This window comes from gamma proteobacterium symbiont of Lampromicra miyakona (assembly GCF_059730895.1).
In genome coordinates, this window is sequence record NZ_AP035932.1 from 1,889,462 (window position 1) to 2,118,320 (window position 228,859).

The 228,859-nt window shown below is 58.3% G+C and carries 207 protein-coding genes, 2 tRNA genes, 2 other RNA genes, 3 pseudogenes and 1 other annotated feature; of the genes and pseudogenes, 120 read left to right on the forward strand and 94 right to left on the reverse strand.

The window, feature by feature from the left end; translation table 11 throughout:
• Positions 1 to 327 precede the first annotated feature (327 nt).
• Both msrB and AC6I8P_RS08735 read left to right on the forward strand, forming a co-directional pair.
• Positions 328 to 738 (forward strand): peptide-methionine (R)-S-oxide reductase MsrB, encoded by a 411-nt coding sequence (gene msrB, locus AC6I8P_RS08730; RefSeq protein WP_021510062.1) that lies wholly within the window; start codon positions 328 to 330, stop codon positions 736 to 738.
• 2 nt (positions 739 to 740) lie between these two features.
• Positions 741 to 1,022 (forward strand): YeaC family protein, encoded by a 282-nt coding sequence (locus AC6I8P_RS08735; protein WP_104189023.1) that lies wholly within the window; start codon positions 741 to 743, stop codon positions 1,020 to 1,022.
• A 35-nt stretch (positions 1,023 to 1,057) separates the two neighbouring features.
• On the opposite strand, the gene pncA is transcribed toward AC6I8P_RS08735, so the two are convergent.
• The 3 genes from pncA to sppA form a co-directional block, all read right to left on the reverse strand.
• Entirely contained in the window at positions 1,058 to 1,666 is a 609-nt protein-coding gene (gene pncA, locus AC6I8P_RS08740) for a bifunctional nicotinamidase/pyrazinamidase (RefSeq protein ID WP_058757718.1), read from the reverse strand.
• Between the two features lie 16 nt (positions 1,667 to 1,682).
• On the reverse strand, positions 1,683 to 2,696 hold the full coding sequence (ansA, locus tag AC6I8P_RS08745) for an asparaginase (protein ID WP_058757717.1): 1,014 nt from the start codon (positions 2,694 to 2,696) through the stop codon (positions 1,683 to 1,685).
• Positions 2,697 to 2,781: 85 nt separating this feature from the next.
• A complete protein-coding gene (sppA, locus tag AC6I8P_RS08750; protein ID WP_058781814.1) occupies positions 2,782 to 4,638 on the reverse strand; it encodes a signal peptide peptidase SppA in 1,857 nt (618 codons plus the stop codon).
• Between the two features lie 171 nt (positions 4,639 to 4,809).
• Here sppA and AC6I8P_RS08755 point away from each other — a divergent pair, with 171 nt between their 5' ends.
• From AC6I8P_RS08755 to AC6I8P_RS08770, 4 genes are all read left to right on the forward strand, one after another.
• Positions 4,810 to 5,361 (forward strand): NAD(P)H nitroreductase, encoded by a 552-nt coding sequence (locus AC6I8P_RS08755; RefSeq protein WP_021510067.1) that lies wholly within the window; start codon positions 4,810 to 4,812, stop codon positions 5,359 to 5,361.
• A gap of 153 nt (positions 5,362 to 5,514) precedes the next feature.
• On the forward strand, positions 5,515 to 6,558 hold the full coding sequence (selD, locus tag AC6I8P_RS08760; protein WP_262257902.1) for a selenide, water dikinase SelD: 1,044 nt from the start codon (positions 5,515 to 5,517) through the stop codon (positions 6,556 to 6,558).
• A gap of 21 nt (positions 6,559 to 6,579) precedes the next feature.
• The gene (locus AC6I8P_RS08765; protein WP_104189030.1) at positions 6,580 to 8,502 is read left to right on the forward strand and encodes a DNA topoisomerase III; all 1,923 of its coding nucleotides are present in this window, start codon (positions 6,580 to 6,582) and stop codon (positions 8,500 to 8,502) included.
• A complete protein-coding gene (locus AC6I8P_RS08770) occupies positions 8,502 to 8,798 on the forward strand; it encodes a YnjH family protein (protein WP_021510070.1) in 297 nt (98 codons plus the stop codon). The genes AC6I8P_RS08765 and AC6I8P_RS08770 overlap by 1 nt, the downstream gene beginning before the upstream one ends.
• Before the next feature lie 33 nt (positions 8,799 to 8,831).
• Here AC6I8P_RS08770 and xthA read toward each other — a convergent pair whose 3' ends face one another.
• The 7 genes from xthA to AC6I8P_RS08805 all read right to left on the reverse strand — a co-directional run bounded on the left by xthA (position 8,832) and on the right by AC6I8P_RS08805 (position 12,306).
• Complete coding sequence (gene xthA, locus AC6I8P_RS08775) at positions 8,832 to 9,638, reverse strand: exodeoxyribonuclease III (RefSeq protein ID WP_021510071.1); 807 nt, start codon at positions 9,636 to 9,638, stop codon at positions 8,832 to 8,834.
• A 612-nt stretch (positions 9,639 to 10,250) separates the two neighbouring features.
• Positions 10,251 to 10,378: non-coding RNA, RtT sRNA (locus AC6I8P_RS08780), on the reverse strand.
• A gap of 40 nt (positions 10,379 to 10,418) precedes the next feature.
• A non-coding RNA gene (locus AC6I8P_RS08785) (RtT sRNA) lies at positions 10,419 to 10,546 on the reverse strand.
• Between the two features lie 40 nt (positions 10,547 to 10,586).
• Positions 10,587 to 10,671 (reverse strand) — tRNA-Tyr (locus AC6I8P_RS08790).
• Between the two features lie 44 nt (positions 10,672 to 10,715).
• A tRNA-Tyr gene (locus AC6I8P_RS08795) sits at positions 10,716 to 10,800 on the reverse strand.
• Positions 10,801 to 10,944: 144 nt separating this feature from the next.
• Positions 10,945 to 11,793 (reverse strand): formyltetrahydrofolate deformylase, encoded by an 849-nt coding sequence (gene purU, locus AC6I8P_RS08800; RefSeq protein ID WP_031280214.1) that lies wholly within the window; start codon positions 11,791 to 11,793, stop codon positions 10,945 to 10,947.
• A 57-nt stretch (positions 11,794 to 11,850) separates the two neighbouring features.
• A complete protein-coding gene (locus tag AC6I8P_RS08805) occupies positions 11,851 to 12,306 on the reverse strand; it encodes a YchJ family protein (RefSeq protein ID WP_040679954.1) in 456 nt (151 codons plus the stop codon).
• Between the two features lie 96 nt (positions 12,307 to 12,402).
• On the opposite strand from AC6I8P_RS08805, the gene rssA reads away from it, so the two are divergent.
• From rssA to AC6I8P_RS08830, 5 genes are all read left to right on the forward strand, one after another.
• Positions 12,403 to 13,308, forward strand: a complete 906-nt coding sequence (gene rssA / locus AC6I8P_RS08810) for a patatin-like phospholipase RssA (RefSeq protein ID WP_021510074.1) — start codon at positions 12,403 to 12,405, stop codon at positions 13,306 to 13,308.
• A 101-nt stretch (positions 13,309 to 13,409) separates the two neighbouring features.
• Positions 13,410 to 14,426, forward strand: a complete 1,017-nt coding sequence (gene rssB, locus AC6I8P_RS08815; protein ID WP_481657599.1) for a two-component system response regulator RssB — start codon at positions 13,410 to 13,412, stop codon at positions 14,424 to 14,426.
• Between the two features lie 192 nt (positions 14,427 to 14,618).
• Positions 14,619 to 15,527 (forward strand): UTP--glucose-1-phosphate uridylyltransferase GalU, encoded by a 909-nt coding sequence (gene galU, locus AC6I8P_RS08820; protein WP_021510076.1) that lies wholly within the window; start codon positions 14,619 to 14,621, stop codon positions 15,525 to 15,527.
• A 23-nt stretch (positions 15,528 to 15,550) separates the two neighbouring features.
• Positions 15,551 to 16,891, forward strand: coding sequence for a UDP-glucose dehydrogenase family protein (locus tag AC6I8P_RS08825; protein ID WP_021510077.1), 1,341 nt, complete (start codon positions 15,551 to 15,553; stop codon positions 16,889 to 16,891).
• Between the two features lie 14 nt (positions 16,892 to 16,905).
• A complete protein-coding gene (locus AC6I8P_RS08830) occupies positions 16,906 to 17,913 on the forward strand; it encodes an NAD-dependent epimerase (RefSeq protein WP_498031124.1) in 1,008 nt (335 codons plus the stop codon).
• Positions 17,914 to 18,012: 99 nt separating this feature from the next.
• Here the strand turns inward: AC6I8P_RS08830 and hns are convergent, their stop codons facing one another.
• Together hns and AC6I8P_RS08840 are read right to left on the reverse strand one after the other, a co-directional pair.
• Positions 18,013 to 18,420 carry a histone-like nucleoid-structuring protein H-NS gene (gene hns / locus AC6I8P_RS08835; protein ID WP_031280215.1) on the reverse strand — a complete coding sequence of 136 codons (408 nt, stop codon included), beginning with the start codon at positions 18,418 to 18,420 and terminating at the stop codon, positions 18,013 to 18,015.
• A gap of 82 nt (positions 18,421 to 18,502) precedes the next feature.
• Positions 18,503 to 18,814 carry a hypothetical protein gene (locus tag AC6I8P_RS08840; protein ID WP_132462431.1) on the reverse strand — a complete coding sequence of 104 codons (312 nt, stop codon included), beginning with the start codon at positions 18,812 to 18,814 and terminating at the stop codon, positions 18,503 to 18,505.
• Between the two features lie 10 nt (positions 18,815 to 18,824).
• Between AC6I8P_RS08840 and tdk the strand changes: the two genes are divergently transcribed.
• Positions 18,825 to 19,445: a thymidine kinase gene (gene tdk / locus AC6I8P_RS08845; RefSeq protein ID WP_159378125.1), complete on the forward strand. Its 621-nt coding sequence runs from the start codon at positions 18,825 to 18,827 to the stop codon at positions 19,443 to 19,445.
• A 53-nt stretch (positions 19,446 to 19,498) separates the two neighbouring features.
• Here the strand turns inward: tdk and adhE are convergent, their stop codons facing one another.
• Positions 19,499 to 22,177, reverse strand: coding sequence for a bifunctional acetaldehyde-CoA/alcohol dehydrogenase (adhE, locus tag AC6I8P_RS08850; protein WP_058781810.1), 2,679 nt, complete (start codon positions 22,175 to 22,177; stop codon positions 19,499 to 19,501).
• Between the two features lie 444 nt (positions 22,178 to 22,621).
• On the opposite strand from adhE, the gene AC6I8P_RS08855 reads away from it, so the two are divergent.
• The 7 genes from AC6I8P_RS08855 to oppF all read left to right on the forward strand — a co-directional run bounded on the left by AC6I8P_RS08855 (position 22,622) and on the right by oppF (position 31,231).
• The gene (locus AC6I8P_RS08855) at positions 22,622 to 23,269 is read left to right on the forward strand and encodes a YchE family NAAT transporter (protein ID WP_031280216.1); all 648 of its coding nucleotides are present in this window, start codon (positions 22,622 to 22,624) and stop codon (positions 23,267 to 23,269) included.
• Between the two features lie 570 nt (positions 23,270 to 23,839).
• Positions 23,840 to 25,474, forward strand: a complete 1,635-nt coding sequence (locus AC6I8P_RS08860) for an ABC transporter substrate-binding protein (protein WP_211724399.1) — start codon at positions 23,840 to 23,842, stop codon at positions 25,472 to 25,474.
• Between the two features lie 158 nt (positions 25,475 to 25,632).
• A complete protein-coding gene (gene oppA, locus AC6I8P_RS08865; protein WP_021510084.1) occupies positions 25,633 to 27,273 on the forward strand; it encodes an oligopeptide ABC transporter substrate-binding protein OppA in 1,641 nt (546 codons plus the stop codon).
• Positions 27,274 to 27,354: 81 nt separating this feature from the next.
• Positions 27,355 to 28,275: an oligopeptide ABC transporter permease OppB gene (oppB, locus tag AC6I8P_RS08870; protein ID WP_021510085.1), complete on the forward strand. Its 921-nt coding sequence runs from the start codon at positions 27,355 to 27,357 to the stop codon at positions 28,273 to 28,275.
• A gap of 15 nt (positions 28,276 to 28,290) precedes the next feature.
• Entirely contained in the window at positions 28,291 to 29,199 is a 909-nt protein-coding gene (gene oppC / locus AC6I8P_RS08875; protein WP_021510086.1) for an oligopeptide ABC transporter permease OppC, read from the forward strand.
• Between the two features lie 11 nt (positions 29,200 to 29,210).
• Complete coding sequence (locus AC6I8P_RS08880; RefSeq protein WP_021510087.1) at positions 29,211 to 30,230, forward strand: ABC transporter ATP-binding protein; 1,020 nt, start codon at positions 29,211 to 29,213, stop codon at positions 30,228 to 30,230.
• Positions 30,227 to 31,231, forward strand: coding sequence for a murein tripeptide/oligopeptide ABC transporter ATP binding protein OppF (oppF, locus tag AC6I8P_RS08885; RefSeq protein ID WP_021510088.1), 1,005 nt, complete (start codon positions 30,227 to 30,229; stop codon positions 31,229 to 31,231). Before AC6I8P_RS08880 ends, oppF begins: the two co-directional genes overlap by 4 nt.
• A gap of 59 nt (positions 31,232 to 31,290) precedes the next feature.
• Here the strand turns inward: oppF and AC6I8P_RS08890 are convergent, their stop codons facing one another.
• Positions 31,291 to 31,620 carry an HI1450 family dsDNA-mimic protein gene (locus AC6I8P_RS08890; RefSeq protein WP_013509338.1) on the reverse strand — a complete coding sequence of 110 codons (330 nt, stop codon included), beginning with the start codon at positions 31,618 to 31,620 and terminating at the stop codon, positions 31,291 to 31,293.
• 37 nt (positions 31,621 to 31,657) lie between these two features.
• Positions 31,658 to 33,118: a cardiolipin synthase gene (gene cls, locus AC6I8P_RS08895; protein WP_021510090.1), complete on the reverse strand. Its 1,461-nt coding sequence runs from the start codon at positions 33,116 to 33,118 to the stop codon at positions 31,658 to 31,660.
• A gap of 162 nt (positions 33,119 to 33,280) precedes the next feature.
• On the opposite strand from cls, the gene AC6I8P_RS08900 reads away from it, so the two are divergent.
• Positions 33,281 to 33,454 (forward strand): YciY family protein, encoded by a 174-nt coding sequence (locus AC6I8P_RS08900; protein WP_088517180.1) that lies wholly within the window; start codon positions 33,281 to 33,283, stop codon positions 33,452 to 33,454.
• Between the two features lie 16 nt (positions 33,455 to 33,470).
• Here the strand turns inward: AC6I8P_RS08900 and AC6I8P_RS08905 are convergent, their stop codons facing one another.
• A complete protein-coding gene (locus tag AC6I8P_RS08905) occupies positions 33,471 to 33,644 on the reverse strand; it encodes a hypothetical protein (RefSeq protein ID WP_021510092.1) in 174 nt (57 codons plus the stop codon).
• Entirely contained in the window at positions 33,644 to 33,940 is a 297-nt protein-coding gene (locus tag AC6I8P_RS08910; protein ID WP_010617723.1) for a YciI family protein, read from the reverse strand. The genes AC6I8P_RS08905 and AC6I8P_RS08910 overlap by 1 nt, the downstream gene beginning before the upstream one ends.
• A gap of 205 nt (positions 33,941 to 34,145) precedes the next feature.
• On the opposite strand from AC6I8P_RS08910, the gene tonB reads away from it, so the two are divergent.
• Entirely contained in the window at positions 34,146 to 34,874 is a 729-nt protein-coding gene (tonB, locus tag AC6I8P_RS08915; RefSeq protein WP_206099456.1) for a TonB system transport protein TonB, read from the forward strand.
• Positions 34,875 to 34,925: 51 nt separating this feature from the next.
• Here the strand turns inward: tonB and yciA are convergent, their stop codons facing one another.
• From yciA to AC6I8P_RS08935, 4 genes are read right to left on the reverse strand one after another with little or no spacing between them, the layout of a single operon-like run.
• Positions 34,926 to 35,342 (reverse strand): acyl-CoA thioester hydrolase YciA, encoded by a 417-nt coding sequence (yciA, locus tag AC6I8P_RS08920; protein ID WP_215785851.1) that lies wholly within the window; start codon positions 35,340 to 35,342, stop codon positions 34,926 to 34,928.
• A 54-nt stretch (positions 35,343 to 35,396) separates the two neighbouring features.
• Entirely contained in the window at positions 35,397 to 35,936 is a 540-nt protein-coding gene (locus tag AC6I8P_RS08925; protein ID WP_058758637.1) for a septation protein A, read from the reverse strand.
• Positions 35,937 to 35,996: 60 nt separating this feature from the next.
• The gene (locus AC6I8P_RS08930) at positions 35,997 to 36,731 is read right to left on the reverse strand and encodes a YciC family protein (protein ID WP_104092993.1); all 735 of its coding nucleotides are present in this window, start codon (positions 36,729 to 36,731) and stop codon (positions 35,997 to 35,999) included.
• A 27-nt stretch (positions 36,732 to 36,758) separates the two neighbouring features.
• Positions 36,759 to 37,175: a YkgJ family cysteine cluster protein gene (locus tag AC6I8P_RS08935; RefSeq protein ID WP_021510097.1), complete on the reverse strand. Its 417-nt coding sequence runs from the start codon at positions 37,173 to 37,175 to the stop codon at positions 36,759 to 36,761.
• Positions 37,176 to 37,420: 245 nt separating this feature from the next.
• Between AC6I8P_RS08935 and ompW the strand changes: the two genes are divergently transcribed.
• Entirely contained in the window at positions 37,421 to 38,053 is a 633-nt protein-coding gene (gene ompW, locus AC6I8P_RS08940) for an outer membrane protein OmpW (protein ID WP_058771265.1), read from the forward strand.
• A gap of 47 nt (positions 38,054 to 38,100) precedes the next feature.
• Here the strand turns inward: ompW and AC6I8P_RS08945 are convergent, their stop codons facing one another.
• The 6 genes and pseudogenes from AC6I8P_RS08945 to AC6I8P_RS08970 form a co-directional block, all read right to left on the reverse strand.
• Positions 38,101 to 38,415 carry a BON domain-containing protein gene (locus tag AC6I8P_RS08945; protein WP_021510099.1) on the reverse strand — a complete coding sequence of 105 codons (315 nt, stop codon included), beginning with the start codon at positions 38,413 to 38,415 and terminating at the stop codon, positions 38,101 to 38,103.
• A gap of 171 nt (positions 38,416 to 38,586) precedes the next feature.
• A complete protein-coding gene (trpA, locus tag AC6I8P_RS08950; protein ID WP_498031125.1) occupies positions 38,587 to 39,390 on the reverse strand; it encodes a tryptophan synthase subunit alpha in 804 nt (267 codons plus the stop codon).
• Entirely contained in the window at positions 39,390 to 40,583 is a 1,194-nt protein-coding gene (gene trpB, locus AC6I8P_RS08955; RefSeq protein WP_498031126.1) for a tryptophan synthase subunit beta, read from the reverse strand. The genes trpA and trpB overlap by 1 nt, the downstream gene beginning before the upstream one ends.
• Before the next feature lie 46 nt (positions 40,584 to 40,629).
• On the reverse strand, positions 40,630 to 41,997 hold the full coding sequence (gene trpCF, locus AC6I8P_RS08960) for a bifunctional indole-3-glycerol-phosphate synthase TrpC/phosphoribosylanthranilate isomerase TrpF (protein ID WP_481657607.1): 1,368 nt from the start codon (positions 41,995 to 41,997) through the stop codon (positions 40,630 to 40,632).
• Position 41,998: 1 nt separating this feature from the next.
• A pseudogene (gene trpD / locus AC6I8P_RS08965) lies at positions 41,999 to 43,592 on the reverse strand (bifunctional anthranilate synthase glutamate amidotransferase component TrpG/anthranilate phosphoribosyltransferase TrpD).
• The gene (locus AC6I8P_RS08970) at positions 43,592 to 45,154 is read right to left on the reverse strand and encodes an anthranilate synthase component 1 (RefSeq protein WP_031280219.1); all 1,563 of its coding nucleotides are present in this window, start codon (positions 45,152 to 45,154) and stop codon (positions 43,592 to 43,594) included. Before AC6I8P_RS08970 ends, trpD begins: the two are co-directional and overlap by 1 nt.
• Before the next feature lie 23 nt (positions 45,155 to 45,177).
• Positions 45,178 to 45,282: a sequence feature (Trp leader region), on the reverse strand.
• Between the two features lie 155 nt (positions 45,283 to 45,437).
• Between AC6I8P_RS08970 and rnm the strand changes: the two genes are divergently transcribed.
• A complete protein-coding gene (gene rnm, locus AC6I8P_RS08975; RefSeq protein WP_088517175.1) occupies positions 45,438 to 46,322 on the forward strand; it encodes an RNase RNM in 885 nt (294 codons plus the stop codon).
• A 12-nt stretch (positions 46,323 to 46,334) separates the two neighbouring features.
• On the forward strand, positions 46,335 to 46,955 hold the full coding sequence (locus AC6I8P_RS08980; protein WP_021510107.1) for an L-threonylcarbamoyladenylate synthase: 621 nt from the start codon (positions 46,335 to 46,337) through the stop codon (positions 46,953 to 46,955).
• Here AC6I8P_RS08980 and AC6I8P_RS08985 read toward each other — a convergent pair whose 3' ends face one another.
• Positions 46,956 to 47,612, reverse strand: coding sequence for a S1 family serine peptidase (locus AC6I8P_RS08985; protein WP_181444749.1), 657 nt, complete (start codon positions 47,610 to 47,612; stop codon positions 46,956 to 46,958).
• Positions 47,613 to 48,430: 818 nt separating this feature from the next.
• Here AC6I8P_RS08985 and rluB point away from each other — a divergent pair.
• Entirely contained in the window at positions 48,431 to 49,309 is an 879-nt protein-coding gene (gene rluB / locus AC6I8P_RS08990) for a 23S rRNA pseudouridine(2605) synthase RluB (RefSeq protein ID WP_021510110.1), read from the forward strand.
• Positions 49,310 to 49,342: 33 nt separating this feature from the next.
• On the opposite strand, the gene cobO is transcribed toward rluB, so the two are convergent.
• Both cobO and AC6I8P_RS09000 read right to left on the reverse strand, forming a co-directional pair.
• Positions 49,343 to 49,930 carry a cob(I)yrinic acid a,c-diamide adenosyltransferase gene (gene cobO / locus AC6I8P_RS08995; protein ID WP_159378128.1) on the reverse strand — a complete coding sequence of 196 codons (588 nt, stop codon included), beginning with the start codon at positions 49,928 to 49,930 and terminating at the stop codon, positions 49,343 to 49,345.
• Entirely contained in the window at positions 49,927 to 50,691 is a 765-nt protein-coding gene (locus AC6I8P_RS09000) for a YciK family oxidoreductase (protein ID WP_159378129.1), read from the reverse strand. Before AC6I8P_RS09000 ends, cobO begins: the two co-directional genes overlap by 4 nt.
• A gap of 174 nt (positions 50,692 to 50,865) precedes the next feature.
• Here AC6I8P_RS09000 and sohB point away from each other — a divergent pair, with 174 nt between their 5' ends.
• Positions 50,866 to 51,912, forward strand: coding sequence for a protease SohB (sohB, locus tag AC6I8P_RS09005; RefSeq protein ID WP_498031127.1), 1,047 nt, complete (start codon positions 50,866 to 50,868; stop codon positions 51,910 to 51,912).
• Positions 51,913 to 51,938: 26 nt separating this feature from the next.
• Here the strand turns inward: sohB and AC6I8P_RS09010 are convergent, their stop codons facing one another.
• Positions 51,939 to 52,187: a YciN family protein gene (locus AC6I8P_RS09010; protein ID WP_159378131.1), complete on the reverse strand. Its 249-nt coding sequence runs from the start codon at positions 52,185 to 52,187 to the stop codon at positions 51,939 to 51,941.
• A 370-nt stretch (positions 52,188 to 52,557) separates the two neighbouring features.
• Here AC6I8P_RS09010 and topA point away from each other — a divergent pair, with 370 nt between their 5' ends.
• The 5 genes from topA (at position 52,558) to acnA (ending at position 60,270) form a co-directional block, all read left to right on the forward strand.
• A complete protein-coding gene (topA, locus tag AC6I8P_RS09015; protein WP_498031128.1) occupies positions 52,558 to 55,155 on the forward strand; it encodes a type I DNA topoisomerase in 2,598 nt (865 codons plus the stop codon).
• A 191-nt stretch (positions 55,156 to 55,346) separates the two neighbouring features.
• Complete coding sequence (gene cysB / locus AC6I8P_RS09020; RefSeq protein ID WP_021510116.1) at positions 55,347 to 56,321, forward strand: HTH-type transcriptional regulator CysB; 975 nt, start codon at positions 55,347 to 55,349, stop codon at positions 56,319 to 56,321.
• Positions 56,322 to 56,813: 492 nt separating this feature from the next.
• A complete protein-coding gene (locus AC6I8P_RS09025; RefSeq protein WP_071813666.1) occupies positions 56,814 to 56,972 on the forward strand; it encodes a YmiA family putative membrane protein in 159 nt (52 codons plus the stop codon).
• A gap of 3 nt (positions 56,973 to 56,975) precedes the next feature.
• Complete coding sequence (locus AC6I8P_RS09030) at positions 56,976 to 57,152, forward strand: YciX family protein (protein WP_176428134.1); 177 nt, start codon at positions 56,976 to 56,978, stop codon at positions 57,150 to 57,152.
• 436 nt (positions 57,153 to 57,588) lie between these two features.
• Positions 57,589 to 60,270, forward strand: coding sequence for an aconitate hydratase AcnA (gene acnA, locus AC6I8P_RS09035; RefSeq protein ID WP_058771277.1), 2,682 nt, complete (start codon positions 57,589 to 57,591; stop codon positions 60,268 to 60,270).
• Between the two features lie 86 nt (positions 60,271 to 60,356).
• Here the strand turns inward: acnA and ribA are convergent, their stop codons facing one another.
• Complete coding sequence (gene ribA, locus AC6I8P_RS09040) at positions 60,357 to 60,950, reverse strand: GTP cyclohydrolase II (RefSeq protein WP_058758620.1); 594 nt, start codon at positions 60,948 to 60,950, stop codon at positions 60,357 to 60,359.
• Positions 60,951 to 61,180: 230 nt separating this feature from the next.
• Here ribA and pgpB point away from each other — a divergent pair, with 230 nt between their 5' ends.
• The 5 genes from pgpB (at position 61,181) to yciH (ending at position 64,789) form a co-directional block, all read left to right on the forward strand.
• Positions 61,181 to 61,945: a phosphatidylglycerophosphatase B gene (gene pgpB / locus AC6I8P_RS09045; RefSeq protein ID WP_150360543.1), complete on the forward strand. Its 765-nt coding sequence runs from the start codon at positions 61,181 to 61,183 to the stop codon at positions 61,943 to 61,945.
• Between the two features lie 126 nt (positions 61,946 to 62,071).
• Entirely contained in the window at positions 62,072 to 62,377 is a 306-nt protein-coding gene (locus tag AC6I8P_RS09050; RefSeq protein ID WP_058771279.1) for a LapA family protein, read from the forward strand.
• A gap of 6 nt (positions 62,378 to 62,383) precedes the next feature.
• Entirely contained in the window at positions 62,384 to 63,553 is a 1,170-nt protein-coding gene (lapB, locus tag AC6I8P_RS09055; protein ID WP_481657609.1) for a lipopolysaccharide assembly protein LapB, read from the forward strand.
• A gap of 205 nt (positions 63,554 to 63,758) precedes the next feature.
• Positions 63,759 to 64,466, forward strand: a complete 708-nt coding sequence (pyrF, locus tag AC6I8P_RS09060) for an orotidine-5'-phosphate decarboxylase (RefSeq protein WP_238560858.1) — start codon at positions 63,759 to 63,761, stop codon at positions 64,464 to 64,466.
• Positions 64,466 to 64,789, forward strand: a complete 324-nt coding sequence (gene yciH, locus AC6I8P_RS09065; protein WP_238560859.1) for a stress response translation initiation inhibitor YciH — start codon at positions 64,466 to 64,468, stop codon at positions 64,787 to 64,789. The genes pyrF and yciH overlap by 1 nt, the downstream gene beginning before the upstream one ends.
• A gap of 69 nt (positions 64,790 to 64,858) precedes the next feature.
• Here yciH and osmB read toward each other — a convergent pair whose 3' ends face one another.
• Complete coding sequence (gene osmB / locus AC6I8P_RS09070) at positions 64,859 to 65,074, reverse strand: osmotically-inducible lipoprotein OsmB (protein WP_031279061.1); 216 nt, start codon at positions 65,072 to 65,074, stop codon at positions 64,859 to 64,861.
• Between the two features lie 383 nt (positions 65,075 to 65,457).
• On the opposite strand from osmB, the gene araD reads away from it, so the two are divergent.
• Together araD and AC6I8P_RS09080 are read left to right on the forward strand one after the other, a co-directional pair.
• The gene (gene araD, locus AC6I8P_RS09075) at positions 65,458 to 66,156 is read left to right on the forward strand and encodes an L-ribulose-5-phosphate 4-epimerase (protein ID WP_498031129.1); all 699 of its coding nucleotides are present in this window, start codon (positions 65,458 to 65,460) and stop codon (positions 66,154 to 66,156) included.
• Positions 66,157 to 66,449: 293 nt separating this feature from the next.
• Positions 66,450 to 67,316, forward strand: coding sequence for a crotonase/enoyl-CoA hydratase family protein (locus tag AC6I8P_RS09080; RefSeq protein WP_021505954.1), 867 nt, complete (start codon positions 66,450 to 66,452; stop codon positions 67,314 to 67,316).
• A gap of 15 nt (positions 67,317 to 67,331) precedes the next feature.
• On the opposite strand, the gene pdeR is transcribed toward AC6I8P_RS09080, so the two are convergent.
• The 5 genes from pdeR to AC6I8P_RS09105 all read right to left on the reverse strand — a co-directional run bounded on the left by pdeR (position 67,332) and on the right by AC6I8P_RS09105 (position 76,381).
• Positions 67,332 to 69,317, reverse strand: coding sequence for a cyclic di-GMP phosphodiesterase (gene pdeR / locus AC6I8P_RS09085; protein WP_058758614.1), 1,986 nt, complete (start codon positions 69,315 to 69,317; stop codon positions 67,332 to 67,334).
• 153 nt (positions 69,318 to 69,470) lie between these two features.
• Positions 69,471 to 69,767 carry a YbdD/YjiX family protein gene (locus tag AC6I8P_RS09090; RefSeq protein WP_088517171.1) on the reverse strand — a complete coding sequence of 99 codons (297 nt, stop codon included), beginning with the start codon at positions 69,765 to 69,767 and terminating at the stop codon, positions 69,471 to 69,473.
• Positions 69,760 to 71,826, reverse strand: coding sequence for a carbon starvation CstA family protein (locus tag AC6I8P_RS09095; RefSeq protein WP_021505957.1), 2,067 nt, complete (start codon positions 71,824 to 71,826; stop codon positions 69,760 to 69,762). The genes AC6I8P_RS09090 and AC6I8P_RS09095 overlap by 8 nt, the downstream gene beginning before the upstream one ends.
• Before the next feature lie 184 nt (positions 71,827 to 72,010).
• Entirely contained in the window at positions 72,011 to 73,945 is a 1,935-nt protein-coding gene (locus AC6I8P_RS09100) for an exoribonuclease II (RefSeq protein WP_498031130.1), read from the reverse strand.
• Between the two features lie 126 nt (positions 73,946 to 74,071).
• A complete protein-coding gene (locus tag AC6I8P_RS09105; protein ID WP_498027715.1) occupies positions 74,072 to 76,381 on the reverse strand; it encodes an FdhF/YdeP family oxidoreductase in 2,310 nt (769 codons plus the stop codon).
• A 247-nt stretch (positions 76,382 to 76,628) separates the two neighbouring features.
• Here AC6I8P_RS09105 and AC6I8P_RS09110 point away from each other — a divergent pair, with 247 nt between their 5' ends.
• Positions 76,629 to 78,218 carry a PTS transporter subunit EIIC gene (locus AC6I8P_RS09110; RefSeq protein WP_481657612.1) on the forward strand — a complete coding sequence of 530 codons (1,590 nt, stop codon included), beginning with the start codon at positions 76,629 to 76,631 and terminating at the stop codon, positions 78,216 to 78,218.
• Between the two features lie 188 nt (positions 78,219 to 78,406).
• Positions 78,407 to 79,303: a LysR family transcriptional regulator gene (locus tag AC6I8P_RS09115; RefSeq protein ID WP_481658070.1), complete on the forward strand. Its 897-nt coding sequence runs from the start codon at positions 78,407 to 78,409 to the stop codon at positions 79,301 to 79,303.
• Here AC6I8P_RS09115 and AC6I8P_RS09120 read toward each other — a convergent pair.
• From AC6I8P_RS09120 to sapA, 7 genes are all read right to left on the reverse strand, one after another.
• On the reverse strand, positions 79,300 to 80,430 hold the full coding sequence (locus tag AC6I8P_RS09120; protein ID WP_498027716.1) for a CMD domain-containing protein: 1,131 nt from the start codon (positions 80,428 to 80,430) through the stop codon (positions 79,300 to 79,302). The two genes, AC6I8P_RS09115 and AC6I8P_RS09120, sit on opposite strands and share 4 nt — an antisense overlap.
• Before the next feature lie 194 nt (positions 80,431 to 80,624).
• Positions 80,625 to 81,413: an enoyl-ACP reductase FabI gene (gene fabI / locus AC6I8P_RS09125; protein WP_021505963.1), complete on the reverse strand. Its 789-nt coding sequence runs from the start codon at positions 81,411 to 81,413 to the stop codon at positions 80,625 to 80,627.
• A gap of 141 nt (positions 81,414 to 81,554) precedes the next feature.
• On the reverse strand, positions 81,555 to 82,358 hold the full coding sequence (sapF, locus tag AC6I8P_RS09130; RefSeq protein ID WP_058758607.1) for a putrescine export ABC transporter ATP-binding protein SapF: 804 nt from the start codon (positions 82,356 to 82,358) through the stop codon (positions 81,555 to 81,557).
• A complete protein-coding gene (sapD, locus tag AC6I8P_RS09135; protein WP_021505966.1) occupies positions 82,358 to 83,353 on the reverse strand; it encodes a putrescine export ABC transporter ATP-binding protein SapD in 996 nt (331 codons plus the stop codon). The genes sapF and sapD overlap by 1 nt, the downstream gene beginning before the upstream one ends.
• Entirely contained in the window at positions 83,353 to 84,243 is an 891-nt protein-coding gene (sapC, locus tag AC6I8P_RS09140; RefSeq protein ID WP_021505967.1) for a putrescine export ABC transporter permease SapC, read from the reverse strand. The genes sapD and sapC overlap by 1 nt, the downstream gene beginning before the upstream one ends.
• Entirely contained in the window at positions 84,230 to 85,195 is a 966-nt protein-coding gene (sapB, locus tag AC6I8P_RS09145) for a putrescine export ABC transporter permease SapB (protein WP_021505968.1), read from the reverse strand. The genes sapC and sapB overlap by 14 nt, the downstream gene beginning before the upstream one ends.
• A 2-nt stretch (positions 85,196 to 85,197) precedes the next feature.
• Positions 85,198 to 86,820 carry an ABC transporter substrate-binding protein SapA gene (sapA, locus tag AC6I8P_RS09150; protein WP_058758605.1) on the reverse strand — a complete coding sequence of 541 codons (1,623 nt, stop codon included), beginning with the start codon at positions 86,818 to 86,820 and terminating at the stop codon, positions 85,198 to 85,200.
• Between the two features lie 399 nt (positions 86,821 to 87,219).
• Here sapA and AC6I8P_RS09155 point away from each other — a divergent pair, with 399 nt between their 5' ends.
• From AC6I8P_RS09155 to AC6I8P_RS09225, 15 genes are all read left to right on the forward strand, one after another.
• Complete coding sequence (locus AC6I8P_RS09155) at positions 87,220 to 88,149, forward strand: ABC transporter substrate-binding protein (protein WP_215480336.1); 930 nt, start codon at positions 87,220 to 87,222, stop codon at positions 88,147 to 88,149.
• 83 nt (positions 88,150 to 88,232) lie between these two features.
• The gene (locus AC6I8P_RS09160) at positions 88,233 to 89,252 is read left to right on the forward strand and encodes a dipeptidase (RefSeq protein ID WP_498031161.1); all 1,020 of its coding nucleotides are present in this window, start codon (positions 88,233 to 88,235) and stop codon (positions 89,250 to 89,252) included.
• A 149-nt stretch (positions 89,253 to 89,401) separates the two neighbouring features.
• Complete coding sequence (pqqA, locus tag AC6I8P_RS09165; protein ID WP_010617686.1) at positions 89,402 to 89,473, forward strand: pyrroloquinoline quinone precursor peptide PqqA; 72 nt, start codon at positions 89,402 to 89,404, stop codon at positions 89,471 to 89,473.
• A gap of 55 nt (positions 89,474 to 89,528) precedes the next feature.
• Positions 89,529 to 90,455 (forward strand): pyrroloquinoline quinone biosynthesis protein PqqB, encoded by a 927-nt coding sequence (gene pqqB, locus AC6I8P_RS09170; RefSeq protein ID WP_021505973.1) that lies wholly within the window; start codon positions 89,529 to 89,531, stop codon positions 90,453 to 90,455.
• A complete protein-coding gene (pqqC, locus tag AC6I8P_RS09175; RefSeq protein ID WP_498031131.1) occupies positions 90,452 to 91,207 on the forward strand; it encodes a pyrroloquinoline-quinone synthase PqqC in 756 nt (251 codons plus the stop codon). The genes pqqB and pqqC overlap by 4 nt, the downstream gene beginning before the upstream one ends.
• Positions 91,208 to 91,211: 4 nt before the next feature.
• A complete protein-coding gene (gene pqqD / locus AC6I8P_RS09180; protein ID WP_021505975.1) occupies positions 91,212 to 91,490 on the forward strand; it encodes a pyrroloquinoline quinone biosynthesis peptide chaperone PqqD in 279 nt (92 codons plus the stop codon).
• Positions 91,477 to 92,619 (forward strand): pyrroloquinoline quinone biosynthesis protein PqqE, encoded by a 1,143-nt coding sequence (gene pqqE / locus AC6I8P_RS09185; RefSeq protein ID WP_058758602.1) that lies wholly within the window; start codon positions 91,477 to 91,479, stop codon positions 92,617 to 92,619. Before pqqD ends, pqqE begins: the two co-directional genes overlap by 14 nt.
• On the forward strand, positions 92,619 to 94,943 hold the full coding sequence (gene pqqF / locus AC6I8P_RS09190) for a pyrroloquinoline quinone biosynthesis protein PqqF (protein ID WP_498031132.1): 2,325 nt from the start codon (positions 92,619 to 92,621) through the stop codon (positions 94,941 to 94,943). Before pqqE ends, pqqF begins: the two co-directional genes overlap by 1 nt.
• A 123-nt stretch (positions 94,944 to 95,066) precedes the next feature.
• Positions 95,067 to 95,417 carry a hypothetical protein gene (locus AC6I8P_RS09195; RefSeq protein WP_058758599.1) on the forward strand — a complete coding sequence of 117 codons (351 nt, stop codon included), beginning with the start codon at positions 95,067 to 95,069 and terminating at the stop codon, positions 95,415 to 95,417.
• 49 nt (positions 95,418 to 95,466) lie between these two features.
• Positions 95,467 to 97,470 carry a protein-disulfide reductase DsbD family protein gene (locus tag AC6I8P_RS09200; RefSeq protein WP_498031133.1) on the forward strand — a complete coding sequence of 668 codons (2,004 nt, stop codon included), beginning with the start codon at positions 95,467 to 95,469 and terminating at the stop codon, positions 97,468 to 97,470.
• Positions 97,470 to 98,192, forward strand: coding sequence for a DsbA family protein (locus AC6I8P_RS09205; protein ID WP_264251728.1), 723 nt, complete (start codon positions 97,470 to 97,472; stop codon positions 98,190 to 98,192). Before AC6I8P_RS09200 ends, AC6I8P_RS09205 begins: the two co-directional genes overlap by 1 nt.
• Positions 98,189 to 98,692 (forward strand): thioredoxin domain-containing protein, encoded by a 504-nt coding sequence (locus AC6I8P_RS09210; protein WP_264251681.1) that lies wholly within the window; start codon positions 98,189 to 98,191, stop codon positions 98,690 to 98,692. Before AC6I8P_RS09205 ends, AC6I8P_RS09210 begins: the two co-directional genes overlap by 4 nt.
• A gap of 260 nt (positions 98,693 to 98,952) precedes the next feature.
• The gene (locus tag AC6I8P_RS09215; RefSeq protein ID WP_136547640.1) at positions 98,953 to 99,789 is read left to right on the forward strand and encodes an MBL fold metallo-hydrolase; all 837 of its coding nucleotides are present in this window, start codon (positions 98,953 to 98,955) and stop codon (positions 99,787 to 99,789) included.
• A 115-nt stretch (positions 99,790 to 99,904) separates the two neighbouring features.
• On the forward strand, positions 99,905 to 100,327 hold the full coding sequence (locus tag AC6I8P_RS09220) for a DUF2231 domain-containing protein (RefSeq protein WP_021505986.1): 423 nt from the start codon (positions 99,905 to 99,907) through the stop codon (positions 100,325 to 100,327).
• On the forward strand, positions 100,324 to 101,619 hold the full coding sequence (locus AC6I8P_RS09225) for a PQQ-dependent sugar dehydrogenase (RefSeq protein WP_021505987.1): 1,296 nt from the start codon (positions 100,324 to 100,326) through the stop codon (positions 101,617 to 101,619). Before AC6I8P_RS09220 ends, AC6I8P_RS09225 begins: the two co-directional genes overlap by 4 nt.
• 527 nt (positions 101,620 to 102,146) lie before the next feature.
• Here AC6I8P_RS09225 and AC6I8P_RS09230 read toward each other — a convergent pair.
• Entirely contained in the window at positions 102,147 to 103,040 is an 894-nt protein-coding gene (locus tag AC6I8P_RS09230) for a LysR family transcriptional regulator (protein WP_058758595.1), read from the reverse strand.
• Positions 103,041 to 103,142: 102 nt separating this feature from the next.
• Between AC6I8P_RS09230 and AC6I8P_RS09235 the strand changes: the two genes are divergently transcribed.
• Positions 103,143 to 104,237, forward strand: a complete 1,095-nt coding sequence (locus AC6I8P_RS09235) for an oxidoreductase (RefSeq protein WP_498031134.1) — start codon at positions 103,143 to 103,145, stop codon at positions 104,235 to 104,237.
• A 186-nt stretch (positions 104,238 to 104,423) separates the two neighbouring features.
• On the opposite strand, the gene AC6I8P_RS09240 is transcribed toward AC6I8P_RS09235, so the two are convergent.
• Positions 104,424 to 105,326: a ParB/Srx family N-terminal domain-containing protein gene (locus AC6I8P_RS09240; protein WP_264251684.1), complete on the reverse strand. Its 903-nt coding sequence runs from the start codon at positions 105,324 to 105,326 to the stop codon at positions 104,424 to 104,426.
• Between the two features lie 137 nt (positions 105,327 to 105,463).
• Between AC6I8P_RS09240 and AC6I8P_RS09245 the strand changes: the two genes are divergently transcribed.
• Positions 105,464 to 106,096 (forward strand): DapH/DapD/GlmU-related protein, encoded by a 633-nt coding sequence (locus AC6I8P_RS09245; protein ID WP_215480325.1) that lies wholly within the window; start codon positions 105,464 to 105,466, stop codon positions 106,094 to 106,096.
• A 3-nt stretch (positions 106,097 to 106,099) separates the two neighbouring features.
• Here the strand turns inward: AC6I8P_RS09245 and AC6I8P_RS09250 are convergent, their stop codons facing one another.
• The 3 genes from AC6I8P_RS09250 to AC6I8P_RS09260 all read right to left on the reverse strand — a co-directional run bounded on the left by AC6I8P_RS09250 (position 106,100) and on the right by AC6I8P_RS09260 (position 108,965).
• Positions 106,100 to 107,419: an MFS transporter gene (locus tag AC6I8P_RS09250; protein ID WP_215480941.1), complete on the reverse strand. Its 1,320-nt coding sequence runs from the start codon at positions 107,417 to 107,419 to the stop codon at positions 106,100 to 106,102.
• A 201-nt stretch (positions 107,420 to 107,620) separates the two neighbouring features.
• On the reverse strand, positions 107,621 to 108,589 hold the full coding sequence (locus AC6I8P_RS09255; RefSeq protein WP_498031135.1) for a GT-D fold domain-containing glycosyltransferase: 969 nt from the start codon (positions 108,587 to 108,589) through the stop codon (positions 107,621 to 107,623).
• A 235-nt stretch (positions 108,590 to 108,824) separates the two neighbouring features.
• Complete coding sequence (locus AC6I8P_RS09260) at positions 108,825 to 108,965, reverse strand: hypothetical protein (RefSeq protein WP_185749236.1); 141 nt, start codon at positions 108,963 to 108,965, stop codon at positions 108,825 to 108,827.
• A gap of 195 nt (positions 108,966 to 109,160) precedes the next feature.
• Between AC6I8P_RS09260 and AC6I8P_RS09265 the strand changes: the two genes are divergently transcribed.
• Positions 109,161 to 111,521, forward strand: coding sequence for a membrane-bound PQQ-dependent dehydrogenase, glucose/quinate/shikimate family (locus AC6I8P_RS09265; protein WP_125308627.1), 2,361 nt, complete (start codon positions 109,161 to 109,163; stop codon positions 111,519 to 111,521).
• A gap of 59 nt (positions 111,522 to 111,580) precedes the next feature.
• Here AC6I8P_RS09265 and AC6I8P_RS09270 read toward each other — a convergent pair whose 3' ends face one another.
• Positions 111,581 to 113,047, reverse strand: a complete 1,467-nt coding sequence (locus AC6I8P_RS09270) for a catalase (RefSeq protein WP_021505996.1) — start codon at positions 113,045 to 113,047, stop codon at positions 111,581 to 111,583.
• Positions 113,048 to 113,524: 477 nt separating this feature from the next.
• On the opposite strand from AC6I8P_RS09270, the gene AC6I8P_RS09275 reads away from it, so the two are divergent.
• From AC6I8P_RS09275 to AC6I8P_RS09285, 3 genes are all read left to right on the forward strand, one after another.
• Positions 113,525 to 114,946: a carbohydrate porin gene (locus tag AC6I8P_RS09275; protein ID WP_370586264.1), complete on the forward strand. Its 1,422-nt coding sequence runs from the start codon at positions 113,525 to 113,527 to the stop codon at positions 114,944 to 114,946.
• A gap of 167 nt (positions 114,947 to 115,113) precedes the next feature.
• The gene (locus AC6I8P_RS09280) at positions 115,114 to 115,791 is read left to right on the forward strand and encodes a glutamate racemase (RefSeq protein ID WP_498031136.1); all 678 of its coding nucleotides are present in this window, start codon (positions 115,114 to 115,116) and stop codon (positions 115,789 to 115,791) included.
• Between the two features lie 80 nt (positions 115,792 to 115,871).
• A complete protein-coding gene (locus tag AC6I8P_RS09285) occupies positions 115,872 to 116,576 on the forward strand; it encodes a pirin family protein (RefSeq protein WP_262263805.1) in 705 nt (234 codons plus the stop codon).
• A 116-nt stretch (positions 116,577 to 116,692) separates the two neighbouring features.
• Here AC6I8P_RS09285 and AC6I8P_RS09290 read toward each other — a convergent pair whose 3' ends face one another.
• Positions 116,693 to 117,151, reverse strand: a complete 459-nt coding sequence (locus tag AC6I8P_RS09290; protein ID WP_262263806.1) for an RpiB/LacA/LacB family sugar-phosphate isomerase — start codon at positions 117,149 to 117,151, stop codon at positions 116,693 to 116,695.
• A gap of 433 nt (positions 117,152 to 117,584) precedes the next feature.
• On the opposite strand from AC6I8P_RS09290, the gene AC6I8P_RS09295 reads away from it, so the two are divergent.
• From AC6I8P_RS09295 to AC6I8P_RS09345, 11 genes are all read left to right on the forward strand, one after another.
• On the forward strand, positions 117,585 to 118,937 hold the full coding sequence (locus tag AC6I8P_RS09295; protein WP_166710174.1) for an MFS transporter: 1,353 nt from the start codon (positions 117,585 to 117,587) through the stop codon (positions 118,935 to 118,937).
• Complete coding sequence (locus AC6I8P_RS09300) at positions 118,921 to 120,666, forward strand: dihydroxyacetone kinase family protein (protein WP_481657620.1); 1,746 nt, start codon at positions 118,921 to 118,923, stop codon at positions 120,664 to 120,666. The genes AC6I8P_RS09295 and AC6I8P_RS09300 overlap by 17 nt, the downstream gene beginning before the upstream one ends.
• Before the next feature lie 2 nt (positions 120,667 to 120,668).
• Positions 120,669 to 121,445 (forward strand): triose-phosphate isomerase family protein, encoded by a 777-nt coding sequence (locus AC6I8P_RS09305; protein ID WP_215785893.1) that lies wholly within the window; start codon positions 120,669 to 120,671, stop codon positions 121,443 to 121,445.
• On the forward strand, positions 121,442 to 122,260 hold the full coding sequence (locus AC6I8P_RS09310) for a sugar phosphate isomerase/epimerase family protein (protein WP_021506005.1): 819 nt from the start codon (positions 121,442 to 121,444) through the stop codon (positions 122,258 to 122,260). Before AC6I8P_RS09305 ends, AC6I8P_RS09310 begins: the two co-directional genes overlap by 4 nt.
• Positions 122,257 to 123,114, forward strand: coding sequence for a phosphogluconate dehydrogenase C-terminal domain-containing protein (locus AC6I8P_RS09315; protein ID WP_021506006.1), 858 nt, complete (start codon positions 122,257 to 122,259; stop codon positions 123,112 to 123,114). Before AC6I8P_RS09310 ends, AC6I8P_RS09315 begins: the two co-directional genes overlap by 4 nt.
• A 108-nt stretch (positions 123,115 to 123,222) precedes the next feature.
• Complete coding sequence (locus tag AC6I8P_RS09320; protein ID WP_021506007.1) at positions 123,223 to 124,188, forward strand: sugar-binding transcriptional regulator; 966 nt, start codon at positions 123,223 to 123,225, stop codon at positions 124,186 to 124,188.
• A 156-nt stretch (positions 124,189 to 124,344) separates the two neighbouring features.
• Entirely contained in the window at positions 124,345 to 125,448 is a 1,104-nt protein-coding gene (locus AC6I8P_RS09325; RefSeq protein ID WP_481657621.1) for an ABC transporter ATP-binding protein, read from the forward strand.
• A 27-nt stretch (positions 125,449 to 125,475) separates the two neighbouring features.
• Positions 125,476 to 126,753 (forward strand): ABC transporter substrate-binding protein, encoded by a 1,278-nt coding sequence (locus AC6I8P_RS09330; protein ID WP_481657622.1) that lies wholly within the window; start codon positions 125,476 to 125,478, stop codon positions 126,751 to 126,753.
• A 10-nt stretch (positions 126,754 to 126,763) separates the two neighbouring features.
• Positions 126,764 to 127,675: a carbohydrate ABC transporter permease gene (locus AC6I8P_RS09335; protein WP_021506010.1), complete on the forward strand. Its 912-nt coding sequence runs from the start codon at positions 126,764 to 126,766 to the stop codon at positions 127,673 to 127,675.
• The gene (locus AC6I8P_RS09340; RefSeq protein WP_021506011.1) at positions 127,672 to 128,490 is read left to right on the forward strand and encodes a carbohydrate ABC transporter permease; all 819 of its coding nucleotides are present in this window, start codon (positions 127,672 to 127,674) and stop codon (positions 128,488 to 128,490) included. The genes AC6I8P_RS09335 and AC6I8P_RS09340 overlap by 4 nt, the downstream gene beginning before the upstream one ends.
• A 12-nt stretch (positions 128,491 to 128,502) precedes the next feature.
• The gene (locus tag AC6I8P_RS09345) at positions 128,503 to 129,447 is read left to right on the forward strand and encodes a metallophosphoesterase (protein ID WP_498031137.1); all 945 of its coding nucleotides are present in this window, start codon (positions 128,503 to 128,505) and stop codon (positions 129,445 to 129,447) included.
• Here AC6I8P_RS09345 and AC6I8P_RS09350 read toward each other — a convergent pair.
• Positions 129,431 to 130,063 (reverse strand): MmcQ/YjbR family DNA-binding protein, encoded by a 633-nt coding sequence (locus tag AC6I8P_RS09350; protein WP_223821222.1) that lies wholly within the window; start codon positions 130,061 to 130,063, stop codon positions 129,431 to 129,433. The genes AC6I8P_RS09345 and AC6I8P_RS09350 overlap by 17 nt on opposite strands.
• A gap of 264 nt (positions 130,064 to 130,327) precedes the next feature.
• On the opposite strand from AC6I8P_RS09350, the gene rluF reads away from it, so the two are divergent.
• The 6 genes from rluF to AC6I8P_RS09380 all read left to right on the forward strand — a co-directional run bounded on the left by rluF (position 130,328) and on the right by AC6I8P_RS09380 (position 137,328).
• Positions 130,328 to 131,209 carry a 23S rRNA pseudouridine(2604) synthase RluF gene (rluF, locus tag AC6I8P_RS09355; protein WP_021506014.1) on the forward strand — a complete coding sequence of 294 codons (882 nt, stop codon included), beginning with the start codon at positions 130,328 to 130,330 and terminating at the stop codon, positions 131,207 to 131,209.
• Between the two features lie 265 nt (positions 131,210 to 131,474).
• Complete coding sequence (locus AC6I8P_RS09360) at positions 131,475 to 132,461, forward strand: sugar ABC transporter substrate-binding protein (RefSeq protein WP_498031138.1); 987 nt, start codon at positions 131,475 to 131,477, stop codon at positions 132,459 to 132,461.
• The gene (locus AC6I8P_RS09365) at positions 132,451 to 133,974 is read left to right on the forward strand and encodes a sugar ABC transporter ATP-binding protein (RefSeq protein ID WP_267410490.1); all 1,524 of its coding nucleotides are present in this window, start codon (positions 132,451 to 132,453) and stop codon (positions 133,972 to 133,974) included. The genes AC6I8P_RS09360 and AC6I8P_RS09365 overlap by 11 nt, the downstream gene beginning before the upstream one ends.
• Positions 133,971 to 134,984: an ABC transporter permease gene (locus AC6I8P_RS09370; RefSeq protein WP_058758574.1), complete on the forward strand. Its 1,014-nt coding sequence runs from the start codon at positions 133,971 to 133,973 to the stop codon at positions 134,982 to 134,984. Before AC6I8P_RS09365 ends, AC6I8P_RS09370 begins: the two co-directional genes overlap by 4 nt.
• A 46-nt stretch (positions 134,985 to 135,030) precedes the next feature.
• Positions 135,031 to 135,951 carry an ABC transporter permease gene (locus AC6I8P_RS09375; RefSeq protein WP_058758651.1) on the forward strand — a complete coding sequence of 307 codons (921 nt, stop codon included), beginning with the start codon at positions 135,031 to 135,033 and terminating at the stop codon, positions 135,949 to 135,951.
• A 12-nt stretch (positions 135,952 to 135,963) separates the two neighbouring features.
• A complete protein-coding gene (locus AC6I8P_RS09380) occupies positions 135,964 to 137,328 on the forward strand; it encodes an LLM class flavin-dependent oxidoreductase (RefSeq protein WP_104092956.1) in 1,365 nt (454 codons plus the stop codon).
• On the opposite strand, the pseudogene AC6I8P_RS09385 reads toward AC6I8P_RS09380, so the two are convergent.
• From AC6I8P_RS09385 to AC6I8P_RS09400, 4 genes and pseudogenes are all read right to left on the reverse strand, one after another.
• A pseudogene (locus AC6I8P_RS09385) lies at positions 137,325 to 138,590 on the reverse strand (SfnB family sulfur acquisition oxidoreductase). The gene AC6I8P_RS09380 and the pseudogene AC6I8P_RS09385 overlap by 4 nt on opposite strands.
• A gap of 150 nt (positions 138,591 to 138,740) precedes the next feature.
• Complete coding sequence (curA, locus tag AC6I8P_RS09390) at positions 138,741 to 139,766, reverse strand: NADPH-dependent curcumin/dihydrocurcumin reductase (RefSeq protein WP_058758571.1); 1,026 nt, start codon at positions 139,764 to 139,766, stop codon at positions 138,741 to 138,743.
• An 83-nt stretch (positions 139,767 to 139,849) separates the two neighbouring features.
• Positions 139,850 to 140,200: a DUF3147 family protein gene (locus tag AC6I8P_RS09395; RefSeq protein ID WP_264443528.1), complete on the reverse strand. Its 351-nt coding sequence runs from the start codon at positions 140,198 to 140,200 to the stop codon at positions 139,850 to 139,852.
• 46 nt (positions 140,201 to 140,246) lie between these two features.
• The gene (locus AC6I8P_RS09400) at positions 140,247 to 140,522 is read right to left on the reverse strand and encodes a metal/formaldehyde-sensitive transcriptional repressor (protein WP_058769814.1); all 276 of its coding nucleotides are present in this window, start codon (positions 140,520 to 140,522) and stop codon (positions 140,247 to 140,249) included.
• A gap of 121 nt (positions 140,523 to 140,643) precedes the next feature.
• Between AC6I8P_RS09400 and AC6I8P_RS09405 the strand changes: the two genes are divergently transcribed.
• The 5 genes from AC6I8P_RS09405 (at position 140,644) to AC6I8P_RS09425 (ending at position 147,268) form a co-directional block, all read left to right on the forward strand.
• On the forward strand, positions 140,644 to 140,826 hold the full coding sequence (locus AC6I8P_RS09405) for a DUF1289 domain-containing protein (RefSeq protein WP_021506023.1): 183 nt from the start codon (positions 140,644 to 140,646) through the stop codon (positions 140,824 to 140,826).
• A 267-nt stretch (positions 140,827 to 141,093) separates the two neighbouring features.
• Positions 141,094 to 142,164, forward strand: a complete 1,071-nt coding sequence (locus AC6I8P_RS09410; RefSeq protein ID WP_264443530.1) for an amidohydrolase family protein — start codon at positions 141,094 to 141,096, stop codon at positions 142,162 to 142,164.
• Entirely contained in the window at positions 142,139 to 143,413 is a 1,275-nt protein-coding gene (locus AC6I8P_RS09415) for an MFS transporter (protein WP_021506025.1), read from the forward strand. Before AC6I8P_RS09410 ends, AC6I8P_RS09415 begins: the two co-directional genes overlap by 26 nt.
• Positions 143,414 to 143,733: 320 nt before the next feature.
• Entirely contained in the window at positions 143,734 to 144,849 is a 1,116-nt protein-coding gene (locus tag AC6I8P_RS09420; protein WP_394516158.1) for a lactonase family protein, read from the forward strand.
• 322 nt (positions 144,850 to 145,171) lie between these two features.
• On the forward strand, positions 145,172 to 147,268 hold the full coding sequence (locus AC6I8P_RS09425) for an FUSC family protein (protein WP_058774673.1): 2,097 nt from the start codon (positions 145,172 to 145,174) through the stop codon (positions 147,266 to 147,268).
• Here AC6I8P_RS09425 and AC6I8P_RS09430 read toward each other — a convergent pair.
• Together AC6I8P_RS09430 and AC6I8P_RS09435 are read right to left on the reverse strand one after the other, a co-directional pair.
• Positions 147,265 to 151,848: an ATP-dependent helicase gene (locus AC6I8P_RS09430; protein ID WP_498031139.1), complete on the reverse strand. Its 4,584-nt coding sequence runs from the start codon at positions 151,846 to 151,848 to the stop codon at positions 147,265 to 147,267. The two genes, AC6I8P_RS09425 and AC6I8P_RS09430, sit on opposite strands and share 4 nt — an antisense overlap.
• 127 nt (positions 151,849 to 151,975) lie before the next feature.
• The gene (locus AC6I8P_RS09435) at positions 151,976 to 153,403 is read right to left on the reverse strand and encodes a purine-cytosine permease family protein (RefSeq protein ID WP_498031140.1); all 1,428 of its coding nucleotides are present in this window, start codon (positions 153,401 to 153,403) and stop codon (positions 151,976 to 151,978) included.
• 275 nt (positions 153,404 to 153,678) lie between these two features.
• Between AC6I8P_RS09435 and AC6I8P_RS09440 the strand changes: the two genes are divergently transcribed.
• Positions 153,679 to 154,209 (forward strand): GNAT family N-acetyltransferase, encoded by a 531-nt coding sequence (locus tag AC6I8P_RS09440; RefSeq protein WP_498031141.1) that lies wholly within the window; start codon positions 153,679 to 153,681, stop codon positions 154,207 to 154,209.
• Between the two features lie 85 nt (positions 154,210 to 154,294).
• Here the strand turns inward: AC6I8P_RS09440 and AC6I8P_RS09445 are convergent, their stop codons facing one another.
• Positions 154,295 to 155,074: an alpha/beta hydrolase gene (locus AC6I8P_RS09445; protein ID WP_058774676.1), complete on the reverse strand. Its 780-nt coding sequence runs from the start codon at positions 155,072 to 155,074 to the stop codon at positions 154,295 to 154,297.
• Positions 155,075 to 155,302: 228 nt separating this feature from the next.
• On the opposite strand from AC6I8P_RS09445, the gene AC6I8P_RS09450 reads away from it, so the two are divergent.
• From AC6I8P_RS09450 to AC6I8P_RS09465, 4 genes are all read left to right on the forward strand, one after another.
• Positions 155,303 to 156,034, forward strand: a complete 732-nt coding sequence (locus AC6I8P_RS09450; RefSeq protein ID WP_262255660.1) for a YoaK family protein — start codon at positions 155,303 to 155,305, stop codon at positions 156,032 to 156,034.
• A gap of 146 nt (positions 156,035 to 156,180) precedes the next feature.
• Positions 156,181 to 156,735, forward strand: coding sequence for a type IV toxin-antitoxin system AbiEi family antitoxin (gene abiEi / locus AC6I8P_RS09455; protein WP_021506034.1), 555 nt, complete (start codon positions 156,181 to 156,183; stop codon positions 156,733 to 156,735).
• Positions 156,710 to 157,627, forward strand: a complete 918-nt coding sequence (locus AC6I8P_RS09460; protein ID WP_498031142.1) for a nucleotidyl transferase AbiEii/AbiGii toxin family protein — start codon at positions 156,710 to 156,712, stop codon at positions 157,625 to 157,627. The genes abiEi and AC6I8P_RS09460 overlap by 26 nt, the downstream gene beginning before the upstream one ends.
• 182 nt (positions 157,628 to 157,809) lie before the next feature.
• A complete protein-coding gene (locus AC6I8P_RS09465) occupies positions 157,810 to 158,325 on the forward strand; it encodes a phenolic acid decarboxylase (RefSeq protein WP_058758650.1) in 516 nt (171 codons plus the stop codon).
• 791 nt (positions 158,326 to 159,116) lie between these two features.
• On the opposite strand, the gene AC6I8P_RS09470 is transcribed toward AC6I8P_RS09465, so the two are convergent.
• Positions 159,117 to 159,560, reverse strand: a complete 444-nt coding sequence (locus tag AC6I8P_RS09470) for an NUDIX hydrolase (protein ID WP_481657629.1) — start codon at positions 159,558 to 159,560, stop codon at positions 159,117 to 159,119.
• A 322-nt stretch (positions 159,561 to 159,882) separates the two neighbouring features.
• Between AC6I8P_RS09470 and AC6I8P_RS09475 the strand changes: the two genes are divergently transcribed.
• Positions 159,883 to 160,638, forward strand: coding sequence for an SDR family oxidoreductase (locus AC6I8P_RS09475; RefSeq protein ID WP_481657630.1), 756 nt, complete (start codon positions 159,883 to 159,885; stop codon positions 160,636 to 160,638).
• A 40-nt stretch (positions 160,639 to 160,678) separates the two neighbouring features.
• Here the strand turns inward: AC6I8P_RS09475 and AC6I8P_RS09480 are convergent, their stop codons facing one another.
• Positions 160,679 to 161,512 (reverse strand): LysR family transcriptional regulator, encoded by an 834-nt coding sequence (locus tag AC6I8P_RS09480; protein WP_498031143.1) that lies wholly within the window; start codon positions 161,510 to 161,512, stop codon positions 160,679 to 160,681.
• A gap of 109 nt (positions 161,513 to 161,621) precedes the next feature.
• Between AC6I8P_RS09480 and AC6I8P_RS09485 the strand changes: the two genes are divergently transcribed.
• Positions 161,622 to 162,356: an SDR family oxidoreductase gene (locus AC6I8P_RS09485; protein WP_498031144.1), complete on the forward strand. Its 735-nt coding sequence runs from the start codon at positions 161,622 to 161,624 to the stop codon at positions 162,354 to 162,356.
• A gap of 3 nt (positions 162,357 to 162,359) precedes the next feature.
• Here AC6I8P_RS09485 and yeiL read toward each other — a convergent pair whose 3' ends face one another.
• Positions 162,360 to 163,052: a transcriptional regulator YeiL gene (gene yeiL / locus AC6I8P_RS09490; protein WP_104186657.1), complete on the reverse strand. Its 693-nt coding sequence runs from the start codon at positions 163,050 to 163,052 to the stop codon at positions 162,360 to 162,362.
• 135 nt (positions 163,053 to 163,187) lie between these two features.
• On the opposite strand from yeiL, the gene rihB reads away from it, so the two are divergent.
• Entirely contained in the window at positions 163,188 to 164,120 is a 933-nt protein-coding gene (rihB, locus tag AC6I8P_RS09495; protein WP_058758552.1) for a ribosylpyrimidine nucleosidase, read from the forward strand.
• A gap of 83 nt (positions 164,121 to 164,203) precedes the next feature.
• A complete protein-coding gene (locus tag AC6I8P_RS09500) occupies positions 164,204 to 165,454 on the forward strand; it encodes a NupC/NupG family nucleoside CNT transporter (protein ID WP_498031162.1) in 1,251 nt (416 codons plus the stop codon).
• Positions 165,455 to 165,469: 15 nt separating this feature from the next.
• Here the strand turns inward: AC6I8P_RS09500 and AC6I8P_RS09505 are convergent, their stop codons facing one another.
• The 5 genes from AC6I8P_RS09505 to AC6I8P_RS09525 all read right to left on the reverse strand — a co-directional run bounded on the left by AC6I8P_RS09505 (position 165,470) and on the right by AC6I8P_RS09525 (position 170,750).
• On the reverse strand, positions 165,470 to 166,333 hold the full coding sequence (locus AC6I8P_RS09505; protein WP_021506045.1) for a DeoR/GlpR family DNA-binding transcription regulator: 864 nt from the start codon (positions 166,331 to 166,333) through the stop codon (positions 165,470 to 165,472).
• A gap of 128 nt (positions 166,334 to 166,461) precedes the next feature.
• A complete protein-coding gene (locus AC6I8P_RS09510; RefSeq protein WP_058758551.1) occupies positions 166,462 to 167,409 on the reverse strand; it encodes a D-ribose ABC transporter substrate-binding protein in 948 nt (315 codons plus the stop codon).
• A gap of 74 nt (positions 167,410 to 167,483) precedes the next feature.
• Entirely contained in the window at positions 167,484 to 168,539 is a 1,056-nt protein-coding gene (locus tag AC6I8P_RS09515) for an ABC transporter permease (protein ID WP_058758647.1), read from the reverse strand.
• Positions 168,540 to 168,561: 22 nt separating this feature from the next.
• Positions 168,562 to 170,100 (reverse strand): sugar ABC transporter ATP-binding protein, encoded by a 1,539-nt coding sequence (locus tag AC6I8P_RS09520; protein ID WP_058780568.1) that lies wholly within the window; start codon positions 170,098 to 170,100, stop codon positions 168,562 to 168,564.
• A complete protein-coding gene (locus tag AC6I8P_RS09525; protein ID WP_058758549.1) occupies positions 170,097 to 170,750 on the reverse strand; it encodes a DUF2291 domain-containing protein in 654 nt (217 codons plus the stop codon). The genes AC6I8P_RS09520 and AC6I8P_RS09525 overlap by 4 nt, the downstream gene beginning before the upstream one ends.
• A gap of 432 nt (positions 170,751 to 171,182) precedes the next feature.
• Here AC6I8P_RS09525 and AC6I8P_RS09530 point away from each other — a divergent pair, with 432 nt between their 5' ends.
• The 4 genes from AC6I8P_RS09530 to AC6I8P_RS09545 all read left to right on the forward strand — a co-directional run bounded on the left by AC6I8P_RS09530 (position 171,183) and on the right by AC6I8P_RS09545 (position 176,237).
• Positions 171,183 to 172,739: an FGGY-family carbohydrate kinase gene (locus tag AC6I8P_RS09530; protein ID WP_498031145.1), complete on the forward strand. Its 1,557-nt coding sequence runs from the start codon at positions 171,183 to 171,185 to the stop codon at positions 172,737 to 172,739.
• Positions 172,740 to 172,742: 3 nt separating this feature from the next.
• Complete coding sequence (locus AC6I8P_RS09535) at positions 172,743 to 174,272, forward strand: glycerol-3-phosphate dehydrogenase (protein WP_498031146.1); 1,530 nt, start codon at positions 172,743 to 172,745, stop codon at positions 174,270 to 174,272.
• Positions 174,273 to 174,282: 10 nt separating this feature from the next.
• Positions 174,283 to 175,218 (forward strand): sugar phosphate isomerase/epimerase family protein, encoded by a 936-nt coding sequence (locus tag AC6I8P_RS09540; RefSeq protein WP_058769794.1) that lies wholly within the window; start codon positions 174,283 to 174,285, stop codon positions 175,216 to 175,218.
• Positions 175,219 to 175,280: 62 nt separating this feature from the next.
• Positions 175,281 to 176,237, forward strand: a complete 957-nt coding sequence (locus AC6I8P_RS09545; RefSeq protein ID WP_059008814.1) for a sugar-binding transcriptional regulator — start codon at positions 175,281 to 175,283, stop codon at positions 176,235 to 176,237.
• A gap of 6 nt (positions 176,238 to 176,243) precedes the next feature.
• On the opposite strand, the gene AC6I8P_RS09550 is transcribed toward AC6I8P_RS09545, so the two are convergent.
• The 4 genes from AC6I8P_RS09550 to ampC all read right to left on the reverse strand — a co-directional run bounded on the left by AC6I8P_RS09550 (position 176,244) and on the right by ampC (position 180,099).
• Positions 176,244 to 176,984 (reverse strand): DeoR/GlpR family DNA-binding transcription regulator, encoded by a 741-nt coding sequence (locus AC6I8P_RS09550; protein WP_058769793.1) that lies wholly within the window; start codon positions 176,982 to 176,984, stop codon positions 176,244 to 176,246.
• 41 nt (positions 176,985 to 177,025) lie between these two features.
• A complete protein-coding gene (locus tag AC6I8P_RS09555) occupies positions 177,026 to 178,288 on the reverse strand; it encodes a DUF1479 domain-containing protein (protein WP_058769792.1) in 1,263 nt (420 codons plus the stop codon).
• 234 nt (positions 178,289 to 178,522) lie between these two features.
• A complete protein-coding gene (locus AC6I8P_RS09560; RefSeq protein WP_021506057.1) occupies positions 178,523 to 178,972 on the reverse strand; it encodes a GNAT family N-acetyltransferase in 450 nt (149 codons plus the stop codon).
• A complete protein-coding gene (ampC, locus tag AC6I8P_RS09565; RefSeq protein WP_127834085.1) occupies positions 178,969 to 180,099 on the reverse strand; it encodes a class C beta-lactamase in 1,131 nt (376 codons plus the stop codon). Before ampC ends, AC6I8P_RS09560 begins: the two co-directional genes overlap by 4 nt.
• 184 nt (positions 180,100 to 180,283) lie before the next feature.
• On the opposite strand from ampC, the gene AC6I8P_RS09570 reads away from it, so the two are divergent.
• The 5 genes from AC6I8P_RS09570 (at position 180,284) to AC6I8P_RS09590 (ending at position 185,491) form a co-directional block, all read left to right on the forward strand.
• Positions 180,284 to 182,038 carry a glycerol-3-phosphate dehydrogenase/oxidase gene (locus AC6I8P_RS09570; RefSeq protein ID WP_498031147.1) on the forward strand — a complete coding sequence of 585 codons (1,755 nt, stop codon included), beginning with the start codon at positions 180,284 to 180,286 and terminating at the stop codon, positions 182,036 to 182,038.
• Positions 182,022 to 182,861, forward strand: a complete 840-nt coding sequence (locus AC6I8P_RS09575; RefSeq protein ID WP_498031148.1) for a class I fructose-bisphosphate aldolase — start codon at positions 182,022 to 182,024, stop codon at positions 182,859 to 182,861. The genes AC6I8P_RS09570 and AC6I8P_RS09575 overlap by 17 nt, the downstream gene beginning before the upstream one ends.
• A 58-nt stretch (positions 182,862 to 182,919) precedes the next feature.
• Positions 182,920 to 184,407 (forward strand): FGGY-family carbohydrate kinase, encoded by a 1,488-nt coding sequence (locus AC6I8P_RS09580; RefSeq protein WP_282954104.1) that lies wholly within the window; start codon positions 182,920 to 182,922, stop codon positions 184,405 to 184,407.
• 95 nt (positions 184,408 to 184,502) lie between these two features.
• Complete coding sequence (locus AC6I8P_RS09585) at positions 184,503 to 184,985, forward strand: Xre family toxin-antitoxin system antitoxin (protein WP_021506062.1); 483 nt, start codon at positions 184,503 to 184,505, stop codon at positions 184,983 to 184,985.
• Positions 184,985 to 185,491 carry an RES family NAD+ phosphorylase gene (locus AC6I8P_RS09590; RefSeq protein WP_282954105.1) on the forward strand — a complete coding sequence of 169 codons (507 nt, stop codon included), beginning with the start codon at positions 184,985 to 184,987 and terminating at the stop codon, positions 185,489 to 185,491. The genes AC6I8P_RS09585 and AC6I8P_RS09590 overlap by 1 nt, the downstream gene beginning before the upstream one ends.
• 5 nt (positions 185,492 to 185,496) lie before the next feature.
• Here AC6I8P_RS09590 and AC6I8P_RS09595 read toward each other — a convergent pair whose 3' ends face one another.
• The gene (locus AC6I8P_RS09595; RefSeq protein WP_369974293.1) at positions 185,497 to 185,739 is read right to left on the reverse strand and encodes a hypothetical protein; all 243 of its coding nucleotides are present in this window, start codon (positions 185,737 to 185,739) and stop codon (positions 185,497 to 185,499) included.
• A gap of 248 nt (positions 185,740 to 185,987) precedes the next feature.
• On the opposite strand from AC6I8P_RS09595, the gene hpxO reads away from it, so the two are divergent.
• Positions 185,988 to 187,145 carry an FAD-dependent urate hydroxylase HpxO gene (gene hpxO, locus AC6I8P_RS09600; RefSeq protein ID WP_498030560.1) on the forward strand — a complete coding sequence of 386 codons (1,158 nt, stop codon included), beginning with the start codon at positions 185,988 to 185,990 and terminating at the stop codon, positions 187,143 to 187,145.
• 51 nt (positions 187,146 to 187,196) lie between these two features.
• Here hpxO and dcp read toward each other — a convergent pair whose 3' ends face one another.
• Both dcp and guaD read right to left on the reverse strand, forming a co-directional pair.
• On the reverse strand, positions 187,197 to 189,248 hold the full coding sequence (dcp, locus tag AC6I8P_RS09605; protein ID WP_215800113.1) for a peptidyl-dipeptidase Dcp: 2,052 nt from the start codon (positions 189,246 to 189,248) through the stop codon (positions 187,197 to 187,199).
• 50 nt (positions 189,249 to 189,298) lie between these two features.
• Complete coding sequence (gene guaD / locus AC6I8P_RS09610; RefSeq protein WP_058774693.1) at positions 189,299 to 190,657, reverse strand: guanine deaminase; 1,359 nt, start codon at positions 190,655 to 190,657, stop codon at positions 189,299 to 189,301.
• 374 nt (positions 190,658 to 191,031) lie between these two features.
• Here guaD and ydfG point away from each other — a divergent pair, with 374 nt between their 5' ends.
• Entirely contained in the window at positions 191,032 to 191,778 is a 747-nt protein-coding gene (gene ydfG, locus AC6I8P_RS09615) for a bifunctional NADP-dependent 3-hydroxy acid dehydrogenase/3-hydroxypropionate dehydrogenase YdfG (protein WP_058774694.1), read from the forward strand.
• Positions 191,779 to 191,823: 45 nt separating this feature from the next.
• Here the strand turns inward: ydfG and AC6I8P_RS09620 are convergent, their stop codons facing one another.
• Complete coding sequence (locus tag AC6I8P_RS09620; RefSeq protein ID WP_031279118.1) at positions 191,824 to 192,150, reverse strand: YnfA family protein; 327 nt, start codon at positions 192,148 to 192,150, stop codon at positions 191,824 to 191,826.
• A gap of 133 nt (positions 192,151 to 192,283) precedes the next feature.
• Here AC6I8P_RS09620 and AC6I8P_RS09625 point away from each other — a divergent pair, with 133 nt between their 5' ends.
• Positions 192,284 to 192,619 carry a DUF1283 family protein gene (locus AC6I8P_RS09625; RefSeq protein ID WP_058758533.1) on the forward strand — a complete coding sequence of 112 codons (336 nt, stop codon included), beginning with the start codon at positions 192,284 to 192,286 and terminating at the stop codon, positions 192,617 to 192,619.
• A 52-nt stretch (positions 192,620 to 192,671) separates the two neighbouring features.
• Positions 192,672 to 192,968, forward strand: a complete 297-nt coding sequence (locus AC6I8P_RS09630) for a DUF1161 domain-containing protein (protein ID WP_058769782.1) — start codon at positions 192,672 to 192,674, stop codon at positions 192,966 to 192,968.
• 31 nt (positions 192,969 to 192,999) lie between these two features.
• Here AC6I8P_RS09630 and AC6I8P_RS09635 read toward each other — a convergent pair whose 3' ends face one another.
• Together AC6I8P_RS09635 and AC6I8P_RS09640 are read right to left on the reverse strand one after the other, a co-directional pair.
• Positions 193,000 to 194,460 carry an MDR family MFS transporter gene (locus AC6I8P_RS09635; protein WP_058774695.1) on the reverse strand — a complete coding sequence of 487 codons (1,461 nt, stop codon included), beginning with the start codon at positions 194,458 to 194,460 and terminating at the stop codon, positions 193,000 to 193,002.
• A 119-nt stretch (positions 194,461 to 194,579) separates the two neighbouring features.
• Positions 194,580 to 194,804, reverse strand: a complete 225-nt coding sequence (locus tag AC6I8P_RS09640; protein ID WP_459745354.1) for a hypothetical protein — start codon at positions 194,802 to 194,804, stop codon at positions 194,580 to 194,582.
• Between the two features lie 38 nt (positions 194,805 to 194,842).
• Here AC6I8P_RS09640 and AC6I8P_RS09645 point away from each other — a divergent pair, with 38 nt between their 5' ends.
• The 4 genes from AC6I8P_RS09645 to osmV are packed head-to-tail and all read left to right on the forward strand — an operon-like array spanning position 194,843 to position 198,295.
• On the forward strand, positions 194,843 to 195,559 hold the full coding sequence (locus AC6I8P_RS09645) for an ABC transporter permease (RefSeq protein WP_021506071.1): 717 nt from the start codon (positions 194,843 to 194,845) through the stop codon (positions 195,557 to 195,559).
• Positions 195,560 to 195,575: 16 nt separating this feature from the next.
• The gene (locus tag AC6I8P_RS09650; RefSeq protein ID WP_058774696.1) at positions 195,576 to 196,502 is read left to right on the forward strand and encodes a glycine betaine ABC transporter substrate-binding protein; all 927 of its coding nucleotides are present in this window, start codon (positions 195,576 to 195,578) and stop codon (positions 196,500 to 196,502) included.
• A gap of 9 nt (positions 196,503 to 196,511) precedes the next feature.
• Entirely contained in the window at positions 196,512 to 197,159 is a 648-nt protein-coding gene (gene osmW / locus AC6I8P_RS09655) for an osmoprotectant ABC transporter permease OsmW (RefSeq protein WP_021506073.1), read from the forward strand.
• The gene (gene osmV / locus AC6I8P_RS09660; RefSeq protein ID WP_021506074.1) at positions 197,159 to 198,295 is read left to right on the forward strand and encodes an osmoprotectant ABC transporter ATP-binding protein OsmV; all 1,137 of its coding nucleotides are present in this window, start codon (positions 197,159 to 197,161) and stop codon (positions 198,293 to 198,295) included. Before osmW ends, osmV begins: the two co-directional genes overlap by 1 nt.
• 51 nt (positions 198,296 to 198,346) lie before the next feature.
• On the opposite strand, the gene AC6I8P_RS09665 is transcribed toward osmV, so the two are convergent.
• From AC6I8P_RS09665 to AC6I8P_RS09680, 4 genes are all read right to left on the reverse strand, one after another.
• Positions 198,347 to 199,723 carry a nucleobase:cation symporter-2 family protein gene (locus AC6I8P_RS09665; protein WP_104092929.1) on the reverse strand — a complete coding sequence of 459 codons (1,377 nt, stop codon included), beginning with the start codon at positions 199,721 to 199,723 and terminating at the stop codon, positions 198,347 to 198,349.
• 179 nt (positions 199,724 to 199,902) lie between these two features.
• Positions 199,903 to 200,604: a dethiobiotin synthase gene (gene bioD, locus AC6I8P_RS09670; protein WP_021506076.1), complete on the reverse strand. Its 702-nt coding sequence runs from the start codon at positions 200,602 to 200,604 to the stop codon at positions 199,903 to 199,905.
• Positions 200,605 to 200,709: 105 nt separating this feature from the next.
• On the reverse strand, positions 200,710 to 201,927 hold the full coding sequence (gene mlc, locus AC6I8P_RS09675) for a sugar metabolism global transcriptional regulator Mlc (protein ID WP_021506077.1): 1,218 nt from the start codon (positions 201,925 to 201,927) through the stop codon (positions 200,710 to 200,712).
• A gap of 135 nt (positions 201,928 to 202,062) precedes the next feature.
• Positions 202,063 to 202,959, reverse strand: a complete 897-nt coding sequence (locus AC6I8P_RS09680; protein WP_498030561.1) for a LysR family transcriptional regulator — start codon at positions 202,957 to 202,959, stop codon at positions 202,063 to 202,065.
• A 94-nt stretch (positions 202,960 to 203,053) separates the two neighbouring features.
• Between AC6I8P_RS09680 and ynfM the strand changes: the two genes are divergently transcribed.
• From ynfM to AC6I8P_RS09695, 3 genes are all read left to right on the forward strand, one after another.
• Positions 203,054 to 204,310, forward strand: coding sequence for a multidrug efflux MFS transporter YnfM/SxtP(Kp) (gene ynfM / locus AC6I8P_RS09685; RefSeq protein WP_031279123.1), 1,257 nt, complete (start codon positions 203,054 to 203,056; stop codon positions 204,308 to 204,310).
• Between the two features lie 168 nt (positions 204,311 to 204,478).
• Positions 204,479 to 204,730 carry a hypothetical protein gene (locus tag AC6I8P_RS09690; protein WP_021506080.1) on the forward strand — a complete coding sequence of 84 codons (252 nt, stop codon included), beginning with the start codon at positions 204,479 to 204,481 and terminating at the stop codon, positions 204,728 to 204,730.
• Positions 204,731 to 205,055: 325 nt separating this feature from the next.
• The gene (locus tag AC6I8P_RS09695; protein ID WP_127834071.1) at positions 205,056 to 206,240 is read left to right on the forward strand and encodes a sugar transporter; all 1,185 of its coding nucleotides are present in this window, start codon (positions 205,056 to 205,058) and stop codon (positions 206,238 to 206,240) included.
• A 52-nt stretch (positions 206,241 to 206,292) separates the two neighbouring features.
• On the opposite strand, the gene rhaM is transcribed toward AC6I8P_RS09695, so the two are convergent.
• From rhaM to rhaB, 4 genes are read right to left on the reverse strand one after another with little or no spacing between them, the layout of a single operon-like run.
• Positions 206,293 to 206,607, reverse strand: coding sequence for an L-rhamnose mutarotase (rhaM, locus tag AC6I8P_RS09700; RefSeq protein WP_141495452.1), 315 nt, complete (start codon positions 206,605 to 206,607; stop codon positions 206,293 to 206,295).
• The gene (rhaD, locus tag AC6I8P_RS09705; protein WP_088515799.1) at positions 206,597 to 207,439 is read right to left on the reverse strand and encodes a rhamnulose-1-phosphate aldolase; all 843 of its coding nucleotides are present in this window, start codon (positions 207,437 to 207,439) and stop codon (positions 206,597 to 206,599) included. Before rhaD ends, rhaM begins: the two co-directional genes overlap by 11 nt.
• 11 nt (positions 207,440 to 207,450) lie before the next feature.
• A complete protein-coding gene (locus tag AC6I8P_RS09710; protein ID WP_498030562.1) occupies positions 207,451 to 208,707 on the reverse strand; it encodes an L-rhamnose isomerase in 1,257 nt (418 codons plus the stop codon).
• Positions 208,691 to 210,172: a rhamnulokinase gene (gene rhaB / locus AC6I8P_RS09715; protein ID WP_498030563.1), complete on the reverse strand. Its 1,482-nt coding sequence runs from the start codon at positions 210,170 to 210,172 to the stop codon at positions 208,691 to 208,693. The genes AC6I8P_RS09710 and rhaB overlap by 17 nt, the downstream gene beginning before the upstream one ends.
• 288 nt (positions 210,173 to 210,460) lie before the next feature.
• On the opposite strand from rhaB, the gene rhaS reads away from it, so the two are divergent.
• Both rhaS and rhaR read left to right on the forward strand, forming a co-directional pair.
• A complete protein-coding gene (gene rhaS, locus AC6I8P_RS09720) occupies positions 210,461 to 211,282 on the forward strand; it encodes an HTH-type transcriptional activator RhaS (protein ID WP_481658074.1) in 822 nt (273 codons plus the stop codon).
• 13 nt (positions 211,283 to 211,295) lie between these two features.
• Complete coding sequence (gene rhaR / locus AC6I8P_RS09725) at positions 211,296 to 212,162, forward strand: HTH-type transcriptional activator RhaR (protein ID WP_132462557.1); 867 nt, start codon at positions 211,296 to 211,298, stop codon at positions 212,160 to 212,162.
• A gap of 41 nt (positions 212,163 to 212,203) precedes the next feature.
• On the opposite strand, the gene rhaT is transcribed toward rhaR, so the two are convergent.
• Positions 212,204 to 213,238 (reverse strand): L-rhamnose/proton symporter RhaT, encoded by a 1,035-nt coding sequence (rhaT, locus tag AC6I8P_RS09730; protein WP_021506088.1) that lies wholly within the window; start codon positions 213,236 to 213,238, stop codon positions 212,204 to 212,206.
• A gap of 367 nt (positions 213,239 to 213,605) precedes the next feature.
• Here rhaT and AC6I8P_RS09735 point away from each other — a divergent pair, with 367 nt between their 5' ends.
• From AC6I8P_RS09735 to aldA, 3 genes are all read left to right on the forward strand, one after another.
• The gene (locus AC6I8P_RS09735; protein WP_058780589.1) at positions 213,606 to 213,929 is read left to right on the forward strand and encodes a hypothetical protein; all 324 of its coding nucleotides are present in this window, start codon (positions 213,606 to 213,608) and stop codon (positions 213,927 to 213,929) included.
• 14 nt (positions 213,930 to 213,943) lie between these two features.
• Positions 213,944 to 214,042 carry a YoaK family small membrane protein gene (locus tag AC6I8P_RS09740; RefSeq protein WP_021313714.1) on the forward strand — a complete coding sequence of 33 codons (99 nt, stop codon included), beginning with the start codon at positions 213,944 to 213,946 and terminating at the stop codon, positions 214,040 to 214,042.
• Between the two features lie 159 nt (positions 214,043 to 214,201).
• Positions 214,202 to 215,638, forward strand: a complete 1,437-nt coding sequence (aldA, locus tag AC6I8P_RS09745) for an aldehyde dehydrogenase (protein WP_481657648.1) — start codon at positions 214,202 to 214,204, stop codon at positions 215,636 to 215,638.
• 40 nt (positions 215,639 to 215,678) lie between these two features.
• On the opposite strand, the gene AC6I8P_RS09750 is transcribed toward aldA, so the two are convergent.
• Positions 215,679 to 216,953 carry an MFS transporter gene (locus tag AC6I8P_RS09750; RefSeq protein WP_264248092.1) on the reverse strand — a complete coding sequence of 425 codons (1,275 nt, stop codon included), beginning with the start codon at positions 216,951 to 216,953 and terminating at the stop codon, positions 215,679 to 215,681.
• Positions 216,950 to 218,371 carry a M20 family metallopeptidase gene (locus tag AC6I8P_RS09755; protein WP_498030564.1) on the reverse strand — a complete coding sequence of 474 codons (1,422 nt, stop codon included), beginning with the start codon at positions 218,369 to 218,371 and terminating at the stop codon, positions 216,950 to 216,952. Before AC6I8P_RS09755 ends, AC6I8P_RS09750 begins: the two co-directional genes overlap by 4 nt.
• A gap of 147 nt (positions 218,372 to 218,518) precedes the next feature.
• Between AC6I8P_RS09755 and AC6I8P_RS09760 the strand changes: the two are divergent.
• Positions 218,519 to 219,429 (forward strand): annotated as a pseudogene (locus AC6I8P_RS09760) (LysR family transcriptional regulator).
• Here the strand turns inward: AC6I8P_RS09760 and AC6I8P_RS09765 are convergent.
• Positions 219,419 to 221,014 carry an ABC transporter substrate-binding protein gene (locus AC6I8P_RS09765; protein WP_058758514.1) on the reverse strand — a complete coding sequence of 532 codons (1,596 nt, stop codon included), beginning with the start codon at positions 221,012 to 221,014 and terminating at the stop codon, positions 219,419 to 219,421. The pseudogene AC6I8P_RS09760 and the gene AC6I8P_RS09765 overlap by 11 nt on opposite strands.
• A gap of 114 nt (positions 221,015 to 221,128) precedes the next feature.
• Here AC6I8P_RS09765 and pepT point away from each other — a divergent pair, with 114 nt between their 5' ends.
• A complete protein-coding gene (gene pepT / locus AC6I8P_RS09770; protein ID WP_262263836.1) occupies positions 221,129 to 222,355 on the forward strand; it encodes a peptidase T in 1,227 nt (408 codons plus the stop codon).
• A gap of 52 nt (positions 222,356 to 222,407) precedes the next feature.
• On the opposite strand, the gene AC6I8P_RS09775 is transcribed toward pepT, so the two are convergent.
• Both AC6I8P_RS09775 and AC6I8P_RS09780 read right to left on the reverse strand, forming a co-directional pair.
• The gene (locus AC6I8P_RS09775) at positions 222,408 to 223,187 is read right to left on the reverse strand and encodes a transporter substrate-binding domain-containing protein (protein ID WP_021506096.1); all 780 of its coding nucleotides are present in this window, start codon (positions 223,185 to 223,187) and stop codon (positions 222,408 to 222,410) included.
• Between the two features lie 13 nt (positions 223,188 to 223,200).
• Complete coding sequence (locus AC6I8P_RS09780; RefSeq protein ID WP_498031163.1) at positions 223,201 to 224,367, reverse strand: methionine aminotransferase; 1,167 nt, start codon at positions 224,365 to 224,367, stop codon at positions 223,201 to 223,203.
• A gap of 125 nt (positions 224,368 to 224,492) precedes the next feature.
• On the opposite strand from AC6I8P_RS09780, the gene AC6I8P_RS09785 reads away from it, so the two are divergent.
• Positions 224,493 to 225,374, forward strand: a complete 882-nt coding sequence (locus AC6I8P_RS09785) for a LysR substrate-binding domain-containing protein (RefSeq protein ID WP_150361039.1) — start codon at positions 224,493 to 224,495, stop codon at positions 225,372 to 225,374.
• Here AC6I8P_RS09785 and AC6I8P_RS09790 read toward each other — a convergent pair.
• Positions 225,332 to 227,008, reverse strand: a complete 1,677-nt coding sequence (locus AC6I8P_RS09790) for a methyl-accepting chemotaxis protein (protein ID WP_125308763.1) — start codon at positions 227,006 to 227,008, stop codon at positions 225,332 to 225,334. The genes AC6I8P_RS09785 and AC6I8P_RS09790 overlap by 43 nt on opposite strands.
• Before the next feature lie 212 nt (positions 227,009 to 227,220).
• On the reverse strand, positions 227,221 to 228,744 hold the full coding sequence (locus AC6I8P_RS09795; RefSeq protein ID WP_498030565.1) for a carboxylesterase/lipase family protein: 1,524 nt from the start codon (positions 228,742 to 228,744) through the stop codon (positions 227,221 to 227,223).
• Positions 228,745 to 228,859 lie beyond the last annotated feature (115 nt).

Sequence of the window (228,859 nt, forward strand, 5' to 3'; positions counted from 1 at the left end):
GCTATTTGTTAGTGAATAAAAGGTTGGCTGTAAAATTACAAAAACCTTACCAGGCGTCAAGCGGAATCGTGTCAATTGTTGCGACAGGTCAATTCCAGCGCCAGGAATAATTGGGTGCGCAAACGCTTGCGCAGCGCCCTTATTGCGCACCTATCTTACGCCGAATGCAGACTAAAAAGGGATGACTGTTGCAAAGAGTGATCGTCATCACAAAATTGCGCAGTGCTGGTCGGGGCAAAAGCATCCGCACGAAAAAAGACCCGGAAGATGTTGTTCGTTTGTTAGAATACTAGACGATTTTTACAGAATGACACTCCGGAACTCAAAATGGCTAAAGACACCGCACCCGAGGCAAAAATTGCCCAGCTGTCGGAAATGCAGCGCTACGTCACTCAGCATCGTGGAACCGAACCGCCTTTCACCGGCGCGCTGTTGCACAACAAGCAGGAGGGTATCTATCACTGCCTGGTCTGCAACGCACCGCTGTTTCTCTCCGAAACCAAGTATGACTCCGGCTGCGGCTGGCCGAGCTTTTATCAGCCGTATAACGATGAAGCTATCCGCTATCTGGAAGATGACTCGCACGGTATGCACCGCGTCGAAATCCGCTGCGGTAACTGCGACGCCCATCTGGGCCACGTCTTCCCGGATGGCCCGCAGCCAACCGGTGAGCGCTATTGTGTCAACTCAGCGTCGCTGAACTTTACCGACGAGCAGGGCAATCAGCACGAGGGCTGAGCATGAAGCAGGAACTGGAAGCAATGCTGGCGGCGATGACGCCGGAAGTCTACGAGCGCCTCGCCACTGCGGTGGAAACCGGCAAGTGGCCAGACGGCGTGGCGCTGACGCAGGATCAGAAAGATAACTGTCTGCAGCTGGTGATGCTGTGGCAGGCGCGGCACAACGACGAACCGCAGCACATGACCATCGGTAAAGGCGGCGAGATGGTGATGAAGTCGAAAAAACAGCTGAAGGAAGAGTGGGGAATCGAGTCCGACGTGACGCGCATTAACCTGCATTGACCGGCTGCAGGGCTGGAGAGTTCCAGCCCTGATTTTCAGATAATGACCGCACCCTGCGCCTGCATCTGCGCGATCGCGATCTCGCTGTCGTCCGGATTGAGATTGACGCCCCGGCAGCCTTCCTGCACCACTTCAACGTGATATCCCAGTTCCAGCGCATCCAGCACGCTGTACTTCACGCAGTAATCGGTCGCCAGGCCCAGCATCACCAGGTGAGTAATGCCGCGCTCGCGCAGCCAGCTGTCGAGCTCGGTTTTGCGGCGGTGCCCGTTATCGAAAAAGGCGCTATAGCTATCCACATCCACATCGCCGCCTTTATGGAACACCGCATCAATCAGACTGCGATCGAGATCCGGATGGAAATCCGCGCCGTGTGAGTGCTGCACGCCGTGATCCGGCCACCAGATCTGCGCCAGGCCATTCAGTTCACCGAGCGTATACACCGGCTCGCCAGAGACCGAGGCAAAGCTGCCGTGATTGGCCGGATGCCAGTCCTGCAACGCCACCACGCATTCACCGCGCGCGCGGAATTCGCGTGCATAGCGATTAGCAACGGCAACCGTCTGGTCACCTTCACGCACGGCCATCGGGCCGCCGGGGCAAAAATCGTTCTGAATATCGATGATTATCAATGCCCGCTTCATGGGATTTTGCTCCGTATCAGTCTTCGGTCAGTTCGCCACGTAAATTCTGCTGCATTTTGGCACGAATTTCAGCGCTGGTGAGGTTCTGGCTTAACAAAAAGTGCAGTTTAGTCAGGGTGGCCTCGACGGTCAGATCAAAACCACTGATCACGCCGGCGTGTTCCAGTGCATTGCCGGTGGCGTAACCGCCCATATTGACCTTACCGGACATGCACTGCGTCAGGTTCACCACCACAATGCCGCGCTCGCTGGCCTGCTGCAGTTCGGCAAGAAACTCGGCGTTTTGTGGCGCGTTGCCCACACCGTAAGAGCGCAGAATCAGCGCTTTGACCGGCTGACGCAGGAAATTGCGCACCACGTCGGCAGAGATGCCTGGATAGATGGTCACCACGCCAATCGGCTGAGGCGTGATCGGATGGACGATCAGCTCACCGCTGCCGCGCGGTGCCGGCGGCGTATTGAGACGGCGAATATGGATGCCCGCTTCCAGCAGCGGCGACAGGTTCGGTGAGGCAAACGCATTAAAACCGTCGGCGTGGGCTTTGGTGGTGCGGTTACCGCGGAACAGCGTGTTGTTGAAGAACAACGCCACTTCATTAATCGGATAGTTGGCCGCGACATACAGCGAGTTCAGCAGGTTCTGCTGACCGTCTGAGCGCAGCTCGGCCAGCGGGATCTGCGACCCGGTGACGATCACCGGCTTGGCCAGGTTCTCCAGCATGAACGACAGCGCCGACGCGGTGAACGCCATGGTATCGGTGCCATGCAGAATGACGAAACCGTCATAGCGATCGTAGTTCAGCTGGATGTCGTCAGCGATTGACTGCCAGTCCTGCGGCGTCATATCCGAGGAGTCAATCAGCGGGTGGTATTCGTGGATGGTGAAATCCGGCATTTCCGGACGGTGAAACTCTGGCATCATCGCCAGCTGCTGCTGCAGATGGCCAGAGACCGGAATGTAACCCTGCGCGGAGCGTTGCATGCCGATGGTCCCGCCCGTGTAGGCTACATAGATATTTTTCTTTTGCATGAATGGACTCAGACTTGCCGTAAAACGCGCAGTATAAGGGGATTAGCGGGGAAAAGCAGCCCGACCAGCGGCCGGGCTGTAAAGATTAGCGTACGTTGCCGCAGGTCAGGCAGAACGCGTAACGGTTTTGCGGATCGTTGAGATTATTCATCAGGCCCGGCTGCGCCTGCAGCGCGCCCATCACTTCGCTGACCGGTGCCGGCAGCCACACTTTCAGCGCGGCCGGCAGCACGGCCTGCGCCGACGCATTCATCTGGTTAAGCAGCAGGTCGATCATCCCCGGATCGTCCTGATACCAGCTCAGTTCAGGTTTCGCGACCTTCGCCAGCTCGGCGGCTTTGGCTACCGCATCGTCGAAGTCGCCCAGCGCATCCACCAGCCCGTTGGCTTTGGCATCGCTACCGGTCCAGACGTGACCCTGCGCAATGGCATCAATCTGCTGTGGCGTTTTATGGCGTGACGCCGCGACCAGACCGACAAAGTTGCGATAACCATTTTCAATGGTCAGCTGCATCAGCTGCTGCACTTCAGTCGGCAGCGCTTTGGTGGTCGACACATCCGCCAGCGGCGAGGTGGCAACGCCATCGCTGTGCACGCCGATGCTGCTCAGGCTGTTCTCCACCGTATTGATCACGCCGAAGATGCCGATCGACCCGGTCAGGGTGCTCGGCGCAGCAACGATGTAGTCGGCCGGCGTGGAGATCCAGTAGCCGCCCGATGCCGCCATGCCGCCCATTGAAACCACCACTGGCTTACCGGCGTCATGCGCCGCCGCCAGCTCTTCGCGGATGGCTTCAGAGGCCGTTACGCTGCCGCCCGGGCTGTTGACGCGCAGCACGATAGCTTTGATTTTGTCGTCGAGGCGGGCGTCGCGGATCTGTGCAGCGGTGGTGTCGCCACCGACGTTGCCGGCGCTCTCTTCGCCGTCCATGATGGCACCACTGGCGAGAATCACCGCAATGTTGCCATCCTGCTGCGTCGGTTGTTTGACGTTGTAGTCATAGATGCTGACGTTGCGGTAGTCGTTGCTGGCTTTATCCCAGCCAAAGGTTTTCACCAGCTCGCGATCGGCGGCAGCGCGCGAATCCAGCACATCCACCAGTTTGTTATCCAGGGCATATTTAGCGGTATCGCCCTGAACGGCCTGCAGACCGCTGATGATGCCCGCCGCCCCCGGGAACAGCTGCTGCGGCGTGATTTGCCGGTTGGCGGACACCGTGTTGAGGTAGTTCTGCCACAGCTGGCCGACCCAGCGGCCATCAGCATCGCGCGCTTCCGGCGACATATCATCACGCAGGAAAGGTTCAACCGCGGACTTATAGGTGCCGACACGGAACACGTGTGAGCTGACTTTCAGCTTATCCAGCAGGGATTTGTAATACAGGCCGTTGGTGGCGAAACCGTGCAGATCTACCGTGCCCTGCGGCGACAGATAGACCTTCGTGGCGTAGCTGGCGAGATAATATTGCGCCTGGCTATAGCTGTCGCCGAGGGCAAAAATGGGTTTGCCCGCGTCGCGGAATTCGCGCAGTGCCTTACCCACGTACTGCAGCGAAGGCTGATCGCCGCCGGCAAAATCGCGCAGATCCAGCACCATGCCAGTGATATTTTTATCGCTCTTTGCCTGACGAATGGCATCGACCACATCAAACAACGAATTTTCCTGCAAACGATCGCTGCTGGCACCCAGCAGCTGGCGGCTGATGCGGCTCAGACGATTACTGACCGACGGTTTGTCCACCAGCACGCCGCTCAGATCGACTTTCAGCGCACCCTGCTGCACCGGTTCACTGCTGCTGGCGCTGGATAGCTGCAGCCAGATGCCGACGCCGGCCAGAATTAACACAATCAGGAACAGATTCAGGATAAATTCCCGGATAAAATTCAGCACCCGCCAGCTCCAGCGGAACAGGCCAGCAATAATTCGCCACAATGTGCGCATAAACTCTCCATATTCACGTAGCCAGGGCAGCCGGTATGCGGTCTGCCCCGATGTCGGGTTCATCCTAAAGAGCAGCGTGCGAAAAGTCAGCAGGAAATCGCGCCAGACTGTTACAAAAGATCGCGCTGTGCCAGGATTAGCCCACGCTTTGTTAATCACGGGAGAATCAAGATGGATGCACTGGAATTACTGGTAAACCGTCGTTCAGCGTCGCGTCTGACCGAGCCGGCACCGGCCGGTGAGGTGCTGCAGAATATTCTGCACGCGGGTATGCGCGCACCGGATCACGGCACGCTGCAGCCGTGGCGCTTCATCATCATTGAAAATGAGGGGCGCGAACGCTTTAGTCATCTGCTGGAGCAGGCCGCACGCGACAGCCAGCTGGATGACAAAGCCATTGAGAAGGCCCGGATGTCACCGTTCCGCGCGCCGATGATCATTACCGTTGTCGCGCACTGCGAAGCTTCCGCCAAAGTGCCGCGCTGGGAGCAGGTCGTGTCCGCGGGCTGCGCGGTGATGGCGATGCAAATGGCGGCCGTCGCGCAGGGCTTTAACGGCATCTGGCGCAGCGGGCCATGGACCGATCATCCGCAGGTACGCGCCGCCTTTGGCTGCCGCGAGCAGGATGCAATTGTGGGTTTCCTCTACCTCGGTACGCCGCAGCTGAAAGCCAATACCACCGTGGTCGCGCCCGACAGCGAGGCGTTTGTCAGTTATTTCTGACAGACAGCAGCGGGTTTCTGCGGCAAGGTGCATGCAACGACTCTGATTGCACAGTCGCTGTGCGAAAGATCGCGCTTAGCGGCGACAGCGCTTACCAGCAGCGGGCAGCCAGGCTAACATAGCCCTCTCTGTTCAGCGCACAAGGAACCCGCCATGAGCGAACCGCTTCGTTTGACGCAATACAGCCACGGCGCTGGCTGCGGCTGTAAAATTTCACCTCAGGTGCTTGAGACCATTCTGCACAGCGAACTGGCTGCCTTTCACGATCCGCAACTGCTGGTCGGCAATGAAACCCGTGACGATGCTGCTGTGTACGATCTTGGCAACGGCACGGCGGTGGTCAGCACCACTGACTTCTTTATGCCCATCGTGGACGACCCGCACACCTTTGGCCGTATCGCGGCCACCAACGCCATCAGTGATATTTACGCCATGGGCGGCAAACCGATCATGGCCATCGCTATTCTCGGCTGGCCGGTTAATGTGCTGGACGCGAAAGTGGCACAGCAGGTGATTGAAGGCGGTCGCGCGGCCTGCCAGGCGGCTGGCATCGCGCTGGCGGGGGGCCACTCAATCGATGCGCCGGAGCCGATTTTTGGCCTTGCCGTTACCGGCATCGTTGACGTGGCGCGCGTGAAAAAGAACAGCGCTGCGCAGGCGGGCTGCGAGCTGTTCCTCACCAAACCGCTCGGCATCGGTATTCTGACTACCGCAGAGAAAAAAGGGCTGCTGCGTGCGGAGCATCAGACGCTGGCGGCGCAGGTGATGTGCCAGCTCAATAGCGCAGGGGCGGAATTTGCTAAACTGCCCGGTGTCAGCGCCATGACCGATGTCACCGGCTTTGGTCTGCTGGGGCACCTGAGTGAAATCTGTCTGGGCTCCGGCCTGCGCGCACACGTGCAGGCCGCACAGGTACCGCGTCTGCCCGGCGTGGACCAGTACATTGCGGCCGGCGCGGTGCCGGGCGGCACCAGCCGCAACTTCGCCAGCTACGGCGAGCACATTTCTGCCATGGATGAGGCCACGCGCGCACTGCTGTGCGATCCGCAAACTTCCGGCGGGCTGCTGGTGGCGGTGCAGCCTGACGCTATTGCGGCGTTTCACGCGTGCGCCGTGCAGGCTGGCGTCGAGGCCACGGCGATCGGCTCGCTGCTGCCGGCCGACCGCGCCCATCCACTGATTACTGTAGTCACCTGACGTAAAGGAACGACGCCATTCATGCGTTTGTTTATTGCTGAAAAACCCAGTCTGGCACGCGCCATCGCCGATGTGCTACCCAAACCGCATCGACGTGGCGACGGCTATATTGCCTGTGGTAATGACCAGGTTGTGACCTGGTGTGTCGGGCATCTGCTGGAGCAGGCGCAGCCTGACAGCTATGACAGCCGCTATGCGCGCTGGAATCTGGCGGATTTACCCATCATCCCGGATAAATGGCGCCTGCAGCCGCGCCCGTCGGTGGCGAAGCAGCTCAAAGTGATCGAGGGCTTACTGCAGCAGGCCAGCGTGGTGGTGCACGCCGGTGACCCGGATCGCGAAGGACAACTGCTGGTCGACGAAGTGCTCGATTATCTGCAGCTGCCGGCTGAAAAGCGCCAGCAGGTGCAGCGCTGCCTGATTAACGACCTCAACCCTGCGGCGGTCGAGCGCGCGGTGAGCCGTCTGCGCGAGAACCGTGAATTCATTCCGTTGTGCGTCTCGGCGCTGGCCCGGGCGCGCGCTGACTGGCTGTATGGCATCAACATGACCCGCGCCTGGACGCTGCTGGGCCGCAACGCCGGTTACGACGGCGTGCTCTCGGTCGGACGCGTTCAGACGCCGGTGCTGGGGCTGGTGGTGAGGCGCGATGAAGAGATCGAAAACTTTGTGCCGAAAGATTACTTCGAAGTCAAAGCGCACATTGTCACCCCGAAAGAGGAGCGCTTCGTTGCCAGCTGGATCCCCAGCGATGCCTGTGAACCGTGGCAGGATGACGAGGGCCGTTTGCTGCATCGTCCTCTCGCTGACCACGTGCTTGAACGTATCAACGGCAAACCGGCGTGGGTTACCGGCTACAACGATAAGCGGGAGTCAGAAACGGCGCCGCTGCCGTTTTCCCTCTCCAGCCTGCAAATCGAGGCGGCGAAGCGTTTTGGCCTGAGTGCCCAGACGGTCCTGGACTGCTGTCAGCGTTTGTATGAAACCCATAAGCTGATCACGTATCCGCGTTCGGACAGCCGCTATCTGCCGGACGAACATTTTGCCGGACGTCATGCGGTGCTGAACGCCATTCAGGCGCATCAGCCGGACGTATCGCTGCCGGCGGATTTCAATGCGGATCAGAAAAATCGCTGCTGGGACGATAAAAAAGTGGATGCGCACCATGCCATCGTTCCTACGGCGCGCGCCAGCAAGGTGAACCTGAGCGACAATGAAGCCAATATTTACGGTCTGATTGCGCGCCAGTATCTGATGCAGTTTTGTCCCGACGCGGTATTTCGCAAATGCGTCATCGACCTCGATATCGGCGGTGGCAGGTTCGTTGCCAAAGCGCGTTTTCTCGCTGAAGCCGGCTGGCGTGCGCTGCTGGGCAGCAAAGAGCGCGATGAAGAGAATGACGGCACGCCGCTGCCGGTGGTGAGTAAAGGCGATGAGCTGCTGTGTGAGCGTGGTGAGGTGCTGGCGAAGCAGACTCAGCCGCCGCGGCCGTTCACCGACGCCACGCTGCTGTCGGCCATGACCGGTATTGCCCGCTTTGTGCAGGATAAAGAATTAAAGAAAGTGCTGCGTGCGACCGATGGTTTAGGAACGGAAGCGACGCGTGCCGGCATCATAGAATTGCTGTTCCGCCGTACATTTCTGGTGAAAAAAGGTCGCTATATTCACTCAACCGAGGCGGGCAGGGCGCTGATTCATGCGTTACCTGAGATGGCCGCGCGGCCGGATATGACGGCGCACTGGGAGTCAACGCTTACCCGCATCAGTGAAAAAGCCTGTCGCTATGATGAGTTTATGCAGCCGCTGGTCAGTACCTTGATCGGACTGATCGGTGAGGCGCGCCAGAGGCCGTCGCTGCAGGCTTTTCGTGGATTAGCCGCGACCGGAGCGAAGACGCGCAGTAAAGGCAAAACGCCCCGGCGCAAAACGAAGGAGACGGAATAATGCGTTACGCAACGCTGTTGCTGAGTGGGCTGCTGCTGTGCAGCCATGCCGCGCTGGCTAATCGCCAGCCGGAGCCCGCGCGAATGGGCAATACCGATGTGGTGGTGGATATGCCGCCGGAAGTGTGGACCCAGGGGCAGAATCGCCAGCAGAACAACTGCCTGCAGTGCTGTATCTATGAAAACCGCAGCTACTCCGAAGGCGCCGTGGTGAAAGCAGAGGGCGTATTGCTGCAGTGTGCGCGTGACGAAAAAGTGCTGGGTACCAATCCGCTGATTTGGAAAATCATTAAATAAGCGGGCGTGGCGCGCAGGCGCCACGCTGTTCAGTTACAGCTTGAAACTGGACCACACTGGCGCGTGATCGGACGGTTTGTCCATACTGCGAATAGCGTAGTCGATGCCGCTATCGATGCAGCGCGATGCCAGCGGTGGGCTGGCCAGCAGCAGATCGATGCGCAGACCGCGGTTGTCATCAAATCCTTTGGAGCGATAGTCGAACCACGAGAAGCGATCGGCGGTTTCCGGGTTTTTCTCACGCCACGTATCGACCAGCCCCCACTGCAGCAAACGGTCCATCCACTCGCGCTCTTCCGGAAGGAAAGAGCATTTGCCGGTGCGCAGCCAGCGCTTGCGGTTCTCTTCACCAATACCAATGTCCAGGTCAGTGCTGCTGATGTTCATATCGCCCATGATCAGCACCGGCTTGTCGGCCGCCAGTTGCTGCTCGAGATAGCTTTGCAGGTCGCGATAGAACTTCTCTTTGGCCGGGAACTTGATGGGATGGTCACGGCTTTCCCCCTGCGGGAAGTAACCGTTGATGACGGTGATATCGCCAATCGGGCTGGGAATTTCTGCCATGATCAGACGTCGCTGGGAATCTTCGCCGTCATCAGGAAAACCGCGTCGAACTGCCACCGGCTGCGTCTTGGTCAGCAGCGCCACGCCGTAATGGCCTTTCTGGCCGTGATAAAACACGTTGTAACCGAGCTTGCTGACCTCTTCCAGCGGGAACATGTCATCGTGCACTTTGGTTTCCTGCAGGCCGATGACATCCGGTTGATGCTGTTCAACCAGCGCCGCCAGCTGATGAGGGCGTGCGCGCAAGCCGTTGATGTTAAAAGAGACAAATTTCATTTCGCTGCCATTTTTCATCGCAAAAGGTTGCGGCGATGGTAACCAGGTTTGCGGCAAAAGTCATGGCTTGCGTCATAAGGGCGTGCCGATAAGAGTAAGAGGCAGAACGCAGGTAATTTGTGGTGGGAGACGCAGGAGAGCGGGGTGAGTCAGGCGATGCCGTTCAGCTGGGGGCGTTGATGTGAATATTCAGGTGCGCATTAATGCGCACCCTACAATCCGGGCGACAACTGGGACGATGAGAATATAAACCGGTCACATGGTTAACATTTCAGGCCGTATCACTGCAGGGGGGGTATGTGGGTACAAACCGGTCGCATGGGTAACACTTGAGTCCGTGTCACTGTTGGGGCGCCATTGATGGCGACCTGGCATCGCGTAAATTCAAATGTCGGTCTGGTGAACAGTGCAGCATGAAAGGGTGGCGGAAGAAGGATTATTCGCCGCAAGCGGCTCACCTCGTGCGCTTGACCCGGTGCGCATTAATGCGCACCCTACCAGCCCCAGTCTCATAGGTAAGATATCAGTACGCACCACTGTAGGGGCGCCATTGATGGCGACCTGGCATTGCCTGAATTCAGAAGACAACTGGAGGAGAAGTGCAGCATGAGATGGTGGCGGGAGAAGGATTATTCGCCGCAAGCGGCTCACCCTGCGGGCCGCGCTGACGCGCGTTGTCTCGCTGCGTTCGACCCGAACCTTCAGTCGAAGCTTCTCATCCTTCTCCAGGTGTTATTAACTGGCTTTATTGACTGACTGGAAGAGGAGTGCAGCATGAAATGGTGGCGGGAGAAGGATTATTCGCCGCAAGCGGCTCACCCTGCGGGCCGCGCTGACGCGCGTTGTCTCACTGCGTTCGACCCGAACCTTCGGTCGAAGCTTCTCATCCTTCTCCAGGTGTTATTAACTGGCTTTGTTGACTGGCTGGAAGAAGAGTGCAGCATAGAATGGTGGCGGGAGAAGGATTCGAACCTTCGAAGTCGATGACGGCAGATTTACAGTCTGCTCCCTTTGGCCGCTCGGGAATCCCGCCAGGGATATGAAGCTCAGAAGATTCAGGCGCAGAATGGATTCAGATGGTGGCGGGAGAAGGATTCGAACCTTCGAAGTCGATGACGGCAGATTTACAGTCTGCTCCCTTTGGCCGCTCGGGAATCCCGCCACTGGCCTGAATCTTTATGCCTGAAAGCGGGGCGCATCATACCAAATGCGTTCAGTCTGTAAAGCGCCCGCAGTAAAAAACTCAATCGTTTGCCCACTTTTTACGCGTGGCGCTGAAGAGTTGCGCAAATCAGCGCCGCAGTGGTTAAAGAATGATCGTGCGGTTGCCGTAAACAAACACGCGCTGGCCCAGCACTTTATACAGCGCGCGGCTCAGTACATTCTTTTCCACGTCGCGTCCGGCACGCATCATCTCTTCAGCGGTATAGCTGTGATCGACGTTAATCACGTCCTGCATGATGATCGGGCCTTCATCAAGGTTGTCGTTCACGTAGTGCGCTGTGGCACCGATGATCTTCACGCCGCGCTCATAGGCCTGATGATAAGGGCGTGCGCCAATGAAAGCTGGCAGGAACGAGTGGTGAATATTGATGATCTGGTTGGGATAACGCTGCACAAACGCCGGCGTCAGCACGCGCATATATTTCGCCAGCACCACGTAATCCGGCTGGTAGCGATCGATCTCATCCGCCATGCGGTTATCGTGCTCTTCGCGCGTCAGGCCTTCATGGCTGACCAGCACGAACGGGATGTCAAAACGCTCGACCAGCGAACGCAGCGTTTCATGGTTACCAATAACGGCGGCGATTTCCATGTCCAGACCACCAAAGGCACTCTTCATCAGCAGATCGCCCAGGCAATGCGCCTCTTTGGTGACCAGAATCACCACGCGGCGACGTCCGGCGCTGTGCAGCTCACGTACCGAACCGGTCGGCAGCGCGCTGTCGAGGTCAGCCAGCAGCGTGTTGTCGTTGAAAATGCCTTCCAGCTCTGTGCGCATGAAAAAGCGCCCGGTACGGTGATCGACGAACTCATTGTTCTGCACAATGTTCAGTTCGTGCTTGTAGCAAATGTTGGTGATCTTAGCGATCAGACCTTTGGCATCGGGGCAAATGGTCCGTAAAACTTTTCGTTGCATGGTTTGCGCTTGCATCTCGATCAGAGTCCTGTCAAAGCGATGAATGGTGAAGCTGTTGGGCATCTGTCCAGATTAGCCACAACATTTTTTGTATTTTTTATCGGAGCCACAAGGACAGCGATCGTTACGCCCTAACTCCGGCGTTGTTCCGTCGACATAGTACCAGCGTTGATCCTCGCGAAGAAAGCGTGAACATTCATACAGGCTGCAGGTACGGCCTTTTTCGAGATAACGCGCAAAAAAAGTCACGAAGGCTTCATTCTCATGGCTTCCGTGATTACAACGGGTTACATTCAGGCCAAGCCATTCTGTGGTGGCGAAACTTTCGGATAATAGCGTCTCCAGTCCGGCCACGCGCTGGCTGGGATGCCAGGTTTCTACCAGCCAGGCGGCGTTTTGCTTAACGTAAGCGCTGTAACGCGAGCGCATTAACTGTTCAGCGCGCTGTGGCGTTTGTTGCCCGTTCAGAAAGGGCTGACAACATAGGCTATACTGCTCTCCGCTGCAGCAGGGGCACTTTTCGGACACATCATCTCCTGAGAGTGATTAAAGTTAATGGAAGTGTGCGCTATGTTAGCCGACTGGCCAGCGTGAAGCTACGCATCAGGTTGATCACGAGGTGAGATGAGAAAAGTCAGGATTGGGCTGGCCCTGGGATCGGGCGCTGCCAAAGGCTGGGCGCATATTGGTGTCATCAACGCGCTGGAGCGCGCCGGTATTGAGGTGGATGTCGTCGCCGGCTGTTCCGTCGGCGCACTGGTGGGTTCTGCCTACGTCAACGGCCGTCTGGCGTTGATGGAGAAGTGGGTCAGCGCATTTCGCTACTGGGATGTTATCCGTCTGATGGACCTCTCATGGCAGCGTGGCGGCCTGCTGCGCGGCGACCGGGTGTTTAGCCATATCCGTCAGCTGATCCCTAACGAGCTCATCGAAGACGCGGATAAGCGCTTTGGCGTGGTAGCAACCAACCTCAGCACCGGACGCGAGCTGTGGCTGACCGAAGGGGATTTGCACCAGGCGGTGCGTGCATCGTGTAGTATGCCAGGCTTATTGCCTCCGGTTGGCTACAATGGTTATTGGCTGGTGGATGGTGCGGTGGTCAATCCGGTGCCGATATCGCTAACCCGCGCGCTGGGCGCTGACATTGTGATTGCCGTTGACCTGCAACATGATGCGCACCTGATGCAGCAGGATCTGCTGTCGGTCACGCCGCAGAGCGGTGAAGAGGCGGCAGCGGCAGAAGCACTGAGCTGGGGCAAAAAACTGCGCCAGCGTCTGATGGGGTTGACCCATCGGCGCGCCAGCCAGTCTCCAGGCGCGATGGAAATTATGTCAACGTCAATCCAGGTATTGGAAAATCGCCTGAAACGTAACCGTATGGCAGGCGATCCGCCGGATGTGCTGATTCAGCCTTTTTGTCCGCAGATTTCAACGCTGGACTTTCATCGGGCTGAAGAGGCCATTGCGGCAGGCAAGGCCGCCGTGGAGAAAAAAATGGATGAACTATTACCGCTGGTCCGTAGCAGATAATCAGTTGTTCATTCACGGGGGTTGTGACTTCAGCCAATTCTGAAAGGCGCAACGGCGTTTTATGAACCACTATTGAAATATCTGGTACGCAGGGGGAGAGAATGGAAAAACCGCTAATCGGCAAAAAGATACTCATTGTCGAAGATGAGGTCGTTTTCCGTTCATTGCTGGACACATTGTTAACTGGCCTCGGAGCCAGCACGTTCGAAGCGGGCGACGGACTCGACGGCCTGAATTTAATCGCCGCGCAGTCGGTGGACCTGGTCATTTGCGATCTGGAAATGCCGCGCATGGGCGGTATTGAGTTTGTCGAGCGAATTCGTACACGCGGTAATAGCGTGCCCATCCTGATCATCTCCGCCACGCAGAACATGGCCGACATCGCCCACGTGCTGCGCCTTGGCGTGCAGGACGTGCTGCTCAAGCCGCTAAAAAACCTGGAATGTTTCCGTGAAGCGGTGTTTGAGTGCCTCTATCCTTCGATGTTCACCTCGAAAGTGGAAGAAGATGAACAGCTGTTTCAGGACTGGGATGCCTTGGTGCGCGATCCGCTCGCTGCCGCCAAGCTGCTCAAACAGCTGCAACCGCCCGTCCAGCAAACCATCGCCAGCTGCCGCATAAACTATCGTCAACTCACCATGGCGGAACAGCCGGGGCTGGTGCTGGATATTGCCGCGTTGTCGGACAAAGATCTGGCGTTTTATTGCCTGGACGTGACGCGTGCCGGCGACAACGGCGTGCTGGCTGCATTATTGCTCAGAGCACTGTTTAACGGTTTATTGCAGGAGCAACTGTCCGGGCAAAAGCAGCGTCTGCCGGAACTCAATGGTCTGCTGCGTCAGGTGAATATGCTGTTGCGTCAGGCCAACCTGAACGGTCAGTTCCCGCTGCTGGTGGGCTACTACCATCGTCAGTTGAAAAATCTGATTCTGGTTTCAGCCGGCCTGAATGCCACGCTGCACATCAATACTCAGCAAATCCAGCTCAGTAACGGCGTGCCGCTTGGCACTATGGGCAGCACCCATCTTAATCAAATCAGCCAGCGCGCCGATGCCTGGCAATGTCACGTCTGGGGAGCCGGCGGCCGGCTTCGCCTGATGTTATCGTCCGAAGAATAGCCACTCAGATTTATATTTTCCGCGGGTTAAAGACAGGGCCAAAGCTTAGCTTTACACTTGGGTAATAGTCTTAAATTCCGCGGATTAACTCCATCCAGGATAAATCCGTCTGACACTAACTGATATACTCATTTCGTTTTTAAACCGACATATCAAGTATTAACTTGAACGGCCTATTAAGAGAGGTATTTGATGTCTGCCTATAAGTCTAAAGTAAAAAAAGCGGTAATCCCGGTTGCAGGTCTGGGTACGCGTATGCTGCCTGCCACCAAAGCTATTCCAAAAGAGATGTTACCGCTGGTCGATAAGCCGTTGATCCAGTATGTCGTGAACGAGTGTATTGCTGCGGGTATTAATGAGATCGTGCTGGTTACGCACTCCTCTAAAAACTCCATCGAAAACCATTTTGATACCAGTTTCGAACTGGAAGCGATGCTGGAAAAACGCGTGAAGCGTCAGCTGCTGGATGAAATCCAGTCAATCTGCCCGCCACACGTCACCATCATGCAGGTACGTCAGGGTATCGCCAAGGGCCTCGGTCACGCCGTGATGTGTGCTCATCCGCTGGTTGGTGATGAGCCAGTCGCGGTGATTCTGCCAGACGTGATCATTGATGAGTACGAATCTAACCCAACCAAAGATAACCTGGCAGAAATGCTGACGCGCTTCGAAGAGAGCGGTCGCAGCCAGATCATGGTTGAGCCAGTTGCCGATGTCACCGCTTACGGCGTGGTTGACTGCCAGGGCGCAGAGCTGGCACCGGGCCAGAGCGCACCAATGGTGGGCGTGGTTGAGAAGCCAAAAGCCTCGGAAGCGCCATCTAACCTGGCGGTAGTCGGTCGTTACGTGCTGTCTGCGGACATCTGGCCTCTGCTGGCGAAAACCCCTCCGGGTGCTGGCGGCGAAGTACAGCTGACCGACTCCATCGCCATGCTGATGGAAAAAGAGACCGTAGAAGCTTACCACCTGACCGGCGTGAGCCACGACTGCGGTAACAAACTGGGTTATATGCAAGCTTTTGTTGAGTATGGCGTGCGTCATCCGGTGCTGGGCAAAGATTTCGCTCAGTGGCTCGACGGCGTTGCAGGCAACAAAAAGTAATTCATTAAGCACAGGATAATTCAATGAAAGTCACTGTATTTGGTATCGGCTATGTCGGTCTGGTTCAGGCTGCGGTGTTGGCCGAAGTCGGACATGACGTTCTCTGTATTGATGTCGACGAAAAGAAAGTCGAAAACCTGAAAAAGGGCATCATCCCAATTTTTGAACCGGGCCTGACGCCGCTGGTTATGTCGAACTATGAAGCGGGGCGCCTGAAATTCAGCACCAACGCAGAAGAGGGCGTAAACCATGGCGTAATGCAGTTTATTGCTGTGGGCACGCCGCCGGATGAGGATGGCTCTGCCGACCTGAAATATGTGACTGCGGTTGCGCGTACTATCGCGCAGCACATGAACGATCACAAAGTCGTCATCGACAAATCTACCGTACCGGTAGGCACCGCTGACCGCGTGCGCGCGGTGATGAGCGAAACGCTGAAGCAGCGTGATGCCAATATTGCGTTCGATGTGGTCTCCAACCCGGAGTTCCTGAAAGAGGGCGCCGCAGTTAACGATTGCATGCGTCCGGAACGTATCGTGGTGGGCACTGACAATGATGAAGTGGTCGAACTGCTGCGTGAACTGTACGAGCCGTTTAACCGTAATCACGATCGCATGATTCTGATGGATATCCGCAGTGCAGAGCTGACCAAATATGCAGCTAACTGCATGCTGGCGACCAAAATCAGCTTCATGAACGAGATTTCCAACCTTGCGGAACGCCTGGGTGCTGACGTGGAAAAAGTACGTCAGGGCATCGGTTCTGATTCACGCATCGGTTATCACTTTATTTATCCGGGCTGTGGTTACGGCGGTTCCTGCTTCCCGAAAGACGTGCAGGCGCTGATTCGCACTGCAGAGTCAATCGGCTACACCCCGCGCCTGTTGCAGGCGGTAGAAGACGTCAACGATTCGCAGAAGAACAAGCTGCCGACGTTTATTAAACGTCACTTTGGCGACGATCTGCGTGGCAAGACGTTTGCGCTGTGGGGTCTGGCGTTCAAACCGAACACCGACGACATGCGTGAAGCCTCAAGCCGCGTGCTGATGGAAGCACTGTGGCAGGCGGGCGCAACGGTGCAGGCGTTTGATCCGGAAGCGATGGAAGAAGCTCAGCGCATCTACGGCCATCGTGACGATCTGAAGCTGTGCGGCACTAAAGAAGCTGCGCTGCAGGGCGCCGATGGTCTGGTGATCTGCACCGAGTGGCAGAACTTCCGTGCTCCGGATTTCGACGTGATTAAATCCTCGTTAAAACAACCCGTGATTTTTGATGGTCGTAACCTGTATGATCCGGAGCGTATCAGCAAACGCGGTTTCGTTTATTATGCAATCGGCCGCGGAGCGTCTATTCAAATTGTGTAATAAATGAGGGATGTATGAATTTTCTGGTCACCGGCGCGGCAGGATTTATTGGTTTTCACGTTAGTCAGCGTTTGCTGGCTGCCGGTCACCAGGTTGTTGGTATCGATAACCTGAATGATTACTACGATGTCAGCCTGAAACAGGCGCGCCTCGACCAGATTACCGCACATCCCGCGTTTACTTTTCTTAAAATGGACCTGGCAGATCGCCAGGCCATTTCTTCCCTGTTTGAACAGCATGCTTTTGCGCGTGTGATCCATTTAGGTGCACAGGCGGGTGTTCGCTATTCCATTGAGAATCCGCACGCCTACGCTGATGCCAACCTGATTGGTCACTTAAATATTCTGGAAGGTTGCCGTCATCATAAGATTGGCCACCTGCTGTATGCTTCATCGAGTTCGGTTTATGGCCTGAACCGTAAAATGCCGTTCTCCACGGATGATTCCGTTGATCATCCGGTATCACTTTATGCTGCGACGAAAAAAGCCAACGAATTAATTTCGCATACCTATTCACACCTTTACCAATTACCTACCACCGGATTGCGCTTCTTTACCGTTTATGGTCCGTGGGGCCGTCCGGATATGGCGCTGTTTAAGTTCACCCGCGCGATGCTGGCCGGTGACGCGATTGATGTGTATAACCGCGGCCAGATGACACGTGACTTCACCTATATTGATGATATTGCCGAAGCGATTGTGCGTTTGCAGGACGTGATTCCGCAGGCAGATGAAAACTGGACGGTGGAAAACGGCTCACCTGCCACCAGTTCGGCGCCGTATCGTGTGTACAATATTGGCAATAGTCAGCCTACCAGCCTGATGACTTACATTGAGTCGCTGGAAAAAGCGCTGGGGATTGAGGCGAAGAAAAATATGCTGCCGATGCAGCCCGGCGATGTATTAGGCACCAGCGCAGACACGCAGCCGCTGTATGACGCGATAAATTTCCGCCCGCAGACCAGCGTAGAGCAGGGCGTGCAGCGTTTTGTTGACTGGTACCGCGACTTCTATCAGCAATAAGTCGCGATAAAAAAAAGGAAGCCAGCGGCTTCCTTTTTTCTTACCCGGTGTAAAACAGAGCACAGCGCCAGGGCTGGCATGCTGCGAAGCACTGGTTCCTTACAGCAGGAAATCGTCCAGTTGTTTACCTTGTTCTTCAATCGCTTTTTTAATCACGGCTGGCGTACGTCCCTGGCCGGTCCAGGTACGGTTCTCACCGTTCTCGTCGACGTAACCATACTTCGCCGGACGTGCCGCGCGTTTGGCTTTACCTGGCGCTTTGGTTTCAGCTAATGCCTGCAGCAGTTCGTTTGGATCAATACCGTCTGCCATCAGCATTTCACGATATTGTTCCAGCTTACGGCTGCGCTCGGCATTTTCCGCCTGGGCAAGAGATTCTTCTTCACGACGTTCATTCACCACAACCTCAAGTTTTTCCAGCATCTCTTCCAGTGTTTCCAGAGAGCATTCCCGAGCCTGCGCGCGCAATGTACGGATATTATTAAGAATTTTAAGTGCTTCGCTCATTGTCCTAATCTCAAAATATAATAAATGGAGTTGTTCTGCCGCCTCATAATAGTGGCGGTGAAAAATAACTGCAATAGCCAGATTAAAAAGCAAAACGTAAAGTTAATGTTGTTAAGCTTTTTAAGGCGCTATTTATTATTCTTTTTATAGATTTGATAGCACAGGTTTTGCAGGGATAAATACCACTGTGCGCCTTTCGCCCGCGCATCAGCGCTAATAATGCTGAATAAAATTGCTGCATGATCACGGCTTTGACATAACGTGCGAAATGTTGATAAGGATGCTGCTGATCTATGACGATGGCGTTAATTTGAGCAGTTGATAAAAATAATGCATCGCAACAGTGCAGCAGCTTTATGATAGACTCACGCGCAACAGTTTCGGGCAGTGACAAGAGACATTTTATGGCGCAACTCTATTTTTATTACTCAGCGATGAACGCGGGAAAATCCACCGCACTGCTGCAGTCTTCCTACAATTACCACGAGCGCGGTATGCGTACGCTGGTGTATACCGCGGAAATTGACGACCGCTTCGGCGCTGGAAAAGTCAGCTCGCGTATTGGTCTTTCGTCTCCGGCTTTTTTATATAACGCGCAGACCAGCCTGGAAAGTGAAATAGCGGAACAGCACGCGAAGCAAACGGTTCACTGTGTACTGGTGGATGAGAGCCAGTTTCTGACGCGGGAGCAGGTGAAAGCCCTGTCGGACGTGGTAGATAATCTGGATATTCCGGTGCTGTGTTATGGTCTGCGTACCGACTTTCGCGGTGAGTTATTTACCGGCAGTCAGTATTTACTGGCCTGGGCCGATAAGCTGGTGGAATTGAAAACCGTGTGTCACTGTGGACGCAAAGCCAGCATGGTGTTAAGGCTGGATGCGCAGGGTAAACCGTTCAGCGAAGGGGAGCAGGTGGTGATCGGTGGTAATGAGCGCTATATCTCTGTGTGCCGCAAGCACTATAAACAGGCGATTAATGACGGCTCGCTAAACGCCATTTACGGTTCACAACTGCCTCACGCCTGAATAGCCGCAGCATAAAAAAACCCGCCGCAGCGGGTTTTTTTGTATCAGGCCAGTCAGGCCTTTTTGGTTTTCTTCTCACTCTTTACGGCTTTAGCTTCACCCTCAGTTGCAACACTGTTATCTGCTTCTGAGAACTCACGGCCATAGAAGGTATCCAGCATGATTTGTTTCAGTTCGGCAATCAGCGGATAGCGTGGGTTAGCGCCGGTACACTGGTCATCAAACGCATCATCCGCCAGCTTGTCGACTTTCGCCAGGAAGTCAGCTTCCTGCACGCCCGCTTCACGGATAGAAGTTGGGATACCCAGCTGAGTTTTCATCTCTTCCAGCCATGCCAGCAGTTTTTCAATTTTCTGCGCGGTACGGTCACCAGCCGCGCTCAGACCGAGATGGTCAGCAATCTCAGCATAGCGGCGGCGTGCCTGCGGACGGTCGTACTGGCTGAAGGCAGTCTGCTTGGTTGGATTGTCATTCGCGTTGTAGCGAATCACGTTACAAATCAGCAGGGCGTTAGCCAGACCGTGTGGAATGTGGAACTCAGAGCCCAGTTTATGCGCCATGGAGTGACACACGCCGAGGAAGGCGTTGGCGAAAGCGATACCGGCAATGGTCGCCGCATTGTGAACACGCTCACGCGCCACAGGATTTTTCGCGCCGTCACGGTAGCTGGCAGGCAGATTCTCTTTCAGCAGCTTCAGTGCCTGCAGCGCCTGACCGTCAGAGTATTCGTTGGCCAGTACCGATACATAGGCTTCCAGCGCATGGGTGACGGCATCCAGACCCCCAAAGGCGCACAGCGAACGCGGCATCTCCATTACCAGGTTGGCATCGACAATCGCCATATCCGGCGTCAGGGCATAGTCTGCCAGTGGATATTTCTGGCCGGTGGCATCGTCGGTTACTACCGCAAACGGGGTAACTTCTGAACCGGTACCGGAAGTGGTGGTGATGGCCACCATGCGCGCCTTGACACCCATTTTCGGGAACTTGTAGATACGTTTACGGATGTCCATAAAGCGCAGCGCCAGTTCTTCAAAGTGGGTTTCCGGATGCTCGTACATCACCCACATAATCTTGGCCGCATCCATCGGTGAACCCCCGCCCAGGGCAATGATTACGTCAGGTTTGAAGCTGTTCATCTGCTCGGCACCTTTACGCACGATGCTCAGCGTTGGGTCTGCTTCTACTTCAAAGAACACTTCGGTTTCGATTCCGTGTGATTTCAGCACGCGGGTGACCTGGTCAGCATAACCGTTGTTGAACAGGAAGCGGTCGGTGACGATAAAGGCGCGTTTTGCACCGTCAGTCGCCACTTCTTCCAGCGCAATTGGCAGAGAACCGCGGCGGAAGTAGATAGACTTCGGAAGTTTATGCCACAACATATTTTCAGCTCGCTTGGCCACGGTTTTCTTGTTGATCAGGTGTTTTGGACCCACGTTTTCAGAGATAGAGTTACCACCCCATGAACCGCAGCCCAGCGTGAGTGAAGGGGCCAGCTTGAAGTTATACAGGTCACCGATCCCGCCCTGTGAAGCCGGGGTGTTGATCAGGATGCGCGCGGTTTTCATTTTGTCGCCGAAGAAGTTTACGCGCTCGCGCTGGTTGTCCTGGTCGGTATAAAGACAGGAGGTGTGGCCGATACCGCCCATTGCCACCAGTTTTTCTGCTTTATCCACCGCATCGTAATAATCTTTCGCGCGGTACATGGCCAGCGTTGGCGAGAGCTTCTCATGGGCGAATGGCTCAGACTCATCCACCAGTTTCACTTCACCAATCAGAATTTTGGTGCTTACCGGCACGCTAATCCCTGCCAGTTCAGCAATTTTGTAAGCCGGCTGACCGACAATCGCCGCGTTCAGCGCGCCATTTTTCAGGATGATATCCTGCACCGCTTTCAGCTCTTTGCCCTGCAGCAGGTAGCCACCGTGGCTGGCGAAGCGCTCGCGCACGGCATCATAGACAGAGTCCACGACAATCACTGACTGTTCAGACGCGCAAATCACGCCGTTGTCGAAGGTTTTTGACATCAGGATCGAGGCAACCGCGCGTTTGATATCGGCCGTTTCGTCAATTACCACCGGGGTGTTACCTGCGCCCACACCAATCGCTGGTTTGCCGGAGCTGTAAGCCGCTTTCACCATGCCCGGACCACCGGTGGCGAGAATCAGGTTGATATCCGGGTGATGCATCAGCTGGTTAGAGAGCTCAACCGATGGCGCATCAATCCAGCCAATAATGTCTTTTGGCGCGCCGGCCGCGATAGCAGCCTGCAGTACGATGTCAGCCGCTTTGTTGGTGGCATCTTTGGCACGTGGATGAGGAGAGAAGATGATACCGTTACGGGTTTTCAGGCTAATCAGGGCCTTGAAGATGGCGGTAGAGGTCGGGTTGGTGGTGGGCACGATGCCACAAATCAGGCCAATCGGCTCAGCGATGGTGATGGTGCCAAAGGTATCATCGGTGTCCAGCACGCCACAGGTTTTTTCGTCTTTGTAAGCGTTATAGATATATTCGGAAGCGAAGTGGTTTTTGATGACTTTATCTTCAACGATACCCATGCCGGATTCGGCAACGGCCATTTTGGCGAGAGGGATACGGGCATCGGCAGCGGCGAGGGCGGCTGCACGGAAAATGGTATCAACTTGTTCCTGACTAAAATTGGCGTATTCGCGCTGTGCCTTTTTAACACGTTCTACCAGTGCGTTAAGCTCGGCAACATTAGTAACGGCCATAATACTCTCCTAAGGAAGTTAAACTTTTTTAGTAAACAAGCCTGAATCCAGAAGTATAGTCTCGTTACGCTTATGGATGGGTTAGGATGGCGATGTCCGTGCCGTTGCTTACTAAAAAGGTTTTTCCGCCAGGATGACCTGTGTCACAGGGTTGAGTTCCGATGGGCTAAGATTACCCCTGATGGGGTAGGCGATTTATGATGCAGATCAATTTAACTATCAGCTGACACCTTTCAGCGCTCACTTTTGCAAGTAAAGTTAGCGTCGACGGCTACAGAAGCCGATCTGACCGGCTGCAGGCCGATAACATAGCGCTAACAGTAGCGGAATAAACTGGGATAGTGCTTCAAGTGCAGCATTTATTTCTGCGTTAGCCTCTGGTGTTTCGCCAGGCTTTTGCACTACATTAAGCGCGATTTTTTTCGCCATCACCTGGAGCCCACCGTGACCCCTGCGCTACTCGATCTTTCTGGCTACATTAAATTTTTTGTGGGTTTGTTCGCGCTGGTTAACCCGGTCGGCATTATTCCGGTATTTATCAGCATGACCAGCTACCAGGCGGTGGCGGAGCGCAATAAAACCAACCTGACCGCGAACCTGGCGGTGGCGATTATCCTCTGGACCTCGCTGTTCCTTGGCGACGGTATCCTGCATCTGTTTGGTATCTCGATTGACTCTTTCCGCATCGCCGGCGGCATTCTGGTGGTCACCATCGCCATGTCGATGATCAGCGGCAAGCTGGGTGAAGACAAACAGAACAAGCAGGAGAAGTCAGAAACGGCGATTCGTGAAAGCATCGGCGTGGTGCCGCTGGCGCTGCCGCTGATGGCAGGGCCGGGCGCGATCAGTTCGACCATTGTCTGGAGCTCGCGTTATCACAGCTGGCCAAATCTGCTGGGCTTTACCCTGGCGATTGCGATATTTGCCTTCTGCTGCTGGTTATTGTTCCGGGCCGCACCGCTGATGGTGCGCGTATTGGGACAAACCGGTATCAACGTCATTACGCGTATCATGGGGCTGCTGCTCATGGCGCTGGGCATTGAATTTGTCGTGACCGGAATGAAAGCCCTGTTTCCAGGATTACTGAATTAACGGCGGTTATTTTTTATCGCTAAGCGCTTTGTGAACCAGAATGGTGCAATTAAACGAAATATTGCACCATTATAGTGATTTTATTTGTCGCGCTTAATATTGGCTTAACCTCATCAGTTTTACTACTTATGCCATCCTGCACATAGCCTGACCCGCAAAATACTGTGATAATTGTCACAGTATATCCCTCTGCTCTGCAAATAATCCGCAGTATCATTCTATGGCTTGCGCTGTAAATCCGAATAAATATCCGGGCTTCAGCATTGAAAGCAGCAATATTCGTAAATATTATAAAGTTAGTTGATTAACGAATAATTAACGTGCAAGTCAGGCTGAAATTCATTGTTTATCAGTGGATTAATCGATAATTCTGCTCAAGAATTAACACTTTTCCTGTGCGCGGCAACGTGATAAAAGAGAATCAGCTAACATTTTTGTGGTTTAGCTTTGGCGTGCGGGCAACGCTTCTGATAATTTTCGGCTCACCGCAAAATTTTTTATCTGCTAGCAACAAATGTGTACGCTTCTTGCTTACTGCTATCAGGTTATGTTGAAGGTTGATATTGGTTGATGAAAAGCATGGTAGCGAAAACGGCAGCGCGCACGTTTCTGGCGCTTTGCCTCTCCAGTGCGCTGGCGCAAAGTCAGGCCGCTGAGATCCCAGCCGGGACGTCATTAGCGGATACGCAACGCATCGTTATTAACAACGGCAGCGAAGTGTCCTCGCTTGATCCACAAAAAGTCGAGGGTGTGCCGGAATCCAATGTGATTCGCAATCTGCTGGAAGGACTGGTTGAGACCGACAACAACGGTCAACTGGTGCCCGGCGTGGCGCAGCAGTGGCAAAATCAGCAGGGCCGCATCTGGACGTTCACGCTGCGTAAAGACGCCCGCTGGAGCAATGGTGAGCCTGTCACCGCGCAGGATTTTGTCTACAGCTGGCAGCGTCTGGCCGATCCCCGCACCGCCTCGCCGTACGCCAGCTATTTGCAGGCTGCGCACATCAGCAACATTGATGCCATCCTCGCCGGTAAAGCTGCGCCTTCCCAGCTCGGCGTGAAAGCGCTGGACGATCATCATTTGCAGGTTACGCTCTCTGAACCGGTCCCGTATTTTGTTGATATGCTGGCTCATACTTCGATGAAACCGGTGTATCGTCCGGCGGTAGAGCAGTGGGGCGATGCCTGGACACAGCCGCAGCACTACGTGGGTAATGGTGCTTACACGCTGGCAGATTGGGTGGTGAACGAGCAGATCGTGGTGAAGCGTAATCCGCACTACTGGGACAATGCCCATACCACGCTGGACGAAGGCGTGTTTCTGGCGCTCACCTCTGAGAATAGTGATATCAACCGCTATCGCAGTGGCGGCACTGACATGACTAACAGCGTGGTGCCGCCTGATATGTTCAAAAAACTGCAGCAGGCGCTGGGAGATGAGGTAAAGGTTAGCCCGCTGCTGTGCACCTTCTATTACGAAATCAATAACAAAAAAGCGCCGTTTGACGATGTCCGCGTACGCAGCGCGCTGAAGTTAACGCTCGACCGCGACATCATCGCGCAGAAAATCATGGGGCAGGGACAGATCCCGGCCTACGGCCTGACGCCGCCGTTTATTCACGGTATTTCCCTCAATACGCCGGCGTGGGCACAGCAAACTCAGGCGCAGCGGAATGCCACTGCGAAGCAACTGCTGGCCGATGCCGGCTTTAATGCCCAGCATCCGCTGCGTTTTACTCTGCTGTATAACACCTCAGAACAGAACAAGCGTCAGGCGATTGCGGCTGCCTCGATGTGGCAAAAGAATCTCGGTGCGCAGGTCACGCTGCAAAATCAGGAGTGGAAAACGCTACTGGAGACCCGTCATCAGGCACAGTTTGATGTGGTGCGCGCCACCTGGTGTGCGGATTATAACGAGCCATCCAGCTTCCTCAATCTGCTGCTGAGTGGCTCCTCCATCAACACCGCGTTTTATCACAGCGCCGCATTTGATGCGCTGATGGCGCAAACGCTCAACACCGCAGATGACGCGCAGCGCGCGCAGCTCTATCAGCAGGCGGAACAACAGCTGGATCAGGATTCACCGATCATTCCGGTTTACTACCGCGTTAGCGTGCGGCTGGTGAAGCCGTGGGTGGGCGGTTACAGCGGCAAAGATCCGCAGGATATGCTGGCGCTGAAATACTATTACATAAAGAAACATTGAGTAATGTGACGATCCGGCGCTACAGTCGGGCGTCACGTTGCCGTGGTAACCCTGCAGGGTGGTAGTGATCTTCGCGCAGACAGGCGGAGATCTCCCGGAAACGGGGTACGCCGGGCGGTCAGCCGACCCGGTGACGATAATAAAACTGGAGCGTAATAATGAACAACATCACGAAAAAAAGCCTGATCGCCGCAGGCGTACTGGCGGCCATCGGCGCGCTGGCAGGGAATGCTGCACTGGCGGCCAACGTACCGGCGGGTACCGAATTGGCAGCGAAACAGGAACTGGTGCGCGGCAATGGCGATGAAGTGCAGTCGCTGGATCCGCACAAAATCGAAGGCGTGCCGGAAGATAATATCGCCCGTGACCTGTATGAAGGTCTGATCGTGAGCGACAGCAACGGCAAACCGGTGCCGGGCGTCGCGGAAAGCTGGGAAAACAAAGACTACAAAGTCTGGACCTTCCATCTGCGTAAAAATGCCAAATGGTCAAACGGCGAGCCGGTCACCGCGCAGGACTTCGTCTACAGCTGGCAGCGTCTGGTCGATCCAAAAACCGCCTCGCCTTATGCGAGCTACCCGCAGTATGGCCACATCCTCAACGTGGATGACATCATCGCCGGCAAAAAACCGACCTCCGATCTTGGCGTGAAAGCACTGGATGACCACACGCTGGAAGTGACGCTGAGCGAGCCGGTACCGTACTTCGATAAGCTGCTGATCAACGCGGTGATGTCACCGGTGTATAAGCCCGCCATTGAGAAGTTTGGCGACCAGTGGACGCAGCCGCAGAACTGGGTCGGCAACGGTGCATTTAAACTGGAATCTCACGTGATCAACGAACGCGTGACGCTGGTGCGTAACCCGGAATACTGGGACAACGAACATACCGTACTGAATAAAGTCACCTTCCTGCCAATCAACTCCGAAGTCAGCGATGTGAACCGTTATTTCTCCGAGAACGGCAGCGACATCACTTACAACAACATGCCGATCGAGCTGTTTAAAAAACTGCAGCGTGATAACGGTAAAGAGCTGATGGTGAAACCGTATCTGTGCACCTACTACTATGAAATCAACAACCAGAAAGCACCGTTTACCGATGTCCGCGTGCGTACCGCGCTGAAGCTGGGTCTGGATCGCGACATCATGGTGAACAAAGTGCTGGCGCAGGGTCAACAGCCGGCCTACAGCTTCACCCCGCCAGCCACTGACGGCATGGAACTGCTGCCGCCGGACTGGTACAAGTGGGATCAGAACAAGCGTAACGAAGAAGCGAAGAAATTGCTGGCCGAAGCCGGTTATACCGCCGACAAACCGCTGACCTTCAACCTGCTGTACAACACTTCCGATCTGCACAAAAAACTGGCGATTGCCGCCTCGTCCATCTGGAAAAAGAACATCGGCGTCAACATCAAGCTGGAAAACCAGGAGTGGAAAACCTTCCTGGATACCCGTCATCAGGGCAACTTCGATGTCTCCCGCGCAGCATGGTGTGCCGACTATAACGAACCGACCTCCTTCCTGAACATCATGCTGTCGGACAGCAGCAGTAACACCTCGCACTATAAGAGCGCGGACTTCGACAAAGTGATTCACGATGCGGTGAAAGCGGCGGATGACAAAGCGCGCGTGGCCGATTATCAGAAAGCAGAGCAGATCCTGGATAAAGACAGCACCATCGTGCCGGTTTACTACTACGTGAACGCGCGTCTGGTGAAACCGTACGTTGGCGGCTACACCGGCAACGATCCGCTGGATAAAACCCTGGATAAGAACCTGTACATCATTAAGCATTAATAGCACTCAGGCTATCGACAGTGGCGGTGCTGCTGCGCCGCCTTTTTGACTTTGTGTAGCAACAGCCTGGTAGGTACGGCAATGTTAAAATTCATCCTGCGTCGGCTCCTTGAAGCCATCCCGACGCTATTCATTCTGATCACCATCTCCTTCTTTATGATGCGACTGGCACCCGGCAGTCCGTTCACCGGCGAGCGTGCGCTGGCGCCGGAAGTCATGGCCAACATTGAGGCCAAATATCATCTCAACGATCCGATCGGCAAACAGTATCTCAGCTACCTGGTGCAGCTGGCACACGGCGATTTCGGGCCGTCGTTTAAATATAAAGACTACTCGGTTAACTACCTGGTCGGTCATGCGTTTCCGGTATCGGCCAAACTGGGGCTGGCAGCCTTCTTCCTTGCGGTGGTGCTGGGCGTCACGGCGGGGGTTATCGCCGCGCTGAAGCAAAACAGTTTGTGGGATTATGCGGTCATGGGGGTGGCGATGACCGGGGTGGTCATTCCCAGCTTCGTGGTGGCACCGCTGCTGGTACTGATCTTTGCCATCACCCTGCGCTGGCTGCCAGGCGGCGGCTGGAATGGCGGCCAGTGGAACTACATGCTACTGCCGATGGTGGCGCTGTCACTGGCTTACATCGCCAGTATCGCCCGTATCACCCGCGGCTCGATGATTGAAGTGATGCACTCCAACTTCATCCGCACCGCGCGTGCGAAAGGTCTGCCGTTGCGCCGTATTGTGCTGCGCCACGCGCTGAAGCCGGCGCTGCTGCCGGTGCTCTCCTATATGGGGCCGGCGTTTGTTGGCATCATCACCGGTTCGATGGTAATCGAATCAATTTACGGTCTGCCGGGCATCGGTCAGCTGTTCGTCAACGGCGCACTAAACCGTGACTACTCGCTGGTGATGAGCCTGACCATTCTGGTCGGCGTGCTGACCATCCTGTTCAACGCGATCGTTGACGTGCTGTACGCCGTTATCGATCCGAAAATTCGTTACTGATGGTGGAGCTCGCTCATGATGTTAAGTAAGAAAAATAGCGAAGCTCTGGACGCGTTCAGCGAAAAGCTGGAAGTGGAAGGGCGCAGCCTGTGGCAGGACGCACGTCGCCGCTTTATTCATAACCGTGCGGCCCTTATCAGCCTGCTGGTGCTGCTGGTGATTGCGCTGTTCGTGGTGTTCGCCCCGATGCTGGCGCAGTTCAAATATGATGATACCGACTGGGCGATGATGTCTGCACCGCCGGACACCACCTCAGGGCACTGGTTTGGCACCGACTCTTCGGGACGTGACCTGCTGGTGCGCGTGGCGATTGGCGGCCGTATCTCACTGATGGTTGGCATCGCTTCAGCGCTGATCGCGGTGCTGGTGGGCACGCTGTACGGTTCGCTGGCCGGCTACCTTGGCGGCAAGATTGACTCGGTGATGATGCGTATCCTGGAAATCCTCAACTCGTTCCCGTTTATGTTCTTCGTCATCCTGCTGGTGACCTTCTTTGGCCGCAATATCCTGCTGATCTTCGTTGCCATTGGCATGGTGTCATGGCTGGATATGGCGCGTATCGTGCGCGGCCAGACGCTGGGACTGAAGCGCAAAGAGTTCATCGAAGCGGCGCAGGTCGGCGGCGTTTCTACCGGCAATATCGTGCTGCGGCACATCGTGCCGAACGTGCTGGGTGTGGTGGTGGTATATGCCTCGCTGCTGGTGCCAAGCATGATCCTGTTTGAATCCTTCCTGAGCTTTCTTGGCCTCGGCACCCAGGAGCCACTGAGCAGCTGGGGCGCGCTGTTGAGCGACGGCGCCAACTCGATGGAAGTTTCACCGTGGCTGCTGATGTTCCCGGCGGGCTTCCTGGTGGTGACGTTGTTCTGTTTCAACTTTATCGGCGATGGCCTGCGTGACGCCCTCGACCCGAAAGATCGTTAAGGAGTTTCCCGATGACCCATCATGATACTCAGCAGCCGCTGGCGGCTGCACCTGCGGGAAACGCTAACCTGCTGCTGGACGTTAAAGATCTGCGCGTCACCTTCAGTACCCACGACGGCGACGTGACCGCTGTGAACGACCTCAACTTTTCCCTGCGCGCCGGTGAAACGCTGGGCATTGTTGGTGAATCCGGCTCCGGAAAATCGCAAACCGCGTTTGCGCTGATGGGACTGCTGGCGAAAAATGGTCGCATTGGTGGCTCGGCGCAGTTTAACGGCAGCGAAATCCTCAATCTGCCGGAAAGCAAGCTGAACAAGCTGCGCGCGGAGCAGATTGCGATGATTTTCCAGGACCCGATGACATCGCTCAATCCGTACATGCGCGTCGGCGAACAGCTGATGGAGGTGCTGAAACTGCACAAAGGCATGAGCAGCGCCCAGGCGTTTGAAGAGTCGGTGCGCATGCTGGACGCGGTGAAAATGCCGGAAGCGCGCAAACGCATGAAGATGTTCCCGCACGAGTTTTCCGGTGGCATGCGTCAGCGCGTAATGATCGCCATGGCGCTGCTGTGCCGGCCAAAGCTGCTGATTGCCGATGAGCCAACCACCGCGCTGGATGTCACCGTGCAGGCGCAAATCATGACGCTGTTGAATGAGCTGAAGCGTGAATTTAACACCGCCATCATCATGATCACTCACGATCTCGGCGTTGTTGCCGGGATCTGTGACAAGGTACTGGTGATGTATGCCGGGCGCACCATGGAATATGGCCGTGCGCGCGATGTGTTCTACCAGCCGGCGCATCCGTACTCGATCGGTTTGCTGAGCGCGGTGCCGCGTCTTGACGCGGAGGGTGAGTCGCTGACCACCATTCCCGGCAACCCGCCCAACCTGTTGCGTCTGCCGCAGGGCTGTCCGTTCCAGCCGCGCTGCGCATATGCCATGGATATCTGTGCCAAATCACCGCCGCTTGAACCGTTTGCCGAAGGGCGCCTGCGCGCCTGCTTCAAACCGGTGGAGGAATTAGTATGAGCACCGTAATCGAAGAGAAAAAAGTGTTGCTGGAAATCGCCGATCTTAAGGTGCATTTCGATATCAAAGACGGCAAGCAGTGGTTCTGGCAGCCGCCGAAAACCCTGAAAGCGGTGGATGGTGTCAGTCTGCGTCTGTATGAAGGCGAAACCCTCGGCGTGGTCGGTGAGTCCGGCTGCGGCAAATCCACGCTGGCGCGCGCCATTATCGGTCTGGTGAAAGCTACCGACGGGCGCGTGGCGTGGCTGGGGCGCGATCTGCTGGGCCAGAGCCAGGAAGAGTGGCGTCAGGCGCGCAGTGACATTCAGATGATCTTCCAGGACCCGCTGGCCTCGCTCAACCCGCGTATGACCATTGGTGACATCATCGCCGAACCGCTGCGCACCTACTATCCAAAGATGCCGCGTCAGGAAGTGAAGGATAAGGTTAAAACCATGATGATGAAGGTCGGTCTGCTGCCGAACCTCATCAACCGCTATCCGCACGAGTTCTCCGGTGGCCAGTGCCAGCGTATCGGTATCGCCCGTGCGCTGATTCTTGAGCCGAAGCTGATTATCTGTGATGAGCCGGTGTCGGCGCTCGACGTGTCGATTCAGGCGCAGGTGGTCAACCTGCTGCAGAAACTGCAGCGTGAAATGGGCCTGTCGCTGATCTTCATCGCGCATGACCTGGCGGTGGTGAAGCACATCTCTGATCGCGTACTGGTGATGTATCTCGGCCACGCGGTTGAGCTGGGGACCTATGATGCGGTATATAACGATCCGCAGCATCCGTACACCAAAGCGCTGATGTCGGCGGTGCCGATTCCTGATCCGGACCTGGAGAAGAATAAGCAGATTCAGCTGCTGGAAGGGGAACTGCCGTCGCCAATCAATCCGCCATCAGGCTGCGTGTTCCGTACCCGCTGCCCGATTGCCGGCCCGGAGTGCGCCAAAACCCGACCGCTACTGGAAGGCAGTTTCCGCCATGCGGTGTCCTGTCTGAAGGTTGATCCGCTATAAGAGCGGCGCCATAAACAACAACGCCGGGCAGTGCCCGGCGTTGTTTTATGCGCTGCGGCTTATTCACGCCACAGAATATGACACAGCTTATGGTCTTTCTCGCGGCACAGCAGGATGCGCGCGAACACATCGGTAATCGGTTCGCCGTCCGCTTCACCGAGGCCGATCACCACTTCTGAGAAGAAGTCAGGGTTGAGATCGAAATCGACATGTTCCTGCCAGTCTTCGGATGGATCAAACAGCTCGGCGCCGCCGCGCTCTTCAAATTGCAGATTGAACAGAATGATGTCTGCCGGATCGAGGTTATCGCCTGCCAGCTCAAGAAAAATATCGTAAGCCTGTTCCAGCGTTTCATCTTCAGTAAGGCGATTATTTAAATCCATGGTCATTCCTGCTTGCCCTGAGGCGGTAATATTTTCGCTCGTTTTACAGTAAAGGGCTAAAGAAGTAAAACAGTCGTTCAACGATGCGCTGCCACCAGGCACGTTTTGCCCAGCGCGCGCCGTCCAGCAGACGCGAACGGGCGATATAATCATCCTGGACGGTGGCGAGATCGCTACCAAAGCCGTCATCATCCACCACCAGCGTGATCTCAAAGTTGAGCCACAGGCTGCGCATATCCAGGTTCACCGTGCCCACCAGGCTGAGCTGACCGTCTACCAGCACGCTCTTGGTGTGCAACAGGCCATCTTCAAACTGATAGATTTTCACCCCGGCTTCCAGCAGTTCAGTGAAGAAGGCGCGGCTGGCCCAGCCGACCAGCAGCGAGTCATTGTGGCGCGGTACAACAATGCTCACCTCAACGCCACGCAGCGCGGCGGTACAGATGGCGTGCAGTAAGTCGTCGCTCGGCACGAAGTAGGGCGTGGTCATGATCAGCTGCTCGCGCGCCGAGTATACCGCCGTCAGCAGCGCCTGATGAATCATGTCCTCCGGGAAGCCCGGCCCTGAGGCGATCACCTGAATGGTGTGACCGCTCTCCTGCTCAAACGGCATCACATTGCCGTCCGGCGCCGGCGGCAGAATGCGTTTGCCGGTTTCGATTTCCCAGTCGCAGGCGTAGACGATGCCCATGGTGGTGGCCACCGGGCCCTCCATGCGCGCCATCAGATCAATCCACTGACCCACGCCAGCATCCTGTTTAAAGAAGCGCGGATCCACCAGATTCATGCTGCCGGTATAGGCAATATAATTATCGATCAGCACCACTTTGCGGTGCTGACGCAAATCCATGCGGCGCAGGAACACACGCCACAGGCTGACCTGCAATGCCTCGACCACATCAATACCGGCGTTGCGCATCATGCCTACCCACGGACTGCGGAAGAACGCCACGCTGCCGGCGGAGTCCAGCATCAGGCGGCAGTGCACGCCGCGCCGTGAGGCAGCCATCAGCGATTCCGCCACATCATCAGCCAGACCACCCGGCTGCCAGATGTAAAACACCATCTCAATATTATGGCGCGCCAGCTGAATATCGCGGATCAGCGCCTGCATCACGTCATCGGCGCTGGTCAGCAGCTGCAGCTGATTGCCTTTAACGCCGGCAATACCCTGACGATGACGGCACAGCTCGAACAGGGAACGCGCCACGTCGCTGTGTTCAGTCGCGAAAATGTGACGACACTGTTTCAGGTCGTTGAGCCATTTGGCAGTCGAGGGCCACATGGTGCGGGCGCGTTCTGCGCGGCGTTTACCTAAATGCAGTTCGCCAAACGACAGATAGGCGATAATACCCACCAGCGGCAGAATGTAGATGATCAGCAGCCAGGCCATCGCTGAGGTCACCGCACGCCGCTTCATCAGGATGCGCAGCGTAACCCCGGCAATCAGCAGCCAGTAGCCAAACAGCAGCAACCAGCTGATAAGGGTATAAAATGTGGTCATAAAGTGGACGTCCCGTTCGCGCTTTGATGGGCAAAGTTTACGTGTTGATCTGCGCCAGCGAAACCTTTAATCGTTGATGACGTTTCGATGAAGGTTTCGATTTGGCATTTTTAGCCAGATCACTATAATGCGTCGCGGGTTTAGCCAGTCAGAGAGGATGTGATGAGACGCAGCAGAAATGAAGTGGCCCGCTGGAGAATGTTACGCCAGGCGCATCGCCGTCGTGCCCGCTGGCTGGAAGGACAGTCACGTCGTTATAAGCGCATCCATGCGATTCGTCATCAGGTGGCGCAGCAGCAGCGCCGCTCCATCCTGTTTATCACGCAGAATACCTGAGCAATGAACGCGGTCGTCAGTGGCCGCGTAATACCAGTGAAACATTCACTATCTGCAGGGCTGCCGCCAGTACCACCAGCATGACGATGTGCTGGCGTGCCTGACGCCAGCCCTGACGGCGCCACAGCCACAGCGCACGACCAATCAGCAGCAGCACCAGCACTAACAACAGAAGGGGCTGCCACTGCATCAGAACACCCGTTTAAACGGTTTAACCGTGACTTTGTCGTACACGCCAGCGGCGATATACGGATCGTCATTGGCCCACGACTGGGCCGTTTCCAGCGATGAGAACTCGGCAACAATCACAGAACCGGTGAAACCAGCCGGGCCCGGCTCATTACTGTCGACGGCAGGCAGAGGACCGGCGACAATCAGACGCCCCTCATCCTGCAGCAGCTGCAGACGCGCCAGGTGTGCCGGGCGCACAGAGTTACGTTTTTCCAGTGAATCTGCGGTATCTTCCGCATAAATGACGTAAAGCACGATGGGATACTCCCGTTAGACTTGCCGAATTTGCGAGACACGTTAAGTGATCGCTAAACAGAGTGCAAACGAAAGATAATGGGCGCGCGCTGCAACGCAGGCAGGGTTAAAAAGCGCCTTTCTTTTGGCCTTCAGTAGCGTGCTTATTGAAACTGATTGCTATTTGCATTTAAAATCAGCGCTTCACTCAATGAACATGACTGATATGACGACGTTGACTACGCCTTTTCCAACCCGAACGCCTGTGTCCGTGATTTTATCCGTGCTCCTTCACGGTTCGGTAATCGCCGGCATTCTTTATGCTTCATTTCATCAGACCATTGAGGTTCCTAAAGCGTCTCAGCCTATCAGCATTAGCATGGTAGCCCCCGAAGTGCAGCCTGAACCGGCACCGGCAGCCGTAACCCCGCCGCCGCCTGAGCCGGAACCCGAGCCGGAAGTCGCGCCAGAGCCACCAAAAGCCGAGCCGGTGCCGATCCCTAAGCCGGAACCTAAACCGAAGCCAAAACCGAAACCGAAGCCAAAGGTGGAGAAAAAGGCAGAGCCGAAGCCGCGCCAGCAGGTGAAGCCGCAGGAGAATCCGTTTAAACAGGACGCGCCAGCCGCGCAAACGCGCCCCTCTACGGCACCGAAGAGTAACCCGGCCCCAACGCAGACGGTGTCGGATGGACCGAAAGCGATGAGCGTCAGCAAGCCGGCCTATCCGGCGCGTGCGTTCGCGCTGCGCGTTGAAGGGCGGGTGCGGGTGAAGTTTGACGTGGACAGCGATGGGCGCGTCGATAATGTCGAGATTTTGTCCGCTGAGCCGCGCAACATGTTTGAGCGCGAAGTGAAGCAGGCGATGAAGAAGTGGCGCTATCAGCCAGGGCGGCCGGGCAAGGGGCTGACGATGAACATCGTGTTCCGCATTAACGGCGGCGCGAACATCGAGTAAAGCCAGACAGGCAAAGAAAAAGCGGCCATTCCGGGCCGCTTTTTTATACGCTTAATCGCTCAGATTGGCTCGGCCTTCCGGCAGTGGACGGGATTTCCCGCTGTTATCGACCGCCACATAAACAAACACCGCTTCGGTGGCGCAGTAAGTCTGGCCGATCGGTTCGGACGACACTTTTTTAATCCACACTTCCACGTTAATGGTCATCGAGCTATTGCCGGTGCGGATGCAGCGCGCGTAGCAGCTCACCACATCCCCGACGGCGACGGGCTTGAGGAAGGTCATACCGTCCACGCGCACGGTTACCACGCGGCCTTTGGCAATCTCTTTAGCCAGTATCGCGCCGCCCATATCCATCTGCGACATCAGCCAGCCGCCGAAGATATCACCGTTGGCATTGGTATCTGCCGGCATCGCCAGGGTACGCGAGACCATCTCGCCTTGCGGCAACTTATGTTTTTCGTCCATTGCTCAGTTCTTCTGCAGGTGAAGACAAGCCCGGCGGAGACCGGGCTGCATCGATTATTTTTGTTCTTGTTGCGGCATCTGTCGCCAGATGTACAGGCCGCTTAACAGCGTAAACAGCAGGGTCAGGCCAGTAAGACCGAACACCTTAAAGTTAACCCAAAACGCCTGGGATAACCAAAACGCGACATAAATATTCGCCAGGCCGCAGGCCAGGAAGAACAGGGCCCAGGCGATATTCAGCCGACGCCATACCGCACCCGGCAGCTGCAGCTCTTTGCCAAGCATGGTCTGGATCAGCGGTTGCTGCATAAACCACTGGCTGTACAGCAGTGCCAGCGCGAACAGCGAGTAAATCACCGTGACTTTCCATTTGATGAACTCATCGTTGTGGAATACATAGGTCAGGGTGCCAAACACCGCAACCAGCACAAAGGTGAAAATGGTCATCTTTTCCAGCTTGCGGTACAGCACCCAGCTGACCACCAGCGCGATACCGGTCGCCACCACCAGCGCGCCGGAGGCGACGAAAATGTCGTACAGCTTGTAGAAAATAAAGAAAACTACCAGGGGAAGAAAATCGAGTAACTGCTTCATAGCGTTTCCAGTCAGGGGCAGGAGCGTTGAGTTACGGCGCCGCCGCGGGCGCCGTAACGCTTAACGTAACAGCATATACAGCCGGTACAAATAGATAATCAGAATGGCTGATACCAGGTTGCCCAGCGCGTTGAGCACCACCGAAGCGATATTGGCAGGCAGCACGGTCAGCGAGGAGAAGAAGAACATCAGCGCAATTTTCGCCAGCAGCCACAGAATAATCGCCGGGGCGATCACCTTAATGTTCTTCCAGGCCAGACGCATACTGGCGCGCATCGCACTGAAAATGCCCATTTTTTCACTTGCCAGCATCACCGGCGCCAGCGACAGCAGAATCGCCAGAATCACACCCGGCACCATCAGTACCATAAAGCCCAGCTGAACCAGCAGGGTGATCAGGAAGGTCTGCACCAGCAGTTTCGGCAGCAGCGGCGCAGAGGCGCCAATCGCGCGCAGCGCGCTGACGCGCTGTCCACTGGATACCATCGGCAGCAGGCACAGCATGCCGCCCAGCAGCAGCGTGTTGCCAATCAGGGCAGCAAAAGTGCCGGCGGCAGAGGCGCGCAGCAGAATGCGTTGCTGATCCGGTGACATGTTCTGAACGATTTCAAACAGCGATGAGGCGCTGCTGTCGGTCTGGCTGAGCAGGGATAACTGATCCTCGCCCGGCGTCAGGGCGTGGCCAACAATCACGGTAATAAACGAGGTCAGTAACGCCATCAGCACGATGGTGACCAGCTGATGGCGCAGAAAATTTCCTGTGTCACGGTATAACGAGCTTGCCGTGATAGACATGTACACTCCTTGAAGGAACGGGGTTAATTAACCCGGCGATTGTACATGTTCTGCAGGCAGGCTGGCACCCGGAATCCCATAACTTTCTGTCATCTCAGGTAAAGAAGGGTGAAAAAGCGCGGGTAAACCATAGCGCGCCCGGGCGCGATCGCAGGCGTCATTCGGCACGCCATTTTCGCCGGACATGGCGAATTCCCGGCACGGTGACGGCCGCTGCGCATAAATCCCACAGGAAACACAGCCGCCAATTTCACCCTGCAGCGCCACGCAGCGCGGGGCACGATCGTTGGTGCCGCGCATGTTGCGCATCATCAGGCTCAGGGGTTCTGTCAGTTCAACCGGCACCGCGCCACCGCCGTCGTCGGCTTCGGCCCAGTAAAAAGAAACGCGAAAATGGGCGCAGCAGGCGCCACAGGTCATACAGGGGTTAAGTAAATCGCTCATCTGATCGCCCGCCACTCCTGAGGCTTCGAACCAAAATCACAAAAGGGGAATAGCAACATAATCACGCCGTGTCATGGCGGCAACAGGATTTTTATGTCCGCTTGTAAAGGCAAAATTGATCTGAATCAATTCATTGTTTTATAAGTGATTAATTTGAATTGATGCTGATGATCTTTTCGCAAAAAAGGGGTAAATCTTGTGCCGCGATTAACCTCAATACCCTGTTTTCCGGCAAAGGAGTGATTATGAAACTGGCTAAATGCGCGCTGCTGCTGGCGCTGGCGATCCCGCAACTGGCACTGGCTCACCAGGCCGGTGATTTTTTTGTGCGCGCCGGTAGCGCGACCGTTCGTCCGACCGAAGGCTCTGATAATGTGCTGGGTATGGGCGGCTTCAGCGTCAGTAATGATACCCAGCTGGGTCTGACGTTTACCTGGATGGCGACCGACAATATCGGCGTTGAGCTGCTGGCGGCCACGCCGTTCCGCCACAAAGTGGGACTTGGCCCGACCGGTAACCTCGCTACCGTGCGTCAGCTGCCGCCCACCCTGATGGCGCAGTACTACTTTTTCGACAGCCAAAGCGCGCTGCGCCCTTACGTTGGTGTCGGGATCAACTACACCACCTTCTACGATGCGAAGTTCAACCAGACCGGGCAGGATGCGCAGCTGAGCGATTTGAGCGTGAAAGACTCCTGGGGCGTGGCGGGTCAGGTCGGGCTGGATTATCAGATCAACCGCGACTGGATGCTCAACGCGTCATTGTGGTACATGGACATCGATACCGAGGTGAAATTCAAAGCGGCGGGCGAACAGCAGAATATCAATACCCGCATCGATCCGTGGGTGTTCTTCTTTGGCGCGGGCTACCGTTTCTGATTTTTACACCAGAAAGAAAAAGGGCGACCCGCAGGTCGCCCGTTTAGTTACTTAATCTGCATATTGTTGACGACGGATTTTACCCCCGCCACGTTACGCGTTACCGCAACCGCACGGTTGGCCATCTGCGGCGAGCTGACAAAGCCGCTCAGCTGTACTTTCCCTTTGAAGGTCTCAACGTTAATTTCTGTCGATTTCAGCGCCTCGTCATTCAGCAGCTGTGCCTTCACTTTGGTGGTAATGACCGTGTCATCGATGTAACCGCCGGTCCCTTCCTTTGTTGCTGTTGGTGCACAGGCACTTAAGGTGAGCGCCATCACTGCAGCCACTAAAAAACCCGCAACGACTTTGAACAATTTCATTGGTTATCTCCCTGTCATAGATGGTGGTGCACCGTAACGTGACGGCACGCTTAAGTGTGGGCCGTGCCTCGCATTTCGGCAACTCAGGCGCGATGAAAAAGTTTGTCGCAGGGGAGAAAAAAGGGGTAAGAAGTAAGAAGGGCCCCGCAGCCAGTGCAGGGCCGTGCCAACTTAGCGGGTAGCCGCTTTGAGATCGCTGACGAACGTTTGCAGTTCGCTGAGCAGCGCCGTTGGGTCGTTCTGATTACGCTCAATGATTTTCACGATGGCCGAGCCGGAGATGGCTCCGGCGGCTCCGGCGGCAACGGCCTCTTTCACCTGACCCGGCTCAGAGATGCCGAAGCCCTGCAGCGGCGGCGCAGCATGATATTCGCGCAGCTTCTCGATCAGATGATGCAGCGGCAGGCTGGCGCGATTTTCCGCACCGGTAACGCCGGCGCGTGACAGCAGATAGGTGTAGCCACGGCCGTGCGAGGCGATTTCGCGCAGCAGATCGTCATCCGCGTTGGGCGGACAGATAAAGATCGGCGCAATGTTGTGACGCATCGCCGCCTGGCGGAACGGGGCCGACTCTTCCACCGGCACGTCTGCCACCAGCACCGAGTCAACGCCGACCGCAGCGCACTGCGCGTAGAAGTTGTCGATACCTCTGCTGAACACCAGGTTGGCGTACATCAGCAGGCCAATCGGCAGATCGGGGTATTTCTGGCGCACGGTGGCCAGCATTTCAAAACACTGCGCCACGGTGGTGCCGGCGGCAAAGGCACGCAGCGTAGCGCCCTGAATCGTCGGGCCATCGGCCAGCGGATCGGAGAACGGAATGCCCAGCTCCAGCGCATCCGCACCGCCCGCGACCAGCGCATCAATAATTTGCAGCGACAGCGCCGGCGACGGATCGCCAAGGGTGACGAAGGGCACAAACGCGCCTTCCTGTTTCGCGGACAGACGTTGAAACAGCTGATTATAACGTTCCATCAGATCTCTCCCTTAGCTTTCAGAATATCGTGTACGGTAAAGATGTCTTTGTCGCCTCGGCCGGAAAGGTTCACCACCAGCAGCTGCTCATTGTCCGGGTTTTCGCGGATCATCTTCAGCGCATACGCCAGCGCGTGCGATGACTCCAGTGCCGGAATGATGCCTTCGGCACGACACAGCGTTTTAAAGGCATCCAGCGCTTCATCATCCGTGATTGACACGTAGTCAGCGCGGCCGGTGCTGTTCAGGTGCGCATGCTGCGGACCGACCGACGGGAAATCGAGACCGGCAGAGATGGAGTAGGACTCTTCGATCTGTCCCTCTTCGGTCTGCATCATCGGCGCCTTCATGCCGAAATAGATGCCGACGCGACCGTGCTTGAGCGGCGCACCGTGCTCACCGGTGTCAATACCGTGACCCGCAGGCTCCACGCCGATCAGGCGCACGCTGCTCTCTTCGATGAAATCCGCAAACATGCCGATGGCGTTAGAACCGCCGCCGACGCACGCCACTACCGCATCCGGCAGGCGACCCTCTTTTTCCAGAATCTGCGCTTTGGTCTCTTCGCCAATCATGCGCTGGAATTCACGTACAATGGTCGGGAACGGGTGCGGACCTGCGGCAGTGCCGAGCATGTAGTGCGCGGTTTCGTAGCTGCCGGACCAGTCGCGCAGCGCCTCGTTACAGGCATCTTTCAGCGTGGCCGAGCCGCTGTGTACCGGAATCACCTCTGCGCCCATCAGCCGCATACGGAACACGTTGGGTGACTGACGCTCAACGTCTTTCGCGCCCATGTAAATACGGCATTTCATGCCGAGCAGGGCACACGCCAGTGCCGACGCCACGCCGTGCTGACCGGCGCCGGTTTCCGCGATGATCTCGTTTTTGCCCATGCGTTTTGCCAGCAGCGCCTGGCCCAGCACCTGGTTAGTTTTGTGTGCGCCGCCGTGCAGCAGGTCTTCGCGCTTCAGGTACAGGCGGGTTTTGCTGCCTTTGGTCAGGTTGCTGCACAGCGTCAGGGCCGTCGGGCGACCGGCGTAGTTTTTCAGCAGGTCAGTAAATTCAGCCTGAAACGCCGGATCGCGCTGTGCTTCAACAAAGGCCGTTTCCAGCTGACGCAGTGCTGGCATCAAAATCTGCGGCACATACTGGCCGCCGAATTCGCCAAAGTAGGGATTAAGTAATGTCGTCATCGTGTCCTCTTCCTTATCCGGCCCGCCCGCAGGCGGGCAGACGCAATTAATAGGCGCGCAGCGTGCGGAATACCGCCGCGACTTTGCTGGCATCTTTGATGCCCGGCGCGGATTCCACGCCGGAGTTGAAGTCGAGGCCGGCACAGCCGAGCTGAGCGGCTTCGACGCAGTTATCGGCGCTCAGGCCACCGGCCAGCAGCACATCAGCCAGGTCTTCACCCTGCAGCAGCGACCAGTCAAAACGCTGACCGCTGCCACCCTGGCCATTATCCAGCACGTAGCGATCAACGTGCGGCCAGTCGCGTGGCGGCAACCGATCTTGAATGCTCAGTGCCTTCCAGATGCGCACGCTGGCTGGCAGCGCCTGGCGCAGTTCCGCAACGTAGGCTTTGTCTTCGTCGCCGTGCAGCTGGACGGCCGCAAGCGATAAACGCGCGGCTAACGTGACAACGTCACTGATAGCCTGATTGCGGAACACGCCGACATACTTCAGTGGCGCAGCGGCGATCACCGCCTGCGCCTGCGCCTCGTTAACCTGGCGCGGCGAACCGGCGGCAAAAATCACGCCGCCATACAGCGCGCCAGCCTGATGCGCGGCCTGCGCGTCTTCCGGGCGGGTCAGGCCGCACACCTTGTTATCGCCCAGCAGCACGCGGCGCACACCGGCGTCGAGGTCGTGCTCTTCCATCAGCGCCGAGCCAATTAAAAAGCCGTTGGCAAAATGGCTCAGCTCGCGCACCTGGGCGTAATTATGGATGCCGGACTCGCTGATCACGGTGACGCCATGGCTGAGACGCGGGGCCAGCTGACGCGTGCGATTCAGGTCAATCGACAAATCACGCAGATCGCGGTTGTTGATGCCGACCACTTTAGCTTCCAGCGCGATAGCCCGCTCCAGCTCTTCTTCATTACTGACTTCGGTCAGCACGCCCATTTTCAGGCTATGCGCCACCGCAGCCAGCTGACGGTACTGCTCATCATCCAGTACTGACAGCATCAGCAGAATGGCATCGGCCTGATAATGGCGCGCCAGGTAAATCTGGTAGGGATCAATAATAAAGTCTTTGCACAGCACCGGCTGCGTGCTGGCGGCGCTGACCACCGGCAGGAAATCAAAGCTGCCCTGGAAATATTTCTCATCGGTCAGCACTGACACCGCAGAGGCGTAATGGCGGTAGATTCCGGCGATAGTCGCGGGATCAAAATCGGCGCGAATCAGCCCTTTAGACGGGGAGGCTTTTTTACACTCCAGAATGAAGACGGTGCGCGTGCCGCGCAGCGCCTCGTAAAAATGACGCTCCGCCGGCTGCAGATCGTTCTGGAAGGAGGCCAGCGGCTGCTGCGATTTACGTGCTTCAACCCACAGGGCTTTATCCTGCACAATTTTCTCTAATACGGTGCCCTTGATACTCATTTCATCCTCTCGCTGCCAGTGCCACAACGCGCTCGTACGCCTGACCGCTGCGAATGGCAGCCATGGCGCGCTCAGCGTTATCGCGCAAATCTTCATTTCCGAATACTTTCAGCAACATTGCGACATTTACCGCAACGGCCTGCTCGTGGGCGGGCTGGCCTTTACCCTGGAGCAAACGCGTCAGAATGTCACGGTTTTCTTCCGGTGTGCCGCCGGCCAGTGCCTCTTTCGGCTGGAAGCTGAAGCCAAAGTCTTCCGGCGTCAACTGGTAACTGGTGATCTCGCCGTCACGCAGCTCAGCGACCTGGGTCGCACTGTGCAGCGCCACTTCATCCATGCCGCCACCGTGCACCACGGCAGCACGCTTGTAGTCCAGCACTTTCAGCGTCTGGGCAATGGGCAGCACCAGTTCCGGACTGTAGACGCCAATCACCGCCAGCGGTGGGCGCGCCGGGTTGATCAGCGGACCCAGCACGTTAAACAGCGTGCGGGTTTTCAGCTGCTGGCGCACCGGCATCGCGTGGCGGAAACCGCTGTGATACTGCGGCGCAAACAGGAAGCAGACGTTGAGATCGTCCAGCGCCTGCCGTGCCTGCTGCGCCGGCATGTCGAGATTGATACCGAAAGCGGCCAGCAGATCGGAAGATCCGGATTTGCTGGAGACGCTGCGGTTGCCGTGCTTGGCCACTTTCAGCCCGCAGGTGGCGGCGACAAAGGCGCTGGCCGTTGAAATATTAATGCTGTTGCTGCCATCACCGCCGGTGCCAACGATATCGGCAAAAGTATAGTCCGGACGCGGGAACGGTCTGGCATCGGCCAGCAGCGCGGAGGCGGCACCGGCGATCTCTTCCGGGCGCTCGCCACGCACTTTCATGGAGATCAGCGCCGCTGCCAGCTGCGTCGGCTCCAGCTGTCCGGTAATAATCGCGCTGAACAGCTGGTGGCTCTCGGCCTGGCTCAGCGTTTGCGCCTGATACAGTTTTTCCAGAATAGTTTGCATCATCATCTCCCTGTTATTTCGCCAGCGCCCAGGCCAGTGTTTGCTCCAGCAGACGTGCGCCCTGCGTGGTGAGAATCGACTCAGGATGGAACTGGAATCCGCACACGCGGTCCGTTTCGTGACGCACCGCCATCACCATGCCGTTGTAGCTGGCGTTAACCGTCAGTTCCGCCGGCGTATTGCTGCCCACCAGCGAGTGGTAACGCGCCACCGGCAGCGGGTTGCTGAGGCCGGTAAACATCGCCTCGCCATCATGGGTAATGGCGGAGGCTTTGCCGTGCAGAATTTCGCCCGCCTGGCCGACGTGCCCGCCGTAAGCTTCGACGATGGCCTGATGGCCGAGACAGATACCAATGATCGGCAGCTGACCGCGCAGCGCCTGTAACAGCTGCGGCATGCAGCCGGCATCTTTCGGTGCGCCAGGGCCGGGTGAGAGCATCAGCACCGGGTTTTCCATCTGCTGCAGGCGCTCGATCAGCACTTCTGCCGGGACGTTGTTGCGGTAAATCACCACGTTGTGGCCAAAGGTACGCAGCTGATCAACGAGGTTGTAGGTAAAGGAGTCGATATTATCGAGCAGCAGGATATCGGCCATCAGAAAATCTCCTTGCAGTGATGGGCAGTAGCGATGGCGCGCAATACCGCGCGGGCTTTGTTGCGGCTCTCATCCGCTTCAGCCTGAGGCTGAGAATCCAGCACCACGCCGGCACCGGCCTGCACGGTGGCAACGCCACCTTCCACCCAGGCGGAGCGGATGACGATGCAGGTATCCAGGTCGCCGCTGGCGGTGAAGTAGCCGACCGCGCCGCCGTAGCTGCCGCGCCGCGTGCCTTCTTTTTCCGCAATCAGCTGCATCGCGCGCACTTTCGGTGCGCCACTCAGCGTGCCCATGTTCATGCAGGCGCGATAGGCGTGCAGCACATCAAGGTCGTTACGCAGCGTGCCTACCACGCGGGACACCAGGTGCATCACAAACGAGTAGCGGTCCACTTTGGTTAAATCCGCCACGTAACGGCTGCCGGGCACACAGATACGCGCCAGGTCGTTGCGCGCCAGATCCACCAGCATCAGGTGCTCAGCCAGCTCTTTATGATCGGTGCGCATTTCCAGTTCAATACGGCTGTCCAGGTCGCGATCCAGCGAGCCATCCGCATGGCGACCGCGCGGACGCGTACCGGCAATCGGATAGATTTCGATCTGGCGCGAGCTGGCGTCATACTTCAGCGAACTCTCCGGCGAAGCGCCGAACAGCGCAAAATCCTGATCCTGCATAAAGAACATGTAAGGGCTGGGGTTGCTGTTTTTCAGCGTATCGTAAGCCGCCAGCGGTGACGGGCACGGCAGCGAGAAGCGGCGCGATGGTACCACCTGGAAGATTTCGCCGATGCGAATGGCCTGCTGCAGTTCGCTTACCACGTTGCAGTAAGCTTCATCGCTCTGGCTGGTGCTCAGCGTCATCTGCTCGACGCGCTGCACCGGCAGCGCAGGTGCTGGCTGCGTCATCTGACCGTGCAGCTGTTCAATACGGCTCTGCAGACGCTGAAACTCGCTGGTGGACGGCGCAAACAGGCTGGCCTGCAGACGGGCGCTGCGCTGCTGGTGATCGATCACCAGTAACGTTTCGGCGAGGTAGAAACAGTAATCCGGGCAGCTTTGGTCATTGCGCAGCGGCGGCAGATCTTCAAATCCCGCCACCAGATCGTAGGCAAACAGGCCGCCCAGCAGCATGGCTTCACGTTCTTCGGCCGGGCTGTTAACCAGATGCGGAATCAGACGCAGCGCATCAAACACCGACAGCGCTTTCAGGCGGGAGTCTTCATCGTGCAGACCCTCAACCGGCGTGAAATGCAGCTCACGTCCGTCCGGGCGCACGGCGATGCGCACCTCGGGGGGCAGTGCTTCGTCCAGCAGCGGCAGCAGCGCGCGGCCGTTTTCCGACAGCGCCTGCAGGGTAACAACATTGCCCAGGGCGCTGATGCGCAGCGCGCTGTCGACAATCAGCAGGCTTTTCAGGTTCTGCTTGCTGTCGATATCGGCAGATTCAAGCAGCAGAGTTGCCGGACGTGCGCCGCATAATTGATGAAACACTGCGGCCGGATCTTCGCGGTAGGGCGCGGTACCGGTAATCAACTTCAATGTAGGTTTCGCATTAGCCATAATGGATTCTCTGAATTTCGCTCAAAAAAAAGCCCGCTCGGTGGCGGGCTCAGGTATCTGCACTGCGGTTACGCAAAATGTGCATGACGACGTCGCCCGTGAAAGGGATCATCGCGCCACCAACCATTAACATGCGTACCAATAAGAGCCATGATTAAATACCCGTTACGTGTGAACTTGTGTACTAGTTAACTGGTTCGGGTGAAAAAAGTCAATACCCTTTTTCAGTTACGGGCAAAATCGTTATCATGCCAGCCGGTTTATTGCAGTCGCTGGAGTGACCTTGTCAGATATCGCCCGTTTTCCACTTTATGATTTACACAGCCATACCCAGGCTTCTGACGGTTTGCTGACGCCGACCGCGCTGGTGCAGCGCGCCGTTGAGATGCACGTCGGCGTGCTGGCGATTACCGATCACGACAGCGTGGCGGGCGTTGCCGAAGCGCAGGCGGCGGTGCAGCAGCTTCAGCTACCGCTGCGGGTACTGGCCGGTGTGGAAGCGTCTACGCTGTGGGAAAATCACGAAATTCATATTGTCGGACTCAACGTTGATACGCAGCATCCGGCGTTAACTGCTTTTCTGGCGCAGCAGCACCAGTGCCGTATGGCACGTGCAGAACTGATTGCCGAACGGCTGGAGCGCGCGCGCATTCCTGACGCACTGGCCGGCGCTCAGCGTCTGGCGCAGGGCGGGGTGATTACCCGCGGGCATTTTGCCCGCTATCTGGTAGAGCTGGGCAAAGCCGATAACATGGCGCAGGTATTTAAAAACTATCTGGCGCGCGGCAAAACCGGCTACGTGCCACCACAATGGTGTACAATTAAACAAGCCATTGATGCTATTCATCATTCTGGTGGCGTGGCGGTACTGGCCCATCCTGCGCGCTACGGGCTGTCGGCCAAATGGCTGAAGCGACTGATTGCGCATTTTGCCGCAGAAGGCGGCGATGCGATGGAAGTGGCGCAGTGTCAGCAGGCACCGAATGAACGTACCCAGCTGGCGAGCTATGCGCGCGATAATCAGCTGGCGGCCTCGCAGGGGTCCGATTTTCACCAACCCTGTCCGTGGATTGAACTGGGGCGCAAGCTATGGCTGCCGGGCGGCGTGGAGCCGGTCTGGGAGCGTTTTCCCGCTTTAGCGCCGGTCAGATCGCACGTTGATGGGTGATATGAGGTTTTTATGAGTCAACTTTTTCACATTCATCCGGAAAATCCGCAGCCGCGTCTGGTTAATCAGGCGGTGGATTATCTCAACAAAGGCAGCGTTATTGTCTATCCGACCGATTCCGGCTACGCGCTGGGATGCCGTCTGGAAGAGAAGAATGCCATGGAACGCATCTGCCGCATTCGTCAGCTCGATGGTAACCATAACTTTACCCTGATGTGCCGCGATCTCTCTGAGCTGTCGACCTATTCGCAGGTGGATAACAGCGCGTTTCGCATTCTGAAAAACAATACGCCAGGCAATTACACCTTCATTCTGAAGGCCACCAAAGAAGTGCCGCGTCGTCTGATGAACGACAAACGTAAAACCATCGGCCTGCGCGTACCGTCAAACCCGGTGGCGCTGGCGCTGCTGGAACGCCTCAATGAGCCGATGATGTCGACCTCCCTGATGCTGCCAGGCAATGATTTCACTGAATCCGATCCGGAAGAGATCCAGCACAGCATCGGCAAGCTGGTGGATTTAATTATCGATGGCGGCACGCTGGGCCAGCAGCCAACCACCGTGATCGATCTCACCAGCGATGCGCCCGTCATCGTGCGTGAAGGGGCAGGCGATACCCGCCCGTTCCTGTGATTACGCCGGGCCAGGCGCTGTTTGTGGCGTCTGGCCGATGTTGGCTTCCAGCCAGCGTTTGAAATCGCCGTACGGAATGTACAGCGAGACATCTTTTAAGATGACTTTTTTGCTGCGTACGTTAGCAATTTCATGGCTGTAACCCACAATCACTCCGCTGATGGTCTGGTCGGCATTATAGACAGCGCCGCCTGACATCCCCTGAACGACACCGGCATCGGAAGCCATTGCCATACAGGGCTTTTTATTCCAGCGATTATTAATGGCGGTGCGCGCCAGATTAACGCCGCTCGACTCCACCGGCATCGCGGAAATAAAACTGTAGCCATACATTTTAATTGGCTCGCCCACCGCGCTGCTGCGGAATTTCGCCAGCGTATCCGGACTGTTTTTATGATAAATAATCGCGACGTCGCAATAGGGGTGATAAGCCTTCACGCGCTGCACGGCGGTTTTGGCCACGTGCGCGGCAGTCAGACTGTATTCCGGTGTTAACGGAATGGTTGTACCGAGGATGCCCAGACCCAGTACCGTCGGGATGCCGGTCACGCTCATATCCACGTGCTGCAGCGCCGTACGACTGTACTCAGTATGGCCCACGGAACAGCCGCTCAGTGCCAGCGCTGCAAGCGCCGGCCAAAGCAGGGAGGTTCTCATGATGGCGGTCTTCATTTAATGTCCGTCAGCAAAATCCCTGGTGAAGACTTTCGACAGACAAATTAAATTCAATCCGTGAAACGATTAGCGCGCCATTTCCCGAGCGCGCCGGATTATATTATCAGGCCAGCTGTACCATTATTTGTTAATGGCTTGTTGTTTGAAAGCTTATAAAAAGTAATTAAAATAATTTCTGATACTGCTTAGCCGAATTCAGGATTAAATTTTACACAGTTTTCGCGGCAGAACAATTCATCATATTTAATCTTTATCAAATAAAAGCGAAAATACAGACTTAATCCAACCTGCAGCGCCAATCTGCTGTATGGCTGGTGCTGCTGGCTGCAATAAGCTTTACTAACACCACTATTTAGTTCTTTGTGCTAATTTTGGTGTTTTACGCCGATTTTCTGTTTGCACATCTGCAGCCTGGCCGGGAACGCTGCGGGTAATAGACTGGTGAGCCTCTTTAATCTATTGCGGCACTAATCGGCGCGTCATTAAATAAATAAACGGTCTCAGGCAAAACAACGTAATTTCAGCGGGTTGCGCAGGCTATCATCACGCTCTTTACGCAAATCAATCAGAAATCTGAATCAATGACCTTGCTGCCCGCTTCAGCCTCCGGACCACAGGCGCTTTATTATCGGCAGAAAAGGAAAAGGTGTTAACGAAACTTTAGCTGGTGTAAAATCTCCGGCCGTCCGCGCTGGCACCTGGCGCGAAGCGGTCACAGATTCTGATACGGGACCTGGTAACGCCGGTATCTTACCTCTTCATTACCACGACGCCTGGGAAGGCGACAACGAGGCAGCTCCATGAGCGAGAAATTACAAAAAGTATTAGCGCGCGCCGGACACGGTTCGCGCCGTGAAATCGAAGCAATGATTTCAGCCGGACGCATCAGCGTCGATGGCAAACTGGCGACGCTGGGCGATCGCATCGAAAATGACAAAACCCTGAAAATCCGTATTGATGGCCATCTGGTATCGATTGCTGAATCGGCCACCGAGGTGTGTCGCGTACTGGCGTATTACAAACCGGAAGGTGAGCTGTGCACGCGCAACGATCCGGAAGGGCGCCCAACGGTATTTGATCGTCTGCCGCGCCTGCGCGGTTCACGCTGGATTGCCGTCGGCCGTCTGGACGTGAACACCTGCGGTCTGATGTTGTTCACCACCGACGGTGAGCTGGCCAACCGCCTGATGCACCCAAGCCGCGAAGTTGAGCGTGAATACGCAGTGCGCGTATTCGGTGAAGTGGATGACGAAAAAGTGCGTCAGCTGAGCAAGGGCGTGCAGCTGGAAGACGGTCCGGCAGCGTTCAAAACCATCAAATTCGCCGGCGGCGAAGGCATTAACCAGTGGTACAACGTCACCCTGACGGAAGGGCGTAACCGCGAGGTGCGTCGTCTGTGGGAAGCGGTTGGCGTGCAGGTAAGCCGTCTGATGCGCGTGCGCTACGGCGATATTCAGCTGCCAAAAGGTCTGCCGCGCGGCGGCTGGATGGAGATGGAACTGCCGGCGGTCAACTACCTGCGTAAGCTGGTGGGACTGCCGGAAGAGACGGTGACCAAAGTGGCGGTCGAGAAAGATCGTCGCCGCACCAAAGCGAACCAAATCCGCCGGGCGGTGAAACGCCATAGCGCGGTAAGCAATAACAGCCCGCGTCGCAACAACACCAAACGCGGTGCCTGATGCTCCCCGACGCCGCGCCTGCGGCGTCCGTTTTTACCAGTCGATTCCCTGCTGTGCCTGAATGCCGGCGTCAAACGCGTGTTTGACCGGACGCATCTCGCTGACGGTATCCGCCAGTTCCAGTAGCGTGCGGTGACAGCCGCGCCCGGTAATGATCACACTTTGCTGCGGCGGACGCTGCTGCAGTGCAGTGACCAGCTCATCCAGATCGAGATAATCCATACTCACCATGTAGGTGATTTCATCCAGTATCACCAGATCCAGCGACGTGTCTTGCAGCATGCGTCTGGCCTGTTGCCACACCTGCTGGCAGGCGGCCGTATCGCTGGCACGGTTTTGCGTCTCCCAGGTAAAGCCGGTGGCCATCACCTGAAACTCCACGCCGTGCTGCGCCAGCAGATTACGTTCACCATTGGGCCATTCGCCCTTAATAAACTGCACGGCAGCCACGTTTTTACCGTGGCCACAGGCGCGCAGCGCGGTGCCAAAAGCGGCGGTGGTTTTACCTTTGCCGTTGCCGGTAAACACCATCAGGATGCCGCGCGTTTCGGTGGCGGCGGCGATGCGGGCGTCAACCTGCTCTTTCAGCCGCTGCTGGCGTTGCTGGTGACGATCGCTCATGCGCTGGCCGGTCCCGGCTTGCGCCCCGGTTGTGCATCGTAGCTGATGCCGGTTTTACGGCGGCTGTCATCGCCCATCAGATAGAGGTAGAGCGGCATCAGGTCGGCCGGGGTTTTCAGCAGGCTGGCATTCTCCTCCGGGAAGGCGCTGGCGCGCATTTTGGTGCGCGTGCCGCCGGGATTGATGCAGTTCACCCGCAGATGGCGGTTTTTATACTCATCGGCCAGCACCTGCATCATGCCTTCGGTGGCGAATTTCGACACGGCATAGGCGCCCCAGCCCGCGCGGCCGGTGCGGCCCACGCTGGAGGTGGTGAACACCAGTGAACCGGCGTCGGATTTCAGCAGCAGCGGCAGCAGCGCCTGCGTTAAATAGAAGGTGGCGTCGAGGTTGATTTGCATCACCTGCTGCCAGACCGCCGGATCGAGTTCCGCCAGCGGCACGATTTCACCGAGAATGCCGGCGTTATGCAGCACGCCATCCAGCCGCGGCACCAGCGCGGCAACCTGTTGCGCCAGCTGCTGGCAGCTTTCCGGTGTGGCGTGCGCCAGATCCAGCAGCAGCGTAGCCGCGGGCTGTTTATTGAGCTGATTAATCGCCTCAGCGGTTTGCTGCAGCGTGGTGGCATTGCGGCCGAGCAGAATCACGCGCGCACCGTAGCGCGCATAGGTCAGGGCGGCTTCGCGGCCGATGCCGTTGGAAGCACCGGTCACAAGAATGATGCGATTGTCCAGCAGGTCGCTTTTCGGTTGATAATGCACAGCGATGTCCTTTGCAGGTCAGAGGGTTTTTTGGCTTTATGCCTCAATTTGGCGCAAGGTGCAATCGTCGCAACGCGCATTCTGTGCCGCCTGCCGGCATTTCAGGCGACGAATGGCATCAAAGCGGGTAAACTCAGGGTTTGACTGTAATTCACTGTTTATTAAGGCGGCAGAATGGATTTACTCTCCAGCTATGGATTATTTCTGGCCAAGGCCGTCACCGTCGTGGTGGCGATCGCAGCTATTGTACTGATTGTGCTCAATGCCGCGCTGCGTAAACGTCACAGCGGCGGTCAGCTGCGCTTAACCCATCTCGACGAAGCCTATCGTGAGATGAAAGAGGACCTGCAGCTGGCGAAGATGAAGCCGCAGGCGCAAAAAGTGTGGCTGAAGCAGCATAAGAAAGAAGAGAAACAGAAAGCCAAAGCCGAAAAGCGCAACGCCAAAGCCGGTGTGACTGAAGCGGCGAAGCCGACTCTCTATGTGCTGGAGTTCAAAGGCAGTATGGACGCCGGTGAAGTCAGCTCGCTGCGCGAAGAGATCTCCGCCGTGCTGGCGGTGGCGCAGCCGGGTGATGAAGTGCTGCTGCGGCTGGAAAGTCCCGGTGGCGTGGTGCACGGTTATGGCCTGGCCGCGTCGCAGCTACAACGTCTGCGTGATGCGGGGCTGCAGCTGACCGCGGTAGTGGATAAAGTTGCCGCCAGCGGTGGCTACATGATGGCCTGCGTTGCGGATCGCATCGTGGCGGCGCCGTTCTCCATCATTGGTTCCATCGGCGTGGTGGCGCAAATCCCTAACTTTAACCGGCTACTGAAGCGTAACGACATTGATGTGGAGCTGCACACTGCCGGCCAGTACAAGCGTACGCTGACGCTGTTTGGTGAGAATACCGAGGAAGGGCGGGAGAAATTTCAGGAAGACCTGAATGAAACCCATCAGCTGTTTAAAGATTTTGTGCATCAGATGCGTCCGGCGCTGGATCTGGACAAAGTGGCGACGGGCGAACACTGGTATGGCCGTCAGGCGCTGGATCTGGGGCTAATTGATGAGATTGGTACCAGCGATGCGCTGATCATTGCGCGTATGGACCGTTTTAGCGTGCTGGGCGTGCACTTCGCGCGCAAGAAAAAAATGATTGATCGCATGACCCACAGTGCCAGCGCGGCAGCCGAGCGGCTGATTCTGAAAATCTGGCAGCGCGGTGATAAACCGCTGTTGTGAACCAACCCGGCGCAGGCCGGGTTTTTTTATGCCAGGTGATACTGCGCGGAGAGCACCACGGCAAGGTGCTTAAACACGTTAAACACCGCCGTGGTTTTGGCAGTCGGCAACCCTTCATCGTCGAGGAACCACGGGCCGCGAAACACCAGAACCTCGCCCTGCTGAATCACCTCAGTGGCTTCCATCCCGGCAAAATATTCATCGTGCTGCTCAATGAGCTGATTAGCGATTTCCAGTAGCGCCTGGCGTGAAATGGATTCCGTTTCTGCTGACATTTTTCACCTCTTTTTTGACAGCGAATTTTCTCCTTCTATATTACTTGCCTGTCGGTGCGTTCAGCAAATCAGCGTTCGGTCAGAAAACTGGCGAGAAATTAAACAGAATGCTAATTAAGTTGCGTAACAGATTTTATCAGGTAGAGTGTGGGCGATTCAGCTTTCAGGGAGATCACACCAGGATGTGTGATACCGTCAGACGGAAAACTCGCTCTTAATCATCAAGTTGCAAATGCCGATGCAATCTGACCAGAGATTGTCCCCGCTGGCTTGAAAAGCAAAAAGTCAGCAGCAATATTGAACCCATTGGGTTTTGGGGCTGCCAATCCTCTCCCGTTTATCAGGACGTTTCAATTAGGTAAAGGTACATATGGGTAAAGCACTCGTCATCGTTGAGTCCCCGGCAAAGGCCAAAACAATCAATAAATACCTCGGTAATGACTACGTGGTGAAATCCAGCGTCGGTCATATCCGTGATTTGCCGACCAGTGGTTCAACGGCCCGTAAAAGTGCCGACGGGGAAAAGGCGAAAACCGGCAAGAAAGTAAAGAAAGATGAAAAGGCCGCGCTGGTTAATCGCATGGGCGTTGACCCGTGGCACGGCTGGGAAGCGGACTATCAGATTCTGCCCGGCAAGGAAAAAGTCGTCTCCGAACTGAAGAATCTGGCTGCCGATGCCGACCACATCTATCTCGCAACCGACCTTGACCGCGAAGGGGAAGCCATTGCGTGGCACCTGCGGGAAGTGATCGGCGGCGATGACAAACGCTTCAGCCGCGTGGTGTTTAACGAAATCACCAAAAATGCGATCCGTCAGGCTTTCGAGAAGCCGGGCGAACTGAATATTGAGCGCGTCAATGCGCAGCAGGCGCGTCGTTTTATGGACCGCGTGGTGGGCTATATGGTCTCGCCACTGCTGTGGAAAAAAATTGCCCGTGGCCTGTCGGCCGGACGCGTGCAGTCGGTTGCCGTGCGTCTGGTGGTGGAGCGCGAGCGCGAAATCAAAGCCTTCGTACCGGAAGAGTACTGGGAAATTGACGCCGATCTGTCAACGCCGAAAGGCGATGCGCTGGCGGTCAGGGTAACGCATCAGGGCGATAAAGCGTTCCGCCCGGTTAACCGCGAGCAAACCGAAGCGGCCGTGGCCATCCTGGAAAAGGCGCGTTACGCGGTTCTGGATCGTGAAGACAAGCCGACCAGCAGCAAACCGTCGGCGCCGTTTATCACCTCGACGCTGCAGCAGGCGGCGAGCACCCGCCTTGGTTTTGGCGTGAAAAAAACCATGATGATGGCGCAGCGTCTGTATGAAGCCGGTCACATCACCTATATGCGTACCGATTCCACCAACCTGAGTCAGGATGCGGTGGCGATGGCGCGTGGCTATGTGGAGAAAAAATTCGGCAAGAACTACCTGCCGGATGCGCCCAACACCTATGCCAGCAAAGAGAATTCACAGGAAGCGCACGAAGCGATTCGTCCTTCTGATGTCAACGTTGCCGCCGAGCAGTTGAAGGATATGGAAGCGGATGCGCAGAAGCTGTATCAGCTGATCTGGCGCCAGTTCGTGGCCTGCCAGATGGTGCCTGCGCAATATGATTCCACCACGCTGACCGTCGGCGCGGCAGATTTCAAACTGAAAGCGAAAGGGCGTACGCTACGTTTCGACGGCTGGACCAAAGTGATGCCCGCGCTGCGTAAAAATGATGAAGATTTGACGCTGCCGCCGGTGAACGTGGGCGACACGCTGGATCTGAAATCCCTGCTGCCGGGCCAGCACTTTACCAAGCCGCCGGCGCGCTTCAGCGAAGCTTCGCTGGTACGCGAGCTGGAGAAGCGTGGCATTGGCCGCCCGTCTACCTATGCTTCGATCATTTCCACCATTCAGGATCGCGGTTACGTGCGGGTGGAAAACCGCCGTTTCTACGCCGAGAAGATGGGTGAGATTGTTACCGATCGTTTGGAAGAGAACTTCCGTGAGCTAATGAATTATGATTTCACCGCGCACATGGAAGACAGTCTCGACCAGGTTGCGAATAACGAAGCGCAATGGAAAGCCGTGCTGGATTCATTCTTCAGTGATTTCAGCCAGCAGCTGGAGCAGGCGGAGAAAGATCCGGAAGAGGGCGGCATGCAGCCGAACCAGATGGTGCTGACCTCCATCGACTGCCCAACCTGTGGACGCAAAATGGGGATTCGCACCGCCAGCACCGGCGTGTTCCTCGGCTGTTCCGGTTATGCACTGCCGCCGAAAGAGCGCTGCAAGCAGACCATTAACCTGATCCCGGAAAACGAAGTGCTTAACGTGCTGGAAGGCGATGATGCCGAAACCAACGCGCTGCGCGCCCGTCGTCGCTGCCAGAAGTGCGGCACCGCGATGGACAGCTACCTGATCGACAACGGCCGTAAACTGCACGTCTGTGGTAATAACCCGGAGTGTGACGGTTATGAAATCGAGCAGGGTGAATTCCGTATTAAAGGTTATGACGGTCCGATTGTTGAGTGCGAAAAATGTGGCTCTGAGATGCACCTGAAGATGGGGCGTTTTGGTAAGTACATGGCCTGTACCAACGAGGAGTGTAAAAATACCCGTAAGATTCTGCGTAACGGCGAAGTCGCGCCGCCGAAAGAAGATCCGGTACCGCTGCCGGAGCTGCCGTGCGAAAAATCGGATGCGTATTTTGTGCTGCGTGACGGAGCTGCGGGCGTGTTCCTGGCCGCTAACACCTTCCCGAAATCGCGTGAAACCCGTGCGCCGCTGGTGGAAGAGCTGCAGCGCTTTGCTGACCGTCTTCCGGAGAAACTGAAATATCTGGCCGAAGCGCCGGCAGTGGATCCGGAAGGCAATAAAACGCTGGTGCGTTTTAGCCGTAAGACCAAACAGCAGTATGTTGCCTCAGAAAAAGAGGGCAAAGCGACTGGCTGGTCGGTTTTCTATATCGACGGTAAGTGGCAGGAAGCGAAGAAGTAATCCCCTGGAGGCCAGCGTTCGCTGGCCTTTTTCCCATCCTTATAGCTAATCGTTCTACATTCTTACGTTAACTGATATAGTAGTTATAGCTTATTGCATTTTGCTGACTCGCTTTCCCTCATTATTACGCCATCAGGGCGGATACACGCCTGCAGGGAATGCACCTCTGTCGCTATCGGGAAGATATAACTATGAAATTGCAGCAGTTGCGTTACATCGTTGAAGTCGTTAACCACAACCTCAATGTCTCCTCCACGGCAGAGGGGCTGTATACCTCGCAACCGGGCATCAGTAAGCAGGTGCGCATGCTGGAAGATGAGCTGGGCGTGCAGATTTTTGCCCGCAGCGGCAAACATCTGACGCAGGTGACGCCAGCGGGTGAAGAGATTATCCGTATTGCGCGCGAAGTTTTGTCCAAAGTGGATGCGATCAAATCGGTTGCCGGTGAACACACCTGGCCAGATAAAGGATCGCTGTACGTGGCCACGACCCACACTCAGGCGCGTTATGCACTGCCTGGCGTAATCAAAGGCTTTATCGAACGCTATCCGCGCGTTTCCCTGCATATGCATCAGGGCTCGCCCACACAAATTGCTGAGGCGGTCTCCAAAGGCAATGCCGATTTCGCCATTGCCACCGAAGCGCTGCATCTGTACGACGACTTAATTATGCTGCCGTGCTATCACTGGAACCGTGCCATTGTGGTCACGCCGGATCATCCGCTGGCGGGGAAATCCAATGTGTCGATTGAGGAGCTGGCTGATTTCCCGCTGGTGACTTACACCTTCGGTTTTACCGGCCGCTCAGAACTGGATACTGCGTTTAACCGTGCCGGTTTAACGCCGCGTATTGTTTTTACCGCAACCGATGCCGACGTGATCAAAACCTATGTGCGTTTAGGCCTGGGGGTTGGGGTGATTGCCAGCATGGCGGTGGACCCGGTTTCCGATCCGGATCTGGTGCGCATTGAAGCTTCAGAAATCTTCACCAATAGCACCACCAAGATTGGTTTCCGGCGCAGCACATTCCTGCGCAGCTATATGTATGATTTCATTCAGCGCTTCGCACCGCATCTGACGCGAGACGTGGTGGACGCCGCCGTGGCGCTGCGCTCAAACGAAGATATCGAAGCGATGTTCCGCGATATCAAGCTTCCTTTCAGGTAATCACCTAACTCATTATTTTTGCGGGATGTCCAGCGACTTCCCGCACACCTCCCGCCGCTTAGCACCAGCAGAACCTCAAAAAATTCCATTATTTTTTTGTAAATGAAACATGCGTCACATGTTTTTTCATTGTTATTTATTAAATGCGAATCAGTACACAATTTTTACTTTGCCGCTTTGCGGACTGCCAGGAATATTCCCATACTCCAGTTAAGAGCTGATGAGAAAGGGCTTTTTAACTGGCTCGTTAAATTAAACTCAAATTTAGAGTGGATCTAATTTTGGTTTAAGCCAAATTTACAATGTAACTATTAAATTAATAGTTTGCAGCGTGCTTAAATTTATCTCATCAGTTTTGGCGGTTTTGATAAATAGCGTTAATCGTTGTGCTCAATAAAAATAACTGGATTTTTGGACTTAACAAGTTTAGGATTCGTCCTAAATCTTCATCGTTGTTATCAATCGTTTTATTGAGAGTGATTATCAAAAACTATGACTACGAGATTAACTGTACAACCGGACTTCCGGGCTAAAAGCACCAAGGTAGAGCGTTCAGGTAACATCCGTCGCAAAGCCTGGTTGACTGTCTTCGCTGCTTCAGCACTGTTTTGGGTAGTGGTGGCGTTAATGATTTGGCGTATGTGGGGTTAAGCCATGTGGGCAAATACACTCAGTCGTAAATATCCGGTCGCTGCGCGTCAGCCTAAAGCACCGGTGTGCAAAGCCAAAGACGCGCCTGCTGAACCGCAAGTGGCAATCCCGGCTTCCTGGGAACTGAGTGAACAGCAGCGCAGCTTTATTGAATCATTCATGGATCCGAAGTCTAAATAACGCAGTCTGCGTCCAATTCTTATTAAGACATACTGTCGCGCATTTTACCGGACTCTCCGGTGGGCACGTTAAAAGCCCGTCCTTTAACACTCAGCATCTAAAAAAACGGTGTCATCAGTACAACGCTGAAGACGATGGCTTTTTGTTGCCCGCGATCCGGGAGGAGTGACAGATGAATACCACAACTTTTTCATGGCTCAGCGTTTATGCCTTCTCAATGGCCTTTTGGGCTGCGGCCGTCTGGGCCGTGCTGTAATTCGCTAATCCTGCCAGTTAACGCTTTCTGAATGCCCTGACTTTTGTCAGGGCATTTTTCGTTGCGGTTTTGTGTGTCAATTCGTGTTGTTATCAAAACGTTAACGAAAATGTGGTCTATCTTTAAGCTAAACCTTGCACTCTCTGAGGTTTAGCAGAAGAGCCCATAAAAGGAGGAGTTATGTCGTTAACGTTACGTGAGCAGAGTCAGGATGCGCTGGAAGTAGGGGCAAAAAAATATCATTACTACAGTTTGCCGAAAGCCGCTCAGCAGGTCGGTGATATCGATCGCTTACCAAAATCCCTTAAGGTTCTGCTGGAAAACCTGCTGCGCTGGCAGGATGAAGATTCCGTAACGGCAGCAGATATTCAGGCGCTGGTGGCGTGGCAGCAAACTGCACATGCCGATCGCGAAATTGCTTATCGTCCGGCGCGCGTATTAATGCAGGATTTCACCGGCGTACCGGCCGTGGTTGACCTGGCGGCGATGCGTGAAGCCGTGAAGCGGCTGGGCGGTGATGTGGCGAAAGTTAACCCGCTGTCACCGGTCGATCTGGTGATTGACCACTCGGTCACGGTTGACCATTTTGGCGATGACGATGCGTTTGAAGAAAACGTGCGCCTGGAGATGGAACGCAACCACGAACGCTACGTTTTCCTGCGCTGGGGGCAAAAAGCCTTTAACCGTTTCCGCGTCGTGCCGCCGGGCACCGGTATCTGTCATCAGGTCAATCTGGAGTACCTCGGTAAAGCCATCTGGCATGAAACGCTGGACGGCAAAGAAGTGGCTTATCCGGATACGCTGGTCGGTACCGATTCCCATACCACTATGATTAACGCCCTGGGCGTGCTTGGCTGGGGCGTGGGCGGCATTGAAGCTGAGGCCGCTATGCTGGGCCAGCCGGTTTCAATGCTGATTCCCGATGTGGTGGGTTTCAAGCTGACCGGCAAACTGCGTCCCGGTATCACCGCCACCGACCTGGTATTAACCGTGACGCAGATGCTGCGCAAGCACGGGGTGGTCGGTAAGTTTGTCGAATTCTACGGTGACGGACTGGCCGATCTGCCGCTGGCGGATCGCGCAACCATCGCCAACATGGCGCCAGAATATGGCGCAACCTGCGGTTTCTTCCCGATTGATGAAGTAACGCTCAGCTACATGACGCTCACCGGGCGCGATGCGCAGCAGGTTGAGCTGGTGGAAGCCTATGCAAAACAGCAGGGGCTGTGGCGTAAACCGGGCGATGAACCCATCTTCACCAGCACGCTGGCGCTGGATATGGCTGAGGTAGAGTCGAGCCTCGCCGGTCCGAAACGTCCGCAGGACCGCGTTTCCCTCGGCGACGTACCGGCGGCCTTCGACGCCAGTAACGAGCTGGAAGTGAATCATGCGCAGAAGCCGCACAAAACGGTCAGTTATCTGGACAGCGAAACCGGCGACCGCATCCAGCTGGATGATGGTGCCGTGGTGATCTCCGCGATTACGTCCTGTACTAACACCTCCAACCCCAGCGTCTTAATGGCGGCTGGCCTGCTGGCGAAAAAAGCTGTCGAGCGCGGGCTGATGCGCAAACCCTGGGTAAAAGCCTCGCTGGCACCAGGATCAAAAGTGGTGTCCGACTATCTCGCCGTGGCGCAGCTGACCCCGTATCTTGATGAGCTGGGCTTTAACCTGGTGGGTTACGGCTGCACCACCTGCATCGGTAACTCCGGCCCGCTGCCGGATGAGATCGAAAGCGCGATCAAAGAGGGCGATTTGACGGTGGGCGCCGTGTTGTCCGGCAACCGCAACTTCGAAGGGCGCATCCATCCGCTGGTGAAAACCAACTGGCTGGCGTCTCCGCCGCTGGTGGTGGCGTATGCGCTGGCGGGCAACATGAAGATCAACCTGCAGACTGATCCGATCGGTCAGGATCAACAGGGCAATGACGTCTATCTGAAGGATATCTGGCCATCGCCGGAAGAGATTGCCGCCTCGGTGCAGAAAGTTACCAGCGACATGTTCCATAAAGAGTACGCCGAGGTGTTCGACGGCACGCCCGAGTGGCAGCAGATCAAAGTCAGCGAAGCCGCTACCTATGACTGGGATGAAGGCTCCACCTATATTCGTCTGTCACCGTTCTTTGACGATATGGAAAAAACGCCGCAGCCGGTGCAGGACATTCACGGCGCGCGCATCCTGGCGATGCTCGGTGATTCGGTGACAACCGACCATATCTCCCCGGCTGGCAGCATTAAAGCGGAGAGTCCGGCGGGGCGTTATCTGCTGGCGCACGGCGTTGAGCGTAACGACTTCAACTCGTATGGCTCACGACGCGGCAACCACGAAGTCATGATGCGCGGTACTTTCGCTAACATCCGTATTCGCAACGAAATGGTGCCTGGTGTCGAGGGCGGTTATACCCGGCACTATCCGAGCCAGGAACAGCTGGCTATCTACGATGCGGCGATGAAGTATCAGGAGGAGGGCGTGCCGCTGGCAGTGATCGCCGGGAAAGAGTACGGCTCCGGCTCCAGCCGCGACTGGGCGGCGAAAGGTCCGCGTCTGCAGGGCGTGCGCGTGGTGATTGCCGAATCGTTCGAGCGTATTCACCGCTCTAACCTGATCGGCATGGGCATTTTACCGCTGGAGTTCCCGGCGGGCGTGACGCGTAAGACGCTACAGCTGACCGGGGAAGAGCGGATCGACGTGGCAAATCTGGCGCAGCTACAGCCCGGCTGCAGCGTCCCGGTAACGCTGACGCGGGCTGACGGCAGTCAGCAGACGCTGGAAACCCGCTGTCGTATCGATACCGGTAATGAGCTGACCTATTACCAGAACGACGGCATCCTGCATTACGTGATACGCAATATGCTCAACTAAAAAACAAAGCCGGGCATGCCCGGCTTTATTAATTGACGCTGAAAATGCATGACGCGAGGGCGCTATGGCGTGCGCGCACCGCCGCGTTACGATTTCGGCAGCAGATGTCCCATCTTCTCGGCTTTCGTATCGAGATAGTGCGCATTTTTTGGGTTACGGCCAACGATCAGCGGCACGCGCTCAACGATATTGATACCCGCTTCTGACAGGATCTCCACTTTGCGCGGATTGTTGGTCAGCAAACGCACTTCATTGATGCCCAGCAGTTTAAACATGTCGGCGCACAGGGTGAAATCACGCTCATCGGCGGCAAAGCCCAACTGATGGTTTGCTTCCACCGTGTCGTAGCCTTTGTCCTGCAACGCATAGGCGCGAATTTTGTTCAGCAGCCCGATGTTACGGCCTTCCTGACGATGGTACAGCAGCACGCCGCGTCCTTCTTCCGCAATGGCGGTCAGCGCCGCTTCCAGCTGGAAGCCGCAGTCGCAGCGCAGGCTGAACAGCGCATCGCCGGTGAGACATTCGGAGTGGACGCGCGCCAGCACCGGATTGTGATCGCTAATATCACCATAAACCAGCGCGACGTGGTCGTGGCCGGTTGCCAGTTCTTCAAAACCAACCATCAGGAAATCTCCCCATGGCGTGGGCAGTTTGGCTTCTGCTACCCGTTTCAGCTGCATGTGACTCTCCAGAACCTTCAGAGGATGCGCTATCATCATGATAACGCACGGGCCCGACTGGCCCGACGAAACTGCCGATATTGTGCCACAACCTGAACCAGGGCCGCTAATCAGTCAGAGTGATTGTAGTGATAAAGCACAATTATCTAAGCCGCAACGGGTATGTTATTCTTTTTTCAACTAAAGTTATGCAATACGCCTGTCAGGTCGTGAAACAATAAAGGGACGAAATGTTAAAAATTGTGCAACGCACCACGCTGGGCGCGTTTTTATTACTGCTGATGCCGCTGGGCGTATGGCTTTCCGGCTGGCAGTGGCAACCGGGGGAGAGCGGGCATCTGTTGCGCGTGCTGTTCTGGATCACCGAAACCGTCACCAGTCCGTGGGGCACGCTGACCAGCCTGATTCTGAGCGGCTGGGTATTGTGGTGCCTGCGCTTTCGCCTCCGGCCGGCCATTCTGTTGTTGATTATCATGAACGGCGCGATTCTTGCTGGTCAGTCGACCAAAACCTTTATTAAAGAGCAGGTGCAGGAGCCGCGGCCGTATGTGATCTGGCTTGAGCACAGCCACGGCGTCAACGAACAGCAGTTTTATCAGCTGAAACGGCAGCAGCGCGGCGAAATGGTGTCCGCCTTGCTCGCCAATGACACAAAGCTGCCCGCCTGGTTAAAAAATCACTGGGCGTTTGAGACGGGCTTTGCTTTTCCGTCTGGCCATACCATGTTTGCCGCCAGCTGGGCGCTGCTGGTGATTGGCCTGTTATGGCCGCGCCGGCACGTTGTCACAGTGGTGGTGCTGTTTGTCTGGGCTACGCTGGTCATGGGCAGCCGGCTGGTACTGGGCATGCACTGGCCGCGCGATCTGGTGGTCGCGACGCTAATCTCGTGGCTGCTGGTGACGCTGGCAACCTGGCTGGCGCAGCGCTTTTGTGGCCCGCTCAGCGTGCCGCCGGAAGAGCAGCGTGAGATTGCCGGGCGCGATGACGGATTGTAATTTCTCCCTTTGCCCCCATATGATTGATTGTACTTGCAGAAAGGGCACTAACTGCTGCGCGGATAAGCAGCAACGGCGGCACTTTTTTGGCATACTCTACCGGATAACCTCACGACAGGACGCATTGTGAAATATTTGCTGATTTTTCTCGTGGTTTTGGTCATTTTCATCATCTCCGTCACGCTCGGAGCGCATAATGACCAGATTGTCACCTTCAACTATCTGCTGGCGCAGGGCGAATTCCGCATTTCAACCTTGCTGGCCTGCCTGTTTGGTGCCGGATTTTTGCTGGGCTGGGCGATCTGTGGCCTGTTCTGGCTGCGCATTCGTGTTTCGCTGGCGCATGCACAGCGCAAACTGAAACGTATGCAGGCGCAAAATGAACAATCTGCTGCGGTAAATAGCACCTCCACTGCAGTGCGTCGGGATTAATGTTCGATGCTTGAATTGCTGTTTCTGCTTCTTCCTGTCGCGGCGGCGTACGGCTGGTATATGGGCCGCCGCAGCGCGCAACAGGATAAGCAACAGGAAGCTAACCGTCTGTCACGCGAATACGTGGCAGGGGTCAATTTTCTCCTTTCTAATCAGCAGGATAAAGCGGTCGATCTGTTCCTCGATATGTTGAAAGAGGACAGCGGTACCGTTGAAGCCCACCTGACGCTCGGTAACCTGTTCCGTTCGCGCGGCGAAGTCGACCGTGCCATCCGCATCCACCAGTCGTTAATGGAAAGCGCGTCGCTTACTTACGATCAGCGTTTGCTGGCCATTCAGCAGCTGGGACGCGACTACATGGCCGCCGGCTTGTACGATCGCGCCGAAGACATGTTCAGTCAGCTGATCGATGAAACTGATTTTCGCATCAGCGCGCTGCAGCAGCTGCTGCTGATTCATCAGGCGACCAGCGACTGGCAGAAAGCCATCGAGGTGGCGGAGCGGCTGGTAAAACTCGGCAAGGATAAGCAAAAGGGCGAAATCGCCCATTTCTACTGCGAGCTGGCGCTGCAGGCGCTGAGCAGTGACGACCTCGATCGTGCCATGAGCCTGTTGAAAAAGGGTGAAGCGGCCGACCATCAAAGCGCGCGCGTTTCCATCATGATGGGACGTATCCTGATGGAGCAGGGCGAATACGCGAAAGCGGCGCAGCGGCTGCAGCGCGTGCTTGAACAGGACAAAGAACTGGTGAGTGAAACGCTGCCGATGCTGGAAACCTGCTATCAGCGGCTGGAGCAGTCTGACAGCTGGGCGCAGTTCCTGCAACGCTGCGTTGAAGAGAACTCCGGTGCCGCGGCGGAACTTTATCTGGCAGACATTCTGGAGCAGCAGCAGGGGCCGGAAGCGGCACAGCTCTACATTAACCGTCAGCTGCAGCGTCATCCCACCATGCGCGTGTTCCATCGTCTGATGGATTTCCACCTGCACGAGGCAGAAGATGGCCGCGCCAAAGAGAGTCTGATGGTGCTGCGCGACATGGTTGGCGAACAGATTCGTACTAAACCGCGCTACCGCTGCCAGAAGTGCGGCTTCACCGCGCATGCGCTTTACTGGCACTGCCCATCGTGCCGTGCCTGGTCTTCCGTTAAACCGATTCGCGGACTCGACGGCCAGTAAGCTGGCCGCGTTCGGTGATTATTCATAACGCATAGTAGTTACAACATACAAATAGTGACCTTATCATCGCACTATCAGCACTGTGCACCGGCTCGTCAATCAGAAAGGCAATAGCCGTCGTAACGTTGTCGTGGCCGGGTTGCACGGGTAGAATGCTTGCCGTTTGTCCATCGCGCCTGCGGGTGCCAGCCTCTGAGGAAACGTTATGCCTGTTACTCACTCACCGATTCTGGTGGCACTCGACTATCATGATCTCAATAGCGCACTGCAGTTCGTTGACCGTATCGATCCGGGCCAGTGCCGTCTGAAAGTGGGTAAAGAGATGTTTACCCTGTTTGGACCGTCGCTGGTGAAGACGTTGCAGGCGCGCGGTTTCGAGGTATTCCTCGATCTCAAATTTCATGACATCCCGAACACGACGGCACATGCGGTCGCGGCGGCAGCAGATCTCGGGGTGTGGATGGTCAACGTGCATGCCAGCGGCGGGGCGCGGATGATGAATGCGGCGCGCGAAGCGCTGCTGCCGTTTGGCAGTGATGCGCCCTTGCTGATTGCGGTAACGGTGCTGACCAGCATGGACGAAGACGATCTCAAAGGTCTTGGCATCACCCTATCGCCGGCGCAGCAGGCTGAGCGTCTGGCGCGACTGACGCGCGAATGTGGCCTTGATGGTGTGGTGTGCTCGGCGCAGGAAGCCGCGCACTTTAAACAGGTTATCGGGCAGGATTTCGCGCTGGTCACGCCGGGTATTCGTCCGGCGGGCAGCGATGCCGGCGATCAGCGTCGCATCATGACGCCGCAGCAGGCACAACAGGCCGGCGTGGATTACATGGTGATTGGGCGACCGATCACCCAATCTGCCGATCCGGCGCAGACGCTGCAGCAAATCCTGCACAGTTTACAGGAGGGCTAATGGCTCAGGACAATCCGCTGGTTTACTCCACCGAAACCGGCCGTATTACACAAAGTGAAGAGAAACCACAGCGACCGAAAGGCGATGGCATCGTGCGCATTCAGCGCCAGACCAGCGGGCGGAAAGGCAAAGGCGTGTGCCTGATCACCGGCATTGATCTCGATGATGACGCGCTGGCAAAGCTGGCGGCCGAGCTTAAGAAGAAGTGCGGCTGCGGCGGGGCGCTGAAAGAGGGCGTGATTGAGATTCAGGGCGATAAGCGCGATTTGCTTAAAACGCTGCTGGAAGCCAAAGGCATGAAGGTTAAACTGGCGGGCGGTTAATGAAAGCGGGCCACGCAAGGTGGCCCGATGTGACGTAGATGCGCTGCGTAGCCTGCTACAATATTATTATTAATCAACCTGATGGCCTATAATGCCGCCCACCGCAGCGCCACCGACGGTACCCAGCGCACTACCGTTGGTGAGCACCGATCCACCAATAGCACCGGCACCGGCGCCAATCGCCGTGTTGCGGTCACGTTTTGACCAGTTGGAACAGCCACTTAGGGCCACCACTAACGTCGTTGCCAGCACGGCAACCGTCACGCGTTTCATTGTTGTAGTCATGGACATCTCCTTGATGGTTTGCTCAGAGGCAACTCGTTAAGTATAGATGTTACGCCCTGAAGTTGTTCGCCCGATGCACTCAGGCGGTGCTTTTCCTTCAGCCTGCACGCTGACGCGCAGCCCTTAGCGCGCGTTGTTCACGCTGCTTGCAAAGACCATTTTGGTACCGCCGCAGGCTTGAGATAATTCTAGGCGTAAGCGGATGTGTATGCAGAAAGAAAACTCTGAAATCCCGACGTGGTGTCCGCATCCGGATCCCGTATCAAACCCCACACTTTGCCCGCTTTAGCCACTTTCCGCTGCTAATCCAGCCATTCCCTCCATAACGTTTTTACCGGCGGCTCCGCACAATTCACTGATGACTGTATGGCGGAGAAAACACAATGCTGGAAGCGCTGAAACAGCAGGTTCTGGAGGCCAATCTCGACCTGCCGCGTTACAACCTGGTGACCTTTACGTGGGGCAATGTCAGCGCGGTAGACCGCGAGCGCGGGCTGCTGGTGATCAAACCCTCGGGCGTTAAATATGAGCAGATGCAGCGCGACGACATGGTGGTGGTCGAACTGGAAAGCGGCAATGTCGTGGAGGGCCAGTTGCGGCCATCCTCGGATACCGCGACACACCGCGCACTGTATCTGGCGTGGCAGGAGATTGGCGGCATCGTGCACACCCATTCGCGCCACGCCACCATCTGGGCGCAGGCGGGCAGGGACATCCCGGCGTGGGGCACCACGCACGCTGACGATTTCTATGGCACCATTCCCTGCACCCGCGCGATGCAACGGGCAGAGATTGAGCAGGAATATGAATGGCACACCGGCCAGGTCATCATTGAAACCTTTGCGCAGCGCGGCATCGAGCCCGGCGCGATTCCTGCTGCGCTGGTGAACTCCCACGGGCCGTTTGCCTGGGGTAAAGACGCACATAGCGCGGTGCACAGTGCGGTGGTGCTGGAAGAGGTGGCCTATATGGCGCTGCACACTGAGCAGCTGCGCGCGGAGCTGCCGCCTATCGCCCAGACCCTGCTTGACCTGCACTATCTGCGCAAGCATGGGAAGAACGCCTGGTACGGGCAAGGCTGAGCGCGTGATGTTTTCTCAAGGCACCGGCGGGTGCCTTTTTTATTTAAGGGGATTGCGTGCCCGGACGAGACGGGGACTGTGGATGCTGTCGTTTATTCACCATGCGTTAAGCGTTTTTATGCGCTTGCCGGCTGTTGCGCCGTCATTAAGTAAGCCCGCTAATCTTTCCTCAGGCAGTGGCTCGGGGATCTCTCTGGATTTTACGTTATAAATCAAACTCTCATTTGGTCTGGCCTCACTCTGCATTACGCTGATGTGGCGTTTAACGCATCACATAAATAGAGGATGAGACGATGACAGTAATTAACCAACCAACCTGCCGCCTTTTTACCGAAGTCGGCCAAACCACACAGCTCGCCGCCTATTATGAGGAAGGCCGACACACCATGTGGATGATGCTGCGCGCTCAGCCGCGCCCCAGTTTCAACCACGAATTAATTGAGGAGATCATGAACCTGAGCTACGCCGCCCAGCGTTCCGGTCTGCCAATTGATTTCTGGGTGACCGGATCGCTGGTGCCGCAGATGTTTAACGCCGGGGGTGATTTGCGTTTCTTTGTCGAATGCATTCGCAACAACCGCCGTGAAGCACTGCGCGCCTACGCCCGCGCCTGTGTTGACTGCATCCATTCGGCGGCCCGCGGGTTTGACACCGGCGCAGTGACGCTGGCGATGATTGAGGGCAGTGCCTTAGGCGGCGGTTTTGAAGCAGCGCTGGCGCACCACTTCATTCTGGCGCAGAACAGTGCACGTATGGGCTTCCCGGAAATTGCCTTCAACCTGTTCCCCGGCATGGGCGGCTACTCACTGGTGGCACGCCGCTCCGGGATGAAGCTGGCCGAAGAGCTGATCTGTGAAGGGGAGTCGCACAGCGCAGAGTGGTATGAAACCCGTGGTCTGGTCGACAAAGTGTTCCAGCCTGGTGACAGCTACCGCACCACGCGTACCTTCATCGATACGCTGCGGCCAAAACTGAATGGAGTCCGTGCCATGCTGAAAGCGCGACAGCGCGTGCTGCAGCTGTCACGGGCAGAACTGATGGATATCACTGAGGATTGGGTCGACTATGCTTTCACGCTGGAACCGAAAGATATTGCCTACATGGAACGTCTGGTACAGCTGCAAAATCGTCACAGCGCATCACTGCGCAAAGCCGGTTAGCAGTACGCTAAGACGTTAAACGCGGGCAGGATGCTTAGCCAGCCAATGCCCGAGCTGCTCTGCGGGCATTGGTTTCGCATAATAATAACCCTGACGCCCATCGACACCGTTGGTCAGCACAAACTTCTCTTCGGCTTTGGTTTCGATGCCTTCGGCAATGACCTGTAAATCCAGGGCTTTCGCCACGGCAACGATCGCGCGCACCAGCGACTGCGATACCGGTTGCTTGTTGATATTGCGCACAAAACTTTGATCCAGCTTAATCGCATCGATCGGCACGCGCGCCAGCTGGGAGAGCGAGGAGTAGCCCGTGCCGAAATCATCCAGATGCACCTGTGCGCCTAACTCCTGAAACTGTTTCATCAGCTTCAGCGCACCGGCCTCGTTCTCGATCAGGCAGCTTTCCGTCAGCTCGATGTCTATCGGGCACTCACTGATGCCCGCTTCGCTCAGCGCCTGTTTCAGGTCACTGTAGATGCTCTGGTCGATCAGCTGCTTGGCGGAAACGTTCACTGCGACACGCAGGTAAATGCCTTCGCTGCGCCATTTAACGATTTGCTGCAGCACGTTCAGCATCACCCAGCGCCCGAGCGGCACAATCAGTCCGGACTCTTCCGCGTAAGAGATGAAATCGCCAGGCGGCACCAGGCCGCGTTCAGGTGAATTCCAGCGCACCAGCGCCTCGGCACTGCGCACTTCACCGTCGCGATCGATCTTCGGCTGATAGTGCACCACCAGATGATCCTGCTCCAGCGCTTTGCGCAGATTGGTATCCAGCCACAGATATTCAAATACGCGCTGGTTCATCTCGCTGGCGAACACGCAGAATTTGCCGCGCCCGTTCTCTTTAGCGTGGTACATCGCGGTATCGGCGTTACGAATCAGACTTTCGCGATCTTCACCATGCAGCGGGGCGAGGGCGATACCAATCGAGCAGCCGCTGTAGACTTCGATCAGCCCGATACGGAACGGCTGACGCAGCCGCTCCAGAATGCGTGAGGCCATCGCCTCCAGCGCCGCCTGACTGGTGTGCTCAGCCAGCACCACAAATTCATCACCGCCGAGGCGCGCCAGCGTCTGGTCCTTGCCGAGACAGCTGAGGATCGCCAGCGACACCGCCTGCAGCAGCTGGTCGCCAAACATATGGCCGTAGGCATCGTTTACCTTCTTGAAATTGTCGAGATCGAGGTAAACCACGCCGGTCTGGCTGCCGTTAGCCAGCTCCAGTGCCAGGCTAATTTGCTGATGGATAGCGTTGCGATTCGGCAGGCCGGTCACCGTGTCGGTATTGGCCATAACGCGTAAGCGCTCCTGCGCCCGACGCTCTTCGGTGATGTCGGTTCCGGAACAGATGAGGAAAATTTCATTTTTCCCGCTACCGCTGTGGACGAACTTATTACGAAACAGAAACAGTCGCTGACCTTTTCGGGTTTTAACCCAGCGCTCCACTTCGTAGGAGTTGCCGTCGCGAAAGAAGCCGGCGATATTGCGGCGCGACGCCTGCGCTTCCTGTTTGGTCATAAACAGCTGAAACACATTACGGCCAATCACTTCCTGCTCTTTCAGGCCGGTGTACTCTTCGCTCAGACGGTTAAAACGCTGAATGTTGCCGCGCTGATCAAGGATGACGATTACCGAATTCGCTTCTGACACCACCTGTTCGGCGAAGGAGAGGCCAAGGGTTAAATCGCGCGCCACCGACGAGGTATCGCCCCAGGCGGACGCAGTGCCAGCCCAGGTGGACTGATTCACTTTACGGCCGACAAAGTGCATCGGCACCGGCGAGCCGTGCAGTGAAAGGGTCAGGTTGATGCTGGAGGTAATTACCGTCATGGCACGCAGCAGACTGGCCTGAGCCGGCGTCAGGGGCACCGCCATATTGGTATTGGCATTTTCATCTTCGGCAAAATGCAGCGCATCGCTATCTGAAGTTAAACGCCAATGAGGGCTGGTTGTGCCAAACAAGGTATATAGCAACGTTTGCCCTTGTTCATCGGTCATGGAAACTTCCTCCGGAGGAATGCGCAGCAGGGGTATCTCATTATTTTAGCAACAGTATTCAACCTCCTGCGCCAGCACAAGATGCAAACTGAATATATTTTTGTTTTTATTAAAGAATGGCACGAAAAAGCCCCGGATTCCGGGGCTGAAAGGTTAGCACGGGCACTTGCCGAGTTTGCCCGCCTGGCTGGGAAAACGCGCCTCCAGGCAGTAACGATGGAAGGCGCGCTCATCCATGGGGGGCTGTTCCGGATGTTTTTCGCGCATATGCTTCAGATAAGTTTGATAGTCGTGCACGCCCACCATTAACCGGAAGCTCTGCTGTAATCCCTGCCACAGACGCTGCCAGCGTGAGCGCGGCGCGGCAGGGGCGCGGGCAGCGAGCGGTAAGCACTGCTGAATTTGCCAGCCCGCGTGCGGCTTTTTCCAGCGTAAAATGGCCTCAGACATTTCGCACCTCCTGACGCAGTGACACGTCCGACTCATGGGTGGTCGGCACTGCACTGCGCAGCGCGCGCCGGATCACGAAGAACGCCGCAATCAGCATGGTCACCGCGACCAGCATGAAAAAGCCGCACAGCGCCGCGTTGATCTGGTTGCTGAACACGATGGTTTGCATGTCGGCCACGGTTTTCGCCGGTGCGATAATCACGCCCTCATCGAGACCTTTACGGAACTTACTGGCCTGCGCGAGGAAACCAATTGACGGTTTTTCATGGAAAATTTTCTGCCAGCCGGCGGTCATTGAGGTGATAAACAGCCAGGCGGTGGGCACAATCGTCACCCAGGCGTAACGCTGCTTTTTCATTTTGAACAGCACCACGGTACCGAGGATCAGCGCCATCGACGCCAGCATCTGGTTACCGATGCCGAACAGCGGCCACAGGGTGTTGATGCCGCCGAGCGGATCGACCACGCCCTGATACACGAAGAACCCCCAGCCGGCCACTGCCACGGTGGTACCGGCCATGTTCCCGAGCCACGAGCGGTTGTTAGCCAGCGAAGGCACCACGGTCCCGACCAGATCCTGCACCATAAAACGGCAGGCGCGGGTACCGGCATCAACGGCGGTGAGGATAAACAGCGCCTCAAACAGAATAGCGAAGTGATACCAGAACGCCATCATTGCGCGGCTGTTAAACACCTCGGTGATGATATGCGCCATCCCGACGGCAAACGTCGGTGCGCCACCGGCGCGGGAGAGAATGGTGCTTTCGCCCACTTCGCCGGCAATACCGCTCAGCATCTCCGGCGTCACCACAAAGCCCCAGCCGTTAATTACCTGAGACGCGTTCTCCACCGTGGTGCCAATCAGCGCCGCCGGTGAGTTCATGGCAAAGTAGACGCCCGGATCGAGCACCGAGGCACAAATCAGCGCCATGATTGCCACAAAGGACTCCATCAGCATGGCGCCATAGCCGATGAAGCGAATATGGCTTTCGCGCTCTACCAGTTTTGGCGTCGTACCGCTCGACACCAGCGCGTGGAAGCCGGAGATCGCGCCGCAGGCAATGGTGATAAACAGGAACGGGAACAGCGCGCCGGAGAACACCGGCCCCGTGCCGTCGATAAAGCGCGTCACCGCCGGCATCTTCAATTCCGGCATGGCGAACAGAATGCCCACCGCCAGCCCGATGATCACGCCGATTTTCAGGAAGGTGGAGAGGTAATCACGCGGCGCCAGCAGCAGCCACACCGGCAGCGACGAGGCAACAAAACCATAGATCACCAGCACCCACGTCAGCTCGGTGCCTTTCAGGGTAAAAATCGGTCCCCAGTACGGATCGGCCGCCACGTCACCGCCGTAAATGATCGCCGCCATCATCAGCACAAAGCCGATGATCGACACTTCGGCGATTTTACCCGGACGCAGAAAGCGCATATACACGCCCATGAACAGGGCAATCGGAATGGTGGCGGCGATGGTAAACAGCCCCCACGGACTGTTAGCCAGCGCTTTCACCACCACCAGCGCCAGCGCGGAGAGAATAATGATCATCACACCGAGCGCACCGAGCATGGTGACTACGCCGGCGAACGAGCCCAGTTCCTGGCGCGCCATCTCACCCAGCGAACGACCGTCGCGGCGCGTGGAGATAAACAGCACCAGAAAATCCTGCACCGCGCCGGCCAGCATCACGCCGACCAGAATCCAGATGGTGCCAGGCAGAAAACCCATCTGCGCCGCCAGGATCGGCCCGACCAGCGGACCGGCACCGGCGATGGCGGCAAAGTGGTGGCCAAATAGCACCCATTTGTTGGTAGGAACATAGTCCAGCCCGTCATTGAAGCGCTCTGCCGGCGTGCGGCGCCGGTCGTCCAGCTCAAAAATGCGCCTGGCGATAAACAGGCTGTAGAAGCGATACGCGATGCTATAGCAGGCGACGGAGGCGATCACCAGCCAGACGGCATTAACGTGCTCGCCGCGACTGAGCGCCAGCATGGCGAACGCAGCCGCACCAATTAACGCCACCGCTAACCAGATTAATCCGGTTCTGACGTTGTTCATGAGTTAACTCCTTGTAGGGACCGGGAAAAAGGCGATCGGAATACAACAAGTTAAAAGTAATGTAATGAATTGTTAACGACAGGGAATCGGATCAGAAGTGTGAAGCGGGAAACAAATTTAACAACTGTTCAGGCGGGCGGGGAAAAATGCGGGATAACGGCTGTTATCCCGCACGATTTCATGCTCAGGCGGCCGGACGGGCCACCACGCTGCGTGTTTCCATGCGCACTTCGGCGATGGTTACATCAATCACATCGGTCACGCGGTAGGCCACTTCACCTTTGATCTGCACGGTGCCGCTCTCCTGCGAGCACACCAGTTCGTCACGCACGGCGTGAATGAACGGGGCAGGGATAAAGGCGACCGCACCGTTCTCCAGCAGGCGCACGCGCATGCCGCCGCGCGAAACGTCGATGATCTCCGCGCTGAATTTACGGTCAGTGCCGGCAAACGGCGCGAGGAAGCGCGCGTACAGCCAGTCACCGACATCACGCTCGGCCATGCGGTTGAGACGGCGACGCTCACTCATGATCAGGGTCACGTCATCCTGTGGCCGCGCAATGCTTTCGCCGCGCACGATAGCCTTCAGCAGACGATGGTTGATCATATCGCCGAATTTACGAATCGGAGACGTCCAGGTCGCGTAGGCGTCGAGGCCGAGACCAAAGTGCGGGCCCGGTTCGGTGCTGATTTCGGCGAAACTCTGGAAACGACGAATGCGGCTGTCGAGATACTGGGTTGGCTGCGCATCAAGCTGACGACGCAGCTGACGGAAGCCTTCCAGCGTGGTAATGGCCTGCGGATCAACCGTGATACCGTGACCAGCCAGTACGCCAGCCGCCTGTTCCGCGTTCGCCTGGTCGAAACCGGTGTGCAGGTTGTAGATACCGAAGCCAAGCTTCTCCTGCAGCACTTTAGCGGCGCAGACGTTGGCGAGGATCATCGCTTCTTCCACGATGCGGTTAGCGATGCGGCGCGGTTCCGCAATAATATCCAGCACTTCGCCTTTCTCACCCAGCACGAAGCGGTAGTCAGGGCGATCTTTGAACACCAGCGCGTGCGTCTGACGCCACTCGCCGCGCGCCAGGCACAGGCGATGCAGCAGGCGAATCTGCTGCGCGATGGTGTCATTTTCCGGCTGCCAGCTGCCGCTGTTCTCCAGCCAGTCCGACACTTCGCCGTACACCAGCTTGGCTTTGGATTCGATCCACGCGGCAAAGAAGTGGGCATCGTCAGCCAGGCTGCCATCCGGCAGCACAGTAACGCGACACACCAGCGCCGGACGCCTGACGTTAGGGCGCAGCGAGCAGACATCATCTGACAGTTCGCGCGGCAGCATCGGGATGTTAAAGCCCGGCAGATAGTTGGTGAAGGCGCGTCTGGCGGCCAGCTGGTCGAGTTCGCTGCCGGCGGCAACGTAAGCGGTCGGGTCGGCAATGGCGATGGTCAGCGCCAGCTTGCCTTCTGCCAGCTCTTCAACATACAGCGCATCGTCCATATCTTCGGTGGTGGCGCTGTCGATGGTGACAAAGTTCAGCGCGGTGAGATCTTCACGCTGCAGCTGTTCGTCCAGCATCTCGCCAAAGCCCACTTCCGGTGCTTCGCGCTCCAGATTGTGGCGCGACAGCGTGACCCACCACGGCGCGAGGTGATCGTCCGCGGTGACAACAAATTCGGTCAGTTCGGCATAGAAACCGCGATCGCCTTTCAGCGGATGACGGCGCATCTCTGCCACGGCCCAGTCACCGTTCTGGAAATCGTGGGTCAGGCCACGCACCGCACGGCACTGAATCGCGTCTTTCAGCAGCGGATGATCCGGCACGATAGACAGGCGGTCATCTTTTTTCTGCACGCGGCCGACAAAGCGCGTCAGGAACGGCTCAATCAGGGTTTCCGGCTCCGCGCTCTCGCGGTCTTTATCAGTGTGGATCACGGCGGAAATGCGGTCGCCGTGCATCACTTTCTTCATCTGCGGAGGGGGAATGAAGTAGCTTTTCTGAGCGTCAACTTCGAGGAAGCCAAAGCCTTTTTCCGTGCCTTTCACAACACCTTCGGCGCGCGGGGTCTGCGCGTGAAGCTTCTCTTTCAGCTGCGCGAGCAGCGGGTTATCCTGGAACATAATATATTTAGTTTCGTGGCCTAAGAGCGGTGGACAGTTTTACGCGAATCAGGTCCGCGCGGCAAGGCTAAAACAGGCGAAAAAGCCGCTTTACGCGGCTTTTTACTTTCTGGTAACGCACAGAACTCAGGCGATACGCTGGGTGGGCGCGGCGGCGGTCAGCGCCAGCTTCACCGGTACCGATTTGGAGGTGGGCGTACCGCTGCCGTCACCGTAGCTGGAGAGCGGTACCAGCGGATTGGTCTCCGGATAGTAGGCGGCGAGGTTACCGCGCGGAATATTATACGGCACCAGCTTAAAGCCGCTGACGCGACGCGTCAGACCGTCATTCCACAGGGTTTCAATGTCAACCAGCTGCCCTTCGCTGAAACCGAGGGACACCATGTCGTCCGGGTGGATAAACACCACTTCACGCTGACCGTACACGCCGCGATAGCGGTCATCCAGGCCGTAAATGGTGGTGTTGTACTGGTCATGCGAGCGCAGCGTCTGCAACGTGAATGGCACTTCAACGTCATTGCCCAGCTGCGGGAACAGCGAGGTCGGCAGTGCCGCCGCGCTGAATTCTGCCTGACGCGATGGCGTATTGAAACGCAGTTCCGCGGCAGCGTTACCGAGGTAAAAGCCGCCGGGAATATCACACTGACGGTTAAAATCAGCGAAGCCGGGGATGGTCGCCGCAATGTGATCGCGAATGACGTTATAGTCAGCGGCCATGCCGAGCCAGTCGATGTGGTCACTGCCCAGCGTGGCGTGCGCGATACCGGCCACAATGGCTGTTTCCGAACGCTGCGTTTCCGCCAGCGGAATGCCGACACCTTCTGAGGCATGCACCATGCTAAACGAATCTTCTACGGTGATGAACTGGTTGCCGCTGGCCTGGCGATCGCGCTCGGTACGGCCCAGCGTCGGCAGAATCAGGCCTTCGTGGCCCGGTACCAGATGGCTGCGGTTCAGCTTGGTGCTGATGTGTACCGTCAGACCACAATGCTGCAGCGCTTCTTCGGTAACCGGTGAGTCCGGCGCCGCCGCGGCGAGGTTACCGCCCAGCGCAATCAGCACTTTGACTTCATCACGCAGCATGGCGTTGAGCGCTTCAACCGTGTTATGACCGTGTTCGCGCGGCGGTTCAAAAGCAAAATGTGCGCCCAGTGCATCGAGGAACGCTTTCGACGGTTTCTCGTCGATGCCCATGGTGCGGTTGCCCTGCACGTTACTGTGGCCGCGCACCGGACACAGGCCCGCGCCTTGTTTGCCGAGCTGGCCAAACAGCAGCTGCAGGTTAACGATTTCCCGTACCGTATCGACCGAGTGTTTGTGCTGAGTAATGCCCATCGCCCAGGTGATGATCACCCGTTCGGCGCTCTGGTAAATGGCGGCGGCTTCGCGAATCTGCGCTTCGCTCAGGCCCGACTGCTGCACAATCTGCTCCCAGCGGGTCTCGTCGACGGCCGCCAGATACTGCTCAACGCCCTGGGTGTTGGCGTCAATAAAGGTCTGATCGAATATGCCTTTTTCACCGGCGGCCAGCCGTTTACGCTGCTCTTCCAGTAGCGCTTTAACCATGCCGCGCACCGCCGCCATATCGCCGCCGAGGTTGGGCTGATAATAGGCAGAACTGATGTTGCCGGCCATCGACGTCACCACTTCCAGCGGCTTCTGCGGATCGGCAAAACGTTCCAGGCCGCGCTCACGCAGGGTATTAAAGGTGACGATTCTGGCGCCGTGATCGGCGGCGTGACGCAGGCTGTGCAGCATGCGCGGATGGTTGGTGCCGGGGTTCTGGCCAAAGACAAAAATCGCATCAGCATGGTCGAAATCGTCCAGGCGAATGGTGCCTTTACCGACGCCAATGCTGCGTTTCAGTCCGGTGCCGCTGGCTTCATGGCACATGTTGGAGCAGTCAGGGAAATTGTTGGTGCCCAGCACGCGACCAAACAGCTGGTACAGCCACGAGGCTTCATTGCTGGCGCGACCGGAGGTGTACAGCTCCAGCTGATCCGGATGATCCATTGCCTGCAAATGCTGCGCGATCAGCGCAAAGGCGTCATCCCAGCTAATCGGTTCATAGTGATCGGTCGCGCTGTTGTAGCGCATCGGGTGGGTCAGGCGGCCCTGATACTCGAGGAAATAGTCGCTCTGCTGATACAGGGTGCTGACGCTGTGGCGGGCAAAAAATTCTGGCTCAACGACGCGGCGTGTCGCTTCCCAGGTCACGGCTTTCGCGCCGTTTTCGCAGAAGCTGAAGGTGCTTTTGTTATCATCGCCCCAGGCACAGCCCGGGCAGTCAAAGCCGCGCGCTTTGTTCATGCGCATCAGGTTACGCATGTTTTTCAGGGCGGCTTTACTGTCAAGGACAAAACGGGTGGTGGCTTCCAGCGAGCCCCAGCCGCCCGCAGCGGCGCGATAGGGCTGAATCTTACGTTTAAATTTCATGATAGTCGCAGGCTTATTGTTTATGAATTGTTATCAGAATATGACTTCTGTTGGTGAGAAGTGTGCGACTGACGGCAAAAGTTGTCTAATTGATTGACTTAATGGTGCGATAGTTAACGTTTATCGCGCGCCAGGGATAAAAGCGTGATCGGCATCATAAATTATCGGCTGTCGCGCGCCGGCGGGTAAGTGTGCGGCCAAATAGTGGCTAATAATTGCTCTTTCCGTTAGCAAAAGGGCGCGCTCCATGAAGCAACTTGCCAGTCAGGTTCACGCATTCGGCAAAGCCTTAATGATGCCGATCTCCGTCATTGCTGCCGCCGGTATTTTTCTCGGTCTGGCCGCCGCGTTGCAGAATTCGGCGATCACCGGTGAAGCATTTGCCAGTTTGCAGGTGCCGCAGCTGATCATCGGTTTTATTCGTAAAGTGGCGGGCGCGCTGTTTGCCAACCTGCCGGTATTTTTTGCCGTCGCCAGCGCAATTGGGCTGGCCAAAGCTGAGAAACCCACCGCCGCGTTTGCGGCAGTGATTGGCTATATCGCCATGAATGTGGGGATCAGCGCCACGCTGGCGGCGAAGGGGCTGACGGCAGCCACCACCACGCCCGAGGCGCTGCAGCAGGCGGGCATGGACCAGACCAGCGCCATGATGACGTCAGCCGAGTACATCGACATGCTCGGCATTTTTACCTACAACATGAGCGTGCTGGGCGGGGTGATTGCCGGCCTGCTCACTGTGATGCTGCACAACCGCTTCTATACCCAGCAGTTGCCCACGGCGATCAGCTTTTTTGGCGGGCGTCGCTTTGTGCCCATCGTGACGGTGGTGGTGCTGCCGCTGACGGGCGTGCTGCTGGCGCTAATCTGGCCAACCATCGGCCAGGGCATTGCGTGGGTCGGCCAGATGATCGGTAAAAGCGGTCAGTACGGTGCCTTTTTGCTCGGTGCCTGCGAGCGCCTGCTGATTCCGACCGGTCTGCATCACATCCTCAATGAAACCGTGCGCTTTACGCCGATTGGCGGCATGGCGACGGTGGACGGCCAGACCATCGTCGGCGCGCTGAATATTTTTAACACTTCGCTGACCCATCCCGGCGCGATTCCGGACGACACCGTGCGCACCGCCACGCAGTTTCTCGCCCAGGGCAAAATCCCGGTGATGATGTTCGGTCTGCCCGCCGCCGCGCTGGCCATCTATCACACCGCCAAACCTGAACATAAGCAGCGGGTCAAAGCGCTGGTGCTGGCCGGCGCGCTGACCTCATTTACCACCGGCATCACTGAACCGCTGGAGTTCTGCTTCATCTTCGTCTCGCCGGTGTTGTACGTGATGCACGCGCTGCTGACCGGCCTGTCGTTTATGCTGATGTCGATGCTGCACCTGATGATCGGTAACGTGCAGGGCGGCGCGATTGATCTGCTGGTGTTTGGCATTCTCGGCGGCAGCAAAACCCACTGGTGGTGGACGCTGGTACTGGGCGCCATTTATGCGCCGGTTTATTACTGGGGCTTTCGCCTGGTGATTACCCGGATGCAGGTGGAAACGCCGGGACGCGAATCCGAAGAGGAAGCCAAACCGCAGCAGGTGGCGGCGGATGAACGCACCCGCGTGATCATCAGCGGGCTGGGCGGAGAGGCCAATATAGAGGACGTCGATTGCTGCTTCACTCGCCTGCGCGTGCGGGTCAAAGAGATGAAAGAAGTGGTGGATCAAACGCTGCTGTCGACCGGTGCCAACGGCGTCAACCGCGTCAGTGAGCACGATGTGCAGGTGATTTACGGGCCGCAGGTCGAGAAAATCGCCAATGAGGTGAAAAGTGCGCTCGGCGTCGCCTGATGCCGGGCGGTACCGTTAATTATGTGGGGCGCGGCCGGTGGCGACCCGCCGCGTCTCCGCGTATACATCACCCGCTATCCGCCTGAGCAATCCGCCTGACAACGCAGAAATTTCTTCGCTGAGTGCGCGTTGGGGCGCGACGAGTTTTGCTACCATAACGCGATAAAAATTCGACGGTGGATAAGAAAATCGACATCAAGCAATTGATTTATTTGTGCAATTTGGAGCGCGAGCGCCATTTTGGCCGCGCGGCGGAGGCCAGCTTCGTCAGCCAGCCCACGCTCTCGATGCGGCTTAAAAACCTTGAGCGTGAGCTTGGGCTGTCGCTGATCAATCGCAGCAACAACTTTGACGGCTTCACGCCGGAAGGGGAACGCGTGCTGACGTGGGCGCGCGAAATTGTTTCGGTGTATCAGGGACTGAAGCTGGAAGTGGAGTCGCTCAAACACGGCGTCAACGGCACGCTGCGGCTGGGCGTGATGCCGCAGTGCAGCGTGGCGCTGCCGGCGTTACTGAAAGCGGTGGAAGCGCGCTATCCGCAGCTCGACTATCGCGTTTCCGCCATGAGCGCCGATCAACTGCTGGAAGCGCTTAACAGCCACACCGTGGACGGCGGTATCGGCTTTTTTGAGCTGACGTCACTGCGGGAACTGCATTTCCAGACCGCGCTGCTCAACGATCGCGGTGTCGAAGCGATTTTCCATCCCGATCACTTCCCGGCGCTGCTGCAGCATGAGCGGCTATCGCTGTACACGCTGGCGAGCCAGCCGCTGTGCCTGGCCGAGCCGACACGCTATTTCCGGCGTTACCTCGACGGACATCTGCGTGAAACCGGCGTGCTGCCGCGGGTGATTGTGGAAAGCGCCTCGGTGATGCAGCTGATTCAGAGTGCGCAGGTTGGTCTGGGCGTCATGGTGTCGCCCTGCGGCCATCTGCTACCGGAAATGCTGCACCATCTGGCGCGCCGGCCAATTGATATCGCGCCGATGGGACGTCAGGCGGCGCTGGTGATTGCTGAGCCGGGCAGGGCGTCGCCGCTGTCGCAGCACTTCTTTGACGAAGCACGCCGCCACCTGGCAGATTAGCGCGCTTCGCCCAGCGCCATCAGCAGTCGATCCTGCCAGCTGGCAAATGCCACCGCCTGCATCAGCGTGAACAGGCGCTCGCTGCCCCAGCCCGCGTTTAACAGCGGCTGCAGATGTGCGGCACTGAAGCGCTCCGGCAGCCGGGTAAGCTGGGCGCTCAGCGCGATTACCTGCTGCGTCAGGCTGTCATCGCTGGCCTGATCCACATCGTGCAGCAAACGCGCGCGCCAGCCGTTCGCCAGCTGCGCGAACTGGCGTCGGCAGCCCAGCACGCGCGCGCTGACTGCCTGCGCCAGTTGTTCTTCTTCCCCAGCATAAGCCTCAAGCCGCTGACGCAGCGTCGCCCAGCCATACAGCGCCTGGGCATCGTGCACCAGCAGCCAGACAGCGTCGTCGAGTCCGGCCATACCCTGACAAAAGGTCACCGCCGCCAGCTGGTCAGCGCTGGCATAGCGCAGCTCAACCGGCTTGATGGCGTGCTGCCAGGCAGCAGCCTGACTGAACAGCGCCGCATCGGCGTCGGCGGGTGGCGTGACGCCAGGGATCCAGCGCACCGGCAGGCCCATCATCGCCTGAAGCGCGGCGACCACGCGCGCCTGATAGCTGACGTAGCCTACTAGCTGGTTGAGCGTAACGATATCGGGTTCAGTCAGGCCTACCGCATCCAGCGCGCTGATGCTGCTGGCGGTAATCAGCTCAGGCTGCATCGCCAGTTGGCGCGCATACTGCGTGATTTGCGTCAGGCGATTATTGCTTTCGCGCGAAGAATCCGGTCCCGGCAGCGGATTAAGCCGCGCCGAGTAGTGATTGCACAGCCGCTGCACGCCAGCCACCTGTGCCACCGTGAGTGCGGTGCTGAGACGATCGTACAGCGTTAGCGTGTGGGTCAGCGAGGTGCTGACCGCATCAGGCAGCAGGGTATGGCTCAGGTCGCGTGCCGCCTGTAGCACTGGCTGGAAGCGCTGCAGCAGCGGCTGCAGAGCGTTGGCTTCCTGCTGCAGGCCGAGCAGAAAACGGTCATCAATATGAGCGGCTTCGGGAACCAGGGGAGCAGCAGCGGACGTATGCGGGCGAGTCTGGCTTTCATAAAACCAGTGGTCATGGCCGGGAGAACGGCGGTGTTCCATGGTCATTCCTTTCGCAAAAAACGGACTGAGTGCACAACGGGCAAATCTGAAAAGCGCATCGCCACTCAAGGGCTAGCTTATCGTCGCTGAACGGCTGTCCACGGCAAAAGAATGATGGGGAATAATTAATAGCGTGTGGCTATAAGGCGGGGAGAGAAAAGAAAAAGGGCGAGCACCTGGCTCGCCCGCAGAACTTATTTCAGTTCCAGCTCGTTCATCGCGGCAATGCTGAAGCCGCCATCCACGTGCACCACTTCACCGGTGATACCACCCGCCAGGTCTGAACACAGGAAGGCCGCAGAGTTACCTACGTCTTCGATGGTGACGGTACGGCGAATCGGGGTAACCGCTTCGCAGTGTGCCAGCATCTTACGGAAATCTTTGATGCCTGATGCAGCCAGGGTACGGATTGGACCGGCAGACACGGCGTTAACACGCACGCCTTCCGGACCCATCGCGTTCGCCATGTAACGCACGTTGGCTTCCAGCGACGCTTTCGCCAAACCCATCACGTTGTAGTTCGGGATAGCGCGCTCTGCACCCAGGTAAGAGAGGGTCAGCAGTGCTGCGTTCGGGTTCAGCATCGCGCGGCACTCTTTGGCCATCGCCACAAAGCTGTAGGCGCTGATGTCGTGCGCGATTTTGAAGCCTTCACGGGTAACGGCGTTCACGTAGTCGCCATCCAGCTGGTCGCCCGGGGCGAAGCCGATGGAGTGAACAAAGCCGTCAAATTTCGGCCAGGTTTTTGCCAGTTCAGTGAACAGGGCAGTGATGCTCTCGTCTTCTGCCACATCGCATGGCAGAACAATGTCTGAACCCAGTTCTTTAGCGAACTCTTCCACGCGACCTTTCAGTTTGTCGTTCTGGTAGGTGAAAGCCAGTTCTGCGCCCTGTTTGTGCATCGCCTGCGCAATACCGTAGGCGATGGAAAGTTTACTGGCAACGCCAGTAATCAGAATGCGCTTACCGGAAAGAAAACCCATAGCTGTAATCCTTATGGTCATTGTTGTTGGCGGTCGCGATGATTAAAAATTGTGCGACCGACGTTAATCGACGTGCGGATTCTAGCACGTCTGTATCAAATGGGGTAAATCGCGCCGCGTTTTCCGCTACGGCCGTAGCACTCAACGCTCGCGCCGCCACGCCTCGGCGGTTAACGCTTCGCCAAAATGGCTGGCAATCAGCCGTTTGGTTAAGTCGTGCAGCGGCGAGGCCAGCACGTCAGCGGTGCCGCCGCGCTCCACCACTTCGCCCTGATGCATCACCAGCACCTGGTCGCTGATGTGCTTCATCATGCCAAGATGCTGAGTAACATAAATATAGGCGATGCCGTGTTTCTCCTGCAGCTCCAGCATCAGGTTCACCAGCTGCGAACGCATGGTCATGTCCAGCGAGGCGAGGGCTTCATCAGCGACAATCACCTTTGGCTGCAGAATCAACGCGCGCGCCAGCGCCAGACGCTGCTTCTGGCCGGGGGCCAGCATGTGCGGATAGTAGCCGGCGTGGTCGCGCAGCAGCCCGACCTGACGCAGCGTGGCAATAATGCGCTTTTCGCGTGCTTCATCATCAAGATCGGTATTCAGCCGCAGCGGAAAATCAAGGATCTGGCTGACGCGCTGGCGCGGATTGAGCGACGTCGACGGATCCTGAAAAATCATGCGAATCCGCTGGCTGCGGTAGCCGTAATCGCCATAAGAGAGCGGGTGATCGTCGATCAGCATCTCGCCTTCACTTGGCGCCACCATGCCGCTCAGCATCTTCGCCAGCGTGGATTTGCCCGAACCGTTCTCGCCGATAATGGCCAGCGTCTGCTTTTCGCGCAGGGTAAAACTGACGTTTTTCACCGCTTCAACATGCTGGCGCCGGAACAGCCCGGTGCGGTAGCGGTAGGTTTTGCTCAGGTTGCGCACTTCCAGCAGGGTTTCCATTATTGGCTCTCCATATTCAGCGGGAAGTGACAGGCATAAAGATGCGCTTTAGTGCCGCTCAGGCGCGGCGTTTCGATGCATTTACGCTGCGCGTAAGGGCAGCGCGGACCGAGACGGCAGCCAATCGGCAGATGTTCCAGCGACGGTATCGCGCCGGACAGCGTATTCAGGCGGCTTTTATGCGGCAGCGCGCGGCCAAAGTCGGGCATGGCGCGGATCAGCGCCTGCGTATACGGATGGTGCGGCGTTTCCATCAGATCGTCACTCTGCGCCGTTTCCACCGTTTGTCCGCAATACATCACGTTGATGCGGTCCGCCCACTGACTCATGGTGCGCAGGTCATGGCTGATCAGCAAAATCGTGGTGTTGTTATTCTGATTGAGGCGGCTCAGCAGACGGAAAATCTGCGCCTGGGTGGTGGGCTCCATGGCATTGGTCGGCTCATCGGCAATCAGCAGGCGCGGCTGATTGGCCAGCGCGATGGCGATCATCACCTTCTGACATTCGCCCTCGGTCAGCTCATACGGGAAGCTGCGCATAATGTCTTTGTGATCTTTAATGCCGACGCGGTGCAGCAGCTCAATGGCGCGCTCTTTGCGCCAGAACCACAGGCGCTGATACCAGCGGCCCTTAAAGGTCCAGCGTGGAATGGCCTGCATCAGCTGGCGGCCGACACTTTCAGAAGGATCGAGGCAGGATTGCGGCTCCTGAAAAATCATCGACACGTTATGGCCAACGATGCGCCGCCGTTCGCGCGGCGACAGGCGCAACAGATCGATATCATCGAACACCATGCGATCGGCGGTGACACGCCAGTTATCTTTGGTCACGCCGCAGATGGCTTTCGCCACCAGACTTTTCCCCGAGCCGGATTCGCCCACCAGGCCACGCACTTCGCCCTCGTTTAGCGTCAGATTGATGCGATCGACCGCTTTCACCGGACCTTCAGCGGTCATGAATTCAATGGTCAGATTTCGGATGTCCAGTAACGGCATTATTCCACTCCCGCAGCGACGGCGCGACGGATGCCATCGCCCAGCAGGTTAACAATCAATACGCTTACCATCAGCGCGGCACCCGGCAGCATCACCGTCCACGGCGCCACGTAAATCAGCTCCAGCGCGTCACCCAGCATCGCACCCCATTCGGGCGAGGGCAGCTGCGCGCCGAGGTCAAGAAAGCCGAGCGCGGCGATGTCGAGGATCGCCATCGACAGCGAGCGGGTAAATTCACTGACCAGCAGCGGCAGAACGTTTGGCAGCACTGCATTCCACAGAATATTCAGGTTGCGCGCGCCATCCAGCCGTAGCGCCACCACATACTCTTTTTCCATCTCATCATGCACTGCCGTGTAGATTTCGCGCACCAGACGCGGGATCAGCGCCAGCAGTACCGCCAGCATCGCATGCTCCAGTCGCGGGCCAAGAAAGGCCACCACGATAATCGCCAGCAGCAGAGAGGGAATCGACAGCAGCGTATCCAGCACGTGATTCATCACCGCCGAGCGCAAACCGTGGGTTATCCCCGCCAGCACGCCCAGCAGCAGCGCGCAGATTGCTGCCAGCACCGTTACCAGCAGCGCAGAGCCAACCGTCGGCGCCACGCCGCTCAGTAAACGGCTTAGCACATCGCGCCCGAGATCGTCAGTGCCGAGAAAGAAGGAGACATCGCCGTAGCGCGACCACGACGGCGGCAACAGCTGATAGCCGAGAAACTGCTGGTCGATACCGTAAGGCGACAGCAGCCCGCCGAACAGGCAGAGAAACAGCAGGATGCCGAAGCCGTACAGGCCAATCATGGCGCTGGTATCGCGATAAAAGCGCTGCCAGCTGAGGCGAAACGCACTCGGCAGCCGCTTCTCGGCGTAGATGTTATCTGAGGGCATACCACTCCTTGTGTTTCAGCGGATTGAGCGCCGCACCGATAATATCCGACAGTACGCTGACCAGAATCACCAGCCCGCCAACCACCATCACGCCTGCGGAGATCGCCGCGTAATCCTGCTGACGGATGGCGTTAATCAGCCAGCGCCCCAGTCCGGGCCAGTTGAACACCACTTCAGTGATCATCGCCAGCGTCAGCATGGTGGAGAATTGCAGGCCAAGACGCGGGATCACCGGCGGCAATGCGTTGTGCAACACGTGACGGCGAATCACGGTGAAGCGCGACAAGCCGCGCGTTGCCGCTGCCTTGACGTAATTTTTATCCATCACGTCGCTGGTGCTGTTGCGCAGCAGGCGAATCACTTCGGTGGTCGGTGCCACGGCCAGCACGATCACCGGCAGAATCAGGTGCGTCAGCGCACTGACCAGCATTTCGTGCCGCCAAGGTGAAGGGCTAAGCCAGGCGTCAATCAGGGCAAAACCAGTAATGTTCTGCACCGGATAGAGCAGGTCGAAACGACCGGAAACCGGCAGCCAGCCCAGCGTCAGCGAAAACAGCAGGGTAAACAGCAGCGCCAGCCAGAACACCGGCATTGAGAAGCCGAGCAGCGCCAGCGCGCTGATGGCTTTATCCTGCCATTTATTGCGCATTACGCCGGCGCAGATGCCGAGCGGAATACCGACCAGCAGCGCCAGCATAAACGCCAGCACGCACAGTTCCAGCGTGGCGGGAAACACCTCGCGCAGCTGTATATCAATTGCCTGACCGTTGGTGCTGGAGACACCGAAATCAAACTGCAGCAGCCCTTTAAACCAGAACCACCAGGCATCGAACAGCGAGGCGCCTTCCAGCGGCGCGTTAGGCGTGAAATAGCTCAGGCTGAAACTCACCAGCGAGAGTAAGAACAGGGTGATGATCAACAACAGCAGGCGACGCAACAGATAGATAATCATGCTTACTCCTCGCCGTGCTCATCGCGGTAAACCCCGGCGAACGAGGCATTACCGAAGGGACTCAGCACCAGGCCTTTAATATCGTGCCGGTAAGCCTGCAGGCGCAGCGACGACGCCAGCGGCAGCACCGGCAGCGCCTGCGCCAGCATCTGCTGGGCGCGATCGTAGCTATCGATACGCGCCGACAGCTGCTGCGACAGCAGCGCGCGCTGCAGCGCCTCATCAAACGCCGGCGAACACCAGTGCGCGTAATTGGTCTGCGAACGAATCGCCGCACAGCTCAGCAACGGGCGGAAGAAACTGTCCGGATCGTTACTGTCGGTGGCCCAGCCGGTCAGGGTTAAATCGTGGTTCATGGCCATCAGCTGTGCTTCCTGAAAACGCCCCTCGACCGGCGCGATGGTGACGCGCACGCCCACCTGCGCCAGATCCGCCTGCAACAGCTCGGCGGTTTTTAGCGGGCTGGGGTTCCACGACATTGAGGTGGTCGGCACCACCAGGCGCAGATGCAAATCCTCAATGCCCAGTGCTTTTAATGCTTCACGCGCTTTTGCCGGATTGTATTCCGTCACGCGCGCATCATTATCGTAAGCCCACGAGGCGCGCGGCAGAATCGAGGCTGCGGTTTCCGCCGTGCCGTAATAAATCGACTCCATCAGACGTTCGTTATTGATCGCCAGCGCCAGCGCGTGGCGCACTTCCGGCCGGTCGAGCGGCGGTTTGCGGGTGTTAAACGCCAGATAGGCAATGTTCATGCCAGGACGCAGCGTCATGCGCAGGCGCGGATCGTCGCGCAGAATCGACAGCTGGCTGGCGGCCGGGTAGGCCAGGACGTCACACTCGCCGGTCAGCAATTTCGACAGGCGGCCAGTGCCGCCCACGCCGAGGTCGATCACCACCTGTTGCAGACGCGGCACGCCTTTCCAGTAGTGCGGATTGCGCGCCAGACGCAGATATTGCCCGGTGCGGTACTCACTCAGCTGGAACGGGCCGGTGCCCACCGGCTGGCGATCCAGCTGTTCCTGCTGGCCTGCCGCGCTCAGCTGGCTGGCGTACTCCTGCGACAACACCGGCGCGTAGTGGGTGGCGATATGCCACAGGAACGAGGCGTCCGGGCTGTTGAGGCGGATCTCTACCGTGTCGTTATCCAGCTTCTTCACGCTCTGCACCGAGTCGGCAAACTGCAGGCTGTCGAAGTAGGGATAGCTGCCGCCGTTGACGTTATGCCACGGATGCTGGCGATCGAACATGCGGGCAAAGCTGAAGACCACATCGTCGGCGTTCATTTTGCGCGTCGGCGTAAACCAGTTGGTGTGCTGGAACGAAACATCTTTGCGTAAGTGGAAGCGGTAAGTCGCGCCGTTATCGCGCACTTCCCAGCTCTGCGCCAGATCGGGGATCAGACGATAGGTATAAGGGTCGACGTCGAGCAGGCGGTCATACAACTGTGCCGCCAGCGTATCGACCACCAGCCCGCTGCTGACCATCTGCGGGTTGAAGGTGTTAACCGTGCCGTTGACGCAATAGACAAAGCCGCTGTGGCGGATAGAGTCCGCGGGCGCGGCGAGCGCAGAGGCACTCAGGACGCTGAGACCAAGCAGCAGCGCGGGGAATAATTTTGGCATAGAACTCAACGATTCTCGGGCAATAGCGAGAGTGTATCGCAAAGCAAGCGTACTCCCCAAATCCGCCGCGTATCTGCGCTTTTTTTACCCAGCGGGCAACGGTGGTAAGCACAACCTTAGTGTGGAAATGAGAAAAATTCTCAATTAGAGCTTTACAGATGATAATAGGAATGATTATTATTCTTCTGCGCTTCGACGGTGGCTCTACCGAAGAAGAGCACGACATTGCTCACATTGCTTCCAGTATTACGTTGCCCGCACCTCGTGTTGCGGGCTTTTTTTTGCGCCCTCATCAGCCGCGCATCGTTATGTTCCTTCCGGCAATCCTCATGCGAAATCGGCATCGGTCATTTGTTACGCGCAGGGTAGTCTGGGCTTTTCATCTGCAGAGAAATGATAATGAAAAGAGTGACTTTAACGATGCTGTTACTGGCCAGCGGCAGCGTCGCGGCGCACGGCGTTACCCTGCGCATTGCCGATCAAAAGGGCAACATGCGCGCCGAGCTGGAAGCAGCGCAGCAGCTCAACGATCTATCCTACCATATCGAATGGGCGGAATTTCCGGCCGCCGCTCCGCTGGCCGAAGCCCTGAATGCCGGGGCGGTTGATGCCGGTATTATTGGTGATGCGCCGCTGCTGTTCTCGCTGGCCGCAGGTTCGCAGGTTAAAGCGGTGGCCGTCAGCAAATCCACCCCGGCCGGGCTGGCGGTGCTGGTTGCGCCGGACTCACCCATCAAAACGCCGCGGGATCTGCGCGGTAAACGTATCGCCACCGGGCGCGGGTCGATCGGTCATTTTATCGCGCTGAAAGCGCTGGAAAGTGCCGGGCTGAGCGATAAAGCCGTCAGCTGGCACTTTCTCACGCCTGCCGATGCGCGCATTGCGCTGGCAAGTGGTTCCGTCGATGCGTGGGCAACCTGGGATCCTTACACCGCGCTGGCAGAAGTAACGCATACCGGCCGCGTGCTGATCAACGGCGTGGGGCTCTCCAGCGGCAACAGCTTCCTCGCCGCCACCGATGCGGCACTGAGTGACGCCAGTAAACGTGCGGCGCTGCAGGATTATATTAACCGGCTGGCGGCCGCTGATCGCTGGGCCAATCGCCACGTTGAGGCGTATTCCGCCAGGCTGGCGAAGATCATCGGCTTTCCTCAGGAGGCTGCTGGCAAATCTTTTGCCCGACGTCAGTCACACTGGCAGAGCATTGACGACCACACCGTACAACAGCAGCAGGAAACCGCCGACTTTTATCAAAAGTACGGCCTGATTGCTCAGCCACTCGATGTCAAGCCGACCTTTTATCGCGGTCTGCAGGTGGCACAACAGTAACCCTTTGTGCGCCGGTATTTGGCGAACAGGCGGGATGCGCGTAGCATGGCGGCATCAAATCCGTGGCGGATAACCCAATGTTAATCAAAACCTTTGATGGTCATAATGACCTGTTGCTCAACCTGTGGTTGCATCATCGCGACGATCCGGCCACTGCCTTCTTTACCGGTATCGAAAAAGGACACCTCGATTTTCCGCGCATGCAGCAGGGCGGCTTTTCCGGCGGATTGTTTGCGCTGTTTGTGCCGCCGCAGCGCTACGTCAGCGAAGTAGCACCTCAGCTGGCCGGTGAAGCGTGGCAGCCGCTGGAGATCCTGTGGCAGCAGCTGGAGATTCTGAAAACGCTGGTTGCCCGTTCTGACGGCCGGGCGCGCCTGTGCCTCAGCACCGCCGATATCGCCGCCTGCCGGCGCGATGGCATACTGGCAATGGTGGCGCACATTGAGGGCGCGGACGGTTTTGACGGCGACGGCGCCGATCTTGCCGCCTTCTGGCAGGCGGGCGTGCGTAGCATCGGTCCGTTCTGGAATCTGGAAAATCGCTTTGGCGCTGGCGTCACCGGCGCATTTCCCGGTTCGCCGGATAGCGGTCCGGGGCTGACTGCCGACGGCGAGCGGCTGATCGCGCTGGCGAATCAGCAGCGCATGATGATCGACGTGTCGCACATGAATGAAAAAGCATTCTGGGACACGGCCCGGCTCTCATCCGCGCCGCTGGTCGCCAGCCACTCGAATGCGCACGCGCTGTGCGCGCAGCCGCGCAACCTTACCGATGACCAGTTGCGGGCGATTCGCGATAGCGGTGGCGTGGTCGGCATTAACTTCGGCAACGCCTTTCTGCGCGCCGACGGTAAGCGCGACGATGATGGCGGCTTGATCGAAATTGTTAAACACTGTGAGCATCTGATGACTATTATGGGAAGCGATCACGTCGCGCTGGGGTCGGATTTTGACGGCATCAGCGTGCCCGCAGAGCTTAAAGATGTCACCGGTTTGCCGCGGCTGTATGCGCTGATGCGCAGTCTCAACTATGATCAGGCATTGCTGGAACAACTTGCCTGGGGCAACTGGCAGCGGGTATTGCACCAAATCTGGCAGGCGTAAGTGTATTTCCTTACGCAATCAGGGTTGATCTGCTCGCTACATTGGCGCAACATCGCCCCGCGTTATCCATTGCTGGCGGAAGCCTTGTTTCTGCCGCAATGTTTTTAGCAGAGCCTGCTCTGCGTTTTAAGACTATGAGGAAGAATATTATGTGGAAAAAACCTGAGTTTGTTGACCTGCGTCTGGGCCTGGAAGTAACGCTGTACATCTCCAACCGCTAAGACGTCCTGCCCGCCGTTCGTGCGGGCATTTTCTTTTCCTGCTTCGGTCCTTCACATGTTTATTAAAGTCCTCGGTTCGGCGGCTGGCGGTGGCTTTCCGCAGTGGAACTGTAACTGCGCCAACTGCAGCGGGCTGCGTAACGGCACGCTCCAGGCGCAGGCGCGCACCCAATCCTCAATCATTGTCAGCGATAACGGTACCGACTGGGTGTTGTGCAACGCTTCGCCGGACATCAGCCAGCAAATCGCCCGGACACCGGAACTGGTGAAACACGGCGTGCTGCGCGGAACGGCGATTGGCAGCATTATTTTGACCGACAGCCAGATCGATCACACTACCGGTCTGCTGAGCCTGCGTGAGGGCTGCCCGCATCAGGTATGGTGCACGCCGGAAGTGCATGCCGACCTCACCAGCGGCTTCCCGATTTTTACCATGCTGCAGCACTGGAACGGCGGCCTGCAGCATCGGGCGCTCACGCCGCTTGAGCCGTTTCGCGTTGATGTCTGCGCCAGTCTGCAATTCACCGCCATTCCAATTCTCAGCAATGCGCCACCGTATTCGCCGTATCGCGATCGTCCGCTGCCGGGACATAACGTGGCGCTGTTTATCGAAAACACCGCCAGCGGGCAGACGCTGCTGTATGCGCCGGGCCTCGGCGAACCAGATGCGGTGATTATGCCGTGGCTGCAAAAAGCCGACTGCCTGCTGATCGACGGCACGGTGTGGCAGGATGATGAGTTGCTGACCACCGGCGTCGGCAAAAATACCGGCAAAGCCATGGGCCATCTGGCGCTGGCGGAAGAGCAGGGGCTGATGGCGCTGCTGGCCGCGCTGCCGGCCAGACGCAAAATTCTGATTCACATTAACAACACCAATCCGATTCTCAACGAGCATTCGCCGCAGCGCCAGTTCCTGACGCAGCAGGGCATTGAAGTGAGCTGGGACGGCATGGCGATTCATTTGCAGGAGTCCGCATCGTGATTATTACCGAGGCGTTGTCACCCGAAGCCTTTGAACAGGCGCTGCGTGCCAAAGGCGCGTATTACCATATTCACCATCCTTACCATATCGCGATGCACAACGGTGCCGCGACGCGCGAGCAGATTCAGGGCTGGGTGGCGAACCGTTTTTACTATCAGACCAATATTCCGCTGAAAGATGCGGCGATCATGGCCAACTGTCCGGATCCGGCAACGCGCCGTAAATGGGTACAGCGTATCCTCGATCACGACGGTCGTAACGGTGAGGAAGGCGGCATTGAAGCCTGGCTGCAGCTGGGAGAAGCGGTTGGTCTCGATCGCAAAGTCTTGCTGTCAGAGAAGCTGGTGTTGCCGGGCGTACGGTTTGCCGTTGATGCCTATGTCAACTTTGCGCGTCGCGCCAACTGGCAGGAAGCAGCGTGCAGCTCGCTCACCGAGCTGTTTGCCCCGCAGATTCATCAGTCGCGCCTCGACAGCTGGCCGCAGCACTATCCGTGGATCAAAGAGGAAGGCTATTTCTACTTCCGCAGCCGCCTGAGCCAGGCGAACCGCGATGTGGAACACGGCCTGACGCTGGCGCTGGAAGTCTTTACCAGCGCTGAGCAGCAGAACCGTATGCTGGAGATCCTGCAGTTTAAACTCGACATTCTCTGGGCCATGCTGGATGCCATGACCATGGCATACGCACTGCAGCGTCCGCCGTACCACACGGTGACCGATCAGGTCGCCTGGCACAGTACAAGACTGGTGTAATCACATGAAAGAAACTCTGATTCCGGCGTTTCGCCGCGGCTATCGTCTGCAGTGGGAAGCCGCGCAGGACAGCCACGTGGTGCTTTACCCGGAAGGGATGGCGAAGCTGAATGAAACCGCTGCCGCCATTCTGGAACTGGTGACCGGCAAGCAGGATGTGGCGGCCATTATCGCCACGCTCAATGCGCGTTTTCCGGAGGCGGGCGGCGTCGATGATGACGTCAAAGACTTCCTGCAATCGGCCATTGAACAGAAGTGGATCCAGTGTCGTGAACCCGAATAAACCTGGCGTGAATGCGCCGCTGTGGCTGCTGGCCGAGCTGACTTATCGCTGCCCGCTGCAGTGTCCTTACTGCTCGAACCCGCTGGATTTTTCGCAGCAGGAACAGGAGCTGAGCACCGAACAGTGGATTGAGGTGTTCCGCCAGGCACGCGCCATGGGCAGCGTGCAGCTGGGCTTTTCCGGTGGTGAACCGCTGACGCGCAAAGATCTGCCGGAGCTGATTCGCGCCGCGCGCGATCTGGGTTTTTACACCAACCTGATCACCTCCGGCATTGGCCTGACGGAGAAAAAGCTCGACGCCTTCGCCGACGCCGGGCTGGATCACATCCAGATCAGTTTCCAGGCGAGTGATGAAACGCTGAACGCCGCGCTGGCCGGTTCGCAGAAGGCGTTTCAGCAGAAGCTGGCGATGGCAAAAGCGGTGAAAAAGCACGGCTACCCGATGGTGCTGAACTTCGTGCTGCACCGCCATAACATCGACCAGATCGATAAAATCATCGATCTGTGTATCGAGCTGGAGGCGGACGATGTCGAACTGGCCACCTGTCAGTTCTACGGTTGGGCGCATCTTAACCGTCAGGGATTACTGCCAACGCGCGAGCAGATTGCCCGCGCCGAAGCGGTGGTTGCCCGCTACCGTGAGCGCATGGGCAGCAGCGGTAATCTCACCAATCTGCTGTTCGTCACGCCGGATTACTACGAAGAGCGGCCCAAACCCTGTATGGGCGGCTGGGGATCGATATTTCTCAGCGTGACGCCGGAAGGTACGGCGTTACCCTGTCACAGCGCGCGCCAGCTGCCGGTGCAGTTCCCTTCAGTGCTGGAGCAGAGCCTGGAGGATATCTGGTACAACTCGTTTGGCTTCAATCGCTATCGCGGCTTCGACTGGATGCCGGAACCGTGCCGCTCATGCGATGAGAAAGAGAAAGATTTCGGCGGTTGCCGCTGCCAGGCATACATGCTGACCGGCGATGCCGACAACACCGACCCGGTGTGCAGCAAGTCGCCGCATCACGGAAAAATTCTTGAGGCTCGCCGCGAAGCCAGCTGCAGCGATATCAAAATCGCCCAGCTGCAGTTCCGTAACCGCAGCAATTCTGAGCTGATTTTCAAACAGCGGGTCACCTGATGTGCGAACGCAGCCTGACGCTGGCTAACGGTCTGCGCTGTCATCTGTCGCACCAGCCCGACGCGCGGGAAAGCGCGGCGCTGGTGCGCGTCGGCGCAGGCAGCCTGCACGAACCCGATCGCTGGCCCGGTCTGGCGCATCTGCTGGAACATCTGCTGTTTTGCGGCAGCGCGGGCTTTACCGGCGATGAGCGCCTGATGCCGTGGCTGCAGCAACAGGGTGGTCAGGTGAATGCCACCACGCAACTCAGCCGCAGTGCCTGGTTCTTCCAGCTGCCGGCGCAGGCGCTGGCGGCGGGCATGGCAAGGCTGGCAGATATGCTGGCTGCGCCACTGCTGACCGTTACGGCGATTACGCAGGAAGCGGCGGTCATCGAGGCAGAATTTCAGCTGCTACGGCATCATGCCGAAACGCTGAGTGAAGCAGCGCTGCTCAACGCGGCCGGTGGCGCACTGCGCCGCTTTCGCGTCGGGAGTGCAGCGTGTTTTGGTGACAACGTAACGGAGCTGCAGCAGGCGCTACGGCTGTTTCATCAGCAGCATTTTGTCGCCGCCAACCAGCAGCTGTGGCTGAGCGGACCGCAATCGCTGGATGAATTACAGCAGCTGGCCGAGGCGTTTGCTGTTCGCCAGTCAGGCGGTGCGGTGCACTCCTCATTGCCAGCCATTCCCGCGCCGGAGCCTGTTAAAACGCTCATCCAGCTTCCCGATGAAGAGTCATTCTGGCTTAGCCTGTTTATCAACGGCGAAGAAAACGCCTTGCGTGACAATGTCACATTGCTGGAGGCTTTCTGGCAGGATGAAGCCCCTGGCAGCCTGATGGCGCAGCTGCGCAGCGAGCAATTGTGCGCATCGCTGCAGTGTGAATGGCTGTGGCAGAGCGCCGATCATAGCTGGCTGGCGTTGCGCTTCAGTGCGCCAGCGCTGTCAGCGTCGGCGGCAAGACGCATTGAACAGCTCTTCTGGCAGCATCTGCGTGCGGTGCGCGCCGCCACGCCAGCGCAGCATCGCCACTATTTGCAACTGGCACAGCAGGATTTAGCTGCGCTGTCGCCGCTGACGCAGCTGCGCGGACGGGCGCTGGGATCGGCGCCGTCAGCTGACGTTCCCGCAGATTTCACCGGTTTCATCGCCGCGCTGTCACAGGCACCGTGCACGCGGCTGCTGACGCAGCGACAGCTGTCCGCCGCGCCTTATACCACGCAGGGATTCTGTCTGCAGCGCGCGCCATGGCCACCGACCGCGGCTGCCCCGGTCGCGCCGGTTAACTGGTCATTTTATCCGTGCGCTGACGTCCGGCATTCGCCGGAACTCCCGGCAAATTGCGCGCCGTTGCTGCGCGCAAGCCCGGTGCAGCCGAGGGAAACGCTGCTGGTGCGCCCGGCGTTTTATCACACCCTGAGTGACGAGGCGGCGCTAAGCTGGCAGCAGCAGCTGCGCCCACGGCTGGCCGCACTGCGCCATGCCGGTGGCAGCGGACGCTGGCAACAGCAGCAGGGCGTCTGGCAACTGGTGATTAATCTGCCTGACGATGCAATGCCCGCGCTGCAACAGCTGCCTGGCGTGCTGGCGGCGCTGAATGCGCCGGTGCTGCCGCAACCGCACCGTGCTGCACAAAGTATTGTGATTCGTCAGTTGCTGGAAGCGCTACCGCAGCAGCTGCTGGCCCCGGCTGCGCATCCTGCATGGCAGGCCGCCTGGTGCGGCCGCAGAGAAAGCGTCAGTCAGCACGTCGCGCACTGGCTGAGCGAGGTGGTGCAGACGCAGCCTGCGCCGGCGCGCGCGGCTGCGCTACAGCACGGCGTCAGCGCGCTGCGTTGTGCGGCGAACGATCAGGCCTTGTTGCTGTTTATTCCGCTGCCCGCTGCCGATGATGCCAGCCTCGCGGCGCTGCGTGCGCTGGCGCTGATGTTTGAACCACGCTTCTTTCAGCGCCTGCGGGTTGAGCAACAGATTGGCTACGTGGTGTCAGCGCGCTACCAGCGCGTGGCGGATGTGGATGGACTCCAGCTGGCGCTGCAATCCCCGTCCATTGGCTGGCGCACGCTGCTGCAACACTGCAAAGCGTTTTTGCGCGATATGGTGAGTGAACTCGCCGCCATCAACGATGAAACGCTGCAGAGCTGGCAGGCGACGCTACTGGCGCAGTGCCAGCCATACCAGAACGCCGACGCCGCCAGTGAGGCACTGCGAAAACAGCAGGGACTGCCGGTGCTTACGCCAGAAGCGGTCGCTGCACTCACGTTACCCCAGCTGCAGCGGCTGCATCAGCGCCTGCTGCGCGAACGCCGCCGCTGGCGCTTACTGATTAATCAACGTGAATAATTTCTCCCTCTCTACAGTAGTCAGCCTGCTCCCGCTGGCATAAAGACAAAAGTTTACACAGCAGGGGTTGGTGTTTCTGCTGCTTTTGCATAAACTGGCGGCACTTTTCTCTGAGGCTGTGGCATGACGATATCGCCCCAACGCGCAAAATGGATTCTGGCACTGGTTTGTCTGGTGCTGGCATTTTGTCTCGTCCAGCGCAGCTTCAATCTCCCGACTCAGCCTGTCGTTAGCATTACTGCTCACAGCGCCGCCGTTGATGACGGTGCCAGCAGTGATAAGCCCTGTGCGCTGGGCGCTAAGTCACTCAGCGGCAGCGCGCCGCTGCTCGATACCGCGCTGCCATTCCTCGTACTGCTGCTGGCGTTGATCGCCACGCTCTTCCAGACCTCGTCTGCCACTGTCTGGCGGCGTGAACCGCTGTTTGTGCCGCTGCGACGGCGCCATCTCACGCTCTGCGTCTTCCGGGAATAACACCACGCGATCCACCGCGTAAACCCTGTTATTCACCGGAGAAACGATTATGACATTCCTGATCAGGAGCCTGCTGCTCCTCGTGGCGAGCTGTGCGCTGAGCGTGCAAGCCGCCGATACCGGCTGGCTGCGCAATGCGCAAAACAGCCACGCCGAAGTGCGCCTGCGCGCTGCGCCGCAGGGCGATCACCTGCAACTGCTACTGGATATTCGCCTGCAGCCGGGCTGGAAAACCTACTGGCGCTCGCCGGGCGAAGGCGGCGTCGCGCCGGAAATCCGCTGGCAAACGCCGGATGTCAACGCCCGCTGGTCGTGGCCAGTGCCAGCGCGCTTTGACGTCAGCGGCCTCACCACGCAGGGCTACAAAGGCAACGTTACGCTGCCCATCGTGCTCGAATCTGCCCCGCAGGGCACGCTGGCCGGCACGCTGACGCTGTCCACCTGTAGCGACGTCTGCATCCTGACGGACTTTCCGTTCCAGCTCGATCTCTTGCAGCCCGCCAGTCCGGATTTTGCACGTGACTTCGCCCGGGCGATGGGGCAGATCCCGGCTGACAGCGGGCTGACCGATCAGCTTGATGCCAGCTTCGTTGATGGCACGCTGCAAATCCGGGCGCTGCGTCAGCAGGGCTGGCAGCAGCCGGAACTGTTCTTTGATTATCCGCAGGGCAGCATGCTGGCGGCGCCGCAAATCAGCGTGCAGGGCGAGACGCTGACTGCCCGCGTGGCGGTAACAGACGAATGGGGCGAGGCCGCGCCGGATCTGCGCGGTAAAGCGCTGTCGCTGGTTATCGCTGACGCCGGTATCGCTCAGCAAAGCCAGCTGACCCTTGGTCATCAGCCGCTGTTTTCTCCCTCCGCCGGGAACGCCACGCTGTGGTCGGTAGTGCTGCTGGCGCTGCTTGGCGGGCTGATTCTCAACCTGATGCCCTGCGTGCTGCCGGTGCTGGCGATCAAACTGAGCAGTCTGGTGCAGCAGCAGGGACAGACGCAACGCCAGACGCGTCAGCAGTTTCTCGCGTCCAGCGCCGGCATTCTGTTCTCTTTCCTGCTGCTGGCGCTGCTGATGACTGTGCTACGGCTCAGCGGTCAGGCGCTGGGCTGGGGCATTCAGTTTCAGAGCAGCGGCTTTCTGCTGGTGATGGTGCTGGTGATGTTCCTGTTCAGCGCCAGTCTGTTCGATCTGCTGCATTTTCGCCTGCCTTCCGGCCTGACTACCCGGCTGGCGACGCACGGCGGTGCCGGTCTGGCAGGGCATTTTGGCCAGGGGGCCTTTGCTACGCTGCTGGCGACGCCGTGCAGCGCACCGTTTCTTGGCACCGCCGTCGCCTATGCGCTGACCGCGCCGCTGCCGCAGCTGTGGCTGCTGTTTGTCGCGCTCGGCGTCGGCATGAGTCTGCCGTGGCTGCTGGTTGCGGCGCTGCCGGGCATGGCGCGCTGCCTGCCACGTCCGGGGCGCTGGATGCTGCATCTGCGCACGCTGCTGGGGCTGCTGATGCTGCTGGCAACGCTGTGGCTGGTGACGCTGCTGATTCCACACTGGGGCAGCACCGTCGCCATTCTGCTGGCGGCCATCCTTATGCTGGCGCTGACGGGCTGGCTAATCGCACGCCGCGCGCTGCCGCAGGCAGGTCTGGTGTTCATTACCGTGACGCTGGCGGGCGCGCTGTTACTGCTGACGCGCCTCTCCCCGGAAGAAGAATCGCTGGTGTGGCAACCGCTGACCGAAGCCGCCATCAATCAGGCGTTGGAGCAGGATAAGCGCGTATTCGTCGATGTCACCGCTGACTGGTGCATCACCTGCAAAGTGAATAAATCGCGGGTGCTGAATCAGCCTGACGTGCGTGCCGCACTCGGCGCAGAGGATGTGGTGCTGCTGCGCGGTGACTGGACACAACCGGATCCGGCCATCGGCGAGTTCCTGCGCCGCCGCGATCGCGTAGCGATCCCCTTTAACCAGATTTATGGCCCGGCACTGCCGCACGGCCAGATTTTATCGCCGTTATTAAGTCGTGATGCGGTGATTTCAACACTCTCTGAGGCAAAAAAATGATGAAAAAATCCCTGTTACTTTCGCTGATGTTGCTGGCGGCACCCGCCCTGGCCGCCGCGCCATTTACCCCTGAGCAGGAGGCGCGCATCAAACAGCTGATTCGCGAAACCCTGGTGCAAAATCCGGCGATTCTGGCGGAAGCCGCCGACGCATTTGATAAAGAAGCCGCGCGCCAGCAGCAAAACGTGGTCGCGCAGATGGTAGAGAAAAACCGCGCGGCGCTGTTTGACGATGCCGGCTCACCGCGCATCGGTGCCAAAAAACCGGCACTGACGCTAGTCTATTTCACCGATTACAACTGCGTCTTTTGCAAAAAGTTTGAGGCGGATATCGAAAAACTGCTGCACAACTATCCGCAGGTGGCGGTGGTACTGAAGCCGCTGCCGTACCGCGCTGAAAGCTCGCTCAGTTCGGCGCGTCTGGCGCTGACGGTGTGGGAGCAGCAGCCGAATAACTTTCTTAAGCTGCATGAACGGCTGATGGCAAAGAAAGGCAACCATGATGAAGCCAGCATCGCCGCCGCGCTGGACAAAAGTGGCATCAGTTTATCGGCGCCGAGCACCGCCAGCCTCGACACCATCAACCTTAACCTGACGCTGGCGCAGCAGCTGGGTGTGCAGGGTACGCCCGCCACGCTGGTTGGCAATCAGCTGATCAGCGGGGCAGTGCCTTATGCACAGCTGGAAGCCGTGGTAAAAGGTGCGCTGCAGGCTCAGCCATGAGCCGGGTAACGCGCTGGCTGCGCGAAGGCGTGCTGTTGTTGCTGATGGCAGCGGCGCTGCTGCTGGCCATGGACTGGCTGCGTGCACCGCAGCTGCCCGCGGATGTGGCCCGGCAGCCGCTCAGCGCGCTGCAGGGCGAGGTGAACCTGGCGACGCTGAGCCAGCAGCGGCCGGTGCTGGTTTACGTCTGGGCCAGCTGGTGTGGCGTGTGCAAACTCACCACACCGACGGTGGCCGCGCTCAGTCAGCACGGCACGCAGGTGGTCAGTGTGGCTCTGCGATCCGGCAGCGATGCGCGCGTTGCCACCTGGCTGGATAAAAAAGGAGTACGGGGATTCGCCGTCAATGATGAAAGCGGGGCGCTGGGAGAGCGCTGGCAAATCAGCGCCACGCCGACGTTCATCGTGCTGCATCAGGGCAAGGTGGTCAGCACCAGCAGCGGCTGGACCAGCAGCTGGGGGCTGAAGCTGCGCCTGTGGTGGGCGGCACGCGCTGCCTGATTAATCATTAACGGTTAACCGACCGCGATAAATAACCGTAGCGTGAATAACCTTGCGCTGCGGTTATTTTTTTTGCTCATTAAAAATCCGCATTCAATATTTCAATGCATTGAAATTAAATGAGTAATAAATAAAGCGATAAATGAATGACTCTGGATTGTTTGCAATTGCCATCATCATGGCACATATATGTTAAATCACTTTTTTATTTATTCATTTAATAACGGCGCGCTCGCGCCATTTTATTTTGGGGGAGAACAATGCGAATTCATCACCTCAACTGTGGCTGCATGTGCCCGCTCGGTGGCGCGTTATTCGATGGTTTCAGCAAAGGTCCGTTTGCTGAACTGGTGTGCCATTGCTTACTGCTGGAAACTGACCGTCACGGTTTAATCCTCGTGGATACCGGTCTGGGCACGCAGGATATGCGCCATCCTGACCGCCGCCTGTCGGGCTTTTTCCGCGCGCTGAATAATATTCGCTATAACGAGCAGCTCAGCGCGCTGGCACAGATTCAGCTGCTGGGTTTTCGCCCGGAAGATGTGCGCCACATTATTCTGACCCACCTCGATTTTGACCACGCCGGCGGCATCAGTGATTTTCCGGCCGCCCGCATTCATCTGCTGCAGCGTGAACTGGATACCGTAACCCAGGCGGGCGACAGCAGCTGGCTGGCGCGTCAGCGGTTTCGCCCACAGCAGTGGACTGCGCACGATGGCTGGCGCGGTTACGCCAGCGGCGGTGAGCGCTGGTATGGCTTTGATGCGGTGAAGGCGGTCGACGATCTCAGCGATGAAATTCTGCTAGTGCCGCTGCCGGGACATACGCTGGGCCATGCGGGTGTGGCGATTCGTCACCAGGGCGGCTGGCTGCTGCATGGCGGCGACGCCTGGTTTTATCGCGGTGAAATGTACCACAGCCAGCGCCACTGTACGCCAGGCCTGCGCGCCTATCAGCGCCTGATGTGCAGTGACCGCGCCGCCTGGCACAGCAATCAGCAGCGGCTGCGTGAACTGTCACTGCAGCACGCGCAAGAGGTGCAACTGTTCTGCAGCCACGACGCGCAGGAACTGAACCAGTTCCGTCGGCACGGTTAACTTTTTGTGCGGGCTGTGCGCATGACTCTTTATCTTTACTAATATTTCTCAGGCGTGCGAAGCGATGCCTGGCCGGATCGCTCTCGCCTGGAAAAACTGTGATAGGGAGAGTGCGATGTACCATACCTCGGGACGCTCGGTTGTTGGCGTGACGCTGTTTACCCTGCTTGAGCCGTTGCCGCTGGGCTTTTTCTTTGCTGCCTGGCTGTTTGATATTATCTATCTGCAAACCTTCATCGTCATGTGGACCAAAGCCGCCAGCTGGCTGATCGCCATCGGGCTGGTGCTGGCGATTGTGCCGCGACTAATCAGCCTGATTCATTTATTCCGTGGCGCACCTGCCGCAGAGAAAACTCATTTCTGGCTGTCGCTGCTGGCGATCGTGCTGGCCATCGTCAACGCATTCATTCACAGCCGCGATGCCTATGCGGTGGTGCCGATGGGCGTAACGCTCTCCACCCTGGTGGTGGTGGTGTTGCTGATAGCGAATCTGCAGCTGGCGCTGCGCGAGCGTCGTTTACAGGGAGGTCGCCCATGAAATTTCGTGTAATGAGTGCGCTGGGGATTGCGGTACTGCTGAGCGCCTGCGACAGCGGATCGGACCTCGATCCGCAACGGCAAATCGGCCCTGATCCGCAGCTGCCGCAGGCTAAAAACTTCTTTATGCCGCCGATGCAGGTGCCGGAAGGCACCGCGTGGAAAGAGGGCGAGACACCAAAAGTGGCCGACGGCCTGAAGATCGAGAAAATCCCGGCCAGCCTGATGCACCCGCGCCAGCTGTATGTGCTGCCGAATGGCGACGTGCTGGTGGCAGAAGCCAACGGGGTGAAAAACCCGGTCACGGCACCGAAAGAATTGATCATGAGCCTGGTGCAGAAATCTTCCGGCAAAGGTGGCCCGGGCGGCAACCGCATCACGCTGCTGCGCAACGTTAACGGCAAGTGGGAACAGCACCGGTTCATCGAAAACCTCAATGCGCCGTTTGGCATGCAGCTGATTGGCAATACGCTGTATGTGGCTAACGCCGACAGCCTGGTGAAATTCCCTTACCAGACCGGCGAAACCGAAATCCGTACGCCGCCGGAAGAGGTGACGTCGCTGCCGGGCGGTGAGCTGAATCACCACTGGACCAAAGCGCTGCTCGCCAGTCCGGACGGCAGCAAACTATACGTCGGTGTCGGCTCCAACAGTAACATCACCGAGAACGGTATCGGCGCAGAGTATGGCCGCGCGGCGGTGTGGGAAGTGGACGCCGCAACCGGTGCCAGCCGCATTTATGCCAGCGGCATCCGCAATCCTACCGGTCTGCAGTGGGAGCCGCAAAGTGGCAAGCTGTGGGCCATCGCCAACGAGCGTGACGAAATCGGGTCGGATCTGGTGCCGGATTACCTGACCTCCGTGCAGGACAAAGGTTTCTACGGCTGGCCGTACAGCTACTTTGGTCAGCACGTCGACGAGCGCGCACAGCCGCAGCGGCCGGATCTGGTCGCGAAAGCCATCAAACCGGACTATGCGCTGAGCTCACACGTGGCACCGCTCGGCCTGCTGTTCTATGGCGCGGATAATATGCCGCAGTACCGCGGCGGGGCCTTCATCAGTGAACACGGCAGCTGGAACCGCACGCCGCTCAACGGCTATAAAGTGATTTGGGTGAAATTTGAAAACGGCAAACCGGTCGGGCAACCGCAGACGGTGGTGTCAGGATTCCTCACCGACGATCAGAAGCAGGTACGCGGTTTGCCGGTAGGACTGGCGACGGATAATCAGGGCGGGGTGTTGATTGCCGACGATGCCGGCAACGCGATCTGGCGTATCAGCGCCGCACAGTAGGGCCATCGCAGGTAATAAAAAAGGATTTGGCCAGGTCGCCAAATCCTTTTTTTATGTTCGTCACCCGGCTGGTAACCGCGCTCGGAACGGGGTGCTCAGCACTCCTCACAAAAGGAATGATAAAATGTGCAGCGAAAGATTTCAAGTTTCGCTAAAATACTGTATGATTATACAGGTGTTGAGCGCGGCGGATGCTTATTGTTTTCTGATGACTCCAGGGGCGCGGATAGTCAAACCCCGGCAGGTTTCAGGTGGTGCTGGCCTGTGGCTTTCACAATGAGTGCCGCTCAGCGCTCCTCACAGATGTGCTTAGGCGGTCGGCGGGTAGAGTCAGGGCCCCGAAAGCTGAACAGCGCGCTCCTGTCAGAGGAGAAGGAAAGTGATGGAACTTGTTCGATTACTCCTGGACCTGGTCCGGGTGATCCTGCAAATCATCGTTGCCCTTTTGCAACTGACCGGTCAGGCGCACTGACCGGAACTTGAAACAAGGCGGAGCTCACCTCTCCGCCTTTTTTCGTACGTCCGCGTCACGCGCCGGGCCGGCTTTGCTGTTGCATCGCCTGTCTGAGCGCCGCAACAAACACGCTAACGCGCGCCGGCAGGTGGCGCGTGGTGGGAAACAGCGCCCACACGCCCAGCATCTGCGGCTGCGCGTCCTCCAGTTCCAGCGCCACCAGTTCGCCGGATGCCAGCTCTTCCCGCACATCCCACTCAGAAAGCTGCGCGATGCCGCTGCCGGCCACGCACAGCGCACGCACCCCTTCGACATTGCTGCCGCTGAAGCGTCCGTCAACGCTCAGGCTGGAGAGATGGCCGTCCACCATAAAACTCCACTGCACCACATTCGACAGGCGCAGACAGTGGTGTTGATGCAGATCCGCCAGATGACGCGGCGTGCCGAAGCGTTGCAGATAGCCTGGAGCCGCACACAGCCGGCGCGGGTTATCGGCCAGACGGTGTGCCACCAGGCGGGAATCGCGCAGCGGGGCGATGCGAATCGCGACATCAAAGCCCAGCCCGACAATGTCCGTGACATCGTCGCTGAGCTGAAACTCAACGCGCAGCCCGGGGTTTTGCTCCATCAGTGACGGCAGCAGCGGAATGATGGTGCGGCGGCCAAACCCCGTAGGCGCGGTGATGCGCAGCTGGCCGGTGGCCCCCTGTTTATCGGGCGCGAACAGGTTGCGTGCGCTCTGTTCGGTCTCGGCCAGCGTTCTGGCATAAGGAAGAAACTCTTCGCCTTCATCGGTGAGGGCAATGGCGCGCGTGGTGCGATGCAGCAGCCGTACGCCGAGATCCTCCTCCAGTGAGGCCAGCCGGCGCGACACGGTCATAGTGGTGGTGCCGAGCCGCCGCGCCGCCTGCGTCAGGCTGCGGGTTTGCGACACCATCAGAAAAACATCAATATCCCGGGAGTTCATTGTAACGGTTTCCGTTAAGCAGACGTATCATAATCGGTCATTTTTGCCACAATGGCGACTCACTATAATGGCTCCTGATGATAATTTATTTCAGAGCGCCAAATGTCCGACAAACACCTGTTTCAGAGCAGTACGCTTAACCACCTCTATTTAACCAATCGCCTGATGGTAGCACCGATGACGCGCATCTCCGCCAGCGTGGACGGTGTCCCGGGCGAGCGTATGCAGCAGTACTACACGCGTTTTGCCCGCGGTGGCTTTGGCGCAGTAATCACCGAAGGCCTCTACATTGATGAAGCCTGGTCACAGACTTACGCTTTTCAGGCCGGGCTGGTCAATCGCCAGCAGATCGCCGGCTGGCGGGCCATCACCGACAGCGTGCACCAGCACGGCAGCAAAATCATTGCACAGCTGATGCACGCCGGTGCGATATCGCAGGGCAATATTTACCGGCGCGATACGCTGGCGCCTTCGGCGATCCCGCCACGTGGCGAACAACTGCGGTTTTACCATGGCCACGGCGCTTATCCGTTGCCGCGCGCCATGAGCGATGCGCAGATTGAGCAGGTGATTGACGCCTTTGCTGACAGCGCGGCGCGTGCCATTGAGGCAGCCGGTTTTGACGGCATTGAAATTCACGCGGCCAACGGTTATCTGCTCGATCAGTTCTTTACCGATTACACCAACCAGCGCAGCGACCGCTGGGGCGGCGATATTATCGCAAGACTGACGCTGACGCGGGAGGTGATCGCCGCGGTGCGTCAGCGCATCGGTGCCAACGTCACGCTGGGCGTGCGGATTTCTCAGGGGAAAGTGAATGATTTTACGCATAAATGGCAGGAGGGCGCTGCCGGAGCGCGCCAGGTGTTTGCGCTGCTTGCCGACTCAGGTATCGATTATCTGCACCTGACCGAGCATGATGCGTTGCAGCCAGCGTTCGCGGACGCGGCAGAGTCGCTGCTACAGCTGGCGCGCCAGGCTGCGCCACAGTTGCCGGTGGTGATCAACGGGTCGCTGTCAGATGCCGAACGCGCCGGCATGGCGTTGTATCAGGGCGCAGATTATGTGGCGCTGGGCAAAAGCGCGCTGGCCAACCCGGACTGGCCACTGCGCGTTCGCCACGGCCAGCCGCTGCGCGCCTTCGATCAAAACCTGCTGGCACCGTCCGCGGATGTTAAAAACAGCGAGCTGGTATAACCGCCGTTTTCGGTTGCCATCCATGGCGACCCTGCCACAACGGCTCAAAACGCATGCCCGCGCACCAGCAGCAATGGTGTGGGGTTTTGTCGGGTGCGCATTGATGCGCACCAGCAGCAATAGTGTGTAATTTTGTAGGGTGCGCATTGATGAGCACCTGGATAAACCCAACACTACCCAGCCCGCTTAACGTTTAAACGCCCAGCTCAGCTTACCGTTATCGGCGCTTAACTTGTGCAGCGCCTTCTGGTTCACCGCGTCTCTGGCACCGAGCGCCTTTGCCGTCAGCGGACCGCTATCACTCTGCGCAATCACCGTATCCTTCGGCACGCTCACCATCTTCTCCGCCACCTTTTTCACCGCTGCGGCGTAGCCGTCGCGGTCGCGCAGGTTGAACGCTTTCAGCGGCAGTTCCCGGCTCAGCCACTGTCCCCAGAAGAATTCCAGGAACGGCGGCGGATTGTCTGGCTTATCGAAGCCGATATCGCGCACAAAATAGATCAGCGAACGATACTCATCATCCTGCATATGCTGGCGACCCAGCTCCTGCGGCAGCGCTTCAGGGGCGATTTTACCGTTTGGCGTCTCCAGCCACACCAGATGTGCCGCCGCCATTTTCTGCCAGAAAGCAGCCTGGCTTTTCAGCGGGCGGAAGTCATCGGTAATGCGCACCTGCACCGGCGTTGACAGGCCGGCCATGTCCGCAAAGTTGCTGAACGTATGGTGGCCATCAGTCAGGTACAGTTGATTATCCGGGCCGATCACCGCGGTTTTCATCGGGCCGGGTTCGCTGCCGACCGGCGCCTTACAGCTGAAACTGGCCGGATCGCGCAGGGTGGAGCGCGGCGTGAAACTTTTCACCCCTTTTTGTCCCATACTTTCGCAATAGTCATCGAACAGCTTTTCCGGATCGGCCTGATAACGATGCTGCTTGTAATCCAGCTGGCGGTAACCAATGGCGGCCTGAGTGGGATGCAGCTGCGCCAGTTCGACCTGCACAATTTCTCCGGCTTTGATGTCGGGCGGCAGGGCGGCAAAGGCGGGGGCGGTACTGAATAGCAAGGCTAATAACGGCAGGGACGCTTTCATTCCATTTTCTCCTGAAGATCTCCCGGTGGAGCAACACGATAGCATTCCTGTCATCTTCCCGCTCTAGTGTTGTGGCTCGCGGTTGCGTTGAGGCAACCACTCATCCAGACATCTGACCACAACGGAGCACCTGCTTTATGATTTCTGCCACACAGCATCCCGCTAAACTGCAACACACCGCCATCGATCCCAGCGTCCGTCTGCGCGACACGCAGATTGGCCAGCAGTGTGAAATTCTGGCGCACAGTTATCTGGAATACAGCGAACTGGGTGATTTTTCCTACCTTGGGGAACACTGCTGCGTGGCGGATGCGCAGATTGGCCGCTTCACGGCCATCGCCAATCAGGTGCGTATCGGGGCACCGAATCATCCGATGGATCGCGCCTCACAGCATCGCTTCACCTACTGCCCGGAGTATTACGACAGCCGCGCGCAGCGCGATGCCGGTTTCTTCGCCGGACGCCGTGCCGATCGGGTGATCATTGGTCACGATGTGTGGATCGGTCACGGCGTGATTGTCCTGCCTGGCGTGACGGTCGGTAACGGCGCCGTGCTGGCGGCCGGGGCGGTGGTGAGTAAAGATGTGCCGCCTTACACCATCGCCGGAGGTGTGCCGGCGAAACCGATTCGCGCCCGTTTCAGTGCCGACATCGCGGCGCAGCTGCAGGCGATTGCCTGGTGGAACTGGCCGCTGGAGAAGCTGATGGCACACCTGGCGGATTTTCAGTCGCCGGATATCGCCGCCTTCTGCCAGCGGCACGGGCGATAACCCTTACACAGCCTGCTGCGCGGCGGCTGGCGGCGCATCGGCTTGCAGGCGTTTCTCCGGCTGCAGCAGCGTCATGGCCAGCATGCTGCCAAAGGCGATACAGGCGGTGACGGTAAACATGGCGTTATAACCGTAGTACTGCGCCAGCCAGCCGCACAGCATCGGTGAAATGATCGACGCGAGGTTGGCGATGGCCAGCGTCATGCCGCTGAAGGTGCCGACCGATGCCTTCGGCGTCACGTCAATCACGACCGACCAGTAGACGTTATTCACCAGCGCATTGAGCGCGTTGCCGAGCGTCATCAGCGCGATAATCCCGGCAGCAGATCCGACCCAGGGAATGGCCATAAAGCAGCAGGCGGTGGCGCACAGCGTCACGGCGGCAAACAGGTTGCGCGCCAGCCGCAGATTGTTAAAGCGCGCCAGCAGGCGATCGGCGATGCGCCCGCCCAGCAGCACCGTCAGGCAGGCACCGCTCCACGGGATCATCGCCACATACCACAGCGAGTGCAGGTCATAGTGGAAATTATCCTGCAGATATTTCGGCAGCCAGGTCACCAGGGTAAAGGTGATGTAGAGGAAACTGAAATAGCCCAGCGCGTTGCACACCAGCGTGCGGCAGGTGAAGAAGCGCCACCACGGCAGCGCGCCTTCGTCCTGCGGCTGCTGGCGTTGCCCGGCAATGATCAGCTGACGCTCGACGGCATTGGCGCGCGGATGTTGCTGTGGCGTATCAGTAAAGTGGCGGGCAAACAGCAGCATCGCCAGCAGTGAAAACGCGCCGAGCAGCATAAACATCATGCGCCAGTCGTTGGTGAGCAGCAGCAGTCCGACGGCAATCGGTGCGGTCAGCAGCGAACCCACCTGGGTGCTCAGCAGGCCAATTCCCAGCGCGAAACCGCGTTCGTTATCCGGTGCCCAGTGGGCGATGGTTTTGTTCATCAACGCGTAGGCCGGCCCTTCGCTGAAGCCAAACAGCACGCGCAGTGCAGCAAACCCCATGATCGCCGAGCCGCCAAACAGCGCCATGCCCAGCTCTCCGGCCCAGGCAGTGGCGATCTCCAGCAGCGACCACAGAATGCCGGCCATCAGCCAGACCTTTTTGGTGCCCAGCCGGTCGGCAAGGAAGCCGCCGCACAGCGACCCGAACAGATAGCCAAAGCCAAAGTAGCCCAGCACGGCACCGAGTTGCACTTTACTGAAGTGAAATTCCTGCGAGATGGCGTTGGCGGCGAACGACAGCGCACCGCGGTCGATGTAGTTAATCAGTGCGATGAGAAACAGCAGCGAGAAAATGGTGTAGCGGGTTGAGGACGCTTTCATCATACGACTCCTGAAAATGAACACAGGAATCATTAAGCAAAGGTAATGCCAGATTGCTAAGGCTGCTAACTAATTAGTGTCCGCCATGCCATAGTGCCCGCGCCGCCGCAGTGGGAACCATCGCGCTGGCTAATAAATACCCGCTATCTGAGCGTGCTGCACCAAACCGATCGCCGGCACGATCGGTTACGGTGCGCTGCATCACACTGTCGGCTGCGTGACCACCGCGGCACTGCGGAGTGGCTCCTGACCTAAACCGACGTGCAGCAGAATCTGGCTGCGGTAATGCGCATCCGCTTCATGCTGCTCGTCACTCTGTAATAGACCGACCTCATTCACATTTTTCCCCGCGACCTGCACCTTGGTGCGTGCCGCGCTGCGCATCCACTCATACTCAATATCGATATGGCCGGTATCAATGCAGCGAATGCCGTGCTGACTGAGGTCGTAAGCCAGCACGGTTGCCGTCGGGCCAAGGGAGATCAATACCATGTCGAAATCGCGCGCGTGCGCCAGCACATTACTGTATAGCTCGTTATAAACCGAAAAGGCGTTACGGTTGAGGGTGGTAATGCGCCGGATCTGCCGTGCGCCATCCAGCAGATCGTTACCGAGACCAAGGCGCGTGCCGCTACCCTCAACAATCAGAATTTTTTTATCGTGAAACAGCTGTTTAAATTTGGCAAAAATACGTGCCGCCGGCTGTTTATCTTTATAATCATGATAAGGTCGTGTTACCGACGTATTACCATAGCGATAGCCTTTCTTTAATAAATGCTCATAGTGGCGAAAGAAAAACGCTTTATGAAAAAACCAGAAAAGCGCTGAGCCAAAACGCATATTCCCGGTGCCGCGAAAGGCATCAGGCATACACAGCAGACAGCGATTATCGCTCTGCGTGCCACGGCGCAGGATCTCTTTCAGGCGAATGGAGAGGCGTTCATCAAAAGACTGAAAGCCAATATTCTTAAATAGCGTCATTTCCAGTTCCCCATCCCCATAGCGGCACACTGAGAGCTGGTCATTGCTGAGCAGCAGGTCGATGGTCTGTTCTGCTGACAGGACCTGGTATTGACGGGCGTGCGCATTGGCCACGGGAAATTTAATGGCAGCGTGTGTGAGTTTAAATGGAAAACGTAATTTGCGATAAAAAGCGTCTGCGCTGATCATAATAACCTTCTTTTTATAAGCGGCTTTGCCGCAGAGCAGTCAGATAATATATATCACCGATTAATTTGGCAGAGAGGCTAAGGAAACTCTCAAAATAAGAAACACACTATTTCATTTATCAATGTCACCGCGCCGGAAAGACGCTATTTTTAGGGCAAAGCGCAGCGTTGGCTGCTTTTTTAGCATCAGGTTCTGACATGACCAGGACAAATCGCATTTGTACGCCACTAATCAATTAAATAATTTCACCAGAAATACGTGTGCCGACAAATTGCAGGCTGCCCGGCAGCACGCCTGTCGCGCCTTGAGTCATATCGCCTGCTGCGTTATCAAAAAATGCGGATTTTCCTGATGATTGATTAATTTCCTCCAACAAAATTGAAACGTGATTTCACTCACACTACGAGCGAAGCGGGGCGCAGCAGGAAGGAGCAGAGCTACATTGATAAGCGGCACTAACGACACGCCGCCAGGCAGATTTTTAACTAACGGTTACGTAAGTTAAGATTTTGTTGAGTTTATGTGTCTTTAGTTTGGGGTGGTTAATAATGATGAGCGTTGAGGGATTCGCATGATAAACAAACTGACCAGTCTCGTGCTGGCGATTCTGGGTGTTGCGCTGCTCTATATGGGCGGCAAGCTGCTGATGATGGGCGGCAGCGCATTTTACGCATTGATGGCGGTGGGATTACTGATCACCGCCATTTTACTGTTCCGCAATCAGCGCAGCGCGTTAAGCCTGTATGCGGTGCTGATGTGGATCACGCTGGCATGGATGATCTGGGAAGTCGGCTTCGACAAGTGGCAGTGGATCCCGCGCGGCGATCTGTTTGGCGTGATCGGCCTGTGGCTGGCGATGCCGTGGGTGGTCAAACCGCTGTATCAGGGACAGCGTCGCTTCCACGGCCTGCTCGGCAGCACGGTGGCCATCATGATTATACTGGTGATTGGATTATGCTTTTACGATCCGCTGCCGCAGGCCGGCACCATCACCAATGCGCGTGAACAAAACAGCGAGCAGGGTGCGAGCGCTGACTGGACCGCCTACGGCGGCACCGCCGACGGCCTGCGTTTCTCCGCCCTGAATCAGATCACCAAAGAGAACGTGCGCAATCTCGAAGTGGCCTGGACCTATCACACCGGCGATCTGCGTCAGGATAACGATGCCACCGAATACACCTTCGAAGCCACGCCGCTGAAAGCCAACGGCATGCTCTATTTCTGTACGCCGCACAATGAGGTCCACGCGCTCGATCCGCAGAGTGGTGCGGTGAAGTGGAAATACACGCCGGCGAAAGATCGTTCTTATCTGCAGCAGCATCAGACCTGCCGTGGCGTCAGCTATTACGCGGGCGCACCGGTTGCCGCACAGGACACGGCGGCGACGCCGGCGATGTGCCGCAAGCGCATCTTTAACGCCACCACCGATGCCCGGCTGATTGCGCTGGATGCCGACAGCGGCAAACTGTGCGCCGATTTTGGCAACAACGGTGTGGTAGATCTGCATGCCAATATGGGTGAAGTTCGTCCACACGCGCTGATGCAGACCGCCGCGCCGCTGGTCGCGGGCAATCTGGTGATTGTCGGTGGCTCGGTAATGGACAACGGCTTCAACAGCGGTAACCCCTCTGGCGTAATTCGCGCCTATGATGTGCAGAGTGGTCGTCTGGTGTGGAACTTTGATCCGGCTAATCCGCAAAATACCGCGCCGATAGCTGCTGGCCAGAGCTATCCGCAGGATACGCCGGTGGCCTGGGGTACGCTGAGCGCCGACCTGAAAAACGGCCTGGTGTATGTGCCATTTGGCAACGCCTCGCCGGATGAACTGGGCATTGAGCGCGATGCCAACAGCAACACTGAAAAATTCCGTGATGCGTTAGTGGCGCTCGATCTGCAGACCGGTGCGTTCAAATGGCGCTATCAGAGCTCCCATCACGATCTGTGGGACCGCGATAATCCGTCACAGCCGTCGCTGGTCGATATCGATTATCAGGGCCAGAAACAGCCGGTGGTGATCCTGCCGACCAAAACCGGCAACCTGTTTGTGCTCAATCGCCTGACCGGCCAGCCGGTTTATCCGGTTAACGACGTGAAGGTTTCGACGGAAGGCGGCGTGCCGGGCGAGAAATTCGCCGCCACCCAGCCGGTATCCAGCCTGAACTTTATTCCGCAGCCGCTGACTGAGAAGTCAATGTGGGGCATCACGCCGTTTGATCAAATGGCCTGCCGTATGGATTTCCGCAGCCTGCGCTATGACGGCAATCCGTGGACGCCAGCCACAGAAGGCGGCTCGCTGGTGTTCCCGGGCAATATCGGGGTATTTAACTGGGGATCGGTGGCGGTTGATCCGCAGCGTCAGATGCTGATTGCCGCACCGGTGCGCCTTGCCTACAAATACAACCTGATCAAGCGTACGCCCGCCACGGCGACGGAGCGCCTGTTCACCAAAGATGGCCAGCCTTACTGGAACGAAAACTTCCACGGTGATTACGCCATCCACATCCAGCAGCTGGCCTCCGGTCTCGGTATTCCGTGCATTGCACCGCCGTGGGGCCGCATGGTCGGCGTGGATTTGAAAACCGGCAAAACCGAATGGCTGCGTCGCGTTGGCACCACAAAAAACCTGAAAACCAGCTTCATGCCGGGCCGCTTCCCGATTGGCTTCCCGATGGGCATGGTGGCGCACGGCGGGCCACTGCTGACGGCCGGCGATCTGGTGTTCCACGGTGCGACCGCAGATAACTTCATTCGCGCCTATGACAGCACCACCGGCGAACTGCTGTGGCAGCAGGAGCTTAGCGCCGGCGCACAGGCGACACCATCCACTTACATGGGCAGCGACGGTAAGCAGTACGTGGTGATTGCCGCAGGCGGTCACGGTTCGCTCGGCACCAAAGCCGGCGACAGCGTGGTGGCGTTCCGTCTGAAATAATCCTGTCGATGCAAAAAAGGCGCCCGCGGGCGCCTTTTCTATTTTTATAAATCAGCTCATTAACGCTTGGCGCGCTCGGTTTGCACCCGCTGGGCAATGCGATCGCCAATCGTCTGGTCGATGTTGCGCCAGTATTCAAACGCGCGCGACAGCACTGGCTCCTCCACGCCGTTGAGCAGATGACCGCTGACGTTATTCACCAGACGATCACGTGCCGCCTCATCCAGCACTTTATTGACCAGCGTATTGGCCTGGCCAAAGTCATCATCATCCTGACGCAGCGTGTAGGGCGCGCGCACCATGTTGCCGTGCGCTTCCCAGGTGGAATCCGTCGGGTAGCGCTCGCCGTCCGCCGCCGGACCGCCTTTCGAATTCGGCGCGTAGACCGGATCGCTGACCGGATTGATGCGCATGGCGCCATCCTTGCTGTAGCTGTGCACCGGTGCCTGTGGGGCGTTGACCGGAATCTGCTTGTAGTTAACGCCAAGACGGGCGCGGTGGGCATCGGCATAGGCAAACACCCGGCCAATCAGCATTTTATCCGGGCTCAGGCCAATGCCGGGCACCAGGTTGTTTGGTTCAAACGCCGCCTGTTCAATCTGCGCGTGGTTGTCGGTCGGGTTGCGGTTCAGCATCAGTTTGCCGACTTTAATCAGCGGATAATCGCTGTGTGGCCAGACCTTGGTCAGATCAAACGGGTTGAAGCGGTAGGTTTCCGCCTCGGCGAACGGCATGATCTGCATGTACAGCGTCCAGCTGGGGAAATCACCATTTTTGATGGCGGTGAACAGATCGCGCGTATGGTAATCACCGTCCTGGCCGGCCAGCAGATCGGCGTTATCCTGCGTCAGGAACTCCACACCCTGATCGGTTTTGAAGTGGTATTTAACCCAGAATTTTTCCCCGGCGGCGTTAACCCACATATAGGTGTGACTGGAGTAACCGTTCATGTGGCGCCAGCTTTTCGGAATGCCGCGGTCGCCCATCAGCCAGGTCACCTGGTGCGCCGACTCTGGCGACAGCGTCCAGAAATCCCACTGCATATCGTTATCGCGCAGATTGTTGTCGGCACGGCGCTTCTGCGAACGGATAAAGTGCTGGAACTTCATCGGGTCACGAATAAAGAACACCGGCGTGTTATTGCCCACCATGTCGTAGTTGCCTTCGCTGGTGTAAAACTTGATCGCGAAGCCGCGCGGATCGCGCCAGGTGTCCGGGCTGCCACGCTCGCCGGCCACGGTGGAGAAGCGCATTACCACATCAGTTTTGGTGCCGGGCTGAAATACCGCCGCTTTGGTGTAGCGGCTGACATCTTCTGTCACCTGAAAATAGCCAAACGCACCGCTGCCTTTGGCGTGCGGCTGACGCTCTGGAATCCGTTCGCGGTTGAAGTTAGCCATCTGCTCAATCAGGTAGTGATCGTGCAGCATCAGCGGGCCGTCAGGACCGACGGACAAAGAATGTTCGTCGCTGGCTACCGGAATGCCAGCATCCGTGGTGGTCGGCTTGCGATCGTCATTGCTCATAATATCTCCAGCTTTTGTAAGGATAATCCAACCACTAAGCGTAGCAGCGAGGCGCAGGCTTGCCCGAATAATTGCGCCGTCTCATCTGGTTGCCGCATTAAGCGATGCGGCACAGCTCGCAAATTTGTTTTTTATTTCTGCTGCTGACTAAGCAGATTTTCCGTGCCGGAAAAAGCGCCATTCTGCGAATGGGATCGGAAAAGAAAAATTAATTCACCCGTCTTTTAAGACAGGTCGCAAAGGATTTTTCCATTTAAGTAAAAACAGACCTCGAATTAATCAATCACTTTATAACTTCATGTAAAATATCACTTTTTAGTTTGATGATTTTGATCAAAAAGAACCGCAACCCGCTTATTTATGCTCTCGCTGCGTCAAAGGCAATCCCGTTGTAATTAATGAATGGATATAATAAGAGAGATAAATATGGTGATGCATAAGGCTAAAACCGCGCGCCTGGCGCTGGCTATCGCGGGGATGATGGTGGGTGGCAGTGCAGCGGCACAGTCATTAACGCTGGAGCAGCGTCTGGCCCAGTTGGAAGAGAAAATCGCGCGCGATGAGCAGCAGCAAAAGGAGGCGAGTGCCGGAACAACCAACACGTTCCGCTTTTCCGGCTACGCCCGTTCCGGCCTGCTGATTAATGATAAAGGGCGCGGTGGACGTGCCGGACCTGCTATTTCGCCTGCCAGTTCGATCGGCGGCGATGCGCATATTGGCCGGTTAGGGAATGAAAAAGATCACTACATCGAGCTGGGCTTTCATAATCAAACCCGGTTCAGTAATGGTTCGTGGGCCAATTTCAAAGCGCTGCTGGCAGATGGCTCATCCAGTCCGGACCCGTGGGTGCAGAATAACGACAACAACCTGAATATCCGCCAGGTGTATGTCGAGATGGGGGATCTGCCCAGCTTTGGGGGCGCCGCGCAACATGCCTCACTGTGGGCGGGCAAACGCTTTGACGGCGACAATTTTGATCTGCACTTCACCGATACCGATATCGTCTTTCTTGGCGGCACCGGCGGCGGCATCAGCAACCTGCAATGGAACGAGCAATGGCGCAGCGATTTCTCCATTTATGGCCGCAGTTTTGGCGACCTGGGCAGCAGCCGCTACGACGATAACAACGTGCAAAACCTGCTGCTGACCTCGAACCAGTTTTACGGTAACTGGCAGTGGATGCTGACCGGCATGAGCGCAAACGGCAACGACGAGCTGAAAGGGCGCGCATCGACCACCGGCAGCTATGCGCTGCGCAGTGACGATACGGCAAAGCACGGCGTGTTTACCATGCTGGCCTGGCACGATAAAAACCGCTTCTACGGACTGGCACCGGGCAGCAGCACTCACGCCATTCAATGGGGGAAAGGGCTGGGCGCAGAAACCCGGCAGATCGGTGGCGACGGCGACTTAACGCGCAACGCCAGCGCGCTGCGACTGGCCACTTTTGGCGTGATGCCACTGAGCGATCGCTGGTCAGTCGCCCCGTCGCTACTGGCGCAGCACAGCGAGGATCGCTACCGTAAAGGCGATCGCTATGACTGGGCAACCATCAACCTGCGCGCCTCCCAGGCGATTACGGAAAACTTTGCGCTGCAATATGAAGCGTCGTGGCTGTATATGGACCTCAAACCCAATGGCCGCAGCTATCAGGATGGCGGCAGCATCGCGACGTACAACGCGGTGAAGGGCGATGTGTATAAGCTGACCTTTGCGCCAACGTTTAAAGTCGGCAACATCAACGATATGCTGGTGCGGCCGGAGATTCGGCTGTTCGCGACCTGGATGAACTGGTCTAAAGCGCTGGACAACTATGCGCTGAACGATGATTTCGGCAGCGCGGGCTTTACCGCTGGCGGTAGCTGGAACTTTGGCGTACAGGCAGAAGTGTGGTTCTGAGTTCGCCTTTCGCGCTGACCGGCTGAAGGAAGGTTGCACGGTGCGAGGCGTTGAAAAATGCCTCGCACCGCATCCGACGAAGCCTGCCAGCCAGCGGTAAAGCTGCATTCAGTCACCGATTGCGGCTATAGTGCAACGTACTGAACCTGAAGCGATAAGGAATCGTTGTGACCATTGCCTGTCTGCATACCGCCGCCAGTAATATTGCTATTTTTGATGACGCCGCACAGTCGCTCGGCATTCCGCCTCAGCAAATCAGCCATCTGGTGATGCCACATCTGCTGGCAGAAGCAGAGCTCAGCGGTGGCATGACGCCGGCCCAGCAGCAGCGTCTGGAGCAGCTGTTACTCAGCCTGACGCCGTGGTTCGACGCGATACTGATTACCTGCTCTACCTTAGGTGCCGCCGCAGACAGCCTGCGCGATCCACAACAGCGCTGTGCGGTTTATCGCACTGACCGTATGCTGGCGGACGAAGTGCATCGCCGTGGCGCACCCGCGCTGGTGCTGTGTGCCGCGGAGTCTACGCTGCACAGTACGCGCCAGCTGTTTTGCCCGGAGAGTCTGGCACCTGACCAGCGTCCGCAAGTCAGGCTTATCCCGGATGCCTGGGCCGCATTCAAAGCTGGCCGGCTGGACGACTATTACACGCTGATAGCCGATGCCGTCGCTCAGGGACAGCAGCAGGGCGCGGTTCAGGTGGCGTTAGCGCAGGTGTCAATGGCCGGCGCCGCGTCGCGTTTTCCTGCGCTACAGCGGCCACTTACCAGCCCGCACCTGGCGCTCAGCTTCGTACCGCAGCAGGCTAAAGGCGCGGACGAAGGTCATTCAAAACCACTGATTTAAGCCAACAAAAAGCCCTACTGTTACGCAATTTTGCAGCCTTTATGATGGTCATCAGAATCTGATTTTTGAGGAAGCCACTGATGAACGTGATTAAAGCGCAGCGCGACCAGCTGTTTGAATACGGTCCCTTTACCATTCGCCGGCAGCGGCCGGGAGAACCACTGGGCGCGCTAGCGATTGTCGACCAGATGACGCTGAAGCCCGGCGCGATGATACCGATGCGCCGCCATCAGGATGATGAGATTTTCAGCTATGTCTGGCGCGGCTCGGTGCAGTACCGCCGCGAGGAGGGAGAGACTCTCGCCCTCAATGGCAAACGCGCACTGCTGGTGAACGCGGGCAGTGGGGTACGTCATGAAGAGTCAGCACCGCTGATTGAAAGCGAAATGCTGCAGGCGTACATCCGCCCGGCAACCGGCGGCGGTGAAGGGCAGGTGCAGAGCGTGTACCGGGCAGAAGGGGCGGCGCTCAACCAGTGGACGCTGCTGGCCGGTCCGCACCACAGTGAGGCGCCGCTGACGCTGCGTCAGGCCGTTTACATCTATGACGTCAGGCTGGATCGTGGAGCACAGATCGAGGTGCCGCATTTGCCGGGTTATGCCAGCTGGGTCACGGTGCTGGAGGGTATTGCACGCACCGGGGATGTGCGACTGCAAAAGGGCGATGCGGTAAGCGATAGCGCTGCCTTGCCGGCTATCCACGGTGAACGCGACGCCCTGCTGGTCGCCTTTCTGGTGCAGCAGGATGCGCCTGCGGTGCTCAGCGGTACGCTAAGCGGCAGTTAAAACACCGGGTACGACACGGCTGGCACGCACCAAAGTGACCAGTCGTGTCAGCCTGCCGCTGGCGATATCACCCACTCAGGCGCTGCCGGCTTTGCAACTCAGCGCCCGATACCCCCTTATTTCGCGTGTGACACCTGTTCGTAGTAACCGATCTTCTCCACTTTGGCGGTCGAACCGCCACCTTCAAACTCGGATGCCAGCCAGGCGTTAACGATGTTTTTCGCCAGCTCCGGTCCGATTACGCGTGAGCCCATGGTCATGATCTGGGCATTATTACTTTTGCGCGCGCGCTCGGCGGAGAAGGTGTCATGACACTGCGCGGCGCGCACGCCTTCCACTTTATTGGCAACAATCGCGACGCCAATGCCGGTGCCACACAGCAAAATGCCGCGCTCAAACTGCTTTTGCTGCACCGCCGTAGCGAGGGCAAACGCCACGTCCGGATACATCGGGCGGTCATTTTGCGCGTCGTTACTGTAATCAGTTACCTGATAATCCTGCTCTTCCAGCATCTTTTTAATGATGTTTTTCAAATCGATAGCCGCATCATCGGCACCAATAGCGATAGTTTTCATCACGTCTCTCCAGTGATACAGGGTCTGACACCTGCACATATGTTCGTCAGGTGATTAGATGTTCACTGATAGCCTGCCACAAAATCAAACATATGTTCAATACTTGTTCATATGATTTAGCGATAGGCCAGTCAAAATCTCGCGCACCCCCTGATGTAACGATCGCGCAGCGCCGCTCTGCTGCGAAAAATCCTGAAAATGTCGCTGAAATCAAATCTCATGCGCACTGTCACACTTTCGCCAACTGCGCTTGAGGAGTGAGCAAATATCCGTGTAGTGTTCATTTGTTCGCATGACCCTATCCATGTACAAGAAGACCCATTGAGGACTCGAACATGTGTCATTTGCTTCTTACCTCGCATTTTGTCTGTCGCCAGCGCCGGTTTTGCGCCTGGCCAACACCGTCTCACTGCGCACGTTTCGGAGGTGCGTTATGAATCACTCTGCTGTCAGCGCGGTTGAGCAGACCGCAATCCGCAAAATCTCCTGGCGCCTGGTACCGTTTGTGGCGCTGATGTTCTTTATCAACTTCCTCGATCGCACCGCCATTTCCTTTGCCGGCCCAAACGGCATGACGCAGGACCTCGGCCTCAGTGCGCTGCAGTTTGGTCTCGCCTCCGGCATCTTCTTTATTGGTTACATCCTGCTGGAAGTGCCCAGCAACCTGGCGCTGCATAAGTTCGGCGCGCGGCGCTGGCTGGCGCGCATCATGATCAGCTGGGGCATCGTCTCGCTGCTGTTTACCTGGGTCAGCAGTGTCGAAGGGCTGTATACGCTGCGCCTGCTGCTGGGGATTGCCGAGGCCGGTTTCTTCCCGGGCGCCATCCTTTATCTCAGCCTGTGGGTGCCGGCGCGCCACCGCAGCAAAATTCTCTCGCTGTTCTACCTGGCACAACCGCTGACGGTGGTATTTGGCGCACCGCTGGCTGCCTCGCTGATTGAGCAGCACGGCCTGTTTGGCCTGGAGGGCTGGCGCGTAATGTTTATGGGCGTGTCGCTGCCGGCAATCCTCATCGGTGTTGTGGCGCTGTTCTGGCTGGTGGACTCGCCGCGTCAGGCGAAGTGGCTGAATGACGACGAGAAAAACTGGTTGATAGCCGAACTGGAAGCGGAACATCAGCACAAGCAGGGCCAGCACCCGCACAGCGTGCGTTCGGTGATGGGCAACAGCCGCGTGTGGATGCTGTGCCTGATCTACTTCGGCTTTATTTACGGCCTGTACGCGCTGGCGTTCTTCCTGCCGACCATTATCGCCGGCTTCCAGCAGCAGTTTGGCACCACCTTCAACGTGATGCAGAAAGGGCTGATCACCGGCGTGCCGTACCTGATCGCCGCCGTCGTGATGTTTTTCTGGTCGCGGGATGCCGCGCGGCGTGGCTGTAAAACCTGGCACATCGCGATTCCTGCGGTCGCGGGCGGCGTCAGCGTACCGCTGGCGCTCTACATGGATTCACCGTTTACCACCATCCTGGTGATCGCCGTAACGGCCAGCGCCATCTTCGCCGCATTGCCCAATTTCTGGACGCTGCCAACGCAGTTCCTGACCGGCGCATCGGCAGCGGCGGCGATTGCGCTGATTAACACCCTGGGCAACGTGGCGGGTTTCTCCGCCGGTTACATCACCGGCGCACTGCATGATGCCACTCACAGTTATGTGTTACCGATGTTCGTGGTTGGCGGCTTCATGCTGCTCTCCGCCGTGCTGATGCTGTTCCTTAATCGCCGTCGCGTGCAGCCTCAGCCAACCTCATTCGTACAGGAGCAAAAACATGACGTACCTGTTTAACCAGCCATCCGCGTTTGCCGCGGAGCTGATCGAAGGCTTTGTGGCCGCCAACGCCGATAAAGTACGCCAGGTGAGCGGTGGCGTGGTGCGCAGCACGCGCAGCCAGCCGGATACCGTGGCGGTGATTGTCGGTGGCGGTTCCGGTCACTATCCCGCCTTTGCCGGATTGGTCGGCCAGGGCCTGGCGCACGGGGCGGCAATGGGCAATCTGTTCGCTTCGCCGTCGGCGCAGCAAATCTATAACGTCGCGCGCGCGGCGCATAACGGCGCGGGTGTGCTGTTGCTGTTTGGAAACTATGCCGGTGACGTGCTGCATTTTGGTCAGGCGTGCGAGCGGCTGCGCGCTGAAGGTATTGCCTGTGAGGTGCTGGCGGTAACGGATGATGTGTCCAGCGCCAGCCACGATGAGCGTATGAAGCGACGCGGCGTCGCCGGCGATCTGTGTGTGTTTAAAGTGGCTGCGGCCGCGGCAGAAGCGGGAGACGATCTGGCTACGGTGCTGAAAAAAGCGCAGCACGCCAACGATCGCACCCGCACCTTCGGCGTGGCATTTTCCGGCTGTACGCTGCCGGGCGCTGCGCATCCGCTGTTTGAGGTAGAGAAAGGGCGCATGGCGCTCGGGCTGGGCATCCACGGTGAGCCGGGCATCAGCGAAACGGCGGTGCCGCGCGCCGACGAGCTGGCAGAAATCTTTGTCGACCGGCTGCTGAGTGAGCGGCCAGCGGATGTGGCGCAGGTGGCGGGACAGCGCGTGGCGGTAATCCTCAACGGTCTCGGTTCAGTCAAGTATGAAGAGCTGTTTGTGGTGTATCGCCGCATCGCCCAGCTGCTGTCGGCGGCGCAGTTGCAGGTGGTGGAGCCGGATGTCGGCGAATTCGTCACCAGTTTTAACATGGCAGGCGTCTCGCTGACGCTGATGTGGCTCGATGATGAACTGGAAACGCTGTGGCGCGCGCCGGCCAATACGCCAGCCTACCGCAAAGGCAGCGTCCTGATTGCCGAGCCGCTCAGCGCCGCCGAGTGCGAAGAGATCAGTGAAGAGACGTTACCGCAGGCCAGCACTGCATCACAACACAGCGCCCGGCGCGTTCTTGAACTGCTGGAAGCGGTGGCGGTGATGATTCAGCGTCATGCCGGCCAGCTGGGCGACATTGATGCGGTAGCGGGCGACGGCGATCACGGCATTGGTATGGAGCGCGGCGTACTCGGCGCGGTGGAAAAGGCGCGTGAGGTGGCCGCGCGTGGCGCCGGCGCTGGCAGTCTGCTGTGTCGCGCCGCCGATGCCTGGGCGGATAAAGCGGGCGGCACGTCCGGAGCCCTGTGGGGCGTGGCACTGACCGCGCTCGGCACCGCGCTGGGCGACAGCGCGGCAGCGGATGCACCACGCGTCGCTGCCGGCGTCCGGGATGCCAAAGAGGGCATTATGCACTTCGGCAAAGCGCGCGTCGGTGATAAAACCATGGTTGACGTGCTGGTTCCGTTTAGCGACGCACTGAGCGCTGCAGTTGCGCAGGGCGCATCACTCACCGAAGCCTGGTTACGTGCGGCAGCGGTGGCGGAGCAGGCCGCGCAGGCCACCGCGCAGCTGGTACCGAAAGTGGGGCGTGCGCGGCCGCTGGCCGAGAAAAGCGTTGGCACGCCGGACGCCGGTGCGGTTTCACTGGCGATGATCGTCAACACCGTTGGCAATCTGTTAAAAGAACACAGTGCATCTGAACAGGGAGCGTAATTATGGCTCAGCCTAAAATCTGGCTTGGCGTCAGCCTGAAAATGTATTTCGGCTATCAGCAAACGCTGGCGTGGTGTCGCGAGGTTGCGACGCTGGCGCAGCATCCAGCAGTGCAGCGCGGTGATGTCGGGCTGTTTGTGCTGCCCGCTTATCCGGCCATCCCGGCGGTAACGGAGATCTTTGCCGGCACGCCGGTGCGCGTCGGCGCGCAGGACGTGTGTCAGGCGGAAAACGGCGCCTGGACCGGTGAGGTCAGCGCCAGCATGCTGCAGGAGCTGGGGTGCTCACTGGCGGAGATCGGTCACGCCGAACGCCGTCGCCATTTTCATGAAGATAAAACGCAGATTGCCGCCAAAGTGGCGATGGCGCTGCGTTATCGCCTGACCCCGGTGCTGTGCATCGGTGAACCGCAGCAGGGCACGCCTGAGCAGGCGATTGCGCTGTGCCAGCAGCAGCTGCAGGAGGCGCTGGCGGAGGCAGTACAGCACAATCTGCACGGAGAAGTGTTGTTTGCTTACGAACCGCAGTGGGCCATTGGCGCACCGCAGCCGGCGCCGGACAGCTACATCCGCGCGGTGTGCAGCGGGCTACAGCAGCTGACGACGCCAGACGGCATCACGCTGCGGGTGATTTACGGCGGCAGCGCCGGGCCGGGTCTGATTCAGCGCCTCGGCGGCGACGTCAACGGCCTGTTCCTCGGCCGCTTTGCCCACGATCCGCAGGCGCTGGCGCAAATCGTGCAGGAAGCCAGTGCGCTGGCTGAGGAGCTGCCGTCATGAGCCGCATCGGACTCAGTACCTATGCGTTTTTCTGGCGCATGTCGCCCCAGGTGCCACAGCCGCTCACGCTGGCGCAGATGCTGCAGCACACCGCCGATCTCGACGTGTCGGTATTTCAGATTTGCGACTACCCGGCGATTGAGCAGTGGTCAGATGAACAGCTGCTGGCGCTGCGTCAGCAGGCGGATGCGCTTGGCATCACGCTGGAGCTGGGCACGCGTGGTCTCGGCAGCGCGCATCTGCGCCGCTATCTGCATATCGCCGCTATTCTCGACGCGCGCGTGGTGCGCTCAATGTTCAACACCGCCGATCACCGGCCATCGCTGGATGAAGCGGCCAATCTGATTGCTGCCGTGCTGCCGGATTTTGCCCGCCAGCAGGTGCGGCTGTGCCTGGAAACCTACGAGCAGGTCAGCAGCGCGGCGATGATGTCGGTGATCAACCGCTTTCTCTCGCCGTGGCTGTGCGTCTGTCTCGATCCGGCCAACTGCGTCGCCGGACTGGAACTGCAGGAGCAGGTGATCGCCAATACCGCTGCGCGCGTCGGCAATCTGCACATCAAAGATTTCGCCTTTACCCGCCGTGCCGGCTGGGTCGGTTTTACCCTGGCCGGCTGTCCGATGGGCGAAGGGAAGCTGGATTATGACCGGCTGATCGCCAGCGTGCGGCCGGCCGATCGCGACATCAACCAAATCATCGAACACTGGTTGCCGTGGCAGGACGATGCCGCGCAGACCTGCGCGCGGGAAGCCGAATGGACCCGCCGCGCCGTTGAATTCCTACGCAGTAAACAAGATCAGGAGTCGTTAACATGAGCAAGGCATTGAAAACCATCACCGTGATCGGCGCAGGCGGCAAAATGGGCATGCGTATTTCCGCTAATTTGCAGCACAGCGCTTATCAGGTGTTTTACTGCGAGAATTCACCGCAGGCGCAGCAGCAGGTGATTGCACAGGGACGCGAGCTGTCGGATGCCGCGTCGGTGGTGCCGCTGAGTGACGTGGTGATCCTCGCCGTGCCGGATATCGTACTGGGCAAAGTCTCGCAAAGCGTGGTGCCACAGATGCAAAGCGGTGCGGTGCTGCTGACGCTCGATCCGGCCGCGGCCTACGCCAACCTGATCGCCCAACGTGACGGCATCGAATACGCAGTCGCGCACCCGTGCCATCCGTCGGTATTTCTTGCCCGTTACACCAAAGAGGAGCACGCCGATGCGTTTGGTGGCGTCGCTGCCGTTCAGCACGTCGCGGCAGCCTGGGAAAGCGGCAGCGCTGAACAGAAGGCAGAGCTGAGTAAGGTGATTAGCGTGATGTACGGCCCGGTTGATCAGGTGCACTGGGTCACGGTGACGCAACTGGCGTATCTGGAGCCGACGCTGGTCGAAACCGTCGCCTGCATGGTCGGTGCCTTCATGAAAGAGGCGCTGGATGAAACGGTGAAACACAGCGGCGTCCCGGAAGAGGCAGCGAAGGCCATGCTGTACGGCCATATTCAGATTGCGCTGGCGGTGGCTTTCCGCGCCACCAACCCGTTCTCGGATGCCTGCATGATCGCCATGGAGTATGGCCGCGAGAAGATCATCAAACCGGACTGGAAACAGATCTTCGACCAGCAAGAGCTGGATAAGGTTATTGCCCGCATGCTGAAAATTGACGCCATTCAGCGTTAAGCGTGACAGCAGCGGCGACTCGCGGCGTTGCTGGCTGGCGAAGCGAGTCGCATCAATGATATAACTCCCTGCTGAGCACTCCGCACGACGATACAAGACAGGTAACGGATGGAAAAAAACACGCTTTCTCAGGACTCCGAGCTGCTGACGGAAATTGCCGTCGCCTACTATCAGGACGAAATCACCCAGGAGGAGATTGCGCGTAAGTTTGGGATTTCCCGTATCAAGGTGGGGCGACTGCTGAAACGCGCGCGTGAAGAGGGCATCGTCGAGATTAATGTGCGCTACCATCCGGTGTTCAGTACGCGGCTGGAACAGCAGTTGCAGACGCGCTTTCCCCATTTGCAGCGCGCGCTGATTGCCCTCGATTCGCCAGACAGCGACGAGCAGCGGCGTCAGGTGGCGGCGCTGGTGTCGGCGCATCTCGCGCAGTCGCTGAAAGACAACGCCATTGTCGCCGTGGGCCAGGGGCGCAATGTGGCGGCCGTCGCTGATTATCCCGGTCAGGTGCCGACGCGCAACTGCCTGTTTATCAGCGGCATCGGCGGCACCCATCGTCCGGGGGATGCCATCAACGCGGACCACATCAGTCGCCGGCTGGCCAAAAAGTTTGGCGGCATCAGCGAAACCCTGTACGCCCCGGCTTACGTCGAAAACCGGGCGCTGCGTGACGCTTTCATGCAAAACGGCACCATCAAAGAGACGCTCGACCGCGCGCGCAAAGCGGATGTGGCACTGGTGGGCATCGGCGACATGAACGAAAACAGCTATATGGTGAAGCTCGGCTGGTTCACACCGCATGAGATCATTGATGCCAGCGTCAATCAGGGCGTGACCGGTGATGTGGCCGGCTATGATTTTTTTAATGCTCAGGGCCAGCACGTGGATACGGTGATGAACGACCGGGTAATTGGCCTGAGTATCGACGAGCTGCGTAAAATTCCCTGCGTGATTGCCATTGCCGCTGAAAACACCAAAGCCATGGCGATCCTCGGCGCGCTGCGCACCGGCGCTATCGACATCATTGCCACCACGGCGCAGAACATCCGCACCATTCTGAGCATGTCGCAGTAACGCATAAACGCCTGCCCGGCGCGGCCTGCGGGCGTGCCGGGTGAGGGGGATGCTGCGCCAGGTCGCCGTCCATCACCCAACCGTCACGTCAGCGCCATAAATCTTTCATCCGCCTCAGCTAGCTTACCGCCATTCTGATTTCAGGACTGCGGATGCATGAGCCATCTCTCGCTGCAACACATCACCAAAACCTGGGGCGATAAAATCGCGCTGCAGGATATCAGCTTCGACGTGGCGCAAGGCAGTTTCGTCGCACTGCTGGGGCCTTCCGGCTGCGGTAAATCGACGCTGTTGCGCACCCTCGCCGGGCTGGAAACGGCCGACAGCGGCCGCATTTATTTCAATCACACCGACGTCACGCCTCTGCCACCGGCGCAGCGCAAGCTGTCGATGGTGTTTCAGTCTTACGCGCTGTTTCCTCACCTGAGCGTGCGGGAGAACCTGCTGTTTGGCCTGAAGGCGCGCGGTGAAGATAAGCAACAGTTTGCCGCCCGGCTGGCGCAGGTCAGCGCACTGCTTGAGCTGGAACCGCTGCTGGCGCGCCTGCCTTCACAGCTCTCCGGCGGCCAGCAGCAGCGCGTGGCGCTGGGCAGGGCGGTGATCGCCAACAATACTCTGTGTCTGATGGATGAGCCGTTATCCAACCTGGATGCCAAACTGCGCCAGAGCATGCGGCGCGAAATCCGCGCGCTACAAAAGCAGCTCGGGCTGACCATGTTGTACGTCACCCACGATCAGACCGAAGCGATGAGCATGGCCGATCACATCATTCTGCTCAACGATGGCCGCATTGAGCAACACGGCACGCCAGACCAACTCTACAACCAGCCGGCGAGCTGTTTTGCCGCGCAGTTTATTGGCGCACCGCCAATGAATATCCTGCCACTGCACAGCCAAGGCGCGCATCACTACCTCAGCCATCTCAGCACACCGCTGCTGAGCTATGCCGGCGAAACGGCGCTGAGTCTGGGCCTGCGCGCGGAGGATATCCAGCTGGTCGCCCCGCAGCAGGCCGCGCTGAGTGCGCGGGTAGTGAGCTACGAATACATGGGCGCGGATACGCTGCTGGTATGTCGGTTGCCCGGCATCACGGAATCACTGACCGTCAAAGTGCCCGGCCTGCAGCGCTTCACGGATGACAGCCTGGTCGGCCTGCAGTGGTCCACCAGCCGGCAATACCTGTTTTCCACCACCAGCGGCCAGCGCTGTGTCGCTGCTGAACACCCGATGTTGCTCGCTGAGAAAAAATACGCTGTTTAACCGTTGTCGTTTATTCAAGGGAAAATCATGTCTGCGATTCGTTTCTCGCCTCTGGCTTGTGTCGTTATGCTGTGTGCCTCCGCGTCGGTGTTTGCTGCTGAGCCGGTGAAGTTACAGATGTACTATCCGATTGCGGTCGGCGGTAAAGTCAGCCACACCGTGGAAGCCCTGGTGGCGGATTTTGAAAAACAGCACCCTGAGATCAGCATTCAGCCGGTCTACACCGGCGATTACGCCACCACCGTGACCAAAGCGCTGACGGCGTTTCGCGGCGGTAACGCACCGCAGCTGGCGGTAATGGGCGATATTGAAGCCTGGTCGCTGATGGATGCCGGTGCCATCGTCGCCGCCAGCGATTTAGCCCCGGGTGAAGAGGGCAAACAGTGGATCGACAGCTTCTATCCGGCCTTTTTGCGTCGCATTGAGGGCAAAGTGTGGGGCGTGCCTTTTCAGCGCTCAACCGTGGTGATGTACTGGAACAAACAGGCATTTGAGAAAGCCGGCCTCGATCCGAATACACCGCCCGCCACCTGGCAGCAGGTGGTGGCATTCGGCAAAAAACTAACGCTGAAACAGGCCAGCGGCGTCAGCCAGTGGGGCATTGAAATCCCTTCCACGCCGAACGGCTACTGGAATTTCCAGGGGCTGGCTGCCACCAATGGCGGACGGCTGGATAACGGCAAGGGCAACGCCGTGTATTTCAACACGCCGGGCAACGTGGAAACCCTGCAGTGGCTGACCGACCTCGGCCAGAAAGAGGAAGTCTCGCCGAAGGGTGCGATTGCCTGGGGCACCACGCCGCAGGACTTTATCAGTGGTAAAACGGCCATGATGGTCACTACCACCGGTAACCTGACCAACGTGCACGATAACGCGACCTTCCCGTTTGGCGTCGCCATGCTGCCGGAGAAAACCCAGCGCGGCAGCCCGACCGGTGGCGGCAACCTGTACGTGTTCAAAAGCGCTTCACCGGCGCAGCAGCAGGCGGCGATGCGCTTCATCCGCTGGGTCACCGCACCGGAACAGGCCGCGCGCTGGAGTATCGCTACCGGCTATGTTGCCACCTCGCCGGCAGCGTGGGACACAGCGGCAATGAAAGCCTATGTGCAGCAGGTGCCTCAGGCACTGGTGGCGCGTGAGCAGCTGAAATATGCTCAGCCGGAGCTCTCGACCTACAACAGCGTGCAGATTCAGGACGCGCTCAATCACGCCATTGAAGCAGCGGTGACGCAGAGCAAAACCCCGGCCCAGGCGCTGGCCGATGCGCAGAAACAGGCTGACCGCCTGCTGAAAAACTATCAGTGACGGCCGCGTGATGAGCTCATTCTCTGGCAGCGCCGCCACGCTGCGCCCGCGCGGGTGGTCATTGCAGCTCAGCGGCTATTTGCTGCTGCTGCCCGCGCTCAGCTTCCTGCTGCTGTTTACCCATTACCCGGCACTGGCCACGTTGTGGCAGAGCCTGTTCAGCGCCGCGCGCGCTTCGCATCCGGCCCATTTTGTCGGGCTGGATAACTATCGCGCGCTGCTGGATGACGACATTTTTATGCAGTCGCTGTGGAATAACCTGCTGTATGCGCTGATCACCATTCCGCTGGCGGTGACGCTGGCGCTGCTGATGGCGCTGGCGGTCAATCGTCGGCTGCGCGGCAACGCACTGGTGCGTGCGGCCTTCTTCATTCCGTCGCTGCTGCCGATGATCGCCATCGCCAATCTGTGGCTGTTTTTCTATACGCCGCAGCTTGGCATCCTGAATAGCCTGCTGGCATGGTTTTCGCTACCGGCGGTCAACTGGCTCGGCGAGCCGGATACCACGCTGTACTGCCTGATGGCGGTTTCGGTATGGCGCGAGGCGGGCTTTTTCATGATCTTTTATCTCGCCGCCCTGCAGCAGATCGATCCGCGCCTCAGCGAAGCCGCCGCCATTGAAGGCGCATCGCGCGGTTACTTTTTCCGCCGCGTGCAGTGGCCGCTGCTGTTGCCTACCACGCTGTTTGTGCTGATCAACGCCTCGATGAACGCCTTCCGCATTGTCGATCAGGTGATTGCCATGACCAACGGCGGCCCGAACAACAGCAGTAGCCTGCTGCTGTTTTATATCTATCGTACCGCGTTCAGTTTCTGGGACATGCCAGCCGCGTCGGCCATGACGGTAGTGCTGCTGGTGATCCTCGGATCGATTGCGTTGATCAAATTTCATCTGCTGGATAAGCGAGCCCATTATCAATGAAAGCTGCATCCTCTCCGGGCGGTTTTGCGCTCAACCTGCTGATTTGGCTGGCCGCGCTGTTGTGGAGCTTGCCGATGCTGGTGGCGCTGTGGATTGCCATTCATCCGGCCGCCGGACAGGGGCACTTTTCGCTGCTGGCGCCGCTGACGCTGGAGAACTTCATCAATGCCTGGCACGCGGCACCGTTTGCCCGCTACTTCCTCAATACCACGCTGCTGGTGCTGATGATTGTGGTGGTCCAGCTGGTGCTGGCCACGCTGGCCGCTTATGCCCTGGTGCGGTTCCGCCTGAAATTTTCCGGTTTCCTCTTCGCGCTGATTCTGCTGCAGCTGATGATTAGCCCGGATGTGCTGATTCTGAATAATTACCGCACCATCAGCGCGCTCGGGCTGCGCGATACCCTGACCGGCATTGCGCTGCCGTACTTTGCCTCGGCGTTCGCCATCTTTCTGCTGCGGCAGACATTCAAAAGCATTCCGCTGGTGCTGGAAGAGGCGGCAACCGTTGAGGGGGCCAGCCGGTTTTACATTTTGCGCCACATCTACATTCCGCTGGCAAAGCCAATCTATGTGGCGTTCGCGCTGGTCTCGATCAGCTTCCACTGGAACGATTTTCTCTGGCCGCTGGTGATCACCGACTCGGTTCAGGTGCGTCCGTTAACCGTCGGGCTGCAGCTGTTTTCTGCGCCGGAGCAGGGCGTGCAGTGGGCGCTGATTGGGGCAGCAACGCTGATGACCACCTTGCCGTTGCTGCTGCTGTTTTTGCTGTTCCAGCGGCAGTTTATTCAGTCATTCATGCGTGCCGGTATTCGCTAAGGAGAGCCAGAGATGGGATATGCTCATGCGCTAACCGCAGCGCAACGCCAGCGGCTGGGTGATGTCGCTGAGCTGTATCAGTTACCGGATTTACGCGCGGCACCGCTCGACGGCACGCTGCGCTTCGGGCTGCTGGCCGACCCGCAATATGCTGACGTTGAGGCGGATGTGGCGGCGAATCTCTACTATCGTCATGCGCTGCATAAGCTGCCGCAGGCGATAACCGCGATCAATCAGCAGCCGCTGGATTTTGTCGTTACGCTCGGCGATCTGGTGGATCGCCACTGGGCCAGCTATGCCACGCTGCTGCCGCTTTACGATCGGCTACTTCATCCGCATGCCGTGGTGCTGGGGAATCACGACGCCCAGACCATCGCGCAGCACCTCGATGACGCGCTGCCGCTGCCAAAAAGTTACTATGCCTTTCAGCTGCCGGGCTGGCGCTTTATTGTCTACGACGGCAACGATATCAGCCTGTACTGCAATCAACACAACGGCGACGATCGCCAGCGCGCGGCCGCACTGCTGGCTGATTTACAGGCGCGCCAGCAACCGCAGGCGCAGCCGTGGAATGGCGCGGTCGGTGCGACGCAGCTGGCATGGCTGGAAACGCAGCTTATTGAGGCCCGCACCTGCGGCCAGCAGGTGGTGGTGTTCGGCCATTATCCGCTGGCACCGGGCTACAGCCACAGTCTGCTCAACGGTGCGCAGCTGGCAGAACTGTTCTGCCGCTATGGCGTGCGCGCCTGTTTTGCCGGCCACGATCACCGTGGCGGCTATCATCGCCGCGCGGATACCGTGTTTATAACCCTGCAGGGGATGCTGGATGGCCCGTCGCGCGTGCCCTTTGCGGTGGTGGAACTGACGGGCGAGACGTTGCGGCTGCGGGGATGGGGCGGCGAAATCAGCCGCGAAGAGGTATACGGTGCCGCGCCGATGGCTAGCCGGCCAGGTTAAAACTGTTGTCAATGCGCAACAAAACCTCGGCCGTCGGGACTGATCCATCCAGACACAGGGTGACCCAATGCTTTTTGTTCATATGGTAGCCCGGGAAATATACCTCGCCATCGACCAGCGAAGCGATCGCCTGCGGCGAGACTTTAATATTGACGATTTCAATCAGGCTATCATCCGGTCGGCCCAGCTTGCTGCTGTGAATCGTCAACAGCGCGCCGAACCACTTTTGATTATCTTTGCGGCGAAAGATGGCGTTTTCAGGAAAGCGCGGCCATAAGAATTCCAGCTCAGTCTGATACTGCTGTTTCAGGTGCTGAACGATCGCATCGGCCTGCGTTGTTTTGAAATGCTTTTGCGGGAAACATTTTTCTGCGATATCCAGCAAGATAGCGTCATGTTCTTCACGAACCTGTCCCACAAAGGCACCGGTGGCAGAAGTAATACGGTGAAGAATGTAATCTTCTCCTGTGACTTTATCGATAATGGTGGCGGCAATGTCACCCTGGGTGGTGATGTTTACCTGCAGGGTGAACTGTTTATTCATCACATCACAGCGGTAGCCGTAATCCTGCCCATCCTTGCGGAAACCGTAAGCCAGCAGCTTTTTCACATTCATTTCCCGGCTGACGAAAAGATGATTTACGTTGTACATTTTCATGCCTGGTTAACGGTGAGATGTTCACAATACCCGGAGTTTACTCAGGGGCGTGCGGGCTATTTTAACCGGCAGGAGGGATTTTTATGTGCCATAAATCGCTATGACACCCGGCACCGCTTTTTCGCCCTATCACACCGCCAAGAACAACCGCCACCGGACGCTTAACCCAGCCTTACGCAACGCGCGCACATGCTGTATAGTCCGTTTTTTTTCGGAGGAACCATGCTGCCCAACTCATCCACGCGCCTGAATAAATACATCAGCGAGAGCGGAATCTGCTCGCGCCGTGACGCCGATCGTTACATCGAACAAGGCAACGTTTTCATTAACGGCAAACGCGCCAGCGTCGGTGCGCAGGTGTTCGCCGGGGATGAGGTCAAAGTCAACGGGCGGCTGATTGAACCGCGCAACGAAGACGATCTGGTATTAATCGCCCTCAACAAGCCGGTGGGCATTGTCACTACCATGGAAGAGGGCGAGCGTGACAACATTGGTGACTTCGTCAACCACAGCAAGCGCGTGTTCCCGATTGGCCGGCTGGATAAAGACTCGCAGGGGCTGATTTTCCTCACCAATCACGGCGATCTGGTGAATAAAATCCTGCGCGCCGGTAACAATCACGAAAAAGAGTACGTGGTCACGGTGGATAAGCCGATCACCGACGAGTTTATTGCTGGTATGGCGGCGGGCGTACCGATGCTCGGCACAGTGACGAAAAAATGCAAAGTGAAGCGGGAGTCGACCTTTGTATTTCGTATTATCCTGGTGCAGGGACTGAACCGGCAGATTCGCCGCATGGCCAAACACTTTGGCTATGAAGTGACGAAGCTGGAGCGCACGCGGATCATGAACGTGAGCCTGAAAGGTATCCCGCTCGGTGAGTGGCGCGATCTGACGGACGATGAACTGATCGACCTGTTTAAGCTGATTGAGGATTCGTCGTCAGAAGATCAAAAAACGCAGCAGGCGCAGGCGAAAAAAAAAGCGGCGACGCCCGCCGCGAAAAAACCGGCCGTCAGCGCACCGAAACAGAGTGACAAAGCGGGTCAGGGCGCTAACCGCAAGCGCTTTACCCAGCCGGGACGCAAGAAAAAAGGGCGTTAAAATCACACCCGCGGCGCCCGCGACAATCACGTATCTTTAGCGCCGCACGCCTTCATTCCAGCCACGTTTTTATTATTTATAACCGGGCGTCAGAATATCTGCGCCCGGTCATGCTTTTTCACGCAATCAATATGCAAATCCGCTGCATATCCAAAGGAGAAAATGGCATTAGGGATAAATAGTGACTGTGATAATTTTCAGCTATACGCCGAATAGCAGGCGTCACTCACCTTATTTAGCTGAACCTTTTCCAGGGATATAAACAATGCATAAACACCGCCTGGCCGGACTATTACTGGCCTCTGCATCGCTGCTCGCCGGCTTGTCGCTGCACGCTCGCGCCGCTGACGCATCCATTCCCTCACTGGCCGGTAAACGTATCGGTATTACCGTGGCCGGTACCGATCACTACTGGGATCTGAAAGCCTATCAGGGACAAATTGATGAAGTAAAGCGGCTGGGTGGCACGCCTATCGCCCTGGATGGCGGACGCAAAGAGTCACAGCAGATCGCGCAAATTCAAACGCTGATTGCACAAAAACCGGATGCCATTATTGAAACGCTGGGCACCGCCTCAGTGCTGGAACCCTGGCTGGAAAAAATTCGCGACGCCGGCATTCCCTTATTTACCGTGGATACCGCCAGCCCATCCAGTATTAACGTCACGACCTCCGATAACTTTTATATTGGCGAGCAGCTGGCATTAAAACTGGTCAATGATCTGCGCGGCGAAGGCAATATTCTGGTGTTTAATGGTTTTTATGGCGTGCCGGTGGTGGCGATGCGCTATGACCAGTTAAAAGCCGTGCTGAAATGGTATCCGAAAATTAAAATCATTCAGCCCGAACTGCGCGACGTCATTCCCAATACCGTGCAGGATGCCTATGCGCAGATTAGTCAGCTGCTTAACAAGTATCCGCAAGGGTCAGTACAGGCTATCTGGGCGGCATGGGACGTACCGCAGATTGGTGCCACTCAGGCGGTTGATGCTGCCGGTCGCAGTGAAATCAAAACTTACGCCGTGGACGGCAGCCCGGACGTGGTCTCGCTGGTGAAAGATCCGAAATCCAGCGCGGCGGCGGTGGTGGCGCAGCAACCCTACCTGATCGGACAGACTGCGGTACAAAATGTGGCGAAATACCTTGCCGGCGATCGCTCACTTCCGCCTGCCACCTATGTTCCGGCCATTCTGGTCACCAAAGAGAATGCGGCGCAGGCGCAGCAAACGCTGGGCCAGAGCGATGGTAAATAAGACAGTGCGACTGCAGCTGCGCCAGATCAGTAAAGCTTTTGACGGCATTCCCGCGCTGCAGGCGGTATCGCTTGATGTCCACGCCGGCGAAGTGCATGGGCTGATTGGGCATAACGGAGCCGGAAAATCGACGCTGATCAAAGTGCTGGGCGGCATCCACGCTGCCGATGAGGGCAGCGTGACGCTGGAAGGCCGGCCACTGGTGTTGACCAGTCCGGCTCAGGCACAACAGCAGGGCATCGCCATTGTTCATCAGGAGCGGCTATTGCCAGGCACGCTGACGGTGGCGGAAGCGCTGCTGCTCGGTAATGAGCCACGGATTGGCAGCACACCGTTTATCGATCGCCGGCGTATGCGGCAGCAGGCGCGGCAGCTACTGCAACAGCACTTCGATCTGCAGATCGATCCCGATGCGCTGATCGCCGGGTTAAGTGTGGCGGAACAGCAACTGGTGCAGATCTGTCGCGTATTACAGCGCGCGCCGCGCGTGGTGGTACTGGATGAACCGACCGCCGCGCTGGCGCGCCACGAGGTGCAGGCGCTGTTTCGCGTTATTGAACGTATGCGTCAGCAGGGGATCGCACTGATCTACGTTTCTCACTATCTCGATGAAATCCAGGCACTGTGCCAGCGGGTTACGGTGCTGCGCGATGGTAAAGACGTCGCGCATTTTACCGGCGACGCCCTTTCTCCGCATGCGCTGATTAATGCCATGATCGGTGAGACGCAGCAGGCGATTGCACCGCGCGGTCTGCCACCTGACGGCGAGCCGGTGCTGACCGTAGACGCCCTGAGCGCGCCGGGTCGCTTTCACAATGTTTGTTTCAGCGCACGACGTGGCGAGATCGTTGGCATTACCGGCCTGCTGGGCTCCGGAGGGAAGGCGTTAATCAGCGCACTGTTTGGTCTGGAACGTGGCGTGAGCGGGACGCTGCGCGTAGGTGAGACGCACGGCGTACCGGCTTCGCCACATGCCGCGGTGAAACGTGGCATCGCGCTGGTGCCGGAAGATCGCCGCGCCAACGGCATCGCGCTCGATGTGAGCCTGCGCGACAACATCACCCTGACGACCGTGCAGCGCCTGCTGCGCTGGGGCGGCGTCTCCGCAACCGCCGAGACCGCGCTAGTGGCGGACAACATCCGCCAGCTGGCGATCCGCACACCGGGCCAGCTGGCACCGCTGCGTCAGCTGTCCGGCGGAAATCAGCAAAAAGCGGTACTGGCGAAATGGCTCAACACCCACGCCACGCTCTATCTGCTGGATGAGCCCACGGTTGGCGTCGACATTGCCGCCAAGGCCGCCATTTATCAAACCCTGCAGCAGCTGGCGGCCGCCGGTGCGGTGATTATCCTGTTTTCCACCGATCTGCTGGAACTGCAAACGCTCGCCGACCGCATTATTGTGCTGGCGCGCGGCGAGCAGGTCGCCACGCTGTCCGCCCGGCACACCAGTCACCAGGAGATTCTGTCCCTGGCTTCCGGCACGGGCGCATTGACGGAGCAAATCCTATGAGTGAACTGAGCCAACCGGCGGTGGTAACGGCGGCAGGCAAACCGCAGGGGCAGCCGTGGCTGCAGCACGTCGCGCTGCTGATTATTGTACTGGTGCTGGCGGTATTTGCCTGGCTGTCGCCTATTTTCCTCAGCGTGATCAACCTCGGTAATGTATTGCAGCAAACGGCGGTGGTGGGAACGCTGGCGCTGGGTCTGACGCTGGTGCTAAGCGGTGGCGGTGTTCAGGGGATTAGCGGCGGCATTGATTTATCCATTGCCGCTAATATGGGGTTGTGTGCCGCGGTATTCGCGGCGCAGATCGCTGAGCAACACTCTGTCACTTATGCGCTGCTGCTCACGCTGCTCACCGGCATCGCCGTGGGGATATTCAATGCCCTGGCGATTGTCTGGCTTGGTATTTTGCCCCTGCTGGCGACGCTGACCAGCATGAACATCGCCATGGGACTGGAGATGGTGCTGAGCGGAAACGCGTCGATTTCCGCCAGCAGCGCGCTGCAAAACCTGCTGATAGCCAGCGGACCGCTGGGCGTTTCCTGGCTCGGCTGGGGATTTCTGCTGCTGGCGTTGAGTGCACTCGGGCTCAGTCGTTTCACCGCGTTTGGCCTGCGCCTGCAGGCGGTGGGTAGCCATCCGCAGGCCGCCAACGCGGCGGGCATTAGCGTGGCGCGCTATCAAAGTCTGAGTTATGTGCTGTGCGGCTTCAGCGCTGCACTGGCAGCCATTGCCTCGGTGGCGCTGCTCAGCGGCAGTTCGCCGGGCGCTAACGACAATCTGCTGATGGTGATTGCCGCCGCGCTGCTCGGCGTGGTGTTTTCGCGTCGCCTGGTGCCGACCCTGGGCGGTGCACTGATCAGCGCGCTGTTTCTGAGTCTGATAGCCAACGGCTTTCAGTTGGTTAACGTCTCAAGTTACTGGATTAACGGCGTCGAGGGTGTGCTCATCCTGCTGGTTGTGGCGCTGACCGCGCTACTGCGGCGCCGTCAGGCGGGGAGGGCATCTCATGTCTGAACTGAGCCTGAGCGGTAAAAAAGTGCCGGGGCTGTTGCGCAGCCTGATGGTGCTGACCTTTGTTGCGCTGCTGCTGTTTTTCATCATCGCCGCGCCCGCGTTTGCCACTGTCGCCAACATTCGTAGCGTGCTGCTGAATAATGTCGCACCGCTGGCGATTGTGGCGCTGGCCATGACGCTGGTCACGCGTATCGGCGCGATCGATCTGTCCGTCGGTACGGCGATTGATGTCGCCTGCCTGGTGCTGGTGACGCTGGTACTGCATCAGGTCGCGCTGCCGCTGGCGCTGTTGGGTGCGCTGACGGCGGCACTGCTGGTAGGCGTGTTCAACGCTTTTCTGGTGACACAACTCGGCGTTGAGCCGTTTCTCGCCACGCTTGGCACGCTGTTTATTGGTCAGAGCGTACAGCAACTGTCGTCCAACGGTGGGCAGCCGGTCTATCTGCTAAGCCAGACGCTGCCGGCGGGTTTTACCGCTATTGGTCACGGCACGCTACTTGGCGTTCCACTACCGCTCTGGCTGTTGCTGGGCGTGGCGCTGGTGCTGTATCAACTGTTGCACCGCAGCGCCAGCGGTCGCGCACTGCGCATGATGGGTGAACAGCTCAGCGTAGCGCATCATTCTGGCGTGGCGGTCAAACGTCTCACCGCGCTGGCATTCATATTCAGTGCACTGGTCGCCGGTATCGTCGGGTTAATTCTCGCCGCCAATGTCAAAGCCTGGGTACCGTTATCGGGCAATGCCTATCTGCTGAATGCCATCGGTGCCAGCTTTATTGGCGCGACCTTCGCGCCTTCGCGCCGCCCGAATGTGCCGGGTACGCTGCTGGGGGTCGTGCTGCTGAGTTTCATCGCCAACGGACTGTTGCTGGTCGGCTGGAACTTTTACTGGCAGCAGGTGGCAACCGGCGCACTGATCTTTGTGGTACTGGCCGTGGGTGCGCTGCGTGCGCGTCGCCCTGTCTGAGGAGGGTAACGGATGCCTTCACCGTTTTTGCTGTTTGCGTTCATGATGAATGTCCCTGGTCATCTCTCTGCCGGATTGTGGCGACATCCCCAGGATCAGGCGCATCGCTATACCGAGCTGGATTACTGGACGACCCTCGCGCGGCAGCTTGATACCGCAGGTTTTGATGCGCTGTTTATTGCTGATGCGCTGGGACAACTGGATGTATGGCAGGGCAAGCCGGACGCGGCGTTGCGCCTGGCCGCTCAGATGCCGGTGAACGATCCGCTGCTGCTGGTCTCCGCCATGGCGGCCGTCACGCAGCACCTCGGTTTCGGTATTACGGTCTCTGCCACCTACGAACATCCTTATTTGCTGGCGCGCAAGTTCACGACGCTTGATCATCTCACCCGCGGGCGTATCGCCTGGAACGTGGTGACTTCCATGCTTGATTCCGCGGCGCGCAATCTGGGTTTGACCCGGCAGCTGCCGCATGATGAGCGTTACGATCGCGCACAGGAGTTTCTGGATGTGACCGCGAAGCTGTGGGAAGGCTCATGGGAGGAAGATGCGGTTAGCCGCGATAAAGCCAACAGCCTGTATAGCGATCCGCAAAAAGTGCACGCTATTCAGCATTATGGTCGCTGGTATCAGGTGCCGGATGCACATCTCAGTGAGCCCAGCCCACAGCGCACCCCGGTGCTGTTTCAGGCTGGCACTTCGGCACGCGGTGCGCAGTTTGCTGCCCGTAACGCAGAAGTCATTTTCCTCGGTGGCGTCACCGCGCAGGCGATTGCCAGCGATATTCAGCGCATTCGTCAGCTGGCCGTGGCAGAAGGGCGCGATCCGGCGTCGCTGCGTTTTGTCACAGCCATCACGGTGATCACGGCCGAAGATGATGCCGCCGCCCGGGCCAAACTTGAGGATTATCAGCAATACATCAGTGAAGAGGCTGCGCTGGCGCTCTTCTCGGCGTGGACCGGTATCGACTGGTCGCAGGAGGATCCGGACATGCCGCTGGCCTTTCGCGAAACCGACGCCTGCCGTTCGGCGCTGGCCAGCCTGACGCGAATTGACGATCAAAAACGCTGGACGCTGCGTGAGGCAGCACGCTACATCGGTATCGGTGGTCTGCATCCGTTGCTGGTGGGCGGCGGCGAAACCATTGCCGATCGGCTGGATCAGTTTGCGGCAGAATCGGGCGTGGACGGCTTTAATCTGGGCTGGGCTATTAGCCCGGGCAGCTTCAACGATTTCATTGCCTGGGTCATGCCGGTGCTGCGCCAGCGCGGGCGGGTGCGTCCTCAGCCAGCACAGCCGTTAACCTTGCGTGAACGTCTCACGGGTCAGCCGCGCCTGGCAGCTGACCATCCGGCAACGCGCTTCCGCCGCCCTTAGCTCCACGCATGGCGCGGCGGCGGCGTGCCGTTGAGATAATAATTACCCACGTGGTAATACTTCCAGCGCACCGGATCGTGCAGCGTATGGGTGCGCGCGTTGCGCCAGTGGCGGTCCAGATTAAACTCCTGCAGCGTGGCGCGGGTGCCAGCCAGCTCAAACAGTTTGTTACCGGCAAGCAGAGCGATCTCCGTCGTCAGCACTTTGGCCTCGGCGGTGGCCACGGTCGCGCGTGCCACGCTGGTCTCATCGGGCTGCGTCAGCGCGGCGTCAATCGCTGCACCGGCCTGCCACAGCAGCGCTTCGGCAGCGTGCAGGCGGATTTTCAAATCACCGACTGCCGCCAGCGTGAAGTGGTCATCGGCAGCGCGCGCCTAGCCACTGTCAATCCACGGCCGCGAGCGTTCGCGAACAAATTGCAGGGTGTCTTCAATGGTACCGCGCGCAATACCGACATCCACCGCCGCCTGAATGATCTGTGAAATCGGCCCGGCAGCGGTTGGCCGCTCAAACGCCTGCCAGGTTGGAATAACGCGCGACAGCGGGGCGCGGACATTCTCCAGCAGTACGGTACCGGAGGCCGTCGTGCGCTGACCAAAGGCCGACCAGTTATTAATGACGCTGATGCCCGGCGTGTCGCGATCGAGCACAATCAGATGCGCCCGGTCCTGCTCGTCCAGCGCCACGGCATGGATTCGATGCGCCAGCAGCGCGCCAGTGGCATAAAATTTTTCCCCGTTAATCACCACCTCATCACCGTCACGCCGAAAGCGCGTCTGAAAATCGGCGACCGTGCGGCCATGCTTCTCCGAGAAGGCGTTACCCCAGCGCAGCCCGGCCAGTACCTCGCTCAGCAGTACCTGTTTTTGTGCTTCGCTACCGTCTTCCAGCAGATGGGCCACACCGGCCAGATGGTTTTGCGGCAGCTGACCGAGCGCCGGATCGGCAGCTGAAATGATGGCGATCACCCTGGCCACGGTGGTCCACGACACGCCCGCTCCGCCCCAGGCTTTGGGGATGGCCATTGCCCACAGGCCGCTTTGCGAGAACGCATCCAGCTCTTTGAGGGGCAGAATGCCCTCACGATCGCGCAGTGCCGCCTCGCGCGCGAAGCTGGCCGCCAGCTGATGGGCTACGGCGATAGCTTCCGCATCGTCGCGAATGATATGCGCGGCGCCAGCCGGTAATGGCACCGGTGCTTCCGCCTGTTGCGTATTGACTTTACGCGGCAGCGCCGCGGAGTCGGCTAAGGTCAGCGACATAAAGACTTCTCCGGTAGAAGAGGATAGAGGAGGGCATCATCGCATGCGCACGCGGAGGGCTTATATCTCAATAGCGGTTAAGCAAAGCGCAAAAAAGCCTTAGTGCTCGCACACTAAGGCCGGATTTACAGTCGGGGAGAGAACCGCTGGCTACGCCACTTTCACCACGGTTTTGCCGAAGTTTTTGCCTTTCAGCATGTCAATAAACGCCTGCGGCGCATGCTCCAGCCCTTCTACCATGTGTTCGCGGTACAACACTTTTTGTTGCTCGACCAGCGGCGTCATCGCCTGCAGGAATTCCGGATAGCGATCGCCATAATCCTGGAAGATGATGAAGCCCTGCATACGGATGCGGCGTTTCAGAATCCCGCCCATGATCAGCGGCGTGCGATCGGGGCCGGGTGGCAGTTCGCGACTGCTGTAGCCCGACACCAGGCCACACACCGGCACGCGCGCGGCGGTGTTGAGTAGCGGGAAGACGGCATCGAATACTTTGCCGCCGACGTTTTCAAAATAGATGTCGATACCGTCCGGGCAGGCGGCCGCCAGCTGTTCCGCGAAATCGTCACGATGATGATCGATACAGGCGGAAAAACCGAGGGTGTCAATCGCGTAGCGGCACTTCTCCTCACCGCCGGCCACGCCGACGACGCGGCAGCCATTCAGCTTACCGAGCTGACCGACCGTGGCACCCACCGGTCCGGTGGCGGCGGCGACAACCAGCGTTTCACCGGCTTTGGGCTGACCGATATCCATCAGGCCCATGTAGGCGGTAAAGCCCGGCATACCCAGAATGCCCAGCGCCCAGGATGGATGGGGCAGATGACCGATTTTAGTCACGCCAGTGCCATCGGACAGGGCATAGCTCTGCCAGCCGCTGGCCGCCAGTACCCAGTCGCCGGCGCTGAAGTCCGGATGCTGCGATTCCGCCACCTGGCATACGGTGCCGCCGACCATCGGCTGGTCGAGTTGCGCCGGCGGCGCGTAGGATTTGCTGTCATCCATGCGGCCACGCATATATGGGTCGAGCGACAGATAGTGGGTGCGCAGCAGCATCTGTCCCGCCTGCACCTGCGGCAGCGGTTGTTCGACAAAGCGGAAGTTCTCTTTCACCGGCTCGCCGTCCGGGCGTGACGCCAGCAGCCAGGCGTGATTGAGTGAAGCGTGTTGAGTCATAGCATTTCCTTGTTTCTGCGCGGGTAAAACAGCAAGTGTAGCCAATGACCGGGCAGGGAATGGATGATTGATGCGGCTTGCGCCTACATCAGAATGATACCAAACCGCTTCAGCAACAGCGCCCAGAGGGCGAACAGCACCACGGTAATCACGCAGGAGAGCAGTAGCGTGAGCCAGAAGCCGACGCGCTGGTAAAAAAACGGAAACAGGATAAACATCGGCAGTGTCGGCACCACATACCAGAACGTATACCATGCGTGAGCGGCAATCTTTTCCTGCGTTTGTCCTTCTATTTTCATCCAGACAAGCACCAGCAGGGTGACCAGCGGTAAAGCGGCGAGCAGGCCACCCAGACGATCGCTGCGTTTCGCGGCTTCTGAGATCAGTACCACCATAAAGGCGGTTAACGCGTATTTTGAGATTAGCCAGAGCATCGTTATTCCCGATAATTATCATTAAGCCGGCTGCGTGCCTGAGGTTCTATTTCAGGTAAGAACGAATGACCGCCACGATCTCTTCCAGATCCTCACTTCGCGCCTGCGGCGTAGCCTCTGCGTTCATCAAATGTTCGCGTATATGGCCTTCAAGCAATTCGCTCATCAGGCCATTAATAGCGCCGCGCACTGCCGCGACCTGCTGCAGTACCTTGAGGCACTCCTCACCCGATTCGACGGCGGTTTCCAGCGACGCCGCCTGACCTTTTATACGTCGAATGCGGGTGAGTAAGCTTTTCTGATTTCTCAGGGTATGGGCCATTACTGCCTCCGATTGATCATGCTCTATACTGGGGTATAGTATATAACTCACTTTACGGCGCTTTCGGGTCGCCTGCAACTGATTACCCCGACATTGACATCCAAATCCCAGGAGGCTGGATATGGCCGCAAAATCGCCGTGCATCGATCTCTGTGTGTTTGATACGAAAACCGGCTGGTGCGAAGGATGCGGACGCACCCGTGGGGAAACCCAAAGCTGGCGTAAGCTTTCGCCTTATCATCGCAAAGCGACAGAGCGGGCGCTTCCGGCGCGCCTGAAAGCGCTTAAAACCCGAGAGGCGTAGTCTTGTTCGTCAGGTCGAGGCGACACACATTGAGGTTGACGCTGCTGCCAAAGATTGAAACCTGACGGTGTAGCAGGACATTTGTGATTAACATCTTACTTACATCATTAACATCCCCTTTTTGCTGGCTATCGGTTATGCGGTAAATCTATAGTCAATTTACTATGTAAAACTTTGTTTTATCTGGTGCAACTCATGGCTTTGGCGATGAGGTATGCCAGCAGCGTTTCAGACCTGATTTAAATCAGGCAGTTAAGAGGGGATACTATGGAGATCGTTAACGCACCGCATCTGCCAGTCAGAGAGCACTGGCTGGCACTGCATCATGAACCCGCTTTGATGCCCGACCTGCCGATGGTCGATGCGCATCATCACTTATGGGACCGCCAGTCAGGGCGTTATCTGGCGCCTGAATTCAGCCACGATATCGAAACGTCCGGCCACCGGATACTCTCCACCGTCTACATTCAATGCCGTTCAATGCTGCGCCGTAACGGACCGGAGGCCTTCAAACCCGTCGGTGAGGTGGAGTTTGCCAGCGGCGTCGCGGCAATGTTTAACAGCGGCCATTACGGCGCGGCGGCAGGCTGTGAAGCGATTGTCGGCGGTGCCAGCCTGTTGGCTGGCGATGACCTGCTGCCGGTGATTGAAAGCATGACGGAACGTTCAGGGGGACGGTTACGCGGGATGCGTAATCCGCTGGCCTGGCACGATGACCCGCGCGTGGTATCCAGTCCCGCGACGCCGCCCGCCGGTCTGGCGGCCAGTGCCGCATTCCGGCGCGGTGCCGCATGCCTGGCCCGCAAGGGACTGTCGCTGGATGTCTGGGTTTATCACACCCAACTCGATGAAATCGCTGAGCTGGCACGGGCGCTACCCGATCTGCACATTATTGTGGACCATTGCGGCGGGCCGATCGGTAGCGGGCCGTATGCCGACAAACGGGATGCCACCTTCCAGGAATGGAAAAAGGCCATCATTGCGCTGGCGGCGTTGCCAAACGTGAGCATCAAAATCAGCGGTTTCGGCATGACCGTCATGGGCTACTCCTTCGCCCAGCATGCCATGCCACCGGACTCCCTGACGCTTTCGCAGGCCTGGCGGCCGCAGTTTGAAACCCTGGTTGACGCATTTGGCGTCGGGCGCTGTATGTTTGCCAGCAACTTCCCGGTCGACAAAGGGATGTTCAGCTACGGCGTATTCTGGAATGCCTGTAAAAGGCTGGCTGATCACGCTTCGCCGACCGAAAGAGAACAGCTGTTCTGGCGCACCGCGGCTGCACGCTATCGCTTATCCTCCCTGGAGAATATGGATGAATATCAAATCAAGACTGCGTGAAGCGCCTCCCCTGGCGCAGGATGAGTCCGCTGCAGCGATCTCGTATACATCGGCAGAAAAAAGGACGCTGGCGCTGGGCGGGTTAGGGTGGACGTTTGAAAGCTATGACTCGTTTTTGCTCTCGCTGTTATTACCGGTACTGGGCGTGGTATTTGATGTCAGCAAAACGGAACTTGGCGTGTTTATCAGCACCACGGCAGGCGGGCAGATTATTGGTGGCATTCTGTTTGGGCTGGTTGCCGATAAGATCGGACGCGTCAGAACGGCCTTTATCTGTATCGCGATCTATTCACTTTTCTCCGGACTGCTGGCGTTCTCCCACAATCCTCAGGCGTTTGCTGCGCTGCGATTCTGCGGTGCGCTGGGTATGGGCGGCATGTGGACGTCAGGAGCGGCACTGATCGCCGAAACATGGCGTCCGGAGCGTCGTGCACGCGGTGGCGCGCTGATGCAAATGGGGTTACCGGTGGGGGCGATTCTGGCGATTGGCCTGACGGCGCTGGTGACGGCCCTGACCGGCGGGCTGGAAAACGGCGGCTGGCGCTACCTTTTCATGATTGGCGCACTGCCGGTGTTTATCATGATGGTCATTGCTTATATCACGCCTGAATCACCTGTCTGGCTGGCGCGCCAGCAGGAACGCGCTCACCGCCAGAACAAAACGGCAGGTACCGGCAAAATCAACCTCAAAGGATTGCTGCTGGCATTTACCTTTATCTTTTTCATTCAGTACCTGTTCTGGGGCGTATTCACCTGGACGCCAACCTATCTTCGTGAAGTTAAGCATCTCGATTTTCTTCACAGCCTGAAATTTGTGCTGGCACTGCAAACCGGTGCCATTGCTGGCTTCCTGGTGTTCTCACTGCTGGCCGATAAGTGGGGGCGCAGGCCGATGTTTCTGCTCTACCTATTTATCGGTGCGGTGGCGGTCGGCATGTATCTGGCGACCACTCAGCCGCTGATTCTGATGGTCGCCATCTTTATGGCAGGTTTTGGCGTAAACGGTATTTTTGCCGGCTCCGGTCCTTTCCTCGCCGAGATCATTGGCGACACGCAGTCACGCGGCTTTTTGATGGGGCTGGCGTATAACGGCGGGCGCCTGGGCGGCTTTATCGCGCCGCTGCTGATTGGCTTTGTGGCCAGCGTTGGAGGATTCACCGCCGGGCTGGCCACCACGGTGATCGCCTTTCTTGCCGCGATGGTGGTGGTCTGGTTAGCGCCAGAAACCAAAGGCGTGAAGTTGCAGTAAGCTGTGCACCTGTCGCGCAATCGGCAGGTTAAAACCTGTGACACGGTTGAACACCTGACGCGCTGTCAGGTGTTCAGCCAGTTGTGTGGTATACCCACCGTAGCCAGAATCATCACCGCAAAATCCTGCACCACATCGCGGCCACGCCAGGTGAGCCCGCGCACAAACCTGGACAAAACATCAGGTTCGCCGGCGCGCTAATTGCCTGATTAGCCTGGCTTGCTGGAGAAGTGCCCAGGTGACGTCGGGCAATCTCACATAACAGGCGCGTGCTTTACTGCGTATAACCGGGTCTGATTACCCTCATCAAGGAGAACACCATGATAAACAGCCTGCGCACCGTTACGCTGCTGGCGGCAATGACGGTGAGCGCGCCACTGCTGGCGCAGACCTTTGTGTACGTATCCGCCGCCGACGACGGCACCATCGCGCGCTATACGCTGGACGCGCGCAGCGGCGCTTTGCAGCTGCTTGGCCACACTGAGGCCGGGGGAAAAGTGATGCCGATGGCGCTCAGTGCGGATCACAAAACGCTGTACGCGGCGATTCGCAGTAAACCGCTGCAACTGGCGAGCTGGCAGATTGACTCGCAGAGCGGCGAGCTGAACAACCGGCACACCGTGCCGGCTGCGGCCAGTTACCCCTACATCAGCACTGACCGTCAGGGACGCTTTCTGCTGGGGGCCTCATATGACGGCGACGTGGTGCAGGTTTACCGCCTGACAGCCAGCGGCACCATCGCTACGCCGCCGGTCGGCAGCTATAAAACCGGTCATGCGGCGCATTCGGTGATTGTCGATGCCAGCGGTCGTCACGCTTATGTGGGTAATCTTGGCACCGATCGCGTGCTGCAGCTCCGGCTGGGCGCAAACGGCACGTTGAGCGCCCTCGGCAAGGGGGAGGTAGCAACCGCCGCCGATAACGGTCCGCGCCACTCGGTGTTGTCGCCGGATAATCGCTATCTGTACAACATTGGTGAAATGGGCGGCATCATTACCCAGTTCCGGCGCGAAGCCAGCGGCGAGCTGGTGAAAGTGGCGGAAACGCCTAACGCGGTGGCGGCGCAGTATCATCTGCAACATGGCCGTGAACGGCCGCCGGGTTACAGCGACAGCACGCCGCGCATCTGGTCAGCGGATATCCAGCTGACGCCGGACGGGCGTTTTCTGTATGTCAGCGAACGCACCAGCAGTACCGTGAGCGGTTATCGTGTTAACCAGCAGGATGGCAAACTGACGCTGATCGGCAGCTGGCCGGTGGAGAAACAGCCGCGCGGCATGGCGATCAGCGCCGATGGCCGCTGGCTGGTGGTGAGCGGTGAGAAGAGTGCGGTTATTGGCAGCTACGCGATTGAGGCTCGCAGCGGGGCGTTGCAGCGGGTCGGCGAAGCTCCAGCCGGCCGGGACGCGAACTGGGTGACCATCGTCAGCTATTAAAATGATCGGGCGCAGGAAACTGCGCCTTATTGCGCGAAATTATTTTATGGATAGCATCGTCCGGCAGCAAAGTGTGATCTGCGACACATTTCTGCCGCTGAAGGCAGATTGCTGCTTTCTGCGGCAGTGACAGCGCAGATATCCCGCCTGCGACCCGCCGATCGCTGCATTCTATTAGTTTCTTTAAAGCATTCTGTGCCTGATGTCAGGCGTGTATGAACACCGTTTTCGATTACGAAACAATTTGTCGTAGTTATCGGGATGAGCGCCCGCCAGATTCTGGCAGGATACGCCGCACTTAGCGCCTTCTGGTCTCCGTGACATGCAGTGGTTTTCGAAAAACGCCGTTTTTTTTGCTGTAAAAACCTGTTTGGCCGCCTTTCTGGCATTGTATCTGGCCCTTGAACTGAATGTTGATCGTCCCGCCTGGGCGCTGACCACGGTGTTTGTGGCATCGCAGCTTTATTCGGCATCCACCATCTCCAAATCGCTGTTCCGCCTGCTCGGCACGCTGCTCGGTGGCGTCTTCATCTTTTTTATCTTTCCGCTCACCGTGGCGCATCCGCTGCTGTTCAGCCTGTGTATCTCACTGTGGGTGAGCCTGTGTCTCTATCTGTCGCTGCACGACCGCACGCCGAAAAGCTATGTTTTTATGCTGGCGGGCTACAGCGCCGCGATTATGGGTTTCCCGGAAGTGACGACGCCGCTCGGTATCACCAGCACCGTGCTGTCACGCATTGAGGAAATTACTTTAGGCATTGTGTGTAGTAGCCTGGTGCACGCGCTGTTGTTTCCGGTCTCGATGCGCAGTCTGCTGGAGCAGAGCGTCAGCCAGTGGTATCTCAACGGGCGCAAGCTGTGCCGCGATTTACTCTCTGGCATTTCCGCAGACCGATCGCCAGAACGCGACGAAATCCTGACCCGCATGGCCACTAATCCGCAGCAGGTCGAGATCCTGATTACCCATTGCGTGTATGAGGGCGACGCGGCCCGGCGTCTGATTCGCCTGGTCAGCACGCAGTATCAGCATCTTTCATACTTAATCCCCACGCTGACGGCGATTGAAATGCGGCTGCAGCGGCTGGCGGCGCGCCAGATTGCCTTTCCTGCCTGGGTTGAGCAGACCCTGCAGCAGTTCCTGCTGTGGCTGAATGATGGCGAAGCGGTGGGCGATGTCATTGGTATTCAGCTGGAACTGAGCCTTTGTCAGGATCGGCTGAATGCGGCGTGGCGCAATGGCGAGTTGTCTACCGAACACTGTCTGCTGTTTACCGGTCTGCTGGAGCGGCTGGTGGATTTTGTGCGTATCGCCGGGGCTTACCAGAGCGTGGGCGGGCTGGTCAGCGATCTGTCAGGCGACACCACGCTGGCGCGCGGCAAACGCACGCATCGCTTTTTCGACAAAGGGCTGATTCGGCTGTCGGCGCTGACGGCATTTTGCGCCACCTTTGGCTCCTGTCTATTGTGGATGGCGACCGGCTGGCGCGACGGGGCATCAGCGCCAGTGATGGCCGCGATTCTCAGCTCCTTCTTCGCCAGCCTCGATACGCCGCTGACCTCAATGAAGCTGTTTATTCGTGGGGTGATCGTGGCGATCTTTATCAGCGTGATTTATGTCGCGCTGCTGCTGCCGCAGGCAACCTCGTTCGAGGCGCTGATCCTCTGTCTGGCTCCGGGTTTGCTGCTACTCGGGCTGATGATTGCGCGACCGGCCAGCAACATGATCGGTCTGAGCGTGGCGATTCAGATCCCCGGCTTTATCGGGCTCGGACATCATCTGAAACCCGATCTGGTGCTGCTGGTGAATAACGCGATTGCTTCAATGGCCGGCGTGCTGTTTGCGGTGATCCTGACCGCGCTGATGCGCAATAAGCGGCCATCGTGGACTGCGCGCCGCGCCGTGCGTCACGGCCTGCGTGAACTGCTGCGCTTTATTAAGGAGATTGAGCGCAACGGCTCATCGCTGCTGGGACGCCAGCGTTTTATTGGCCTGATGCTGGATAAGGTCAATGTGGTGCTGCCACGCCTGCACCTTGATCCGCAGTCCGATATGGCGCCGGCAGGAATGCTGCTGACCGAGGTGTGGCTGGGGGTCAATAGCTTTGACTACTACGCACGCCATCAGGCGCTGCTGAGCCGTTATCAGCTGGACAGCGGGCAGATGTTTCACGAGCTGGGACTGTTTCTCAAGCGCAGGCTGAAGTCGCTGCAGACGCCACCGCATGAGGATTTGCAGGAGGAGCTCGATGTGCTGCTGATGCAGCTGGAGCAGCTGGCGCAGCGTGACGAGGCGCTGCTGCTGCCGCTGTTTCATCTGTTCAGCATCCGGTTATACCTGTTTCCGCAACTTAGCTGGCCGGTGGCCACACCGCGTCAGGCAGAACGCCTGCAGCAGCATCGTTACCGCCTGCAGGCTTAGCCATACCAGCTGTAACCTTTCGGCACGCGGGAAAAGCCGATGGCTTTCAGGGCCGGTAGCAGCGATGACTGGCTGGCCGGCTGATCGTCCACCCGTTCGAGAATGAAGCTGTGGGTTTTCTCCCGGCGTAAGGCCTGGCCCAGCGCCACGATGGCGGCCTGACGTTGGTCCTCAGAGATGTCGCCAAAAGTTAACAGCTCTTTACCACCCGGCGGCAGCCACAGCATAACGTGCCCATTGCCAATCACCACCAGTGCGCCGCTGCGGCGGGTAGGCCGCACGCCACCGACGCTGAGCGGCCACGCCAGCTGCACGCCAAAGGGATTGGCGGGATCCAGCACCGCCAGCGCCACCGGCGGGTGCGTGGCCTGCGCGCTGCCGAGCTGGCGCAGCCGGTCGATAGCCGGATTTTCAGCAAACTGCGCGCCACCCATGCCAGCAACAAAGCGGCCGCGCAGCAGCCGTCCGGCATCCTCCATACCGCGCAAGAGCGGCTGCAGCGCCGGAAAGCCACCGGGAATCTGCTCTGCCACGGCGGCACCGCGCGTGATCACGCCAAAGCGGTCGAGCATATTTTCAGTCAGCGCCAGGGCGCGCTCGGTATCGGCCAGCGGCTGCCGCACAATCAGCGACCAGCGTCCGGCCATGCTGTTGAGCGAGGGCTGCGCAGCAGCACTGCGGCTGGCCGCGAAACTGGCCCGACTGTGGCGACTGCGCGCAGGACGGGCCGGGCGTGGACGCGGCGTGTGGCTGGTGGTGCTGAGCTGGCGCAGCGCGGCCCAGGTATCCATGGTCAGATAGCCGCGCCATACCAGTTCCCACATCGCGGCAAAGACTTCGCCGGGATCGACAGATTGTTCAGGCTGCGCCATCACGCGCGGTAGCAGCTCGCGGGCGAACCAGCCGCCGCCATCCTGTAACTGCGCCACAATCGCCTGCTGTAAAGGTGACAATGTCACATTATTACCTTCATCAGGCACCGGTAACGTTTCACTGGCAAACTCGCTCAGGTGCAGGGAGACCAGTCCGTCCTGCGCGCCAGGTGCCCGCTGGCCACTCCAGATGACTTCACCGGAAGAGAGCAGCTCATCCAGCATCGCTGGCTGATAATCACGCACCCGCACCGGCAAAATCTGGCTTTCCCACAGCGAAACCGGCAGCGCAACGCCAGCCAGTTGTTCAATCACCCGCACCACGCCGTTGATACCGGCAAAGGCGCCCTGTGCCGCGGATGCTGCGACGTCGCTCAGTAATCCCTGACGCTCAAGCAGAAAAGCCACGTACGCCGGCGCTTCGACCGGTCGGGTGGCCTCACGCGCCGCCTGCAGCGAGCGCACGCGCAAACGACGAAATACGCTTTCCGCTACCCACTGCGTTGACGCATCGACCGCAGGCGAGAGGAAATCGCCTTTCAGTACGCGTTGCTGCTGACGCAGCTCCTCCAGCGTGTCGTCGACCACGGCGCGGCCCAGACCAAAGCGGGCGGCGATTTGCAGACTGGTGGCGACAGCGTGGGTGCGCAGATAGCGATTAAGTAAGTCATGCAGCGGCCGGGCCACCGGCGCGAGCAGCCCGGCGGGCAGATCAGCTGGCAGCGCCGTGCCCAGTGCGTCGCGCAGCCGCACGCCATCTTCGGCGACAGCCCAGCGCGTCTCTGCCGCAATCGTAACCTGAATGATGCGTTGCGCCTGTTGCAGCGCGGTTAGCAGCGGCATCAGCGCCGCCTCGCCGTTGTAGCGCGCCGTGATTTCCGGCACAGTGAGCGGCCCCAGCTCGCGCAGCAGATCAACCACGGCTTCCTGAGTGCTGGCCTGATAATCGGGAACGGTGCGCTGAAGTTCCTGCTCAACGCGTGCCACCACCTCGGGTGCCAGCAGCTCGTGCATCTCAATCTGGCCCAACAGATCGCTCAGCAGCGTGCTGTCGAGCGCCAGCATTGAGGCGCGCCGTTCCGCCTGCGGCGCATCGCTGGCATACATGAATTCGGCGACATAGCCAAACAGCAGCGGCGCAGCAAACGGCGAGGGCGTATCGGTGGTAACTTCAGTCAGCTTAACCTCGCCCTGTTGTATCCGCGCCATCAGCTGATGCAGCGCCGGCAGGTCATACACGTCCTGCAGACATTCACGCGCGGTTTCGATCAAAATCGGGAAATCATCGAACTGCCGCGCCACCTCCAGCAGCTGCCCGGCGCGCAGCCGCTGCTGCCACAGCGGAGAACGTTTACCGGGGTTGCGGCGCGGCAGCAGCAGGGCGCGCGCGGCACATTCGCGGAAGCGGGCGGCAAACAGCGCAGAATGTCCCACCGCAGCCGTCACCTGTCGCTGGAGTTCGTCCGGCGCAAACAAAAACAGTTCAGCGCCTGGCACCCGGCCTTCGCTGTCAGGGAAGCGCGCGACAATCCCATCATCGCTGGCGACCACGGCCGGATCGAGGCCCATCTGGCGGCCAATGCGCTCAGCGATGGCCAGCGCCCATGGTGCATGCACACGCTGACCATAAGGGGAATGCAAAATCACGCGCCAGTCGCCGGTTTCATCGCGACAGCGCTCAATCAGCAAATTGCGATCGTCAGGCACCAGGCCTGTGGCGGCAAACTGTTCGTCGATGAGCGCACGAATGTTGTGTCGGGCATTGGCGTCAAGGTTGTCGCTGCCGGGCAACACCCCGCTGGCGGCATGTCGCAAATAGCGGCCAATGGCTTCGCCGAGTGTCGCCGAACGCCCGAGACTGTCGCCGTGCCAGAAGGGCAGGCGCGCCGAGCGACCGGGTGCCGGCACCACTACCACCTGATCGTGCGTAATTTGCTGGATGCGCCACGAGGTGGCGCCAAGCGTGATGATGTCGTTAATCCGCGACTCATACACCATCTCCTCATCCAGTTCGCCGACCCGGCGCGCACCAGACTGTTCTTCGCCCTCCGGCAGCATCACACTGAACATCCCGCGGTCCGGAATGGTGCCACCGCTGGTGACGGCCAGATGCTGCGCGCCCGGGCGACCGCTTAAGGTTTGCTGTTGTCGATCCCAGATGATGCGCGGGCGCAGGTTAGCAAACTCGTCCGAAGGGTAGCGGCCAGACAGCATATCCAGCACTGCATCAAAGGCGTTACGCGGTAACGTTTTGAACGGATCGGCACGGCGTACCTGTTGATACCACGCCTCGACGGACAGGGTGTCCATGGCCGCCGCCGCCACCGTATGCTGGGCGAGAATATCGAGCGGATTGTGTGGCAAAGCGATAGCATCCAGTTCACCTGCCAGCATTGCGTCCACCGTCACGGCCGCATCAACCAGATCGCGACGCGTGCGTGGCCAGATAATGCCTTTCGGCGTACCGCCGACCTGGTGACCGGCCCGGCCAATACGCTGCAGCGCGCTGGCCACCGAAGGCGGTGCCCCGACCTGAATCACCAGGTCGATATCGCCCATGTCAATTCCCAGTTCAAGACTGGATGTCGCCACCACGCAGCGCAGTTCGCCGGCTTTCAGGGCGTTCTCAATCTCCAGCCGCTGCTCTTTCGAGACTGAGCCATGATGCGAACGGGCAATATACGCTTCAGCAGGCGTGGCGCGTTTTTCGGTTCCACCGCTAAAAGAGCCATAGGCGAGGGCGGGCTCTGTTACGCCCTGTTCCGGCGCGGCTCGTCGCGCATACAGTTCGTTGAGTCGTGCGGTGAGTTTCTCCGCCAGCCCACGCGAATTGGTAAACACCAAAGTCGCGCGATGGCGCAATACCTCATCCAGAATGCCGGCTTCAATATGCGGCCAGATGGAACCGGCGGCGAGGCTGCTCTCCTGCGCGGCGCGCGCATCGGGACGCTGCTGGATGTCCGTCATGTCCTCTACCGGCACGGTAATTGTCAGCTGCAGCGGCCGCTGCGCCGGCGGGTTGACGATGCGCGTAGCGCCCGCGCCACCGAGAAAAGCTGCCACCGCTTCTGGCGGTCGCACAGTGGCCGACAGGCCAATGCGCTGAGCAGGCTGCGCCAGCAATACATCGAGCCGTTCCAGGCTGAGCGCCAGGTGGGCGCCGCGTTTACTACCGGCCACCGCGTGTACTTCGTCAATAATGACGGTCGAGATGCCACGCAGCGTTTCGCGGGCTTTTGACGTCAGCAGCAGGAAAAGCGATTCCGGGGTAGTAATCAGGATGTCCGGCGGCCGGCGCTGCAGCTTTGCCCGTTCGGCGCTGAGCGTGTCGCCGGAGCGCATGCCGACCTCCAGCGTGATTTCCGCCTCACCCAATTCCGCGCGCTGAGCGGCAACGCCCGCCAGCGGTAGCGCCAGGTTACGCTGCACGTCAGCCGCAAGCGCTTTAACCGGTGAAATATACAGAATGCGCGTCTTGTGACTGCGCGCTACGGGTTCGTCACGGCTGCGCTCGCGAAACAGCGCGTCGATCGCATGCAGAAATGCCGCCAGCGTTTTGCCGGAGCCGGTCGGCGCAATCACCAGGCAGTGTTGTCCGCTGGCGATGGCGCGCCAGGCTTCCTGTTGTACGGGGGTCGCCGCCGGGAAAGTGCGGCGAAACCACTGTTGCGTGGCCGGGGTGAACAGTGAAAGCGCTGAGGCTGGCATCCATGACTCCTGCATTCTCGAAAGGGCGATCAGCAGTGTAGCGTGCCGCAGCGTTTACGGCATTATCAGGATATTGCCGATGAGGGCGGCGCGAAAACACACGCCGCAGCACGACTATGTGACAACGTCACTGAGGGTAAACAGAGTCGGCCAGTTTCCCGCGGCGATCAAAGCGACGTGCGGCCAGCCACAGCAGCGCGGTAACAAACCAGCCGATGATCCATGACACATCGTTGCCAGCAAAAATCCACGTCAGGGAACCATGATGCAGCGGGTTATCAATGAACGGCAGCTGTACCAGCACTCCGAGGAAGTAAATGATAATGCCGGCCCAGTTCCAGCGACCGTAGCGGCCATCCGGTTGCGACAGCGCGGGCACATCGACTTTCCCTTTGGTAATCAGATAAAAATCCGTCAGGCTGATGGCGCTCCACGGCACAAAAAAGGCCAGCAGGAACAGCAGGAAGTGGGTAAATGATTTGAGAAACGCCGGTTCGCTGAGCAGCGCAATGATGCAGGAGATCGTGACCATCAGCACCACAAACAGGATACGTCCGCCACGGCTAATCGCGGTTTGCTGGCGAAAACCGGAGACAATGGTGGTCAGCGACATAAAGCTGCCGTAGGCATTGAGCGTAGTGAAGGTGATTTTGCCAAAGCAGATGGCGAAGTAGATGACCATCGCCATGGTGGCGCTGCTGCCCAGCCCGACGATGTAGCCCACTTCATTACCGGAGAACGCTTTACCCGCAATTGCAGCCACAATGACGCCGAGCGTCATGGATGCCTGCGTGCCCAGCACGGTGCCAAAAAACACCGAACTGAACAGCTTTTTCGCGGAGACATCCACCGGCAGATAGCGCGAGTAGTCCGACACATAAGGGCAAAACGCAATCTGCCATGACGAGGAGAGCGATACCGCCAGCAGAAAACTGGCAACGCTGAAGTGCTGATTTTGCCAGACGGCCGCTAAATCGTGGCTGGAGAGTAGGGTGATGAACAGGTAAACAAAGGCCAGCACGCCGATGACGCTAGCCACTTTGCCGAGTTTATGAATCACCCGATAGCCGAGCACTGCAATCACGATGATGATGGCGCTGAAGATGATCATGCCGGCTGCATTGCTGACGTTGACCAGCTTCGCCAGCGCCTGGCCGGCCAGTACCGTGCCGCTGGCCGAGAAGCCCACATACATAATGCACACCAGCACCAGCGGGATCACCGCGCCAAACACGCCAAACTGCATACGGCTGGTGATCATCTGCGGCAGGCCAAGCCGCGGGCCCTGGATCGCGTGCAGCGACATGATGGCCGCGCCGACAATCTGTCCCACCAGTAAACCGACAATCGACCACACCACATCGCCGCCCAGTACCACCGCCAGCGCACCGGTAACAATGGCGGTAATCTGCAAATTGCCACCAAACCACAATGTGAACTGGCTAAACGGATGCCCGTGACGCTCGCTGAGCGGGATGTAATCAATGGAACGTGTTTCTGACAGGCGCTGTTTCTCTGCACCTGAATAATTTGCGGCAGGTATCTGAGCGGACATAGTTTCCTCGCTGGAACGGCTAAAGGTGGTTAGTCATTGATTTTTCTTGTTAGTCAGTGGTAAATGTCACGAAACATACATGTATATACATGTAGCGATATTGTCACGAGGTTGATGAGGTTACAAGCTGACCGGTCATTGGAAATTGTGATGACGCTGGCAATGTTGTCCGTTAATGTCAGGAGCCTGGCCGGTAACGGACGCGCACAAAGGCGATGATGCGCTAACTACATAGCCACTACTGGTGGCGAACAGGACAACCCGGGGAGAGAGTTATGCAGGCAGTGATTGAAACAGAACGCTTACGACTGGAACCTTTTGCGCTAAACCACCTCGCCGGCTTGCGCGCGATGGATGATGACCCGGAAATCATGCGGTATATCAATGAGGGCCAGGTGAAGAGCCAGGACGAGACGCTGGCGACCATTGAGCGCGTGCAGCAACGCTGGCAGCGCTATGGTTTTTCCTGGTGGGCGCTGCGCGAGAAGAGCAGCGATGACATCGTCGGTGCGGCTTGTCTGCAGCATCTGGCTCATCAGGAACAGGCGCCGCTGGAAATTGGCTGGCGACTGTTGCGCAGCAGTCAGGGGAAAGGGTATGCCACCGAAGCCGCTACGGCGATTGTGCAGTTTGCTACCGGGCAGATCGGCGTGGATTATCTGGTGGCGGTGGCACATCCGGAAAACCTTGCATCCCATCGGGTGATGCAGCGGCTGGGTATGCGCTATCGCGGTATCGAGCAGCATTACGACCAGCCCTGTGTGGTTTATGAACTGGATATGAAGAGTGCCCCAGCGCATTCGTGAGGCAGGGCGCGCACCTCTGGTAGCGGCGCGATTTATCACGCAATAAATTGCGCCGCTATCAAACATGCACCCGGTAAGGGTGCGCTCAATACCCTGGTACGTGCGCGGCTTTCATGATCAGATTTGCCACCGCCTGCGGCTGGGAAATCAGCGACACATGGCTGGCCTTGAGTTCGATGGTCTGCGCATGCATGCGTTTCGCCATAAAGCGCTGCAGATCCGGATTGATAGTGTGATCCTCCGTAGACACCGCATACCAGCTCGGTTTGCTATGCCAGGCCGCCACGCTGGTTTTCGCCTGGGTAATGGCTTTACCCATCGGCTGCTGAACGGCGTAATAAGCCCGCGCTTCGCTTTCTGGCAGATCGCCGGCAAAGTCGTGGATAAACGCCTGTTCACTGAGCGCGCCAAAACCGTCGTCACGCCACTTCAGGCCAGCGGCAACCGGTGCTGCAGGGAACTTTTTGGTGAGCGCCGGATAATCTTCACCGGCCTCCGGCGCGCGCGCCGCGATGTACACCAGCCCCTTCACTTCAGGTTCATCGCCCGCCTGGCTGATAACCATGCCGCCATAAGAGTGCGCAACCAGAATCACCGGTCCGTTCTGCTGTGCCAGCGCGCGTTTCACCGCCGCCACGTCATCATTCAGCGACGTCGTTGGGTTTTGTACCGCGGTGACGTGCAGACCTTTCGCCTGCAACAGTGGGATGACTTTGCCCCAGCTGGAGCCATCAGCGTACAGGCCATGGACCAGCACAATATTTTTTACTTCCTGCGGCGCGGCAGCGCTGTCGGCATGCGCCAGTCCGGCACTCAGGGCTGAGATTACCAGCGCCGTCAGCGCCGTGATTTTGCGTAATGTCATGATCGGTCCTCATAATTAGTCGGGGTTCATGCACCACTGTAAGCGCCGGGGACCAACATTCCGCTGACGTGGAAATGACAAAAAAATGACAGCGACACGATGTGGCAGCGGAGGATTTAAAAGTAATAAAAGCAGAGGATTAGCCGTGAGTCGGAGCATAGCCGCTATGCTTGATAAGGATGAGACCCGACCAACCCGAGAATCTCTCAAAGGAGTGCTGAATAGATTATGCTGTTGCGCAAGAAGAAAATCCGCTCTCACAGCGAAGACCGCCTGCTGGCGTTAACGCTGGCCACCACGGCCGGTATCCTTAACGCCATGGCATTTGGCGCATTTGGCTTTTTCCCTTCCCATATGACCGGCAATACCTCGCAAATTTCGGCAGAGGTAAATGGTTCTGACCTGCACGATCTGCTGTTTCTGGCCGTGCTGATTTTTGCTTTTGTCTGCGGTGCCATGCTGGCGCGTTTGACGGTAGCTTACGGCCTGAAGCGGAATCTGCGCACCATTTACTGTCTGGTGCTGCTGGCCGAGGGTATTTTCCTTCTGCTGACCTCCCTGGTAGAAATTCTGTGGTATTCCGAACGAAACAACGGCGAAATTCTGGTTACGCTGAGTCTGCTGATGGGCATCCATAACTCAACCTCAACCCAGCTTTCCTCCGGTCGCGTTCGCTCCACGCACGTGACCGGCACACTGACCGACGCCGGCATCGCGCTGGGATCCTGGCTGCGCGCATCCTTCAGTCAAAGCGAGGCCGCCAATCGCGATGGCCACCGAACCGTGCTTTTTACTCATTTGGTCACTATCTTCTCGTTTCTTTCCGGCTGCGTTGTCGGTTATCTGCTGTTCAGGCACCTTGGATTTGAAGCGATGGCGGGGTTAGGCATTGTGCTGGCGCTGATCGCCGTCGGTGGCATCGCCAGAACCCTGCATTTAACCGGCATGCGATTTTGGTAACACCGACCGAAAGTTATCCGATTTGAAGCCGATGGAGTAAGTGCACATGAACACTACTTATTGCTGGTATTCATGTGCACTTGAAAGTGCAGGGCAAATCATGTACACATGAATACTCTATAAATGTGGTTTTCCCGTAGACTTATATGAACAAAATGACGGCAATCGAGCGGCTTAACGCGTTTGACAGGCAGGGGCGCTATGTCTTTGCTGTTCGTGATTTAGCCAAAGTCTTTTATGACGACAGTGACAAGGCTTTCAACGCTGGCCTGAACCGTCTGGTGAAGGACGGCATCCTGCAGCGCGCCAGCCGTGGCGTCTATGTTTACGCCTATGCGAGAAGTAAAGACGCTTACACGCTGGAAAGAATCGTACAGACGTTGCGCAGAGGAGAATACAGCTACCTGAGCCTGGAATCGGCGTTATCGGCTTACGGGGTAATTTCACAAATCCCGATGGGGCGTCTTACCGTTATGACCACGGGCCGTTCTGAAGAACACATTACGCCTTATGGCGTGATCGAATTCACGCATACCAAACGATCGCCTGAACAAATTTTGCAGGACACCATTTTGGGCGAGTCACCTTTGCGCCTGGCAACTAAAAAAGCCGCACTGCGCGATTTACGTCGGGTGGGGCGTAATACGCATCTGATTGATGAGGCGGAAACGAACGATGAATCAGAAAGTCAGTTTCACTGAACTGGTCGCTAAGGCCATGGCTTCAGCGCAACTCGAGGGTATGCGTAACGTAGTGGAAAAAGAGCTTTTACACTACGATATCCTTTACTGTCTGGATAAAGCGGGTCTGCTGCAAAATCTGACGTTTCAGGGCGGTACCTCTTTGCGGCTATGTTATGACGGCAATCGATTTAGCGAGGACCTGGATTTCGCCGGCGGCATCAACTTTTCCGGTGCAGATTTAAAAAACATGAAGGTCTGTATCGAAGACTATCTCGGCACGCATTACGGTTTAGAAGTTACGGTCAAAGAGCCGGCAGAACTTCGCCGCCAGCCCGGCTATGAAGAGATTAGGGTCGATAAATGGCAGGTCTCCGTGACGACAGCACCCGAAAAACGCGATATGCCTAAGCAACCCATCAAAGTCGAAGTTGCTAATATTCCCGCTTACAGTCGCAAACCGTTGCCGCTGAGCCGCAATTATCCGGTGTTGCCGGATGGCTACAGCGATACGCTGGTAATGTGTGAAAGTCTCGACGAAATCATGAGTGATAAGCTTATTTCCCTGGTTTCGACCACCAAATATCTTCGTTACCGCGATGTCTGGGATTTACCCTGGCTGATGCAGCAAGGCGCTGCGTATGATGTAGGCTGGATTCGGCAAAAAATCGAGGATTACCGGATTCCTGACTATGAAAAGTTATTAAAACAGCGACTGGCTGGTATCGAAAACATCGTCAAAGACGGACGTTTTTACAACGAAATGCGCCGTTTTATACCCCAGCAGGTATTTGCCAGAACGCTGGGGCGTGCAGAATTTACCGATTACATCGCCGAACGTTTGACCTCGCTGTTGCAAAGATTGCAGCGAGATTTAGCAGGAAAACGGCCCGATGACGCCTTCAGAATGTAACAGCGACAGTTGGCCCGGCGTGCAGAGGAGATAAAAGAGCAGGGGGACGGGCGCTGTCAAGCCGGCTGCACGCTCAGGAAGCGGATTTTTTTGTTAATTTGCCGTCTGGTTTTCTCACAGGCGCTATAACTTACTATTCCTGCTTCAACAAACTGCTGATGAGGTGAACAATGGATAACACCATGATAACGGATGAATTTTCCAAAGATTTGTCTGCGTTTGTCGGGACGCATTTCGTTTATACCTATGATAATGGCTGGAAATATGAGTGGTACGCGCGCAACGCGACAACCTGTGATTATCGTATCCATCAGGGATTGGTTGGTGGCCGTTGGGTGACCAATCAAAGCATGAATGCGGTGCAGTTCGCACCGGGCATTTATAAAGTCGACTGGCACGAGCCGACCGGCACCTGCGTCAGTCTGCTGTTTGATATCAACCGCAAGGTGATTCACGGCACCATCTTTTTCCCGCAGTGGATTGCCGGCGAAGGACAGCATCCGGAAAAAACCATCTGCTATCAGAATGAATTTATCGAAGATATGCATCGTTTCCGTGATGAAGGGCCAGCGTATCCGTACGTGGTGATTCCTGAGTTTGCCAAAGTGACCTACATGAAGAATGAAGGTCCGGATAATGATGCCGTAATCAATATGCCGCCGGGACAAATGCCGGAAGATTATTTTAAAGATAAATGAGTGTGGCAATCCGCTGACGGCGCCGGGTTCGGTCGCCATGAATGGCGCCCCTGCGATTGTGCAGTGCGGAGTGGCATTGCAGGGTGCGCATTGATGCGCACCTGGATGAAATCGCGATATTCAGCAAACAGACCGATCGCGCTACGTGAAATCTGACAAAAGCGCTGAGGGATAACCGGGAAGTTTTCACGTAGCGTTGTCATGCTGGATGAGCTGATGAGCTAAAGACATGGAAAGCCACCGGGCGAAGCTAACCGGGTATTCAGTTGTAGGGTGCGCATTGATGCGCACCAGGATATCGCCATGGTGTCGCGTGATTCGTTGTCATTGTGGATGAGCGAAAGAGATAGCTGAAGCTAACCGGGCAGTCTGTTGTAGGGTGCGCATTGATGCGCACCAGGATAACGCCGTGGTGTCCATCAAACAGACCGGTGGGATAGGTGGAATGCGTTGTAGGCCTGGTAAGAGGCGTGAAGGGCGAAACTGAAGGATTGAGATACGTGATCAGATATCTTATTTAACATAATATACATTATGCGCCATTTGATTACAGGGGCAAAGCTGATCTGATCGCTGTGAGCTAAGCTGACCAGGCCGCTTTAGGCTACCTGCTGAAAATCCTGAAATACCTGTATAAATTCTGCAAGCATTGCCGTGAGTTCATGCTTCAAACTTTGCTTCCCTGAGCTTGTGTCGGCTCCACTGAACATACTCTGATCACCTGCAATAAGATTCCATTTGAAAGCGGCAATGATAGATTCATACGCTCAACGCTATGACACGTCGCGTAATTAATCCGGCAATGTGCAGAGATCAGCAATATTTGTTGGATAAACGACGTCGCGAGTGTTTCGCAGCTCAGTAAGATCCCACCAGTGATAACTATCAATGACTGACTTTTCATTTTCAGTCCAACCACTGGTACAGATATCTTCATCTCCAACTTTAATTAAATAAAATCGTTCATTTGCCAAAACCACCTCACCGCTGGGAAGCGTCATTTCAAAAATGCGCTTAGTTAACGGCTGACCCACATCATCGACATAAATGCCTGTTTCTTCTCTGAGTTCTCTGATGGCTGCCTGTTCAAAAGTCTCTTCCGGTTCAACGCCTCCACCGGGTGTGGCCCAGTATTCTCTGCCTGACAGGGCATTATTTTTATGCTTAAACCAGAATAATAAAACCTGATTAAGAGGATTTATAATAAGCAAACGAGCCGAATCGCGGGTGCGCACTTTATAATTCCTTTATGATTTTTAATACAAATCAGCATAACTGATCATGGTCAGAAAACGAAACGCCACAGTCTGCAGGAACAGGACGACAGGATAGACATCCCTCCCCGGCTCGCTATATAGTAAGCGCGCATCTCACTTCTGACTTGCCGTAGGCGTTACCGTCATCCAACGCGCCCTGAACCGGAATGGGCCTCTGCGCAGAGGAAAACCGGAACAGCGCCACGGCATCGTTCACGCTTTCTACGCATCCTGTTTCACGGGATCGCTAGCAGTGCATCACTGCACGTGGCCTTTCATTCTCTGACTGACAAGGCACACTATGAAACTGACCAACAACACCCTGCTCATCACCGGCGCAACCAGCGGTATTGGCCGCCGGCTGGCCGAGGTTTTTCACGATCGCGGTAACCGCGTCATTATCACCGGCAGACGTCAGGCGCTGCTCGATGAGATCACCGCCCAGCGTCCGGCCATTACCGGCTTTGCTCTGGACGTCAACGATGCCACCGCCATCGCCCGCTGTTCCGCGGCGATTCACGCGCAGTTTCCGCATATCAACGTGCTGATCACCAACGCCGGTATCTCGCAGCCGGAAACGGTGACGGCAGACGAATGGACCAGTGATATTGCTGAGCAGATCGTGATGACCAACATTCTCGGTGTGATTCGCGTCACCGCCGCGTTTTTGCCGCTGCTGCGCCGTCAGCAGCAGGCCACGCTGATGGCAACCAGTTCCGCGCTGGCCTTCATGCCGCTGGCCAGTTTTCCCACCTACTGCGCCAGCAAAGCCTTTCTGCATTCCTGGCTGGTTTCGCTGCGTCATCAACTGCGTAATACCCCGGTCGAGGTGCTGGAAATGCTGCCGCCATATCTACAGACGGCGCTGACCGGTAATCAACAGCTCAGCGATCCCCGCGCCATGCCGCTGGACGACTATATCGCGCAGATTCTGCAGATGCTGGAAAATGGCCCGGTCGCGCGCGGCGAACTGCTGCTGGAGCGTGACCATGCGCGGCGCTGGGCCGAACGCGACGGCAATTTTGACGCCATATTTGACATGATGAACCCGCGCTAATCCGCTTTGATCCGATGCGCCTGGCAGCGCACCGGATCTATCATAACGTTCGCAAAGAAACGCCGTGGCTGAAGTATGCCAGCACCCGTTCTACCGCTGGATTGGCCTGCGCCTGAACCGCATAGCAAATGCCGACACGCCGCATCAGCGGCTGACCGGGTAAAGCGCGCCAGGCCAGGCGATGCCGCGCGGCAACCAGCGGCGCCGGCGCAATGGTGACGCCAAAGCCGACTTCCGCCAGATCCAGCGCCAGCGCGTAGCTGCCGGCGTTGGCCGCGGCCGCACCCGCACCGTAAAACGGCAGCAGCCGCTGATGCGACTCATCAGTCGGCACCATCACCCACGGCAGCGGATGCAACTGGTCATGGGTCAGCGTCTCCAGCTGACTTAGCGCATGACTGGCGGGATACGCCAGCACGTAGTGCTCTTCAAACAGCGGCATAAACAGCTCGTCTTCGCAGCGCAGGCTTTCACACGCCAGCCGGATATCGCCCACGCAGCCGGGCTCGACGCTAAGCAGCACCGTGGGAAAATGTTGCCGGATGGCCGTCAGCAGTTGCCCCAGCTGGGCGGGTGCGACATCCCCTTCGACGCCAATCTTCAGCGGCAGGCAATCCGACGGCTGCCGAAAGCGTGTCACCAGCGCCTGCATATCGCTGAGCATCTTGCGCGCCTGCGGATAAAGGACGCGAGCGTCCTCCGTGACCTCCACGCCACGCGGCCTGCGGATAAACAGCGTGGTGGCCAGCTCCTCTTCCAGCAGTTTGATCGTGGCCGAGAGCGCGGGCTGCGTCAGGTTGAGTAACTGTGCGGCGCGCGTGATGTTGCGCTCCTCAAACACGCAGATAAAAGCTTTTAGCTGTCGCTTATCCATAGAAAATCATTATACCGGCGAAAGAAATAAACCATTTTTCACCAATCGCTGCGCGATTTAAAGTGCACGCCTCAGCTTCGCCATTAATTTTATCTATGAGGAAGTCATTATGACGCAGAATGTTAAACCCTTAATCGTCATCACCGGTGCCAGCTCCGGTATCGGTCTTGCCACGGCGAAACTGCTTTCGGCGCGTGGACATGCCCTGCTGCTGCTGGCTCGCCGTATCGATCGTATGACGGCACTGAACCTGCCCAACGCCCTGTGCCGCGCGGTTGATGTGACCGATCGCCACGCATTTACCACCGCAGTGCATGATGCTGAGCAGCAGTTTGGCCCGGTCGATGCGCTGATTAACAATGCGGGCGTGATGCTGCTCGGCGCGATTGAACAACAGGATGCCGGCGAATGGGATAAGATGTTCGACGTCAACGTGAAAGGCCTGCTCAATGGCGTGCAGGCGGTCACCGCAGGCATGATTGACCGCAAAAGGGGCACGATCATTAATATCAGCTCAGTGGCCGGACGGAAGACGTTTCCTAATCACACAGTGTATGTTGGCACTAAATTCGCTGTGCATGGCATGTCAGAGAACCTGCGCGAAGAGCTGTCGCCGCACAATGTACGCGTGATCGTTATCGCGCCGGGCGCAGTTGAAACCGAGCTGTTGAGTCACACCACCAGCGAAGCAATCAAGGACGGTAATCACGCGTGGAAAGCCGAAATGGGCGGCAAGGTGCTCAGCGCAGACGACGTGGCCAGCGCCATCGATTACGCCTATTCGCAGCCGCAGTCGGTTTGCGTGCGGGAAATCGTGCTGGCGGCCACCCGCCAGGGCGCATAAACCTCAGTGACCCGGCAGCGCTGCGCCGGGCTCCATCTCTTCGGCTAAGGCCATCAGCGCCGCGCGGTTAGCGATCGCATACCCCCCCTGCTGCTTACGCAGCACCCCTTCTGCGCTGAACTGCGCAAACACATACAGCAGGTGGCGATAAGTCACGCCAAGGTACTCCGCTACCTGCGTATGCTTCTCTTTATATACACCATCATGCTGGGTTAGCAAGATAAAGGCCGCCAGCCGGTTAACCAGCGGAAACGCCTGATTACGCGTTGAGGTGACAATATTGCGGAAATTCTTTTTCACCAGGCCGAGACAGGCGTGGCGCAGGAACTGTGCATCATTTAACAATAGCGTGCGGCAGGTTTTCACCGGCAGCGCCAGGCACCAGCAGGCTTCAATCGCCTGCACCGCGCGTGAAGCATGCGTTTCATCCAGCACTTCAATCTCGCCAATAAAACAGGGCGCATTAAAGAAATCCACCAGCGAAATACGGCCATTGGCCAGCGTGACATACAGTTTGGTGCGACCGCGCGCCAGATAAAACATATACGCCGGCAGAGCCCCCTCGCGCACAATATAGTCCCCGGCAAGAATATGAAATAAATGTGTGTGCGGTATCACATCGGCTGAAAATTTATCGCAATAGCCGGACGCCATTATTAACTGCTGCTTCAGCGCGTCATTATTTATTTCTTTCATCATTCATTGTCCACTATGAGATTTCTCATACTCTGGCGTGTCACGCCGCTGCTAAGGTGAAGGCCTCTACCCTACCGCACCGGAAAATTTCTGCAATGAAATTAAGGTGATAATAAAGAAGCTGAGGAGTAAACCATGACAGCACGTAAAATTATTCTGGACTGTGATCCCGGTCATGATGATGCCATCGCCATCATGCTGGCCGCGAAACATCCTTCGATAGAACTGCTCGGCATCAGTATCGTGGCGGGCAATCAAATTCTGGACAAAACGCTGGTTAATGGCCTGAACGTTTGCCAGACGCTGAATATTGACACGCCAGTTTATGCCGGCATGCCGCAGCCGATTATGCGCCAGCAGATCGTCGCCGATAATATTCACGGCGAAACCGGTCTTGACGGCCCGGTGTTCGGCCCGCTGACGCGTAAAGCGGAAACAAAGCACGCGGTGAACTTTATTATCGATACGCTGATGAACAGCGACGGGGATATCACGCTGGTGCCGGTCGGCCCGCTCACTAATATTGCGGTAGCGATGCGCATGCAGCCGAAAATCATTCCTAAAATCCGTGAAATCGTGCTGATGGGCGGCGCTTACGGCACCGGTAATTTTACCCCGTCGGCGGAGTTCAATATTTTTGCCGACCCGGAAGCCGCGCGCGTGGTATTTACCGCCGGCGCCCCGCTGGTGATGATGGGCCTCGACTTAACGCACCAGACGGTGTGCACGCCGGACATTATAACCCGCATGGAAAAGGCCGGCGGCCCGGCCGGAAAGCTGTTCAGCGATATGATGAATTTTACGCTGAAAACCCAGCACGACAATTACGGTCTGGCAGGCGGCCCGGTGCATGACGCCACCTGTGTCGCCTATCTGATCAATCCGGACGCCTTCAACGTTCAGCCGATGTTTGTCGAAATCGATGTCAACAGCGGTCCCTGCTATGGCCGCACGGTGTGTGATGCGCTGGGCGTGCTGGGGAAACCGGCAAACACCAAAGTGGGCATCACGCTGGATACCGCCTGGTTCTGGGATTTAGTCGAAGACTGCGTACGCAGGTACCGCTAATCATTTAACCCCACAATATGGGCAGAAAGTGGTCGCCCATACCGCTATGCAACCTCACCAGGCTGATATCAGGAAATATCATGATGGATATAATGAGAAGTGTTCTGGGTATGGTGGTATTACTGGCGATCGCGTTTCTGCTGTCAGTAAATAAAAAGCACATCAGTCTGCGCACCACCGGTGCCGCGTTACTGATTCAGATTGCCCTCGGCGGCGCGATCCTTTATTTGCCGCCGGGCAAATGGCTGGCGGAAAAAGTCGCCAGCGGCGTGCATCAGGCGCTGGCTTACAGTGATGCGGGCAGCGCGTTTCTATTTGGCGCGCTGGCCGGACCGCAAATGGACAAGGTGTTTAACGGCGCCGGCTTTGTGTTTGCTTTTCACGTTCTGCCGGCCATCATCTTTATCACCGCGCTGGTTAGCGTGCTCTACTATATTGGCGTGATGGGCGCCATCATTCGCCTGTTGGGCGGCATCTTTCAGCGCGCGCTCAATATCAGTAAGATCGAATCCTTCGTGGCGGTCACCACCATTTTCCTCGGCCAGAATGAGATCCCGGCCATCGTCAAACCCTTCGTCAACCGTCTCAATCGCAACGAACTGTTCACCGCCATCTGCAGCGGCATGGCTTCAATAGCCGGTTCCACTATGCTCGGCTATGCCGGGCTGGGGGTACCGATTGAATATCTGCTGGCCGCCTCGCTGATGGCCATTCCTGGCGGCATTCTGTTCGCCCGGCTGCTCAGTCCGGCAACGGAAGCGTCGCAGGTGACTTTTACCAACCTGTCGTTTAGCGACACGCCGGCACGCAGCCTGATTGAAGCCGCCGCCAGCGGAGCGATTACCGGGATGAAAATAGCCGCCGGTCTGGCGACGGTGGTGATGGCGTTTGTCGGTATCATCGCGATGCTCAACGGCATACTTGGCGGCATCGGCGGCTGGTTGGGTCACGGCGACATCAGCCTGCAGGGAATACTCGGCTTCGCGCTGGCCCCGCTGGCGTGGCTGATGGGCGTGGCGTGGCACGATGCGGCGCTGGCGGGCAGCCTGATAGGTCAGAAACTGGTGGTGAACGAGTTTGTCGCCTACATCAGCTTTTCACCTTATCTGCATCAGGCGGGCGCGCTCGACGGCAAAACCATCGCCATCGTCTCGTTCGCCCTGTGCGGCTTTGCTAACTTTGGTTCGATTGGCGTGGTGGTCGGCGCCTTTTCTGCCGTCGCACCGGAGCGCACCCCGGAAATCGCGCGGCTGGGCCTGCGCGCGCTGATCGCCGCAACGCTCTCCAATCTGATGAGCGCCACCATTGCCGGCTTCTTCATCGGCCTTGGCTAACGCGCAAACCGGGCATTACGCCTCAGTGCGTCCCTGCCCGGTTTTCATCGGTGCCACCACCACATTCACCCCGAGCTCCTGCAGGCGACGCAGCACCGGCACCGGCGTGCCCTGATTAACGATCACCACATCAAACTCACTCAGGTGGGCAAAGCGATGCAGCGCGCGCCGCTCAAACTTGGTGTTATCCATCATCAGGATGCGCTTCTGCGCCGCCTCGAACATCGCGCGCTTGGTCTCCACCGTCTCGGCCGACTGGTGAAACACCGCATCATCAATAATCGCCGACATGCTGACAAAAAACACATCGGCGCGCAGGCTGGCGATTTCGTCTCGCGTCATGCGCCCCATAAAGGCGTTACACCAGTGATGAAACTGGCCGCCGAGACCCATCAGAGTAATATCGCGTCCGTTACGTAATTCATTCATTAACGTCAGCGAGTTGGTGATCACCGTGAGCGGCGCTTTGGCCGGCAGCAGCCGCGCCATCTGCAGCACGGTAGTAGAATCATCCAGAAACAGCGCCTGGCCGGGTTCAAGGTAGCCAGCGGCCACTTCGGCAATTGCCTGCTTCTCTTCCAGCTGGCGCGTGGCACGGTAGAGATCGCTGGATTCCACCAGGCTGGTTGGTGTGGCAGAGACCACGCCGCGTGATTTATGCAGCAGCCCGCGCTCGACCATCTCATCAATATCGCGATGGGCGGTCATCAGGCTGATCCCGAAGCGCTCAGTAATATCTTCGATACGCACCGCGCCTTCGGCCATCACGGCTTCGGCTATGAGCTGGCGTCGTGCCAGCTGACGCGCCTGACGGCTGTCGCCCGGTAAGGTTTCATTCAGGAAGTGACCAGCGGAGGTCTCTTGCGGGTTATGCGCCATGTTTCGTCCGGAAAGTGAAGCGGAAATGCAGTTTCGGCTTTGATTACAGCGCGTAAACGTTTCTTTTGCAAATCAGGCGCGCAGCAGCTAACCGATGACGGCCAGAATGCCGCCATCGGTAATCTGACTTACTGCTTCAGGACAAACGGCGAAACGAAATCACCGGCGTTGTCTTTGGTGATCAGGATACAGTCAAACAGCTGCTTCTCCTGTGCTACCCCGGTTTTGCCGGTTTTGAGGAAGGTGTCCGCCTGCTCTACCGCCTTCTGCGCAAACTGCGCCACCGGCTGCATCACGGTATAGGCCAGCGTACCGGCTTTAACCGCGTCGACCGCATCCGGTGAACCGTCAAACCCGCCCACTTTGACCTGGCTGAGTTTGCCGGCTTCCTTCAGGGCGGCGATAGCACCCAGCGCCATCTCATCGTTACCGCTGATCACCCCTTTGATGTTCGGATTAGCCTGCAGCAGCGACTGCATTTTATTGAAGCCCTGGGTGCGATCCCAGTTCGCCACTTCCTGGCCGACTTTCTTCAGCGTCGGGTACTGAGACAGCACGGTATCGAAACCGTTGGCGCGCGTGGCGGCGTTGTTATCCGACGGCGGTCCCACCAGCTCGACATAGCTGGCGCTGTCACCCACCTGCTTCACCCACTCCATCGCGCCTACTGCCGCGCCCTGTGCGTTATTCGACACCAGCTGCGCTTTAGCCAGCCCGCTCTGGTTCAGTTCGGCATTGATCACGAACACCGGAATATTGGCGGCAATCGCTTTCTTTACCGAGCCAATCGAGCCGTCGGCGTTAGCCGGATCGAGAATGATCGCCTTCGATTTATTAGTGATCGCCGTATCAATCAGCTGGCTTTCGGTGTTGGTATCCCCTTTGTGCGCGCTGACTTTGGCACTGTAGCCCAGCTTCTCCGCCGCCTTCTGCGCGACCTGGCCCTCAGTCAGCCAGTAAGGGTTGGAGGGATCGTTGACGATGATGGTCATCAGGCCGTTGTTGGCCCAGCTGGGTAAGGCAAAGGTGGAGATGGCCATCGCGGCGGCGGCGATAAACAGACGTTTAGTGAACATAGGTGCTCCGTTATTATTAGGGTACAGGTTTGTTTTACGGTTACTCGCGCGCCAGCCTGCCAGCGCGCACAGGGTTAGCGACCGCGCCGGCCGTATTGCAGGGTGTTGAGCAATACCGCCAGCACAATCACGGCGCCAGTGAACACCGTCTGCCAGTAGGCAGAAACGCCGATAATCACTAAGCCATCAGAGAGAAAGCCAATCACGAACGCGCCCAGCAGCGTGCCGCGCACGTTACCGCGTCCTCCGGTCAGCGCCGCACCGCCAATCACCACCGCAGCAATGGCGGTCAGCTCGTAGGTGGTGCCCGCGGTCGGACCGGCGGAGGTCAGCTGCGAAGAGAGCACCAGCCCGGCCATCGCCGCACAGATACCCGACAGCACGTAGACGCTGATCTTGATGCGTTTCACTGGCACGCCGGAGAGATCGGCGGCGCGCTCGTTACCGCCCGAGGCATACAGCCAGCGGCCAAACGCCGAGCGACTCAACAGGAAACCGCAGGCCAGCGCCACTGCGCCGAGCACCAGCACGCCGACCGGGATGTTGAACAGGCGGTTGAAACCGAGCCAGTCGAAACCGGTATTGCCCAGCGCTTCGCTGCCGGAGAGTTTGTTGTAGGTCAGACCGTTGGTGATCAGCAGCGCGATACCGCGCGCCACATACATGGTGCCGAGCGTGGCAACAAACGCCGGGACGCGAAAAATCGCAATCAGCACGCCGTTGACCAGCCCTACCAGCGCACCCAGCACCAGCGTCAGAATTGCCACCGCCCATACCGGCAGATAGAGCACCACGCCCAGCGCTTCAAGATTGATGCCCTGCATCATAAAGCCGGCCATCACGCCGGCCAGTCCCAGCGTCGAGCCGACTGACAAATCAATCCCGCCGTTAAGGATCACCAGCAGCATGCCGATCGCCGGCAAACCGAAAATGGCCACATGCGATGCCATGGTGAGGAAGTTCGCGCCGGTAAAGTAGTTGGGCGATAGCAGGGAGAAAGTGGCGATAATCACCAGCAGCGCGATAAAGGCACGCCCTTCCAGCAGCAGCCGCGCCAGATTGAGGCGCTTGCCGCTGGCCGGTTTCGCCACCCGCGGTGCGCTATCCAGCGTTTGGGTTCTGTCAGTCATACCGTTTGCTCCGTTTTTCATGTCATGCCACCAGAGACTCGCCCGAAGCGGCCATAATGCGTTCTTTGCTCACGCTGGCGTCGAAGATGGCCGAGATGCGCCCTTTGCTCATCACCACGATGCGGTGCGCGATACTCAGGCACTCGCCCACTTCTGAGGTGGTGTAAACCACCGCCAGCCCTTTGCTGGCATTCTCCGCCAGCAGACGAAACACCTCGGCTTTGGCACCGATATCGATGCCGCGGCTCGGTTCATCCAGCAGAATCACTTTGGGTCGGGTGGCGAGCATTTTGCCGATCACCACCTTTTGCTGATTGCCGCCGGACAGGGAACCGATAGCCGCCTCACCGCCGGCAGTCTTGACCGTCACGTTACGAATGCTGTCACTAATCAGCTGTTTCTCCCGTCGCGTTGACAGCACCAGCCCGCGCACAAACTCGCTGATGCTGGCCAGCGACAGGTTTTCGCCCACCGTCATGGTCTGCACCAGCCCGTCGCGCTGGCGATCCTCCGGCACCAGCGCCAGCCCCATTTTGATGCGCTGCGACAGCGACAGCGCGGAGATCTCGGTATCCTGCAGCAGGATGTGCCCGCTACTCTGCTTCAGCCGTCCGGCGAGACACTCCAGCAGCTCGGTGCGCCCCGCGCCCATCAGGCCATAAATGCAGACAATCTCACCGGCCTGCACCGTCAGCGACAGCTGATCCACCAGCCGGATGCCGGTTTTGCTTTTCACGGTTAACGCCTGCACCGTCAGCGCGTCACCGCCGAAGGCATAGCCGCCGGGCGGTGAACCGAGGTCGAAGTGCTCGCCCACCATATTGCGCACGATCCACTCCAGATCGATCTCGTCGCGCCGGGCGTAGGCAGTCATTACGCCGTCACGCAGCACCACTGCGCGATCGGTGATCTCCAGTGCTTCCTCCAGATGGTGTGAGATATACACAATCGCCACGCCCTGACTGGTCAGATCGCGGATGACCTGGAACAGCACCGCCACTTCCGCCGCGCTGAGCGCCGAGGTCGGTTCATCCATGATCAGGATTTGTGAATTCACCGACAGCGCACGGGCGATTTCCACAATCTGCTGCTGCCCGAGACGCAGGTTCTCCACCGGCGTCAGCGGATCAATATCCTCCTCCAGCGCCGCCATCAGATGGCGGGTCAGCCGCGCCTCTTCGGCGTAATCCACCCCGCCGGGCCGCATGATTTCGCGCCCCATAAAAATGTTGTCGCGCACGTTCATGTTGGGCGCGAGATTCAGCTCCTGATGAATAATCGAGATACCACAGTCGCGCGCCTCGGTGGCCGAACGGAACACCTTTGCTTCGCCGTTTAACAGAATTTCCCCGGATGTTGGCGTAATCACGCCAGAAAGAATTTTCATCAGCGTCGATTTACCGGCGCCGTTTTCACCAAACAGCGTGGTAACTTCGCCGCGGCGGATTTCAAAATTGACGCCTTTCAGCGCATGGGTGGAGCCATATACTTTGCTGACGTTGCGCGCCTGCAGAATCACTTCTCCTTTCAGCAGCGCCGGGTTGACGTTGAACGGTTTCATTGCACCTCCACGCGCACCGGCGTAATCAGCCAGTTGGTCGGACTGAGCAGACGGAACACGCCGACCACCTGCACGGTTTTGCCCGGCAGCGCGTCGCGGTCCAGTTTCTCCAGCACCGCCACTTTCATGGCGCGGTTAATCGCCGCCCCGGCGTTCTGGTATTCGATCTGATTAGTAAAATCACCAAACTGAATTTTGCCGCTGGCATCACGCAGATCGGTGCCGGTGATCGCCGGGCCGGTTTGCAACCTCAACTGCGTGCCCGCTGGCAGACCGGCGACCTGTAACGGGAAGACACCCATTTGCCCCGGCTGCACCACGCCCTGCAGTTTGACCGGCAGCACCGGCAGCGGCGAGCCGACACCGTATCTGGCCACCGCCTGCTGCCGATCGCTGTTCAGTGCGGCCGCCAGCGTGGCGGCATCCACCGCGCGCGCTTCGACATCCTGCTGGATGCCGGGAAAGGTTTTCTGCCCGTAGCTGTCTGCGGAGAAGCCCTGCTGACGCGCGTCGTCCGCCGAACCGATGCGCACCACTTTGGTATCCAGCGCCATGGCAGCCACCAGCGCCACGATCACCACGCCGCTGAGCGTGTAGCGCCGCCGACGTTTGCGTGCCAGCTGCTGCGTTAAGATTGAGACCTCGGACATAACGTGACCTCTCAGGATGCACAGCGACGATATTCATCGCCGTGCAATGTTATAAATGTGATAACTTGTGTGATGAGAATTGTGCTGTTGTGACTAAATTGTCAACAGGTGGCGCGCAATTTTTCGCACAGCGCGATCTGGATCGCTTATTTGCCCGCGATCACCCTTAATTCGTTTAAAAACCTCTTTAATACAATCATTAAAAACCTTTCACAGTATTCAGGCGCATCCGCAACTCATACTGATTTTGTGATCGAACTCGCCATCCGGAGTGAAATTTATTATTTTTTGAGAAAAATAATACATCAGATATGTTATCTCCATGAGAAGTGGTGTAAGACAGTATTTAGCAAAATCATCACAGCTCATTAACAAGGCTGCGGATAAACCAAACAGGGGTTCCCGCACCGGGAGCAGCGAACGGAGGTGTATGTGGAGAGTGGCGATATCATTCTGGGTCTGGATTCCGGCACCTCGGTGGTTAAAGCGGTGGCGTTTGATCTGGAAGGTAACCAGCTGGCGTGCGCGTCGGCGCGCAATCGCTATTACCGCAGCGCAGGCGGTGCCGCCCAGCAGTCAATGACGCAAACCTGGCAGGATGCGGTCAGTGCGATTCACAAGCTCGGCGATCGGGTGGAGAATCTGGCGGCGCGCGTGGTGGCCGTGGCGGTGACCGCCCAGGGCGATGGCAGCTGGCTGGTCGGTGCTGATAATCAGCCGGTGGATGATGCGTGGATCTGGCTGGATGCCCGTGCCGCCGCCACGGTGGAAAAACTCAATCAGCAGCCGCTGGCCGCCGCACGCTTTCAGGCCACCGGCACCGGTCTTAACACCTGCCAGCAGGGTGCGCAGCTGGCGCACATGGACCAGCACTATCCCGAACTGCTGGCGCGCGCCGAAGTGGCGCTGCATTGCAAGGACTGGCTCTATCTCAATCTGACCGGCGTGCGCGCCACCGACCCGTCTGAAGCCAGCTTTACCTTTGGCAACTATCGCCACCAGCGCTACGACGATACGGTGATTGACGCGCTGGGGCTTAACCACCGGCGCCACCTGCTGCCGGAGATCATCGACGGCACGCAAATCACCCATGGCCTCACCGCTGACGCCGCCCGGCAAACCGGCCTGCTGGCTGGCACGCCGGTGTGTCTCGGCTATGTCGATATGGCGATGACCGCGCTCGGTGCCGGGGTGCACACCGGTGAAGCCAATACCGCCTGTTCGATTGTCGGCTCAACCGGCGTGCATCTGCGCAGCGTCACCATTGACGAGGTATGGCTCAACCCGGCGCAAACCGGCTACGTGATCCCGCTGCCCTGGCCAGGTTATGTCACTCAGGTGCAAACCAACATGGCCTCCACGCTCAATCTCGACTGGTTGCTGAACGTGGCCAGCGATCTGCTGAGCAGCTTTGGCTGTGAAACCGATCATGCGCGGCTGGTGCAGCAGATCGATCGCTGGCTCAACGACGCGCAGCCGGGCACCCTGCTGTTCCATCCTTACATTTCGCTGGCCGGTGAACGCGGACCGTTTGTTAACGCCGACGCGCGCGCCAGTTTCACCGGCCTCAACTATCAGCACAACTTTGGCGACCTGGTGCGCGGCGTGATTGAAGGCATCGGCATGGCAGCTCGCGACTGTTATCAGGCGATGGGCGCCACGCTGCCGGGAGAAATTCGCCTTACCGGCGGTGCGGTGCGATCGCAGCCGCTCAGGCAAATCCTTGCCGCCTGCATCGGCGCGCCGGTGCGCATCAGCCAGCGCGAGGAAGCCGGCGCAGCGGGTGCGGCCATGATGGCGGCGGTGGCGATTGGCGCGTATCCGGACATGGCGCAGTGCGTTGAACGCTGGGTGCGTCCGCTGCTGGACGACGCCGAAGCACCGTCGCCTGCGCTGATGCAGCGCTACCAGCAGCTGTTCCCCCAGTATCAGCAGATCCGCCGCGATCTTCCTGCCGCCTGGCAGGTATTAAACAGTTTTAAGGAGTAACGCATGAGTGACAACACGTTGGATCTGTTTGTGATCGGCGGTGGCATTAACGGTGCCGGTATCGCGCGCGATGCCGCCGGGCGCGGGCTGTCGGTGATGATGTGTGAAAAGGACGATCTTGCCGCAGGCACCTCCTCGCGCTCCGGTAAACTGGTGCACGGCGGCCTGCGCTATCTGGAGTACTACGAATTCCGCCTGGTGCGCGAGGCGCTAATTGAACGCGAGGTGCTGCTGAACGCGGCGCCGCACATTATCTGGCCGATGCGCTTTGTGCTGCCGCACAGCCCGTCCGATCGTCCGGCGTGGCTGGTGCGGCTGGGGCTATTTCTGTATGACCACCTTGGCGGACGCAAAAAACTGCCGGGCACGCGCGTGCTCGATCTGACGCGCGATCCTGAAGGCGCGCCGCTGCTGGACAGCTACCAGAAAGGCTTTGAGTATTCCGATTGCTGGGTGGACGATGCCCGGCTGGTGACGCTCAATGCGCTGGATGCCGCCGAGCGCGGCGCCACCATTCTGCCGCGCACCCGCTGCGTGTCAGCGCAGCGTCTGCCGGGCAAATGGCAGATTATCCTGCAGGATCAGGCCAGCGGCGCGCAGCGCACGGTGTTCGCCCGCGCGCTGGTGAATGCCGCCGGGCCGTGGGTGCTGGATATCGTCAATCAGGTTAGCCACACGCAAAGCCAGCGCAGCGTGCGGCTGGTGAAAGGCTCGCACCTCATCGTGCCGAAATTCTGGGAGGGCCAGCAGGCCTATCTGGTGCAAAACACCGACAAGCGGGTGATTTTTATCAATCCTTATGAAGGTGATAAAGCGTTAATCGGCACCACCGACATTCCCTGGCAGGGCAAAGCGGAAGATGTCAGTGCGGATGATAGTGAGCAGCAGTACCTGATCAACGTGGTGAATCGCTACTTCAAGGTTAAGCTGCGCGCCAGCGATGTGATTACCCGCTTCTCCGGCGTACGGCCGCTGTTTGACGACGGTAAAGGCAATCCCTCGGCGGTGACGCGGGATTATGTGTTCGACCTGGATAATCAACAGGATGCGCCGCTGCTGCACGTGTTCGGCGGCAAAATTACCACGTTCCGCAAGCTGGCCGAGCATGCGCTGCAACAGCTGGCGCCGTTTTTCCCCAACATGGGCGCGGACTGGACGCGCAGCGCCACGCTGCCGGGCGGCGAGATCGCCCATGCCGATTTTGACAGCTTCCTGGAGGAGATCAAAACGCGCTGGCCGTGGCTACCGCAGCCGCTGCGCAAGCACTATGCGCGACTGTACGGTGCGCGTATGAGCACGCTGCTGGGCACCGCCGTTTCGCTGAGCGATCTCGGTGAGCATTTTGGCGGCCAGCTGTATGAGGCCGAGGTGCGCTACCTGGTGCAGTACGAATGGGCGCAGCAGCCGGAAGACATTCTCTGGCGTCGCACCAAACATCAGCTGCACCTGAGCGCTGCACAGCGCACCGCGTTCAGCCAGTGGTTCGAACAGACTTTCCACCCTGCCGCGCCGCTGCGCGCCCACGCTGGCTGAGAGGTGCCGCATGCCATTAACGCTTTCGCTGAATACCAATCCGCTGGTGAACCGCTTCGCCGATCCCGGCGATTTAATTCACACCGTGGCTCAGCAGATCCGCATCCGCGATCTGCAGCTGACGCATGAGTTTATCAATCCCGGCTGGCCTGCTGCCACGCTCACCCACATGACGCGCCGCATGCAGCAGGCGCTGCGTGCCACCGGCGTGCGCGTCACCTCCGGCATGACCGGCCCGTATGGCCGCCTCAACCATTTTGGTCATCCGGATGCGGCGGTACGTCGCTACTACATTGACTGGTTCAAGACCTTTGCCGACATCACCGCGGAACTGGGCGGCGTCGCGGTGGGCTCGCAGTTTGCCATCTTCACTCAACGGGATTTTAACGATGCGGCGCGGCGTGAAGCGCTGATTGCCATCGCCATTGACTGCTGGGCGGAAGTGGCGGAACACGCCAAAGCGGCCGGTCTGCATTACCTTTTCTGGGAACCAATGAGCGTCGGGCGCGAATTTGGCGAAACCATTCCCGCCTGTATGGCGCTGCAACAGCGGCTGAGCGCGGCACAGTTTGCCCTGCCGATGTGGATGATGGCGGATATCGATCATGGCGATGTCACCTCTGACGATCCGCGTGACTACGATCCTTACGCGTGGGCTGAAGCGGTGCCGCGCTTTTCGCCCATCATCCATATAAAGCAGAGCATGATGGATAAAGGCGGGCACAGGCCCTTTACATTGCAGTACAATGCCGGCGGTCGCATTCAGCCGCAGCCGCTGCTTGAGGCGCTGGCGCGCGGCGGCGCGCAGGATAACGAGATTTGCCTCGAGCTAAGCTTCAAAGAGCGCGAACCCACCGACAGCAATGTGGTGGCGGAGATTGCCGAAAGCGTGGCGTTCTGGGCCGACCATATTGATACCGGGGTGCAGGATTTGCATCTCGCGTGAGCATGCCGTGCTGAGGGCTTTCGTCAGCCCGCAGCACCCCTCAACCAGACAGGGACAACCCGATGAAATCCGCACCGACTTCCGCTGAACGCGATGACTCTCTGGCCCTGCGGGCGGCCTGGCTGCACTATGTTGGCGGCCTGACGCAGGCTGAAGTAGCCAAACGGCTCGGCCTGCCGTCGGTGAAAACCCATCGGCTGATTGCGCGCATGGTGGCCGAAGGCGCGGTGAAAGTCACCATCGACGGCGCGATTGTCGCCTGCGTGACGCTGGAAGAGCAGTTGCGCAGCCGCTACGGCCTGAACTTTTGTCAGGTGGCACCCGATCTCGGTGAAGAAGGCCTGCCGGTGCGCGCGCTGGGCATGGCCGGTGCCGACTATTTGCGTAATCTGCTGGCCTCCACGCCGGCAATCACGCTGGGTCTCGGCCATGGCCGGACGCTGTCGGCAGCGATTCACCAGCTGGCACGTATCGACGCGCCGCACCTGCGCTTTGTCTCCCTGCTCGGCTGTCTGACGCGCAACTACGCGCTCAATCCGCATGACGTGATGCATCGCATCGCCGAAAAAACCGGTGCGCAGGCCTACATGATGCCGGTACCGTTTTTTGCCAACACCGAAGAGGATCGCGATGTGCTGCTGGCGCAGCGTGGTGTCAGCGAAGTATTTAGCATGGCCGCGCACAGTGAAGTGAAGCTGGTGGGCATTGGCACCGTGGAACCAGCCGCCCAGCTGGTGGAAGCCGGGATGATCGATGCAGCCGAGATCCGCGCCCTGTCGGAAGCCGGTGCGGTGGGCGAACTGCTGGGGCACTTTTTCGCTGCCGACGGGCAGATGATTCACAACTCGCTGACGGCACGCACGCTGTCGGTGCCGCTGGATCTGGCGCAGCGCGCAGAGATCGTGGCGCTGACCGGCGGACCGAGCAAAGTGGCGGCGATCCGCGCGGTGCTGGCCAGCGGACTCGTCACCGGTTTGATCACCGACGAGCTGACCGCGCAGGCGCTACTCAGCGCATGAATCAGGTTAAACCAGACTGAGCTGCAGCGACTGCGCACGCAGCTGCTGCTGCCAGCCTGCGGCGAGTTCCGCGTCGGTGATCACCTGCTTAAACGGCTGTAGCGGCGCCAGCGCATAGGGATGAATCTGACCAAATTTGGAGGAGTCGGTGAGCGCGACGGTGTGCGTCGGTTTTTCCATGATGGCGTTCACCACATCGCAGCGCAGCATGTCGCGGCTGGTGAAACCGGTCGCCTCATCCCAGCCGTCAATGCCAATAAACGCCTTATGGAAGTTGAGGTGCTGAATGCACAGCCGCGTTAACGGCCCGACTACCGACTCACTGCTTTTCTGAAACAGCCCGCCGAGGATAATCACATCGCCGCCCTGCTCACGCAGCAGTCCGGCGATGTAATGGCTGACGGTGATGATGGTGATGTCCTGCCGATGGCTGAGCTCTCGCGCCAGCAGCGCATTGGTGCTGCCGCCTTCAATAAACACCGTTTCGCCGGGGTTAACCAGCCCGGCGGCGTACTCCGCCAGGCGTTTTTTCACCGCAAAGCGGGTTTGCATGCGCGCGCCTACGTCATCACTTTCCGGTGCCACGGCGGAACCGTGCACGCGGCGCAGAAAGCCGCCCTTCTCCAGCAGGTTCAAATCCTGACGCACCGTCACCTCCGAAACGCCGGTGGTTTGCGCCAGTTCATTGACGCTGACGCTGCCGCGCTCGCTGACCAGTTGAATAATGTGCTGATGACGTGCGTTCATAGAGCCTGCTGTAAAAAAGTTTTTGCCCAGCTTAGCAGAAATCACGCTAATCCCAGACTGCGCCGGCCGTTTTCATTCAGATCCTGCGGCGTAAAACGGCCGCGCCAGCTGGCTTCGTAATCCTCTTTGGGGAAATCGCCCGGCGAGACACCGGTCGCCAGCGCCTGCGCCACCTGCTGCGCATAGTCGGCGTTTTTATCGCACATCGGCGCGGCAGGAATGTACATCACGTTGCCCCAGCCCTGCTGATTTTCTACCGGTGCCACCGCATGAATCACATCGCAGTGCCACCACACCGAATCGCCCGCCTGCAGCGCCGGGATCGAACACAGGCCGGCAATTAATTCCGGATGCCAGCGCTCCGATACCGGCAGCACTTTGCCCGGCGCCACGCCGCACAGTTCCTCTTCCGGCACATCCTTCAGTAACGGACGCAGCAGCAGATAAGCCATGGCTTCCGGCACCGGCACCACGTGCAGCAGTCCCTGACCGGGCTGCATATCAGAGAGTGCGGTCCAGCCCTGGAAAGTGCGGAACACCGAACATTTGGTGGTGGTGCCAGACTGATACTCCTGCACGGCCGTGCGGTGCGCCGCATCCCACGGATCGTACTGATCGAACTGGTTAGAAAAGATCTTGCTGAACACCTGCTGATAGGCCGGCAACAGCCAGCGCTCCAGCGCGCCGGAATCGGTGTGCGCGCCCAGCCCTTTTGAGGTGGTACCCGGCAGCCGGCGCCGGATGCGATCCGGATAGATGATGCTCACGTCCGGATCAAACCAGCGCGTACCGGCGGATTCGAATTTCCACAGGCGATTGAGGAACGCCTGGGTTTGCGCCATGGCCTCGCTCTGGCGGGCTGACATCTGCGCATCGCTCCAGTAAATGGGGTAGATCTCCGGCCGCGAGGCGTCGAGGTTGCCAAAGAAGTTGTCGCCCGGCCCCTGATAGACACGGTCGAAATCATTGTCGTCGAGGTAGTTGAGCATGTCAGCATCCCACGCCAGCGCCTGCTCGCGGCTGAAGGTTTGCTTCACCACCACGCAGCCGCGGCGGCGGATATGATCTTTGGTCTGTTCGCTGATGCGACCGGCGGCCAGATCCGCGAAGCTGACCTGCGGCCACGCCGTTCCGTGCTGCTTCTCTTCGGCGCGCGCGGCCGCGATTTCACTGACAATCTTACTTCTGACCTGCTCAAACAGGCCTTCGACATCGCCAATCTGTGCTCTGAGCGCCTGCTTCATCAGGCGCACATGCTGTTTAAAATCGTCGGGTTGTTGTTCTGAGGTAAAAGTGGTGTTCATCTCGCACTCCGTCTGTTTACGCCTTAGTTTCATTCGAAACACATTACATATTCATTCATAACATCGAGCGAACAAAAAGACAGCACGCAGGCAAAAAATAGCGAGCATGATCACAGTTATTTATCTGAGGGATTTTCGTTTGAAAGGGTTCAGGGAGCGAAACGGTGGGATGAATAACGCAAGCGCGCCTTGATCAGGCACGCGAGGGCCACCCTCCATGGCAGCCCGGGAAAATTATGGCTGATCGAATAAATGACGGTACTGCACAAAGTCGGTTTGTTGCGCCAGCCGATCGTACAGCGCCCGCGCGTGGCTATTAGACGCCTGCGTCAGCCAGTAAACGCGCGAACAGCCGAGCTTCTCTGCCTGTTCATAGACCGCCAGAATCAGCGCCTTGCCGGCGCCCAGACCGCGCGCGGCCTCGCTGACGTAGAGGTCCTGCAAATAGCAGTAGTCGCCCTGGGTCCAGGTTGAGCGATGGGTAAGAAAATGCACCAGCCCAACCATCGCGCCGTCCTGCTCGGCCACCAGACAGTGCATGGGTTCCGCGCGGGACAGCAAGCGGCGGAAGCTCTCGCCGGTGGTGTTATCGTCAATGGTAGTCTGATAAAAGCGCTGATAGCCCTGCCACAGCGCCAGCCACGGCATAAAATCTTCTGCGCGCAGCGCTCTGATGGTGATCATTCGCCCTTCCCGATGTTGCTGATGATTTTTTCCGCAGCCACCACCCGATCGTCATTCGGGAACCACTTATTTGCCAGCATAATCAGCGCAACCCGCTGCGACGGAATAAAGACGGCGTAGGTGGCGAATCCGTTGGTGGAGCCGGTTTTGTTGTACCACGCCTGCTGCGGCGCAGCCTGCGGCGGCGTAATCCGCGTGGCTTTCATGCCCTTCATGATGCGCGCGCCGCTGTTGCCGTCCACCAGCTGCTGCGTGGTTACCGGCAGCGGGTAATATTCCCACATCATCGCCTGAGTAAAAGCGGCCTCGGTGTGGTAATAGCCCTGATGCGTCGCGGCCACCGCCTGTTGCCATGCGGGCGCGACTGGCTGCTGCTGCAGCTGAATGGCCAGCCAGCGAATCAGATCGGCAGAGGTAGATTTCAGGCCATAGGATTCCGCATCCAGCGGGCCTGGCGTGACCCGCACCGGGCGATCCTGCTTGTTATAACCCTGGGCGTAGCGCCCCATCTGCGATGCAGGCACCTGCACATAGCTGTGCGTCATGCCCATCGCCGGCAGCAGCTGCTTTTCCATCGCACTGATGAACGGCTGATGCAGACTCTTAGCCGCAATCATGCCGAGCATACCGATACCGAGGTTGGAATAAACGCGCATCGTGCCCGGCTGGGCCTCTGGCTGCCACTGTTTGTACCAGCGCATCAGCTCGCGGGTATTGGTCACGTCATCCGGTACGAACAGCGGCGTGCCGCTGGTGTGCGTCGCCAGATTCAGCAGCGAGACGCGATCAAAGGCGCTGCCTTTCAGTTCCGGCAGCCACTGGCTGGCCGCGTCGCTGAATTTCAGTTTGTTCTGCTGCGCCGCATAGCTGGCTAAGGTAGCGGTAAACGTTTTACTCAGCGAGCCGATTTCAAACAGCGTCTGCTCGTTGATCGGCTGTCCGCTCTCTTTCGATGCCACGCCGTAGTTATAAAATTCGGTTTTGCCGTCGTGCAGAATCGCCACCGCCATACCGGGGATCTGATACTGCTGCATCAGCGGTTTGATGATGCTGTCTGGTGATGTCGTTGCCAGCGCACTGCCGCTGACCAGCAGCGCGAGTGCGCTTAATCGGGCCCATGAAAACATGAAAATTCCTTTTCCTGCAGGTTAACCATGATGTCTGACCGGCAGTATATCGTTACCCCTGCCAGGCTTCCCGACAATTCTCATTGGTAGTGAACAAAATCACATCCTGTATGACCTGATTTGCCGTTTGCTGCGCCCGCTCCTATACCTTTGACAAGTAAGCGTTCATCGCAAGGAGCTGACAATGGAACAGGTTTTGACCCGCGAACAACGGCTTAGCCGCCTGCGCGCGCGCAGTTCGCTGCCGGTGCTGATCGTCGGCGGCGGCATCAACGGCATCAGTACTTTTCGTGAGCTGGCATTACAGGGCATTCCTGCGGTGCTGGTGGAGAAAGGTGACTGGTGCCAGGCGGCCAGCGGCGCGCTGTCGCGCATGATTCACGGCGGCCTGCGCTATCTGGAGACCGGCGAGTTTGGCCTGGTGAAGGAGTCGGTGATGGAGCGCGATCGCCTGCTGAAAAACGCCGCGCACTATGTGTTTCCGCTGCGTACTACCGTACCGATCGATAATCTCGGCGGTGGACTGGTTAACGCCACGCGACGTTTCCTGCGCCTGAGCGATAAGCCCACCCGGCGCGGCGCGCTGCTGATCAAAACCGGCCTGAGCCTGTACGACCTCTACACGCGACAGTATGGCGCTATGCCGCGCCACCAGCTGCGTAACGAAGCCGCCACGCGCGATCGCTGGCCTGGCTTCGCGCCCTGGGTGAAATACAGCGCCAGCTACTACGATGCGTGGATCAGCGCGCCGGAGCGACTCGGGTTTGAGTTGATTGAAGATGCGGAACGCGCCTGCCCGGAGGCGCTGGCGCTCAATTATCTGCGGGTGGTCAGCGCCAGCGACGAGACGGTGCTGCTGGAAGATACGCTGAGCGGTGAGCGCTTTAGCCTGCAGCCGCACGTGCTGGTGAATGCCGGCGGCGCGTGGATCGACCAGCTGAATCAGCAGCTGGCCGTGCATTCACAACCGACCAGACTGATAGGCGGCACCAAAGGATCGCATCTGATCCTCGATCATCCCCAGCTGTTACAGATGCTGGACGGTGAAATGGTCTATTTCGAAAATCAGGAAGGCCGGGTGTGCATTATGTTTCCCTGGTTCGGCAAAGTGCTGGTGGGCTCCACCGATATCCGCGTTGATGACCCTGAGGGCGTGGTGTGCGAAGCCGAAGAGCAGGCTTACATTCTTGAGTCGCTGCGCTTTGTATTTCCTGACATTGTGGTGCCAGCATCCGCAGTGGTTTACACCTTCTGCGGCGTGCGCCCGCTGCCGGCCAGCGAGGCCAAAGTGAATGGTCAGATTTCGCGTAACCACTCGCTGGTGCTGCTGCCGCCTGACCACGCGCGTGCCTGGAGCACGCTATGTCTGGTCGGCGGTAAATGGACCACCTTCCGCCGCTTCGGGGAAGAGGCCGCCGACCGCGTGTTGCGCCTGCTGGGAGAAAAGCGTCGCGTCTCCAGCAGCGACCTGCCGATTGGCGGCGGCCGGGATTTTCCGGCGCCGTCCGCCCAGCCCGCCTGGCTCAGTGCGCTGGCGCAGCACTATGACCTTCCGCTGGTGCGCGTGACGCAACTGGTGAAACGCTACGGCAGCCGGGCCCTGCCGCTGCTGCAGCAGATTCAGCAGCACGGCGAACAGCCGCTGCAGCATCATGCCGGTTACAGCGCCACCGAACTGCGCTATCTGATTGAGCATGAACAGGTGTGCCAGCTGGAAGATGTGCTGGTGCGCCGTACGTCGCTGGCTATCTGCGGTGAATTAACGCCGCCGCTCATGCAGGAAATTTCGCAGCTGCTGGCCGACTCGCTCGGCTGGCAGGACAGCCAGCGCGCTGAACATTTGCAGCACACCGCAATCAGCCTGGCGCAGCGCCATGGGCTGCACGCACTCGCATCCGCGTTTTCACAGGAGGAAGTTCAGGATGTCACTCACCCCTAAAGTTCGCCTCAACCGGTTATTTCACCACGGCAAGTGCCTGGATGTGGCGATCGATCACGGCATCGCCAACGAGCCCGATTTTCTGCTGGGGCTGGAAGATATTGAAAGCGTGATGCGCAACCTGATTGCCGCACAGCCGGATGCGATCCAGGTCAATTATGGTCAGGCCGATCTGCTGCAGCGCGTTGCCGGGCGCAAACCGGCGCTGGTGATGCGCACCGACGTCGGCAATGCTTATAACGCGGCGCGCCACCGCGAGATGTGGGCGGTGCTGCACAATCCGGAGGCACCAATTCTTGCCGCGCTGCAGATGGATGCCGCCGCCGTGGTGGTCAATCTCTACCAGATCCCGGATGAACCGGGCATTTTTCGCATGTGCGTGGAGAACATTGGCCGCCTGCGCCAGGCCTGCGATCGCTATGCCATGCCGCTGATGGTGGAGCCGCTGGTGATGGCCCCCGCCGGCCAGGGCGCGGCGTACGGCTCGCTCGGTGACGTCAGACAAATCGTGCCGCTGGTGCGTCTGGCGCGGGAGCTGGGCGCCGACATCATTAAAGCCGACCCCACGGACAACGTAGAGGATTTCCATCGCGTGGTGGAGGCGGCGCGCTGTCCGACGCTGGTGCGCGGCGGCGGCAAAGGGGAATTGGGCGCGGTGCTGGCGAAAAGCGCCGCGCTGATGGCGCAGGGTGCCAGCGGCATGGTGTATGGCCGCAACGTTTATCAACATGATAATCCGTCACGCGTGGTCAGCGCGCTGATGGCGATTATTCATCAGGGTGTCAGCGGCACGGATGCGCTGGACATCTACCAGCAGGGTTAAGCGTGACCTGCACCGGCGCTTAAGCGGTGCGCCGTCTTCGCCTGAAACGGAGTCGGATATGAGCCAGATTCTCGGCATCGATGCCGGAAACACCATGATCAAAGCGGTACTGTTTGACCTGAGCGGCCGCGTGCTGTCGGTAGCGGAGTGCGCCGGCGAAACGCATCAGCCGCAGGAAGGCTATGCTGAACGGCCAGTTGAAGATATCTGGCGCGGCGTCAGCAACGCGGTGAGTCGCTGCCTGCAGCAAGCCGGCACGCGTGGCAGCGAAGTGATTGCCATCGGGGCCGCCGGACACGGCAACGGGTTGTATGCGCTGGATCGTCAGCAGCGCCCGCTGTTTGGCATCCAGTCGATTGATCATCGCGCCAGCGCCACGGTGCAGGCGCTGGAATCCAGCGGTGCGGCGCAGCAGATTTACGCGCTGTCATTGCAGAAACCGTGGCCCGCCGCAACGCCGGTGCTGATCAGCTGGATGCGTCAGCATCAGCCGGAACGCTGGGCGCAGATCGGCCATCTGCTGTGTGCCAAAGATGTCATCGCCCATTTTCTGTGCGGCAACGTCAGCGCGGACTATTCGGATGCCGCCGGTGCCGGGCTGATTGATTACCGCCAGCGCGGCTACAGTGGCGAATTGCTGGCGCTGTATGGCATCGAAGAGGCGCTCGCCCTGCTGCCACCGCTGCGTGAATCCTGCGAGGTCACCGGCGTGGTCTCGGCCCGCGCGGCACAGCTCACCGGTTTACCCGCTGGCATCCCGGTGGTGGCCGGCATGTTTGACGTGGTTGCCAGCGCGGTCGGCTCGGGCGTAGTGAACTGCGGTGAGGCCTCCATTGTCGCCGGTACCTGGAGCATCAATCAGGTGGTGGTCGACAAACCTGATTATCTGCGCCCGGTGTTTATGAATTCGATCATCGAACGCGACCGCTACATGGCGATCGAGGCCAGCGCCACTTCTGCCGCCAATCTTGACTGGTTCCTGCGTGAATTTGATGATGGCCGCGCCGGCCAGGGCGCGGCGCGCAGCAGCGACAGCGTGGCACAGGTCAGGCCTGACGCGCAGCTGCCGCTGTATCACCCTTACCTCTACTCAGGGCGGAAAGCCGAACCCGCTAAAGCCGGCTTTTACGGTCTCGGCGGCTGGCATACGCGCGCTGACATGCTGTTTGCCCTGTTTGAAGGCGTGACCTTTGCCCACCGGGCGCACATTGACCGGCTGCGCGCGGCCGGCATTACGGTCAACCAGGCCACGCTCTCCGGCGGCGCGACGCGCAGCAGTGTCTGGCCGCAAATGTTTGCGGATGTGCTGGGGATGCCGATTCGCGTCGCAACCTGCCACGAAACCGGGGCGCTGGGCGCGGCCCTGTGTGCGGGCGTGGGCGTGGGTCAGTGGCCGAATCTGGCTGCCGCCGTGCAGCAGGCGGTCACGCTTACGCCGGAGGCGCTGCAGCCCCGCGCGGCGCGCTTCGCGTTCCATGACACACGCTACCGGCTGTTTAAAAAACTTGAGCTGGCGATGAGCGACATCTGGCGCACCGCCAGTTAATGGCGGTGCGGCGTGAACAAACCATGACACCGGCGGGCAAATGCTGTACACTTGATGCATAAAAATGTTCACATGAACATTATCAGGAGGTTGTGATGTCCACCGCATCGGCTTTTAATCCCACCAGCGGATCGCGCATCTTTGATCCGTCGCTGATTCAGCACGCCCGCCCCTCTTTTATGGATCAGATGGGGCTGCCGCGTAACCGGCTTAAGGCGCATAAGTTGATCACCGACGGCATGGATGTCGGCATTGTCGAACGCGCCGCCACAATTCTGAAAGCGACGCCGATCGACATCGCGCAAATGGTCTCGATTGACCGCAACACCTACCGGCGCCGCGAGAAGTCCGGATCGCAGCTCTCGGTCGAACAGGGCGCACGCATCTATCAGGTGTTTGAAGTGCTGGATGCGGTGATTCAGCTGTTCGCTGGCGATCCGGAAGTGGCGATGCACTGGATGTATCAGCCCGCGCTGGCGCTCGACAACGCGCAGCCGATTAACATGCTCAGTACGCCCGCCGGCTGCGACGCGGTGCTGACGCTGATTGGCCGCCTGGAGCACGGAGTGATTGTCTGATGACACGACGGAAGGATCCGGCCGCACCCGTCAGGGTGTTCTATCGTATTGTCAAAGCGGAGTACGCCAGCCAGGCGTTTAACGGTGCTGGCGCAGAAAAATGGGGTGGCCGCTGGAATCCGCCCGGGATGAAAGCGGTTTACCTCAGCAGCTCTAAAGCGCTGGCGACGCTGGAACTGGTGGTGCACGCCGGGAAAACGCTGCTGGAGCAAAGCCGCTTTGTGGTGTTTACCGTGGCGGTACCGGAGTCCGACATCATCGCCCTCGACAGCAGTAAACTGCCGGCCGGCTGGGAAAAATATCAGCAGCAGGAGGAGACGCAGGCCATCGGCGCGGCGTTTCTCGATCCGCACAACGGCTTTCCCCTGCTGATGACGGTGCCCAGCATCCTCACCGGCGAAGATAATGCGCTGTTTAACCCCGATCACCCGGCCGCGGCCGCGCTGATTGCCACAGCGATCTCCGCTCCCTTCGCCATCGATCGCCGTATCAAAGACGATCCGTAAACGCTCTAGCGGCACTGGCTGGCACAGTTTTGTACGCAAATTTGCGCCAGCGAGCCACAGCCGCCGCCGTTGTCATTCTTGCACTGCGATTGCTGCACGTAACAGTTCTGCTGACAGGAAGAGACATCACACTTCGCTGCTACCGGCGTGAGCTGCGGCAAATCCCCTTTTCTCTCCGGCTGCCACGGCGTTTGCGCCGCTGCGCTCAGGCTGCCCAGCAGCCATAACATCATTATCCATTTCATCATTCAGTCCTCGCAGGATGGATGTAGAGAGTATGAACGCTGGCCGGATGATTGCCAGCGTGAAACCTTTGGTTCACCTTCCGCCTGATGATGCCCTGTTAAGGTGCAGCATCTGCGCCCATTGCTGAAGCAGCGTCTGACCCAACCAGAATAGAAATCATTATTTTCAATAACTTAACTCATCATCACCCTGGCACTGCAAGATGGTACAAAAGTTGCAGGGCTTAGGTTGCACAGTAAAGGAGACGGTAATGAAAGCGATTGTGATTGGAGCGGGTATCGGCGGCATGAGCGCGGCGCTGGCGCTGGAAAAAGCGGGTTTCAGCACCGCAGTGTATGAAGCGGTGAAAGAGATGAAACCGGTCGGCGCGGCCATCTCTATCTGGCCTAACGGTGTGAAGTGCCTCAATGCGCTGGGTCTCAAGGCACAGCTGCGCGCGCTCGGCGGCAATATGGCGTTTATGGCTTACAACGATGGCCACAGCGGCAGCACCCTGACCCGCTTCAGTTTGTCACCGCTGGTGCAGCAGGTCGGCGAGTATCCTTATCCGGTCGCACGCGCAGAGTTACAGACGCTGCTGATCGACAGCTACGGCCGCGAACGCATCCGCTTTGGCAAACGCGTTGTGCGGGTGGAGCAGCATGCCAGCGGCGTGACCGCCTGGTTTGATGACGGCAGCCAGGCTGAAGGGGATTTTATGGTGGCCGCCGACGGCACCCACTCGGTGATTCGCCATCACGTGCTGGGCGAACACGTCGAGCGTCGCTACGCAGGCTACGTTAACTGGAATGGCCTGGTCACCATCGATGAGAGCATCGCGCCCGCCGATCAGTGGACCACGTTTGTTGGCGAGGGCAAGCGCGTCTCGCTGATGCCGGTGAGCGGTAACCGCTTCTACTTTTTCTTTGATGTCCCGCTGCCGAAAGGGCTGGCGCAGGATCGCGCAACGGTGAAAGACGATCTGCGCGGCTATTTTGCCGGCTGGGCCGAACCGGTCCAGCGGCTGATCGCCAGCATTGACGCACAAACCACCAATCGCGTGGAGATTCATGATATCGAACCCTTCAGTCGCTTTGTCAGAGGGCGCGTGGCGCTGCTCGGGGATGCGGCACACAGCACCACGCCGGATATCGGTCAGGGCGGCTGTGCGGCCATGGAAGATGCGGTGGTACTGGCGCAAACCCTGACTGCACATTCGCTGGGCATTGAGGACGGCCTGCTGCGCTATGAGGCGCGGCGCGTCGGGCGCACCCGTGATTTGGTGCTGAAAGCGCGCAAGCGTTGTGATGTCACCCACGCCAAAGATGCGGCGGTCACCGCGGAATGGTATGCCGGACTGAAAGAGGAAACCGGCGAGCGCGTGCTGGCCGGCATGTGTGACACCATTGAAGGCGGTCCGCTGGGATAAGCGTGCAGGCCAGCCAGCTGCACCGCTGGCTGGCCCTTCGGTTACGGCGCGTTACGCCTCGTCGAGGCCGCGGTGTTTCAGCATCGGCCCGATGTCCGGCGCTTTACCGCGCCAGGCCAGCCACAGATGCTGCAGATCGCTGCTGTTACCGCGCGACAGAATCTGCTCACGGAAGCGCTGACCATTTTCGCGCGTCAGACCGCCCCGCTCGACAAACGCCTGATAACCATCGTCGGCCAGCATCTGCGTCCAGATATAGGCGTAATACCCGGCCGCATAGCCGCCACCCCAGATATGACGGAAGTAGCTGGAGCGATAGCGCGGCGGCACGGCACTCAGGGCAATATTCTCCGCCGCGAGCGCCTGCTGCTCAAAATGGCTGACATCCTGCGGATTATCGTGCGGTGACAGCGAGTGCCACTGCAAATCAAGCAGTGCCGCCGCCAGCAGTTCGGTCATGTCATAGCCTTTGTTGAATTTCGCGGCGCGCACCATTTTGTCGCGCAGCGCAGCGGGCATCGCTTCACCGGTCTGATAATGACGTGCATAGTGGGCAAACACCTGATCCTGACTGGCCCAGTGTTCGTTGATTTGCGACGGAAACTCGACAAAATCACGCGGTGTGGCGGTGCCGGACAGGCTGGCATAGCGCTGGGTGGCGAACAGGCCGTGCAGCGTGTGGCCAAACTCATGGAAAAGCGTGATCACCTCATCCCAGCTGAGCAGTGCCGGCTGACCGGGCTGCGGCTTGCTGTAATTGCAGACGTTGTAAATCACCGGCCGGCTTTCCAGCAGCGTCGACTGGTCGACGAAATTGCCCATCCATGCGCCACCGCTCTTGTTATCCCGCGTGAAGAAATCGGTGTAGAACAGCGCTAACGGTGCACCGTCGGCATCGAAAATCTCATAAACATTGACGTCCGGATGGTAGACCGGCAGATCGTGGCGCTGTTCAAATCGAATGCCATACAGCTGGCTGGCACACCAGAACACGCCCTTTTCCAGTACAGTGTTGAGCTCAAAATAGGGGCGGATTTGCCCTTCGTCCAGCGCGTATTGCGCGGTGCGTACCTGCTCCGCGTAGTAATTCCAGTCCCAGGCGCGCAGCGGGAAGCTGTGGTTTTGGTCGGCGATCAGCTGCTGAATATCCGCCGCTTCTCGCCCGGCGCGCGCCGTCGCGGCGGGCACGATGTTGCGCATAAAGGACTGGGCGGCTTCCGGCGTTTTCGCCATCTGATCCTGCAGGCTCCATGCTGCGAAGCTGTCGAAGCCCAGCAGACTGGCCTGCTGCGCACGCAGTTGCGCCATGCGCGACACGATGGCGCGCGTGTCGTTGTCGTCACCCTGCTCGCTGCGCGTCAGCGCCTGCTGAAACAGCGCTTCGCGCGTGGCGCGCACCGTCAGCGACTGCAGCACCGGCTGCTGGGTGGTATTTTGCAGAGGGATTAGCCATGCGTCGTGCAGCCCGCGCGCCTCAGCGGCGTCCTTCGCCTGTGCCAGCGCCGCCGGCGACAGGCCGTCCAGCGCCGCCGCGCTGCTGACGGTATAAGCGGCGGCGTTAGTTGCCGCCAGCAGCCGGTTACCGAAACGCGTGCCCAGACTGGCCAGCTCCTGATTACAGGCGCGCAGTTGCGCTTTATCGCTCTCACTCAGGCTGGCGCCGGCCAGCTGAAAGCGTTGCCAGGTGACTTCCACCAGACGCATCGCTTCGGCATCCGGGCACTGCGAACCGCGCTGCTGATACACGCTGTCGAGCCGCGCAAACAGCGCCGGGTTAAGGTAGATTTCGTCATTGAGCGCCGTCAGCTGCGGGGTGATCAGCTCGTCAACCTGCTGGAGCCGCTCGCTGGTATTGGCTGAGGTCATCGCGGCAAAAACGGGGTACACGCGATTTAGCAGGCTACCGCTGCGCTCCAGCGCTTCATAGGTATTGGCAAAGGTTGCCGGCTCGGGGTTGCTGGCGATGGCCGCCACTTCCTGGCGCTTTTCGGCGATTCCGGCTTCCAGCGCCGGCAGGAAATGCGCTTCGTCGATCAGATCAAACGGCGGTGTCTGGTACGGCAACGGGCTGACGTTAAAAAACGGATTGGCACGTGAAGTCATTATCGCTCCTGATAATCAGCAACGCCGCAGCCACCTGCGGCGGGATGCTTTTATCCTGGCAGTTTCGTCGCCTGGCAACAACCTTGCGCGTGCGTATGGCTTTCCCGCTGCCACACGCACTTACCGTTGACCCAGGTTTGCGCGATGTTACGGTCATCACCGAGCGTCATCAGGACAAACAAACGCTGATGGATATCGTCGCTGTTGGCCATGCGCAGCTGCTGCAGCGGAGAGACGGCAGGATCGATCACCACAAAATCCGCCTCTTTACCGGGGTTGAAGTTGCCGATTTTGTCATCAAGATCCAGCGCATGGGCGCCGCCCAGCGTGGCGTGGTAAATCGCTTCTGCGGCACTGAGTTTGTACTGCTGCAGCTGCCCCACCTTATAGGCCTCACCCAGCGTCTGCAGCATATTGAAGGTGGTGCCGGCGCCGACATCGGTGCCCATGCCCATGCGCACGCGCTGCTGCCAGCGGCGTTTAAGATTGAACAGCCCGCTGCCGAGGAACAGGTTGGAGGTAGGACAGAAGGCCATCGCCGAGTCGGTGTCGTGCAGGCACTGCCATTCGCGATCCTCCAGATGCAGGCAGTGGGCAAATACGCTGCGTTTGCCGGTGAGCTGATGCTGGTGGTACACATCAAGATAGCCGTCATGGGCGGGAAACAGCGTTTTTACCCAGGCGATCTCCTGCTGATTTTCGCTGAGATGGGTATGCAGCCAGGTATCGGGAAACTCGTTTTTCAGCTGCTGCACTTTCTCCAGCAACTGCGGCGATGAGGTCGGCGCAAAGCGCGGCGTCAGCGCATAACCGAGACGCCCGCGCTGGTGCCAGCGCTGAATCAGCTCACGCGTCTGCTGATAACTTTGCGCCGGCGTTTCGGTCAGTTCCGGCGGTGCGTGACGATCCATCATTACCTTGCCGGCGATCAGCCGCATCTCCAGCTGTTCGGCGGCGCTGAACAGCGCGTCTACCGATTGCGGATGCACCGTACCAAACACCAGCGCAGTCGTGGTGCCGTTGGCCAGCAGCTGTTGCAGGAAAAACGCTGACATGCGCGCCGCGTGCGCCGCACAGTGGTACTGGCTCTCGACCGGAAAAGTGTACTGATTGAGCCACTCCAGCAGCTGTTCACCGAACGCGCCGATCATTTCGGTCTGCGGATAGTGAATATGGGTATCCACAAACCCCGGCAGGATCAGCTTGCCGCGCAGATCGATCACCTGCGTTGATTCCAGGTATTGATGTGCCGGCTGCCAGCGCTCCAGACTCACCACTTTGCCGTCGCGCAGCGTCAGCAGACCATCTTCAATATAGCGCGCCCGGTCGGCGAGGCCATCGGGCTGGTCGGCCAGCGCGGGGAAATCAAAAAAACTGGCGCGCAGACGGGTTACAACAGAGTCAGACATGACGCTTCCTTCAGGGGTGTAATGCAGGTTTCAGATAGATATAGCAAAGATATTGCAAACCGCATGCCAGGCAAGCCCACCCAACAATCACTTTAAATTCAGATAAATACCCAATTTCAGCGCGATTATCGTCGCAAAAATTGCAGGCAATCGTATGCGTAACCGATTGCCTGTTCGTGGTTTTACCCTTGCGCATTGCGCTGGCGTTTTACGCCGGGAAAAGGTGCCTGATCGGGCACGCTCATGGTGCAGGGCTGCACCGCAACCGTGCAGGAAAGATTCTGCAACACGCCGCTCACGCTTTTCATGAGCGCCGCTGCGGGGTTAATGCTAAGGTGTGGCAGAGAACCTGAAATCGTATAAGGAACAGTGAGATGATTATTTTTGTTACCGGTGCGACCGCCGGTTTTGGTCAAAGTATCACCCGCCGCTTCATTGCTACAGGTCACAAAGTGATCGCCAGCGGACGCCGTGCTGAGCGTTTGCAGGAATTAAAACAGGAACTGGGCGACAACCTGTACACCGTGCAGCTGGATGTGCGTAACCGCGCGGCTATCGAAGAAGCCATCGCCGCCCTGCCCGCCGAATGGCGTGATATCGATGTGCTGGTTAATAATGCCGGGCTGGCGCTGGGCGTCGAACCGGCGCATAAAGCCAGCGTTGAAGACTGGGAAAATATGATCGACACCAACAACAAAGGGCTGGTGTATATGACGCGCGCCGTGCTGCCTGCCATGGTAGAGCGCAACGTCGGTCACATCGTCAACATTGGCTCGATAGCCGGCAGCTGGCCGTACGCCGGCGGCAACGTGTACGGGGCAACCAAGGCGTTTGTGCGCCAGTTCAGCCTCAACCTGCGCACCGACCTGCACGGCACCGCGCTGCGCGTCACCGATATCGAGCCTGGCCTGGTGGGCGGCACCGAGTTTTCGAACGTGCGCTTCAAAGGTGACGATGGCCGCGCCGATGCGGTGTACGAAGGCACCACCGCGCTGACGGCGGAAGACGTGACGGAAGCGGTCTATTGGGTGACCACGCTGCCGAAGCACGTCAACATCAATACGCTGGAAATCATGCCGGTGACGCAAACCACCGCCGGATTGAAAGTGTTTAAAGAATAAGCAAGCTGCGCGTGGCGGCCCGTCGGGTCGCCCTGCGCGGCCGGTTCAGGCCTTGCCCCAGCCGATAACGATAATCAGCATGCCGCTGAACGCCACCAGCGCACCCACCCAATCCCACGCACTCAGTTTGACGCCATCGACCAGCCGCAGCCAGATCAGCGCCGTTAACACATACACGCCGCCATAAGCCGCATATACCCGGCCGCTGGCTGCCGGATGCAGGGTCAGCAGCCAGACAAACAGCGCCAGGCTGGCTGCGGCCGGTAACAATAGCCAGGCGCTCATGCCGCGCTTCAGCCACAGCCACGGCAGAAAACAGCCGGTGATCTCGGCAATCGCAGTGATAAAAAACAGCAGCGCGGTTTTCACCAGCATACAAAGTCTCTCTGATCGTTAAACAAACCGCTCACCGCTGGTGAGCAAAGAAGCAGCGATGATATACTGGCAGACAGTGTTGTGACAGCCGCCCTGCGCGCTGTGCTGGAGTTAACGAAAGGAAATGACGATGAAAAAACTGTTTTCCGCCCTGCTCGCTACCACGCTGACCGCCAGCGTGATGCTGACTGCGCCGCTGGCTGTCGCTAAGACGGATCGCCTGATTATTGAAGATGGCAACAACGCGGCCAGCAACGAGGCGGCGCGTCAGAGCAAAGAGCAGTGGAACGATACGCGCAACCTGCGTAACAAGGTGAATACCCGCGTGGAGAAAGAGTTCGACAAGGCAGACCGGGCCTTTGATACCCGCGACGCGTGCGAAAAAAGCTACAACGTTAATGCGTACTGGGAACCGAACACCCTGCGCTGCCTCGATCGCCGCACCGGCCGTCCGCTGGCGCCGTAATGCGCGCCAGCTGCTATAGTTTTCACGGGAATGACGCAACAAGGAGTGAGTGATGAAAAAACGTAATGCAGTTGTGTTGCTAATGGCGCTGGCGTTACCGCTGGCGGTGCAGGCGTCCTGCGAAAGCGTGCGCGCCGACATCAGCAAAAAGATCATCAACAATGGCGTGGCGGAATCGGATTTTACGCTGGATATCGTGCCGAACGATCAGGTTGATCAGGCAGGCGGTCAGGTCGTTGGCCACTGTGAAAACGACACGCAGAAAATCGTTTACAAGAAAAACGGTCGCGATGCGGATAGCAGCGTGCCGGACAGCGCGGGCAGCTCGCAGGATGCTCCCGCACAGTAATCCCTTCGGGCGGCTGGTCGGCCGCCCTGCTTTATTCCGCTTCCGGCCGCTGACGCGGCATCAGCCACGCAATCCACAACGTCAGCAGCGCAATCAGCAATGCCACCACAAATACCCAGTGCAGCGAACTGGCAATCTGTCCGGTCCAGAAGTGTAACTGCTCCTGCGGCAGCGCCTGACGGCTCTCCGGTGCCATAATTTTCTGCATCGGATCGCTGGCCTGCGGCAGCCGCAACGACAGGTTGAGATTGAGCACCGCGCCCATTATCGCGGTGCCGATGGCTGAACCCAGCATTCGGCTGAACATGATCGAGGCGGTGCAGATGCCGCGAATTTCATAGTGCGCATGATTTTGTACCGACACCAGAAAGGTGGTGCTGGTCATGCCCATCCCGGTGCCAATAACAAACGCCGTCAGCCCGGCCTGCATGATGCTGCTGTCGGCGCGCAGCAGCAGTAGCAGCGCGCTGCCGGCAATCAGTAAAAACGCGCCGAGCTGCGCGGTAAAGCGATACGAGGTGATCAGCATCAGGCGCCCGCTGAGCGTACTGGCCAGCGGCCAGCCAATTGACATCATCGCCAGCGCGCTGCCCGCCTGCAGCGGCGTGCCGCCAGTAATGCCCTGAATCCACGTCGGCAGAAACGCGCTGATGCCCATCATGGTGGCCCCGATAATCAGGTTCCCGGCATTGCCGGCCACAATCAGGCGGCTGCGCCACAGCGCCAGCGGAAACAGCGGCGCATCGGCGCGCTGCTCGTGATGTTTCAGCCGCCAGCCGGCCAGCAGCGCCAGCGCCAGAAACGGCACCAGCCAGAACCCCAGCGCTTCCGCCTGTAGCAGCGCCACCAGCAGTGCGGTGACGCTGATCATCAACCAGCAGCTGCCGGTCAGATTCAGCGTTGCGCCCTGATGCTGTTCGCGCGCCGGCAGAAAACGCGCCAGCAGCAGCATTGAGAGCAGACCAATCGGCACGTTTACCCAGAAAATCACCGACCAGTTAAAGTGCTGAACCAGCCAGGCGCCGCTGAGCGGACCGATGACGGCCGCGACACCCCAGACGCTGGAGAGCCAGCCCTGCACGCTGGCGCGCTCGCGCGGCGAATAAATGTCCGCCACGATGGTGGTGGTCAGCGGCATAATCGCCCCGGCACCCAGTCCCTGAAAGGCACGAAACACAATCAGCCACGTCATACTATGGGCAAAACCGCATAGCACCGAGCCCAGCAAAAACAGCGTTACGCCGATGAAAAATAATCGTTTGCGGCCCCAGATATCCGCCAGTCTGCCATACAACGGGACGCTCACCGCCTGCGTCAGCAGATAAATAGAAAACACCCAGCCAAACTGCGCGAAACCGCCAAGATCGGCAATGATGGTTGGCATGGCCGTGGCCACAATGGTGACCTCAATGGCAGCCATAAACATCGCCAGCATGCAGGCAATCAGAATCCAGTGGCGATGTTCCGTTTGTATTTGTGCGCTTTCAGTCATACGTCTCCCTTTTTCTTACAAGGCTAGTCGAAATTTCGCCGACTCAGTTTCCTCTGTGTGCGCCTGCTTGTGACAATGTCACCTATCTTGATGAAATTTTTTTATTGTAGAGCGACACCTTATTTCATGCGGGTTTCGCTTAGTTTTACCGCTTTTGTATCTACCTGATTTTGCCGTGAAAACTGGCAATGATCATCAAGCGTTGCTATAGCTCTAAAGGCAGTTTCTGGTTTTTCACTGTGAAAAAGCCGGGAAACAGTCATTTTAACTGCAATTTGACAGCGTGCTGGATTTTCGTCTGTGTATTGCACCGCATAACGCCGGTACGCTGAAAATAACGTCATAAAATCAATCGATTTTTTCAATCAGGGAGACGCACGCTATGCACAATGCATCGCTCGCCCGACGTGCCGGGCTGGCACTGCTCGCCATCGTGGTGGTGATAGCCCTGCTGGTGTGGGGATTAGGGCTGGATACGCTGCGCGACCGCAAGGTGGATTTACTCTACCTTGGGCAGCAACACCTGTACTTAGTGTTCTGGTCGATGTTATGCGCTTTACTGGTTGGCATCCCGAGCGGGATTTTGCTCAGCCGTCCCTTCGCCCGTCGCTGGGCTGAATATGTGATGCAAATCTTCAACGTCGGTAACACGCTGCCACCGCTGGCTGTGCTGGCGCTGGCGATGGTGATTGTCGGCATTGGCGATCGCCCGGCGCTGATCGCCTTGTTCCTCGCCTCGCTGCTGCCGATTGTGCGCAACACCTATGCCGGTCTGAGCGCGGTGCCGCCGTCGCTGATTGAAGCCGCCAACGGTATCGGCATGACCAAACTGCAGCGGCTGCGCCGGGTTGAACTGCCGAATGCGCTGCCGGTGATCCTCGCCGGGGTACGCATCGCGACCGCGATTAACGTCGGCACCGCGCCGCTGGCCTTTTTAATTGGTGCCAGCAGCTACGGCGAGCTGATTTTCCCCGGTATTTATCTCAACGACTTCCCGACGCTGATCCTCGGCGCAGTGGCCACCGCCCTGTTTGCCCTGATCCTCGACATGCTGCTGGCAGCATTGGGACGCGTCCTCAGCCCGCACTCTGCGGCTTAACCCGGAGCATGTAATTATGGCCACTGCTAATCTGCTGGCGCGCTGGGTCAAACGCACCGCGCTGGTCCTGACCGCCACCTTAACCCTCAGTCACAGCGCGCTCGCCGCCACGCCCATCGTGATGGCGACCAAAAGTTTTACCGAGCAACATATCCTGTCTGCCATGACGGTGATGTGGCTGCAAAAGAAAGGTTTTCAGGTCATCCCGAAAACCAACATCGCCACCACCATCGGGCGTAACGCGATGATCAACAAGCAGATTGATATGACGTGGGAATATACCGGCACCTCGCTGATTATTTTCAACCATATCAACAAGCCGATGTCGTCCGAAGAGGCGTACAAAACCGTTAAACAGCTGGACGCGAAGCTGGGACTGGTTTGGCTCAATCCTGCCCCGATGAACAACACCTACGCGTTTGCCATGCAGCGCCAGCGCGCTGACGCCGAAGGCATCAGCACCATGTCGCAGCTGGTGGCGAAGCTGGAACAGGTACGCAACACCGATCCGGATCACAACTGGAAACTCGGTCTCGATCTGGAATTTGCCGGCCGCTCGGATGGTCTGAAACCGCTGCAGAAAGCTTACAACATGCCGCTGGATCGCCCGCAGATACGTCAGATGGACCCCGGCCTGGTGTATAACGCGGTGCGCGACGGCTTTGTTGACGCCGGACTGATTTACACCACCGATGGCCGGGTAAAAGGCTTTGATTTGAAAGTACTGGAGGATGATAAGCACTTCTTCCCAAGTTACAACGTCACGCCGGTAGTGCGTCAGGATGTGCTGGAAAGCCATCCTGGCCTTGAGGCCGCGCTGAATGCGCTGTCGCCGCTGATCACCGATGAAGCCATCACCGAGATGAACAAGCGTGTCGATATCGATCACCAGTCGCCGCAGCAGGTGGCGCGTGATTTCCTCAAATCCAAAAACATGCTGTAAGGAGGCGCAATGGATACCCTGCATTACATCATGGATAACTGGAACACGCTGCTGGCGCTGACCTGGCAGCACACCTGGCTGGTGCTGGTGGCGGTGGGTTTTGCCATCCTCGTCGGCGTGCCGCTGGGCATTCTGATTGTCCGCTTCAAATGGCTGGCAACACCGGTGCTGGGCATCGCCACCATCGTGCTGACCATCCCGACCATTGCGCTGTTTGGCCTGATGATTCCGCTGTTTTCACTGATCGGTCAGGGGATTGGTGCCCTGCCGGCGATTACCGCGGTGTTTCTCTATTCACTGCTGCCGATTGTGCGTAATACCCATACCGCGCTGGAAAATCTGCCGCCCGGGCTGCGCGAAGCCGGTCGCGGTATCGGCATGACCTTCTGGCAGCGCCTGCGCTGGGTGGAAATTCCGATGGCGCTGCCGGTGATTTTTGGCGGTATCCGTACCGCCGTGGTGATGAACGTCGGCGTGATGGCGATTGCGGCGGTGATCGGTGCCGGCGGCCTGGGCCTGCAACTGCTGGACGGCATCAGCGGCAGCGATGTGCGTATGCTGATAGCCGGCGCACTGATGATCTGTTTACTGGCGATTATTCTTGACTGGCTGCTGCACCGTCTGCAGTCGGCGCTGACTCCTAAGGGGATTCGATAATGATAAAACTGGAAAACCTGACGAAAACCTTTACGCAAAAAAACGGCACCACGTTCAATGCCGTTGACAACGTCAGCCTGGAAGTGCCTGCCGGGGAGATGTGTGTGCTGCTGGGCCCGTCCGGCTGCGGCAAAACCACCACGCTGAAGATGATTAACCGTCTGATCCCTGCCAGCAGCGGGCGGATTTTAATTAATGGCGAAGACACCAGCGGCCAGGATACCGTCACGCTGCGCCGTAACATCGGCTATGTGATTCAGCAGATTGGTCTGTTCCCGAACATGACCATTGAAGAGAACATTACCGTGGTGCCGCGCATGCTGGGCTGGGACAAAAAACGCTGTCGGGAACGGGCGACAGAGCTCATGAGCATGGTGGCGCTTGACCCGACGAAGTTTCTGCATCGCTACCCGCGTGAGATGTCGGGCGGCCAGCAGCAGCGCATCGGCGTGATCCGCGCGCTGGCGGCGGATCCACCGGTACTGCTGATGGATGAACCGTTCGGTGCCGTCGACCCGATCAACCGCGAGGTGATTCAGAACGAGTTCCTCGATATGCAGCGCCAGCTGAAGAAAACCGTGATGCTGGTGAGCCATGATATTGATGAGGCGCTGAAGCTCGGTGACCGCATCGCGGTGTTTGGCCAGGGCAAAATCGTGCAGTGTGCCAGCCCGGACGAACTGCTGGCGCAGCCGGCCAACGAATTTGTCGGCTCGTTCGTCGGTCAGGACCGAACGCTGAAACGCCTGCTGCTGGTGCAGGCGGGCGACGTCACCGATCAGCAGCCGACCATCACCGTGCAGCGCAGTACCCCGCTGCAGGAGGCGTTCGCGACCATGGACGACAACGACATGCGTTCGGTCACGGTGGTCGACGAAGATGGCAAACCGCTGGGCTTTGTCAAACGTCGTGAAGCGCGCGGCGCCACCGGCCGCTGCGAGGAGATGCTGCACACCTTTAAGGTCACCGGCAAAGCGGAGGAGAACCTGCGCGTGGTGCTGTCGAAGCTGTATGAACACAACACGGTATGGATGCCGATTGTTGACGAGGAAGGTCGCTACAGCGGCGAAATTTCGCAGGATTACATCGCGGATTACCTCAGCTCCGGCCGCACGCGCCGTCGTCTTAACCCGTAACCCCGACCGAACCGCGCCACGGAGGGCGCGATTCTGAAGGTAAACTGTGCGTCAGTTGCTCTCTTCGACCGCGCCGACCGCCGCAACCGTTTTAGCTTCATTCGGCAGCACCACGTTCAGCAGCATAGCGAGAATTCCACCGGTGGTGACTGCATGACCAAACAGGTTGCTGACCAGCGGCGGGAACTGTTTCAGCACGTCCGGAACCGCTTCCACCCCGAGGCCGATGCCAAACGACACCGCCACAATCAGCATCTCACGCCGCCCCAGTGGGGCCTGCGTCATCACGCGAATACCGGCGGCGACCACGCTGCCAAACATCACCAGCGTTGCCCCGCCCAGCACCGGCGGCGGAATCTGCTGTAGCAGGTTGCCGACCAGCGGGAAGATGCCCAGCAGCACCAGCATCAGGCCAATCACCATCCCCACGTAGCGACTGGCGACGCCGGTCATCTGAATCACCCCGTTGTTCTGCGCAAAGGTGGTATTGGGAAATGCCGAGAACAATGCCGCCAGCAGACAGCTGAGGCCATCGGCCAGAATCCCGCCCTGCAGCCGGCGCTGAAACCCGTCGCCTTCCAGCGGCTGGCGTGAAATCAGACAGTTGGCGGTCAGGTCGCCCACCGCCTCAATCACGCAGATCACCGAGACCAGCGCGATTGGCACAAACAGCGTCCAGCTAAAATCAAAGCCAAAATGCAGCAGCGAAGGCAGCACCAGCCAGTGCGTCTCCGCCATCGGCTTCAGCGGCAGATGACCGCTCAGCGCCGCCGCGATGCAGCCCGCACCAATGCCGGCGACCACCGCCACCAGCCGCGCCCAGCGCGAGTGGGAACGGTTAAGCACGATAATCACCAGCAGGGTCAGCGCCCCCAGCGCCAGATTACCCGGCGCACCAAAATCGCGGGCGTTATGCCCGCCCGCCCAGTCGGTGATACTGACTTTTATCAGGCTGATACCAATCAGGGTGATCACCGTACCGGTCACCACCGGGGTCAGTACTTTACGCAGTGGTGTGATGCAGCGGCTAATCAGCATCGGGATCAGCGCCGCCATCAGGTTGCAGCCAAAAATCATGGCGAGGATCGCCTGCGGTGAACCGCCCTGCGCTTTCACCGTCATCCCCGCAGAGAGAATGACGCCGAGAAAGGCGAAGCTGGTGCCCTGCAGACAGATCATGCCTGCGCCAATGCCGCAGAAACGGCGCGCCTGCAGAAAGGTACCGAGTCCGGAAACCAGCAGCGACATGCTGATGAGATACGGAATCCAGGCCTGTAACCCCAGCACGGAACCGATAATCAGCGGCGGCGTGATGATACCGACCACGCTGGCCAGCACGTGCTGCAGGGCGGCAAAGAACGCCGGTGCAGGACCGATGCGGGCATCCAGCCCGTACAACAAACCTTTATCTTCTTCTGGGTGCGACATAGCAGGGCTCCGGCAAACGATTTATCAGTTTGCCTGATGCATGAAACGCGCCAGGGCGACAACGGACAGGAAAAATTCAGGACAGATGATTGAATATAAACAGGTTTATTGCATAAAAAAAAGCAGCCGCTCCTGAAACTCCGGATTCAGCTGCGTGCGATATGCCGCATTTTGTTTCATCAGGCGGCGGGCTTTGCACTCTCGCTGTGCAGCGCATCACCCCCGAGTAACGTAATATCCAGATAACCACTCAAATCACGCTGTTCGGCGCGCGGCAGATAAGGCAATTCACCCAACAGCGGCGCGTTCAGCTTATCGCGCAGAACATCAATGATTTCAGCATAGTGCGCCAGACCGGGATTGATACGATTGGCGACCCAGCCCGCCAGCGTCAGGCCATCGGCGGCAATCGCTTCGGCGGTCAGTAAAGCGTGGCTAATGCAACCCTCTTTAATGCCCACCACCAGCACCACCGGCAGTTGCGCCTGCTGCACCCACTGCGACAGCGGCCGTAAGTCGTTCATCAGGCTGCGCCAGCCGCCCGTGCCTTCCACCACCACGCGTGCAGCGCGATCCTGTAAGCCAGCCAGCCCGCGATTGAGTAACGGATAATCGATGCGCTGCGCCGGGCTGGTGCTGATTTCATCCTCTTCCAGCGTCACGGGATTGACGTCGCTGTAGTTCAGCGTGAGGCCGGATGCCTGCTGCAGCAGTACGGCATCTTTATTACGGAGCCCTTCCGGCGTGTGCTGCGCGCTTTTGGCAACCGGCTTGTAGCCAGCGGCACACAGATTCGCTTTGGCAAAGCACTGTAACAGTGCGCGGGAAACCACGGTCTTACCCACCGCGGTGTCGGTACCGGTGACAAAAATCGTTTTCACCTTTCTCCTCCTTCATTAAAGCGATGTGTAACCTGCAAAGGAGGCAGTTTAAGGATTTGTCCCAGGCGAGAGCTTGCGTTAGCGCAAACTTAAGGCGGGCTGGCGTTAGCCCTGCAACAGTTTTATCAGTAAATGGCCGCTATAGAGCGCGTCTTTGATCAGCGCCGCGCCGCCCAGCGTGCCGGGATCGTTAAAAGCCGCAGGCGTGAGCTGAATAGCGTGACTGTACGCCGGCAGGGCCTGCTGGCGAATGGTGCTGCTGACTGCCGGGAACAGCACGTCCGCCGCCTGGTTAAGCGGTGAACCGATAAGAATTTGTTGAGGATTAAAGATGTTGACCATCATCGCCAGCATGCGCCCGATATGATGACCGACGCCGGCAATAACGTCCCGCGCCAGCCGGTCGCCCTGCTGCGCAGCGGCACACAGCGAGGCCAGCGTCAGCGGCTGCTGGTGCAGCTGGCTGTCCGGCTGTGACGATAAGCGCTGTGCCGCCAGCTGCAGCAGGCTGCCGGTGCTGGCCACCGTTTCCAGACAGCCATGGTTGCCGCAGTAACACTGCTGGCCGTAAGGATCGATCTGCGTATGACCGATCTCCACCAGCGCGCGTCCGCTTTTGTGCAGCAGCTGGCCACCGCTGATCACCCCGGCGCCCACCGTTTCGTCAATGACAATCTGAATCACGTCCTGCGCACCCCGCGAGGCACCAAACAGCGCCTCTGCCAGCGTCCATGCGGAGATATCGTGCTGGACGAATACCGGCAGCCCGGTGCGCTGCGCCAGGGTTTCGCCCAGCGGCATATCCTGTACGTCATAGCCCGGCATACGGTGCACCACGCCGGAGGCGGCGTTGATCAGTCCCGGCAGGGTAATGGCGATAGCGGTGAGACGCTCAAGTTTTTGCTGATGGCGAATGAAAAAGGCGTTGACCAGCTCCTGCAGCGTCTGCAGCAGCGGCGTGTCGGCGCTGGCGGGCAGCGGCAGGCGATCTTCCTGTAGCGCGCGGCTGCTGAGATCGCGCAGCGTCAGGGTGATGAACCCCGGCTGAAGGCGAACAGCCAGATAGTGCCAGGCCAGGGTATCGAGGATCAGCCCTATCGCCGGCCGTCCGCGACTGCCCGGCTCCTGAAACTCGGTCTCCTGCACCAGATGCGCATCCAGCATTTCGCGCACAATTTTGGTGATGCTGGCCGGGGCCAGCTGGGCACGTTTCGACAGCTCAATCCGCGAAATCGGACCGTAATGGTCAATCAGACGATACACTGCACCGGCATTGGTCTGTTTTATTTGGTCAATATGGCCAGGCTGACTGTCCAGATTCACGCCCTGCTCCCGGATATTTTCGCGCTTCTAAATAAACAGCAGCTATGGTGATGCAGATTGGCGCGCAGCGTCAAATATTTGATTAGAAATGTGATTTATCGCACACAAAGAACGCGGTTTTCTGTACCCGTGGGTTCAATCCTCGGCATGGTGCAGCAGCAGCGCCATCATATTGCTCATCTGCGCACTCGGCTGGCGCAGCGCTGACCACACCAGCCACACCTCAGAAATGGCATCGCTTTCCTGTAGCGGAATCCAGGCGACTTCCGCCAGTCGCGCGCGGGCAAACGAGGCGGGTAAAATCGACACGCCAAGGCCGGTTGCCACCAGGCCGAGTATCGTCATGGCTTCACCCACTTCCTGGGTAATGTAAGGTTTGATTTGGTAGCGATGCAGCAGCGCCAGAATTTCACCGTACAGGGCCGTGCCGCCCTGCGCATCAAAGAAAACAAAAGGTTCGCTGGCTAACGCCCGGATGCTAATTGACGTGGCCTGTGCCAGCGGATGCGCGTGGTGCACCACTGCGCACAGCGGTTCACGCAGCAACAGGCGGTGCTGAAGATCCTCCGGCAGCGGCGTATTGCGCATGACGCCCAGATCGAGTCGCCCCTCGTGCAGCGGCGCCAGCTGCTGCCGCGTGTTGTACTCCTGCATCTGAATATGCACGTCCGGCCAGCGCTGCCGATAGTGATACAGCGCATCCGACACCAGTCCGGTAAACGGCGCCGAGGAGGTAAAGCCGATGCGCAGCTCTCCCTGCTGACCGTGATGAATGCGCGCCGCGCGCCCGGCCGCCTGTTCCACCTGCAATAAAATCGCGCGCGCATCCTGTAAAAACGACTGGCCGGCCGGCGTGAGCTGTACGCTGCGATTAGTGCGGGTGAACAGCTGCGCGTCCAGCGCCTGTTCCAGCTGCAGAATCTGCTGACTGAGCGGCGGCTGAGAAATGTGCAGCCGCTGTGCGGCGCGGCCAAAGTGCAGCTCTTCCGCAACGGCAATAAAGTAGCGCAGATGGCGCAGCTCAATCATCATATCTTAAACGTCTCATTTGAGATTATTAATATATTGTACAACCTATTTAGCCTTTCCTACAGTATTCAGACATTTGCTGAATTGAGGATGTACTGTGAGTCGCTCTTCCCAGGCTGTGACGCTTGATGAGGACAGCTTGTCCACGAAGCCTGTTACCGCCGATACCGCTACTGAATGGATTGAACGTGGATCGCCGCAGTTTATGCGCGTGACGCTGGCGCTGTTCTCTGCCGGTCTTGCCACTTTCGCCCTGCTCTATTGCGTACAACCGATTCTGCCGGTGCTGTCACAGCAGTTTGGCGTGACGCCTGCCGAAAGCAGTATTTCGCTGTCGCTCTCCACCGGGCTGATGGCGCTGGGCCTGCTGTTTACCGGCCCGCTGTCAGATGCGATTGGGCGTAAATCGGTGATGGTGACCGCGCTGATGCTGGCGGCGATTTGTACGCTGATCTCCGCCACCATGAGCAGCTGGCAGGGGATTCTGCTGATGCGCGCGCTGACCGGTCTGTCGCTCAGTGGCGTCGCGGCGGTGGGCATGACTTACCTGAGCGAAGAGATGCACCCGCGGGTCATCGCCTTCTCCATGGGGCTGTACATCAGCGGTAACTCGATTGGCGGCATGAGCGGTCGTTTACTCTCCGGTGTACTGACCGACTTTTTCTCGTGGCGTATTGCCATTGGCGTCATTGGCTGCTGTGCGCTGGCTGGCGCGCTGATGTTCTGGAAAATTCTGCCCGCGTCGCGCCATTTTCGCCCTGCCTCGCTGCGGCCACGCAGTTTGCTGATCAACTTCCGCCTGCACTGGCGCGACAAAGGGTTGCCGCTGCTGTTTGCCGAAGGCTTTCTGCTGATGGGCGCGTTTGTCACGCTGTTTAACTACATCGGCTACCGTTTACTGAGCGCGCCGTGGTCACTGAGCCAGGCGGTGGTCGGGCTGCTGTCCGTGGTGTATCTCACCGGTTCGTGGAGCTCGCCGAAAGCCGGCGCGATGACCAGCCGCTTTGGTCGCGGTCCGGTGATGACGGGCGCCACGGCGATCATGCTGGCCGGTCTGCTGCTGACCGCCTTTAGTTCGCTGTGGCTGATTTTGCCGGGCATGATGCTGTTTACTGCCGGCTTCTTTGCCGCCCATTCGGTGGCCAGCGGCTGGATTGGACCGCGCGCGCGCCGGGCGAAAGGCCAGGCATCATCACTTTACCTGTTCAGCTACTACGTGGGCTCCAGCGTGGCCGGCACCCTGGGCGGCGTGTTCTGGCACCGCTACGGCTGGCCGGGCGTAACCCTGTTTATCAGCGCCCTGCTGGTGCTGGCACTGCTGGTTGGCCTGCGTTTACAGGGCCGCAAACTGTAATACCCTTCATCGTTAGCGCGGGACCTCAGCGTCCCGCCTGCTCCGCTGGATTCGAATAATCAGGCATTCGCGCCGTACCACTTAAAACAAAATAGCAATTCATCGCTATAATTCGTTCTATTCCAATAATACATAGACTTATTTTTTACACAGCAATGAGGTAGTCAGATGGAGCTTTACTATTATGTCGATAAGCATGCCGGTTATAACGACAATCATGTGGTGCATGCGAAGGGCTGTCCGTTCCTGCCTTCCGACGGCGGTCGCCGTTTTCTGGGGACTTTTTACACGCCCGGGGCCGCAATCCAGCAGGCGCGTAAATTTTACGCCACTGCGTTAGGCTGCGAACACTGCTGCCCGGTGGGCGTAAAAAAAAATCCGACCCACAACTTTAGCGTGGCACTAAAGCATATGGCGTGACTCTGATAATCCTGGTCTGAACCACACCCGTCCGCACGATACCCGCCCTCAGCACGGCTAAGTGATTTTTCTATTACAGAAACAGCTGACTTAGCCTGTGCTGGTACGGCAGACTCGCGGGCCGGCAGCACGCAGCCGCAACAACTCCCCATAACCGCAGGCTATTTACCACGCTCAGCGCGATAAGAAATATTCAGTGATAAAACCCGGGTTAACGGTTTTCATCGGCTGACTAATGCTCCACAATAGCGGAAATTTGTGATCGAGGTCACTTTACCGGGTGCGTTCCTGCCCCCTCACTCGTCGTTTAGCCGATTTGAATTCAATGCAATCAACAACCGTTTCCCGTAAAACAGCCTGGCTGCGCGTGGTGCTGCTGGCTATCGCTGCTTTTGTCTTCAATACCACCGAATTTGTGCCGGTTGGCCTGCTGTCGGACATCGCCAGCAGCTTTGCAATGAAAACCGCTGATGTCGGTATCATGCTGACCATCTATGCCTGGGTCGTGGCGCTGTTATCGCTGCCGTTAATGCTGCTGACGCGCAACATTGAGCGCCGCCTGCTGCTGGCCATCCTGTTTATTCTGTTTGTTGCCAGCCACCTGTTATCGGCCGTGGCGTGGGATTTCACGTCGCTGGTGCTGTCGCGCATTGGCATTGCACTGGCGCACGCGGTGTTCTGGTCGATCACCGCCTCGCTGGCGATTCGCGTTGCGCCGGCCGGCAAGAAAACCCAGGCGTTGAGTATGCTGGCCACGGGCACGGCGCTGGCGATGGTGCTGGGCGTACCGATTGGTCGTATTGTGGGTCAGTATCTGGGCTGGCGTACCACCTTTGGTATGATCGGCCTGTCAGCGCTGGTACTGCTGATTATGCTGGTGCGGATACTACCGCGCCTGCCGAGTGAGCACACCGGTTCACTCAGCAGCGTGCCGATGCTGTTTCGCCGCCCGGCGCTGGTGGCGATGTACATTCTGGTCACCGTCGTGGTGACCGCGCACTACACCGCTTACAGCTATATCGAGCCGTTTATGCAGGTAGTGGCCAGTGCCGATGAGAACTTCACCACCCTGTTACTTCTGCTGTTCGGCTCAGCCGGCATTCTGGGCAGCATTCTGTTCAGCACGCTGGGCAATAAATTCCCGTCCGCGCTGCTGATCGCCGCCATTGCGCTGATTACCTTGTGTATGGGTCTGCTGGTGTTTGCTGCGGTACGCCCGGCAGCGATTACCGTGCTGTGTATTATCTGGGGAATGGCAATGATGATGATCGGCCTGGCGATGCAGGTGCGCGTGCTATCGCTGGCACCGGACGCCACCGACGTCGCCATGTCGCTGTTTTCCGGTATTTATAACATCGGTATTGGCGCAGGCGCGCTACTCGGTAACCAGGTCAGTCTGCATCTGCAGATGGCAGACGTGGGCAACGTGGGCGCAATCATTGGCCTGGCGGGACTGTTCTGGTGCATCGCCATTTTCCGCCGTTATCCGCAACTGCGCTCCAACGGCTAGTGCGTTTCACAGGCAGCGGCGCCCCTGGCGGCACCGCTGCTGACATGGCCGGCTAAGGCAGGAAAAACATCGGCTGCAGTGTTTTGCTCACCGGGCTGTTGTCGGGATTTGATGGCATCAGATCACGCATCGACGCCCACCAGCGCTGACACACCTCAGTTTGCGCCACGGCCTGCCAGCGCGCTTCGGATTCAACCTCGACGCTGGCAAACAGCAGGTTGCGTTCAGCATCCAGCCAGATCGCGTAGTTGTGCGCGCCATGCGCTTTCAGCGTCCGTTCCAGCTCCGGCCAGATTGGCGTGTGACGGCGCTGATACTCTGCATGGCAGTGCGCATAGACTTGCATGACGAACGCTTTACGCAACATCACTGCGCTCCGCCTGCAGCGCCGCCGGCCACGGCTTCACGTTAAAGCGCTCGCCCAGCGCAATCAGCTGTTCAGTGGTGATGCTCTGACGAATGCCGCCCATCGACAGCGCCATGACCACCACCTGCGATGACTTCTCAGCGGTATCAATCAGACCAAAGGTTTCGTCGAGCGTCGGTCCGGCGCCAAAGATTCCGTGGAAAGGCCACATCACCAGGCTATGGCTGGCCATCGCTTCTGCCGTCGCCTGACCAATGCCATCGGTACCCGGTACCATCCAGGGCAAAATGCCGACGCCGTCGGGGAACACTACCAGGCACTCGGTGCTGCCCTCCCACAGCAGGCGGGTAAAGCGCGCCGCATCCAGATCCACCACATAGCTGAGCGCCATGAAGTGGGTGGCGTGACAGTGCATAATCACCCGGTCCGCGCCGTGGCTCAGTGCCTTGCGTACGCTGTGTGACTGAAAGTGCGCCGCCAGCTCGGACGTTGGCAGCCCTCCGTTGCTGAGCCCCCAGTGAATTTTGTACGACAGCCCTTTGTCATCCACCTGCAGCAGCACCAGACTGTCTGCCGGATCGAGCTGCACGTTGCGAAAGAACTTACCGGAGCCGGTCACCAGGAACCAGTCGTTGGCCAGCGCGGGCGCCGGCTTGCTCAGCTCAATACAGCGCGGTGCCGGATAAAAATCGCTGGCATACGCGCTGACCTCTTCCGGCAACAGACGCAGACTGACGTTGCCGCCGTTACGTTCATCCCAGCCTTTCAGCCACATGTCACTGGTGGCTTTAACCATGTCGCGCACAAACCACGCGGAGAGAATTGTTTGCATGAATCGATTCCTTAACGTTGACGCAGCACGTGTTGTTCGTAGTGACGGACTTCGCTCAGCCATCTGGCATCGGCTGGCACATCGTGGCGCAGGCACCACGCTTCCCATACCGCCTGCCACGGCAGCGACTTTTGCTCTTCAAGCAGCGCCAGCCGGGCGGTGAAATCCCCATCACGCTCCCGCTGACGCAGCTGTTCGCCCGGCTCCAGCAGCGCCCGCAACAGGGCTTTTTGGGTATTGCGCGTGCCGATCACCCAGGCGGCAATGCGGTTGATCGAGGCATCGAAGAAGTCGAGACCGATGTGCACCCTGTCGAACAACTTTTGTCGGGCGATCTCACTGGCAATCGCCTGGGTTTCATCATCCAGCAGCACAACGTGATCGCTGTCCCAGCGGACCGGACGGCTGACGTGTAACAGCAGGCGCGGCACAAACAGCATGGCGCTGGAGATTTTGTCGGAGATCACTTCGGTAGGATGGAAGTGGCCGGCATCCAGCGTCAGCGCGGTCTGGCGGCTGGTGGCGTAACCGAGGCAGAACTCACTGGAACCCACGGTGTAACTCTCCGCGCCAATGCCAAACAGTTTGCTTTCCACCGCATCAATGTGGTGCTGCGGATTCAGCGGTTCACGGATGATCTCATCCAGCGCACTGGCGAGACGCTGGCGCGGCGCGAGGCGATCGACGGTGAGATCTTTCATGCCGTCCGGCACCCAGATATTCATGACTGACGGCGTGCCCAGCTGCTCGCCAAACCAGGCGGAGATACGGCGGCTGGCGGTGCAGTGGTCGATCCAGAACTGGCGAATGCCCGGATCGGCATGCGACAGCGTAAACCCGTCTGCGCTGAGCGCATGAGAAAAGCAGGTTGGGTTAAAATCCAGCCCCAGCTTTTTGCTTTTCGCCCACTCCAGCCAGTTGCTGAAGTGCTGCGGCTCAATCGCATCTCGTTCTACCGGGCGGTCGCTCTCAAGGTAGATGGCATGCAGGTTGAGGCGTTTCGCACCGGGGATCAGCGACATCGCTTTGTCGAGATCGGCACGCAGTTCAACCGCGTTGCGCGCCCGCCCCGGATAGTTGCCGGTCGCCTGAATGCCGCCGGTGAGCGCCCCCTGCGGATTCTCAAACCCACGTACATCGTCGCCCTGCCAGCAGTGCATCGACACCGGAATGGTATCCAGTTGTGCCATCACCTGTTCCACATCCACCCCGATGGCGGCGTAGCGTTGTCTGGCCAGTTCAAAGGCCTGTTCAATCAGCTTTGTCATATGCAAGTTCCTTAGCAGGTAGGCTCAGCGCCGCAAAGCGAGCCTGATGGGCCGCAAAGACGCTGTGATTCAGCGGGATAAATTTTTCTAACGGGAAATTGTGGCGAATGCAGCGGCGTAAATCGGCCACGTCGCGCAACTCACCCAGCGCGATCAGCTGGCAGCCGATGTTGCCCAGCGTCGAGGCTTCCACCGGGCCGGCAAACACCGGCAGCTGGCAGGCATCGGCGCACAGCTGGTTAAGCAGCGGATTCTGGCAGCCACCACCGACGATATGTAACTGACGCAGCGCAGTGCCGCGCAGGTGGCTAAGCTCCTGCAGCGTCTGCGAATAGAGCAGCGCCAGGCTGTCAAAGATGGTGCGCGCCAGTGCCGCCGGGCTGTGCGGCACGGGCATCGCCTGTTCGGCGCAGGCGTTCTGAATCTCCTCCACCATACTGGCCGGATTGATGAAACGGTGATGATTAGGGTGAATCAGGGCGCGGCAGGCCGGTTCCCGCGCGGCGTCGGCAATTAGCGCAGAGAGATCGCTGATGTGCAGTTCGCTGCACACCCGCTGCAACAGCCACAGGCCCATGATGTTTTTCAGCACCCGATAGCCTTCCGCACCGCCTTCATTGGTCAGATTAGCCTGCAGCGCCGCCTCGCTGACACAGGGTTGCAGGCTTTCGATGCCGATCAGCGACCAGGTACCGGAGCTGAGATAGGCAGCATCGTCCTGCTCCAGCGGCGTGGCCAGCACCGCGCTGGCGGTATCATGGGTGGCGACGGCGATCACCGGAATGCGCTGGCCGCTTGCGTTGCGCCAGTAACCGACGGTATTGCCCGGCGCACGCGGCGTGCCGAACCAGCTGGCGTCTGCGCCCGCCCAGGCCAGCAGCTCGCGATCCCAGTCGCCGCTGTGAATGTTGAGCAGTTGGGTGGTGGTGGCGTTGGTGTATTCCCAGTTGAGTTCACCGGTCAGGCGATAGTGCAGATAATCCGGAATCATCAGCGCGTGCTTCACCTGCGCCTGCCAGTCCGGCTGCTGCAGATGCAGTGCGCGCAGCTGATACAGCGTGTTGAACGGCAGAAACTGAATGCCGGTGCGCTGATAGAGCGCCGGTTTCCCGAGTTCACGCATCGCCTGGGCCATCAGGCCGTCGGTGCGTTTATCACGGTAGCTGACCGCTTCGCCTACCCGCTCGCCGTGCGCGTCCAGCAGCACCAGGTCCACGCCCCAGGTATCAATGCCGAGGCTGTCCGGCACAATGCCCTCCTCATCCAGCTGCTGCAACCCGGCGCGGATCTCCTGTTCCAGCCGGTCCAAATCCCAGCAGTCATAATCGCCGCGCTGCACGCGCGGGTTGGCGAAACGCCGCACTTCGCGCAGGCTGAGCTGCTGACGGTCAGCCTGCCAGCTGGCCAGCATGACGCGGCCACTGGATGCGCCTAAATCGATGGCAACAATATTACGCAGACTCATGGCGATACTCCCTGTGAAGACATGGCGACAGAGTAGAAATCCTGCGCCGCAGGCACCTTCCCGCTAGTGCCAGCGGGTCATCACCGCTGGCAGGTTTGCAAAGGTGTTCGTGAGTGAGCTCACAGAACCGCATAACGGCAGAGTTGTGAGCCTTGCCGCAATTCCATCAATCACTTAGGCGATCTTGAATAATTGGCGATTTTCCTGCGCTGCCCGGTGCAAAATTCAAGGTAAGGTGGCAGGCGGCTGCGTAGACTCGGTTACGGTTTTGTTAACTGAGGGCGCATGATGACGGTATTACACAGTGCTGATTTCTTTCCGGCCGGCGATTACACGATAGCCATTGAACCGCGTGTGCCGCAGTCGGCGTTTCCGGAGCATCACCATGATTTTCATGAAATTGTGCTGGTGGAACAGGGCTCGGGTATCCACGTATTCAATGGTCAGCCGCAGGCGCTCAGCGCCGGCTGCGTCTGTTTTGTGCGCGATCACGATCGCCATCTGTACGAGCAAACCGACAATCTGTGCCTGACGAATGTGCTGTATCGCAGTCCGGCAGCGTTCCGCTTTCTGTCCGGCCTGCAGGCGCTGCTGCCGCGCGAACAGGACGGCCAGTATGTTTCACACTGGCGGATCAACCATAAAGTGATGGCGCAGGCGCTGCAGCTGGTGACGCAGATGAAGCAGCCGGCCAGCTGGTCGCTGGAACGTCAGGCGCAGCAGGAACAACACTTTTTGCAGCTGCTGGTGCTGCTGCGCGAGGCGGCGCACAACGATCAGGCGCAGGACCAGGATGCCCGCCTGCACCGCTTGCTGGACTGGCTGAATGCGCACTACAGTGAGGAGATTGCGTGGGAATCGCTGGCCGATCGCTTCTGTTTGTCGCTGCGTACCCTGCATCGCCAGATGAAGCAGCAGACCGGCAGCACGCCGCAGCGCTATCTTAATCGGCTGCGTTTATTGCAGGCGCGGCACCTGTTGCGCCACAGCGAGATGCGCATCACGGACATCGCCTATCAGTGTGGGTTTGGTGACAGTAATCACTTCTCCACCCTGTTCCGGCGGGAATTTGGCTGCGCGCCGCGCATGGCGCGCCAGCAGATGGGGTAACCGGAGGGCTGACATGCCGCTGTTACTGACGCGCGAGGATTACTTCCCGGCCAGCAATTTGCCTATTGCCGTGGCAGAACGCATGCCGCAACCCTCTTTCCCACCGCACCGGCATGAGTTCAGCGAGATTGTGATTGTCTGGCGCGGTAATGGCCTGCATATCCTCAACGATCGGCCGTGGCTGATCACCTGCGGCGATGTGTTTTACATTCGCGACAGTGATTGCCACAGCTTTGATAGCGTCAACGATCTGGCGCTCGACAATATTCTCTACTGCCGCGATCGCTTCAGCCTGGCGCTCGACTGGCAGCAGCTGCTGCCGCCACAGGATGAAGAGACACCCGCCAGCTGGCGTCTGACCACGCGCGGCATGGCGCTGGCGCGCGGCGTCATCAGCCAGCTGGAGCGCGAAAGTCGCAAAAGCGATTCGCTCTCGATTCAGCTGTCGGAAGCGCTGTTTTTGCAGCTGACACTGATATTGCGCCGTCACGGCTACGCCGCCGATCGCCCGTGGGTGCTGCCGGAGGGCGAACAGCTCGATCTGCTGATGTCGGCGCTGCTCGGCGATATCAGCCGCCCCTTCGATCTGCCCCATTTCTGCCAGCAAAATCAGCTCAGCGAACGGTCGCTGAAACAGCTGTTCCGTCAGCAAACCGGCATGACCATCGGCCACTACCTGCGTCAGCTGCAGCTGTGTCAGGCAAAATATCTGTTGCGCACGCAGGCATGTCTGATTAGCGAAGTGGCGGCACGCTGCGGGTTTGATGACAGCAACTACTTTTCCGTGGTGTTTACGCGCGAAACCGGGTTAACACCCAGCGCGTGGCGTCAGCGTTTTTTGTCGCCGCGCGAACCGATGGCAGACAAAGAAAAAGCCTGACGCGCGCAGAGACGCGTCAGGCGGTGTGATGTTAAGCGCGGTCAGGCGGCCATACCGAGACCGACAATGTTTGCCGCGATAATGATCACCACGCAGCCAATCGATAACACACTCACCGGTCGACGCCCCACCGATTTCCACTCCTTCAGCACCAGTCCTACCAGGCCGCCGCACAGCACGTACAGGCTCATGTGCAGCATCCAGCTTACGAAGTCGTACTGCGGAGGAATTTTTGCGTGGCCCCAGGCATAAAAGAAGAACTGCAGATACCACATGGTTCCCCCCAGCACGGCGAAGGCGATGTTGGCGATCAGCAGCGGTTTTGCCACGGAAAAATCGCGGCGCAGCGAAAGCTCCGGCTTCACCGCCAGGCGGATAAAGCAGTAAGCCAGGTTGATCAGCGCGCCACCGCCCATGATCACCACGTAGCTCGGCAAGGCCACATACAGCGGATTGATGCCCAGACTGGCAGCGGCTTCATGCATCGGCTTCGCCGCATCCATGGCAAACGACATGCCAGCCGAGAAGATGCCGCACAGCACCGCCAGCACCAGGCCTTTCTTCAGGTTGAAATCTTCGGCGTTAATCCCCAGCGCCCGTTCCTTTAGCAGCCCGGCGCGCGACACAATCGCCACACCCAGCAGCGCAACCAGTACGCCCAGCAGCGTCATCCGGCCGCCGGCGGAGCTGAACAGTTCAACGAATCGGCCCTGCAACAGCGGCGTCATCAGCGTCCCCACCACCAGCGTAATGCCAATGGCGATGCCAATCCCCATCGACATCCCCAGATAGCGCATGGTGAGGCCATAGTTGATGTTGCCGATGCCCCACATGGCACCGAACAGAAACACCGGCAGCAGCTGCGATAAGCTGAAACTGCTGTAGTACGCCCAGAAGTTCGGTAACAGCGCGGCACTGACTGCCCAGGGCAGAATCAGCCACGACATCACGCCGCCGACCGACCACATGGTTTCCCATGACCACTTTTTAACCTGTTTAAACGGAGCATAAAAACAGGCGGCGCTGGCGGCACCCACCAGATGCCAGAAGATACCTGCAAGAATGGCACTGTTCATTGTTATTCCTTCGTAAGGTTGAGGCCAGACGGAAACACCTGCGGTTTCCGATTAGTGGCAGTCTATGGCGCACTGCGTGGACTCAGCCTTTGGATGGTTGCCGTAAAGCCAGGCTGACTGGCAAAATCGGGTGGGTATGCTACATAGGGATCACAAATTCGCATTTGCAGCTGTTATGCCGGGGAAACTCTTTAAGTTGCTTATTATTCGGCATATTTTTGATTTATGTTGTGTTGATCGGCACAGTTTTTCATCTGTTGCCAGCGCGCCGCTTAACATGGCACTCACACAAAGCTGCGCGAAGCACTTCCCCCGACGGGGTTAAATCCGTATAACGTGGGAAAAATCATCGGAACCAGGGATTGAGATGAAGAGCAAACGGTTAACGCTGGTGCTGTCGCAGGCGGTGAGCCGCGTGATGCTGGATGACATCCGCGCCATCGTGCCGCCCGAGGCGCTGAATGTGTTCATTAATGGCTTAGATACTACTCACTACGCCACGCTGGACTGCGTGCAGAGCGAAGAGAACTGCGCGCTGCTGGCGTCAGCCATTGTGGTGTGGCGTCAGCTCGGCCATGTGCATCAGATTCAGTATCAGAAAGGCGAACATCTGCGTCAGGTCGATGACGCGACACAATTTCAGCTATTCAGTATGATGAAAACCCACCGCGCGCTAATCCAGCTCGCCTAACGCTCAGGATGCATATGAAAATCGGTCTGCTGTTCCCCATCGCCATTATCGTTGCCGGTGTCAGTTTTCTGGTCTGGTTTATTGCCAGCGGCGCCATGATGCCCGGTTCCTGAAACGGTCCACTGACGCAGAATGCTGCGTCGGTCGCGTGATTCTTGCCGCTATTGCCAGCGCCCTGCCGGTGCTGGCAGTGATAAAAAGGTCGCCAGCGTTCATCTGCTTCACTCTTCCTTCACATCAGTTTAACAAAACCGAGCGTGGAGCCCCTGCACATGACCCTTCATCATCAACACTACATTAATGGCGCGTTTGTCGAGGCGCATAACGATAGCTGGATTGAAGTGATTAACCCGGCGACGGAGACCCTGCTGTCACGCGTGCCCCAGGGCAGCAAACAGCAGGCGGCGGCAGCCATTGCCGCCGCAGAAGCCGCTCAGCCCGGCTGGGAAGCGTTACCGGCGGTGACGCGCGGCGACTGGCTGCACCGCATCGCCACGGCAATTCGCCAGCGCGAGCCTGAGCTGAGCGCCACCCTCGTCGCGGAGGGCGGCAAAACCCAGGCGCTGGCGCAAACTGAAGTGCTGTTTACCGCTGACTACTTCGACTACATGGCGGAATGGGCGCGACGCTACGAAGGCGAAATCATCAACAGCGATCGCCCAAACGAAAACATCTTTGTGTTTAAGAAAGCGATTGGCGTGACCACCGGCATTCTGCCGTGGAATTTTCCCTTCTTCCTGATTGCGCGCAAAGCGGCACCGGCGCTGATCACCGGCAACACTATCGTGCTGAAGCCGAGTGAGGTTACCCCGAACAACGCCGCCCTGTTCGCCGCCATTATCGACGACCTCGGCCTGCCGCCCGGGGTAATTAACATCGTTTACGGCTATGGCCCGGAGGTGGGACAGGAACTGGCCGCCAATCCTAAAGTCGGGTTAGTGAGCCTGACCGGCAGCGTCAACGCCGGCATCGCCACCATGGCCGCCGCAGCGCCGAATGTGACCAAAGTGTCGCTGGAGTTGGGCGGTAAAGCACCGGCAATTGTCATGGACGACGCCGACCTCGATCTGGCCGTCAGGGCTATCGTCAGTTCGCGCATTATTAACAGCGGTCAGGTGTGTAACTGCGCCGAGCGCGTGTATGTGCAAGACGGCATTTACGATCGCTTTATCAGCGCCCTGACCGGGGCGATGCAGCAGGTGAAATTTGGCGATCCGGCGCAGCAGGCCGATGTGGATATGGGGCCGCTGATTAGCGCAGCCGCGTGCGACCGCGTCGGGCAAAAGGTCGCCAGCGCCGTTGCGCAGGGCGGCAAGGTGGTGCTGGGTGGCAAACGTGCCGGTGAACGCGGCTTTTATTTTGAACCAACCATCATCACCGGGGTACGTCAGGAGATGGCGATCATGCGTGAGGAGATTTTTGGCCCGGTGCTGCCGGTGATGCGCTTTAACACGCTGGATGAAGCCATCGCGCTGGCTAACGACTGCGACTATGGCCTGACCTCATCGCTGTATACCCGCGATCTGAACACCGCGATGATCGCGCTGCGCCGGCTGAAATTCGGTGAAACCTACATTAACCGTGAAAATTTTGAAGCGATGCAGGGGTTCCATGCCGGCTGGCGCAAATCCGGCATCGGCGGTGCCGATGGCCGCCACGGGCTGGAGGAGTATCTGCAAACGCACGTCGCCTATCTGCAGTTTGCCTGATGCGTAAACACCGGTGCGCAGTGCGCGCACCGGTTGCCACTTAGCGTATCCGTTTCTGACTGCGCAGCAGCGCTACCCCGCTTAAGAGCGACATCGCCATCAGGTAGTAGCCCGGCGCCAGACTGGTGCCGGTGGCGCTGATCAGCAGCGTGCAAATCAGCGGCGCAAAACCACCAAATACCGTAACCGCAATGTTATAGCTGATGGCCATGCCGCTGGCGCGCGTACCAATCGGGAACAGATCCGCCATCACCGAGGGTACGGTAGAAAAATAGATCGATTTCAGCAGCGCCATCCAGCATACCAGCACAATCAGCGTGGCCGGCGTGGTGTGATTGACCACCAGCCGAAAGGCCGGATAGATGGTGACCATCAGCAGTATGAGCGAGCCCCACATCAGCGGCAGGCGGCCAATGCGTTCCGCCCACAATCCCATCAGCGGCGTCACCACCGTCAGAATCACCCCGGCCAGCAGCGTGGCAGTAAAGGCCACCGAGCCCGGCAGATGCAGGTTTTTGGTTGCGTAGGTCGGCACGTAGTTGAGCATGTAGTTGACCGCCGTGGAGATCACCATCAGGCCAATCGCCAGCAGCATCAGCGCTTTTTGCCGGCCAAACAGCCGTTTGAGCGGGGCCGCTTCCGGCGTCTGCGCGGCAAAGCTGGCGGGCTCGTGCACGTGACGGCGGATATACAGCCCGAGCGGGCCAATCAGCAGGCCGAAGGCAAACGGAATACGCCAGCCCCACGCCTGAATCTGGCCTTCGCTCAGGATCTGCGTCAGACCGAGACCAAACGCCGAGGCCATCAGCGTGCTGGCGCCCTGAGTGGCGAACTGCCAGCTGGCGATAAAGGCTTTGCGCTCGGGAAAATGCTCGACCAGAAACGCCGTAGAGCTGCCAAATTCGCCACCGGCAGAGAAGCCCTGCACCAGGCGCGCCAGCAGGATCAGCAGCGGTGCGAGCAGGCCGATGCTGTCGTAGCCCGGCATAAAAGTAATGATGGCTCCGCCAAGCATCATCAGATTGATTGAGAGCAGCAGCGCTTTTTTACGCCCGTGGCGATCGGCATAGTTGCCCAGCACCACCGCGCCCAGCGGGCGAATCAGAAAGGAGACGCCGAAACTGCCAAAGGTCAGCAGCAGCGAGACCGACGCATCGCTGGTGGGAAAGAAGGCGTGGGCGATATAGCTGGCGAAAAAGCCATATACCGCAATGTCGAACCACTCCAGCGCATTACCGATGCAGGTCGCAAACAGCGTTTTGTGCAGGTTTGGCTTCACCCCGCTCAGCGGCGCGCTATGGCTGAGGCTGCTCATGCGCCACCTCCCGCATAAGCGCGGTGTTGCGCCAGCCATTCCGTGCCCTGCTCGCCCAGCTCCCACAGCAGCTGCGTCATGATCTGCAGCCCTTCGCGGGCAATCGATTTCAGCATGTGCTCATTCACGCCATGCTGACCACAGGCGGGATACGAATGCGGCACCCACAGCGTTGGCAGGCCCAGAATCTCCGCGAACACCTCATTTGGCAGCGATCCCCCAAGGTTGGGCAGCAGCGCCGGTTTTTTGCCGCTGGTTGCCGCCATGCTGTTCAGCACCCAGTGCACCAGCGGATCGTCAGGATCCAGACGCGTGGCGGGTGAACCGCGCAAAAATTCAACCTCAACATCCTGGAAGCCGTGCTGCGCCAGATGCGCGCTGACATGCTGCGCCAGCCGCTGCCAGTCGGTACCGACCACAAAACGCAGCTGGCACACCGCCGTCGCGCTGCCGGGAATGGCATTCATCGGGCGCGCCGGGTTACCGGTGAGAAACGACAGCACTTCCAGCGTGTTCCAGCCGTAGAGGCGTTCGGCAGGCGTCAGGCCTGGCTCGCCCCAGTTGGTGTCAATCGCGGGATCGCCTGGCATGCCGCCCACCTCGATATCGCTGAGAATGGTGCGCACCTGCGGGGTCAGCGAATCGGGCCGCAGCGCCGCAACCTGCAGCACGCCCTGCGCGTCCACCAGCGTGGCGATGGCGCTGGCCAGCCGGGTGCCGGGATTGCTCAGCAGTCCGCCCCAGTTGCCGGAGTGATAAGCATTGTCACGCGCGTTGATGGTCAGGCGGAAATTTACCGCACCGCGCGAACCGAGGAACAGCGTCGGCCGCACGGCGTTGAGCCGCGGACCGTCGGAGGCAATGAACAGGTCAGCCTGCAACAGTTCCGCCTGCTGCTGACACAACTGCGCCAGCCCCGGCGAGCTGATCTCTTCGCCCATCTCAAACAGCCATTTGCAGTTAAAGCCGAGACGGCCGCCGCGCGCCTGATACACCTGCTCCAGCGCCGCAAGATTGACGCAGTGCTGACCTTTGTTGTCGGCGCTGCCGCGCCCGTACCAGCGATCGCCCTCTTCGGTCAGCTGCCACGGCGACAGCCCGCTGCGCCAGTTCTCGTCATCGCCGAATACCACATCACCGTGCCCGTAGCTCAGCAAGGTCGGTAAGGCGGGATCTTCCATGCGCACCGCCACGAGGAATGGCCGGCCGGCGGCGTGCGGGTTATCAATAAGCTGTAGCGTGAAGCCCAGCGCCTGCAGTTGCGGCGCAATCTCCTGCTGCAAATAGTCCTGTAACGCCGCATCGCGATCGTCGCGCTGGCTCTCGGTGCGCCACGCCACGCGGCGCGCCAGGATACGTTGAAATTCCCCGCTGTCGAAATATGCGGTGGCCTGCTGAACCGCCTGTTGTGCTGTCATGTTTGCCCTGCCTGTTATAGGTCTGCTGTTTTTTCATCTTTGCGGAAAGGCAGCTTTGCCACAATTATCAATTTATCGAGTAAGATTTGCCTTTAAAGCAAAGCTGCGTTGCCCGATTTCGAGGCAGGTACAAACGGAGGCCATGGCATGTTAAGCACGGAAATGCGTTATTTTCTCGCGGTAGCCGATTGCGGTTCGCTCAGCGCAGCCAGCGCCCAGCTGTTTGTGGCGGTCTCTGCCATCAGCCGTCAAATTCAGCGGCTGGAGCAGCAGCTGGGCGTGATGCTGTTTGCGCGTCATGCGCGCGGCATGGTGCTGACCGAGGCCGGCGAGATTTTTGCCCATCACGTGCGCAAAAATCTGCTGGATATGGAGTATGCGCTGGCGGAGATCAAAGGCCTGAAGGCGGTGCGGCGCACGCTGATTCGTGTCGCCTGCACCGACGGGCTGGCGTTTACCCTGCTGCCCCGGCTGATTGCCGCCTTTCGCCGCGATCATCCCGGCGTGCTGTTTGACGTCCGGGTGGCTAGCGCGCAGGGCGTGGCTGAACTGCTGCGCAGCGGCGAGTGCGATGTGGCATTGCAATTCAGCCTGCACGCGGAACGTGCGGTTGAGGTGGTGGGCTCATGGCCGGCGCCGGTGCTGCTGGTGATGCATGACAGCCATCCGCTGGCGGGCGTGCCGCAGGTGGCGCTGGCCGATCTCAGCCACTATCCGCTGGCACTACCGCAGCAAAACACCACGGTACGCCAGCTGTTTGAGCTGGCCAGCCACATGAGTGGCCACCTGATTGAACCGGTGCTGACCTGCGACAATTTCTCCACCCTGTTTCATTTTCTACTGCGCACGCCGCTGGCGGTGACCATTTGCAGCAGTTTTACCCTGGAGGAAGCGCAGCAGCAGGGTCTGGTGATGCGCGCGGTCAATATCGATCAGCTAAGCCAGCGTACGCTGCAGCTGCAGACGCAGTCAGGGCGACCCGCAGCGCCGCCCTGACTCTGTTTCTGACCTTTCTGCAACAGCAGCTCAGCGCGCTGTCCGCTGCGATTAAGGCGTGATATCCACCGGATAGAAGATATGCTTGCCGAACGGATCCACCTGGTAGCCGCTGACCGATTTACGCACCGGCTCGAAAATCGTTGAGTGCGCAATCATGACCGCCGGCATCTGGTCATGCATCATCTGCTGCGCCTCGCGGTATAACGCCACGCGCTTGTCATGATTTTGTTCGGCGCGCGCCTCGGTGATGATTTTCTCAAACGGCGCATAGCACCATTTGGACGAGTTGGAGCCGCCGTTCGCCGAGGTGCAGCTGTACAATGGCCCGAAGAAGTTATCCGGATCGCCGGTGGCGGTGGTCCAGCCCATCAGCGCTGCCTGATGCTCACCGCCCTTAACGCGCTTCAGGTATTCGCCCCACTCATAGCTGACGATGTTGGCTTTGATGCCCACTTTTGCCCAGTCGGCCTGAATCATCTCAGCCATGCGGCGGGCGTTGGGGTTATACGGCCGCTGGACCGGCATCGCCCACAGCGAAATTTCGGTGCCCGGCTGAATGCCGGCCTGCTGCAGCAGCGCTTTGGCCTGTTGCGGATCGTAGGCGTAATCCTGCAGATCTTTATCAGCACTCCACACATCCGGCGGCAGAATATTCTTCGCCACCGTGCCGGTACCTTTGAAGATGGCATCAATGATCGCCTGCTTATTGATGGCCATCGCCAGCGCCTGGCGCACTTTCACGTTATCCAGCGGGGCTTTGGTGGTGTTGAACGACAGGAAACCGGTGTTGAGGCCAGATTTCTGTTCCAGCGTGATGTTCGGGTTGTGGCGCATGTTGTCGAGATCGGCCGGATTAGGGAACGGCATCACCTGGCACTCGTTTTTCTCCAGTTTGGCATAGCGCACCGAGGCGTCCGGGGTGATGGAAAACACCAGCCGATCGATTTTAGCCTTGCCCTGCCAGTACTGCGGGAAGGCTTTGTAGAGAATGCGGGAATCTTTTTGATACTGCACCAGCTCAAACGGTCCGGTGCCAATCGGCTGCATGTCGACCTTTTCCGGCGTACCGGCTTTCAGCATCTGGTCGGCATATTCCGCCGAGTGAATCGAGGCGAAATACCACGCCAGATCGGCGAGAAACGGCGCTTCGGCATGGGCCAGCGTAATCCGCACCGTCAGATCATCCACCTTATCGATACGGGTGATCAGTTTTGCCAGCTCGAGGCTTTCAAAGTTGGCATAGTTACCGCCCGAAACGGTGTGATACGGGTTTTTCGTATCGAGCTGGCGCATAAACGAGAAGATCACGTCATCGGCGTTGAGATCGCGCGACGGCGTAAACAGTTTATTGCTCTGGAACTTAACCCCTTTGCGCAGATGGAAGGTATACACCTTGCCGTCCGGGCTGATCTCCCAGCGCTCCGCCAGGCTGGGCACCAGCTCGGTGGTGCCCGGTTTGAAATCCACCAGGCGGTTAAAAATCGGCACGGCGCTGGCGTCCACGCTGGTACCGGAGGTGTAGAGCTGCGGATTGAAGTTTTCCGGCGAGCCTTCAGAACAGTAAACCAGCGTCTTCGCCGAGACGCCGCCTGCAACCGCTAACCCCAGTGCGCTAAGCGCCAGTTTTCCTATCATCTTTTTCATCGTCTTCTCGCTTTTTATTGACTTCCATGAGCCAGCATCGGTATTTATTTCATAAATAACATGATTTAGCCGTCTGGCGTATCTCCAGTGGCGCAAAGCTAATAAGGAATTGTGATGACAGACCAACTTGCCCGTCAGCTGACCCAGCGTTTTTACCGTTATCTGGCGGTCTCCAGCCAGAGCGATGCCAAATCCAGCACGCTGCCCAGTACGCCGTCGCAACACGCCATGGCGGAACTGCTGGCGCAGGAGCTGCGCGATCTCGGTCTGCAGGATGTGGTGATTGATCAGCATGCCACGGTGACCGCCGTGAAACCGGGCAACCGGCCTGGCGCGCCGCGCGTGGGCTTTATCACCCATATTGATACCGTCGATGTCGGGCTATCACCGGATATCCATCCGCAAACCCTGCGCTTTGAGGGCGCGGATCTGTGTCTGAATGCGCAGCAGGACATCTGGTTGCGGGTGGCGGAGCATCCGGAAATCCTGCCGTATGTCGGTCAGGAGATTGTGTTCAGCGACGGCACCAGCGTGCTGGGGGCCGACAACAAAGCGGCAGTCAGCGTGGTGATGACGCTGGTGGAGAACCTGCGTGGCGAGCACGGTGATGTGGTGGTGGCGTTTGTGCCGGATGAAGAGATCGGCCTGCGCGGCGCCAAGGCGCTGGACCTGGAGACGCGCTTTAACGTCGATTTCGCCTGGACCATCGACTGCTGCGAGCTGGGCGAAGTGGTGTATGAATGCTTCAACGGCGCCTCCGCTGAAATTACCTTCACCGGCGTGCCGGCGCATCCCATGTCGGGCAAAGGCGTGCTGGTGAATCCGCTACTTATGGCGCACGACTTCATCTCCCGCTTCGACCGGCTTGCCACGCCCGAGCATACCGCCGGGCGCGATGGCTATATCTGGTTCAATGATATGCAGGCCAATGCCAGCCAGGCGGTATTGAAAGCGTCGATTCGCGATTTCGATTTAAAGGGTTTTGATGCGAAGAAGCAGCAGCTGGTGGAAGTCGCCGATCAGATCGCCGCGCACTATCCGACTGGTCACGTCGCGCTGAAGATCAATGATATCTATAGCAACATCAGTAACGCGATAGGTGAGGACCGGCGGGCAATCGATCTGATTTTTGCTGCGCTGCAGCAGGTGGGCGTGGAACCTAAAGTGATTCCGATGCGCGGCGGCACCGATGGGTCTGCGCTGTCGGCCAAAGGGTTACTGACGCCGAATTTCTTCACCGGCGCGCACAATTTCCATTCGCGCTTTGAATTCCTGCCGATCCCGTCATTTGTGAAGTCGTATCAGGTGGCGGAAGCGCTCTGTTATCTGGCGGCCCGATAAGCGCGGTTGCAAGACAGCCTGACCGGCAACTGCCGATCAGGCTGACACCCGCTTACTTGCTGACGCTGACGTCAATGCCCGGGAAGAATTTCGCCGCCAGTTTAGTCACGGTGCCGTCGGCCTGGACTTTGGCGATGGCCGCATCCAGTTCCCCTTTCAGCTTGCTATCGCCTTTGCGCAGACCGAAACCAATGCCGGAACCGAGAATGGTGTCGTCTTCCACCGGCTTACCGGCGAAGGCGAAACCTTTGCCCTGCGGCTTATCGAGGAAACCAGACTGACCGGCGGCGGACATCACCAGCGTACCGTCAAGACGGCCAGCGACCATGTCGTTATACACCTGGTTCTGATCCTGATACGACGTCACCGTCACGCCCTGGGATTCCCAGTGCTTTTTAGCGTAGGTTTCCTGGATTGAGCCCTGCAGCACGCCAATATTTTTACCTTTCAGCGACGCCGCCGTCGGTTCGAGTTTCTCGCCCTGCTTCACGATCAGCATGGTAGGAATGCGGTAGATCGGGTTGGTGAAGTCGATACTTTTCGCCCGCGCCTCGGTGATGTTCATCGCCGAGTTAATCGCATCGAATTTTTTCGCCTGCAGCGCCGGGATCAGCGCATCAAAGCTGCTCTCAACCCATTTGCAGTCAAAATGGCCGACCTGGCAGATGGCTTTGCCCAGTTCGATGTCAAAACCCTCCAGCTCGCCCTGCGCGTTGCGGCTTTCAAATGGCGGATATTGCGACTCCAGACCGTAGCGCAGGCTCTCCTGCGCCAGCGCCTGCACGGAGGTGATCATGCCCAGTGCGATAAACAGTGCGTTCAGTTTTTTCATTATTTTCCCCTAATTACCCTTTAACCCGGCACAGCGCCTGCGCGCCGGCTTCGAGCGTTGCGTCGTCTTTAGCAAAAGAAAGGCGGATTAATTTATTGTCAGTGCCATCCATATAAAACGCCGACAGCGGAATGGTGGCCACACCGTGATCGACGATGAGACGTTTTACCATTTCACTGTCGCTTTCGTCACTGAAATGTCCGTAGCTGGCCAACATAAAGAACGAACCGGCGCTCGGTAACAGCCTGAACGGTGAATCCTGCAGCAGCGTCTGCAGCCGATCGCGCTTCGCCTGATAAAACGACGACAGCTGCAGATAGTTTTGCGGGTTCTGCAGATACTGCGCGAAGCCAACCTGCATCGGCGTATCGGCGGCGTACATCATGAACTGATGCACCTTGACGATCTCCGCCATCAGCGCAGCAGGCGCCAGCGCATAGCCGACGCGCCAGCCGGTGACGTGGAAGGTTTTGCCGAAGGAGGACACCACCACGCTACGCTGTGCCAGTTCCGCGTGCGTGGCCATGCCGCAGTGCGTCTGGCCGTCAAACACGATGTGTTCGTAGACTTCATCAGACAACACCACGATGTCGGTGTTACGCGTCAGGGCCGCCAGCTGGTCGAGATCGACGGCATTCAGTACCTGTCCGCTCGGGTTATGTGGCGTATTGATGATAATCATGCGCGTACGCGGCGTGATCGCGGCACGCAGTGCGTCCCAGTCAATCGCAAAATCCGGCACCTGCAGCTTGAGGCCGATCGGCGTCGCGCCCTGTAACCGCACCACCGGCGCGTAGCTGTCAAAGGCTGGCTCAAAGAAAATCACTTCATCACCCGGATGCACCAGCGCCGAAATCGCCATGTAGATGCCCTGACTGGCACTGCCGGTGATCAGGACTTCGCTGGCGGCATCGTACTGCTGGCCATACAGGCGGTACACCTTCTCCGCCAGCGCTTCACGCAGCGCCGGTAAACCGGTCATGGCGGCGTACTGATTATGGCCGTCGCGCATCGCCTGGCTGACCAGCTCAACCAGCTGCGGGTCACACGGGAAATTGGGCGCGCCCTGAGAGAGATTAACGGCCTGGTGCTGTGCGGACAGCTGGCCGATCACGCTAAAAATGGTGGTGCCGACGTCCGGCTGTTTGGAGGAGAGCTTCACGCTGCTGTTCAGGGTCATCATTGCTCCACAGGTTGCATAACCACGTATCGTAAGTAGATTTCTATTCAACGGCGCGACGCTTGAGTCGACAAGCGAATTGTTGTCATAATAGCCATGATAAAAAATCATAGCTCGAGGCCGTTATGTCCCGCTCTGCTCTGCCACTCAACGCCATTCATGCCTTTCTGGTCACCGCCCGTCATCTCAACCTGACGCGCGCCGCCAGCGAACTGTGCATCACTCAGGGCGCGGTGAGCCGCAAAATTGCGGCGCTGGAGAGCTGGCTGGGATTTGCCCTGTTTGAACGCCACGCGCGCGGTCTGCATCTCACCGATCAGGGCGCGGCGCTACTGCCGGAGCTGCAACAGGGATTCAATCTGCTGGTCAATGCCACAGAGAAAGCCAGCCGCAGCAATGCCTCGATTCGGCTGAAAGCCCCGACCTGCGCTATGCGCTGGCTGGTGCCGCGTCTGGTGGCGCTGGAGCAGCAGCGGCCAGACATCCACGTGGCGCTCACCACCACGCTTGATCACGCGTCGCAGCTGGAAAACTTTGATGCGGCGATTGTATTCGGCACGCCGCCTGCCGGTGCCATTCCGCTGTTTGCCGAGCGCCTGACGCCGGTGCTGGCCAGCAGCGTGCCGGCGCCGCGCCATGTCAGCGAACTGGCCAGATTCACCTTCCTGCATCCGACCGGCGATACGCGCGACTGGCAGCTGTGGCTGTCCGGCCAGGCGGAGCAGTTGCCGATGGCGCGCAATCAGCACTTCGCCACCATGGATTTGGCGATCAGCGCGGCGATTCAGGGATTTGGCGTGACGGTGGCGGATATTACGCTGGTGGAGAATGATTTGGCGAATGGGCGGTTAATCGCCCCGTTTGCCGCGAGTGTGGCAACCGGGGCGAGCTACAGCCTGTTACAGCGGGCGGAAAAAGATGCGCCACCGTTTTTGCCGCAGCTGGTGGCGTGGTTGTGTCAGCCTCAGAATGAAACCCACTCTTCACTGCTGGCGGGTTTACCCTGAGCGCCTGCGGCAGCAGATAACACCGGCCGGCGCAGCGCAGGCGCGGCAGCGGATGCTACGGCCTGCGCGCGCGGCGCGCTGTCGGACAGGCGGAACTTCGCCACCGACGCCTGCAGCTCTTCGGTCTGACGCTCCAGCGCGCTGGCCGCCGCCGACACCTGCTCCACCAGCGATGCGTTCTGCTGGGTGACGCTGTCCATTTCGGTGACGGCGGTGCCGACCTGCGAAATCCCTTTGCTCTGCTCTTCCGACGCGGCAGCGATGTGCTTCATGATCTCATTCACATCCTGCACCGACTTCAGAATGTCATGCATGGTGCTGCCAGCGCTGCTGACCAGCTCCGAGCCCTTTTCAACGCGTGACACCGAATCTTCAATCAGCGTGGCGATCTCTTTTGCGGCGCCGGCGCTGCGTTGCGCCAGGTTGCGCACTTCGCTGGCCACCACGGCAAAGCCGCGCCCCTGCTCACCGGCACGCGCCGCTTCGACTGCCGCGTTGAGCGCCAGGATGTTGGTCTGGAAGGCGATGCCGTTGATCACGCTGGTGATTTCGGCAATCTTTTTCGAACTGCCGGAAATGCCCTGCATGGTGGTCACCACTTCGCCAACCAGACGGCCGCCCTGCTGCGCGGTACCGGTGGCGGTCTCCGCCAGCGCGCTGGCCTGACGTGCGTTGTCGGCGTTGAACTTCACCGTGGCAGTCAGTTGCTCCATGCTGGCCGCGGTCTGTTCCAGCGCGGCCGCCTGCTCTTCGGTGCGCGATGAAAGATCGTTATTGCCGGCTGAAATTTCTGCTGCGCCGCGGTAGATGTTCTCCGTGCCGCTGCGGATGGCGCTGACTGCTTCACGCAGGCTGTCCTGCATCGCCCGCAGCAGTGGCACCAGTTTGCCGACGCAGTTGCGGCCAAATTCTTCCACCGGCTGGCTGAGATCGCCCTGCGCAATCACGGTAAAATGGTTACGGATGCGATCCAGTGGTTTCACCAGCATCGTCACCAGGTAACGGTCAGTGAACAGCAGAATCAATAAGCCGAACACCACCGCCGACACAATAATCACTTTGGTCATGCTGGTAAGCGTGTCCACGGTCACGCGGGTCTCATCCAGCTTGCTGCTGGCGGCCTGATTAAACGCTTCTGCGCTGGCACCAAACGCCCGGCTCAGCGGCGGCGTGACATTGTTGGCCTGCGCGCGCCATGCATCCAGTGAAGCCTGCTGCGCCAGCGCCACCTGTGGCGCGATACCCTCATCCAGCAGTTTCTGCCAGCTGCTGATCACATTGTTCACCGTCTCACTGTCCATCGGACCCGGCGCCATGGCTTTGAACTGGGTTAACTGCTGTTTCATGTTATCCAGTGCCTGCTGCACCGGCGCGAACGCTTCTGCGGTCGGCGCGTTACCGGCGGTGCGGCCTTCCATTACCCGCGACAGACGCGTGACCACGCGGAAATATTGATCGTTGCCTTTGCTGAGCGCCGTCATCTGGTTTACCAGCTGACGATCAATCTCGTTACCCTCGCCGAGCGCATTCAGCGAGTGGACGCTGAACAGCCCTACGCCACACCATAACAGGCAGAAAAGCCCGAGAATGGTCAGCATAACGGCGCGAATCGTGAAGTTTTTTAACATACCCATACATAATCCCCTGGTGTGAACGCTGGCAGCCCGGATAAAACAGGGCTTAGGGTATTTATCGGCAGCGAACCGGGAAAAGATAAATGTTTTGTAAGCTAATTAATTGCAGGATGGGGTGCCGCGCGGGGCGGCTGAGCGGTCGTAAAATCAGGCAGATAGCGGCCAATTTGCCTTAAAAAAACATTGATGTTTTTACATGATTAGCAGGCTTATTAAAGTTTAACGTGGCTGCGTATCATCAGGCGAAACAGACGCAGACGGCCGCGCATAAATCGCGCCTTCAGCACCGATTCCGCTTTACCGTCGTGGCCAAAGGCGAGAGTCAAATCTTCACCTGGCCGCCACACCGGCCAGTCGGGTTCCCCGTCGAGCCGCAGCCGATGGCTGAACTCACTGGCATCCCGTGCAAAGGCCACCCACCAGGCGCTGACGCGGCCGGCAAAGGCGATATCGCTGGCGCTGTAATGCCAGTCACCCGGCGGCGGCAGCGTCGCGAGCGTATTGAAGACATAAGGAATTTCGTTGCCGTGCCAGGTGCCGTGCGGGTAGAGATGACGCGCGTTTTCTGACACATAATCAAACCAGTAACGCCACGCAGGCATGCCGATGCTGTGCTGCGACTGCGCCACCAGCAGCGGCATGACGGTAAACGCCATGTCGCGCGCCACCGCGCGTCCCAGCAGGCTGTCATCATGGATATCGTACAGCCACTTCAACAGGCGATAACTCAGGCGACTTTTGCTGCGCAGCTGCTGTAACACGCTGCGGGCATCTACGCCGAAGTAGTCCAGCACGCTGGCTTCATCGCTGTTGCTGCCAATCATCAACGGCACGCGATGCTGTTTACCCGCCATAAAGGTGTCGAGCATCGGTCTGGGTAGCACCGCATCGCCGCTGATGGCCACCGGCCCCAGCGCCAGCGGTCGCTCCAGCGGCCAGAAACTGTCGGCCGGCAGTGCGCGCAGCTGCTCCGCACTGGCATCCGCGGCCAGATTGAAATGCGCTGCCACCTGCAGGCCGGTTTGCTGCGCCTGCTTATGCGGCACGTCCGGCAGGCTGTAGGCACTTTGCACGATGCCCTTATGAAACAGTCCTTCGGCCAGCGGCGAGCAACATAGCGACAGTACGCTGCGCGCGCCGGACGATTCGCCAAACAGCGTGACGTTATGGCGATCGCCGCCAAATGCCGGGATGTTACGCTGAATCCACTGCAGCGCGGCAATCTGATCCAGCAGCGCAAAATTATTGACCACCTTGCCCGGCGGATACTGGGCGTCGAGCGCAGGATGCGCAAAAAAGCCGAAATGGCCAAGGCGGTAATTGAGTGTCACCACCACTACGCCCTGCGCCGCCAGCGCTTTGCCGCGATAGGGATCAAGGCTGCCGGCGCCGATGCTGAAGCCACCGCCGTGCAGCCATACCATCACCGGTAACGGCGTAGCGGGTTCGACATCGGGCGTCCAGACATTCAGATAGAGGCAATCTTCGCTGAAGCAGCCCGGATCGCCGCCGCCAGCCGCCACACAGTAGTCACGATTTTGCCAGCTGGCATCGCCCCACGCGGTGGCATCGCGCAGCGTTTGCCACGGTACCACCGGCTGCGGCGGACGCCAGCGCAGTGCGCCAACCGGCGGCGCTGCATAAGGTATTCCTTTAAAGGTAAACAGTTCATCATCCATCAGGCCTCTGAGTTCACCTTCTGCCGTCATGATCCTCAGACGTCGTTCGTTTTTCATTGCGGGTTCCTGGTAAAGCCTGATTCCATTATTTGCAGGCCTCAGTGGAATGTCTATGTTCTGCAAGCATTTGCAGATTAAGCCGAATAAGCGACCGATTCATTGAACAACTTCA

Bases quoted from the DNA above. Each gene is read 5' to 3' on its own strand.
- AC6I8P_RS08880 (WP_021510087.1), top strand. From the start codon at position 29,211: ATGACCCATCATGATACTCAGCAGCCGCTGGCGGCTGCACCTGCGGGA.
- AC6I8P_RS09460 (WP_498031142.1), top strand. From the start codon at position 156,710: ATGAATCAGAAAGTCAGTTTCACTGAACTGGTCGCTAAGGCCATGGCT.
- selD (WP_262257902.1), top strand. From the start codon at position 5,515: ATGAGCGAACCGCTTCGTTTGACGCAATACAGCCACGGCGCTGGCTGC.
- AC6I8P_RS08770 (WP_021510070.1), top strand. From the start codon at position 8,502: ATGCGTTACGCAACGCTGTTGCTGAGTGGGCTGCTGCTGTGCAGCCAT.
- sapA (WP_058758605.1), bottom strand. From the start codon at position 86,820: ATGCCAAAATTATTCCCCGCGCTGCTGCTTGGTCTCAGCGTCCTGAGT.
- AC6I8P_RS08825 (WP_021510077.1), top strand. From the start codon at position 15,551: ATGAAAGTCACTGTATTTGGTATCGGCTATGTCGGTCTGGTTCAGGCT.
- AC6I8P_RS09755 (WP_498030564.1), bottom strand. From the start codon at position 218,371: ATGACAGCACAACAGGCGGTTCAGCAGGCCACCGCATATTTCGACAGC.
- ompW (WP_058771265.1), top strand. From the start codon at position 37,421: ATGAAACTGGCTAAATGCGCGCTGCTGCTGGCGCTGGCGATCCCGCAA.
- AC6I8P_RS09535 (WP_498031146.1), top strand. From the start codon at position 172,743: ATGAGTGACAACACGTTGGATCTGTTTGTGATCGGCGGTGGCATTAAC.
- AC6I8P_RS09335 (WP_021506010.1), top strand. From the start codon at position 126,764: ATGAGCTCATTCTCTGGCAGCGCCGCCACGCTGCGCCCGCGCGGGTGG.
- AC6I8P_RS09205 (WP_264251728.1), top strand. From the start codon at position 97,470: ATGAAAAAATCCCTGTTACTTTCGCTGATGTTGCTGGCGGCACCCGCC.
- tonB (WP_206099456.1), top strand. From the start codon at position 34,146: ATGACGACGTTGACTACGCCTTTTCCAACCCGAACGCCTGTGTCCGTG.
- AC6I8P_RS09430 (WP_498031139.1), bottom strand. From the start codon at position 151,848: ATGCCAGCCTCAGCGCTTTCACTGTTCACCCCGGCCACGCAACAGTGG.
- topA (WP_498031128.1), top strand. From the start codon at position 52,558: ATGGGTAAAGCACTCGTCATCGTTGAGTCCCCGGCAAAGGCCAAAACA.
- AC6I8P_RS09775 (WP_021506096.1), bottom strand. From the start codon at position 223,187: ATGAAAAAACTGAACGCACTGTTTATCGCACTGGGCATGATCACCTCC.
- msrB (WP_021510062.1), top strand. From the start codon at position 328: ATGGCTAAAGACACCGCACCCGAGGCAAAAATTGCCCAGCTGTCGGAA.
- AC6I8P_RS09245 (WP_215480325.1), top strand. From the start codon at position 105,464: ATGATTTCTGCCACACAGCATCCCGCTAAACTGCAACACACCGCCATC.
- AC6I8P_RS09230 (WP_058758595.1), bottom strand. From the start codon at position 103,040: ATGAACTCCCGGGATATTGATGTTTTTCTGATGGTGTCGCAAACCCGC.
- AC6I8P_RS08900 (WP_088517180.1), top strand. From the start codon at position 33,281: ATGAGACGCAGCAGAAATGAAGTGGCCCGCTGGAGAATGTTACGCCAG.
- yciA (WP_215785851.1), bottom strand. From the start codon at position 35,342: ATGGACGAAAAACATAAGTTGCCGCAAGGCGAGATGGTCTCGCGTACC.
- sohB (WP_498031127.1), top strand. From the start codon at position 50,866: ATGGATTTACTCTCCAGCTATGGATTATTTCTGGCCAAGGCCGTCACC.
- purU (WP_031280214.1), bottom strand. From the start codon at position 11,793: ATGCAAGCGCAAACCATGCAACGAAAAGTTTTACGGACCATTTGCCCC.
- AC6I8P_RS09105 (WP_498027715.1), bottom strand. From the start codon at position 76,381: ATGAAATTTAAACGTAAGATTCAGCCCTATCGCGCCGCTGCGGGCGGC.
- oppF (WP_021510088.1), top strand. From the start codon at position 30,227: ATGAGCACCGTAATCGAAGAGAAAAAAGTGTTGCTGGAAATCGCCGAT.
- AC6I8P_RS09360 (WP_498031138.1), top strand. From the start codon at position 131,475: ATGCATAAACACCGCCTGGCCGGACTATTACTGGCCTCTGCATCGCTG.
- sapD (WP_021505966.1), bottom strand. From the start codon at position 83,353: ATGCCGTTACTGGACATCCGAAATCTGACCATTGAATTCATGACCGCT.
- AC6I8P_RS09520 (WP_058780568.1), bottom strand. From the start codon at position 170,100: ATGAAACCGTTCAACGTCAACCCGGCGCTGCTGAAAGGAGAAGTGATT.
- lapB (WP_481657609.1), top strand. From the start codon at position 62,384: ATGCTTGAATTGCTGTTTCTGCTTCTTCCTGTCGCGGCGGCGTACGGC.
- curA (WP_058758571.1), bottom strand. From the start codon at position 139,766: ATGACTCAACACGCTTCACTCAATCACGCCTGGCTGCTGGCGTCACGC.
- AC6I8P_RS09155 (WP_215480336.1), top strand. From the start codon at position 87,220: ATGAAAAGAGTGACTTTAACGATGCTGTTACTGGCCAGCGGCAGCGTC.
- AC6I8P_RS09450 (WP_262255660.1), top strand. From the start codon at position 155,303: ATGCTGTTGCGCAAGAAGAAAATCCGCTCTCACAGCGAAGACCGCCTG.
- rhaM (WP_141495452.1), bottom strand. From the start codon at position 206,607: ATGTTGCGTAAAGCGTTCGTCATGCAAGTCTATGCGCACTGCCATGCA.
- AC6I8P_RS09465 (WP_058758650.1), top strand. From the start codon at position 157,810: ATGATAACGGATGAATTTTCCAAAGATTTGTCTGCGTTTGTCGGGACG.
- AC6I8P_RS09695 (WP_127834071.1), top strand. From the start codon at position 205,056: ATGCAATCAACAACCGTTTCCCGTAAAACAGCCTGGCTGCGCGTGGTG.
- AC6I8P_RS09330 (WP_481657622.1), top strand. From the start codon at position 125,476: ATGTCTGCGATTCGTTTCTCGCCTCTGGCTTGTGTCGTTATGCTGTGT.
- osmW (WP_021506073.1), top strand. From the start codon at position 196,512: ATGGATACCCTGCATTACATCATGGATAACTGGAACACGCTGCTGGCG.
- xthA (WP_021510071.1), bottom strand. From the start codon at position 9,638: ATGAAATTTGTCTCTTTTAACATCAACGGCTTGCGCGCACGCCCTCAT.
- AC6I8P_RS09710 (WP_498030562.1), bottom strand. From the start codon at position 208,707: ATGACAAAGCTGATTGAACAGGCCTTTGAACTGGCCAGACAACGCTAC.
- AC6I8P_RS09210 (WP_264251681.1), top strand. From the start codon at position 98,189: ATGAGCCGGGTAACGCGCTGGCTGCGCGAAGGCGTGCTGTTGTTGCTG.
- AC6I8P_RS09095 (WP_021505957.1), bottom strand. From the start codon at position 71,826: ATGAACAACGTCAGAACCGGATTAATCTGGTTAGCGGTGGCGTTAATT.
- acnA (WP_058771277.1), top strand. From the start codon at position 57,589: ATGTCGTTAACGTTACGTGAGCAGAGTCAGGATGCGCTGGAAGTAGGG.
- trpA (WP_498031125.1), bottom strand. From the start codon at position 39,390: ATGGAACGTTATAATCAGCTGTTTCAACGTCTGTCCGCGAAACAGGAA.
- AC6I8P_RS09550 (WP_058769793.1), bottom strand. From the start codon at position 176,984: ATGAACGCACGTCATCAGCACATTATTCAACTGGTCAGCGAGCGCGGC.
- AC6I8P_RS09540 (WP_058769794.1), top strand. From the start codon at position 174,283: ATGCCATTAACGCTTTCGCTGAATACCAATCCGCTGGTGAACCGCTTC.
- AC6I8P_RS09735 (WP_058780589.1), top strand. From the start codon at position 213,606: ATGAAGAGCAAACGGTTAACGCTGGTGCTGTCGCAGGCGGTGAGCCGC.
- AC6I8P_RS09510 (WP_058758551.1), bottom strand. From the start codon at position 167,409: ATGTTCACTAAACGTCTGTTTATCGCCGCCGCCGCGATGGCCATCTCC.
- rssA (WP_021510074.1), top strand. From the start codon at position 12,403: ATGAGAAAAGTCAGGATTGGGCTGGCCCTGGGATCGGGCGCTGCCAAA.
- AC6I8P_RS09640 (WP_459745354.1), bottom strand. From the start codon at position 194,804: ATGACGTTATTTTCAGCGTACCGGCGTTATGCGGTGCAATACACAGAC.
- AC6I8P_RS09505 (WP_021506045.1), bottom strand. From the start codon at position 166,333: ATGGCGCATAACCCGCAAGAGACCTCCGCTGGTCACTTCCTGAATGAA.
- AC6I8P_RS09315 (WP_021506006.1), top strand. From the start codon at position 122,257: ATGAGCAAGGCATTGAAAACCATCACCGTGATCGGCGCAGGCGGCAAA.
- AC6I8P_RS09415 (WP_021506025.1), top strand. From the start codon at position 142,139: ATGAATATCAAATCAAGACTGCGTGAAGCGCCTCCCCTGGCGCAGGAT.
- AC6I8P_RS09080 (WP_021505954.1), top strand. From the start codon at position 66,450: ATGACAGTAATTAACCAACCAACCTGCCGCCTTTTTACCGAAGTCGGC.
- pqqD (WP_021505975.1), top strand. From the start codon at position 91,212: ATGAAAGAAACTCTGATTCCGGCGTTTCGCCGCGGCTATCGTCTGCAG.
- guaD (WP_058774693.1), bottom strand. From the start codon at position 190,657: ATGTCTGACTCTGTTGTAACCCGTCTGCGCGCCAGTTTTTTTGATTTC.
- AC6I8P_RS09665 (WP_104092929.1), bottom strand. From the start codon at position 199,723: ATGTCGCACCCAGAAGAAGATAAAGGTTTGTTGTACGGGCTGGATGCC.
- AC6I8P_RS09010 (WP_159378131.1), bottom strand. From the start codon at position 52,187: ATGTCAGCAGAAACGGAATCCATTTCACGCCAGGCGCTACTGGAAATC.
- AC6I8P_RS09545 (WP_059008814.1), top strand. From the start codon at position 175,281: ATGAAATCCGCACCGACTTCCGCTGAACGCGATGACTCTCTGGCCCTG.
- AC6I8P_RS09275 (WP_370586264.1), top strand. From the start codon at position 113,525: ATGATGGTGGGTGGCAGTGCAGCGGCACAGTCATTAACGCTGGAGCAG.
- trpB (WP_498031126.1), bottom strand. From the start codon at position 40,583: ATGACGACATTACTTAATCCCTACTTTGGCGAATTCGGCGGCCAGTAT.
- AC6I8P_RS09680 (WP_498030561.1), bottom strand. From the start codon at position 202,959: ATGATGATTGAGCTGCGCCATCTGCGCTACTTTATTGCCGTTGCGGAA.
- AC6I8P_RS09110 (WP_481657612.1), top strand. From the start codon at position 76,629: ATGAAGCAACTTGCCAGTCAGGTTCACGCATTCGGCAAAGCCTTAATG.
- rhaT (WP_021506088.1), bottom strand. From the start codon at position 213,238: ATGAACAGTGCCATTCTTGCAGGTATCTTCTGGCATCTGGTGGGTGCC.
- AC6I8P_RS09420 (WP_394516158.1), top strand. From the start codon at position 143,734: ATGATAAACAGCCTGCGCACCGTTACGCTGCTGGCGGCAATGACGGTG.
- AC6I8P_RS09475 (WP_481657630.1), top strand. From the start codon at position 159,883: ATGAAACTGACCAACAACACCCTGCTCATCACCGGCGCAACCAGCGGT.
- AC6I8P_RS09255 (WP_498031135.1), bottom strand. From the start codon at position 108,589: ATGATCAGCGCAGACGCTTTTTATCGCAAATTACGTTTTCCATTTAAA.
- cobO (WP_159378128.1), bottom strand. From the start codon at position 49,930: ATGAGCGATCGTCACCAGCAACGCCAGCAGCGGCTGAAAGAGCAGGTT.
- AC6I8P_RS09485 (WP_498031144.1), top strand. From the start codon at position 161,622: ATGACGCAGAATGTTAAACCCTTAATCGTCATCACCGGTGCCAGCTCC.
- AC6I8P_RS09380 (WP_104092956.1), top strand. From the start codon at position 135,964: ATGCCTTCACCGTTTTTGCTGTTTGCGTTCATGATGAATGTCCCTGGT.
- AC6I8P_RS08905 (WP_021510092.1), bottom strand. From the start codon at position 33,644: ATGCAGTGGCAGCCCCTTCTGTTGTTAGTGCTGGTGCTGCTGCTGATT.
- AC6I8P_RS09515 (WP_058758647.1), bottom strand. From the start codon at position 168,539: ATGACTGACAGAACCCAAACGCTGGATAGCGCACCGCGGGTGGCGAAA.
- AC6I8P_RS08765 (WP_104189030.1), top strand. From the start codon at position 6,580: ATGCGTTTGTTTATTGCTGAAAAACCCAGTCTGGCACGCGCCATCGCC.
- AC6I8P_RS09195 (WP_058758599.1), top strand. From the start codon at position 95,067: ATGACGATATCGCCCCAACGCGCAAAATGGATTCTGGCACTGGTTTGT.
- AC6I8P_RS09370 (WP_058758574.1), top strand. From the start codon at position 133,971: ATGAGTGAACTGAGCCAACCGGCGGTGGTAACGGCGGCAGGCAAACCG.
- sppA (WP_058781814.1), bottom strand. From the start codon at position 4,638: ATGCGCACATTGTGGCGAATTATTGCTGGCCTGTTCCGCTGGAGCTGG.
- AC6I8P_RS08985 (WP_181444749.1), bottom strand. From the start codon at position 47,612: ATGAGAACCTCCCTGCTTTGGCCGGCGCTTGCAGCGCTGGCACTGAGC.
- AC6I8P_RS09595 (WP_369974293.1), bottom strand. From the start codon at position 185,739: ATGATGAAATGGATAATGATGTTATGGCTGCTGGGCAGCCTGAGCGCA.
- AC6I8P_RS09790 (WP_125308763.1), bottom strand. From the start codon at position 227,008: ATGGGTATGTTAAAAAACTTCACGATTCGCGCCGTTATGCTGACCATT.
- pncA (WP_058757718.1), bottom strand. From the start codon at position 1,666: ATGAAGCGGGCATTGATAATCATCGATATTCAGAACGATTTTTGCCCC.
- AC6I8P_RS09250 (WP_215480941.1), bottom strand. From the start codon at position 107,419: ATGAAAGCGTCCTCAACCCGCTACACCATTTTCTCGCTGCTGTTTCTC.
- pqqF (WP_498031132.1), top strand. From the start codon at position 92,619: ATGTGCGAACGCAGCCTGACGCTGGCTAACGGTCTGCGCTGTCATCTG.
- sapF (WP_058758607.1), bottom strand. From the start codon at position 82,358: ATGGAAACCCTGCTGGAAGTGCGCAACCTGAGCAAAACCTACCGCTAC.
- adhE (WP_058781810.1), bottom strand. From the start codon at position 22,177: ATGGCCGTTACTAATGTTGCCGAGCTTAACGCACTGGTAGAACGTGTT.
- AC6I8P_RS09030 (WP_176428134.1), top strand. From the start codon at position 56,976: ATGTGGGCAAATACACTCAGTCGTAAATATCCGGTCGCTGCGCGTCAG.
- hpxO (WP_498030560.1), top strand. From the start codon at position 185,988: ATGAAAGCGATTGTGATTGGAGCGGGTATCGGCGGCATGAGCGCGGCG.
- AC6I8P_RS09425 (WP_058774673.1), top strand. From the start codon at position 145,172: ATGCAGTGGTTTTCGAAAAACGCCGTTTTTTTTGCTGTAAAAACCTGT.
- AC6I8P_RS09690 (WP_021506080.1), top strand. From the start codon at position 204,479: ATGGAGCTTTACTATTATGTCGATAAGCATGCCGGTTATAACGACAAT.
- AC6I8P_RS08830 (WP_498031124.1), top strand. From the start codon at position 16,906: ATGAATTTTCTGGTCACCGGCGCGGCAGGATTTATTGGTTTTCACGTT.
- yciH (WP_238560859.1), top strand. From the start codon at position 64,466: ATGGCTCAGGACAATCCGCTGGTTTACTCCACCGAAACCGGCCGTATT.
- AC6I8P_RS08930 (WP_104092993.1), bottom strand. From the start codon at position 36,731: ATGTCTATCACGGCAAGCTCGTTATACCGTGACACAGGAAATTTTCTG.
- AC6I8P_RS09555 (WP_058769792.1), bottom strand. From the start codon at position 178,288: ATGAACACCACTTTTACCTCAGAACAACAACCCGACGATTTTAAACAG.
- AC6I8P_RS09410 (WP_264443530.1), top strand. From the start codon at position 141,094: ATGGAGATCGTTAACGCACCGCATCTGCCAGTCAGAGAGCACTGGCTG.
- AC6I8P_RS09090 (WP_088517171.1), bottom strand. From the start codon at position 69,767: ATGTCTGAGGCCATTTTACGCTGGAAAAAGCCGCACGCGGGCTGGCAA.
- araD (WP_498031129.1), top strand. From the start codon at position 65,458: ATGCTGGAAGCGCTGAAACAGCAGGTTCTGGAGGCCAATCTCGACCTG.
- pyrF (WP_238560858.1), top strand. From the start codon at position 63,759: ATGCCTGTTACTCACTCACCGATTCTGGTGGCACTCGACTATCATGAT.
- AC6I8P_RS09765 (WP_058758514.1), bottom strand. From the start codon at position 221,014: ATGAAAAAGATGATAGGAAAACTGGCGCTTAGCGCACTGGGGTTAGCG.
- AC6I8P_RS09300 (WP_481657620.1), top strand. From the start codon at position 118,921: ATGACGTACCTGTTTAACCAGCCATCCGCGTTTGCCGCGGAGCTGATC.
- AC6I8P_RS09345 (WP_498031137.1), top strand. From the start codon at position 128,503: ATGGGATATGCTCATGCGCTAACCGCAGCGCAACGCCAGCGGCTGGGT.
- rihB (WP_058758552.1), top strand. From the start codon at position 163,188: ATGACAGCACGTAAAATTATTCTGGACTGTGATCCCGGTCATGATGAT.
- AC6I8P_RS09630 (WP_058769782.1), top strand. From the start codon at position 192,672: ATGAAAAAACGTAATGCAGTTGTGTTGCTAATGGCGCTGGCGTTACCG.
- oppA (WP_021510084.1), top strand. From the start codon at position 25,633: ATGAACAACATCACGAAAAAAAGCCTGATCGCCGCAGGCGTACTGGCG.
- AC6I8P_RS09500 (WP_498031162.1), top strand. From the start codon at position 164,204: ATGGATATAATGAGAAGTGTTCTGGGTATGGTGGTATTACTGGCGATC.
- AC6I8P_RS09780 (WP_498031163.1), bottom strand. From the start codon at position 224,367: ATGACCCTGAACAGCAGCGTGAAGCTCTCCTCCAAACAGCCGGACGTC.
- AC6I8P_RS09740 (WP_021313714.1), top strand. From the start codon at position 213,944: ATGAAAATCGGTCTGCTGTTCCCCATCGCCATTATCGTTGCCGGTGTC.
- AC6I8P_RS09200 (WP_498031133.1), top strand. From the start codon at position 95,467: ATGACATTCCTGATCAGGAGCCTGCTGCTCCTCGTGGCGAGCTGTGCG.
- cysB (WP_021510116.1), top strand. From the start codon at position 55,347: ATGAAATTGCAGCAGTTGCGTTACATCGTTGAAGTCGTTAACCACAAC.
- oppC (WP_021510086.1), top strand. From the start codon at position 28,291: ATGATGTTAAGTAAGAAAAATAGCGAAGCTCTGGACGCGTTCAGCGAA.
- sapC (WP_021505967.1), bottom strand. From the start codon at position 84,243: ATGCCCTCAGATAACATCTACGCCGAGAAGCGGCTGCCGAGTGCGTTT.
- AC6I8P_RS09525 (WP_058758549.1), bottom strand. From the start codon at position 170,750: ATGTCCGAGGTCTCAATCTTAACGCAGCAGCTGGCACGCAAACGTCGG.
- tdk (WP_159378125.1), top strand. From the start codon at position 18,825: ATGGCGCAACTCTATTTTTATTACTCAGCGATGAACGCGGGAAAATCC.
- AC6I8P_RS09120 (WP_498027716.1), bottom strand. From the start codon at position 80,430: ATGGAACACCGCCGTTCTCCCGGCCATGACCACTGGTTTTATGAAAGC.
- AC6I8P_RS09350 (WP_223821222.1), bottom strand. From the start codon at position 130,063: ATGAATGTGAAAAAGCTGCTGGCTTACGGTTTCCGCAAGGATGGGCAG.
- pepT (WP_262263836.1), top strand. From the start codon at position 221,129: ATGACAGACCAACTTGCCCGTCAGCTGACCCAGCGTTTTTACCGTTAT.
- AC6I8P_RS09400 (WP_058769814.1), bottom strand. From the start codon at position 140,522: ATGGCCCATACCCTGAGAAATCAGAAAAGCTTACTCACCCGCATTCGA.
- AC6I8P_RS09650 (WP_058774696.1), top strand. From the start codon at position 195,576: ATGGCCACTGCTAATCTGCTGGCGCGCTGGGTCAAACGCACCGCGCTG.
- AC6I8P_RS09235 (WP_498031134.1), top strand. From the start codon at position 103,143: ATGTCCGACAAACACCTGTTTCAGAGCAGTACGCTTAACCACCTCTAT.
- AC6I8P_RS09635 (WP_058774695.1), bottom strand. From the start codon at position 194,460: ATGACTGAAAGCGCACAAATACAAACGGAACATCGCCACTGGATTCTG.
- dcp (WP_215800113.1), bottom strand. From the start codon at position 189,248: ATGACTTCACGTGCCAATCCGTTTTTTAACGTCAGCCCGTTGCCGTAC.
- AC6I8P_RS09215 (WP_136547640.1), top strand. From the start codon at position 98,953: ATGCGAATTCATCACCTCAACTGTGGCTGCATGTGCCCGCTCGGTGGC.
- rluB (WP_021510110.1), top strand. From the start codon at position 48,431: ATGAGCGAGAAATTACAAAAAGTATTAGCGCGCGCCGGACACGGTTCG.
- ydfG (WP_058774694.1), top strand. From the start codon at position 191,032: ATGATTATTTTTGTTACCGGTGCGACCGCCGGTTTTGGTCAAAGTATC.
- AC6I8P_RS09225 (WP_021505987.1), top strand. From the start codon at position 100,324: ATGAAATTTCGTGTAATGAGTGCGCTGGGGATTGCGGTACTGCTGAGC.
- AC6I8P_RS09025 (WP_071813666.1), top strand. From the start codon at position 56,814: ATGACTACGAGATTAACTGTACAACCGGACTTCCGGGCTAAAAGCACC.
- AC6I8P_RS08735 (WP_104189023.1), top strand. From the start codon at position 741: ATGAAGCAGGAACTGGAAGCAATGCTGGCGGCGATGACGCCGGAAGTC.
- AC6I8P_RS09440 (WP_498031141.1), top strand. From the start codon at position 153,679: ATGCAGGCAGTGATTGAAACAGAACGCTTACGACTGGAACCTTTTGCG.
- pdeR (WP_058758614.1), bottom strand. From the start codon at position 69,317: ATGACCGATGAACAAGGGCAAACGTTGCTATATACCTTGTTTGGCACA.
- AC6I8P_RS09625 (WP_058758533.1), top strand. From the start codon at position 192,284: ATGAAAAAACTGTTTTCCGCCCTGCTCGCTACCACGCTGACCGCCAGC.
- AC6I8P_RS09290 (WP_262263806.1), bottom strand. From the start codon at position 117,151: ATGAAAACTATCGCTATTGGTGCCGATGATGCGGCTATCGATTTGAAA.
- sapB (WP_021505968.1), bottom strand. From the start codon at position 85,195: ATGATTATCTATCTGTTGCGTCGCCTGCTGTTGTTGATCATCACCCTG.
- AC6I8P_RS09645 (WP_021506071.1), top strand. From the start codon at position 194,843: ATGCACAATGCATCGCTCGCCCGACGTGCCGGGCTGGCACTGCTCGCC.
- rhaS (WP_481658074.1), top strand. From the start codon at position 210,461: ATGACGGTATTACACAGTGCTGATTTCTTTCCGGCCGGCGATTACACG.
- AC6I8P_RS09750 (WP_264248092.1), bottom strand. From the start codon at position 216,953: ATGAGCAGCCTCAGCCATAGCGCGCCGCTGAGCGGGGTGAAGCCAAAC.
- AC6I8P_RS09375 (WP_058758651.1), top strand. From the start codon at position 135,031: ATGGTGCTGACCTTTGTTGCGCTGCTGCTGTTTTTCATCATCGCCGCG.
- AC6I8P_RS08890 (WP_013509338.1), bottom strand. From the start codon at position 31,620: ATGACCATGGATTTAAATAATCGCCTTACTGAAGATGAAACGCTGGAA.
- AC6I8P_RS09795 (WP_498030565.1), bottom strand. From the start codon at position 228,744: ATGAAAAACGAACGACGTCTGAGGATCATGACGGCAGAAGGTGAACTC.
- aldA (WP_481657648.1), top strand. From the start codon at position 214,202: ATGACCCTTCATCATCAACACTACATTAATGGCGCGTTTGTCGAGGCG.
- AC6I8P_RS08935 (WP_021510097.1), bottom strand. From the start codon at position 37,175: ATGAGCGATTTACTTAACCCCTGTATGACCTGTGGCGCCTGCTGCGCC.
- AC6I8P_RS09325 (WP_481657621.1), top strand. From the start codon at position 124,345: ATGAGCCATCTCTCGCTGCAACACATCACCAAAACCTGGGGCGATAAA.
- AC6I8P_RS09365 (WP_267410490.1), top strand. From the start codon at position 132,451: ATGGTAAATAAGACAGTGCGACTGCAGCTGCGCCAGATCAGTAAAGCT.
- AC6I8P_RS09435 (WP_498031140.1), bottom strand. From the start codon at position 153,403: ATGTCCGCTCAGATACCTGCCGCAAATTATTCAGGTGCAGAGAAACAG.
- osmB (WP_031279061.1), bottom strand. From the start codon at position 65,074: ATGACTACAACAATGAAACGCGTGACGGTTGCCGTGCTGGCAACGACG.
- AC6I8P_RS09320 (WP_021506007.1), top strand. From the start codon at position 123,223: ATGGAAAAAAACACGCTTTCTCAGGACTCCGAGCTGCTGACGGAAATT.
- AC6I8P_RS09305 (WP_215785893.1), top strand. From the start codon at position 120,669: ATGGCTCAGCCTAAAATCTGGCTTGGCGTCAGCCTGAAAATGTATTTC.
- rhaR (WP_132462557.1), top strand. From the start codon at position 211,296: ATGCCGCTGTTACTGACGCGCGAGGATTACTTCCCGGCCAGCAATTTG.
- fabI (WP_021505963.1), bottom strand. From the start codon at position 81,413: ATGGGTTTTCTTTCCGGTAAGCGCATTCTGATTACTGGCGTTGCCAGT.
- rssB (WP_481657599.1), top strand. From the start codon at position 13,410: ATGGAAAAACCGCTAATCGGCAAAAAGATACTCATTGTCGAAGATGAG.
- AC6I8P_RS09310 (WP_021506005.1), top strand. From the start codon at position 121,442: ATGAGCCGCATCGGACTCAGTACCTATGCGTTTTTCTGGCGCATGTCG.
- AC6I8P_RS09270 (WP_021505996.1), bottom strand. From the start codon at position 113,047: ATGAGCAATGACGATCGCAAGCCGACCACCACGGATGCTGGCATTCCG.
- pqqB (WP_021505973.1), top strand. From the start codon at position 89,529: ATGTTTATTAAAGTCCTCGGTTCGGCGGCTGGCGGTGGCTTTCCGCAG.
- AC6I8P_RS09285 (WP_262263805.1), top strand. From the start codon at position 115,872: ATGAACGTGATTAAAGCGCAGCGCGACCAGCTGTTTGAATACGGTCCC.
- AC6I8P_RS09585 (WP_021506062.1), top strand. From the start codon at position 184,503: ATGTCCACCGCATCGGCTTTTAATCCCACCAGCGGATCGCGCATCTTT.
- AC6I8P_RS08980 (WP_021510107.1), top strand. From the start codon at position 46,335: ATGAGTCAACTTTTTCACATTCATCCGGAAAATCCGCAGCCGCGTCTG.
- AC6I8P_RS08945 (WP_021510099.1), bottom strand. From the start codon at position 38,415: ATGAAATTGTTCAAAGTCGTTGCGGGTTTTTTAGTGGCTGCAGTGATG.
- AC6I8P_RS09295 (WP_166710174.1), top strand. From the start codon at position 117,585: ATGAATCACTCTGCTGTCAGCGCGGTTGAGCAGACCGCAATCCGCAAA.
- AC6I8P_RS09405 (WP_021506023.1), top strand. From the start codon at position 140,644: ATGGCCGCAAAATCGCCGTGCATCGATCTCTGTGTGTTTGATACGAAA.
- ansA (WP_058757717.1), bottom strand. From the start codon at position 2,696: ATGCAAAAGAAAAATATCTATGTAGCCTACACGGGCGGGACCATCGGC.
- galU (WP_021510076.1), top strand. From the start codon at position 14,619: ATGTCTGCCTATAAGTCTAAAGTAAAAAAAGCGGTAATCCCGGTTGCA.
- AC6I8P_RS08755 (WP_021510067.1), top strand. From the start codon at position 4,810: ATGGATGCACTGGAATTACTGGTAAACCGTCGTTCAGCGTCGCGTCTG.
- AC6I8P_RS09240 (WP_264251684.1), bottom strand. From the start codon at position 105,326: ATGAAAGCGTCCCTGCCGTTATTAGCCTTGCTATTCAGTACCGCCCCC.
- AC6I8P_RS09785 (WP_150361039.1), top strand. From the start codon at position 224,493: ATGTCCCGCTCTGCTCTGCCACTCAACGCCATTCATGCCTTTCTGGTC.
- rhaB (WP_498030563.1), bottom strand. From the start codon at position 210,172: ATGAGTCTGCGTAATATTGTTGCCATCGATTTAGGCGCATCCAGTGGC.
- AC6I8P_RS09265 (WP_125308627.1), top strand. From the start codon at position 109,161: ATGATAAACAAACTGACCAGTCTCGTGCTGGCGATTCTGGGTGTTGCG.
- abiEi (WP_021506034.1), top strand. From the start codon at position 156,181: ATGAACAAAATGACGGCAATCGAGCGGCTTAACGCGTTTGACAGGCAG.
- AC6I8P_RS09220 (WP_021505986.1), top strand. From the start codon at position 99,905: ATGTACCATACCTCGGGACGCTCGGTTGTTGGCGTGACGCTGTTTACC.
- AC6I8P_RS09100 (WP_498031130.1), bottom strand. From the start codon at position 73,945: ATGTTCCAGGATAACCCGCTGCTCGCGCAGCTGAAAGAGAAGCTTCAC.
- rhaD (WP_088515799.1), bottom strand. From the start codon at position 207,439: ATGCAAACAATTCTCTCCGCGTGGTTTGTGCGCGACATGGTTAAAGCC.
- cls (WP_021510090.1), bottom strand. From the start codon at position 33,118: ATGACCACATTTTATACCCTTATCAGCTGGTTGCTGCTGTTTGGCTAC.
- AC6I8P_RS08970 (WP_031280219.1), bottom strand. From the start codon at position 45,154: ATGGCTAATGCGAAACCTACATTGAAGTTGATTACCGGTACCGCGCCC.
- AC6I8P_RS09575 (WP_498031148.1), top strand. From the start codon at position 182,022: ATGTCACTCACCCCTAAAGTTCGCCTCAACCGGTTATTTCACCACGGC.
- rluF (WP_021506014.1), top strand. From the start codon at position 130,328: ATGCTGCCCAACTCATCCACGCGCCTGAATAAATACATCAGCGAGAGC.
- ribA (WP_058758620.1), bottom strand. From the start codon at position 60,950: ATGCAGCTGAAACGGGTAGCAGAAGCCAAACTGCCCACGCCATGGGGA.
- AC6I8P_RS09570 (WP_498031147.1), top strand. From the start codon at position 180,284: ATGGAACAGGTTTTGACCCGCGAACAACGGCTTAGCCGCCTGCGCGCG.
- trpCF (WP_481657607.1), bottom strand. From the start codon at position 41,997: ATGAGTATCAAGGGCACCGTATTAGAGAAAATTGTGCAGGATAAAGCC.
- AC6I8P_RS09580 (WP_282954104.1), top strand. From the start codon at position 182,920: ATGAGCCAGATTCTCGGCATCGATGCCGGAAACACCATGATCAAAGCG.
- AC6I8P_RS09340 (WP_021506011.1), top strand. From the start codon at position 127,672: ATGAAAGCTGCATCCTCTCCGGGCGGTTTTGCGCTCAACCTGCTGATT.
- AC6I8P_RS09445 (WP_058774676.1), bottom strand. From the start codon at position 155,074: ATGACATTACGCAAAATCACGGCGCTGACGGCGCTGGTAATCTCAGCC.
- AC6I8P_RS09395 (WP_264443528.1), bottom strand. From the start codon at position 140,200: ATGCTCTGGCTAATCTCAAAATACGCGTTAACCGCCTTTATGGTGGTA.
- hns (WP_031280215.1), bottom strand. From the start codon at position 18,420: ATGAGCGAAGCACTTAAAATTCTTAATAATATCCGTACATTGCGCGCG.
- pgpB (WP_150360543.1), top strand. From the start codon at position 61,181: ATGTTAAAAATTGTGCAACGCACCACGCTGGGCGCGTTTTTATTACTG.
- osmV (WP_021506074.1), top strand. From the start codon at position 197,159: ATGATAAAACTGGAAAACCTGACGAAAACCTTTACGCAAAAAAACGGC.
- AC6I8P_RS08860 (WP_211724399.1), top strand. From the start codon at position 23,840: ATGAAAAGCATGGTAGCGAAAACGGCAGCGCGCACGTTTCTGGCGCTT.
- AC6I8P_RS09590 (WP_282954105.1), top strand. From the start codon at position 184,985: ATGACACGACGGAAGGATCCGGCCGCACCCGTCAGGGTGTTCTATCGT.
- AC6I8P_RS09480 (WP_498031143.1), bottom strand. From the start codon at position 161,512: ATGGATAAGCGACAGCTAAAAGCTTTTATCTGCGTGTTTGAGGAGCGC.
- AC6I8P_RS09560 (WP_021506057.1), bottom strand. From the start codon at position 178,972: ATGATCACCATCAGAGCGCTGCGCGCAGAAGATTTTATGCCGTGGCTG.
- yeiL (WP_104186657.1), bottom strand. From the start codon at position 163,052: ATGAAAGAAATAAATAATGACGCGCTGAAGCAGCAGTTAATAATGGCG.
- ampC (WP_127834085.1), bottom strand. From the start codon at position 180,099: ATGTTTTCATGGGCCCGATTAAGCGCACTCGCGCTGCTGGTCAGCGGC.
- oppB (WP_021510085.1), top strand. From the start codon at position 27,355: ATGTTAAAATTCATCCTGCGTCGGCTCCTTGAAGCCATCCCGACGCTA.
- AC6I8P_RS08925 (WP_058758637.1), bottom strand. From the start codon at position 35,936: ATGAAGCAGTTACTCGATTTTCTTCCCCTGGTAGTTTTCTTTATTTTC.